Genomic DNA, 226,722 nt, shown 5'->3' with positions numbered 1-226,722 from the left:
GTCGGCACGTGCGCCAGCAGACCGGCGCCTACCACTTCACCCATGTCCGTCTCCTTCGTTCATCGTCGTTTCTCGTCACTGACCTGCCCAAGGCCCGCCATCCTCTGCGTGCGCGTGCACCCAGGTGCCCCGCACGCAAAGGATGTGCGGCGGGCACCTGCGAGCAGTGCCGCCAAATTTCTCGGCCATTCAGTTGTTCAGCGACTCGATCGTTCAGTTGCTCGGCGCGAAGACGGAGTTCTTCACGTCGCAGTAGAAGTCGAAACTCCAGATGCCGCCCTCGCGGCCGATACCGGACTGGCCGCTGCCACCGAACGGCGCGCCGAGGTCGCGGACGAAGAAGCAGTTGACCCAGACGGTGCCCGCGCGCAGTTGCGCCGAAACGCGTTCTGCCCGCTCGGGGTCCGACGTCACGAGCGTCGCGGCGAGGCCGAAGCGCGTGTCGTTCGCCATCGCGACGCCGGCCTCGTCACCGTCGAACGTCTCGATCGTGAGGACGGGGCCGAAGACCTCCTCGGTGAGGATCTCCGAGCCCTCGGGGCAGTCGGCGAGGATCGTCGGCGAGTAGAACAGGCCGCCCAGCTCGTCGTTCGGCCCCCCACCCATGAGGACGCGCGCGCCGTCGGCCTTGGCGCGCTGCACGAAACCGTCGACGGTGTCGAAGTGCTTGCGCGTGATGAGTGCGGAGAGGTCGCTCGTCAGGTCGCGCGGGTCGCCCTGCTTGAGCGTGCGAGCCTTGTCGAGCACGCGCTGCGTGAACTCCTCGACGATCTTGGCGTCGACGAGCAGACGCGCGCCCTTGAGGCAGACCTGCCCGGCGTTGTCGAACTGCTCGACGGCGATGTCGACGGCCAGATCCATGTCGGCGTCGTCGAGCACGAGCAGCGGCGACTTGCCGCCCAGCTCGAACGACAACGGGACGATGTTCGGCGCGGCCGCAGCAGCGATGACGCCGGCCGTCGGGACGGAGCCGGTGAAGCACAGCCGGTTGATGCCGGGGTGACGCGTCAGTGGGGCGCCCGCGTCGACGCCCGTGCCCTGTACGACGTTGAACACACCGTCGGGCAGGCCCGCGTCACGCATGATGTCGGCGAGCAGCGACGCCGTCAGCGGCGCCCACTCCGGCGGCTTGACGACGACGGTGTTGCCCGCCGCGAGCGCCGGGCCGATGCGCCAGGTCGCGAGCATGAGCGGCGCGTTCCACGGCGTGATGATGGCGACGACGCCGGCCGGGTCATACGTGATGCGTTCGCGGTGGCCGCGCCCGGGCACCGTCATGTCGGGGTGGGCGAGGTCGTTCTCGAGGTAGTCGGCGAAGAAGCGGAAGTTCATCGTGACGCGCGGCATGACGCCGCGCAGGTGGCTGCGCAGCAGCGCGCCGTTGTCGCGCGTCTCGACGTGCGCGAGCTCCTCGACACGCGCCTCGACGCCGTCGGCGACATTGCGCAGCAGCGCCGCGCGCTCCGCGACCGGCATGCCGGCCCATGCCGGAAAGGCCTTGCGCGCAGCAGCGACGGCAGCGTCGACCTCGGCCTCGGCGCCTGCGCTGATCTCGCCGATGACGCTCTCGTCGATCGGGGAGACGTCGGTGAACGTCGCACCGCCAGCGCTGGTGACGCGCTCGCCACCGATCCAGTGACGCGTATCGACCTCGACCCCCTCGACGGTGATCTTCTCGGGCTGCGGCGCGGTGACCATGACGCTCCTCGCAAGGTTGGCTGGTGCGGTGATGCGCATCACACTACCAATCGTTCGGGCCCAAACGGACATCCTACGGCGAGATCAAATCGTCATCTGATCCTCGTGTGTCTCAGATCACATCATGGGTTACCGTGACCCCCGAGGCGAGATCGTTCGCCCCCGAACGAAAGGCCCGGCATGGCAACTCCCACGTCGTCTCCCGACATGAGTCCGCGCGCAGATTCCGACATCCCACACACCGAGCACCGCCTGCGTTCCGGGCGCCTCGGGGTCATCGCGATCGCGTTCATCGTCGTCTCCGCCGCCGCGCCCCTGACGGCGATGGCCGGCGGCGCGCCCGTCGCGATGCTCGTCGGCAACGGGCGAGGCATTCCGTTCGCGTACCTCATCGTCAGCGCCATGCTGCTGCTGTTCGCCGTCGGCTACACCGCGATGGCACGTCACCACACGAGCACGGGCGCGTTCTACGCGTACGTCGCGCGCGGCCTCGGCCAGCATGCCGGCGGCGCTGCGGCGTGGATCGCGCTGCTCGGTTACAACGCCATGCAGATCGGCCTCTACGGCCTCTTCGGCTCGGCCACCGCCAGCTTCTGCGCGGACAACCTCGGCTTCGACCCGCCGTGGTGGGCGTGCGCGTTCGTCGCGTGGGCCGTCATCGCGCTGCTCGGCTACCGCCAGGTCGATCTGTCCGTCAAGGTGCTCGGCGTCCTCGTCGCCGCGGAATTCCTCATCGTCCTCCTGCTCGACGGCGCCATCATCGGCAAGGGTGGGGAGGGCGGCCACGGCGGTGTCGCATCGCACCTGGCCTGGGATTCGTTCAGCTTCGACGCCCTGACAAGCGGTTCGCTCGCCATCGCACTGCTGTTCAACTCGGCGAGCTACATCGGGTTCGAGTCGACGACGATCTACTCGGAGGAGGCGAAGGATCCGCGTCGCACCGTGCCGCGTGCGACGTACCTCGCCGTCGCCGTCATCGGTGTCTTCTACTCGATCACGACGTTCCTCATGGTGAGCGCGCAGGGCGGTTCGACGCTCGTCGAGCACCTCGGCGGCCTCAAGCCGGACCCGACGGTCTTCCTCTTCGAACTGGGCGACACCTACCTCGGTTCGAGCGCGACGAAGGTGATGTCGCTGCTGTTCGCGACATCCGTCTTCGCGGCGCTGCTCGCGTTCCACAACGCCGTCGCGCGCTACCTGTTCGCCCTCGGACGCGAGGGGCTCGTGCCCGCCCGCCTCGGCCACACGCACACGGTGCACCTGTCGCCGCACATGGGCTCGATCAGCCAGACGGTGCTCGCCGCCGTCGTCCTGACGATCTTCGTCGTCACCGACAAGGATCCCGTGCTCGCCCTGTTCACCTGGCTGACGCAGCTCGGCACGCTCGCCATCCTGTTCCTCATGGCGTTCGCGTCGCTCGCCGTGGTCGTGTTCTTCGCGAAGTACCGGGGCGCACGAGGCAAGGCCGCAGCCGACGACGCGGTGACGGGTGACGTCGCCACCGCCGGCACCGGCCTCGGCGGGCTCTGGCGCACCCTCGTCGCGCCCGCGCTCTCGGCCGTGTTCATGGGCGGCGTCGCTGCGTATGCCGCATCGCAGTTCGGCAACCTCATCGGAGACCCGAACAGCGCCCTCGCGTGGCAGCTGCCCGCGCTCATCGGCGTCGCCGTCGTCATCGGTGTCATCTCGTCGTTCGTCCTCAGGGCCCGCGCGCCGCAGCAGTGGGCGCTCATGGGCATGGACCGCGTCAAGACGACCGACGGCGCAACAGAGATCGACGGGACGTCGGCGGCACCGACGCCCTGAACGACCCGCGACGCAGCGCGCCCACCTCGTCACTCGATGGGGTGGGCGCGCTGCGTTCTGAGGCGCCCGGTTCGAGCGCGACGGACGTCAGTTCAGCTGCCAGATGACGGCTTCGTCCGCCTCGGCTGCCCTGGCGTAGAACTCGCGCAGCTCGGCGTCGTAGGGCATGACGTACACGTCGAGCACGTCGTCCTCGTCCCAGATATCCGGGTAGATCTCGTCGCGCGTGAACTTCTTCGCGTCGTAGCCCTTGCGCAGGATGCTCGGCGTGATGCGGCCCATCGCGGCGGCGATCGCCGTCACCCGCGCGGGCGTCACGTGGCCGACGACGACGTCCTCGGAGTCGGGCACCCGCCCCTCCGAGATCGGGCTCGGAGCGTGCGCCTGCTTGTAGAGGCGCTCGAGCGCATGCCAGGCCTTGTCGACATCGAGCATGCGCTCGTCGTCGAACTTCTCGAGCGTCTCGAGCGCCTGCAGGGGCGCGTCACCCGTCGACGTGAGGTCAGTGACGAGTCGCTGCGCCTCGGTATCGTCCATGCGGTAGGCCGTCCAGATCATTCCCATGGGCCCGACGGTACTGCCCACGCCCCCCGCGTGTCAGCGCCGCCGTCAGCCGCGGCTGGCAGACTGGGGGCGAACACGGCACGCCCGGGCGCCCCGGGCCCTTCGAAAGGCTGACGATGTCGCACGAGATCACCTGGAAGTCCGTCCACGACGAGCGCGAGTCGCTGCTCGAGGATCTCGCGGGGCTGAGTGACGCACAGTGGCGAGCCCCGTCGCTGTGCGAGGACTGGAGCGTGCAGCAGGTTGTCGCGCACCTCGCGTCGTCGGCGCGCACGTCGAAGGCGAGCGCCGCGAAGCAGATGCTGACGCACAAGGGCAACGTCCAGGCCGTCATCGACGCCGGCGTTGCGCGTTTCTCTGGTGGCACACCCGCCGAGACGCTCGAGGCCTTCCGCGAGTCGATGCACGAGCGCGTGGCGCCGTTCTCCGCGGAGGCCGCGCTCGGCGAGGTCGTCGTGCACGCCGAGGACATCCGCCGCGCGCTCGACATCGAACACACCTACCCCGCCGAGACGCTGCGTCAGCTCGCCGACCACTACAAGGACGCGGGCCTCGGCATGGGCGCGGGCGACCGCATCAAGGGTCTGCACCTCATGGCCACCGACCAGAAGTGGGAGACGGGCAAGGGCGACGTCGTCTCGGGGCCGATCATCGCGCTCATCATGACGATGCTCGGACGCACCGCCTACCTCGACGACCTGTCCGGCGACGGCGTCGAGACGTACCGCGCGCGCCTGACGCGCTGACGCTCCCCCGTGTTGCCCGGGATTCGAGGCGCGGGTGCCTCGGTTCCCGGGCAACATCGGGCGGTGGACCCATGACACATCTCATGGGTGATTCGTGAGGGTCGGCCGCGTGAGGCGACGAACGGCGCGCCGAGACTGGAGTCATGAACGCCTCATCGAACTCGACGGCTCAGAAGTTGCTCGCGATCTCCGGTCCGCTGGCTCTCATCGTGTTTTTGGTGCTCGGCCTCGTGTTCCACGCGTGGGCGATCGCGTGGGTAGCCTTCCTCGTACCGGGGATGATTCGGACGTGGATGGCCGTCGAGGCCCCGAAGGAGCAGCACGGTTACGGCATCGGCGCGGACGATGAACCCAAGCCCTACCCCTACTCCGGCGATTCTGGGTCCGCGCCGCCGGCGCCGCGTCAGTAGCGCGACGTCGTCGGCGTGCCGGCCTGCGGCATGAGCGGGCGCGCCGCGCTCTCGGGGACGATCTGCTTGCCCAGCGGGAACAGTGCGAGCGGGATCATCTTGAGGTTCGCCCAGGCGAGGGGCAGACCGATGATCGTGACGGCGAGGGCGATGGCTGTGCCGATGTGCGCGATGGCGATCCAGATGCCCGCGAGCACGAACCAGATGATGTTGCCGATCATCGACCCGACGCCCGCTGTCGGCTTGTCGACGTACGTGCGCCCGAACGGCCACACGGCGAAGTTGGCGATGCGGAACGACGCGACGCCGAACGGGATCGTCACGATGAGAATGCACATGATGAGCCCGGCGAGCATGTAGCTCAACCACAACCACACCCCGGCGAACACGAACCAGATGATGTTGAGCAACGTCTTCATTGTTCTCCCCGTGCCGTCGAACCCGGGTGGTGTCGATACGACCTCCACAGCCTATCCAGATGACCTGAATCGCTCCTGGGTCGCCTCACATGCCACCTCAGCAGGGTGCGCCAGACGTGTTCGAGGCAGGCCGTCGCCAGACGGCGGGTGTCGACGTCGTCACCGCGACGAGGCCCGCACGCTGCAGGATGGGGCGCGAGTACTCGGTGCAGTCGACCTGCAGCAGCGCCTTTCCGCGCGTCTTGGCCGCTCGGGCACGCTGCGCCGCGAGCACACGATAGAGGCCTCGCCCGCGATGACGTTCGTCGCACGCGCCACCCCACAGGCCCGCGAAGTCGGTATCGTCCACGAAATCGACCCGCCCCGAGCACACGATGTCGCCTGCCGAGTCGCGCACGAACCACATCTCGAAGCTTTCCGGATCGCGCCTCATGCGCTCGACGAGTTCGTCGCCCTGACGTCGGCTGCGCTCGGGGGAATCGCCGAAGACGCGCCCGGCGAGGCCCTCGGCGTCACGCATCGCCCGCTCGGTGGTGGCGCGTTCGAGCGTGTACCCGGCGGGCAGGCCCTCGTCGGCGGCGATGACGTCGTCGACCGACCCGACCATGACCGTCTCGGGCTCTTCCAGTTCGAATCCGCGCGCCTCGAGCCGCTGGAGCAGCCGCGGCAGGACGTCGTGGCCGCGCGTCTTCCATTCGAAGTGGTCGACGCGCTCGTCGGCCTCGAAATGGCTGACGACGGCGTCGATGAGATCGTCGAGCCCGCCATCCATGACGAACGGGTCGTAGGTGACGAATCCGCGCCGCCGGCCCGGGAACGTCGCAGCGAACACCGGGCCGATCGGCGTCACCTCGTCGGCGTCGGCCACCTCCGCCCGACCGCGCAGCTGAGAGTCGTACAGGTCGCGAAACGCCTCAGGGTTCATGGGGTGAATCTCGCAGGCCGGCGCCCCACGCCACAACTGAATTTCTCGACCGACGCGTCGTGTAGATCGCTTTGAGCTGCTCGCGCTCCACCCGGTATCCGCCAGGTGGGGCGTGAGAAGCGTGACCAGCTCGTGTCGCGCCGAGCGGATGGGGTGAGCTTGTGAACCCCTTCCGCCGGAAGAAACAGCGATCGCGCCTGGGAAGCCGGAAGACGCTCTGTGTAATTGTGGTGGCAGTTGATGCGTTCCTGTTCGATGACGGGTTCGCCAGCCCATTCGCTGTACTGGCGGACGACGCGGTCCATCATTTCTTCGCGGTTGAGCAGGGCGAAGTGCTGTGCCCACTCGAGTTCGCGGATGCCGGAGTGCCGCAGCATCCCGAGGACACGAGCGCAGCGAGGCCCGCAGGGCTGCGTCGCGGCGCGACCGGGAGTAGGCGTCGAACTGGGGTGTGCCCTGGACGAGGTATGCGAGGTCGCGGTCGGGCAGGTCGATCCAGTTCGTCGCGCAGTAGTCGGTCGCCGTCTTGATGTGGTGCTGGGCGATCTTGTTGCCGACGCCGCGCGAACCGGAGTGCAGGAACAGCCAGACGCGGTCGTCCTCGTCGAGGGAGATCTCGATGAAGTGGTTGCTCGAGCCCAGCGAGCCGAGCTGTAGCGTCCAGTTCTTCGCGTACGTCGCGGGGTCGAACCCGGCGTCGGCGGCCATGGCGCTGAGCTCGTCGAGGCGCGTGCGCGTGTGGTCGCGGCTGATCGTGCGGTTCACTCCCCCGGCCGACAGCGGGATGGCGCGCTCGATCGCCTGACGTACGGGCGCACGGTCGACGGGCAGGTCGGTGGCGGTGTGCTGCGTGCGCACCGTGATCATGCCGCAGCCGATGTCGACGCCGACGGCGGCGGGGATGACGGAGTGCCGCAGCAACCCGAGGACATGAGCGCAGCGAGGCCCGCAGGGCTGCGTCGCGGCGCGACCTAAGACATCGCGCCGAGCGTCGGGATGACGGAGCCGACGGTGGCGCCGCGACCGAGGTGAGCGTCGGGCATGAGCGCGAGGTGCGGGAAGATGAATGGCATCGACGCCGTCGTCAGGGCCTGTTCGCGGGTCGATTCCTCGAGGATCGAGGCCCAGTTGTACAGCTTCGCGTTGATTCGCTCCATGGTGTTCTCCTTGCGTGTTCGCGTGCGCCGCATGGAGATACGGAGCAGACGTCAGGTCGTTCGGGCCGAGGGTTCGTCCGATGCCGGCGGCGTCGGGGTGTCCTGCGACGCAGATGCTTCGGGTGCGGTGAGGCGCGCGCTGCCTGCGTCGTCGACGTCCGCAGGCTTTGTTGCCGTCAAGGTGTAGGTCGCGGCGAGCCGCGCGGGATTCTCGGCGAGCTGCCACTCGTTCGGTTCGATCTCGACCATCTGGCCGGGCAGCGCGTTCCACGGGACGCTCTGGTGCTCGACGAGTGCGTCGAGTCGGAGCCCGGCGTTCAGCAGCGCCGTGACGACCTCGCCGAGCCCGTGATTCCATTCGTGCGTGACGTTCGCGGTGAACTCGTGGTCGGTCTCGACGTAGGTGCCGCCGTCGTCGAACACGAGTGGTTGCTCCTGCTCGAAGTAGGGGAACTCCACGGCAGGGGTGGTGAATTCGTCATCGCGCAGGGTGCGTTTCGCGGTGGCTGGGTGGTCGCCCATCGCCCAAAGCATCGGGTGGCCTTCGCGGATGAACAGTCGCCCGCCGGGCTTGAGCAGCGCCGCGACGACCTGGGCCCAGCGTTCGATGCTGGGCAGCCAACACAGCGCGCCGATGCCGGTGTAGACGAGGTCGAACTGCCTGCCGCCCAGGGCTTGCGGCGCCGAGTAGACGTCGGATTCGACGTACTCGATGTCGCCGTGTCCGGCTGCAGCGGCGATGCGCCGGGCCTCTTCCAACGACTTCGGCGACAGGTCGACACCCGTGATGCGCTGCGCGCCAAGCCGTTTCAGCGACAACGTGTCGGTGCCGATGTGGCACTGGAGGTGGACGACGTCGAGCCCGTCGAGCGATCCGAGCCCCGGCGCACGCTCCACGTCGAACCGGACGACACGGCTGATGGCGTCGGGGTGGTCGATGAAGTGCTGCACCGAATAGTCGGGGCTTGCGGCATGGGCGACGGCACGGTCATCCCAGTTGGCCTTGTTGACGCGCAGGTACTCCTCACTACCAGCCGTCGCCGTCGGCGACGTGGCTGCGGTCGAGAGCTGCGTGTCGTTCATGACGTCGAGTCTGCCGTGACCTGACGAACCACGCCACCGATTTTTTCGTCATGGTCAACCGAAGCGGGCCCACTTATGCAACGTCGCACCGTGATGATGTCGGCGCGGTCGCCGAATTGGAGGAAACCTCCAAACGAGACCGTCCAGAGTTGGTGCGTCTCTTGGCGAAGTCACACTACGCAGTGCGCTTCGATGGTGAGGTACCCACCACCTGCGCGAAAGGCTCATGATGCCGAGGACCGCCACACCGACGTCCGCCGACACCACCGTCCGCGAGGAGGTCGGCATCCAGTTCCCGGCCGGATCCGACGGCACGCGCCCGACGACGCCGACCGTCAAGGCCATCGTCGCGGAAGCGGTGCGCAGCAGCGATCCCACACTGGCGAGCCGAGTCGAGGCCGACACGTCGTGGCGTCAGGGCTACGTCGGCGCGATGCGCGAACTCACCGTCCGCACCGCTGCCGCTGACGATGCAGCGACGACGATCGCCCGCGACGGCCTCGCCGCGGCGCGCGCCCATCTCGTCCACGTTGCCAACGACGGCACGCAGACACCGCTCGCCGACCTCGACGTCGACGCCGCCGTCGATGCCGCCCGCGGCACGTTCGGCACCCACACCGTGGACGGCACCGCCGAGCCTCGTCAGGAACTCGCCATCCCCTACCAGGGGCGCATGCTGAGCGGCCACGATCTCGAACGCCAACTCGCGGCGTGGGTGCACAAGGGCATCGTGGAGCAGTCGTGCGCGGACGCCGTCATGCGTGTCGTCGCGCACCCGGAGTGGCTGAGCCTGCCTGGCCACGTCGTCGCCGACATCGGCGCCGGCGCCGAGATGGGGCCGCTCGAGATGCTGTCGAGCTGGGGCGCACGCATCCTCGCGATCGACATCCCCCGCGTCAGCGAGCGCCTCGAGAAGATGGCGCGCGACGGTGCGGGCCACGTCAGCCTGCCGACGAAGGACGGCGAGACGGGCGCCGACATCACGCGCGACACCGCGGCCGTCGCTGCGTGGATCGACGAGCAGGCGGGTGACGACACCGTCGTCCTCGGCATGCACGCCTATGCCGATTCGGGCATGCACATCCGCCTGACGCTCGCCGCCGACCTCATCGCCACCTGGCTGCAGGAGCGCCGCCCGACGACGGTGCTCGCCTATCTCGCGACGCCGAGCGACGCGTTCGTCGTACCCCAGGAGATCATCGACGCCGCCCGCTCGAGGTGGTCACGCCACGGCAGCAAGGGTTTCGCGAAGCGCGCGCTGCGCACCGCGTCACGCGGCCAACTGTTCACCGAGCCCTACCCGAAGGGCTCGCGCGTCACCGACTGCATCATCGCCCAGCAGGGCCCCAACTACGCCGTCGCGAAGCGCCTGCAGCGCTGGCGCGCCGTCGCCTCGGAGGCTGACGGGCGCCGCGTCTCGTTCAACGTCGCACCCGCGACGTTCACCCGGTCGGTGACGAAGAACACCGCCCTCAAGGCCGCCTACGCCGGCGCGCACCACTTCGGTGTCGAGGTCTTCGCCGCCGAGACGAGCCGCGCGCTCATGGCGGCGCTGCTCGTCCACGACGTCATGCGCGACGACCTCGCCCCCGGCGCCGCGCCTCAGCGCGCCCACGCCGAAGAACTCTTCAGCGACGGCGCCGCACACGGTGGCTTGTGGCGCACGGCCTGGGCACCCCGCTCGGCCCTCGGCGTCGCGGCCGCTCTCGGCGCCCCCAAGGCGCTGCGCCGCAAGGCATAGCGACACACGTCTCGCCCGCCCGTCATATCGCCTCCTCGCGACCGCCGTCCGAGGGGGCGATGCGCGTTACGCTCGAAAGAGGGGAACACACGATTGCTCGAGCACCCCACGCAACCTGCGTGGGCGTTCATGCGTCCTCATACCGAGACCATCGTTCACGGAGAGGGGAAGTCGATGTTTGCGCCAGCCTTCATGTGCCCACACGCGCACCGCGTCACGACCTCCGCAACCGACGCCATGCCCACCCGCGGCCATGCCGAGAAGCCCAGCACAGCTGCGGGCATCCTCGCGCGCCACACCGCGAGCGAATGGATCGGCACGCAGGGCGAACAGCTGCGCCTGCGCGTCGTCGTCGAACATGTCACCGCCGCGCGACGCACATCCACCTACGTGCTGCGCGTCGAGGGCACGAACGATCTCCTCGAGTGGTCGACTCAGCGCCGTTACGGCATCACCGAGGGTGAACGACTCGCCCTGTCCGGCCTCGTCAAGGCCCACACCACCCGCGACGCCACGCGCGTCACGGTGCTCCGTGACTGCTTCAACCCCTTGAGGATGACGTGATCTCCCTCCCCGTGACCATTTCGCGCATCGCGCGCGGCCAAGACCGCAAAGACGCCGACCAGCGCTACTCCGGCGTCGCCGCCGGCCCCGCCGAACGAGGCTCCGGCACGACGACGTCCGTCGCGTTCCTCGCCGACGTGGGCACCACCGTCGACGTCATCGCCCGCGTCGCCGGCACCACCCCGCCACGTGACGGCGACACCGCCGACGTCGTGCGCCACTGCTTCCGAACCGTCGACGACGGCCTCGCCCTGTGCTGCCCGCTGCCCGCCACCGAGCACCTGCGCCTCGGCTCCGTCATCCGCGTGCGCGGCGACGTCACCGAGCAGCGCACCCAGGGCAGCAACCACGTCACCGAGATCCGAGCCGAGGAGCTCGACCTGCTCGGGTGACGCCGCCCTTCTACTGACGGGCCACGCGCGAACCTGACGGCCCGCCTCGTCCGCGCGGCTCGACCACGCTCGCCGGTGGGGCCACGCGCGAGAAATCTCGCACCCCCACCCGACCGTCACGACACAGCACCCACCACACACCACGACGCCGGTGGGTGCCACCCGAGATTCGGGTGGCACCCACCGGCGTCGTCCTCAGTGCCCGGTCAACGGCCCCTGACGTGAGGTCGAGGTGACGTCAGTGCGCCGTCACTTCACGACCACGTCGTCGAAGACGAACGACGTCTGCGAGACCGAGTCCTCCGACGCGGTGAACTTGAGCGTCACCGTCTTGCCGGCGAAGGCCGACAGGTCGACCGTCTTCGCGACATAACCGCTCGCCGCGTCGAGGTTCGAGAAGGTCGACACCGTGCTCGTCGTCGTGCCGTTGATGACCTGGACCTTCGCGGTGTCGTACTTCGTGGAACGCGTCGTCTCGGCCGTGTCGACGTGCACGTAGTACGTCAGCTTGCCGCTCGCCGGCACCTTCACCGACTGCTGTTCGTACTCGGTGCTCGTCGAGCCGTTGCCGCCGAGCCACATCTTCCACGATCCGCCGTGCGCGGCCTGGCGCGCGTTGTTCGTGATGGGGCCGTCCGTGCCCGTCCAGCCCGTCTGACCCGCTTCGAAGTCACCGTTCGTCACCGCGTTGGTGCCGGGCGCCGGGGTGGGGGTGGGCGTCGGGGTCGGGGTCGGGTCCGTCGACGTCGAGCACGCAGCGGTGCCCTTGGGGACGTTGATCGCGTTGAACGCGCTCTCGACCGACTTGCAGACCTGGCTCGAACCGCCGTACAGCTCGACGGCCGACTTGATGGCGCCCTCACGAGCAGCCTTGTAGTTCGACGTCGACGTCAGCTTCGTCGACAGCGTGCGGTACCAGACCTTCTCGATGTCGGCGCGGCCGGCGCCCGTCACCGATGAGCTGTCGCAGGTGGAGCTGTTGTAGGAGACACCGTTGATCGTCTTCGCGCCCGAACCGTTCGAGGCGAGGAAGTACCAGTGGTTGAGCGGGCCCGACGAGTAGTGCGGGTCGGCGCTGCCGACGGACGAGGAGTAGCAGTCGTAGCTCGCACCGTCCTTGCTCGGCTTGTCCATGTAGCGCAGCGGCGTGCCGTCACCGTTGATGTCGATCTCCTCGCCGAGCAGGAAGTCCGGCTTGTCGGAGGCCAGGTTCGCGTACCACTCCACGCCCGTGCCGAAGATGTCGGATGTCGCCTCGTTGAGGCCACCGGCGTCGCCCGAGTAGTCGAGACCGGCCGTGTTCTCCGTGACGCCGTGACTCATCTCGTGGCCGGCGACGTCGAGCTCCGTCAGCGGGTTCGCATTACGGTCACCGTCGCCGTACGTCATCTGAGTGCCGTCCCAGAACGCGTTGACGTAGTTGTTGTCGTAGTGGACGCGGCTGCGCGCACCGTTGCCGTTGTTCCAGATGCCGTTGCGGCCCATGACGCTCTTGTAGTAGTCGAACGTCGTGTCCGCACCGTACTGCGCGTCGACGCCGGCGCTCTGACGGTTCGAGTTCGACCCGTCGCCCCAGACGTTGTCGGCGTCCGTCATCGTCGTGCCGTTGATCTTCTGGTTGTTCGAGTCGGTCGTGTAGTTGCCCGTGTTCGGGTTGCTCAGCTTGTACGAACCGCTCGAGCCGGAGGTGGTGAGCGTGACGTTCTTGTCGTAGATGCCGTTGCCCGTGGCGTGGGCGATCTCGTCGAACGAGGAGATGACGGCGCCGGTGTCGGCGTTGATGAACGAGCGGACGCGCGACGGCGTGCGGTCCTTCTGCATGCCGGTCGTCTTCACCATGTAGGCGAGCTGCTGCTTGCCGGCCTCGTCGACACGAATGACGAGGGTGCTGCCCGCGCCCTTGGCCGCATCGAGCCCCTCGCTCTTCTTGTGGGCCTTGGCGGCCGCGAGGCCCTTGGCCTCACCGGTGGCCTTGGGGATGGCGGGTGCGGTGTCGACGGTGATGGCGCCGTCGAACATGCCGTCGTGGCCGGTGACCTTGCCGGAGGCGTCACGGTGGATGACGAGGTCGCCACCGACGACGGGGATGCCCTTGAAGGTGCGGTCGACGCGCACGTGCGTCGAGCCGTCGGTGTCCTTGAGCACGTCCTTGATCTTGAAGGCGTTATCGGCGCTGAGACCGACGGCCTTGACGAGCGCCGCCGACTGCGACTGGGCGGAGCCGACGAGGCTCGAATGCGCCGATGCCGACTGGAACGACGCCTGCCGCGTCGCCGGGGAGTCGGCGGAGGCGCTCTGAGCGACGGCGGGGACGAGCGAGAAGGAGCAGGCCGCAGCGAAGGCGACGGTGAGGGTGGTGCGCTTCATGAGAATCGGTGTCTCCTCTGAGCGACCGGGGCGTGGGGCTCCGGCGGTGGGGGGGTGGGGTGACTCGTCAGCCCAAGGACTGTGAGTCAAGTCATGTATAGCCCTCGCGAGGGGTCGAATGGAGAGTTGACGCACAATTTTTTCTCAGTTCACCGACAGGGAGAGGCTGCAATATGCGAGATCACAGGGGTTTGCTTGTGCGCCCCCCTGCCACACCTGGGCATTCGCAACCTCGATGTGACATTTGTTGACAGGCTCTGGACATGACAAGAACGCAGGCTTTCTGCCTGCGTTCTTGACCTGAGGAGAGCTTTTCCGGCTCGAACCCGCCAGGCGGTGACTCAGCCGCGAACCCCGTCCGCTCGCTCGGCGGCCTGACGTTCCGTCGCGCGGATCGCCGCGTAGGAGATGCCCGCGCACAGCATGCCGAGCAGCGCGCCGATGATGACATCGCTGAGGTGGTGCATGCCGCGGTACAGGCGCGCGAAGCCGACGCAGAACGGGAAGACGAAGCAGACGACCTGGACGATGCGGCGCGCGAGCACGTTCGGGATGCGCTGTGCGAGCAGCATGATGCTCCAGAACAACGCGAACGACGCCGCGGTGTGCCCGCTCGGAAAGCTGGACGTCGGCGGCGCGTGCGGGTCGAGGCGCTCGACCTCGGGGCGCGGACGGTTGACGATCTTAGTCACCGGCACGAAGACACTCGCCTCGAGGCTGATCGCGAGGACCGGCAGGATGGCGAGCCACCACTTGCGCGTCAGCACGAGGATGACGAGCGCGACGACGACCGACCCGCCGATCGTGAACCACGTGTCGTTGATCGTCGAGACGGTCTTGGAGATCGGGTTGAGCGAGGCGGTGCGCCACCCGGCGACATCCCGCGAGAGCGTGTCCTCGGCCGGGATCTCGTCGAACACGTTCATGATGATCTTGCCGATGGCGATGAGCACCCCGAACGCCACGAGAGCCGGCAGGACAGCGCGCTTCAGGATGGAGACGAGCACCTCCTTGGGCGTCGGGCGGGCTGACGCCTCGCGCCCACCGTCGTGATGGTCGGGGTGAGCGGTGGTCACGAATCCTCCTCGAGGTGGCCCTTCGGCCGATGGCTGAAACCGAGATACGACGCGGACGACAGGCCCAGCGCGAGCAGGACGCCCGCCGTCACGTCGCTCGGGAAGTGGACGCCGAGGAAGATGCGATCGAGCATCGTCAGGACGACGACGAGCACCCCCACCGCCACCGCTGCGGCGCGGATGAGCGGGGGCCAGCGCCGCACGAGCGGCCACGCCATGATGAGGCACGTCGTCACCATCATCGCGACGTTGAACGCGTGGCCGCTGGGAAAGCTGTAGCCCGGCGCATGGCTGACGGGGTCGGCGATGACGGGGCGCGCCCGCTCGACGATGAGCTTGACCTGCAGGCCGAGGTTCCAGCCGACGAGCATCGTCACGACGCCCCAGATCGTGCGGGCCCGGAAGCCGCGCAGCCACGTCCAGACGGCGACGGGAATCGCGTAGAGGTAGACCATCGTCGGGTGGAACGCGGACTGCCACCCGATCAATGCGTCCTCGAACCCGGGGTGTGCGCGCGTGACGTCGGTGGCCGCGACGACGACTCGCTCGTCGAGGTCGACGATCGGAGCGAAGTGGCGCGTGACGAGCAGCGCGAGCACCGCGACGGGCAAGCACAGGACGGCCGCTGCGACGACACCGCGCAGCAGCCGCGGCCCCACCGCCCGCGCGAGGCTTCTGAACCTCACCGAACCCCGCGATCTCGGCCCTCGCGGCGCTGCGGCAGACATGCCTCATACCGTACTTCGTTCGGTCGCAACACGATCAGCGCCCTTGGGCCGATCTCAAGGGTGGCGGGGTGGGACGTCGCCCGTTGGATCAAGCGGGGCGGGGCCGCGCAGGTCGAGCGGGGCGTGATGGCGAACCGCTCACAGACGGCGCACAGGGGCGCCACGCGGGCAGCAAAGCGCCGGCCGCGAGAGTCGTCGTCATCACCGGGCGCATCGGCGCCGAGACTGCGACGGAGGGATCCGCGATGACCACCACCACACCGACGCGCCTGCTGCGATCGCGCCGCGACGGCCGTCGGGCCCGCGAGCTGGCGGGGGGTGCCACCCCGCACTCCGCGGCGGCACCCCCACGGCGTCAGGACCGGCTGCGGCGCCTCGTGCGCGGCGCCGATGACGACCCGAACTGGGCGCGACCGGCGCTGTTCGCGCTGCTGACGCTGGCCGCCGTCGTGTACGGCTGGAACCTGACGAACTCCGGCTACGCGAACGAGTTCTACGCTGCCGCAGCGAAATCGGCGTCGAAGGACTGGAAGGCGTGGCTGTTCGGTTCGCTCGACTCGAGCAACGCGATCACCGTCGACAAGCCCCCGGCCTCCTTGTGGGTCATGGGGCTGTCCGCGCGGATCTTCGGCTTCTCGTCGTTCTCGCTGCTGCTGCCGCAGGCGCTCATGGGCGTCGGCACCGTCGGCCTGACGTACGGCGCGGTGCGCCGCTGGTCGGGGCACGCGGCGGGCCTGCTCGCCGGGTTGATCGTGACGATGACGCCCGTCGCGGCGCTCATGTTCCGCTTCGACAACCCCGACGCGATGCTCGTCCTGCTCATGACGGCCGCCGCCTACTGCGTCGTGCGCGCCATCGAGGTGAGCGGACGTGACGAGCCGACGACGACGCGGCGCGGGCGGGTTCGCTCCGCCTCGGCTACCGCGCTGCGGTGGATGGTCGGCGCCGGACTGCTCATCGGCTTCGCGTTCCTGACGAAGATGCTGCAGGGCCTGCTCGTCCTGCCCGGCCTCGGTCTCGCCTACCTCGTGGCGGCACGCTTCTCGCTGGGCACGCGCATCAAGCACCTCGCGGCGGCGCTCGTCAGCGTCATCGTCGGCGCCGGCTGGTTCGTGGCGCTCGTCGCGGCCTGGCCGGCCGGCTCTCGCCCCTACATCGGCGGCTCGACGAACAACTCCGAATGGGAACTAGCGCTCGGCTACAACGGCCTCGGCCGCATCCTCGGCGGCGACGGCAACGCCGGGGGCGGTGGTGGCGCCGGCGGTGGTGGATTCGGTGGCACCGCTGGGCTGTTCCGCATGTTCAACAGCCAGTTCGCCGGCGAGATCTCGTGGTTGCTGCCCGCGTCCCTCGTGCTGCTCGTGGCAGGCCTCGTCGCTCGTCGTCGTGCACCGCGCACCGATCTCGTGCGCGCGTCACTCGTGCTGTGGGGCGGCTGGCTCGTCGTGACGATGCTGTGCCTGTCGTTCATGAAGGGCACCGTGCACTCCTATTACGCCGTGGCGCTCGCGCCGGCCGTCGCCGCGTGCATCGCCGTCGGTGGTCGTGAGGTCTTCGCGCGACGCTCGTCGCTGCTGTGGCGCGTCGTGCTCGGCGCGGCGATCTGCGTCAGCGGTGTCTGGAGCTTCCGGGTGCTGACGACGTCTGCGTCCGGCTGGATGCCGTGGCTCAAGTGGGTCTGCGCGATCGCTGCGGTGCTCGGGGCGATGACGTTCGTCGCCGCGCCGGCATGGGGTGCGCGTGCGCGCCGCGTCGCCGTCACCGGCCTCGTCGTGGGGGTGCTCGGTGGCATCGGTGGAACGTCGGCGTACACGTTCGCGACGATGGCGAGCGGCCACAACGGCTCGATGCCGACTGCCGGCCCTGCCGTTGCCGGAGCACGCGGCGGCATGGGGTCGATGGGCTCGGCTCCCGGCGGCGCCCAGGGTGCGCCTGGTGGTTCGACGGGTTCTGCTGGCCCGGCTGGTTCTGGGACGACCGGCTCGTCGGGTGCGGCGGGTCAGGCTCCGTCGGGCACCAAGCCGTCGGGTACGGCTCCTTCGGGTGCAGCTCCGTCGAGTGGCGGCTCGGGCTCAGCTTCCGGCGCGGCGTCGAGTGGCGGTTCGGCGGCGTCGTCCGGCTCGTCGAGCGAGGCCGGGGCCTCGGGTTCGACGACGGGTACGCAGCGTTCCGCGGGTTCCGCCGGCGCGCAGGGCGGTTCGACGTCCAACGCGGCGTTGGTGAAGTTGCTCGACGCGACGAACTCGAAGTGGTCCGCGGCCGTCATCGGCGATCAGAGTGCAGCCGGGTACATCCTGAGCAGCGACACGGCCGTCATGTCGATCGGCGGCTGGAGCGGCAGTGACGACAACGTCACGCTCGCGCAGTTCCAGCAGTACGTGAAGAACGGCGACATCACGTACTTCATCGCCGGCGGTGGCATGGGCGGCGGCCCGGGGGGCAACTCCGGCTCGGGCGCGCAGATCACCGCCTGGGTCAAGGCGCACTACAAGGCCACGACGGTCGGTGGCGTCACCGTCTACGACCTGACGAAGGCGACGAGCTGACGCAGGCCCGGCGGCTGCGCGATGCCGAAGCCGCCGGGTGACCGTCTCTCGAATGTGAGCGTCGTCCTGGTCGAACACGAGCGACATGAAGCTCGTTTTCGGCCAGGGCGCTCACATTCGTGGTGCCGAGATGGGCAAGGCCAGCTCCTGGCCTTGGCCCGGGACGCGGTGGCGCCCTGCCCCCTCGGCCCGCCGTCCTTGTCATACTGACCGGCGTGAGTTCTGCTGCCGCACCGACCGTTTCCTCATCCACGCCGTCGCGGTTGCGTCCGGCACAGACACTCCTCGTCGGGACGATGCTGTTCGGGTTGTTCTTCGGCGCCGGCAACCTCATCTTCCCCGTGCAGATGGGCCGCGAAGCCGGGTCGCACACCACGTTCGCGACGATCGGGTTCCTCATCACCGCAACGGGCCTGCCCGTCCTCGGCGTCATCGCCTCCGCCCTGTCGGGCACGCGCAACGTCCGCGAACTCGCGGCGCGCGTCGACCCACGCTTCGCCGTCGTCTTCACGTGCCTGCTGTACCTGACGATCGGGCCGGCATTCGCGATCCCGCGCACCGCGTCCGTCTCGTACGAGATCGGCCTCGCCGAATCGGTGCCCGCCGGCGCACAGACATGGGCGCTGCTCGCATTCACCGCGATCTTCTTCGCCCTCACCGCGGCCGCTGCGCTGCGTCCCGGCAAGCTGATCGACTGGGTCGGGCGTTACCTCACCCCCGGATTCCTCGTGCTGCTCGGCGCGCTCATCGTCGCCGCCTTCGTGAAACCGATGACGCACGACGTCACCGCCGCCCCCAAGGGCCCGTACGCGGACGGCCCCGTCACCCGCGGCTTCCTCGACGGCTACAACACGATGGACGCCCTCGCCTCCCTCGCGTTCAGCATCGTCATCATCGACGCGGTACGCCGCCTCGGCATCACGAGCCCGCGACGCATCGCCGTCGAGACCGCGAAGAGCGGCATCGTCAGCGTCCTCGGAATGGCGGCCATCTACGCCTCGCTCGCATGGATGGGTGCGACGTCGATCGGCGTCATCACCGCCGACAACGGCGGCACCGCGCTGGCCGGCATCTCCCGACACTCCTTCGGCTCGTTCGGGCAGGTGCTCATCGCCGCGATCGTGCTCGTCGCGTGCCTCAAGACCTCGATCGGCCTCGTCACGGCCTGCGCGGAGATGTTTGCCGAGATGTTCCCCCGCCTCGGGTACCGCGCGTGGGCACTGACGTTCACGGGCGTCTCGTTCGCCGTGTCGAACATCGGCCTCAGCGCCATCATCTCCTGGTCGACGCCGCTGCTCATGTTCCTCTACCCGCTCGCGATCGCGCTCATCCTGCTCGGCCTCGCGTCGCCGTGGCTGAAGGGCCGACGCAGCATCCTCGTCGGTGTCGTCGCGTGCGTCGGCGTCGCCGCGCTCTTCGACCTGCTCGCCGCGCTGCCGTCAGCACCGGCAGGCCGCGACGCTCTCGTCGACGGCGCGCGCACCGTCCTGCCATGGTTCGAGAACGGCTTCGGCTGGGTCGTCCCCGGCCTGCTCGGACTCGTCGGTGGCGCGATCGTCAGCCGGGTGCGGCACGAGGGCTGACGCTGACGCCATACGACGCATGACATGCGACGCCAACCGCCGCGCCGCCGGCTCGGGGCGCACCGCCGTCAGCGTCGATGTTTCACGTGAAACGCCGTCAGCCGACCGTGATGATCCGAAGGCCGACCGCCAGCACGATCGCGTTGTAGAAGAAGCTCAGCGCCGAGTGCACGAGGACGTGCGCGTCGAAGTGACGTTGACGGCCGACGTCGCGAAGACGTACAGCAGGATCAGTTCGCCGAGCAGCATGGTGGCGTGGATGGCTATTCCCGCCCAGATCTTCGCCGTCGTCACCCGCCCAGAGTGGGTGGCGCGCGCCACCGCGCGTACACGAACGTCACTCACCCCTTCCGATGGGTGCTGCCGGGGGATGCTCATCCGTGGAAGGGTGGACGCATGACTCTTGCTCCCGCCCTGCGCCACCACGTCGCCGACCTGCTCGCCGCCGTCAGCCCCGACGCGCCGACCCTGTGCGAGGGATGGACCGCGCGCGACCTCGCCGCCCACCTCGTCATCCGTGATCGCCGCCCGGACGCGATGCCCGGTATCTTCATCCCCGCCTTCGCCGGTCACACCGAGAAGGTGCAGGACGCGCGCTCGAAGAAGCCCTACGCAACCCTCGTCGACGAGGTGCGCAGCGGGCCGGGCAAGTTGAGCCCGATGCAGGTGCCGGCCATCAACGAGCGCGTCAACCTCGTCGAGTACGCGACGCACGCCGAAGATGTCCGGCGCGCACAGCCCACCCACGTGCAGGCGACGCTGCCGCCGCTGCCCGAGGGCACCGAGGACGCCGTGTGGTCATCGCTGACCACGATGGGCAAGCTGCTCGTGCGCTCCTCGCCCGTCGGCGTGACGCTGCGCGCCCCGCAGCGCGGCGACGTCGAACTGAAGAAACCGACCGACGCGGGCGCCGTCGTGCTCACCGGCTCGCCCGTCGACCTCATGATGCACCTCAGCGGTCGTTGCGAGCGCTCGGGCGTCAGCGTCGAAGGCCCTGACGCGGCCGTCGCGGCGTTCTCGAAGACCAAGCTCGGGATGTGACGTGCGGCGCGGGCGACGTCGCAGCCGCCCGCGCGCCGCTCAGTCCGCCGTCACGGTACGCAGGTAGCGGCCGAAGTGCGGCACGGTGAAGGCGATCCGTCCGCGTTCGCCGGAGTACACGAGCCCCTTCTTCATGAGTGAATCCCTCGCGGGAGAGAGTGATTGGGGCTTGCGCCCGAGCACCTCGGCGACGAGAGACGTCGGCACCGATTCGATGTCGTCGAGCCCCGGCGTCTCCCCCGACTCGTCGGCGGCTGCGGCGTCGGCGACACGCTGCGCGGCGTCCGCCATCGCTCGCAGGTACTCGCGCTCACCGGGCGTCGCGCGCTCGTAGCGTGAGCCGAAGAACCCGACACCGAGCTCGGCCTCGGCCTCGGGGACGGCGACCGCCACGTCCTCCACGGTGATCGGCGAGCCGGGCGCGAGATCCCACACCGTCGCGCCGTACGCCTGGATGAAGTAGGGGTAGCCGCCCGTCGCGGCGTACATCGCCTCGAGGGCGTCGTCGGCGAACTCGGCGTCCTCGTCCTGCGCGGGGCCCTGCAGCGCCTTGAACGCGGCATCCCTAGGCAGACGATCGATGCGCGCGTATCGGAACAGCCGCTCCGAATACGACTTCTGCGCCGACAGCACCGCCGGAAGATGCGGCAGGCCGGCACCGACGACGATGACGGGCAGCGAACTCTGCGACATCTCGTGGCACGCCGCGCACAGCGCCGACACGTCCTCGGGGTCGAGATCCTGCATCTCGTCGATGAAGATGGCGACGCCCTTGCCGACGTCCGCCGCGAGGCCGCCGACGTCCGTCAGCAGCTCGACGAGGTCGATCTCGATGTCACCCGAATCCGCACGGCCTGGAACGGCGGGGGCGTCGATGCCCGGGTTCCAGCGATCACGCAGCTTGGCCTTGGGGTCGACGTCGCGCTGCGCGAAGCTCTTGATGACGCCGAGGACGTGGTCGACGTCGTCGTCCTGCGGGTGGCCAAGTTCGCGCACGGCCGTGTGCAGCGCTGACGCCAGAGGTCGGCGCAGGCGCTGATCGGGGCGTGCTTCGAACTTGCCGGTGCCCCAGTGCGCGCGCACTGCGCCCGACCGGAGGGTGTTGAGCAGCACCGTCTTGCCGACGCCGCGCAGGCCGATGAGGACGATCGAACGTTCGGGTCGACCCTTCGCGATGCGGGCGACGACGACGTCGAACGTGCTGATCTGTTCGTCGCGCCCGGCGAGCTCGGGCGGACGCTGGCCGGCACCGGGCGCGTACGGATTGCGGATCGGATCCATGCGCCCACGGTATTGGGCTTTCTACCGTTCACGGCAGATGGACACGCCGCGGCACCATCCCCCAACGTTTCACCAGGTTCTGCCAAGCGACATGCGATTCATGTCACCAGGTTGAGACTGCAGAGACGGACCATCGTTCGAAAGTGTCGAAGGCGTCCGGAACACAGAGGTATCGGTGCCCCACCCCTTGACGAACCTGGGGGAGAATCATGCAAGACATTGGCGGGACCAGCAACGAAAAAACTCATCAAGTCCGGCCTGAGCCTGGCCGAGGAGATCATCAAGCTCATTGCCTTCCTCGGCGGCTGAGCGTCCACCTCACGCACGAGTGCCCGCCTCCTTCGTGAAGACGGGCACTCCGTGTCGTTCGGGCGGCCAGGGGGCCTCAGCGCAGCTGCGTCACCGCGAACTGCATCGGCGGCGAGGCGATGGCCTCCTGGGCGTCGACGAGCAGGATCTCGCGCGAACCGGCGTCGTGAGTGCGCTCCATCACCGCGAAGATCGACGACGCCGTCGCGGCGAGCGCCTCGGCGGGGCTCGACGTCATGAGGCGCGCCACGAAGATCGCGGCTGTCGCGTCACCCGAACCGGCGACGTACATGGGTAGCAGCGGGGTCGTGACGATCCACGCCCCCTCGTCACTGACGACGGCCATCTGCACCGAGTCGGCGGGTGTCTCGTCCGTCTGCACCGAGGTGACGAGCACGACCTTCGGGCCGCGAGCGCGCAGGGCGTCGGCGGCGTCGAGCAGGTCGGTCACCGTCGAGACGGTGCGCCCGACGAGGAACTCCAACTCGAACTGGTTGGGCGTCAGCACGTCCGCGGCGGGCACGACGACGTCCCGCATGAATTCCGGAATGCCCTCGCGCACGTAAAAACCGCGGCCGACGTCGCCCATGACGGGGTCGGCGCAGTACAGCGCGTCGGGGTTGGCGGCCTTGACGCGCGCGACGGCGTCGACGATGACCTCCCCCATCGTCGGGGCGCCCTGGTAGCCGGACAGGACGGCGTCACAGCGCGGCAGCACGCCGCGCTCCTCGATGCCGGTGATGACGTCGCGCACCGTCTCCGGATCGAAGACCGGCCCGCGCCACTCGCCGTAGCCCGTGTGGTTGGAGAAGTGCACGGTGAACACGGGCCACACCTCGTGCCCGAGGCGCTGCAGCGGAAACACGGCCGACGAGTTACCGGCGTGGCCATAGGCCACCGACGACTGGATGGAGAGGATGTTCACCCCGACAGAGTAGCGACGCCGCCGTCAGCACCGAGTCGCCGCACCGTGCTTGCCGCGGGACGAATGCGGACGAAAATCGCAGATGTGGGACTCCTTCTCACCTCATCGTGACGCAGGGAGGTGCACCGCGAAGCTGGGTGCGCTTGGACGACCTGCAGAGCATGCACATTGTGACCATCCGCCCTGGTGTCTGAGCTTTCAAGGACGATGAGATGGTTCACGATTACCATGCAGCCGCAGGACGTCTGCTCGCCTCGGTGGTGCAGAATCCTTCGTTTCAGCCACCGCCCCTCCGTGGGTGCTGAGATCGCCAAGTCCGATGTGCGCCACGCGATGAAGAATGCACACATGTCGCGCATCGGCTTCTTGCACACGTCGCCAGTCCACGTTCTAACTTTCGACAACCTTCTGAGCGAGGTCGCCCCCGAAGCGCACCCCGTGCACGTGGTCGACGAGTCCCTTCTCACTGATGCCCGCGTGAATGGTCCACAGTCGGTCGCTGACCGCGTCGAGGCTCACCTGCGCAGCCTGAAAGATCGGGGCGTAGAGCTGATCTGTTGCACGTGCTCAACCCTTGGGAGCGTTGCTGAGCAGAGCGAACCGGGAGTGCCGGTCTTCAGAGTGGACCGGCCCATGGCTGCCCGCGCCTTCCAGGCCGGGCGCAGAATCGCCGTCATCGCAGCCCTTGACTCCACTCTCGCGCCCACGCTGGCGCTGCTTGAAGAAGAAGCCAGCGCGGCAGATCACGAAGTTGAGACCACGTCGATCGTGGCGAAGGGCGCCTGGGACATGTTCGAAGCCGGGGACCAGGTGGGATACGTCGAATGCATCGCACGAACCGCCCGGGCCGCGGCGACGACCGCAGATGTCGTCATCTTGGCTCAAGCCAGCATGGCCCCGGCGGAAGCGTTGCTCACCGACCTGCCCACCCCTGTCTTCAGCTCACCACGTCCCGCAGTGGAGTACCTCGCTGCCCGGCAGTAGCTCGTAGCGGGGAGCGCCAGCGTCGGATTTGTGAGCCGGATGGTCGTGCTCACAGATTCGTTGAGCTACACCTCAACATCTCGTTCTGGCACCTGACCGCTGCTCTAGCAGAAACGGTGGGTTGAGCCACCTGCTCGCCTCGGTGGTGCAGAACCCTTCGTTTGAGCTACGCCTAGCGGTAGGCGCTTCAGGACAGGGTCAGGAACAGCTTCTCCAACGTCTTCGCGTCCTCGCCCTCGACACTGCCCTTCGTCGCCAGGCATTGCTGCAGGCCCGAGGAGAGGATCGCGAAACCGGCGCGATCGAGAGCGCGACTTGTCGCCGCGAGCTGGGTGACGACGCTCTGGCAATCGCCGCCCTCTTCGATGAGGCGGATGACACCCCCCAGCTGACCCTGGGCGCGCTTGAGCCGGTTGACCACCGGAGCCATGTCGTCGGCAGAGAGTTCCACACCGATGCCTTTCCACTCGAACTGCGATGAAGCCCCCACTCTACTTGATACCCCCGGGGGTATGCGAGTACGGTGGCGACAGATACCCCCGGGGGTATATTTTCAGCCCAGTACGCACGAGGAGAACGCCATGGCCACGATCATCCCCATCGACACGAAGACGCTCGGCGATCGTTCCTACCTGGCCCACGACGGTGAGGTCGCTCTCGTCGTCGACCCGCAGCGTGACATCGACCGCGTCATCGATCTCGCCGAGCGTGAAGGGGTGCGGATCACTCATGTGTTCGAGACGCACATTCACAACGACTACGTCACCGGCGGCCGCGCGCTGGCCGACGCGACGGGCGCCGCGTACCACGTCAACGTGGCCGACCCGGTGCGTTTCGAACGCGTCGGAGTGGACGACGGTGACGTCATCACGGTCTCGCCCGCGCTTGCGGTCACCGTCATGGCGACCCCCGGACACACGTTCACGCACCTGTCGTACGCGCTCGATTCGCACGACGAGCGGGTGGGCATCTTCTCCGGCGGCTCCCTGCTGTTCGGCTCGACGGGCCGCCCCGACCTGCTCGGCCCCGAGCACACCGACCCTCTGGTGCACCACCAGTACGCCTCGGCGCACCGCATCGCCGATGAGGTGCCCGACGACGCCGCGGTTCTGCCCACCCACGGATTCGGCAGCTTCTGCTCGGCGACCCAGTCGGACGCCGACTCCTCGACCATCGGGGCGGAGAAGCGCACCAACCCCGCTTTGATGGAGGACGAGCAGACCTGGGTCGAACAGATTCTCGCCGGGCTCGAGGCATGGCCCGCCTACTACGCCCACATGGGCCCGGCCAACCTCGACGCGCCCGCCACGGCCCCCGACCTCAGCGAGCCCGCCGCGGCTGACGCCGATGCTATCCGCGCCGCACTCGAGGCCGGCGAATGGGTCGTCGACCTGCGCAACCGGCAGGCGTACGCGAAGGGCCACGTCAAGCAGGCCCTCAACTTCGGCATCGACGGCCAGTTCGCCACCTACCTCGGGTGGCTCATCCCGTGGGGCACGCCACTGACCCTCTTGGGCGACAGCCGCGAGCAGGTCGCTGAGGCGCAGCGTGAGCTCGTGCGCATCGGCATCGAACGCCCCCAGGCCGCCGCCACCGGCACACCGCAGGACTGGACGAGTGGTGAACTCGGTTCGTTCGAGCGCGCCACGTTCGCCGACCTCGCGCAGGTGCGTCACCACCGTGACGTCGTCGTCCTCGACGTGCGACGCGACAGCGAGTACACGAGCGGCCACATCGACGGTGCGATCAACGTGCCGCTGCACGAGATCATCACCCGCGTCGGCGAGGTGCCCGCCGGCGAGGTGTGGGTGCACTGCGCCGGTGGGTACCGGGCCTCGATCGCGGCGTCCGTGCTCGACGCCGCCGGGCGTCACGTCGTCGCCGTCGACGACGCGTTCGACAACGCCCGCGAGACGTCGCTGGCCATCGTCGACGGCAGCGAGGCCTGAGCGTCATGCTCATCGCCGTCGTCGCCGGAATCGTCGTCGGTCTGCTCGTCGCCGGGCTCGGCGGCGGGGGCGCCATCCTCACGGTGCCCGTCCTCGTCTACGCGCTCGACAAGAGCCCGCACGAGGCGACGACGAGTTCGCTCGTCATCGTCGGCATCAGCTCCCTCGTCGGCCTGTGGAGCCACCACCGCGCCGGCACCGTGCAGTGGGGCCAGGGCGCGCTCTTCGGACTCGTCGGCATCGGCGGCGCCTACCTCGGCACCCGGGCCTCGCGCGGCGTCGACGGCAATCTACTGCTCACTCTGTTCGCGGCGCTGCTCGTCGTCGTCGCCACGGTGATGATCATGCGGGCACGACGCGAACGCGACAACACCGCCTGCGTGCCGAGACCGTTGCGCGAGGAGAACGGAGGGCACACCTTCGCCCTGGTCAAGGTGGCCCTGGCTGGTACCGGCGTCGGCCTGCTCACCGGCTTCTTCGGCGTCGGCGGCGGGTTCGCCATCGTTCCCGCCCTCACCTTGGCCCTCGGGTACTGCATGCCGTATGCGGTGGGCACGTCCCTGCTCGTCGTCGTCATCAACAGCGCCACCTCGTTGTTGTTCCACTCTGCTGACGGCGCGGATCTAGAATGGAATGTCGTGGTGCCGTTCGCCGCCACCGCCGTCATCGGAGCCGCGCTCGGCGGCCGGCTCGCCCAGCGCATCCCGAAGAGGATGCTGCAGCTCGGGTTTGCCGTCTTCTTGATGTGCGTCGCCGCGTACACCGCGTGGCGCGCCCTGCCCCAACTCCTGTGACCCTCGCGTCCGATCCCCAATCCCCCGGCGACCGCTGGTCGCAGCCGCCGATCCACCACTCAAGGAGATTTCTCATGGCCCTGGCAAACCGCCTCACCCCCGCCGAGCTCGCTGACGCCGTCACGGCCGGCGAGACACTGCTGCTCGACGTGCGCACCCCCGCCGAGTACGGCACTGCGCGCATCCCCGGTTCGATCAACGTGCCGGTCGATCTGATCGAGAAGAACGCCACCGCGATCGGCGCCGGCATCAACCGCGACGCCGTCCTCATCTGTCGCATGGGCCCACGCGCCGAACGCGCCGAACAGGCCCTGGCCAAGGTCGGGGTGCCGCACACGAGCGTCCTCGTCGGCGGTTTCGAGGCCTGGCGCGACGCCGGTCATGACGTCGAGTTCGGCCAGGCCCGCTGGGATCTGGAGCGTCAGGTGCGCCTAGTCGCCGGTTCGCTCGTGGCCACGGGCGTACTCGCCAGCACCGTCGTACCGAAGGCGAAGTGGCTGTCCGGTGCTGTGGGCGGCGGCCTGATGTTCGCCGCGCTGTCGAACACCTGCGCCATGGGCACCATGCTCTCGAAACTGCCTTACAACCGCAGCACGGGCACTCCGAGCGTCTCCGGTGTTCGCAAACAACTCTCATGAGACGCGCCACGCACCGCGTCGCACCTACGCCGAAAGGGCATCCATGAAGGAAACCCTGTTCCACGCCATCGTCATCATCGGCGGCGGTGATGGTGGTATCTCCGTCGCCTCGCGACTACGCCGGGCCGGCGAGGCGGACGTCACCATCACCGAGCCGAGTGGCACTCACGCCCATCAACTGCTGTGGGCCCCCGTCAGGGGCGGCGCGGCACCGTTGATGGAATCACGCCGCCCTGAAGCTGATGTGATGCCCCAGGCGTGACCTGGATCAAGTCGCCCGCGGCCGACGTCGCCCCCCCCCCCCCCGAAGCGAGTAGTGATCCTGGAAAGCGGCGCTCAGGTGGGGTATGACACCCAAGCCGTCGTCCCCGGCCTACAACGCCACCTCGACAGCGTCGAGGTTGATGATCAGGCCCTCGAGTAGGTAGCAGCCGCACTCGAGATCCCCGCCGAAATGGGCGGGGCGTCATGAAACGACGTCAGGGTCTGTCGCATTGAAGAAGAAATTCCGAAGGAGGAATGGGTGCGACGTGAACTTCGAGCAACCATCACAGTGTGCGGAAAGGACCGACCTGTTCGATATCCTGGCCGTTAATGGTGACCATACCACGGCCATTCACGCTCACCGGGTTGGAAAGGGATGCGGTGCAGTTACTTACCCAGCTCAGCGAGGGCACGGTGATGGTTCCATTCACCGGTGCGGGAATCGCGACCTGAAGCTTGGCGAAGTAGCGATAGTACGTGACGCCGTTGTAGGAGTAGGTTTGCGAGTCTTGCTGCACCGCGGACCAGTTTCCTGTCGTTGTGGTGAAACTCAAACCTGAAAGGTTGACGAGAACTGAGGCGTAGACGGCCGTGACAGATGATGTCGGCGAGACGTTCACGATCTGGTAATAGCTCGTGCCGTCATTCTTGCTGTCTACGGTGAGGCGGCGACTGCCTGATGAGCAGCCTGAGCTGGAACGCGTGATGTAGAACGAGCGATTGATGCTGGGGCTGACTTGGGATGCGGCAACGGCGGGCGCGGCCGCGCCAACAGTGATGGCTGGGATGCTCCAGGCGATACCTGCGGCCACTTTGCGGCGAGAGGGCTGGTTCATGGTGGCTCCTGTGGCTCGTCGAGGGGGTGCTGGTTCTGATGCTAGCTCGCCACGCCATAGCCGGGCAATCTATGTGTGCCTGTGAAGACGGTACGTCAACCGTTGGAGGCGCCGACGGAACGGGACCGGCTGAGAAGCGATTCGAGGTGGCCGCGCATGTATCCGCTCCATGGCGCAGTATGGACAGATGCCGCATCGATAGATCAGGGCCTCAACGCGCCTCGTCGTGAGGAGGTTTGCTACCCGGCTGGGCTTGCTGGCACCGTTCGACGGCCCATTCCTGATCGCCCCGGGGGGTGGTTGGACCGGAAAACGGCGTCGACAACCGGAAAGCACGCCACAGAAAGACACCGAAGGCGCCCACATTGCGCCGCGACGTGCCTGCAGCGACGGCACAGTTTCATCCCGCTCCCTCACACGCGGGGCAGGCCGCAGGAACCGTCAGCCACTCGGCTAGGCGTTCAGACCACATCGACTGGGACGCCCAACCTGAGCCACGGCATTCTTCACAGGCACCCACACCCCCACTTTAGGGCCACGAAGACACTTCAATGGTGTGCCCAACTCCAGGTGCCCTGCTCCGCCCCTGAGCCGCTGGGAGCGACGAGGTCGCCAGCGCCGCTCCTTCCGCCCACGCGATGGCCATGCCTGCTCGCTTCGATGACGTGTGCCAGAGCGCCCCCAGCGACTGTAGTCCCCCTACGATCGCCCATGTCATGCTTGATCCATGAATTCATACCCGCAAGTAACGTCATCCGCTGCGGCGCCGACCAGACGGGCGGTCGCCAAGGCTGTCGCCTGGAGCGTCCCAGCCGTCGCCGTCACCGCGCCCGCGCCCGCTGTTGCAGCGAGCCGCCCGTGCGCACCCGTGATGATGGCGTGGTCCGCGATGGGCAGCTCAAGCGTCTCCAGTGGACAAAAGGCAACTGTCGGCGGCACAACGGTGACCTACACGAACACCGGCGCGACCGGAGCGCCGAGAAACTCGACGCTCACGACCGGCAACGTCGGAGGAATCCCGGCAGGACAGGGGCTGGCACTGACCTGCCCCAATGCCACGTCCACCACTGCGCAGACCATCGCCTTCTCATTCAGCTCCCCCGTCACGAACGTGTCCTTGACCATCGCCGACATCGATTGGGACAACTCGGCCTTCCAGGACCGGATCGTCATCAACACCCCCGGGTTCTCCGGGGTCCGGGGGTCGCAGATCACCGGCAGCGGCACGGCGGCTTCCCCATACCAGGCAGTCAGTTCTGTTTCAGGCGGTGTGCCTAACACGTCATCCGCCGGCAACGTCACGGTGACGTGGGCCGGGCCGCTGACGCAGCTTTCGATGACGTACGACCAAGGTGGCATTGTTTCTGGAGGCCCCTTCGTTGCGGTCTCGGGGCTCACGTTCACCCCGACAGTTTGTTGATCTGGTCGGTAGCGCCCTGGAACAAATGCGACCACCGCGTCTTGACCGGCCGCAAGCAGCACACTGCTGGACGCTTTTTGGTGCCTGTGGGCGGCGTGGAAGGCCTGCGTCGGGGCGCGTCACGCCTATGAAGCCCACCCCAAGACGTGAGAGGCTTGCACGCATGAACACCGTGACTCCGAAGGACATTGCTGACGACGCCGTCGTGCTCGACGTTCGTGAGCAGGACGAGTACGACGCCGGTCACGCGCCGCGCGCCATCCACATCCCCCTCGCGGAGCTCCCGGCCCGCGTCGGCGAGCTTCCCGAGGTCGATGGCGACCTCCCCGTCGTCTGCCGCAGCGGCGGCCGCTCGAGTCGCGCCGTGCAATGGCTCGAGGGGCAGGGTCTCGACGTGGCGAACGTCGAGGGCGGCATGAAGCAGTGGCACGCCGACGGCAAGCCGATCCAGGCTGTCGGCGGCGGCGACGCCAACGTCATCTGACGTGAGCGACTCCCCCCTCTCGCGCCGCGCGCGGCGCAACGCCGACCCGCACCCTGCGGCCGAAGACGCTGCCGCCACCGGGTCCGACACGACCTCCTCGACGAGCGACACCCGCGATGGCGCCACGTTCGTCAGCTCCCGCAAAGCCACGTCGGCGCGTTCCTCGCGTGAGGACGCCACGTCCGCCGTCTCCGGCGACGCCACCTCGTTGCGCCCTTCGCGCGACGACGGCGCTACTGCTGCAACGGCATCCGGTGACGACAAGCGTGAGCGCGAGCCACGCTCGGCGGCTCGCACGTGGCTCGACCGCCTCATCCTCGTCGTCGCCGTCTGGGCGATCTGGGCGTTCATCACGACGTTCGTCGTGCAGCCGTTCCGCATCCCGTCCGGTTCGATGGAGAACACGCTGCGGGTCGGCGACCGCATCGTCGTCGCCAAGTGGGCGCCGCGATTCACGGACGTCAAGCGCGGCGACGTCATCGTGTTCAAGGATCCGGGCGACTGGACCGACCCCGTTCCGAGCGGCAACGTCATCACCGGAGGGATCCGCAAGATCGCCGAGGTGACGCACCTGTCCGCGAGCGGCAGCCACCTCGTCAAGCGCGTCGTCGGCGTCGGCGGCGACAAGGTCTCGTGCGAGGGGCCCGGGCAGAAGCTCACCGTCAACGGTGTCGCGATCACCGAGCCGTACCTGAAATCGGGTGTGCAGCCGTGCCAGGACAAGTTCTCCATCACCGTGCCCAAGGACAAGGTGTGGGTCATGGGTGACAACCGCTCGAACTCGGCCGATAGCCGCTACCACGACGACGGCACCGGACGCCTCGGCAGCGTGCCCGTCAGCGACATCACCGGCCGGGGTCTCGCCGTCGTCTGGCCGATCGGCAACATCGCCGGCGGCCACAACGACGAGGACGCCTTCTCGAAGGTGCCCGCCGCCAAGTGATCGGTTCACGCTGAACGATCATTCGCGACGGGGCGCCGCGGCCAGTGATGGCCCGGCGCCTCACCTCGTCTGGCCGTCGGTGCCACGGCTCTCTCAGGCTGGGATGGTGGGATGTCGGGCATGAATCCGAAGCTCGCGGTGTGGCGCGATCGTCTCCTCACGATCGTCATCATCTGGGTGGCATGGGCGCTCATCTCGACGTTTGTCGCCCAGCCGTTCAAGATCCCCAGCGGGTCGATGGAGAACACGCTCGGGGTCGGCGACCGCATCGTCGTCGAGAAGTGGAGCCAGGACGTGAGGCGCGGTGACGTCGTCGTCTTCGCCGACGACCTGCACTGGGAACCCGCGCAGGCCGCACCCACGGGCTGGCGCAAGGCGGTGCGCGATGTCGCGACGGCCACGCACATCGCTGCGGAGGGCAACCACCTCGTCAAGCGCGTCGTCGGCCTGCCCGGCGACGTCGTCAGCTGCTCCGAGCCGAACGCGAAGCTGACGGTCAACGGCGTCGCCGTCGACGAGCCGTACCTGCAGGCCGGGCTCGACGGCTGCGCGCCGAGCCCCGGGCAGGCGAGCAAGTGGAGTATCACCGTGCCGGCCGGGCACATCTGGGTCATGGGCGATCACCGCGACGACTCCGCCGACAGTCGCTCGCACGACGACGGCACCGGACGCCTCGGAAGCGTGCCGCTGAGCGCCGTCACCGGGCGCGCCATCGCCGTCGTCTGGCCCCTCAACCACCTCGCAGGCGGCCACGGCGACGCAGACGCGTTCGCGAAGGTGCCCGCGCCGAAGAAGTGACCTCGGCACGCATTGCTGCCACGATGCGATGGGCTCGCTGGCGGCTCCGAGGGACAACACCACGAGCCATCAATCATGCGGTGCATCGAAGGCAAGCATCGGGGTGCTCTCCGGGGCGGAGAACTCGACATCCGGCGCGGCTTCAGGCAGGCGGCGCCAAGCCGTCAGTATCCCGGCGCGGCGGGCAGGCCGAAGAGTTTTTCGAGCGTCGCGATGTCGCGTCGCGCATGCATGAACGCTGCGACCTCGGGGCCGACGTAACGCAGGTGCCACGGTTCGGGTTCGTAGCCCGTCACAGCGTGCTGGCCCTCGGGGTAGCGCACGACGAAACCGAACTCGTGCGCATGAGCGCCCACCCAGCGACCCACGGGCGTGTCCTTGAATGCGGGCTCGAGCTCGTGCTGACGGTCGACGCCCCGCACGTCGAGGGCCAGGCCAAGCTGGTGCTCGGAGTGGCCGGGGCGCGCGGAGTACGTGTCGGCGGCCTGCTTGCCGTCGCGCGCGGCGTAGGCGTCGTAGACGCGGGCCTGGTCGTCGAAGTCGCGGTGTGCGCTGACGGCTTCGAGCGCGACGTGCTCGCGCTCGGCGCGCGCGAACATCGCGTCGAGAGGCTTGCTCAGCCGTTCGTCGATCATGACGCCGTGCGCCGCGAGGAGCTTCTTCGGCTCGTCCGAACGGGCCAGCGCGAGGCGCTTGTTGACGACGCGCAGCAACGACGAGCGCAGCGCGTCGGGCCGCGTGTCGACGCTCACCGACGTGTCGGGCGCGCTCGGGGTGCTGATGTCGATGCGGCTCACGGCGGAGTGCTTGACGGGCAACGCCACGACGACGACGCCACCTGCGGCGCGTTCGATGGCGACCGCGTCGTCCTGGTGCGCCCACAACTCGCCGTCATGGAGCCGCGCGACGACGGCGGCGACGTTCGGCGTCACGGCGAGGGCTTGCAGGTGCAGGGCGCGCAGCGCGTCCGCGTCAGTGCCGGTGACGAGCGAGGGCGATGTCGTCGATGCCGCCAGCGCCCCGGCCGAACCCGCGATTCCGGCGGCTGCCGCCAGCGCGGCCACGGGTGCGGCGAGGGCCGCGCGGCGCGTCACGTCAGCCATGGCCCTCACCCTTCTTCAAGCCCCGTCGACAACGCCCACGCTCTGGCTGCACACCTGAGTGGGGGACGAACGAAAACGGGAAGACGATCTCGTCGAGGTCACGATATCGTCACGGCGGCATCCGCGTCACACCGGGCGCCGCCCCGGACCCGGCCTCCTGGCACGATGGCGAGTAACTCGCAGGGGGGCGCGCAGTTGGCTGCATACCTTTGAATTACCCGCCATGTTGTGGCCTGCGAACTGACATCACCCGCCAGGCATCTCGCGAGCAGGCTCACTTGAGCAGCTTGCTCATCCGTCGATCGGCGAGCGGCTTGCCGCCCGTCTGACACGTCGCGCAGTACTGCAACGAACGGTCGGCGAACGACACCTCGCGGATGACGTCGCCGCACACCGGGCACGCCTCGCCCGTGCGCCCGTGCACGCGCATCCCGGCGCGTTTGGCGTCCTTGAGATCCTTCGCGGGCTTGCCGGCCGCAGCGTCGACGGCATTCGTCAGGGTCGTGATCAGCGCGTCGTACAGCGTGTCGATCTGCCCGGGCTCGAGCGATGACGTCAACGCGAACGGCGAGAGCTTCGCGACGTGGAGCACCTCGTCCGAGTAAGCGTTGCCGACGCCCGCGATCTCGTTCTGATCACGCAGCAACCCCTTGATCTGCATGCGCCTGCTCGCCACGAGCTGCCCGAACGCCTCGCGGGTGAACTCGGGCGACAGCGGGTCGATGCCGAGCTTCGCGATGCCCGGCACGTCGACGACGTCACGCACGATGTGCACGGCGAGGCGCTTCTGCGTGCCGGCCTCGGTGAGGTCGAAACCGGAGCCGTCGTCGAAGCGCACGCGCAGCGCGATCGGCGACTTGCCGGGCCGCAACACCGTCGTCGGCAGCGCGTCGGACCAGCGCAGCCAGCCGGCACGCGAGAGGTGGAACACGAGCGACAGCCCGCCGCTCGTCTCGAGGGCGATCCACTTGCCGTGGCGGCTGACGGCGTCGACGACGAGCCCCGCGAGCGCCTGCGGTGACGGGTCGAACGTCTTGAGCACGGCGATGGAGGCGAGTTCGACCCCGACGATCGCGCGCCCGACGATGCGCTCGTCGAGAAACCCGACGAGCCCGCTCACCTCTGGCAGCTCAGGCATGAACATGTCTCCTCGCCCGTCGCGCCTGCGGGGCCGCAATGGCGGCGACCGAACCACGCCCCGGATCGACGACCGCGCTCACACGTTCGTGGAGCACGAAACCGTTGGGCCCCTCGAGCCACGGCACGCCCGGCACCCGACCGGCCACGTCGTCCATCTGCAAGGGATGGCCGTGGCTGAGCAGCTGCTGCGCGGGCGTGAGCTGACGGATGGCGATACCCGCGACGTGCTCGGGATAACTGAGCGCGAACTTCTCGTACAACGCCGGGTCGTGCTGGCCATCGTCACCGACGAGGAGCCAGCGGACGTCCGGGAACTCGGACGCGAGACGCCGCAGCCAGCGACGCTTGTGCTCCGGGCCGGAGCGGAACCACGCCGTCTCCGTCGGCCCCCAGTCCGTCAGCAGCAGCGTGCCGCGCGGAAAACCGCTGCGGCGCAGGAAACGCGTGAGAACGGGTTGGGTGTTCCAGGCACCCGTCGACAGGTAGAACATCGGCGCACCCGGGTGCCCCGAGAGCATCGAGCGATAGAACGCCGCCATGCCCGGCACCTCGCGACGCACCGTCTCGCGCACGACGAACGTGTTCCACGCCGCGATGAGCGGGCGCGGCAGCGCCGTGATGAGGGCCGTGTCGTCGATGTCGCTGATGATGCCGAAGCGCGCCTCACCGCTGATGATCTGCATCGCGGCGTGCGTGACGATGCCGTCGCACTCGATCGTCGCCTCGTGCCAGCCGTCGCGCAGGCCGTGGCCGACGACCTCGATGTCGAAGTACCCGCCCCGGTCGGTGTGGCCGACGGCGCGCGCGGCGCCGAGGCTCACCGTCACCTCTTCACCGGTCTGCGGGACGGAGAAGAAGGCCCGGAATCCGCGGCGTACGAGCGAGTCGTCGTGCGCGGCGGGCACGGCGGGCTGGCCGCTCTTGCCCATGACGACGCGGCCCAGCACGACGGCGCGCCCGCCCTCGGGGATGCGGCGCTGACGGCCGCTCGGCTGCCCCGATGCACGCCACGTCTGGGTCTTCGGGCGTGGGGCGCTGACGTAGGGGTTACGCCCCTCGAGTTCGGGGTCGACCGAGCCGAACCCGACGTACGGGAACACGCGCTTGCGCCAGTGACGCCGCTCGAGCAGCGTCGACGTCGAGCTGTTCAGCCGATCCTCGAGGCGGGAGGCGATGTGCGCGCGAGACATGCCACCACCCTATGACCCCGCACCGACAACCGCTGGGCAGCGGCGAGGATACGGGGCCGGGGCGGCGGTGAGCGGTCGATGCTCAGGCGTGGGTCAGGCCTGCGTCTTCGGCAGCGCGGCTTCGACGGTGGGGGTACCCGCGTCCTCGTCGTCCTTCAGCGCCGTGATCTCGCGGACGAGGCGCTCGAACTCGGGCGTGTCGACGGTGACGCCGGCCGCGTCGAGGCCCTCCTGCAGCTTGTCGGCGATCTTCGCGTCGCTCGCGCTGTAGTCCCACGACGTCGCGGTGTCGACGGCGGCCTGCGCGGCCTGGCGTGCGGCCTGCAGCTCTTCGTCGGTGTACGAGTTCATGCTCTGCTCCTTCGCGGTGGGTCGCGTCCGAGCACCTCGGACGCCTGCAGGCCAGTGCACCACGAGCCCGACGTCCGCCGCACCGCCCTTACGGGTGGCCGCCTCCCGCATGATCCGCGGGCAGCATCCGCCCGAATGGCACACGTGTGCTCGCCAGCCTGACGAAGCCGCTGCGTGAACGCGAGGGGACGTTTGACCCATCCTGGCGCCAAACCCTAGCCCTGGGGATGTCATGTCGACCAAAATGGGGGCATGGGAAAGAAGAAGTTCAAGACGCAGGACGAGACCTGGCAGCACAACTACCCGTACGACGTGAAGATGACACGTACGGAGTACGAGTACCTCAAGCGCCAGATGCAGATCGAACTGCTCAAGATGCAGGCGTGGGTCAAGGAGAGTGGCGAGAAGGTCGTCCTCATCTTCGAGGGGCGTGACGCCGCCGGCAAGGGTGGTTCGATCAAGCGCTTCAACGAACACCTCAATCCGCGTGGTGCGCGCACCGTCGCCCTCGACAAGCCGTCCGAGCGCGAGATGGGCCAGTGGTACTTCCAGCGCTACGTCTCGCACCTGCCCACCGCCGGTGAGATCGTCTTCTTCGACCGCTCCTGGTACAACCGCGCCGGCGTCGAGCGCGTCATGGGTTACTGCACCGACGAGCAGTACGACGAGTTCATGCGCACCGCGCCGCAGTTCGAGCAGATGCTGACGGGCTCCGGCATCCACCTGCGCAAGCTGTGGTTCTCCGTCGGCAAGGCCGAGCAGCTGACGCGCTTCGAGAAGCGCCGCACCGACCCGTTGCGTCAGTGGAAGCTGTCGCCCACCGACCTCGCCTCCCTCGACAAGTGGGACGACTACACGAAGGCGAAGGAGGCCATGTTCGAGCACACCGACACCGAGTGGGCCCCGTGGACGGTCATCAAGAGCAACGACAAGAAGCGCGCCCGCGTCGAGGTCATGCGCTACGTGCTCGACTCGCTCGACTACCCGGGCAAGAACACCGACTTCATCCACGCGCCCGACCCGCTCATCGTCGGCCCCGCCAAGCACATCCTCGACGAGGGTGAGGGCGGCTTCCAGGAGGGCTACCCCGACCGTCACGACGGCGGCAAGACGCCGACGCACACGGCCCCGAAGTCGAAGTCGGCTGCCAAGGCGCGCGCCAAGGCCCAAGCCGAGGTCAAGGCGCTCGAGATGCAGCGGGCCGCCGAGTCCATCGCGCGCGGTGACGGCGACAAGTCGGCTGAGCAGAAGTCAGCCGAGGCCAAGGCGGCCGAGGGGCGCTGACGCCGCTCACGCTCGCGCAGGCGAACACGATGGCGGGTAACTCACAGGTAGGCGGGCAACTTCGCGCCTACTCGCGAGTTACCCGCCATCATGACGTTCGGGGTGGGTGGCTCGGGGGTTCGTGACGCCCGGGTCAGGGGGCGACGAGACGTCAGGGTTGAGTGTCGGCGCGCTGCTTCGCGAGGCGTCCCTCGAGGATCTCGAGAGCGGCGTCGAGCGTCGCAAGTTCGTCCTCGCTCATGCCGTCGAGCAGCGGGACGACGACCTCGGCGCGCGCCTCGCGTGCCTTCGTCAGCGTCTCCCGGCCTGCGGGCGTCATCGTGACGAGCGTCGCGCGCCCGTCGCGCGCGTCCTGTGAACGATTGACGAGGCCGAGGCCCTCGAGGCGTTTGACCTGCGTCGTCATCGTCGGTTGAGACGAGTTGTCGGCCGTCGCGAGATCGCCGATGCGTGACGGGCCGAGGTCGTTGATGAGGGAGAGCAGCCGCAGCTGAGCCGCGGGGGCGGGCAGCTGCGCGTGGCGTGACGCCCATCGGTTGAGCCGGGCCACGACGAGCAGCAGACGGTCGCCTCGTGAAGTCGTCATGCTCGCCATCGTAGGACCCGCGGGCGTCTCGAGGGGCGAGGTCAGCGTCACCGCCTCACCCCGACGGGCGGGGTGAGGCGAACATCGTTCACTGCGGCCGCAGTTCGCGCTTGAGAATCTTTCCGGTCGCGCCCTTGGGCAGCGTTTCGATGAACGTCACGTGGCGCGGGTACTTGTACGCGGCGACGCGCTCCTTCGCGAAGGCCTTGACGGCGTCGGCGTCGAGGTTCGAGCCCTCGGTGCGCACGACGAAGGCGGCGACCTCCTCGCCGTAGTGCTCGTCGGGCACACCGACGACGGCGACCTCCGCGATCTCCGGGTGCTCGTACAGCACCTCCTCGACCTCGCGGGGGTAGACGTTGTACCCGCCGCGGATGATCATGTCCTTCGAACGGTCGACGATGAAGTAGAAGCCGTCCTCGTCCTGGCGGGCGAGGTCGCCGGTGTAGAACCAGCCGTCGCGGATGGCCTTTGCCGTCTCCTCCGGCTTGTTCCAGTAGCCCTTCATGATGTTGTGCCCGCGCACGGCGACCTCGCCCACCTCACCGACGGGCAGCGGGTTGCCGTCGAGGTCGGCGACCTTCATCTCGACGCCCTCGATCGGCGTGCCGATCGAACCGGGCTTGCGCTGCGCGTTCGGGTGGTTGAACGACGCGACGGGTGAGGTCTCGCTGAGGCCGTAGCCCTCGAGGATCGTCGCGTCGAAGCGCTCCTCGAACTTGCGCAGCACCTCGACGGGCATCGCCGAACCACCCGAGATGCAGGTGCGCAGCGACGCGAGCTTCACCTCGGGTGCCTTCGCGGCGGCCGCGAGCATCGCCTGGTACATCGTCGGCACGCCCTCGAAGACGGTGACCGAGTCACGCTCGATGATCTCGAGCGCCTTCGTCGGTTCGAAGCGCGGCAGCAGGGTCAGCGTCGCGCCCCTGGAGACGGACACGGCCATCGCGCACGTCAGGCCGAAGACGTGGAACAGCGGCAGGCAGCCCATGACGACGTCGTCGGACGTCACCTCGACGAGCGTGCGCGCCGTGACGTCCTGGTTCTTCTCGAGGTTGTCGTGGGTGAGCTCGGCCCCCTTCGGGCGACCTGTCGTCCCCGAGGTGTAGAGGATGACGGCGGTGTCGCTGCCATCGCGCTCGACGATGTCAAACGTCGGCTCGAACTTCGCGAGCAGGCTCTGCAGCTGATCGTCACCGACCTCGACGAACGTGACGCTCTTCTGCTCGGCCGCCTTGGCCATCTCACCGGCCATGCCGAACGCGAGCTTCACGCCGGCGTCCTCGAAGTAGTAGTCGATCTCGCGCCCCATGAACAGCGGGTTCATCGGCACGAGAACGGCGCCCGCGCGCCACACGCCGTACGCGACGACGGGGAACGCCGGCACGTTGGGCAGGCTGAGCGCGACGCGATCCCCGACGCCGACCCCCTGGTCGGCGAGGAAGGTCGCGAGTCGTTGCGTCGCGTCGTCCAGCTGCGACCACGTCAGCGTGAAGTCGTCGAGCTTGATCGCGACGTCGTCCGGCTGACGCTCGGCGGTGCGCGTGAGGTTGGCGGCGATGTTGAGCTCGTTCGTCATGACGTGATCCTAATCACTCAGCCCGGGTGTTCAGTGACCCGGGTCACGCATGTCCCGAAACCCCGCCGCCGCACCCGTCAGCTGCTCGAGGTGATCCTGCAGCACGTCGAGCGCCCAGTCGCACGGATCATCCGGCCCCTGACGGATGAGTTGCAGCGCCAGCCCGTCGAGCAGGGCGTGCAGACGCCTGGGCTCAGAGTCGGCGCTTCGCGATCCGGCCAGCAGGCCGACCGCGTCGAGGCGGCCGATGACGATGACGCACATCTGGCGCAACGCTTCGTCGGACTTGGTGCACTCCTCGCGCATCTGCGGGTCCGCCAACGCGCTGATGGACAGGGCCAGCCAGACCTCCATCTCGACGCGGCGGTCTTCGTCGAGGGGCAGGACGTGGGTGCACGCCTGCCACGCGAATTCGCGGGCGTCGAGGTCCACTGGCAACGCGCGAAATCGTTCGACCCCGCGCTGGAGCACCAGCTCCAGACAGAATCGGACGAGGCTGCGCTGCGTCGGGAAGGAGCGACGCAGTGAGCCGACCGCGAGATCCGCCTGCGCGGCGACGTTGCGAACGGACAGACCCCGGATTCCCCTGCTACGGAGCACCTCCCATGCCGCCTCTGCGATGGCGATCTCTCTCGCGGCATGATCGATGACCTTCGGCACCCCGCCATCTTAGTACGGTCGTGCTAACTTGTTTTTGGTACAACCGTACTCATTGGGAGGGTCATGATCGTCGCCATCATCGCTGCCTGCGAGATCCTCTTCTGGGTCTTCGTCATTGCGGGCCTGGCCGCGCGCTACCTCCTCGAGCGCCGGCGCCTCGGAGCTGCCCTGCTCGTCATGGCCCCCGTGACCGACCTCGTCCTCCTCGCCGCCACGGCCATCAGCCTGCACCGCGGTGACGCGGCACATCTCGGGCATGCGGTGGCCGCCGTCTACATCGGATTCAGCGTGGCCTACGGCCATCGCATGATCGACTGGTGTGACACACGTTTCGCCCATCGCTTCGCGGCCGGGCCGGCGCCCGTCAAGGCGACCGGGGCGACCTACACCCGCCAGTGCTGGGCCGACGTCGCGCGGACGAGCGTGGCCGCGGCCATCACCTGCACGCTGACGGCGGTACTCATCGCGATCGCAGCCGACACCTCGTCCGCGGGCGCACTTTCGGGCAACTACACGTGGATGGGCGTCATTCTCGGCCTGGACGTGTTGTGGGCCGTCAGCTACACGCTGTGGCCACGACGCGCCTCGAAGAACGGCTGACACCACGCCGAAGGTGGGGCGCAGATCCGGGAGCGCCCGGATGCTCATGGTGGCAAGGTGGACATGCCAACCGACGACTCGAGCGACGAGGAACCGTCATGCGTCTGCCCCGACCCCGCTTCACCCCGCAGATCATGCGCGTCGTGCGTGACGTCGACCGTCTCGACCGTTCGCTGTTCACGGCGATCGCCGAGCACCGCAGCCCCATGCTCGACCGCGTCATGCCGAAGCTGAGCCGCGCCGCCGACTACTCGGTGCTGTGGATGGCGGTGGGCGCCGGGCTCGCCGCGACCGGCGACCGTCGGCTCAAGTGGGCCGCCGAGCGCGGGCTCGGCAACATCGCCCTCGCGAGCCTCCTGACGAACCAGGTCGGCAAGCGGCTCGCGCCACGCCTGCGCCCCGGGATCGAGAGCGTTCCGCTGGCTCGGCGCGTCTTCCGGCTGCCGACGTCGAACTCATTCCCCTCCGGCCACAGCGCGAGCGCCGCCGCCTTCGCCATGGGTGTGTCGACGGAAGCGCCCGCGGCCGGCATCGTCGTGCAGGCGCTCGCGGGACTCGTCGCGTTCTCCCGCATCGCGACGGGCGCCCACTACCCGAGCGACGTCGCCGTCGGCTGGGCGATCGGCTCGGCCGTCTCGACGCTCGGGGCGCGCGTGCAACCGTCCGCCCCGCCGGCAAAGGTGACGCCGGCGCCGCCGCTGACGATCGACGTGCCGCCCCACCCGCGCGGCGCGGGCGTCGTCTGCGTCATCAACCCGCGAGCAGGAGGAGGTAACGGCGCGCGCGTCATCCGACGCATCGAGAAGCTGCTGCCCGAGGTGGAGATCGTCCGCCTCGGGCAGGGGCAGGATCTCGACGACCTGCTCGCCGACGCGGCCGCGCGCTGCGACGTGCTCGGCGTCGGCGGCGGTGACGGGACGCTGCAAGCTGGTGCGCGGCACGCGATCGAGCACGACGTGCCGCTCGCGGTGTTCCCCGCCGGCACGTTCAACCACTTCGCGAAGGCGCTCGGGGTGAGCGTCGACGCGACCGCGCGGGCGATCGAGCAAGGATGGTGCACGGCCGTCGACGTCGCGCGCCTCAACGGCGAGATATTCCTCAACACCGCGAGCGCCGGCTCGTACCCCGAGTTCGTCATCCGCCGCGAGAAGCTCGAGGGGCGCATCGGCAAACCGCTCGCCGCCGTCGTCGCCGGATGGCGGATGCTGCGCACCGCGGAGCCGTTCATGTTGCGCTACGACAACCGCGAGTACACCCTCGCCGGCATCTTCATCGGCAATGGCCGCTACGACCCGCCCGGCGACGCACCGCAGACGCGGCTGCGCATGGACGACGGGCAGCTCGACCTGCGGTTCTTGGAGCGAGGCTCGCGGTGGGCCGCCGTCCGCACGCTGTTCGCCGTCTTCACCGGCGGGCTCGGACGGTTGCCGCTCTACCACGAGTTCGACGCGCCGAAGGCTCACCTCGAGGTCGTCGGCGGTCCCATCCTGTTCGCCCGCGACGGCGAGGTGACCGGCTCGGGGACGGTGCTCGACCTCGACGTCGCCTACCGCGCTCTCACCGTCTATCGGCCGCGCACAGGCAGTTGGAGTCGCGTGCTGCGACGCTTCGGATGGCGCCGCCAGGGCGTCACAGCCAGCTGACGCGGCCGGCGAGCAGCTCGTAACCGACGAAGCTGACGACGTCGAGGATCGTGTGCGCGACGATGAGCGGCAGGACGCGTCGCGTGCGCGTGTAGAGCCAGCCGAAGATCAGGCCCATGACGACGTTGCCGACGAACCCGCCGAGGCCCTGGTACAGGTGGTAGCTGCCGCGGATCAGCGCGCTCACGACGATCACCTTCGTGCGCCCCCACCCGGCCTGCGACCAGCGCGTGAAGAGGTAGCCGATCATGACGACCTCTTCGAGGATCGCGTTCTGCGCGGCGGCGAGGACGAGGATCGGAAAGACCCACCAGTGCTCGCCCAGGCCGGACGCGACGACCGTCGTGTTGATGCCCATGGCCCGCGAGACGAGGTACAGCGCGAGGCCCGGGATGCCGATGACGGCGGCGAGCAGCGCACCGAGGACGGCGTCGGGTGCCTGGCGTGTGCGGTCGATCCCGAGGTAGGCCAGCGGCTTCCGCAGTTCGCGCGACAGCAGGAGAACGACGAGCGCGACCGGCACGAGCGCCAGCGCGATCTGCACGAGCTGATAGACGACGTCGAGCCACTGCGTGCTCGAACGCGACGAGTTGAGCGTCGACGTCTGCTGACTGATCGACGTGTGCGTCGCGCGCGCCGTCAGGGCCGTGCGCAGCAGCGAAAGCGCCGACCAGATCGCGCTCGCGCCGAGGCTGAGCAGCAGGACGATGACCGTCTCGGCGAGCAGTTGACGCCGCGGCAGGCGCGTGCGGGCCACGTCGAGTCTCGTACCAGGCCAGGCCATCTGGCCTCGCAGACGGCCGAGCGCTGTTCGTGCGCGCTCACTCGGCGCGTCGACTCGGGTACTCACCGAAGCAGCGTGGGGTTCAGCGGCACAGCGCGGTTCACGAGACGCCGAGCGAGCCGGCGTCGTCGTCATCGGTGCCCGTGTCGGTGACGACGTCGTCAGAGTCGGCGTCGGCGTCAGCGTCGGATCCACCGTCAGCCTCGGCGTCGGGTTCTGCCTCGTCATCGAGGACGTGAACCGGGGCCTCGTCGTAGGGGTCGTTGATCGTGTCGTCGCTCATGTCAGCTCCTCGCTCGTCGAATGTTCGTCCTGGCCCGTCGTCGGTGTGCCAGCGGCCGCGCGTCACTCGTCGCGGCGCGAGGTGAACGCGCTGCCGACACTGCCACTCGTGCGATGCGCGGGTACGTCGGGGCGGGCCTCGTCGCGTTCTTCGCCGTCGACCCGGGACGCGACGTGTCGCTCGCAGTTGACGGGCTCGCCGTCGTCGAGCCCGTCGGACGGGTCGTCACGGCGCGAGCCTGCTGCATCCGAACGTCCTGCACCTGCGAGTCCTGCGCCGGCGCGTCCTGCGTCCGAATGGCCGCCGCTAGAACGTCCTGCACGCCGCGAGCCACCGTCGCGTCGCTCACGCTCAGCGCTCACGGGCGCATCGTCGAGGCGACGCACGACGGTGAACCAGGTGATGGCGAAACCGGCGACGAGCGCCAGCAGCGCTGCGGGCCACAGCTGAGCGGCGAGCCAGATCATCGGACGCTCCCCGCGTCGCCCTCGTGTTGCTCGTCGAGTTGGCGCAGGTCGCGGCGCGTCGGGTAGAGCGCGGCGGCGAGCAGCCAGGCGATGAGGGCGCCGAGCACGAAACAGACGAGCATGACGAAGACGCTGTCGATCACGAGGTTCATCGGTGCACCTTCACCGTGCGGACGCCGTCGACGTGCGACGCGGCGTCGCGCACCGAGTCGATGGCGTCGTTGCCCGAACGCGCCGGGACGACGGCGGTGACGTCGCGGCCGTCGACCGAGACGGAGACCTGAGCGACGCCCGTGCCGGCGACGCTGCGCTCGACTCGCTGCTGCAGGTTGGATTCGATCGAGGACTTGCCGAGGAACGCGGCCGCAGCGCCGAGAACAAGTGGGACGACGACGAACGCCGCCCACCACGCCCGACTGAGTCGGGCGCGCACGCGCGTGCCTGAACGCTCCACTGCGTCTCCTTCGTTCTTCAGGTGCTCGTCGAACGTCGCCATTGTGCCTGGCGTCACCGACAACGCCGTCGTCACGCGCCGTTCGATGCGGCGCCGGCACCCGGTTCGTCGCGGTTCGGAACGCCGCCCTGGGCCGCCTCGCCCATCTGGTCGAGGCGACGGAACGGGTGGGCCGCCTCGATCTGCAGAGCCAGCCGCAGCAGCGTGTTCTCGTCGCCGATCTGCCCGGAGATCATGACGCCGACCGGCAGCCCGTCATCGGTCCGTCCCAGCGGCAGGCTGATGGCGGGTGCGCCCGTCGCGTTGTGCAGCGGCGTGAAGGCACAGTAGGCGAGCACGCGCTCGAGGTGCGTCTCGTAGTCGAGATCGCCTGCGAGATAACCGATCTCGGGTGCGACGTGGGCGAGGACGGGTGAGACGAAGACATCGGGGCCGCTCGCCATCTGCGAACGGTACACACGACCCGACGCCTGCAGACGCGCGAGGAACTTCGGCGCGTGCGCGAGCCGGCGGCGTCCCATCTGCGCGAGCCCGAGCGTCAACGGGTCGAGCTTGCTCGCGTCGAAATCCTTGTGGAACAGGCGCTTGCCGCCCGCCACCGTGTTGAACGCGAGGAAACCCCAGTAGTCGAGAAAATCCTGTTGGAACGACTCGGGAATCGTCGGTTGCCAGTCGACGATGTCGTGCCCGAGCCCGCCCAGCATCGTGAGAGCCGTGTCGACGGCGGCTCGCGTCGGTGCATCCGACGGAGGCGCGAACGGACTGTCGTGCATGAACCCGATGCGCAGCGGGCGCGTCAGCCCGGGGTGCGACGTGACGTCGATCGGCGGTAGGCGGCGCGCCGGGTGCACGCGCTGGGCGTCCTCGAAGAACGTGACGGTGTCGCGCACCGTGCGCGTCAGCACCGAGTCGGTGACGATCTTCACCGGCATCTGCGCGGAACTCTCACCGATGATGAGGCGCCCGCGCGTCGGTTTGAGGCCGACGAGGCCGCACGTCGCGGCGGGAATGCGGATCGAGCCACCACCGTCGTTGCCGTGCGCGATGGGGACGACGCCCGACGCGACGAGCGCCGCCGAACCGCCGGAGGAACCGCCCGAACTGCGCGACGTGTCCCACGGGTTGCGCGTGACGTTGCCGCCAGGGCGTTCCGTCGTCGCCGTCCAGCCGAACGGCGGCATCGTCGTCGTGCCGATGGGGACGATGCCCGTGCCGAGGATCTGCGTCACGACCTTGCCGCTGCGGCGGTTGCTGACGCGCGGCATCGCTTCCGACCCCTGCGTCATCGGCACGCCGGCGACGACGACGTTGTCCTTGAACGCGCTCGGCACGCCGCGCAGCGCGGCGTCCGGATGATCGTGGCGCCCACCTCCGAGGCCCGCGTCGATACGACCAGCACGCTGACGGGCGCGCTTGGCGTCGATGAACTCGATGGCGTTGAGCACCCCGTCGACCTTCTCGGCGCGCGCGAGCGCAGCCTCGACGGCCTCCGTCGCGCTGATGCGGCCCGAGTCGATGGCGTCGGCGAGCGCTGTCGCGTCCATGTCACCGAGCGCATCGTCGGTGAACGCGTGGATCTGCTTCGGCCTCGTCTCGGACATCATCTGACCCCTTTTCGTCGTGGCAGCTTCGATCTGCCAGTGTGCCGCCTGCGACGCCGCCTGTGGGCCGAAGCGCGCAACTCGGGTGGCCGATGCCGCCCGTGTCGCCGATGTCGCCCGTGTCGCCGATGTCGGCATGGCCTCGACGATGGTGGTGGCGGTGCGTGAGAGGGCACGCCTCCCTGGGTATCGTGACGATTCAGCGGGCCGAGGTGGGCGCGAGGTTCGGGGCGGGGATTTCGTTGTCGTGCAGCAGGGTTCGCGCCGCGTGCCAGCCGCACATGCCGTGGACGCTGGGGCCCGGCGTCGTCGCTCCCGACGCGAGGTAGACACCGTCGGCGGGTGTGCGCCACGGCGTCGGTGACACGACGGGACGCTTGAGCATCTGCGTCATCGTGACGGCGCCGCTCGCGAAGTCGCCGCCCGCGAAGTTGGGACTGACGGCCGCCGCGAACTCGTCGGCGCGCGTCGCTGTTGAGGCGAGCACGAGGTCACGGAAACCCGGGGCGTGCTCCTCGACGGCGGCGAGGACGGCCTCGGTGGCGTCGACGTCACTGTCGAACGGCACGTGGACGTACGCCCAGAACGTCGCCTGCCCGGCCGGCGCGCGCGTGGAATCGACGACACTCGGCTGCACGGCCAGAACGTAGGGACGCTCGGGCACCCGCCCGCGCGCGACGTCGTTCTCCGCCGCCGCGATCTGCCCGCGTGTGCCGCCGAGGTGCACCGTGGGGGCCTTGCCGATGCGCGGATCGCTCCACGGGACCGGCCCGGCGAGCGCCATGTCGACCTTGCTCACGCCGCTGCCCGGCTTGAACCGCTCGAGAGCGCGCCGGTAGCGATCAGGCAGGCGCGCGGCGCCCATCGTCAGGAACGCGGGGACGCCGACGTCGAGCACGGCCGCGTCGTACTCGTCGAGCTGCGCGAGGTCAGTGACCTCCCGCCCGAGGTGGACGCGCCCACCGTGCGCCTCGAGGTCCGCGACGAGCGCGTCGACGATCGCCTGTGAACCACCGACCGGCACCGGCCAACCCTGCGCGTGCGCGGTTGCGCTCAGCATGAGCCCGCCACCGGCCATGGCGAGAGTGGGGTGGCGGCCGATCGTGTGCGCGGCGCACCCCGTCAGCATCGCCGGGGCGACGTCCTCGACGAACCGGCGTGACCATGCGGGCGTGCCCGCCTCCAGGACGCGCGCGCCGTAGACGGCCGCCGCGATCGGGTCGCGTGGCACCCGCAGCAGCGTGTTCATCGTCATGTCGGTGACGCCGCGCAGGCGCTCGACGACGGGGCCGAGGAAGGAGCGGTAGGCGTCACCGTCCGCGCCGAGTGCGTCGGCCGCACGGTCGAGGTCGCGATACCCGATGCCGCTACGGCCCCCCGGCAACGGATGTGCGAACGAGGCCTCGGGCACGACGAGGTCGATGCGCCGCGCAAGGTCGAACTCCTGGAAGAACGGGCTCGCGAGCGCCATCGGGTGGACGGCGCTCGCGACGTCGTGGCGAAAACCCGGCAGGCTGAGTTCGCGGGTGGCCGCGCCACCGCCCGTCCACCCGTTGCGTTCGAAGACGTCGACGGCGAGCCCGGCGCGCGCCAGCGTCACGGCCGCGGCGAGGCCGTTGGGTCCGGCGCCGACCACGGCCACGCGCGTCAAGTTCATGCGTGAAGCGTAAGGACGCGGCTACGGACGCGGGGCGCCGGGGACGAATGTGACCCAGAATCGCAGGTGTGCACGGCTCAGAAGCGGACGTCGGCGGGGGCGTGCGTCGTCGGCAGACGCGCCTCGACCCAGGCTGCGTACCCGCCGATGACGTCGGTCGCGTTGACGAGCCCGACGTCCTGAAGCGCCCGCGCCGCGACGCTCGAGGAGAAACCGTGGCGGCAGATGACGATGTATCGCGTCTCCCAGCTGCTCGCCTCCGGGATGCGCCACGCGTTGCTCGGATCAAGACGCCACTCGAGCACCGTGCGGTCGATGACGAGCGCACCCGGGATGTTCGCGCTCTCGGCGCGATGCTCCGCCGTCCGCGTGTCGACGATGACGGCCCCACGCTGCTGCTCGTCGAACGCCTGGCGCGGTGTCAGCCGACTCCATCCCTGACGCACGCGCGCGAGGTAGCCGGTCGAACCGCGGTCGCTGTCAGCTGGCATGGCCGGGCCGGTGGGGCGGACCTGCGACGGTCGCCTGGCTTCGTTCGTCCCCTTGTTCGGGGTCATGTGCGCCGAATGATCTCGGTGTCGTCGTCTCCGCCGCGCCCGTGACGCGGCGCGCTCGCGCCGTCAGTGCCGACGTCACGACCGGGACGTCCGGGGCGCATGGCCTGCGTCCGGGCGTCGTCATCGCCGTTGTCGGCGCGCACGGGACGGAAGGCCTGCGTCCGCGCGTCATCGTCGCCGTCATTGGCTCGCGCGGGCCGAAGCGCCTGCGTCCGGGCCTCGTCGCGTGACGTGCCGTAGGGCGGGGTGTGGTCGACGGCGGCTTCACCCGAGCGCTCGTACCACCGCGTCGAGCTGGGCGTGTCGTCGAAGTCACCGAAGTCGTCGTACGGGCGACTGTCGGCGCGGCCACCGAGCGGGAGGGGACGCTCGGCGGCGCGCGATGCGTCGTCGAGACGCTCGTCGGTGCGAGCGTCCGCCGGGTGCGCACCTTGCGCAGAGCCACCCTCGAGCACTCCCGCGCGGCGCTCACGCCGACGCCGTGAGGCGCGCGAGATGGCACGCACGATCGCGAGGAGGATCGCCAGCACGAGCCCGAGCGTCAGGCCGAGCACGAGACCCGTCCAGTTGTCGACGACGTCCTGGCTCGAGCAACTGCGCTTGAGTTCGGGGTAGAGATCCTGCAGCGTCTCGATGCCCGGCGGCAGCGCGAACAACACCATGACGCCGAGGATCTTGCGCCACACGCCGTCGAGCAGCATGACGCCGACGCCTGCAGGCAGGAACAGCCACACGTTCGGGGGCCGCGAGCCGGCGCTGAACCAGTACTCACGGGCCAGAGGCCGCCACACCGACCAGTCGCAGCCCGCCGTCGGCACGCCGAAGTAGTCGTTCTTGACCGGGCTCAACGTCACGACGGCCGCGACGACGAGACACCACGTCAGCAGTGCGAACCCGAGCCGATCGGCGCGTGAGCGGCGCGTCGGGAAGAGCAACGTCGTCAGCAGCGCGAGGACGAACCCGCCGAGCACGGCCGGGCCTGTCCAGGGAAGGGCCTTGAGAATGAGCTGCAGCTGCTCGAGCATGGCGCCTCCAGGGCTTCCCGGCGTGGATTGGATGACGCAACACGGTAGCAACCAGGCGTGACCTGTTCGTTATCGACGCGCGGGCGGCGGGTCGACCGTTCGCCGTCAGTGTCCTGGCGATGTCGGCCAGCGTTTGGGATGTCCAGACTCAGATGAACCCTGTGAAAGCCCCCGGCTTGGCTGCCTCACTTCCTGGACGCGCAGGTTCGTGCCCGTCGTCGACGCAATCGAGATGGGGCATCTGACCGCGCAACTGCGTCAGGGCGTATCGACGCAGAACGTCCCGGCCACCTCAGGGTGACCGGGACGTTTCACGTGAAACACGCTGACGGATCAGCCGCGGATGCTCGCGTCGAACGCGCCGAGTGCGGCCGTCGCGCCGGAGCCTTCGGCAACGACGATCTGCTTGTACGGCTCGGTCGTGACGTCGCCGGCGGCGAAGATGGCCGGGTCGGACGTCGCACCGCGGTCGGAGATGACGATCTCCTTGCGCTCGTTGAGGTCGACGACACCGTCGAGGAACTCGGTGTTCGGCAGCAGGCCGATCTGGACGAACACGCCCTCGACCTCGATGATCTTGCTCTCGTTGGTCTCGCGGTCGGTGTACGTCAGGCCGGTGACGCCCTTGCCGTCGCCGACGACCTCACTCGTCGCGGCCGACAGGATGATGTCGACGTTGGGCAGCGACTTGAGCTTGCGCTGCAGCACGTCGTCGGCGCGCATCGTGTCGAGGAACTCGACGACGGTGACGTGCCCGACGACGCCCGCCAGGTCGATCGCAGCCTCGACGCCGGAGTTGCCGCCACCGATGACGGCGACGCTCTTGCCCTTGAACAGCGGACCGTCGCAGTGCGGGCAGAAGGTGACGCCCTTGTTGCGGTACTCCTCCTCGCCCGGAACGCCCATGCGACGCCAGCGGGCACCCGTCGCGATGATGACCTGCTTGGCGCGCAGTTCGGCGCCCGTCTCGGTGACGACCTTCTTGAGGCCGTCCTCGTCGGTGATGGACGCGACCTTCTGCGCCTTCATCACGTCGATCTCGTACTCGTGCAGGTGCGCCTCGAGCGCGGCGGCGAGCTTGGGGCCCTCCGTGTACGGCATCGAGATGAAGTTCTCGATGGCGTTCGTGTCGAGCACCTGGCCGCCGATGCGCTCGGCGACGAGGCCGGTGCGGATGCCCTTGCGTGCGGTGTAGATCGCGGCCGCGACGCCCGCGGGGCCACCACCGATGACGAGGACGCCGAACGGCTCCTTCTCGCTGAGCTTCGCCGCAGCCTTCGCGTCGGCGCCGGTGTCGAGCTTGCTGATGAAGTCTTCGACGGTCATGCGGCCCTGGCCGAAGACCTCACCGTTGAGGTAGACCGTCGGGACGGCCTTGATGTCGCGCGCCTCGATCTCGTCCTGGAACGCGCCGCCCTCGATCGCGATGTGGTGGATGTTCGGGTTGAGCACGCTCATCGCGTTGAGCGCCTGCACGACGTCGGGGCAGTTCTGGCACGTCAGCGACATGTACGTCTCGAAGTGGAACGTGCCCTCGATGTCACGGATCTGCTGCGCCTGCTCGTCACTGATCTTGACGGGGTGGCCGCCGACCTGCAACAACGCGAGGACGAGCGACGTGAACTCGTGCCCCATCGGCAGGCCCGCGAAGTGGACGCCGACGTCCGTGCCGGCGCGAGCGATCTCGAAGCTCGGCCGACGCTCGTTGTCGTCGCTGCGCTCGTAGCTCACCTTGTCGTGCAGCGCCTCGATCTCCTTGAGGAGCTCTTCGGTCTGCTTCGACTTGTCGGAGTCGTCGAGGCTGGCGCGCAGCACGATCGGTTCACGAAGGTTGCCGAGCAGCTGCTGCAGCTGGGCTGTCATGTTGGCGTCGAGAACGGCCATGGGGTGCCTCCTGGTGTCGGCGAGAGGACGAAAAAGGTACGGGTTGGCCCGAACGGGGCGGTGTGTCAAGAATCTGTGGAGAGAAGGTCTGGCGAGAAGGTCTTGTGAGCCCACACGGGCGACCGGGGCGGGGCAGGTCACGAGTGGAGAGGGACGAGAGCCCTGGGGGCGTTCTCGTCACCCTCCACCCGCGGCCTGAGGGCCAAAACTCTGCATTGCAGGGTTTCGGTGCTCGACCGGGGCGTTGCGGACTGAAACTCCGCCATGCCGAGTTTCACTCCTCAAGCGGGCGGGCGCTGCCAGCAGCATGAGCCCCCACAGTTGAGAGCAGAAAAAGTCTCCACGTGGGGCCAGCTCTCAGGCGATCACGCCAGGCCGGGCGCCGCCCCGCCGTCGGAGGCGAACGAGTGAGCGTGCGAACTCGTTCGGTGATCACAGCGAGGCGGCGACCGGCTACGACCTGGCGACGATCAAGCGAGCCTGGAGGCTGAGCTTGCGAAGCCTCCAGTGTGAGCATTGAGGAGTCAGGTCAAGAGGGCACAGCTGAGTTCAGTCTGAGCCTGCAAAGGGCTGAACTCAGATCTTGCCGACGAGGTCCAGCGACGGCGTGAGCGACTCGGCGCCCTCTTCCCACTTGGCGGGGCAGACCTCGCCCGGGTGGTTGCGGATGTACTGGGCGGCCTTGACCTTGCGGACGAGCTCGGCGGCGTTGCGGCCGATGCCTTCGGAGGTGACCTCGGTGAACTGGATGACGCCGTCGGGGTCGACGAGGAAGGTGCCGCGGTTGGCGAGGCCTTCGTCCTCACGCAGGATCTCGAAGTTGCGGGAGATCTGCAGCGTCGGGTCGCCGATCATCGCGTAGTCGATCTTGGCGATCGTCTCGGACGAGCCGTGCCATGCCTTGTGCGTGAAGTGGGTGTCGGTGGAGACGGAGAAGACCTCCACACCGAGCTTCTGCAGCTCGTCGTAGTAGTCGGCGAGGTCGCCGAGCTCGGTCGGGCAGACGAACGTGAAGTCGGCCGGGTAGAAGAAGAAGATGCTCCACTTGTCGGCGACGTCGGCCTCGGAGACCTCGACGAATTCGCCCTGCTTGAAAGCGGTGGCCTTGAACGGCTTGATGGTCGTGTTGATGAGCGACACGTCATGCTCCTTCGCGTTGGGGATCGGCGGCGAGCGTAGCGCCGCCGCAAGCATTCCTTAACTGGAATGACTCCATATTAGCGCCTCTGGGTGCCATGTCCAACAGCGGGCCGCATGAACATCGCGTGAACGACCCGCCCCCTCGCGGCGCGCCCCGAGTTCTCAGGCCGACGGCTGTGTGTACATCTGCGATTCACGGTCACATTCGTCGGCGACGGCGGCATGGTCGCGACGGGCGATCTGCGCACCCATCGCGAGGCGCTTCTCGGTGCGGGAGCCGAGCATCATCGGGGGCCGCTCACGATCGGCGGCGGGCGCAGCATCTGCCAGCTCGTCGATCCGTTCGGCGGAGTCTTCGGCCTGGATGGCCCGCCCTGACGCCCAGCGCGTCCGAACATCATCCAGAAACGCGTCAGGCACGACGCGTTCTCGGGCAATGAGCGCCGCGCAACCGATCACTGCAGACCCTCACGATCGACGCGCCGTCGAGACACGGCTCAACCTTTCGTCACGCGCTCCACGACAGGCCGAGCAGCGTCTGCACGACCTCCTCGACGGCGGCCGGGCGCGGCGGTGCGCCGTACGTGGCGACGTGCAGTTCTCGGCCCGCACCGACAACGGGGTGCGTGACGACGCCTGGGTTGCGGTGGCCCGCGAGCGCGAGTGCAGACAGCAACGTCACCCCGAAACCCGCTGCCACGAGAGCTTGTACGGCGACGACGTCGTCACTGGCGAAGCCGATGTCGGGCTCGACTCCGACGGAGGCGCACAGGTCGAGCAGCCCTGTGCGACAGCGCTCGCACCCCGCGATCCAGCGGTCGTCGGAGAACTTTCGCAGTTCTTCCGGCCGCAGGCCCGTCGCTTCCCTCTCGCCGCAGGCGCGCCCCTCCGCGATCGTGCCGCCAACCGAACGTAACGGCTCGACGAGGTGCAACGCGTCCCACCCGAGGTGCTCGACGGTGACGTCGTCGTCGAAGTGCTGCCCGGAATAGGCGAACGTGACGGCGACGTCGACCTGCCCCGAGCGCAGCAACGCGGCGGCTGCCGGCGGTTCGACCTCGACGATGTCGAACGTCAGACCAGGTGCCGTGTCGGCGAGCGTCGAGAGCAGCCGCGGCACGATCGTGCTGCAGGCAGAGGGGAAGGCCGCGAGGCGCACGTGCCCGGCAGCGAGCGTCGTCATGGTGTCGAGTTCCGCCTCGGCGCGCCGCAACAGGCCGAGGATCTCCTCGCCGCGCGCCGCCAGACGCACGCCGTCGGGCGTCAGTCGCACCCCGCGCCCGACGTGCTGCACGAGCACGGCGCCGGTCTCCTCCTCGAGTCGGCGCAGGTGGTGCGAGACCGTCGGTTGCCCGCAGCCGAGTGCGGTGGCGGCCGCGCTCACCGTTCCTTCCCGGGCGAGCGCGACGAGCGCTTCGAGGCGTTTCATCTCCACCCCCTCAATGTATCGGCGTCATCGCTGCGATCAAGTGATTGCATCTATTGGACGGATGATTCGCCGTCGCGCACGCTGGAGGCATGACGATCCTGCCGCTGCCAACCCGCGAAACCGCTGCGCCGCACGACCTCGTGTCGGCCCCGCACATGCAGCCCGTCGAGCCCACCCGCGCCGCACCTGCCACTGGCGGCACCGGCGACACCGGCTCGGCGACCCCGGTCGTCTCCTTCGACGGCGTCCTCGCCGCAGCCGAGGCCCTCGCTGCACACCTCGTGCCCACGCCGACGTGGCGGTACGCGGCACTGAGTGACGCGGTGGGCCGCGATGTCGTCGTCAAGCACGAGAACATGAACCCGACTGGCTCGTTCAAGGTGCGTGGCGGCCTCACGCTCGCGAGCCGTCTCGACGCCGACGAGCGTTCCGCCGGTCTCGTCACCTGTTCCACGGGAAACCACGCGCAGTCGATCGCGTTCGGGGCACGCGTGGCCGGGACGCGCGCCGTCATCGTCATGCCCGCGTGCGCGCCGAGCGTCAAGGTCGACGCGGTGCGCGCCCTCGGCGCCGACGTCGTCATCGAGGGCCCGACGCTCGCCGAGGCATCCGCTCACGCCCGCCACCTTGCGGAGACGAGCGGCATGAGGTTCGTCAATCCGGGCAACGACCCGGCGATCATCCACGGCCACGCGACGGCGTATCTCGAACTGCTGCAGTCGAACCCGGGCATCGACGAGATCTACGTGCCGATCGGCAGCGGCTCCGGCGCCGCCGGCGCCTGCCTCGTGCGCGACGCCATCGCCCCGCACGTGCGCATCATCGGGGTTCAGGCGGTCGGCGCCTCTGCCGCCTACGAGTCGTGGGTCGGCGAGGCGGAAGTCTCCCGAGAGGCCAACACCCGCGTCAGCGGGCTGGCCACGGGATGCGGCTTCGCCACGCCGCAGAGCGTCCTGCGCGGCTCGCGCGGCACGGCAGGCAATGTCGGACTCGCCGCGTTCGAACTCGTGCCGGACGACGCCATCGACGACGCCGCGCACCTGCTCGCCACCCACGCCCACCTGCTCGCCGAGGGCGCCGGAGCTGCGTCACTCGCAGGGCTGCGTGCTCGTCAGGAGCGGGACGGGGAAGCGCAGGGCGGTTCGGTCGCCGTCGTCGTCACGGGTGGCAATGTCAGCACTGACGAGTGGAAGCGGCTCGCGAGCCGGTGACGCGTCCCTCGACGGAGCGCCCCAGGCCATGGGAGCGAAACACCCTCGGTGGGAGGGTTACGAAGCTCCCACCGAGGGTGTCCTGCTCCCGTGGGCGGAAATGCTCCCGTCGGTCAGCCGGCCTGCGTCCGGTAGGGGACGCGGCTCCACTCGAGGACTGCGGGTGAATCGGTCACACTCACCTTGAGCCAGTCCTTGTTGTTGTCCGAACCGTCCACCGTGATGCGGGTGAGGTTGTTCGCGCTGACCTTGACGCCGTAGAACGAGAGCCACCGCGATCCGCTCGCCAATGGCCGGTCGCTGGTGTAGACGTGCGAGTCGCCGTTGATGAGGTAGACGGGGCCATGGAACGCGTTCGACTGCTTGATGAGTTCGGCGACGAGCGGCGTGAACGCCGTGTTGTTCTCGTGCGGCACGTCGTACGTCGGGTCGAACATGTCCGCCTGGAGAGAGACCGCGACGGCGCGGGACTTGTGGTTCTTCGCGTCGGCGAACGTCGAGCGCAGCGCCGCCAGGTTGGTGTTCATCCGCGCCTTCTGCTCCGCAACCTGCGCGGGCGTCGCCGCCTTCTCGCCGATACCGGTCCACGGCGCGAGGTCGTCGTTCGACCCGACGACGTGCAGCGCGGCGAAGCTCACCTTCGCCTTGCGCCACGTCACGATCTCCGGGAAGGCGCGGTTGACGCCGTCGATGTGCTGGGGGCGCCCGTTCGTCGTGTTCTTCTTCGCGAAGAACGAGGATCGGACGGCAGAGAGGCGCTCCAAGGGGTTGTACGACCCGTTGTTCGGGCGGTGGCAGTCGGTCCACTCGTTGTCGCCGGGGGTGTAGACGAGCGGATCGCGGAAACGGTCGAACTGCTTCTTGATCGAGGCGAAGTAGCTGTCGTCGCAGCGCGTCGAGCCGTTCTTGATGTCGCCGACGTGCTGAACGAGTCGCACGTCGGGGTCGGCGTTGATCTCGTCGACCCACTTCGGGAACGCCTCGATCTGCGCCTGGCCGTAGGGGACGTCCCCGATGACGGCGAAGGTGTAGCCCGCATGATGCTTCGCGCCGTCAGAGGCCGCAACCGCCTGAGTGGGAGCCATGCCTGCGAGGCAGGCGAGAGCAGCAAGGGCGGCCGGGGTGCGATGTTTCACGTGAATCCTCCAAGTCAGGGTGCGGGCAGCCCCTGCATCCCACGCCTCCGAGCTGACGACGGCGAGTCGCCGGCGCGAACGGGACATGAACGGCTCGGGCGATGGGAGCGCGAAAAACCCTCGGTGGGAGCGCCGTGACGCTCCCACCGAGGGTGTTTTGCTCCCGTCGGCGACCGAGGCCCGCCGGACGGTCAGTCGACCTGGGTCAGGACGACTTCACCTCTCGCTTGTTGAGGCGGATGAATCCGATGACCATCGGAACCACGAGCCACAGCACGTGCGCGACGGCGAACTTCGCCCACCCTTCGTTCGACATCGTGCCGTCGTAGAGCGGCTGCGTCGTGAGGTTGAGGTCGATCCACTCACCGACCTTGCGCATCGTCTCGCCGAACGACGTCACGATGCTCACGAGGATCGGGATGAACAGGTACGAACAGATCGCGGCCGGGGTGTTCTGGAAAGCCAGGCCGAATGCGATACCGATCGAGACCGCGATGAGCTGCGCCAGCACGTTGCCGCCCACGGCGCCCCACGACATCGTCCAGTTGGCGTCGTGACCGAACGCCGCCTGGGCGATGAGCGTCGTCGCTGCACCGATCGCGAACGCAAAGATGATGGAGAGGGCGCCGAACAGCAGGCCCACGGCCCACTTGGCGAGGACGACGCGTGAGCGGCGCGGTTCCAGCGTGAACGTGACGAGCGCCGTCCGCTGCGACCACTCACTCGTGACGGTGAGGATGCCGAGGATGGGCAGGAGGAAACCCATCGGGATACCGGCAGCGGCGACGAAGTTGCCGAACCGCGGCGCCGACTCGCGTCCACCGAACATCACCGCGATGGACGCGATGATGATGAGGACGCCCATGGCGATGAGCAGCCACTTGCCCGCGCGGGTGTCGACCATCTTGCGCATCTCGACGCCGAAGAGGCGCCCGAAGGAGACCGGGGAGGTGCGGCCTTCGTCACCGAGGCGCCTCGGAAGACGTGAGTGCGCCGGAGCTGCACTGCCCTGCTGCGGCGCGGGCTGCCCGCCCTGCGCCTGCATGTGCGGAGCGCCCGCCATAGCGGGCTGCTGCTGCGGCGGGTAGTGCGCTCCGCCCTGCGGCTGGTTGGGGTTCATGGGGGTACTCATCGCGCAACCTCTCGAGAGTCGGCGGCGGTCAGGTTGAGGAACATCTCTTCGAGGCCGGAGCCACCGGCGGCGCCGAGCTGAACGAGGACGATGCCGTGCTGGGCTGCGACGCGCCCGACCTCGATGGGCTCGACCGTCGTGTGGATGCCGGTCTGCGTGCGCTGGACCTGGATGCCAGCGGCCTCCAGCGCGGAGGCGAGGGCGGCGTCGTCGGTGCTCGCGGCGTTCGTGCCCGCACCGCGCAGCAGCTCCTGCTTCGTGCCCTGACGCACGATGCGGCCGCGGCCGATCATGACGAGGTCGTCGGCGATCTGCTCCACCTCGTGCAGCAGGTGGCTCGACAGCAGCACGGTGCCGCCACGCTCGGCATAGGAGCGCAGGAGGCCACGCATCCAGCGGATACCCGCCGGGTCGAGGCCGTTGGCCGGCTCATCGAGGATGAGCACCTCGGGGTCACCGAGCAGGGCGTGCCCGATGCCGAGGCGCTGACGCATGCCGAGCGAGTAGTCGCCGACGCGTCGCTTCGCCTCCGCAGGCGTCAGGCCGACAACGTCGAGGATCTCGTCGACACGGTCGGTGCCGAGCCCCATCGTCTTGGCGCCGAGCGTGAGCACCTCTCGGCCGGTGCGGCCCGCGTGCTGGGCGCTCGCGTCGAGCAGGACGCCGACGTGGCGGCCCGGGTTATCGAGCTTGCTGTAGTCCTTGCCCAGGATGGTGGCGTGACCCCGCGTCGGCGGTGTCAGCCCCGTCATCATCCGCATGCACGTCGACTTGCCAGCGCCGTTCGGGCCGAGGAAGCCGGTCACACGACCCGGCTTGGCCTGAAAGCTGACGTTGTCGACCGACACGGTGTTCCCGTAGACCTTGGTCAACCCCTCTACTGTGATCATGGTCTCAACCCTAGGAGGCTCACGCCGCGTCAGGCCGCATCGGCGTGTCATCTCATCCTCCCGGCACCGAGGATTCATCCGCGCGACGGAGCCTGCGTCATCCTTGCGATGGATGCGCGGCGCGCGATGCGAGCATGGACGCATGAGTGACACGACGCGCGGCGAACGGTTCGTCGGGATCGACTTCTACGAGCGCGACCTCGACGGGGCCCGCTTCGTCGACTGTCGGTTCACGGCGTGCGACTTCACGGAGAAGGACCTTGTCGACGTGACGTTCGAAGGATGCGCCCTGTTCGACTGCCGCTTCAACGACACCACACTCGAGCGGGTCGCGTTCACCGGCGCCACACTGAGCGGTTGCTCGTTCGCGATGACGACGCTCGACGGCTGCAAGATGACCGGTTCGACGTTCGCCGACTGCGGGTGGCGCGACACGACGATCGTCGGCGGGCAGTGGGCGATGGTGACGATGCGTCAGCAGACACTCGACGGCCTCGACTTCACCGGCGCCCGCCTCAGCGACGCCGACCTCAGCGAATCGTCCCTGCGCAGAACGGTCTTCGCCGACGCCGACCTCAGCGGCGCCACCCTGCGCGGGGCCGACCTACGGGACGCCGACCTGCGCGGCGCCCGCGTCGACGGCATCGATCTCGCCCAGGCACGCTTCGCGCAGACCCGCATGGACGTCGACGCGGCGCTCGCCGTCGCAGCGGCGCAGGGCATCGTCATCGGGTGACGGTCGTCAGTTCGCGCGTCTCGGAAGATGCGCGATCAGCGGGTTGCCAGGCGAGCAGGCCGTGGTGAGACGCGGCGTGTCAGCAGCCGTCGTCGCCGGGCGTGGGGGCCGTGTCGCCGGCGCCACCGGCGTCGGCGCGGGCGAGCAGCACGAGATCGCGCGAGTCGAACGCCGGGCTGTAGGACGTGTGCGTGTAGCAGCCGCCCTGATGATGGCCGCCGATGAGGCCGATGACCTGCTGCTCGCTGTGGCCCTTGCTCGTCACGGTCGTGACCCACGGCGAGCCGCTGCTGCCCGTCGAGTAGCCGTCGCAGTGGAAGACGGGGTCGTTGTCGTCGTCGAGAACGGTGGTCTGGCAGACGATCGGCATGTCGGAGTCGTTGTTGTACGACTGGACGGAGACTGGTTTGCCGGCCGCGCGGGAGCGCCCGACCTCCAGCTCGTAGGCGCCCGTGGCGTCCTCGATGTGCTGGACGTTCTTGCCGCTGCCGTGCGTCTCGATGCTCAAGAACGCGACGTCGGCGTCGGGATCCTGATTCTCCATCCATGCGGAGTCGAGGAACGCGGCCTTCACCTTCCACGTGCCCAACGGGCGAGCCCCACCCGAGTACTGCGGGACGAACACGAGGTCGTCGGACTTGCCGCCGAGGCAGTGCGCGGCCGTCATGATGACGTCCTTGCTCTCACTGTGGACGACCGAGGCGGTGCAGAAGTGCGCTTCGTCCCCATCGTCGGAGGGTTCGATGAGCACCCCGGTGCGTGACGTCGGGTTGGCGCCGGCCGCCTGAAGGGTGCGGCCCCCTTCGGCCGTCGGTGCGGCGGTGAAGACGAGGGCGCCGATGCACCCGGCGGCGGCGAGCGCCCGGCGCGCACGGGCGAGGTGGAGCAGCTGATCCATGACACCTCCTCGACCGCGCGGGCATGCGTCGTACCGTGTGGTACATCGGCGTGGCGGCAGGCAGCGTTACGCAGCTCTTCCCCCCATGGAGGATCGGCGCAGTACATCTGCAACGCGTTCAAGGGTGGCCAGTCATGACGCTCTGGTCACGACCCGCACGCAGGACGGGGCTTGCAGGCTCTTCACGAATGAGGGTGTAGCGCGGGTCTGAACCCTCCGGCTTCGAGCAGCGACCGAGCGATGTAGTGGGTGAGGTTGCGGAAGCCGAGGGCGGAGCCGCGGAGGTGTTCGAGTCGCCCGTTGATGGCCTCGGTCGGGCCGTTGCTGGTGCCGGGGCGGTCGAAGAACGCGAGGATGTCGCCCGCCCGCTGCTTCATGGTCCGGCCGAGCTTGCGGACCTCGACGAGCACCGCGGGAACGCCGCTGCTGATCGCAGCGATCACCTCCTGCATCATCGCCTTCGCTTTCTTCTTGTCGGGCTCCCGGTAGGCCGCGACGATGCGCTGGTAGATGCCCCAGGTCGCCTCGACCTCGACGTGCTCCTCGCTCGCGAACACTGCGTCCAGGCGTGCCCGCTGCCGGTCGGTGAGCAGGCTAGCCCCGGTATGCAGGGTGCGGCGGGCTTTGTAGAGCGGGTCGCCCTTGAGCCCGCGGTGACCGGTGGTGTCTTGCTGGACCCGACGCCGGCAGACATCCAGCGCGTCGCCGGCGAGGCGGACCACGTGGAACGGGTCCATGACGGGGACGGCGTCGGGGAGTTCCTCGGCGGCAGCGGTCTTGAACCCGGCGAAGCCGTCCATCGCGACCACCTCGATCCGCTTCGCCCAGTCCGCAGGGCGGGCGGCGAGCCACTGCTTGAACACCGCCTTGGAGCGGCCCTCGACCATGTCCAGCAGCCTCGCCGGCCCGGTCTTGTTCCTCGCGGGCGTGAGGTCGATGATCACGGTGACGTACTTGTCGCCCAGCCTCGTGTGTCGCCAGACGTGCTCGTCGACACCGATCGTGGTGACCCCGTCGAACCGGGCGGGGTCGTCGATCAGGCGCCGCTTGCCTTCCGCGAGGACGGCGGTGTTCGCGGCACTCCAGGACACCCCGAGACCTGCGGCGACGCGGGTGACGGTGAGGTGGTCGATGACGATGCCCCGCAGCGCCCACTCCAGGCCGCCGCGGGAGATCTTCGCACGCGGCGCCGCTGCCCGCGTCATGTCCTGCCGCCACGTGCGCCGGCAGTGTCCGCACCGGTACCGGCGCACCCGCACCAGCAGGGTCGTCGGCCGGTGCCCGAACGGCTCGTGCGCCAGTCGACGCGTGACCGTGTCCCGCGGCACGCCCTCGACACCGCACTTCCGACACCACGGGTCGTCCCCGACGACGCGGCATTCGATCGTGGCCCGATCCGGCTCGATCAGCTGGCCGACGGCGACGAGGCCGAGCTCGTCGAGGCGGCAGAACGTGGTCAGGTCAGGGGTCGCGAAAGTAGGGTGGAGCACGTCGAGGTCTTTCGGGATGGCGAGCGTGAAGAACTTCCATCATCCGGGAGACCTCGACCCCTACCCGGCCACCGACGCGCTCAACCGACTACACCCTCGTTCGTGAAGAGCCGGCTTGCACTCAGGAGAGAGGCGCGTCGGTGTGGCGCACGAGAAAGCCGGGTGCGTCTTGCATGTTTCACGTGAAACACGCGAGCTGCACCCGGCCTCGTGGCATCGATCGTCAGTTCGTCGGGAACCCGAGGTCGACCTGGCTCTGCGTCGGGTCGGGCCAGCGCGTCGTGACGACCTTGCGGCGCGTGTAGAAGTTGAACGCCTCCGCGCCGTACATGTGGGTGTCGCCGAACAGCGACTTCTTCCAGCCGCCGAAGCTGAACGAGCCGACGGGCACCGGGATCGGCACGTTGACGCCGACCATGCCGACCTCGATGGCGAACTCGAACTCGCGGGCGCTCTTGCCGTCACGCGTGAAGATCGCGACGCCGTTGGCGAACTGGTTCGCGTTGATGAGTTCGACGGCGTCCTCGAACGTCTCGACGCGCACGACCGACAGCACCGGGCCGAAGATCTCCTCGTCATAGACCTTCATGCCGGGCTTGACGTGGTCGACGAGGCTCGTGCCGATGAAGAAGCCGCTCTCGTCGAAGTGCTTCTCGCGGCCATCCACGACGACGCGCGCACCCTCGTGGGTGGCGCCGGCGACGTACGAGGCGACACGGTCGCGCGCCTCGCGCGTGATGAGCGGACCCATCTCGGAGCGCTCGTCGAAGCCGTCACCGATGACGAGCTTGCCCATGCGCTCGGCGATCTTGTCGACGAGCGGGTCGGCGACCTCACCGACGGCGACGAGCACCGACACGGCCATGCAGCGCTCGCCCGCCGAGCCGTACGCGGCGCTGACGGCGGCGTCGGCGGCGGCATCGAGGTCGGCGTCCGGCATGACGACCATGTGGTTCTTCGCGCCGCCGAGGGCCTGCACGCGCTTGCCGTTCTTGGAGGCGCGCTCGTAGATGTACTGCGCGATCGGCGTGGACCCGACGAAGGAGACGGCCTTGATGTCGTCATGGTCGAGGATGCCGTCGACGGCCTCCTTGTCGCCGTTGACGACGTTGAGCACGCCGTCGGGCAGGCCTGCGTCCTTGAACGCCTGCGCGATCCACAGCGCGGCGGAGGGGTCGCGCTCGCTCGGCTTGAGGATGACGGTGTTGCCGCACGCGATCGCCGTCGTCACCATCCACAGCGGCACCATGGCCGGGAAGTTGAACGGCGTGATGCACGCGACGATGCCGACGGGCTGGCGCACCGAGTGGACGTCGACGCCCGAGGAGACCTGCTCGGAGAACTCGCCCTTGAGGTGGTGCATGAGGCCCGCGCAGTACTCGACGTTCTCGAGGCCGCGCACGACCTCGCCCGCGGCGTCCGAGACGACCTTGCCGTGCTCAGCCGTGATGATGCGCGCGAGTTCGTCGCTCTTCGCCGTGACGATCTCGCGCAGCTTGAACATGACGGCGGCGCGCTTCGTCAGGCCGGTCGCGCGCCAGGCCGGCAGGGCGGCACGTGCGGCGTCGACGGCCTGCTCGAGGTCACTGACGCTCGCGAGCGCGACGCGACCGCTCACCTCACCCGTCGCGGGGTTGAACACGTCCTGTTCTCGGCCGGTTCCGGCGACCTCGCCGCCGTTGATCCAGTGGCCGATCTGCTTGATGTCACTCATGGTTCACACCTTCGTCTCGTGGGTCCCGCGATGTGCTCGTGGCTGTCTGCGGGGTTCTGGGTGGTCAGTGGTGCGAGCGCCGCGTCGGGCTCGGTGGTGGTGGCGCGTGGGGCCAGCGATGGTGCCGCGTCGGGCCGGGGCTGGTCGTCCGTGGCCACGCGACTCGCGCGGGCGCGCGGTCAGGCGTCGCGGCGTGCGCCGCCGTGGACGTAGCCCTCGGGCAGGCCTTCGGCGTCAGGGTCGACGGCGGCGATGACGACGGTGCAGTCGAGCTCGCCGCCACCACCGTCGACGGCTTCGGCGAGGCGTTGCGCGGACAGGCCCGTCGCGGGCAGGTGCAGGCCGTGATCGGCCGCGGCAGCGAGGGCGAGACCGATGTCCTTGAGCGCCAGATCCGCGCGGAACGACGCGGCGAACTCGTTGTTGACCGCGGCCGTCTCGACGACGCCGGGCACGGGATACCACGTCTGCAGCGCCCACGAGTTGCCCGAGGAGACGCTCGCGATCTGGTGGAACGTCTTCGCGTCGAGGCCGAGCTTCTTCGCGAGTGTGGCCGCTTCCGAGAGGCCCTGCACGGCGACGAACAGCATCATGTTGTTGACGATCTTCGCGGCCTCACCCGTCGTCGGGCCGCCCGTGGCGAAGAAGTTGCCGCACATGGGCTCGATGAACTGGCGCGCACGTTCGACGTCGGCGTCCGCACCGCCGACCATGAACGTCAGCGAGCCGGCCTCGGCGCCGGAGATTCCGCCGCTGACGGGCGCGTCGACGAAGTGCAGGCCCTGCGCGGCGGCCGCGTCGTGCACGGCCTGGCAGGTCGCGATGTCGACGGTCGAGGAGTCGATGAGCATCTGCTCCGGCGTCGCATGGGCGAGGATGCCGTCATCGTTCGAGGGTTGGGAGCCGTCGGCCGCCTGAGCAGCTCCGAAGTAGACGACGCGCACGTGCTCGCCCTTGGGCAGCATCGTGATGACGGCGTCGGCGCCTTCCATGGCCTCCGGCGCGCTGCCGGCCAGCTCGACGCCCGCGTCGGCGGCAGCCGCGCGGCAGACATCGACGACGTCGTGGCCGCGGACGGTGAAACCTGCCGCGATGAGGTTCTTCGCCATGGGCAGGCCCATGTTTCCGAGGCCGATGAACGCGACGGTGGTCATGATGCTCCCCTGGGGTCGTGGGTGCGCACACGCCATGGGTGGGCGTGAGCGACGATGCTCGATGCCCGCCACTCTATGACCTGCATCACACAACCAGTGGATCGGGGCCCACCCGGTGCGGTCTCGTCACCCGCGCGACTCACCCGCGCGCGACGGCGCCCTTCGCCGCGGCCCACGACCCGAAGTGCTGACGCACCGCAGCGCCACTGGGCGCCGTGCGGCCGGCGTCGGATTCGCTCTTCACCCACGCGCCGTAGGCGGTGAAGGAGGTCGACGCAACGTCGGGGCGGCCGTCGTCGGCTGCGGCGGAGAGGAACGCGGCGACGGCCGCGCGGTAGTCGTCGTCGGAGAAGGAGCCAGCGCCGCGCGAGCGTCCGACGTTCGCCGTCAGCCCGAGCGCCTCGGCGGCGCGCGCCCACGACCCGCCGCCGAGGCGCTGACGGATCGTCTGCGACGTCGGCGGCCACACCGCCACACCGACGCGGGCGACGATGCCCCGCTCCTCGAGATACGCGCTGCGCGCCGCGTCATACTGCGCGGCGCTGATCGACGAACCACCGGCCGCGGGTGACCCGCCCGTCACCCGCTCGTGGAGGAGGCGATACGCGGCTTCGGGGCTCTCGTCGTCCATGGGGTCATTGTGGCGCACCCGCCCCGCCATGCCGGCCGTCGTGTCGATACGCCGGACGACGGCCCACGAGGCGTCTGCGTCGACACCAGAGAGAATACGAGGCCGCCGATGGATGAATGCGGCATCGGGCTCCCGTCGTCCGACGTCAAGTACGGCGTCCGGCAACGTATACCGGCGACGTCGTCGTCATCGTCGAGACGGTGCGGCGACTACGCGACCGCGCGGCCGTCGCCATGTCTGCCCGAAAACGCGTCCTGCATGACGCGCTTTCGGGCAATGATCAGGCGCCGGGTCGTCGCTGTCCGCGTGGTGATGGCGGTGGCAGATCCCCGGACGAATGTGACCGAAAATCGCACATGGGGACGAGAATCGCCGAAGGGGACGGGATTCGTAGGGGTGAGCAGCGACGGCGGCGACGTGGTGCGGCGAGGACTCGACGGGTCGAAGAGCCCTCCCAGGCCTGGCCGGCCTGGAGGTTCCGCCGCATCCACCCCGTCGGGCGTTGCATGCCGCTGCCGTGCGAATTATCGTGGAAAACATGGCAAAAATTGCATTCCTCACCAGTTCTGAAGGCATCGAAAGCGTCGAGCTGACCGACCCCTGGAAGGCCGTCGCCGACGCGGGCCACACGCCCGTCCTCATCTCGCCCGAGTCGGGCGAGGTGGACCTGTTCGACCACCTCGAGAAGTCGGGCACGCAGAAGGTCGACGTCAAGCTGTCGGACGCCGACATCAACGACTACGCCGCGCTCGTGCTGCCCGGTGGCGTCGCCAACCCCGACAACCTGCGCGCCGTGCCGGAAGCCGTCGACTTCGTCCGCCAGTTCGTCACGGGCGGCAAGCCCCTTGCGGCCATCTGCCACGCTCCGTGGATGCTCATCGAGGCCGACGTCGTGCGCGGCAAGCGCGTCGCGTCGTTCCCGAGCCTCCAGACGGACATCCGCAACGCCGGCGGCGAATGGGTCGACGAAGAGGTCGTCATCGACGCGAACCTCATCACGAGCCGTAACCCCGACGACCTGCCCGCCTTCGACAAGGCGCTCCTCGACGCGGTCGAGAAGGCCTCCGTCTGAGGTTGGCCTCGACAACGTCTCCTCGTGAGGCTTGTCGCCAGTGGGTTCTTGGCTGAGGTTCACCCCTCATGCGACGCCCCGGTTCGTCGGATCTGCTCACGCTGCCGACTGCCGGGGCGTTTGCATGTCCAGCGCTGCCCCAACGGCGAGTTTCGTCCACATCGGCGGTCTTCAGTCACATTCGTCCTCGGCTCGGCGCCCATCAGCCTCCCCACGTTGGACGCCGGCCTCGCCACCCCCGCACGTCAGCGGGCGTCTGAGACGCAGGGACGCGCAGGAGGCGTCAGCCGAAGATCGCAGGGACGGCGTTGAACTCGAGCATCGGAGCGAGCACGACGTCGCCCTCCGGCTCGCGCAACTGTGCCTCCGTGAACCACCGCAGTTCCTCGATCTCGGCGGCGACGCGCGGCGTCTGCGTCAGCTCTCCGGGGTAGGTGAACACGTGGGACTCGAGGGCGAAACCTGGTTCGTTCGCCGCGTCGGAGCGGAACTCGCCGAGCGGCTCGAGCTCGGCCGCCGAGACCACGAGCCCCAGCTCCTCCTCGACCTCACGCGACGCCGTCTGAGCGAACGTTTCTCCGTCCTCGAGCTTGCCGCCGGGCAGCATGAACCGCTGCGTGCCGCGCTTGCGGACCGTCAGCACGTGACCTTCGGCGTTCCGAAAGACGACCGCAGCGACCCGAATGAGCTTCTCCTCCACCATTCTTCCAACCCTAGATGTTGAGCCCCGTGACGTTCCGGGGCTCAACCGAATTCGTCGCGAGCCCACGGACAGCGGCACGGGGGCGGCGCGATCCACCGGCGCTTCGATTCGCATGAACACAGATTCCTATGACCCGCAGCGTCGACGCGAGGCGGCATAGTGAAGACGTGACTCCCGGCAATGGCCCTTTCCTCCCGTCGGTCGCTGATCGTGCGCAGCGACGCGCGTTCGAAGCGTTGCTCGCGCTGCCGCGAGCCGTTCGTCATCGTGCCGCAGGCCAACCGCACATCGTCGACGGTGGGGCGCTCGACCCCGACATCACCGTCGGGTTGAAGGTGCTCGGACGCATCGGAGGCAAAGAGCTCGACGAGCGCTCGGTCGCTGACGCCCGTCACGCTCTCGCAGCCGAATCGTGGCTCTTCGCAGGTGAACTCGCTGACGTTGCGAACGTCGAAGATGTCGTCCTCGACGGCTCGTCGTACGGCGCGGGAGACATCCCCGCCCGCCTGTACCGCCCGCACCCCTCGCCCGTGACGGTGGTGGGCAAGCATGCGCGCGTCGTCGACCCCGATGCGGGAGAAGTCGGCACCTCGGAAGCCGGCGCGGAGGAGGCCGGCGCGGCGGTCGCTGCTCGCACGGACGCCCCGAACGTCGACAACCGCGAGCCTCGCGCAGACCCGCTGCCGCTGCTGGTGTACTTCCACGGCGGCGGGTGGGTGTTGGGATCGCATCACACGCACGACGCCGTCGCTCGGGCGTTGTGCGCGGGCGGCGAGGTGGCGGTGCTCAACGTCGACTACCGCCTCGCTCCTGAACATGTGTTCCCCGCTGCCGTCGACGACGCCGTCGCGGCGTTTCGCTGGGCGCATGCACATGCTGACGCACTCGGCATCGACCCGAATCGCATTGCGGTGGGAGGCGATTCGGCCGGCGGCAACCTCGCAGCCGTCGTCGCGCAAGAATGCGCCCGTGTCGGCGGACCGCAACCTGCGTGGCAGATGCTATTCGTACCCGTCACCGACCTGACGCTGCCGCGCTCGCGCAGCTACGAACTGTTCAGCGAGGGCTACTTCCTCACGCGCGCCAACATGGATTGGTACGAGGCGAACTACCTCGGAGGCGGAACGCTGCCGGACGACGTCGATGCGATGCGCCGCGACCCGCGCGTCTCACCGCTGTTGGCCGATGATCTGCAGCAGCTCGCGGAGCGCGGGCTGGCACCGGCGTACGTCGCCGTCGCGGGATTCGATCCGTTGCGTGACGAGGGAATCGCCTACGCGCGCAAGCTCTCCGACGCAGGTGTGGCGACGACGTTGCGCGTGCACACCGACGCCGTGCACCCGTTCATCAACATCCTCGCGACGGACCTCGGGCGACGCTGCATGGCCGAGGCCGTCGGCACTCTCCGCATGGCCCTCCACGTGCGCTGACGCCCCGCCGCTCGCCCGTTCACCCGTTGGCCCGCTCGCACCTCGGCGATCTGGTCGTGGCCCTGGCCGGAGCCCCCCGCTCCATACCCATCCGCGGTTCCTGTCCCCATCGGCGATTCTCGTCCACATTCGCGGATCCCGTCCCCATCGGCGATCCACGGTCACATTCATGGCGCCGCTGCCTCCGGACCGACGACGGATGGGCGAGGTCTCGGCCTCAGCCGTCGCTCGTCACATCACCGACGCGGAGACGACGGCGTCACCACCGTCCGCACCCCTGGAGCCGGCTGACTGGGATGCACCGCAGGCAGAGGTGGGCGGGGGCCATGCGCCCGCCCGAATGAGGTCGAGCGAATGTGGACAAGAATCGCGGTTGAGGCAGGGTCGCCAGCCACAGGCGGCTGACCAGCTGACGTCAGCTCTCACCCCCTCCGGCCACATCACGGGGGAAGCTCAGTTCGTAGCATCCCACGCTGTCAGCGACTGCCCGTGGGGCCCCGTCAGAGCGCGGGGTTGCCCGTCGACGGCGAGCACGAAACGTCCCTGCAGATCACGTGGTTCCCAGGCAGCAGCTACCGCGTCGCGCATGCCTGGCATGACGCTGGGCGCCTCGTTGCTGATCCACGTGAAACCACCGGGCCGATGCGTCAACTCGCGCAGGCGACGTTCGAATCGTGCGCGGGTGTCATCGTCGACGTAGGCAAGCACGGCCGAGTGGAACAGCACGAGGTGCAGCTCGTCCGGCACCTGCGCGACGAGGCCCTCGAGATCGTCGACGACATCGCCACGGACGATGTGCGCGGCGTCCTCGGGACGCGACGTCACGTGCCGCCTGACGGTGTCGATCGCCGCAGCGAGCCGCGATGCGCGTTCGTCCTGGCCCGGCCACACGAGCGCTCGCAACCAACGGGCGTTGTCGAGAGCCTCGGGGTCATCGGACAACACATCGAGTGGGTTGAGATCGAGGCCGCCACGCCATGCGATCGTCGGCGCACACGGCGTTGCGTTCGTCATCTCGTCGAGTGCGCCGGCGACCACGCACGTCAGCAGCGGCCGGTCGGCCCCGTCAACCCCGAACGGACCCGACGCCTCTCGCGGCTCGAACACCTCGTCATCGCATGAGGATTCGCGCCCCCGAGAAGCCAACGCCCCACCAGCGGGTGCGTCTTTGCACTCGCCGCCTGGGTCGACACCCTCGTCGTCAGCGCCACCGGCGGCGGGGTCTTCGCCAGCCTCGGAATCGGCGACGTACTCATAGACATAGAGGTCGGGGTAGAGCGCCAACCCGGCCGAGCACCCGACCTCGACGAGCGCGATCCGGCCGTCGCCCGCTGCACGCGCCGCATCAGCGATGAACGGCAGCAGCGTCGCGCATCGCCCGACCTCGTTCGTCTGGGTGGCCCGCGAGAGCGCCACTGCGCGCACCTCGTCCCAGTGCTCGCGCAGCCAGTTGACGAACGACGACGCATCGTCGGACGGCGCGTCGAGGTAGCGCGCAGCGCCCAGGACGAGGTTGGGCTGACGCTTGGGCGCAGGCAGCGTCGCGATGAGCGAGAGGACGGCGTCGTCATCCGCGATGCGCAGGCAGATCGCCTCGTAGATCGGCGAATTTCCGCGAGCTTCGTTCGTGGCGAACCTGCGGTAGGCCGTGGCGGTGTCGGCTTCGAGCCCGGTCATGGTCATGGTGGCCTCCTCGGTGCCTCGACGTCAGCCTCCGCCCGTCGACGGCGGCTCACAAGACGTCGAGCCGCAGAAAAAACCCAGAAATTCACGCGCGGCGGGAGCCCGCGCCGTCCGTACCGCTCGTTTGCGCACAGCGCCACGCCGCACCCCGATGGCATGAAATCGCGCGTCGTGTGGTTGAGTGGAACACGAGCACGCAGCCGACGAGATCTCTCCGGCCCCGCTCGATGATCCCCGCCCCGCGTCCGTGACGCCCGGCCCGGATCCCCACCTCGCCACGACGCGAAGCCGCGAACCATCGCGCCGCCGACCGGCCACCTGACTCGAAGGATCCCGCATGACCATCACCAACCCGTTCACCCTCGCCACGCTGACGACGACGCCCGACGCGTCACCCGCCGACGTCGCCGAAACCCCCGTCACCCCCTACGCGACGCTGTGTGCGGATACGAGCCGCCCAGCCGCGTTCGCGATGACGTTCGTCGAACCCGCAGCATGATCGAACGCGGTCTGACAAAGGGTTGAGCGGCTGCTCAGCGCACGCGCAGGGGTGCAGGCCTACGCTGGGGGCGTCCCGACCATGTGCTGGAGCTTCACCGATGACCGATTCGCACCCCATGCCTCGTCCCGTCCTGTCGGCTCAGGAGGCGCGTGAGCGGATCGCGGCCGTCGAGCAGTTCATGGTCCCGTACCGTCCGGCCATCGACGAGATCGAGACGAAGCTGCGCGTGCTGCAACGCGAGTTCACGCACACCGACAGCTACAGCCCCATCGAGAGCGTCAGCACGCGCCTGAAGTCGATGCAGTCACTGCTGCGCAAGGCCCGCAAACGCGACTGCCACCACTTCGACGACGTCCGGGCGCGCGTCACGGACATCGCCGACATCCGCGTCATCTGTTCGTTCACGCATGACGTCTACCGCGTCCGCAACCTGTTGCTCGCGCAGGACGACGTCACGCTGCTCGAGCAGAAGGACTACGTCGCGCACCCGAAGCCGAACGGGTATCGCAGCCTGCATCTCATCGTCGAGGTGCCGATCTTCTTGTCGACGGGCCCGCAGCCCGTGCCCGTCGAGGTGCAGTTGCGCACCATCGCCATGGATTTCTGGGCGAGCCTCGAGCACAAGATCTACTACAAGTACGACGGCGACGTGCCCGCGCACCTTCTCTCGGAGCTGACGACGGCGGCGCACACGGCCAGCCGCCTCGACGCCGACATGGAGAGGCTGCACCACGAGATCAGTGCGCTGCGCGCGGCGAACTCCGCTGATGACGATCACGTGCTGCCCGAGATGCTGCAGCTCATCAGCTACTTCGACAGTTCGTCGGAGCGTCACTGAGGCGAGGCTCAACCCTCGTCCGACTCGCGCGTGTAGGCCGCGGCGCGGGTGATGTCGTCCTCCTCGAGGCCTGCTCCGACAGCGCCGCCCAGCGTCGCGAGTGACGCCGTCATCCAGGCGCTCTCGACGATCTTGCCGATCGACCACGACTGATCCGACAACTGCTGGAACGAACGCCCGTCGAGCAGCAGGAAAGCGGCGGCGAGCGCCAGCAGGAACACGGCGAGGTAGAAGACGCTGACGCCGATCGTCATCGTCAGGGCTGTGGCGACGTTGAAGAGCATCACTTGTTCGCGCTCAGCCTTGCGGCGCGGGCGTTCCCACAACTTCGCCCCGACGATCAGCGAAACCGCTACGGCCACAACGGCGACCACCGACAGCAGGCCGAGCCTCCACGGCCCGTAGTTCGTGCCGAGCACCCAGATGTCGGGCGTGATGAGCGTGAGCGCGCCGGCTGCCGCCGTCACCGCGATGAGTTGGCTGAGGCGCAGCGCGAGCGTCAGCGGACGGTTGGCTCGCACGAGCCCGAGCAGCACGCCAACGTTGCCGCCGAGCACGCGCGCCGCGAACTGCACCGGGTTCTCGTCGTCGCGCCCCTCGACGTCCTCGGCCCGCTGGCGGGCACGGCGGTCGATGTCGCCGCTCGTGTCGTCCTCGTCGAAGTCGAGCAGCTCCTCGACGAGACGCACGCACGCGGCGCGCACTTTCGTCGCCACCTGCACGACACCGAGGGCCGGCACGACGACGAGCCCGACGCCATGGACGGGCGACAGCTGCGTCTGCACGACACGGCGCCCGTCTTTGAGCGGCAGATCGGTGAGGACGAGCACGAGATCCCAGTTCTCGTCGAGCATCCGATCACGTGCCGTCTCGATGAGGTCGAGGGGCGTGACGGGCGGTTCGGCGAGACGATCTTCGACGACGACGAGGTTCCACTCGACCTGCGGGTACTTCGCCGCGAGCGCCTCCGTCACGTCGGACGCGAGCGTCGCGCTCGTCAGCGCTGCGGGTGAGACGACGAGCCCGACGTCGAGGACAGGGCGATCCGACGGGTCCGACGGCGCGGTGTCCGGTCCGGAAACGTCTCCCCCGGAGGCCATCCCGGCCGGGCGTTCTCCCGCCGATCGGAGGGGCAACTCGTGTGTCGCGTCGTCATCATGCACGTACCCATGATGCGCCATCAGCGCGCCGCGCTCATCCTTGCCGCCGGGACGCCGGGGTGCGACGTGCCGCCCTGCCGCCTCGGCGCGCGCCACATCACGCCACGACGATCGGGTACGCGCTCGACGTGGCGATCGACGATTCTGCCGACCGCATGACGGAATACGTGCGCCGCGCATGTCATTGAACCGAGCATGAAGGCAATGACGTACTCCCGCTACGGCGATGACAGTGTTCTCGAACTGCGCGACCTCGACACCCCGCGCGTCGGCCCCGGTGAGGTGCTCGTGCGCGTCAAGGCGGCGAGCGTCAACCCCGTCGACTGGAAGGTCATGTCGGGCGGGCTCGACCCGCTCATGATGACGGTCTTCCCCGCCGTTCCGGGCTGGGACGTCGCGGGCGTCGTCGAGGCCGTCGGGCTCGACACGCCCGAGTTCCACGTCGGCGACGAGATCATGGCGTACGCCCGCAAGGACGTCGTGGCCGGTGGCACGTTCGCCGAACTCGTCTCCGTGCCGGTGCGTACCGCGGCCCGCAAGCCCGCGTCGATGACGTTCGAGGAGGCCGCCTCGCTGCCCCTCGCCGGGCTGACGGCGTACCAGACGCTGACGCGTCTCAACCTCAACGCCAACGACACGCTGCTCGTGCACGGTGCGTCCGGCGGCGTCGGGTCGTACGCGGTGCAGATCGCGAAGCACATCGGGGCGCGTGTCATCGGCACCGCGTCCGAGCGCAACCACGAGTACGTGCGCGGCCTCGGGGCGGACGACGTCGTCGAATACGGTGACGGCCTGGTCGAGCGTGTGCGCGCCATCGCACCCGACGGCGTGACGGTGAGCGCCGACTACGTCGGTGACGTCGAGGAGCAGACGATGCAGCTGCTCACCCCGGCCGGGCGGCACGTGTCGGTCGCCGACCCGAGCGTCGCGCTCAATGGCGGGCTCTATGCGTGGGTGCGCCCGAGCGCCGAGGATCTCGCGAAGCTCGCGCAACTCGTCGACGACGGCGCGCTGCGCGTCGACATCGCCGCGACCTACCCGCTCGAGCGGCTCGCCGATGCCTTCGCCCAGAGCCGCGAGGGCCACACGCGCGGCAAGATCGTCGTCACCCCCTGACGCATCTCGTCCAGCCGACGAGTTCCGCCGACCGTGTGGCGGGCTCGTCGGCTCGATGGTGAACCTGCTGATGTCGCACCCCGAATTCCCGGCCACTTCGCACCCCCTACCGCCTGGTAGCGGCCTAGCGTTGAAGCATGAGAACTCGGGGGATCGTCAGCATCACGTTCATCGCCGGCCTCGCAGCCCTGACGGCGTGTTCGTGGGACGACGGGTCTAACCCGGCGTCGTCCACGGCGACAGCGTCCACCTCGGCGTCGACCACGCCGTCATCGACCTCGTCGCAACCCACCACGTCGACGGCGGCGTCCTCGAGCGCGCCGACTTCCACGCCGGCCCCGACGTCGAGCACCGCCGCCCCCACGACGCCTGCGTCGTCGACGGTGGCGCCGCAGCCGACATCCCCGTCGGCGACGCGCAGTTCGCCGACGTACAGCGCGACCTCCGAGCGCCCGCCTGCGCCGGGTGATCCCACGCCGAGCACCGTGAGTGGTGTGACGTTCGGGCGCAAGCAAGTTCTCACGCCGGGCAGCCCGGTCATCGCCGATGGCATCGGCAAGGTCAAGCCGTCGACGTTCGCCATCACGTCGCACCACACGATGTACGTGACGGACGTCGTGTGGAGCAGCTGGGGCGACCAGGTGGCACGTGCCACGGGCATCGCCGAGAACGGCGAGAACTCCGATTCGATGGTCGACCTGCCGCGGCAGAAGGCGTACATCACGGCCAAGCTCGGCACGTGCCGCGGGCGGCCCGCGTACACGAAGGTGGCGTGGAACTTCACGTCGTTCGAGAAGAACGAGACGAACCTGCAGGGGTGGTACAACATCTGCGACCTCGCGTCGAACTGAGTGCCGGCGCCGCATGGAAGACCGCGCGGCTTGGACGACCGAGCTGACTGCTCGCCCCGGTGGAATGTCGGACTCGGTGTCGAGATCCTCGCCCCGCAGGGGTGCGGAGAGCTCGAACACACCGTTGATGTCGCCACGGCCGCGTGCCCTGCACGCGCGCGGGTCCCGGACGTCGAGGACCGCAGACTCACCCTCCGACGAGGTTCGCGGCTGCGTGTTTGTCGTCGGCGTCGCACCTTCGTAGACTCGTGACGATGGTGGAGGACGAGCCGTTCTGGCATGACGACGAGCACGATGACCTGCTGGCTGAGGAAGAAGCCAACCGGTCTCGTCGTCGCGCGTTCATCGGGGTGGTGACGGCGTCGATCATCGGTGCCGGCGCGTTGGTCGGTGCCACCATGTTCGCGAAGAACTACGGCAGCAACAGCGACTCCGAGCTCCCGGCCTCGGTGGCGTCGAGCGCATCGGCCACGCCGTCGAATTCATCGTCTGTTTCGTCGAGTTCATCGAGCTCGAGTTCGTCGTCCTCCTCGAGCACGTCGACGACCTCGTCGAACCGGCCGACCGCGGAGGCCACGACGGTGGCACCGACCACGGCGCCCACTCGCACCGCGCCGACGACGCGCGCGCCCCGCACGACGACGACGCGCGCGCCTCGCACGACGACGAAGCCGAAGACGACCTCGTCCAAACCGAAGCCGACGTCGACGAAGCCGACGACGAAGTCGACGACCACGGCGCCGTCGACCACCACGACGATGAAACCCACCACGACGTCCGCACCGCCGCCGACGACGCAGGCCCCGACGACGCCTACGCCCACGCAGCCCCCGGCGACGACGCCGCCTGCTCCCGAGCCGACCAATACGCTCGGCACCGGAGGCCCCGAGGCTCCGAAGACGGCCGCCGCGAGCGGGTCAGCACCCTGATCTCAAATCTGGAAGCACGCTGAGCTGTCGTCAGCAACCTCCTCATTCGCTCAACAACCGGCCGGTGTCGTCGCGGGCGTTGAGGATGAGGATCTGGATGCCGTCGATGACGCCGTAGGCGACCATGAACACGCTGAGCATCGTGCAGCCGGGCACGAAGATGCCACTGCTGAACACCGCGAGGTGGATGCCGCCGCGGCGTGAGTCACCGGCGTAGAACCGGCCAAGGCCCGCCCAGCCACCGACGATCTGCAGGAGCCCCGCTGTCGTCTTCTTGCGCGGTGAATGCTGCGGCACGGATGCGGGCTGCGTCGGCCATGCGCGGGGTTGCCATGGGCCGGGTTGCCAACTTCCCTGATGCCACCCCGCCGCGGTCCACTCCCCAGGAGCCCACGGCCCAGCCGACCAGGCTTGCGGGGGGACGGTTCCGGGCGTCCACGGCCCTGAGGCCCATGCGTCCGACGACCATGCGCCCGAAGACCAGGCGCCGGGCATTGGCTGATCGTGGTTCCACCCGCTGTCGTGGTGGCCCCGAGCGTCAGGCGCGAAGCTCTGAGTCGGGGGCATGTGGGGTGCGTCGATGGGCGGGCCGTAGCTGCCTACGCGCGGGTGAGCCGGTGGGAGCGGGTACGGCAACGACGTGGGCTGCGGTTCGGGTGCGGGAAACATGACGTCAGTCTTGCGACGCCACGACCGGCCGCGCGTTCGTCATCCACAGCCGACACCGTCCACAGGCGACGCTGCGGCTGGAACAGTTGCACAGCGCCCGTCATCTTCGCCGACAACGCCCGAGGCGCCCCACCCTGTTCGGGTGAGGCGCCTCTCTGCGGTGCGCGTGTTCGTCAGTCGCGCAGGGCGCTGATGACGCTCGTAATGAGCATGAGCAGGCCCGCGATGATGCACAGCGTCAGCCCCCAGCCGCTGCCGGCGCTGAACCCGGCGAGGCCGTTCGCGCCCTGCTTCGCCTCGTCCAGCTTGTCACGGACGTCGAAGTAGTCGTAGACGGCGACGGCCGTGGCGATACCGCCCAACGCTGCGCCGGCCCACATGACGGGCTTGCGGATCTTGCCGAGCGCCCGCAGCACGCCGAGAGCCAGGGCGATGATGGCGGGGATGAGGACGAACCAGCCGTCCGTCACCTTGTTGTCATCACCTGCGGAGTCGGAGTTGGGGATGTTGCTCGACTCCATGCCGATGCCGTTCGTCGAGGCGTTGAAGTTGCCGAGCGTGCCGGCGTCGATCTTCAGCCACATCCAGGTGCCGAAGACACCGATGATGGCGAGGAGCGAGGCGGCAACGAGGCCCCAGCCGAGCGTCTTGCCGATGCCGGGGCGGGGCTTGTCGGCCGTCGCGCCGTTCTGGGGCGCGTACTGGTTCTGCGTCACCGTCTGGCCCTGGTTGTACTGCTGGCCGGGGTTGTAGGCGGCGCCCTGCTGGTTGGTGTTGGCGTATCCAGCCTGCGCGCCGGAAGCGTAGCCCTGCGGCGAGGAGTTGTAGCCGCCGTTCTGCTGGGCGGGCTGACCCTGGCCGTTCTGGCCGTAGGGCGCGCCCTGCGGAGCCGAGTTCCACTGGCCGCCCTGGCCGTTGGGCGTGGAGTTCTGCGGCGCCGAGCCGTAACCCGAGCCGTACTGGCCCGAGGGGTTCGAGCCCTGCTGCCCGCCCGACGTCTGGTAGGTGCCGCCCTGCGGATCGGAGCCGGGAACCGGCGGGTACTGGCCGGGGCCGCCGGCGGCCTGGCCGTACCCGTTCGAGCCCTGCGCGTTCGAGGCGTTGTGCGGCATCGCGCGGGTCTCGCCCTCGTTGGCAGCGAACTGCCCGCCGAGCCCGCCTGCCTGGTGCTGACCCTGCTGACCCTGGACCCTGGCTCTGCCAGGTCGACTGGCCCTCGCCGGCCTGCTCGTGCGAACCGGCCGACGCCATCTGCGTCGGCTGCTCGTTCAGGTCGTCGTTCGAGTTGGACATCGCGGTTTTCCTCCCGTGCCACGGACGTTTGATGGCTCTTCACGAATGAGGGTGTAGCGCGGGTCTGAACCCTCCGGCTTCGAGCAGCGACCGAGCGATGTAGTGGGTGAGGTTGCGGAAGCCGAGGGCGGAGCCGCGGAGGTGTTCGAGTCGCCCGTTGATGGCCTCGGTCGGGCCGTTGCTGGTGCCGGGGCGGTCGAAGAACGCGAGGATGTCGCCCGCCCGCTGCTTCATGGTCCGGCCGAGCTTGCGGACCTCGACGAGCACCGCGGGAACGCCGCTGCTGATCGCAGCGATCACCTCCTGCATCATCGCCTTCGCTTTCTTCTTGTCGGGCTCCCGGTAGGCCGCGACGATGCGCTGGTAGATGCCCCAGGTCGCCTCGACCTCGACGTGCTCCTCGCTCGCGAACACTGCGTCCAGGCGTGCCCGCTGCCGGTCGGTGAGCAGGCTAGCCCCGGTATGCAGGGTGCGGCGGGCTTTGTAGAGCGGGTCGCCCTTGAGCCCGCGGTGACCGGTGGTGTCTTGCTGGACCCGACGCCGGCAGACATCCAGCGCGTCGCCGGCGAGGCGGACCACGTGGAACGGGTCCATGACGGGGACGGCGTCGGGGAGTTCCTCGGCGGCAGCGGTCTTGAACCCGGCGAAGCCGTCCATCGCGACCACCTCGATCCGCTTCGCCCAGTCCGCAGGGCGGGCGGCGAGCCACTGCTTGAACACCGCCTTGGAGCGGCCCTCGACCATGTCCAGCAGCCTCGCCGGCCCGGTCTTGTTCCTCGCGGGCGTGAGGTCGATGATCACGGTGACGTACTTGTCGCCCAGCCTCGTGTGTCGCCAGACGTGCTCGTCGACACCGATCGTGGTGACCCCGTCGAACCGGGCGGGGTCGTCGATCAGGCGCCGCTTGCCTTCCGCGAGGACGGCGGTGTTCGCGGCACTCCAGGACACCCCGAGACCTGCGGCGACGCGGGTGACGGTGAGGTGGTCGATGACGATGCCCCGCAGCGCCCACTCCAGGCCGCCGCGGGAGATCTTCGCACGCGGCGCCGCTGCCCGCGTCATGTCCTGCCGCCACGTGCGCCGGCAGTGTCCGCACCGGTACCGGCGCACCCGCACCAGCAGGATCGTCGGCCGGTGCCCGAACGGCTCGTGCGCCAGTCGACGCGTGACCGTGTCCCGCGGCACGCCCTCGACACCGCACTTCCGACACCACGGGTCGTCCCCGACGACGCGGCATTCGATCGTGGCCCGATCCGGCTCGATCAGCTGGCCGACGGCGACGAGGCCGAGCTCGTCGAGGCGGCAGAACGTGGTCAGGTCAGGGGTCGCGAAAGTAGGGTGGAGCACGTCGAGGTCTTTCGGGATGGCGAGCGTGAAGAACTTCCATCATCCGGGAGACCTCGACCCCTACCCGGCCACCGACGCGCTCAACCGACTACACCCTCGTTCGTGAAGAGCCCGTTTGATCCACACATTAGAGGAACCTGGGAGCTCATCGGTTCCAACTGGCGGGTAACGCCGTGTCGTGGGCGTATCGGTCGCCGTCAGGGCGGTGGACGACGGGACCGTCTGCCGTCAGTTTCGACGGGATACGTCGCGGGTGTCCGCTCGACGCACGTCGAGCGAGCACACAGACCCGTCGGGCGAGCGCGCGCCTCCGCCGGCCCCTTCGAGTGGCGGCGATGACGGCGCCAGCTCAGCGTTCGTGGGCCTCGTCGATGCGTTCGAGGATGGCGGCGGCGAGGGGTTCGGGGTGGAGGTCGCTGATCCAGTGGCCGGTGTTCTTGAGTTCGACGAGGCGGTAGGGGGCGTCGACGTAGGCATGGGTGAGGTGGGCGGCGGTGTGGCCGAAGGCGAAGTCGTCGGCGCCCCAGACGTACGTCGTCGGGATGGTGCAGGGGCCGAGGTCGGCGGCGTCGCGGGGGCCGTAGGCGCGGTAGTAGTTGAGGGCGGCGTCGAGTGCGCCGGGTTCGGCGAGGAGGCGGGCGTGTTCGTCGAACGTCGCGCGGGGCAGGTCGTGGCAGCCTTCGCGTAGCTGGCGCCAGTCGTCGGCCATGAGGTGTTCGGCGGCGTCGGGTTCGCGGAACGTCTTGATGTACTGCATGGCGTCGCGCTGGGATTCGTCGGTGGCGATGGCGTCGAGCATGGCCTTGGGGTGGGCGGTGCTGACGGCGGTGTACGTCGTGAAGCGCTCGGGGTGGCGGATGGCGGCGAACCACCCGATCGTGGCGCCCCAGTCGTGCCCGACGAGGTGGGCGCGCTCGATGTCGAGGGCGTCGAGCAGGCCGATGACGTCGCCGACGAGCTCGTCGATCGAGTAGTTCTCAGCGCCCTGGGGGCGTGCGGCGGGTGAGTAGCCACGCAGGTTCGGGGCGATGACGCGGCGGCCGGCGTCGGCGAGTTGCACTGCGACGGAACGCCATTGGGCGTTCGACTCCGGGAAGCCATGCAGCAGCATCACCGGCGCGCCGTCGTCGGGGCCAGCGGTGGCGACGTCGAACGTCAGGTCGTCGACGGTGACGGTGCGGGCATGGCCCCAGGGGGCGGTGGGCTGACTCGAAGCGCTCATGATTCGACGCTACTCGTCGGTGGTGACTTAGTTCAGCTTGCGGCCGTAGGGGTCGCGCACGGAGCCGGTCAGCATGAGGATGGCGTCGATGAACGCCCAGATGCTGACGCCGACGAGGATCGGGAAGCCGACGAGGATGAGCGTGCCGAACAGGCCGATGAGGCCGAGGGCGAGTTGGATGCCGCCGGTTCGCGTGTCACCGATGTAGAAGCGGCCGACGCCGAAGTAGCCGAAGAAGAGCTGCAGCAGGCCGGCGGCGATCTTGGATTTGTCGGAGAGCGGTTCGCCCGTCATCGGGTCGATCAGGCCCGACGCGTAGAGCATCTGGCCGTGTGCGACGCCCGGTTGCACGGGGCCCTGCCACGACCCGTAGCCCTGGGGCTGTTGGCCCGGGAACCGCTGGGCGGTCGGCCCCTGCCACGCACCGTTGCCCTGCTGGTCGTAACCCGGCGCGCCGCTCGGGCCATGACCGTAGCCGCCCTGCCATGACGGGCCCTGGTTGTACCCGGGCGAACCCTGACCGGAGGGCCCGCTCGACGGGTACGGCGAGTACGGGTACGGCTGGTCGGCGCCCGCGGCCCGTCCCCCGTGAGTCGCGCCGGCCGAGTCGATGTAGGGCGCGTCGGCCCGGTAGCCGTCGTCGCCGGCCGGAGAGCTGCCGTGGTGGCCGTTTCCCGCCGCTGCGTAGCCGTCAGGGCGCGCCCCGTATGGCCCTGACGCATGGGGCATAGCCTGCGGCGTGACGATAGGTGCCGCCGTAACCCGGGTCGTTGCTCATGTCTCAACTGTGGCACGTCGGGGCGGGCGCAGGGGCTTGGCGGCGTCAACGCACCTCGAACGTCACGTCATCGGGCAGATCGCTGACGCTGACGTCCCCGGCCGCGTCGACGGCAAGGCCGAACGTCTCCCCCGCGAAGCGCAAACCCTCGAATTGTATCGCTCCGAAAGGTGCGCCCGTCGCCGGACGAACCGTCACACGGCGGGCCGGCACGTCGACCTCCAGCCCAAGGCCGGCGGCGATGATGGCGGCGGCAGAGGCAGCCGACCAGGCCTGAGGACGGCAGGGGTCGGGTAGGGCGGTCGTTCAGTGGCGGAACGCTCGGCGTCGGTGCCGCGAGGGCGTTCGTCATCTTCCTCATCATCGTCGTTCTCACGTGGTTGCAGCGGCGCATCATGGATGAGGACAAGCCACTATTCCGTCGCCGTCGCCGCCTGAATGGAGGGCTCTGACGTCCACCCCGGCCAGTTCGGCGATCACCGAGACGGCGACGCCCCATGCGACAAGGCGCCGCAAGTTGCCGGCCCGCACGATCGTCATGTAGGTCGTGTTGACCATCACCGCGCGCATTTACCTGTACCCGTTCGTCATTCAGGTAGCGACGTTGTTCAAGACGGACGCGGAGGCGAGCGCGCACCCGCTGGCCCTCATCCCGAGCCCGATCTGCTTCCTGCAGTGGAAGACGATCTTTGGTTCGGGTGACAATTCGCTGCCGATCACGCGGTGGCCCGGCAACTCGATGCTCGTGACGGTGTGTGTCACGGCGGGGCGAGTCTTCTTCGACTCGCTGGCCGGGTATGCGTTGTCACGGCTGCACTTAGGGGCCGCAAGGCAGTGTTCAGCGCGTTGCTCGCCGTGATGTCCGTGCCTGGTGTGGCGCTGCTCATCCCGAAGTTCCCCATGGTGAAATACCTCGGCATCTACGACACGTAAAGCGTGATGGCCTTGCCGCTCATGGTCGACGCCGCCAGCGTGTTCCTCATGAAGCAGTTCTTCGACACGGTGCCCGTCAGCATCGAGGAGGCGGCTCGGATGGACGGTGCGCCGACGTTGCAGACGTTCTGGTATGTGGTGTTGCCGATGGCGCGCCCGGCGCTCATCACTCTGACGATCCTGTCGTTCCAGGGGTCGTGGGACGAGTTCGGTCACGTCCACGTGACGACGAGCTCACCCGAGCACAAGACGCTCGTCACCGGCCTGGCCGACCTGACGGCCGGTGGGTTGGGGGCGGGTACGCAGTACCCGTTGAAGATGGCTACGGCCCTCATCACGACCATCCCCGTCGCCGTGCTGTTCTTCGCGTTCAGAAGCACCTCGTGCGCGGCGAACGATGGAGCGGTGAAGGGTCGACTCTGCCCTGACTGCCCACAACGGCAGGTCCCGATGCCCCGGGGGCGGGCGTTGTTGATTGGGGGAGCGGCCGGGTCGGACGACGACACGTGGAAGAATCAGTCACGCGACCAGCAGAACGCCCGATGATGCACCTTCAGCAGCATCACCCATACCTGCTGTATCCTCAACAGGACTCGTCATAATCTTATATCCCAGCTGCGCTAACAATAGCCGACTGATAGCAAAGGACGACAACCGTGGCACTAAAGAAATCTGATCTTTACAGATCGCTATGGAAATCGTGCGATGAGCTGCGCGGCGGCATGGACGCCAGTCAGTACAAGGATTACATCCTGACGCTACTGTTCGTGAAATACGTCTCCGATAAGGCCAAGGTAGACAAGAACAGCCTCATCGAGGTGCCCGCGGGCGGATCGTTCGACGACATGCTCGCCGCCAAGGGCGACGCTGAGATCGGCGACAAATTCAACAAGATCATCGGCAAACTCGCCGAGGCGAACAACTTGCGCAACGTCATCGACCAGGCCGACTTCAACGCTCCCGAAAAGCTCGGCAACGGTAAGGAGATGGTCGACCGGCTGTCCAAGCTGGTGACGATCTTCGCCGACCTCGACTTCCGTGGCTCACGCGCCGAGGGCGACGACCTACTCGGTGACGCCTACGAGTACCTGATGCGCCACTTCGCCACCGAGTCGGGCAAGAGCAAGGGGCAGTTCTACACGCCAGCTGAGGTGTCACGCATCCTCGCCAAGGTTGTCGGTATCAACAAGGAGACCAAGCAAGACGAAACGGTCTACGACCCGGCCTGTGGCTCAGGCTCCCTGCTGCTCAAGGCCGCAGCTGAAGCGCCGCGCGGCATGACCATCTACGGCCAAGAGAAAGACAACGCCACCTGGGCGCTGTCCAAGATGAACATGATCCTGCACGGCAACGAGATCGCCGACATCCAGAAGGGCGACACACTCACAAGCCCGCAGTTCACCCACGGCAACCAACTCGACACCTTCGACTACATCGTCATGAACCCCCCGTTCTCGGTGAAGTCCTGGCGCAACGGGCTCGACCTTGAGTACGGACGCTTTGAGTACGGTACTCCGCCAGAAAAGAACGGTGACTACGCGTTCCTTCTGCACGCCCTTACCTCGCTGAAGTCGCGCGGCAAGGCAGCGATCATCCTCCCGCACGGTGTGCTGTTCCGCGGAAACGCCGAGGCCACCATCCGCACCAAACTGCTCAAACAGGGCTTCATCAAGGGCATCATCGGACTGCCGGCCAACCTTTTCTACGGCACCGGCATCCCTGCCTGCATCGTCGTGCTCGACAAGGAGAACGCCCAGGCGAGAACCGGTGTCTTCATGATCGACGCATCCAAGGGCTTCATAAAGGACGGCAACAAGAACCGTCTGCGCGACCAGGACATCCACAAGATTGTCGACACCTTCAACCGTCAGGTCGAGATCGACCGCTTCTCCCACATGGTGCCGATGGCCGAGATCGCCGATCCCAAGAACGACTACAACCTCAACATCCCGCGCTACATCGACTCATCCGCACCCGAAGACCTGCAGGACCTCAACGCCCACATCCACGGCGGCATCCCGAACCACGACCTTGACCTGCTCCGCGCCTACTGGGACGCCTTCCCATCGCTGCGCGACCAACTGTTTGTCGCCAACCGTCCCGGCTACTCCGACCTCAAGCTCGAAGTCGCCCAAGTGCAGCAGATCGTCCTCGACTCGGCGGAGTTCAAGAACTTCAAGGACAAGGCACGCGGCCACGTCGTGCAGTGGTTCGAGGCACACCGCGACGCGTTCGAAACCATCGACGCCGCCACGGTGCCGAACGACCTCATCACTACTCTCGGCGACGACCTGCTCAAGCGGTTCAAGCCGGTGGCGCTGCTTGACGAGTACGCCGTGTACCAGCAACTCATGAGCTACTGGCACGACACGATGCACGACGACGTGTCACTGATCATGCGCGATGGGTGGCTCGACGCCGCCAAGCGGCGGCTGGCGATCACCGACAAAGATCGGAAGCTCGCCGAGGAACCTGACCTGACCGTCGGCACCGGCAAGACCGCCAAGAAGTACAAAATGGATCTCGTGCCACCAGCACTGATCGTGGCGCGCTACTTCGCCGACGAGCAAACGAAGGTCGACACGCTCAACGCCGACCGTGAATCGGCATCGGCCGCTGCAACCGAGCACGCCGAGGAACATGGCATCGACGACGCGTTGCTGGCCGAAGCCACCAACGACAAGGGCGCCTACACCAAGCAACTCCTCACCGCCGTCGTGAAGGACGCGAAGGCTTCCCACGATGCCGAGACCCTGGCTTGCGCCAACGCAGCGCTGAAGCTCGTCAACGCCGAAGCTGCGGCCAAGAAGGCAGCCAAGGACGCTCAGGTAGCACTCGACACCGCAACGCTCAAGAAGTACGCCGATTTGACCGAGACGGACGTCAAGGCGCTGGTGCTCGAGGACAAGTGGCTGAAGTCAGTTCTAGGTCGCGTCTCTCGCGAGGCTGATGCGCTGACGCTCCACCTCGTCGCGCGCATCCAGCAACTTGGTGAACGGTATGCGTCGACCGCCCATGATCTTGACGATGAACTCGCGAAGCTTGAGTCGAAGGTCGCGCGTCACCTGTCCGACATGGGGGTGAAGTCGTGAACGGCGTAGCACTTCCCAATGATTGGGAACTCGTCCAACTTGGTGACCACTTCACGATCACCTCGAGTAAACGTGTGTTCCAGCGAGATTGGCGCACATCAGGAGTCCCGTTCTATCGAGCCCGAGAACTTGCTGTTCTCGGCGCCGAAGGTACGGTTAACAACGAACTGTTCATCGACCGCGAGATGTTCGACCACTATCGGCGAACGTTTGGGGCACCAGGACCCGGGGATTTTCTTATCACAGGCGTCGGGACGCTTGGAAAGACGTACGTGGTTCAAGATGGAGATGAATTCTATTTCAAAGATGGGAATATCATTTGGCTAAAAGCTTCAAGCACGGTGAATAGTTCCTACCTAAAGCAGTTGTTCGAGACGCCTTTCGTCCTTGATCAAGTGTTCAGCAATTCGGGTGGGTCGACGGTTGGCACTTACACCATTACTAACGCGAAACTCACGTTCATACCCGCACCCCCGAAGCTCGAGCAATTGGCAATTGCTCGAGCGTTGTCCGATGCTGACTCGCTGATCGCTACCCTCGAGCGCCTCATCGTCAAGAAGCAGGCGATCAAGCAGGGCATGATGCAGCAGCTCCTGACTGGCCGCACCCGCCTGCCAGGATTCAACGCCGAGTGGTCAGAGATCCGTCTCGGCAATCACGTGACCTATGTGAAGACAGTGGCGCTCTCGCGCGCGCAACTTGATGCTAACTCACCACTGAAATACCTCCACTATGGTGATATTCATACTCGCTCCAGCGTTTTGCTAGACGCTAGAATCGAGGAAATGCCTCGTGCAAGCGCGAGCCTTGCCGCTCGTGCCGGCCAGCTTCGGCGTGGCGACCTTGTGTTTGCAGACGCGTCGGAAGATCCTGCAGGAGTCGGCAAGTCCATCGAGATCGCAGACGCGCCTGGCACCGGTGTCGTGCCTGGACTTCACACAATCGCCGCACGTTTCGATAAGTCAGTTCTTGCTGACGGGTTCAAAGCATACTTGCAGTTTATCCCGTCGTTCCGCGGCCAGTTGCTGCGCCTAGCAGCCGGAACAAAGGTCCTGGCAACGACTCGATCATACATTTCGAGCATTACCCTTACGCTTCCCGCCGTTGCTGAACAGAACGCAATCGCTGAGGCGCTGCATGACTCAGAACGAGAGATCGAAGCTCTTCGCGTTCGCCTTTCGAAGGCGCAGGATATGAAGACCGGCATGATGCAACAACTTCTGACTGGCCGCGTTCGCCTACCCATGGAGTCGGGATTATGAACGCCGAATGGGCCATGGAGGAACTCGAAACGTTCGCACAACAATCCGCGAGGGTCCCGATTCGAACGCCGGGTGTCGTTGGCATGCGGTACGCGGCATCAGAGGGCGAAATTGCCGCAAAATCGCAGGTCGTTGAGCAGATCCTTGAGCGCATCACGCCCCGCTGGCGAGCGACGGTCCCGGCGTCGCCCGTCGGTGATCGGTGGCGCCAGCACCGTGAGGCCGCCTTACGAGCGCGTGAAGCCCTGGCTCGCGCAGCGGAGTTGAGGCATAACCTCGGCGAAAGCGCACCCGAGCTGTCAGCCGCCGAGCTGCACCCGTGGATCTGGAGCGGAGCATCATCTCTCTGGCAATCAGGTCACTACCGTGAGGCTGTTGAGGGCGCCATCAAGAAGTTGAACGCCGAGACACAGAACAAGGTGGGACGCCGCGATGTCAGCGAGACCGACCTGTTCAAGCAAGCGTTCTCGATGGACGACGCCAAGCCCGGCAAGGCGCGGCTCCGCAGAATGAAGGACGACGGCAGCGACACCTACAAGTCTGTCCAGCGGGGCGCGATGACCTTCGCGGAAGGCGTGTTTGCGGGCATCCGTAATCCACTGACACATGAGTCCGACCAGGAACTGTCAGAGCAAGAAGCGCTGGAGTACCTGGCTGCTCTGAGTGTTCTGGCACGGTGGGTCGACCAGTCTCAGACGGAGGCATCAGCATGAGTGACGTCGGCCAGATCGAGCGCAAGACGCAGGACCGTGTCGTCAAGCTGTTCACCGAGCAGCTCGGCTACGAGTACGGCGGCAACTGGGAGTACCGCCAGGGCAACTCGAACATCGAAGAGGCGCTGCTCACCCAGAACCTCAAAGCGCGCGGCTACTCCGACCCCCTGATCTCCCGCGCCATCGACCAACTCAAGAAAGCTGCCGCTGTCAGCGCCGGCCACGGCCTGTACGAGGCGAACCGCGAGGTCTACGAACTGCTGCGCTACGGCGTCAAGGTGAAGCCGAGCGTCAGCGACCCAACGGTGACGGTCTGGCTGATCGACTGGAGCGATCCGAACGCCAATCACTTCGTCGTCGCCGAGGAAGTCACGGTGCTCGGCCAGCACACCAAGCGGCCCGACGTGGTGCTCTACGTCAACGGCATCGCCTTCGCCATCATCGAGCTGAAGCGCTCGTATGTCGGTGTCTCCGAAGGCATCCGGCAGACACTCGGCAACCAGGACAAGCAGTTCATCCGGCCGTTCTTTTCGACGGTGCAGCTGGTCTTCGCTGGCAACGACGTCGAGGGGCTGCGCTACGGGGTTATTGACACACCCGAGAAGTACTGGCTGGCGTGGAAGGAGCCGTCCGATGTCGCTGGTCCGCTTGACCGCGCTTTGCTGCAACTGTGCAACAAGGCCCGCTTTCTCGAACTGATCCACGACTTCACCGTCTTCGACGCTGGCGTTCGCAAGACGGCTCGGCACAACCAGTTCTTCGGCGTGACGGCCGCTCAGGAGCGAATCGCCAAACGTGAGGGCGGCATCATCTGGCACACCCAGGGTTCGGGCAAGAGCCTGACGATGGTGTGGCTGGCCAAGTGGATCCGTGAACAGGACGGAGCCAACCGCGTCCTTCTGATCACCGACCGCACGGAACTCGACGAGCAGATTGAGGGCGTGTTCAAGGGTGTCAACGAGCAGATTTATCGCACCAAGAGCGGCGCCGACCTGATCGACACGCTCAACAAGACCCAGGAGTGGCTCATCTGCTCACTCGTTCACAAGTTCCGCGCCGCTGACAATGACAAGAACCAGGACGAGGCGGCGGGTGACTTCATCAAGGAACTGAGCGCCTCGATCCCGAAGGACTTCTCGGCCAAGGGCAACCTGTTCGTCTTCGTCGACGAAGCCCACCGCACTCAGTCCGGCAAGATGCACACCGCCATGAAGCAGCTGCTCCCGGGTGCCATGTTCATCGGCTTCACCGGTACGCCGCTACTCAAGGCCGACAAGGCCACCAGCATCGAGACGTTCGGCTCGTTCATCCACACCTACAAGTTCGACGAAGCGGTCGAGGACGGCGTCGTGCTCGATCTGCGCTACGAAGCCCGCAACATCGACCAGCACCTGACCAGCCCGAAGAAGATCGACCAGTGGTTTGACATCAAGACCAAGGGCATGACCGACCTCAGCAAAGCCGAACTCAAGAAGCGCTGGGGCACGATGCAGAAGGTCGTCTCTAGCGAGCCTCGAGCCAAGCAGATCGTCAACGACATCTTGCTCGACATGGAAACCAAACCCCGCCTGATGAACGGGCGCGGCAACGCCATGCTGGTCGGAGCCAGCATCTACCAAGCGTGCAAGTTCTACGACCTGTTCGTGGCCAGTGGCTTCAAGGGCAAGTGCGCCATCGTCACCAGCTACGCTCCCAACGCCAGCGACATCTCCAAGGAAGACTCCGGCGAGGGTAAGACCGAGAAGATCCGCCAGTACGACACCTACCGCAAGATGCTGGCTGACTACTTCGACCAGCCCGAAGACGTCGCCGTCACCCGAGTCGAGGAGTTCGAGAAGGCGGTCAAGAAGCAGTTCGTCGAGAACCCAGGCCAGATGCGCCTGCTGATCGTGGTCGACAAGCTGCTCACCGGCTTCGATGCACCGAGCGCCACCTACCTCTACATCGACAAGAAGATGCGCGACCACGGGCTGTTCCAAGCCATCTGCCGCGTCAACCGACTCGACGGCGACGACAAGGACTACGGCTACATCGTCGACTACCAAGACCTGTTCAACTCACTCGAAGATGCGATCACCGACTACACCTCGGGTGCGCTCGACGGGTACGAGAAGAAGGACATCGAGGGTCTGCTCTCTGACCGTGTTGAGAAAGCGCGCCAAGATCTGGACGAGGCGCTGGAAGCTGTGCGGGCGCTCGTCGAGCCGGTGCCGAATCCGAAGAACACGGTCGACTACTTGCGCTACTTCGCGACCGTCGACGCCGACGGCGAGCTCCTGAAGAACAACGAGCAGAAGCGCGTCGCCTTTTACAAAGCCGTCACTGCCGTCACTCGCTGCTACGCCAACCTCGCCAACGAGATGACCGAAGCCGGCTACACCGACGCCGAGGCTGCGGCCATCAAGCACGAGGTTGCCCACTTCGTTGACGTCAGGGCTGAGGTCAAGCTCGGCGCTGGCGAGGATGTCGACTTCAAGCAGTACGAAGCCGGCATGCGCCACCTCCTCGACACCTACATCCAAGCCGACGACTCCGAGGTGGTGTCCGAGTTCGACAACGTCGGACTGGCCGACCTCATCGTCAAGCTCGGTGCTGGAGCGATCGACACGCTGCCAACGGGCATCAAGAAGGATCCCGAGGCCGTCGCCGAAACGATCACCAACAACATGCGCAAAGTCATCATCGACGAGCACGCCACCAACCCGGCGTACTACGACAAGATGAGCGCCCTGCTCGACTCGATCATCGAGGCTCGCCGCAAGGCCGCAATCGACTACAAGCAGTACCTCGCGTCACTGCTCGATGCCGCGAAGCAACTCGGCAGCAAGGGATCTGACCAGGCATACCCGGAGTGGGTACACAACGGAGCGCAGCGAGCCCTGATCGACTTCAGCTTCCCAGACAAGGCCCTGGCGATTGATGTCGATACTGCGGTTAGGACGTCGAAGCCACACAACTGGGTCGGCAACGCTATGAAGGAAAAGGTCGTGCGCCGCGCCGTTGCCCGAGTGCTGCCTGACGGATTTGACCGCCTGGATGAGCTGTTCGATCTTGTAAAGGCGCGTGATGAATACCGCTAACGCCTACCTGACCGTCCGAGGGATCGACATTGACGTCATCTACAAGGACATCAAGAACCTGCACATCGGCGTTTACCCGCCGCTTGGTCGAGTCCGTGTGGCCGCGCCCACTCGACTTGACGACAACGCTGTACGGCTAGCCGTCATACAGCGGTTGCCGTGGATCAAGCAACAGCGCCAGCAGTTCAAGGACGCGGAGCGGCAATCCGAGCGCGAGATGGTCGCCGGAGAGTCTCACTACGTCTGGGGCAACCGGTATCGACTTAAGACCATCGAGCGCCCCGGAGGCACTCATTTTGAGATCGACGGCGACCGTCTCGTGCTCTATATCCCGCCGGGGCGTGACAGCGCCCAACGCCGCACTGCCCTCGATCGGTGGTACCGCGAACAGCTACGCCACGTGCTACCCGACGTGATTGCCACGTGGGAGGACAAACTTGGCCTGTCGGTGCCGAAGTGGTCGATCCGACGGATGAAGACGAAGTGGGGCTCGTGCAACCGAGAAACCCGGCACATCTGGTTCAACACTGAGCTCGCCAAGAAGCACCCCGACTGTGTGGAGTACATCGTCGTCCACGAGATGACCCACTACCTCGAACGGGGACACGGCGAACGGTTCACGAAACTGATGGATCGAGAACTGCCCGATTGGCGGAGCCGCCGCGAACGACTGAACCGCGAACCGTTGGCCGAGGACACCCGGGGTCGTAAGGACGAGGCCTGATGGCAAGCCAGGTCATGAAGGCTCTGCACGGGTAACCTCGGGCCCATGCCCCAGTGCAAGCCTCGTAAGAAAGACCTCCCCCACGGTTTCGAGCCGGCCTCGAGCTCAGCCTGGATACTTCGCCGTGCCAGCACCGGCGAAGGCTTCCTGTGGCAGGGCCAAACTCACGACGACCCTGAGGGGCAGCTGTGGCACTGCACGGCCGATGGGTGGGCGAGCGAACCTCGTCCGAGTGCGATACCCGACGAAGTGAGCGTGTTCGATGTCCCGGCGAACGTCGCGATGTGGGTGTGCGGATTCCCCGAGGACGAGGTGCTGCACCGACTCCGCACGGCTGGCGACGGAGAGCCCGATGAGCACGACTGGGCCTTCTCCACCAAGCAGTTCGAGTCGCAGGACGACGAGTTCCCTGGCTCCTGGGAGGCGCCGGCACGCCGGTATGCATGTGTCGACGGCAGGCGAGTCCAGTTCGCCGAACCCAGCGGGGCCCCTTTCCTCACACAGAATGACGCTCCCGTGGGCGTCACACTCGCCACGTTCCACTGGGGAAGCGAAGACGGCATGATGAGCGGCGCATCCAGCTGGACCCTCACCCAGGTCAGCCCCACCCGCGCCATCGCGAGCGCCGACGGTGACGCCACCGCCCCGCCTGTCGAGATGGCCCTCTCCTCCGAGCGCCGCGGCGAAGTGGTCGCGCGCTGGCTGGCTGACGTCGAAGGTGGCACGATCGGAGTGCCGTTGGCCGCAGCGATCGCGCTCGAACCCTTCGACCCCGCCGGGCAGTTGCCCGACGCCGAACGTCGCTCGTGGGATAGCCTCCTGGCCGATCTGCGCTCCGGGTACGGCACCACGCTCGAGTGCACCATCGCCCTCGACGGCGACGATCGAGAACGCCTGCGCGGCATCCTCGCCGAGGATGACGAGTACCGCGCGATTCGTGACGCCCTGGCGGACCCGGCGAAGCACGATGAATGGCTGCGGGCACAGCTCCAGCAAGACGAACCGTACGACCTGGACGATTGATCTGCGACCGTCAGCGTTTCTGCCGGCGTTCTCTCCTCGGCGCCCCTGGGCCGTAGTCGAGTTGCGGGTCGCGCCGCGCGGACCGCACGATCTCCTCGAGGTCGGCGTCGCCGGCGTCCTCCCAGTACGCCGCATGACCCATGGCCGCGATCGTGCCCAGTCTCTGAGCCGGGTAGAGGACGCCGTCACGTTCGACGATGCGGGCCATGCCGCTGCCCAGACCCACGACATAGCGCCCGTCGCCCATGTTCGCCGTGAGCTCGAAGGTGTAGAAGTCCCCCGCGAGCCAGAGACACCCTGCGCCTCCGTCGCACTCGAGTTGCCCGCACTCTCCGCAACGGCGCACCGAGCCCGACGCGATGCGACGCGCCTCCCCTGCGTCGAACTCATCGACCCGCGTGACGGCGCGGACCCACGACACGTCGCTGTCAGAGACCACGTCCGCCGCGTGGAGTTGCACGAGGTCCCCGATCACGACGGGAGCGCCGGCGTCGGACGTCCATGGCTCGTGGCTCCACACCCAGACGGCGTCACCACTCGGCACGCGCAGTTGGAGGAAGCCGTCGATGACCGACAGCACCTCCGCCTGGGCAGAATTGCTCGACGCATGCACCGACCGCATCCGTGGCGGGCCCATCTCGTGCCCGCCCCCGACCCAGCACTCGTGGTCGGGGCCGTATCCATTGATCCTCGTGATGTCCACTCGTCGACCTCTCGTCTCTCTCGGCGCGGGGCGCCACCCGTCAGCCCGGGTTGCGCTGCGTTCCTGACGTGTCTGCCAGCTCCGCCACGGCGTCGAACGCCAGGGCGCGGGCAGCGGGCGTGTAATCCTGTCCCGATCGTCGCAAGCGCCAGTCCTGTTCGACGTGCTCGAGCATGCGCATCATGGGCCACACGCACGGGCCGATGTCGCGCCAACGCGGCGGTGAGCCGTCGGGCATGCGCCATCCCACGTCCGCGATGAGTTCGCGGATCATCTCGTACGTGTGCTCCTGCGGAAAAGCTGAGGCGACGAGCAGCGCGTAGAGCGTTCGCGCGCAGGCCTCGAACTCGTCGGCTTTCGCCGGCACCAGCGCGGCAGCGAGGTCGCGCCACAACTGCTCCAACTCGCCCGCAGCAATCGCCTTCGCGACCAACTGGCCGCGCTTCGTCAGCACGAACTCACCGCGATAGTGACGCGCGTAGCCCATCGTCTTCAACGACTCACGCAGCGCCGTCACCGGCACGACATCCATCTCTCGACGGCTACTGCCGTGCGTCCAGATGCCTAGCGCGTCGACGATCCTGCCGACGGTGTCAGGCTTCAGGTAGCCCGCCTGCGTCAACGGCAACGGGCCCTCCGCGAGCATGCCGATGAGCGTCACCCACGAGCGCAACGCGTCGGCGCGCTCTGCGTCCGTCGGTTCGACATGCTCCTTGCGGGCCCGCGACACCGAACCGAGCAACACCACCTGCGCACGCGGCGACGCCCGCCGCAACGTCTGGCCGAGCATCGACGACGGATCCACCGCCCCCTCTTCGGCGATCCTCTGCAGAGCCTCGTTCTCCTTCGACAGCACGACGATCGCGGCGTTCGCCTCGTCGACCGAGAAGCGCGCCGGATCCCAGCCCGGCGGCACCCACTCGGCGTATTCCGGTGACAAGTTGCGCGCCTTGTGCCCCTGGACGAGCTCGTTGTACTGCCACGGTCCGCCCGAATCCTCCAACGGGCACGCGTTGCGACCGGCGACGCACTCCGCGAGCGGGCCGTCAGCGTCAGGTGTACCGCTCGTCGCGAGCTCGACGACCTTCTCGACCTTGATCGTGTGCACCCAGTCGTCACCGAAGTCATACACGTAGAACACGCGATCGCCCGGAGCGCGCAACACCTGATCGAGAACGACCTCGGTCTCGACGCCGGACGCCTCGTCGAGGTCATCACCCATCTCTACGTCTGCCACGCTCGCGAGGAACGGCCCACGCCAGACATCTTTCTTCGGCCCGAGCGTGAACCGGTGCAGATGCGCGTCCGCCCATCCGAGCGTCGCCTGGATGACGTCGTGGAACTGCGCCATCGTCACGTCGCTACGCACCTCGATACGGCGCCAAACAGCCGGCTTCACCTCGTCGACGTCGACGCGGACGGTGAGGAGCCGCACGCCGTCGCGTGCGGGCGGCAGCGTCACCTGCGGCCGCGGCGGCGGTGGCGTGAAGAACCGGCGCGCAACGCCTTCCGTCGAGCCTGCGGGCACGCCCGCTGCGGGAAGGCCGAACGCCGCACCGGGCGCGCTGGCAGCGCCTGACGCCGGCTGCCCGCCGTCGGCTTGCGGCGGCAACCCGAGCTCACGGGCGACGTCAGGCCAGTTCTCCTCGTCGTTCAACTGCTCACGAAACGACTGGATGAACGCCTCGACCGACGGGTCGTCAAAATCAGCCATGCCCCATCGTGTCATCGCGGCCCCGGTTCGATGGGACAGCCGTCGCGACCTTCGCCACCCCGGTCACTCTCAACGAGAACCGAGGCTCCGCGATCAGCACATGACCCGGCGCTCCGAACGGGTCAGACACCGATAAGGGCGTTCTTCCCGATAGCCCGCTCAGCAGGGAGCGACCTGGCACGATGAGGCGAATGGAATACTTCAACCCGCCTCCTGGCTGGCCCCCGACGCCCCACGCCTGGCGACCGTCCCAAGGTTGGCAGCCGGACCCTCGCTGGCCAGACGCCCCCGCAGACTGGCCCTTTTGGGTCGACGAATCCCGACGCCCTGTCGCTGGACCGGAGGGCCTGTATGGCGCGGAATCATCTCCCTCGTGGCGCGATGCCCGTGAACGAATCGGCGGCGCCCTCCGCTCCCTCGACGCCAATACGGCAGAAGCCAGACGCGCGGCGGCGAGCACGGCGGCGGAAGCCACGCGAACGGCCCGAAACACGGCCGCGAACCTGCGCCAGCGCTACGAGAACCGGGGCGCAGACGACCAGGCCCCAACTGTTCCAGAGCCAACGCAGCCCGTGACGCAAACCCGGGCTCACAACCTGCCGCAGTCGATCCCACGCTCCTGGCCCCGTCAGACACCAAGTGGGGCTACGGTGGCGGCCTCGTCGACGGCGTCAACCGCCAACCGAACGGGCCTTCTGAAAAAGGTCGGAATGGGAGGCGCTGGTCTCGTCCTTGTCTCATTGCTCGTCGCGCAGTGCAATGGCGGCTCAGGCGCCAGTTCGAATCCGTCAGTCTCCGCGTCATCGGCTACGACAACCGCCACTCAGTCGAGCGTGGCGCCATCTCGGACAACCCCCACGACGAGCACCGCCGCCAGCACGGCGAGCACGGCCGAGACCAGCCAGGAACGAGATACCTCGGACAGCACGCGTTCCCGAACAACACCCGTCACCCCGCGGGCCGCGACAACGCGATCAACAGCACCGACTCGCAACGAAACGCCCGCGACCAGCGAGCCCATTGCACCCGTGGTGCCGCAAAGGACGGACGAGCCCGACACCCCAGACGCCGAACCCACTGGCTCCGCCAGCTACAGCAACTGTAGGCAGGTCAAGGCAGCAGGGGCTGCTCCGCTCTACGCCGGCCAACCTGGGTACAGCCGCAAGCTCGATCGTGATGGAGACGGAGTCGCCTGCGAGAAGTGATCCTCATCCGAGAAATCGCAAACCCGTGAGCGTTCGCCAGACTGAGGATAGAGGTGCATGCCGTAACGCTGACGCGGGCGCTACTCGGCGAGCGAGCCGTACCTCAACACGTGATCGTCAGCGCCGCCCGAACACTCGGGCAGGTGCAGTTCGATGAGTTTCGCGAGCGTCAGCACGTAATGGCGCGCGCAGAAGAGTTGCGCGTCGCCGCCGCCGGCGTGCTCGGCGAACACGACGTAGTGCGTCGGGGTCTCGGTGCACACGCACTCGTTCCACGTGCAGCGGGTGCTATCGCCGTCGTCGAACTCGTCGAACCCGGTGTCGCCCAAGTCGAGTTCGTGCGTCACGTTCGTCATGCCAGCTCCTTCATCGTCGCTTCGACAGCGCCGACGCCGCGCGCCAATTCGTCACGCGTCAGTTCCTCGTCGGTGTTGAACCAGCGCGCCCACTTCAACCGGAAATCCTGCTCGGCACGCCTGCGCGCGACGCTCGTCTCGGCCTCTTCGGCGCGGAGGCCGAAGCTCGCTCCGTCCGCATCCGTCGACACCGTGACGAGCGAATCCTCCACGGGCACAGCGATACCCGACACCATGCCTTGTGCGCGCACGGCGATCCATCGGCGAGACGCGGGTACATCGTCGGCGAACTCATCGGTGACGAACGGCGCCACCTCACCCCATGCGAGCGCCCGCTCGACGGCGAACGCTGACACCTGACCGCCCCCTTCGGAGTAACCCCACACGTACGCCGAGCCGACACCGCCGTCCGCCGTCGTGAACCACGTCTGCGCCGACTCGACGTCGGGCTTCACCGCGAGCCACTTCACGACGATCTGCGATGGATCGTCGTCGGACGTCTCGTGGTACTGGTGCAACAGGCCGTCCTCATCCTGCGCACGCTTGGCCTCGAGCCAGCCAGCCGCGTCGAACGCGACGATCTCGAACGGCACGAGCGGCTTCGGCGAGAGCCGTGCCACCCACTCGCGAATCGCCGCAACACTGTCGAACACCGACAGCAGCGCTGTCTGCTCGCCCATCGCGACGACGTCAGCCTCCGCGCGCTCGAGTTGCGAGTCGACGTCGTCGCCCGCCCACTCATCGCTACGCGGCTCCGACGCCATGAGCGCATCACGACGCTGCAGCCACGCGAACCATGCGACGAGCGGCTGTGCATCGTCGCCGGTCTCGAACGTCAGGTCGTCGCGGAACTTGACGACCGCCCCTGCGTCATGGCACACGAACGTCGGCTCGCCGGCCGGTCCGCCGTCGACGGATGCGAGGCACAGCTCGTACGTGACGAGTTCGCGCTCCTCGTCGTAGGCATCGAGACGCCACAGCCCCGGCAGCTCCACCGCGTCCGCGTCGTCGTCTTGACTGGTGACGGCGATGAGATCCGACGGCGTCACCCGCGCCCACTGCGGCTGCTCACCCTGCGGCCACCAAGCCTGCTGCGGCCCGGCCTCCTGCACCCGACGCGCCTCACCCCACGTCACACTCACGCCATCCACCCCTCGTCGCTCGATGACCGACTCATTCGGCCCGCTCACAACGTAGCCCCCAGCGGTGACAACCCCCACACCATCGCGATGGAGGGCTCTTGATCGGGGCGCAGCAGACCTCGTCATCAGCGGCCAGCGCCGAACCGCGAGACACGAACACCCCCGCGCCTCGCCGCGCTCCCGCCGGGCCCCGCTAGGTGGGCGCGGTAAGTATGAGTTCGGTTGTAAGTTCAGCCCCCACAACCCCGATGAAGAGCTGTGGACCGTTGCAGCGCGACGCTCTTGCCTTGAACTCATGATCCGCCGCGCACTATGAGTTCAGCTTTGAGCCCCTCAGTCAGGCACCTCGACGAACGTCGTCACCGTCGTGACGGCGGGTCGGCGCGGCGTCGAGCTGAATCCGAAACCGGGCTCAGGGGTGACGTCCGCGAGCGCCCCGACGTCATCGCCCGCCCACGTGCCGCGCACGGCCGTGACGGCGCGCAGATCCTGCGCGAGATAGAACTCGCGACGCCCGTTTCCGGCCGTCCCCGCCGTGCGAACCCCCGGCATGAGCACGCGCGCGAACGGGTCGATCGCGCGCGCCGTGCCCGGGTGAACGAGCGCCCCACGAATCGGCCACAGCGGCCACGCGAGCGCGCGGCGGCGACCGAACGTCAGGCTCAGATCCAGTTCACCGGCGGCGATGTTCCACGTGAAACCAGCGCCCGTGGCGCCGTCGATCGCGACGTCGACGACCGTCACGTCGTCGAACTGATAGGTCGCACAGACGTATTCGGCCACCTCCCCGTTCGGGGCGAGCAGTTCCCGTCGCCCGTCAGGGTGTGCCACCATGACGTCCGCGAACGATCCCAACGGCGAGCGCGACCACCGTCCGACGACGAAACGTCGACCTGACGTCGTCCCCACGCCGGCGATGTGCCCGTCGAACCTGTCGCGTCTCATGCGTCCACCATCACTCATGCCCCCATCGTCCCTGTTCCGCCGCGCCACGTCACCCACCCCGACGTCGGGCACCCGCGATGTCGACGAAACGCCCAGGCAAGCGTGGGTGATCTCACGACGCTGCTGGTCGCAGCCCCCCAGCGCGCCGGGGGATAATTCGACGGCACCCCCACCGACGAAACCGACGAAAGAGGCTTGATGTCGACGTCCCCCGCACCACGAGGTACCTACCGCGCGGAGGACGGCACGCCCGTCGAGTTCGCCGACGCCCTGAAGGTCTGGACGCGCATCGCCTACGAGCGGCTGCAGCAGGTCGCGACGCACTACAACGGCCTCATCACCTACAAGGAGCTCGCGCAGCACGTGCAGCGCGAATCGGGCATCCACACCTCGTCGACGCCGGCGAACATGGTCGGCAAGATCCTCGAACTGTGCGCCGTGCAGGCCGCCACCGCCGGCGACCCGCCCCTGACGTCGCTGTGCCTCAAGACCGACGGAACCGTCGGCACCGCCTACTGGCGCACGCCCATCGCCGAGGGCCTGACGATGCCCGAACTCGTCGGCGAACCCGACGTCGAAGCGGACGCCGCCGAACACCGCCTCATGTGCTACCGCGCCTACGCCACCGACCTGCCCGAGAGCGGCGGCGTCGCCCGCATCCCCGAACAGGTCATCGTGCGCCGCGAACGCGCCGACCGCGCCGCCGAACGCACCCGCGCCGCCAAGCGCGAGGACGAACCGCAGCCCGTCTGCCCGTCATGCTTCACCCAGCTGCCCGCCAGCGGCGTGTGCTGGCAGTGCGACTGAACCGCCACCAGGACGTGTGAACGCCCCGTCGACGGATGCCGTCGGCGGGGCGTCGTCCACCCGGGGCTGCAGGTGCCTCGGACTCAGACGTGTGTGAGTCAGGCGTGCTCGCGCTTACCGCGGAAGTGCTTGACGACGAAGAAGCCGATGATGCCGACGAGCAGGGCGATGCCGATCCAGTTGGCGTAGCGCTCGACCGACTTGTACTGGCTGCCGGCGATGTAGCCGATGAGGACGAACGCCGTCGCCCAGATCGACCCGCCGAGCGCGTTCCAGAACACGAACTTCACGTACGGCAACCCGCTCATGCCCGCGGCACCGGGGATGAGGGCGCGCAGCGCGGCGATGAAACGCCCGAAGAACACCGATTTGCCGCCGTGACGGCGCAGCGCGTCCTTCGCGTTCTCCATCTTGCGCTTGTCGAGCAGGCGGTCGGGCAGCTTGCTCAGGATCTGCTCACCCCAACGCTTGCCGACCTCGTAGCCGATCGAGTCGCCGATGACAGCCCCCGCGATCGACGCCACGAGCACCGCCCACACGGGCAACTTCCCCTGATTCGCGACGACCCCCGCGAGCACGACGCCGATCTCACCCGGCACGACCACGCCGACGAACGCCGACGCCTCGAGCGCCGGAAAGAGGAACGCGCAGACGAGGACGAGCCACGGCGGCAGGTTGAGGATGAACTCGAAGATCCTCGACACGAGGGCACAGCGTACGGCTCCACACTGGAAGGCGCCCGCGAGCGCCGCGCTGCCGCATCGGCCACGCATCGTGCGCGCAACTGCGACGCGCCCGGCGCCCACCCCGCCATCCGCGCCGCAGTTGCACGCGAACACCGTTGCGCGACAGGCTGGAAACAACCAGGCGGCATCAGCCACGACCCCGCGCGAAGGAGCACCGTCATGACAGCGAACACGTACGACGTCAAGGGCAAGGTCGTCATCGTGACGGGCGCCGGCACCGGCATCGGCGCCGCCATCACCGATGCGTTCCTCGACAACGGCGCCACCGTCGTCGTCGCCGGGCGCCGCAAGGAGAAGCTCGACGAGGTCATCGCCGGGCGCGACAACGCCCTCGCCGTGCAGACCGACGTGTCGAAGCACGACGACGTCGCCGCCCTCGTCAAGACGGCCGTCGACACGTACGGCCACCTGGACGTCGTCATCAACAACGCCGGCCAGCACGTCGGCGGTGACGTCACCGAGACGAGCGACGAAGACTTCGCCGCCGCCTACGGCACCAACGTCGACGGCTTCTTCTACATGCTCAAGGAAGCGCTGCCCGAACTGGCGAAGACGAGCGGCTCGATCACCGTCGTCACGAGCGTCAGCGGCATCGGCGGCGACTGGGGCCAGCCCGTCTACAACTCGACGAAGTACGCGCTCAGCGGTCTCATCCAGAGCGCCGCCCTCGACTGGGGCGCCAAGGGCGTGCGCATCAACGGCATCGCGCCCGCCTTCACCAAGACGCCGATGACGGCGGACATGGCCGGCAGCGACGACGACCTGCAGCCCTTCGTCGACCGCCTCGCGCTCGGCCGCGTCGGTGTGCCCGAGGATCTCGCCGGCATCGCGCTGTTCCTGTCGACCAAGGACGCTCAGTACATCACCGGCCAGATCATCCCCGTCGACGGCGGCACGACCGCTTCCAACGGCCAGCCGCGCCGCTGACGCATCGGCGGCTCTCCTCGAGCGAATGACGGGGAGAGCCGCTGCGGTTCACGGCTCTTCGCTTGCTTGCGTGGTTGGTCTCGGCAGCTCGTCGGCTCGTCGACGCCGGGTTCGTCGGCGTTGGTGACGACCGCGTGTGGGTACTCGTCGGAGCGCATGCCGCGCCTTCTCGAGGCGAGCCAGCACGAACGTCGCGTGAACCTTGGGTACTGCACACGCCGAACCACCACGCGGCGCCCACGTGTGATGTGCTCATGGTGAACCCACAGGCAGCACGCTGACCCCGGGAGACACCATGGCCCGTACTCGCTCACTCACCCTCGCGTCGTTCGGTGCGCTGACGCTCGCCCTGGCGGCATGCGGCGGCTCCGGCGACACGACCGCCGACTCCACCCCACCCAGCGCGACGAGCACCTCGCCCTCACCGAGTTCCTCGACGTCAGCCTCCTCGACGACCTCGACGTCGACGCCGGCTGCTGCTACGTCGACATCGTCGTCCGCCACGTCGGCGTCCTCACCAGCTACCAGCGCGAGCGCGTCGTCAGGTCCCTCGGAACCGTCCGCGACGTCGCCCTCCCCGGCCGGTTCTTCGTCACGAGCATCGAACACCGCGCGATCGTCGGCCCCGGCCACCGTCGCTGGTGCCCCCACCGTCAGCACGACCGTCTGGCCCGACGCATCGTGGAACGTGCCGACCCTCGACAACGACGGCTGCAGCATGGGCTTCGATTCGTCCTCACCCAGCGCCGATGTGAGCCCCTACTCCAAGACCGGCAAGTCCTTCACGTGCGGGGCGATCGCCGCCGGTCTCATCGCGTGCCAGAAGGAGAAGTCGACCGGAAACGTGTTGTGCCTGCAGAGCCTCGAACAGAGGATGGCGGTTCGGTTCCCGTCGAACGTGTCGAAGATCCGGCCGCGTGACCCCGGCGAGCAGCCGACTCCCCTGCAGGTGAAGCTCGCCAACGGGGCGACGTGTTCTGCTGCGTCGCACGACCAGACGACGCACTACCAAGACCGTCGCAGCTGGCTTTACTGCGACAGCGCCGGCGACGCAGTGCTGTTGCTGCCCAAGGATTTCGACCCTACGAAGGGTGCTGGGCAGAAATACTTCGACAAGACCAACGCGACGTGGACGGCTCAGTACAGCGTCAACAACATGGCCCCGAAGACGGTGGCCGTGACGAATGTCGTCTACGCACCGTGACCGCGGTGCGACGTCATGGGCGGTGCTGACGCGCGCCGACCGCGGCGCCCGCGCTGCCCGGCAAGCACCGGCAGAAGACCGACGAAGAAGGCGCGCACGAGGGCGTTGATTCCAATTTGCGTGGGCCCATGAGATCACTGGATCCCACCTCGCAGGGTGAGTAGAACTACTCACGGCCGAGGGATGATCTAGACGTCTGCATCACGCGCATGGAAGGACAAGTGACGTGGCGAAGAACCAGGACAAACGTGGCTCGAACGACGACCCGGGCCCGTCGGTCAAGGACGACGAGATGTACGAGGCGCTGCGGCGCGAGGGCAACAGCAAGGAGAAGTCGGCCCGCATCGCCAACGCGGCCGCGAACTCGTCACGCAGCGCCGTTGGTCGCAAGGGCGGCGAGCACGGCAGCTACGACGACTGGACCGTCGACGAACTGCGTGAGCGCGCCCGCGAACTCGAGGTCGAGGGCCGCAGCACGATGACGAAGGACGAACTCATCGAGGCCCTGCGCGACGGGTGACGCCCGGCGCTCAGACGGCGGTTTCGACTGGACGCCCACCGTCTCGACTGCCTCTCGGCGGATCGCCCACCTCGGCGCGCCGTTCGGGCAGCCGAGCGCGAGACCTCGCTCTCACATGTCATGAGGCACTCAGCGGGCGTTCTGGCGGCGTGCCTAGGCTGGGGACAAATCCGTTGTTCTCCAAGCGAATCGGGGTCAGCATGAGCACCATCACGACGAAGATCGCCGACACGCTGGGCAAGCTGCCGGATCAGACGGCCGCCTTCCTCGCGGACGGTTACCTGTTCCAGAGCCGCGTCCGCGAGGCGCGCGGGCGCGACGCCGGCGACGGGCGTCCGCTCGGTCTGCGCATGCTCGGCAAACCAGCCCTCCTCGTGCGCGGGCGCGAAGGCGTCGAGCTGTTCTACGACACGACCCGCATGAAGCGTGACGGCGCGATGCCGCTGCCCATCCGCGGCCCTCTGTTCGGCAAGGGCGCCGTCCACGGCCTCGACGACGACGAGCACCGTCACCGCAAGGCCATGTTCGTGCGCATCGCGTACGACGACGCTCAGGTGCGCCGTCTCATGCCGTACCTCGAGGACGAGATGCGCAAGACGCTGGAGCGCTGGGTCGAGGCACCCGGCACGGTGTACGACGGCAGCGTCATCACATACGGACGGGCCGCGCTGCGCTGGGCCGGCATCCCCGGTGACGACGCCGAGCTCGACGTCTGGGCCGAGCGCCTCGGCCAGATCGTCGACGGGTTCGGCAAGAAGAGCCCCGCCCACGTCGAGGCGTGGCTCAACCGCCGCCGCTGCGACGCGTGGGCCGCCGACCTCGTCGCGCGCACGCGTCGCGGTGAGATCACGCCCGCCGAGGGCACCGCGCTCGCTGAGGTCGCCAAGCAGACCCACCTCGACGGCTCCCTGCTCGACGAGCACACGGCCGGAGTCGAACTGCAGAACGCCACTCGACCGACGATTGCGGTCGCGCGTTTCGCCGCCTTCGCGGCGCGTGCGCTCGTCGAGCATCCCGAGTACCGCGAGCGCATCGCGGGCGAGGTGGTTTCACGTGGAACGTTGCTCGGGAATCCGACGGCCGTCGCGTTCGCGCAGGAGGTGCGTCGCACGTCGCCGTTCGTCCCGATGCTGCCGGCGTTCGCGCGCGACACGTTCGAATGGGGCGGGCAGAAGATCCGCAAGGGCCAGCGCGTGCTCATCGACGTGCTCGGCACGAACACCGACCCCAGCGGCTGGGAGCGCGCAGACAGCTTCGAGCCGGAGCGCTTCCTCGGGGTCGAGGACGCCGAGCAGATCGAGAACTTCATCCCGCAGGGCGGCGGTGACGTCGCGACCGGGCACCGCTGCCCCGGCGAGAAGATCGCCGTGACGGCACTGTCGGTGACGATCTCCGGTCTGTGCACGCCCGGTGTCGAGATCGACCCCAAGGGTCTCGACTTTTCCTGGACGCAGCTGCCCACGATGCCGGGCAACGGCGCCCGGGTGCGCGTCACCCGTCAGGCCTGACAGGACGAGCAGATCCTCCGAATCGGACGCCGGGCCGGGCCGCCGCAGCGCGACTCGGCGCGGCGTTCGGCGTCTTGCCGACGGTGGGGGTTTCGCCGACGCCGGGCGGCAGCCGTCAGCCCCTGGCCGGCTGCGGTGCGCCGGGGTAACGCCAGTTGAAGACGACGTTGCCGGAGCCGTCGACGCACTTCGCCGGCGCGGCACCCTGCATCACCATGATGTCCGGATTGTGCGAGCACGTGTAGGCGTCGACGCGCGCCTCGCTGCCCTTGGCTGACGCGGGCGTCGCCTCGTACTTCTGCATGGCCGAGCGCGCTTCGACACACGTCACGCCGTGCCGGTCATAGATACGTGAGGACCCCGCGTAGCAGTCCGTGGCGTCGGGCCTCGACATCTTCTCCGGCGGCAACGAGGAGGCGGAGCCGCCCAGGTCGATCGAGGCGCGGCCGATGGGCTTGTCGGCCGAACCGGATGCGGCCGACGGCGCCGACCCGCTCGGCGTCGCGTCGGCGGCGTCACTCTTCGCCGAATCGGTGGCCTTCGACACGGCGTCCTCGACGGCGCCGCACCCGGTCAGCATGACGGTGAGCGCCGCGGCCAGCGCGACGCCTCCCCTGCGCATGTGGTTCATTTTTCTTTCCCTCCCCGTGGCTTGATCGGGAGATATCGTCGCAAAGACTGGCGTACACGGCCAATGTCGCCGTCGGCGTTTTCCCTGCGTTTCACGTGAAACATCGCTCATACTTCGCTGAGAACGCCGTGCCACGACGACCGAAGGAGGCCCCGTGCCTGAGGGCGACACCGTCATGTGGGCTGCGGCGCGCCTCAACCGCGCCCTGCTCGGGCAACGCCTGACGCGCACCGATCTGCGCACGCCGCGGCTCGCGACGGTCGATCTCTCGGGGCGCGAGTGCCTGCCCGTCGTCACGCACGGCAAACACATGCTGCATCGGCTCGAGGGTGGCGTGACGATCCACTCCCACTTCAAGATGGAGGGCCGCTGGAGCCTGCTGCCAGCCCCGTCGACCCTCCAGGGACGCGCCGCTGCCGGCGCCGAGGCCGACGTCCGACGCGCCGTCACCGCCCACACGACGCGGGCGCTGCTCTACACCCCGCGGACGCTCGCCGTCGGCTCGAAGCTCGGGGTGCTCGACGTCCTCGAGACCGCGCGCGAGTGCGACGTCGTCGGGCACCTCGGGCCCGATCTGCTCGCCGATGACTGGGACGGCGGCGGGCGCGGGCGGGCGCTGGACAACCTGCGCGCACAGCCCGAACGCCCGGTCGGTGAGGCGTTGCTCGACCAGCGGCTCGTCGCCGGTCTCGGCACGTTCTGGATCAGCGAGATGCTGTGGGTGCACCGCATCCTGCCGTGGACGCAACTCGCCGCGATGCCGGACGGGGTGCTCGAGGCGGTGCTCGACGACGCGCGACGCCTCATGCTCGTCAGCGGACGCACCGGGGTCCAATCGTCGACGGGTGACGCCCGCGCGGGGCAGGACCGCTACGTCCACGCCCGGTCGGGGATGGCGTGCCTGCGCTGCAACGACACGATCCGCGTCGCGATGGCCGGCGACCCCGGGCGCGAACGGACCCTGTTCAGCTGCCCGACGTGCCAGGGCGGTCTGGCACCGAACGACGACGGCCGGCCACAGGGCGTGCTGCGCGAGCGCAAGAAGACGGGCAAACGCGACAAGGGATGACGGTGCAACGTGGGGGTGCGGCATCCACCCTCACGGGTCATTGCCGACGGTGCTCGCGCGCGGGTAGCGTCCTGAGCAAGCCAGTGCTGCACCACTGTTCGCCACATTTTCCGGATCGCCCGACGTGCCAGGAGGCCCGCGATGACCGACAAGAAAACCGATCAGTACACCTTCACCAACCCCGTCACGCAGTACCCCTCGGACAACTTTCCCAAGCAGGAACTGACGTGGCCCGGGCTCGACGCGAAGCTGACGCCGAAGGCCGATCACGGCGAGGACACCTACCGCGGCACCGGCCGTCTCGAGGGTCGCAAGGCACTCGTCACGGGGGCAGACTCCGGCATCGGGCGCGCCGTCGCCATCGCCTACGCGCGTGAGGGCGCCGACGTCGCGCTCAGCTACCACCCGCGCGAGGAGAAGGACGCCGCCGAGGTCGCGAAGCTCGTCGAGGACGCCGGGCGTCAGGCCTACTTGCTGCCGGGCGACATCAGCGAGGAGGCGACCGCGCGTCAACTCGTGCGTGACGCCGTCGACAAGCTCGGTGGGCTCGACATCCTCGTCAACAATGCCGGCTTCCAGCAGGCGCAGGCCGACATCGCCGACATCACGAGCGAGCAGTTCGACCAGACGCTCAAGACGAACGTCTACGCAATGTTCTGGATCACTCAGGAGGCGCTGCCGCACATGCCGGCCGGCTCCACCATCATCAACACGACCTCGATCCAGGCCTACGGCCCGAGCGAGCACCTGCTCGACTACGCGACGACGAAGGCCGCGATCAACACGTTCAGCAAGGCTCTGGCTGCGCAGCAGGGGCCGAAGGGCATCCGCGTCAACGCCGTCGCACCGGGCCCGTTCTGGACGCCGCTGCAGGTCTCCGGCGGGCAGTTCCAGGAGAACATCCCCGAGTTCGGCCAGAACACGCCCCTCGGGCGCGCAGGCCAGCCCGCAGAGCTCGCAGGTGCGTACGTATACCTCGCGAGCGCCGAGTCGGGATACGTCTCCGGCGAGACGCTCAACGTCAACGGGGGCATGGTCAGCCCGTGACCGCGGCGGCCCTTCTCTGAGCTCGTTCGTCGCGGCGCCCCCTCACGTCAGGGGGCGCCGCGATGGCGTGAGAACCGCGTCGTTCCGGGGTTGTCGGTGTTCACTCGTACGGTGAAGTCATCGCCGCAGGAGACGGCGACGCGCCGCTCACGAGGTGGCGCGCGACCAGCAACGGGAAGTGGCTCACATGCCTGCACCGAGCGTTGTCCCCCCGCCCGCGCGGCGCGGTTTCGCCGTCGTCGACGTGGAGACGAGCGGGCTCGACCCGCTGCGGCACCGCGTCATCGAGGTGGCGGTGACGCAGCTGACGCCGTCAGGAGGCCTGGAGCGCGAGTGGAGTTCGCTCGTGCGAGCCCGCGGGGGCACCGGGCCCGTGCACATCCACGGGTTGAGCGATGACGACGTGCGCGACGCACCCGGTTTCGCCGACCTGGTCGACGAACTGAGCGAACTGCTCGATGGGCGCATCCTCGTCGCCCACAACGCGGCGTTCGACTGGGCGTTCCTCGCTGCGGAGGCGCGCCGCGCCGGGCGTGAGCTGCCCGTCAGCGAACGCCTGTGCACGTGGCATCTCGCGCGGGGGCTCGAGCTGCCGACCGACAACCTGCGTCTCGGCACGCTCGCCGAGTACTGGAGCATCCCCGTCGAGAACGCGCATCGCGCCGGTGACGACGTGCGCGTGCTCGTCGAGGTGCTGCGACGCTGTCTCGACGAGGCGGGGCGCCGCGCTGCGCCGCTGCCGCTCGAGGAGTGCGCCGCGCTGCCGCGATGGTGGCGCACGCAGATCCGGTGGCAGCGGTTGCGTCGGCGGCTGCGAAAACGGCGGGCCGGGCGGCGTCGATCGTCGCGCTGACTAGACTCGGGGCATGTCTGACGCTGATCGCGAGGTCGCCCTCGTCGCCTCCGACATGGTGGTGCTCACCCTGCGCGACGACGAACTGCACGTCGCGCTCATCCGGCGGGCCGCCGCGACGGAGCGAGGCAAGTGGGCGCTGCCGGGCGGTTTCATGCGTCGCGGCGAGTCGGCGGAGCAGGCCGCCTATCGCGAGCTGCGTGAAGAGGTCGGCATCGCGGAGCGCGACGTCGTGCTCGAGCAGTTGCGCACGTACACCGAGGTCGAGCGCGACCCGCGGCCGGAACGCGTCATCGGCGTCGCGTGGACGGTGTTCGGCGCGCGCCTTCCCGACCTCGAAGCGGCGTCCGACGCGCTCGAAGCGGTGTGGGTACCGGTCGACGAAGCGCTCGGGATGCCGCTCGCGTTCGACCACCAGCGTATCCTCGCCGACGGCGTCGAACGCGCCCGCTCCAAACTCGAATACACCTCTGTCGCAACGGCTTTCCTCGACGACGAGTTCACGATGTCGCAGCTTCGCCACGTCTACCAAGCCGTGTGGGGCGGCTCGCTCGAACCTGCGAACTTCCACCGCAAGGTGTTGAGCGTCGACGGGTTCGTCGAGGAGACGGGCGACAGCCGCGTCGGGCGCGGGCGCCCCGCCAAGCTCTACCGCCGCGGCAGCGCCCAGACGATCTACCCGCCACTGACCCGCGCGTCGGTGCGCGAGGCGCGGGCGCGCAGCTGATCATGCGCCCGGCGCGGGGCGCAGCTGATCAGTCGCTACGACGCGCGACGAGAACGATGTCGGCCTGGTGGTGGGCACCGGCACCCTCGGTGACGTGGCGCTCCGACTCGAACTGCTCGATCTGCCACCCCTGACCGAGGCGGCCGATCACGTCGGCGATCGTGACGTAGGAGTCCGGGTCGAAGCCGTGCTCGAGCGCGCGATCGCGATCGACGTGTGCGTGGGCCACGACGATCAATGCGCCACGGGGGCGGACGAGGTCGCGAAGCGAGCGCTCGATCGACTGATCTTCGGTGCGCAGTAGAGCGGGATAGAAAACACTGACGAGATCGAGACCTTCGGGCGCCAAGGTCGCGTCGAGCAGCCCCGCGCACACCCACGTAATACGGGAGGCGACGTCATCTCCGCTTACTTCGGCTGCCGCGCGCCCCCGTTCCAGCGCAGGTGCTGCAACGTCGAGGGCCGTCACCTGCCACCCTTGCTCAGCGAGGTGGATGGCGTCAGCGCCCTCACCGCAGCCGACGTCGAGCGCTCGACCCGGGGATAAGTCGGCCAGCTGCTCCGTCAGCACCGCGACGAGCGCGTCGTTCGGGTTGCCTCTCCAGACCTGCTCGCCCTTCTAGACGTCGTGCCAGTTCATGTCATGCCCAGCAGGGCCGCTCGTCGCCGCGTCCGGCGTCGTTTCAGAGTGCATGTCACCATGCTCGCCGCCACTGCGTGATCGGACAATCTCTACGCGTCTATAAAATGCGCTAGCCACCCTGAGACAACGCCCGCACCGCATGGCCGATGCCTCCCGACGACCTCCGTGCGTGCAAATGGACCCGCGTGCATTTGCACGCACGGAGCAACCGATTCGTCCGCGACAAGACGCAGGTCGTACGGTTTTCTCGATGATCTCGCTGATTCCTGACTACCTCGCGGCGACGCTCGAGGCCTGCCCGCCCGACGCCCATGCCCGGAATGCCGACTACATTCCGGAACTGGCCCGCGTCGACTCGTCACTGTTCGCCCTCGCAATCGCCACCGTCGACGGCATGATCTACAGCGCCGGTGACGCCGAGGCGGAGTTCACCATTCAGTCGGTCAGCAAACCGTTCGTCTACGCGATGGCGATCGAGGATCGCGGCCTCGACGAGGTGCAGCGTCGCATCGGCGTCGAACCGAGCGGTGAGGCGTTCAACGAGATCAGCCTCGAGGCGGGCAGCAAGCGCCCTCTCAACCCCATGATCAACGCCGGCGCCATCACGGCGCACTCTCTCGTCGCCTCCCCCGATGACGACGAGTCGGCGCGCGTGCGACGCATCGTCGCCGGTCTGTCGGCCTTCGCCGGGCGCGAGCTGAGCATCGACAGGACCGTCGCCGAATCGGAATGGCACGACGCGCACCGCAACCTCGCCATCGGGCACATGCTGCGCAGCTACGACATGCTGACGGACGACCCGGACGTCGTCGTCCACGGCTACGTCGAGCAGTGCGCCGTGCGCGTGACGACGCGTGACCTCGCCGTCATGGCGACGACGCTCGCCAACGGCGGCCTCCACCCGGTGACCGGTGAGCAGGTCGTCAGCTCGCGCACGGCCCGCCAGGTGCTGTCGGTCATGCTGAGCTGCGGCATGTACAACGCCGCCGGTGACTGGCTGACGGCCGTCGGCATCCCCGCCAAGAGCGGCGTCGGGGGCGGCATCATCGGCGCGCTGCCCGGGCAGGTGGGGCTCGCGACGTTCTCGCCGCCGCTCGACGAGCACGGCCACTCGGCCCGAGGGGTGCAGGTCTTCGAGCGACTCAGCGAAGACATGGACATGCACCTCATGGACGTCCCGCCGCCTGCCCGCTCGGTCGTCCGACACTCCCACGTCGTTCCGCTCGGGCGAGGTTCGCGCGGCGTCGACGCGCACGTTTACGACCTGCAGGGCGACATCCGGTTCGCCGGCGCGGAGCGCGTCGTCCGGCTCATCAGCGACGAGCCGCCGACGACGAAGACCGTCGTGTTCGACCTCGTCGACGTCCACGCGCTCGACGAGACCGCGGCCCGCATGATCCTCGAGACGGTGCGGCGCCTCGCGGCTGACGGGCATGAGGTCTGGTTCGCCGGCCTCGATGACGCACCCCTCACCCATGGGCGGCTCGACGACGAAGGGTTCGACCTCGGGCGCGGGGTGCACGTGCGCATGGGCCGCGACCTCGACGATGTCGCCGAACAGATCATGAGGGCCTGAACCTCGCCGTTTCACGTGAAACAGGCACGAGGCTGTCGAGCGCTCGTCGTTCGAGGCTGTGCGCGTGTTTGGTGAGGTTCTTGATAGACCCGACAACTCCCGGCCGCGTGCATGCCGCTGCCGGGCCGTCGCGCCGTCAGACCTAGGGTGGGACGCATGTCCGAAAGCGATGCACGGCCCTTGCCACCAGGCCTCACCCCGGTGAGCCCTCGGCTGACGTCGGCGCGCCTGCTGACGCTCGCCATCGCGGCGGTCGTCGCCGGTGCCGGCGTCGCGGCCACGATGTTCTTCGCGCCACGCTGGGTGACGGTTGCCCTCGCCGTCGCGCTGATCGTCGCCGTCGTGTGGGTGGGCCTCGTCATCGCGCGTCAGGTCAGGCACATCGGGTACGCCACGCGCGACGACGACCTGCTCATCGTCAGGGGCGTCATGTTCCGTACGACGACGGTCGTGCCGTACGGGCGCATGCAGTACGTCGAGGTCTCGAGTGGACCGATCGCGCGGATGTTCGATCTTGCCACGCTCGAACTGCACACCGCGTCCGCGTCTTCCGACGCCACCATCCCCGGCATGCCACGCCACGACGCGGAGGCACTGCGCGATCGTCTCGCGGCGCTCGGCGAAGCGCACCTCGCGGGGTTGTGACGATGGCCGATACCCACACGCCCGACGACTCGGCCGCCACCCCCGGGCCGCCCGACGACACGCTCGCCGACGGAGCATGGCATCGCGTTCACCCGTTGACGCCAGTCATGAAGAGCGGCGCGTTTCTGCTCGTCGTCCTCGGTATCGGCATCTCCCGCGCCGAGGACATGCTGAAGGATGCTCTCAACGGCGCGGCCGGTGGCTCCTCGTCGTCGAGCAATGCCGAGACATACGCGGCGAGCCGCTGGCTCGTCGCGCTCGCCATTCTCGTGGGCGTGCTTGCCGTGCTGCTGCTCGCCAACTGGATCATGTGGCGCAAGAACGAGTTTCGCGTCGACGCCGACAGCTTGCAGGTGCGCAACGGCGTCGTCGGCAAGGCGCACCGCAAGGCGCGTCTCGATCGCGTGCAGGCCATCGACCTCACCCAGCCGCTACTTCCCCGACTGCTCGGGCTCGCCCAGCTCAAGTTCGACGTCGCCGGCGGCAGCGATTCCAACCTGACGATCGAGTACCTGCGGCGCGCCAACGCCGAGAAGCTACGCGCCACGATGCTCGAACGGGTGCGAGTTTCACGTGAAACCTCCCACGAGAGCGACGGTGCGTCCCGGACATCCACCAGCCTCGGCGCTGGCGGCCAAGAGGCTGCCACCAACCCCGGCGATGCACCCGAGGTCGAGGCGCATACCACCCGCCAGGCCGCGCGCGTCCGGGAGGACGCCGCCACGGCGAGGGCCTCGCGGCCCGGCGCCTCGTTGGGTAGTCGGCTCGTTCACGGCGTCGTCCCGGGCGTCGTCGATGACCTGAGTGGCACGCCGACCGAAGCCCTCGCGCCGTATCGCGTTCGCGTCGCAGCGGACGCGGAAGGTGCCATCGTCAGGGTGCCGCCGCATCGCGTCTTCATCGCCCAGGCGCTGACGGGTGGTGCGCTCGTCGCGGAGGCGGGTTTCGTCGTCCTGCTCGTCCTGTTCGGTGTCGGCGTCAGTACGGGGCACGCGTCGGAGGCGTTCTCGATCGCACTGACGGTGCTGTTCGTCATGTTCGGCGCGGTGAATGCGGCCGTCCGCGCGTTCCTGCGCGACTCGAACTTCTCCGTGGCGCTCACGTCCGACGGGATCGTCGTCACGCACGGCCTCACCTCGACGACGCGTCGCGTCATTCCGGTCGACCGCATCCAGGCGGTCGAACTCACACAACCCGTGCTGTGGCGCCGGTTCGGGTGGTGGCGCGTGCGGATGAACCTCGCGAGTTCCTCCGCCCTCGGTGACGACGCCGACGCCATCCTGCTGCCGGTCGGATCCGTCGATGACGCAATGATGCTCATGGAGCTCGTCCTGCCGGAGCCGGGCACGCCGCCGGACGTGACCGGTCGCGACCTCATGCTCGAGGCGATGATGGCGGAGCGCACGACATCGACATCAGCCGCCGCAGCGATGTTCACCAGGCCCGGCCGGCGAGCGCGGCTGCTCGATCCGTTGTCGTCGCGGCGCGAGGCGTGGGCGCGCACGGCGACGATGACCGTCATCCGCGAGAGCCGCATGAAGCGCCGAGTCGTCTGCGTGCCACATGCGCGGGTGCAGTCGATGGCGCTCGCGCAGGGTCCTCTGCAGCGGTGGCTGGGCTTGGGCACCGTCGAGTTGCATTCGACGAGTGGGCCGACTCGCCCGCGGCTCGTGCATCAGGACGCCGAGGTCGCGCAGCGTTTTCTCTTCGATCACGCCGAGGTGACGCGGCGTGCGCGCGCGGCGCTCGACGCCCCCGACCCGCAGCGGGTCGGCGTCTGACGAGACTGCCCCGCCGGATGCGTCCGGCGGGGCAGTTGTCTCGGGCGAGCGTCGGGTGCGATCAACGATGATCAGGCGTTCTTGCGTAGGCGGTAGACGAGGGTAGATCCGCCGAGAGCGAGCGCGGCCCCTCCGACTGACGAGGCCGCGATGCTGGTCGTGTGGTCGTTCTTTGCGGGGGCCGCGGTCTGCGAGAAGGCGCCGGCAGAGCCTGACTTGAACATCAAGGTCAGGGCTCACAGATCGACCGCCAGCGCCACAGCGCCCACCCAAGCGATTTCAAGGCCGAAAACCCCTCGGAAAACACGAATCCCGGCCTGAGATTTCTCTCAGACCGGGATTCGTGAACTGTAGCCACAGAGATTCGTGAACTACCCCGCGTGCGCGAGGGGGGATTTGAACCCCCACGCCCTTTCGGACACTGGCACCTGAAGCCAGCGCGTCTGCCGTTCCGCCACTCGCGCGAGTGCTCACCTATCATTCCCTACCTTGGGCGAGTTCACCAAATCGGCGCGGCGCCCGTGCCCCGCCACCACGCAACCGGCCGCCCTCACAGGCACGCGGACGCGCGCTGCATCCAGCGCAGGCAGGAGTGCGCCCGTTACGATCAAAACCCCGGCGAACCGTTGGGCGCACGTCCCCGCTCAGGGGTGAGGTACGAGACTGGAGGCACCCATGGGTCTGTTCGACAAGCTCGAGAGCAAACTCGAACAAGGCGTCAACGGCGCTTTCGCGCGCGCGTTCAAGAGCGAGGTCCAGCCCGTCGAGATCGCGTCTGGAATCCGCCGCGCCATGGACGACCGCGCGGCGTCCGTCGGCAAGGGCAAGCGACCCATCGTCCCCAACCTGTTCACGATCGAGTTGTCGCCGACCGACTACGACCGCCTCTCCGAATGGGGCGAAGAACTCGACGACGAACTCATCGCGAGCGCCCAGGAGCACGCCGACGAGCAGCGCTACATGCCCGGCGGCCCCCTGACGATCGTGCTCACCGAATCCGACGACCTCGAGACGGGCGTCTTCCGCCTACGCCCCGCAACGGCCAAGGCCGCGGATGCCCTCGCCCACCAGCGCAACAACCCGCGCCCGCAGCGCGAGACGCACCACGACGACACGAGCCACGACGCCGCGGCGCAGCCCACGGGCGCGATCCACGACGCCCACCTGGACACCCGCGATGCGTCCGATGCCTACGACGCTCACTCCGGCACGCACGCCGGCGTCGCGGGTGCCAGCTCCGCGAGCGCTCTCGGATCGACGACGTCACCGCACCCGACCGGCCGCACGTTCGGCACGCGCATCAAGGACTACCTGCTCGGCAGCCCGCAGCCCACCACCGACTCGTCGCGCGGCCACGCCGACGGCCCCCCGTCCGCAGCGTCCGAGTACGAGCGCAACGATGAACGCGGCTACCTCGACCGCGAGGCGCACGTCAGCACCCCGCCAGTACAAGACTCATACGCCGCCGGCGACCACCTCGTCGAAGACGAAGCCGGCTACGACGACTACGACCACCACGGTTTCGACGATGCCCACGCCGACGGTCGCGTCTACTCGGGCGATGTCTACGCCGACGCCGAGAATCACGACAACCATGACGCGAACGCTCACCACGCCTGGGATGACGACAGCGACGCCGGCGACCCGACGGGCTACGAGCCTGCGCCGCGCCCGGAATCGGCGCGTCCGCGTCAGATGTCGCCGCGCGAACGCCCGTGGCTGAAGATCGACGGGCAGCGCTACCCCCTGCTCGGAGCCATCACCGTCCTCGGGCGTGACGACGACGCCGACATCGTCGTCGATGACCCGGGCGTCAGCCGTCGTCACAGCGAGATCCGCATCACGCACGACGGTCCCCACCTCGTCATGAGCGTGCGCGATCTCGGGTCGACGAACGGCACCTACGTCAACGGCGAGCACGTCGGTTCGACGCACGTGCACGACGGCGACCGGTTGACCCTCGGGCGCACCCCCATGACCATCCATCTCGGAGACCGCCCATGAACGAACTGACGATGACGGCCATCCGCTACGGCCTGCTCGCGCTGCTGTGGTTCTTCGTGTTCGCCGTCGTCGGCGTGCTCCGTTCCGACCTGTACGGCGCGAAGACGGGTGGTGGCCGTGCCTCGCGCGCTGTTTCACGTGAAACGAAGGCCAAGACACCCCGCGCCGTGCGCAAGGGCCCGACGCATCTCGCCATCATCGAAGGCGCGATGCGCGGCACCACGCTGCCGCTGTCGGAATCCGGCACCCTGCTCGGACGCAACCCCGAGTGCTCGCTCGTGCTGAGCGACGACTTCGCCTCGGGTCGCCACGCCCGCATCTACCCCGAATCCGACGGCTGGTACCTCGACGACCTGGGATCGACGAACGGCACGTACATCGGTGCTGAACGCATCGGTGAGCACGTGCGCGTCGAACCGGGCACCCGCATCCGTATCGGCCGCACCGTCCTCGAACTGAGGAAGTGACCATGCCCATCGCACTCAGATACGCCGCACGATCCGACGTCGGTCTCGGCTCGAAGAAGCGCAACGAGGACTCGGCCTACGCGAGCAGCTCGATGCTCGTGCTCGCTGATGGCATGGGCGGCCACGCCGCAGGTGACGTCGCGAGCTCCACCGTCGTCGGCGAACTCGTGCAGCTCGACGGCGACGACATCGGCGCCGACGACGCTCTCGACCAACTCGCCGACGGCATCGCCGAGGCCAACGAGAAGTTGCGCAGCGAGATGGACGCCGATCCCACCCGCGAGGGCATGGGCACCACCCTGATCGTGCTGCTCAAGACCGGCCGTCAGCTCGCGATGGCGAACATCGGCGACAGCCGCGCCTACCAGCTGCGTGACGGCAAGTTCACGCAGATCACGAAAGACCACTCCTTCGTCCAGAGCCTGCTCGACTCCGGCCGCATCACCCCCGACGAGGCCGTCCACCACCCGCAGCGCAGCCTCGTCACGCGCGTCCTGACGGGCCGCGAGGGCGACGTGCCCGACCTCAGCCTGCGCGAGGCACGCGTCGGCGACCGCTACTTGTTGTGCTCCGACGGCCTCTCCGACTACGTCGGCGCCCGCACGATCGAGGAGATCTTCACCGAGGGCGCGTCGAAGAGCGTCGGCGAGGTCGCCGACTCCCTCATCGAGATCGCCCTCAAGGCCTCGACGCTCGACAACGTCACCGTCGTCGTCGCGGAGGTTGCGAACATCGACGACGTCGACCTCGCCGCGCGCCCCGACGTGGTCGGCGCCGCCGTCGCGCACGGCCTGACTCAGAGCCTGCCGACGCGCGAGCAGACGCCGGCGGAGAAGGCCCGCGCCCTCTCCCGCGAACTCGACGGCGACGACGAACCCGACGAGACCGACAAGGGTGCCCACCTCGCCGAGACGCGCCCGCGTCGCCGCGGACGTCTCTACGCCGCCATCGCCGCGCTCGTCCTGCTGCTCGCCCTCGCCGTCGCCGCCGTGTGGGGCTGGACGTGGTCGCAGAGTCAGTACTTCATCAAGGATTCGGGCGGCCGAGTCACCGTCTATCAAGGAGTCGACTCGAAGCTCGGCCCGATCGACCTGCGCCATCAGCAGGAGAGCACGAACATCCCGACCGCCGACCTGCCTGAGTTCTGGCGCTCCAAGGTGACGAGCGGCATCGACGCCTCCAGTGAGAAGGAGGCCGCCGCCACCGTCGAGCGTCTGCGCGCGGAGATGGTCGCGTGCCTCGCCGCGTCCGCCTCCGGAAACGAGTGCACGAAGTGAGCCCAGACCTCGCGACCATCACGGGCCGAGGCACGAAACGCGGCACCGAGCTCATGCTGCTCGCGTTCGCCGTCGGCATCGTGCTGTTCGCCTACGCGAACGTCGGGCTCGCGGTGGAGGGGTCGCTGCCGACCGACATCCTGACGCTCGGCGTCGGGATGGGCGTCATCGCCCTCGTGTTCCATCTCGTGGTGCGCGTCGTCGCCGCCTACGCCGACCCCGTGCTGCTACCGGCCGCGACGCTGCTCAACGGCCTCGGACTCGTCATGATCCGTCGTATCGACATGGCCCGCGGCAAGGGCGTCATGGAGGGCGCAGCCGTCCGACAGCTCATGTGGTCGGCCATTGCCGTCGCCGCCGCGATCGGGCTGCTCTGCCTCATCCGCGACCACCGGCGGCTGCGGCGCTACACGTTCACGTTCGCCCTCGCCGGCCTCGCGCTGCTCATGATGCCGCTGCTGCCGTTCATCGGCATGAACATCAACGGCAACCGCATCTGGATCCACGTCGGGCCGCTCAGCTTCCAGCCGAGCGAGGTCGCCAAGATCCTGCTCACGATCTTCTTCGCGAGCTACCTCGTGCAGACGCGTGACGCGCTCAGTCTCGTCGGCAAGCGTGTGCTCGGCTTCCCGCTGCCGAGAGCGCGCGACATGGGCCCCATCCTGCTGGCCTGGCTGACGTCCCTCGCCGTCCTCGTCTTCGAGAAGGACCTCGGCACGTCGCTGCTGTTCTTCGGCCTGTTCGTCGCCATGCTCTACGTGGCGACGGAGAGGCGCAGCTGGATCGCCATCGGTCTCGGGCTCTTCTTCAGCGGCTGCTACCTCGCGTACCTGCTCTTCCCCAACTTCCAGAACCGCGTCACCCTCTGGCTCGACCCGTTCGCGCCAGGCCTCTCCGACCAGGTCGCCCGCTCCCTCATGGGCCTCGCGTTCGGCGGACTCACCGGCACCGGCCTCGGACGTGGCTACCCGACGTTCAACTACGCCGAGGCGAACTCGGACTTCATCATGTCGAGCTTCGGCGAAGAACTCGGCCTCGTCGGCCTCACGGCGATGATCGCGCTGTTCGCCATCATCGTCGAACGCGGCCTGCGCATCGCCATTGCCTGCCGCGACGGCTTCGGCAAGCTTCTCGCGACAGGCCTCGCGTTCTCCATCTGCCTGCAGTGCTTCGTCGTCCTCGGCGGCATCACCCGCGTCATCCCCCTCACTGGTCTGACGACGCCGTTCCTGTCAGCCGGCGGTAGCTCGCTGCTCGCGAACTGGGCGATCATCGCGCTGCTGCTGCGCATCAGCGACCAGGCGCGACGCCCCGCCGTCACGGAGGCGAAGCCGACGCTCGGCTCCGACGACACCCAGGTGGTGAAGATCCGATGAACACGCCGATCCGCAAGCTCGGCGTCGTGGCCTCGATGCTGTTCTGTGCCGTTCTCGTTGCCGCGAGCTACATCCAGGTCGTCCAGGCGCCCTCGCTCGACGCCCGCGCCGGCAACAGCCGCGTCATCAACGACGGGTACAAGAAGGAACGCGGCAGCATCCTCGTCGACGGCAAGGCCATCGCAACGAGCGTGAAGTCGAACGACAAGTACGTCTACCAGCGTCAGTACTCGAACGGCTCGCTCTATGCGCCCGTCACGGGCTACAGCTCGATCGTCTACGGCAACGGCGGCGGCATCGAGGGTGCCTCCGACGGCGTCCTGAGCGGCACGAGCGACTCGTTGTTCTACCGCCGCCTCGCTGACGTCGTCACGGGCAAGAAGCCCGCCGGGGCCAACGTCGAGCTGACGATCAACCCCAAGATCCAGGCGGCCGCGGCGAAGGCGCTCGGCAACCGTCGCGGCGCGGCCGTCGCGCTCGACCCCAAGACGGGCGCCGTCCTCGCCATGGTGAGCTCACCGACGTACGACCCGTCGACCCTCGCCTCGCACGACACGACGTCGGTCGTCAACATGTGGAAGCAGCTCAACGCCGACTCGACGCAGCCGATGGTCAACCGGACCATCTCGGGCAATCTGTACCCCCCGGGTTCCACGTTCAAGCTCGTCACGACGGCCGCCGCGCTCGAATCGGGCAAGTACACGCCCGAGTCGACGCTCAACGGCCCTGCCACCATCAGGCTGCCGCAGACGACGCACTCACTGCCCAACGACAACCACCTGCCCTGCGGCGACAACGACAAGACGTCACTGACGCACGCGCTCGAGATCAGCTGCAACACGGCCTACGCCGAGCTCGGCATGGATCTCGGCCAGGACAAGCTCGCCGCACAGGCCAAGAAGTTCGGCTTCGGCCAGGTCGTGCGCCTGCCGATGCGCGTCTCGCCGTCGAGCTTCCCCTCCGACATGAACACGCCGCAGACGGCGATGGCCGCCATCGGCCAGTACGACGTGCGGGTCACGCCGCTGCAGATCGCGATGATCTCCGCGACGATCGCGAACGGCGGCACGCAGATGGAACCGCACCTCGTGAAGAACGTCGTCGACTCCGACCTCGACGTCATCTCCTCGACCGACCCGAAGATCATGTCCAAGCCCATCTCATCGGACACGGCCGGCAGCCTCAAGACGATGATGGAAGCGGTCGTCAACAACGGCACCGGCAAGCTCGCCGCCGTCGACGGCTACCAGGTCGCGGGCAAGACGGGCACGGCGCAGGGCGACACGAGCAAGGCCGCCGACCTGTGGTTCACCGGTTTCGCACCGGCGAACGACCCCAAGATCGCGCTCGCGCTCGTGCTCGAGAACGGCGGCGATCAGGGCGTCGAGACCCTCGCCGGCGAGGTCGCCGCACCCGCCGCGCAGCAGATCTTCGAGGCAGCCCTGCGATGACATCTGCGATTCCCGTCCGCATCTGCGATCTTCGTCCACCTCTGCGGCGCTCCACGGCCGCCGCGCACCGCCCCATCCCGACCCTCGCGAAGGACATCTCATGAGCGCGACACCACGCATCCTCGGTGGCCGCTACGAAGTCGGCGAACTCGTCGGCCGCGGTGGCATGGCCGACGTCCACGCCGGCCACGACACGCGCCTCGGACGCCCCGTCGCCATCAAGATCCTGCGATCGGACCTCGCGCGCGACCCCAGCTTCCTGCAACGCTTCCGCCGCGAGGCGCAGGCGTCCGCCGGGCTCAACCACGCCAACATCGTCGCCGTCTACGACTCGGGTGAGGACACCTTCGTCGAAGCGGCGGGCGGCACCGTCGACATCCCCTACATCGTCATGGAGTTCGTCGACGGGCAGACGCTGCGCGAGATCCTCAACGAGGAGAAGAAGGTCAGCGCCGACGAAGCCTGCCGCATCATGATGGGCGTCCTGTCAGCCCTCGAGTACAGCCACTCGAAGGGCATCGTGCACCGCGACATCAAGCCCGGCAACGTCATGGTGACGCGCGGCGGTTCCGTCAAGGTCATGGACTTCGGCATCGCCCGCGCCCTCGCCGACGTCGGCGCGACGATGACGAGCGCCCAGGCCGTCGTCGGCACCGCCCGGTACCTGTCGCCCGAGCAGGCGCAGGGCCAGAGCGTCGACGCGCGCACCGACCTGTACTCCGCCGGCTGCGTCCTGTTCGAGCTGCTGACGGGGCGCGCACCGTTCGTCGGCGAGCCCGTCAGCCTCGTCTATCAGCACATCGGCGAACAGCCGCAACCCCCGTCGCTCTACGAGTCGTCGGTGTCGCCGGCGCTCGACGCGGTCGTGCTGCACTCGCTCGCGAAGGGGCGCGACGATCGCTACCAGAGCGCCGCCGACTTCCGCGCCGACGTCCTCGCCGCCCGCTCCGGCCAGCCGATCTCCGCTGCCGCGCAGGCGAGCACGGTGACGTCCGCCGACCACACGGAGGTCGTCGACTACCCGACGCGCCGCGCCGCGGCGACGGCGGCTGCCGCTGACTCGACGGCCGAACTCGACTCGCGCGAACCCAGCCGATCCCATGCCGGATGGTGGGCCCTCGCGGCCGTCGCAGCCCTCGCGGCCATCCTCGGCATCGGCTACTTGTTCATGCACTCGCCCAGCTCGCCGGAGAAGGTCACCGTCGCGAGCGTGCGCGGCATGACGTACGAGCAGGCCGCGAAGACGCTGTCGCCCGACTTCACCGTCACGAAGCGAGAGGTCGCCGACAACGCCGCGGAGAACACCGTCATCGACCAAGATCCGGCGGGCGGGACGGAGGCATCCCGACGTTCCGACGTGACACTCACCGTCTCCACGGGCCCCGACTCGGTCAAGGTGCCGAACGTCGTCGGTGACGCCGTCAACGAGGCGAAGGCGGCCCTTCTCGCCGCCGGCATCGACGAGAACCACATCAAGATCTCGCCGACGAAGAAGGACGACACCGGCCTCGACGCCGGCATCATCGCCGAGAGCAACCCGAAGGCAGGCGCATCACTCGGCACGTCGAGCGACATCACGCTCTACGAGAGCAGCGGCAAGGCCACCGTGCCTGACCTCGAGGGCAAGACGGCGTCGGAGGCGGCGCAGGCGCTGTACAAGGCGCACCTGTCGATCGACTCCAAGGACCAGGTCACCGACAGGCCCGACGAGGTCGGCAAGGTCGTCTACGTGCCCGACGCCGGCAAGAAGGTCAACAACGGCTCGTCCGTCACCGTCTACATCGGCAAGTCACCCGAGAAGACCGCGACGGCCACCGTGACGCAGCCGCCCTCGTCGTCAGCGGCCCCGTCGTCCAGTTCCGCGCCCGCGACGTCGCAGTCCCCCTCGTCGTCGACACAGTCGCCGTCGCCGTCGACGAGTCCGTCGTCGACGAGTCCGTCGTCGACATCGGACGGTAGCGCGATGACGCCGTCGCCGTCGCAGTCGTCGAGCAAGTGAGCTGACGAAGGAAGCCCCCGGCCCTGTGGATCGGGGGCTTTCCTCGTTCGAGAGCCGCTGGTGGGGCGCGGCGTTCGGGCTATGTGCCGCTCAGGCGGTGCGCACGAGCGGTGCCATGCCGGCGCTGGCGGCGACGGCCGTCGTCGAACCGCACATCGCGAGCCAGTTGGCGAGCATGCGGTGGCCGCCGACCGTCATGACGGATTCGGGGTGGAACTGCACGCCGTGCAGCGGCAGGTCGCGGTGGTGGGCGGCCATGATGATGCCCGATTCGGTGCGGCCGTTGACGACGAGTTCGTCGGTGACGGTGGCCGGGTCGATCGTCAGCGAGTGGTAGCGCGTCGCGGTGAACGGGTCGTCGAGCCCCTCGAGGACGCCCGTGCCGTCGTGGTGCACCTGCGACGTCTTGCCGTGGAGCAGCTCCGGCGCCCGACCGACGGTGCAGCCCGTCACGACGCCGAGCGCCTGGTGGCCGAGGCACACCCCCAGCATCGGCTGGTTGCGCTCACCGCACGCCTCGATCATTGCCATGCTGACGCCGGCGTCCTCGGGCGTGCCGGGACCGGGCGAGACGAGGACGCCGTCGAAGTCGGCGCCGTCCTTAGCGCTGATCGCGTCGTTGCGCACGACGGTCGTCTCGGCGCCGAGCTGCTGGAGGTAGCCGACGATCGTGAAGACGAAGCTGTCGTAGTTGTCGACGACGAGGATGCGCGGCGAATCGGTCATGCGCGCCAGTCTAGGTGGGAGCCCCGACACCGCCGTCAGGATGCCTCAGGATGCCAGGTAACTCACGGGTCGGCGGACAGTTACGCGCCTACCCATGAGTCAGCCGCCATCCTGCCCGGGGTCAGGCTGCAGGCGCAGCAACACGGGCGTCACGGCTGGACGTGCGCGTGCTTCATCGTCACCGAGCCCGTGAAGGCGGGCAGCGTCGTGTTCTGGATGGCCTTGACGTTGTAGCCGAGCCCAACGAGGTCGACGTACTGCTTGTAGATCTTGACGGACTCGTCGGCCTCGAGCGCGGCCTTCAGCTTCACCGGGTCCCCGACGGCGGTGATCGTGAACGGCGGTGAGTACACGCGGCCCTGGAGGATGAGCGTGTTGCCGACGCAGCGCACGGCGCTTGTCGAGACGATGCGCTGATCCATGAGCTGGATGCCGCGAGCGCCGCCCTCCCACAGGGCGTTGACGACGGCCTGGACGTCCTGCTGGTGCACGACGAGCCAGTCCGGCGAACCGTCCTTCGGCAGCTCCTCGACCTTCTTCTTGCTGTCGTCGAGCGTCACGCTGATGGCCTGCCCGCTCAACGGTGCGAGACCCGCCGGATCCTGCGCCTTGTCGGCCTGCTTCGTCAGCGCCAACGCACGCGCCGCACCCGAATCCTTCTTCGCCGCAGCGAGCTGCGCCGCCTCGACGTCGGCGCGCAACGTCGCGACGTCCTCCTGCTTGGTCTTGACGCGCTGATCCGCGCGCCGCACGACATCAGCGAGATTGGTGGTGTCGGAGCGCAGATCCGTGCCGTTCGCCGCACGGGAACTGACCCCGAACATCGCCCCCGCGACGAGCAGCGCGATCGGGACGGCGGCCTTCCACGCCAACGAGCCGCGACGGCGCGCGGGCGGCATCTCGTCGATCGGCAACGCGTCGCGCGCAGCGTCGTCGGTGGCGCGTTCGACGTGTGCGGGCGGCGTCGCAGACGCGTCGCGCTCGGAGTCGCGTTCGCTCATGGGGTCAGCCTCCTTCACTCGACGCATCGCCCGGCCGGATCAACTAGGCTCTCACCCTAGTTGACGCACCGAACTCAGATGGGAGCCATGCCGTGGCCCGCAAGACCACCGACGCCACTCAGCGCGCCGCCGCCGGAGACGGCCTCAACCCCCGCTGGTGGCTGCCGGTCGCCCTCGGCCTCATGCTCGCCGGGCTCGCCTGGGTGATGGTCTACTACATCGCCAGCGGCACGACGAGCTACCCGATCCCCGGCATCGACGCCGGCAACATCGTCATCGGCTTCGCGGCCATCATGGTCGGCTTCGTCATGTTGACGCGCTGGAAGTGACCCCACCTTCTGTCCGCTGCTGACGCCCCGCCGAACCGAACGCCCGTTCCCTCGTGGGAACGGGCGTTCGTCTGTGTCTGCTCACTCGGGTTCGCTGCATCGTGGCCCCACGAGGTCACCGGGCGCCGCGCCGCAAGGCCTGACGGTGCGGGCGTCGCCCTGCGGCCTGCAACCCACGACGTTGTCCCCAGACTTGTCCACAGCCTGTGTGTAGTTACACGCGTGTGGTTTTCCACACCTGGGGACAAACCTGTGGAAAACAGTGGACGGCCGGTGGACGAGCCGCTGTTTACGGTGGAAAACATGCCGCTGACGGTGGACGAACCACCCCACGGCTGGGGATGACGCTGCCCATCGCCCCCACCCCTTGGCATAGATCAGCGGCGTTCCGCGGGTTTTTCCCCACCCCAGCCGTGGAAACTGTGGACAACCATGTGGGTGACGGCTCGTCCTCACCGTCCCCAGGTGGTGCACCGCGTCATCCACAGCTAACGGCACACCATCCACAGGCAACTCATCCACACGCATCGTGGGGTGCCACCCTACGGCAGCACCCCACGAACGACGAGGGCCTCGCTCAGCCCACGGCGACGATCATCCGACGATGTGCGGCCAGCTGACACCCACGACCGAGAAGTCGACGTACGCAGCGGCGATGAGCGCCACCGCCAACGCGCCCAGCGCCGAGGCCTGCATCGCGACCGGGCGGCGCCGCAGCGCATACAGGACGAGCGCGCCGACGGCGCCGGCCACCGCACCGCCTAGGTGCGCCTGCCACGCCACGTTGGACGCCGTGAAACCGATGACGACGTTGATCGCGATCATCGTCATCATCGGCCCGATCTCCCGGCCGAGTCGGCGGTTGAACACGACGACAGCGAGGAAGAGCCCGAACACACCGCCGGAGGCGCCGACCAGCGGCGTCACCCACCCTGACGTCAGCAGATCGAGCTGTGACGACGGCGCCGTCATGATCTGGTAGACGACGGAGCCACCGAGCACGGAGAGCAGGTACAGCGCCCCGAAGCGCACACGACCGATGAGTGGTTCGAGGTACTGCCCCATGAAGTACAGCGCCATCATGTTGAACAGCAGGTGCATCGGGGTGCCGGTGTCGTGGGCGAACCCGCTCGTCAGGTAGCGCCACGGCTCGTCCCTCGCGAACACCGCGACGAACGACACGTCGCGGTACAGCGCGTCACTCGCCAGCTGCCCCAGCCACACGAGACAGCAGATCGCGATAATCCCGATCGTGACGACGGGTCGACCCTGCGCCGCCGCGCCCGTCGTCATGCCCAGGGACGAGCGGGTCGGCAACGTCGGGTTCGTCTTCCGTTCGGCCGCGACGCAGTCGACGCACTGGAACCCCACCGACGCGGGGATCTGGCAGCGCGGGCACGCCGGGCGACCGCAACGTTGACAGCGCGTGTAGGCAGCGGTGTTGGGGTGGCGCGGGCAGACGGGTACCGCGTCCGGCGCCTCGGAGGCGCCGAAGGCACCCGAGCCGGATCCGGCGGGCGGCTGCGTCATGTCGTCTCGTTTCGTCGGAGGCGTGCGGGAAGAAGGCGTGAGACCAAGGATGGCCCCGTCATGCTCGACGGGGCCATCTCGGCTGCGCTGGCTGACGAGGAGTCGTCAGCGGTACCTCCCGACTTGCGGCGGGAGGCGAGGTGTCACTCGGAGATCGTCACGCTCTCGATGACGACGGGCTCGAGCGGCTTGTCCTGGGCGCCGGTGGAGACGGCGGCGATCTCGTCGACGACCTTCTTCGACGCGTCGTCGGCGACCTCACCGAAGATCGTGTGCTTGCCCTGCAGCCAGGACGTGTCGGCGACGGTGATGAAGAACTGCGAGCCGTTCGTGCCCTTGCCCATGCGGGTACCCGCGTTGGCCATGGCCAGCATGTACGGCGATTTGAAGTTGAGTTCCGGCGAGATCTCATCGTCGAAGTTGTACCCCGGGCCGCCCATGCCGACGCCGAGCGGGCAGCCACCCTGGATCATGAAGCCGGGGATGATGCGGTGGAACGTCAGACCGTCGTAGTACGGCTGCGGGTTGGTGCGGCCCGCGTCGTCCTTGTACTCCTTGGTGCCCTTCGCCAGGCCGACGAAGTTGTCGACCGTCTTCGGCGCCTGGTTGGGGAACAGGTTGATGTTGATGTCACCGTGGTTGGTGTGCAGAGTCGCGATCATGTCTCCAGTGTTTCACGTGGAACACGACAGGTCATGATGAGGTCTCGGGCGTTCGCGCTCAGCGAAACGACCTCCCACAGCGTCCAATACCTCACAACCGGTTGGTAAGCCCCGCCCGAACAAGGCAGGATGAAGTCAAGAACTGCTGCCGACTGGAGAGGAAGACCAGCCATGCTGTGCAAGTCCGAACCCACCAAGTCCGAGAAGGCCAAGGGCGCCGCCCTCGCCGTCGCCGGTCTCGCTGCCGAGAAGGCCGTCGAGGCCAAGGTCAAGACGGAGAAGGACGTCGTGCCGACCCTCGTCGAGAAGGCCGAGGAAGCCCGCGACGTGATCGTCGAGAAGCTCGAAGAGGCCCGCGACGCTGCTGCGCCGCACGTCGAGGCAGCGACGGAGAAGGTCGCCGACAAGACCGCCGACCAGCGCGAAGCCGTCGCCGAGAAGGCCGGCGCTGCGAAGGCCGCCACCGTCGCCTCGCTCGCCGCCGTCGCCGACTCCGCCAAGGACGCTCGTGACGACGCACAGCAGAAGGGGAAGAAGGCTGCCAAGAAGGCAGACAAGAACTCCTCGCGCTTCATGAAGAAGGCTGACAAGAAGACGTCCAAGGCGTCGAAGACGGCCGACAAGAAGGCCGGGGCCCTTGCTGCGCTCCTGGCCGCCAAGGCCGCCAAGGGCGAGAAGAAGGCCGTCAGCGCCTTCGGCCCGGGCGCCCGCGAGGACGTCGCGTACAAGGCCGCCGCCCTGCGGGGCCGCGCCGAGGCCGTCGCCGAGGACAAGGGCATCTCAGCCGACAACGCGCGCGACTTCTACAAGGACGAGCTGCTGCCGCACCTCAAGGAGATCCTCGCGACCGCTGCTGCCGCCGGCACCGCCGCGTCGCACAACGTCGTCGGCCAGCTGCCCGAGGGCGCACAGAAGCAGGTCGCGCAGTACGCGCCGGCCCTCGCGCCCAAGAAGAAGAAGGGCGGCTTCCTCATCACGCTCGGTGTCGCCGCTCTCGCGGGCGCCGGCTACCTCGTGTACGCCGACCAGCAGAAGAAGCGTGCGGCGGACGCTCGCCTCTCGGAGGCCGCCATCGCAGACTCCAAGACGGCTCGCGGTGACGAGATGACGATCAACAACCCCGTGACGAACTTCGCGAAGGCCGACGACACGACGATGGTGCGCCCGGCCGGTGTCGACACGCCGACTGCCGAGCCCGCCGGCGCCCCCGGCACGGCTGCGTCGTGGACCGACGCCGAGGCTTCGGGCCACATGACGACGGAAGGTCTCGAGGACCCGAGCGCGGGCGAGACGCGCAGCTCGCGTCGCGCGGCTCGCGACGACCACTGAGTTCGACGCTCCACCCCGACGCCAGGCCCCGTTGAGGGCCTCGCGATCGGGCACGACGAGGCGGCCATCCCGTACGGGATGGCCGCCTCGTCGTCTGCATGGCTGTCGCGCGTGTCGATCGTTCCCCAAACCGACAAGGCTCCAGTCCGGGCCTCTCGTGCTGGTCGGGGCCGTACGCGTCGCTACTCGTGACGACGTCACGAGCACCATGTCAGCGCTTGCTACCTCGCTGTACTCGATCTATTAGATACGCGTAGATGAAACCATCGAGACGGATCGACGCTTGATGCCCACAGGAGTAGTGTCGAGGCATGCGTATTGCTATTGCAGGAGGACATGGCCAGATCGCCCGGTTGCTCGGGCAGCGGTTGAGCGGCGAGGGCCACGACGTCGTCGGCCTCATCCGTACACCGGAGCAGGCGGACGACCTGCGCGCCGCGGGAATGGAGCCCGCCGTCATCTCACTCGAGGACGCCTCGGTCGACGACGTCGCCGAGGTCATCAACGGCTGCGACGCCGTCGTCTTCGCCGCGGGTGGCGGCCCGGAATCGGGTCGGGCGCGCAAGTGGAGCGTCGACCTCATGGGAGCGGTGCTGCTCGCCGACGCTGCGGAGCAGGCGGGCGTGCGACGCTACGTCATGGTGTCGTCGATCGGCTCCGACGCGCCGGAGAACGTCGACGCCGGCGTCTTCCAGGTCTACCTCTACGCCAAGGGCGGCGCGGATGCCGACCTGCGTACCCGCGACCTCGACTGGACCATCGTCCGCCCCGGAATGCTCACCGATGACGCGCCCACGGGCCAGGTGACGATCAACCCCGACCAGCAGCGTCAGCCCATCACGCGCGGCGACGTCGCCCACACGCTCGCGCAGGTGCTGACGAGCGGGCATGCCATCCGAGAGACGTTCGTCGTCGTCAACGGCACGACGCCCGTCGACGAGGCGGTCGCGTCCCTCTGACTCTTCCCCGACGACGATGGGCCGGTGTTTCACGTGAAACACCGGCCCATCGTCGTCAGCCCAGCATGGACTAGGTTGGAGCCATGGCTCAGCGCACCACCTACCTCCTCATCGACGGCGAGAACATCGATGCCACGCTCGGCACCTCGATCCTCGGCCGCCGCCCCCACCCTGACGAGCGCCCGCGCTGGGACAGGCTACTCAAGTTCGCCCAGCGCCAGTGGCACCAGGACGCCAAGGGGCTGTTCTTCCTCGCGGCCAACGGCCCCGAGCTGCCGATGGCGTTCATCCAGGCCCTGACGGCGCTCGGCTACCAGCCAATACCTCTCTCCGGCGCGGAGGGCGAGAAGGTGGTCGACATGGCCATCCAGAAGACGCTGGACGCCCTCGTGACGCTGCAGGCCGACGTCATGCTCGTCAGCCACGACGGCGACTTCCTCCCGCAGCTCGAACCGCTGCTCGGCGGCTCCCGCAAGGTCGGGCTGATCGGCTTCAAGGAGTTCCGCAACGCCGGCTTCTCGCCCCTGGAGGCACAGGGCCTCGAGTTCTTCGACCTCGAGCACGACGTCAAGGCGTTCAACGCGACGCTGCCGCGCCTGCGCGTCATCCCGATCGACGAGTTCGACCCACTGGCCTTCCTCTGAGCGCTGCCCGCGCCGTCGCGGGCACCGGACGGCGAAGAGCCCCTCACGAATCCGTGGGGGGCTCTTCGTTCTCGGTGGAGGTAAGGGGACTCGAACCCCTAACCCCCTGCTTGCAAAGCAGGTGCGCTACCAATTGCGCCATACCCCCGAGGGTTTTTCAGCCAGGTTGTTCGGTGGCCGCCTGCGTGGCGGGCTCCTGCGTGGCCTTCGCCCACAGCTCCTTGCCCAGCTTCTGCTTCTGGTATTCGCTGTTCGCATACAGGGCGGCAGCGGCCGCAGCAGATGCGAGAAGTGCCTTGAACATGCGACTCCTTGGCGAAATCAAGGGGCAGTGGTGGTGGGCCTAACTGGACTTGAACCAGTGACCTCTGTCTTATCAGGACAGCGCTCTAACCGACTGAGCTATAGGCCCCTGCACCGCGTGCGTGCCGTTCACCTGCGTGATCAGCACGAGACGTAAGATTACCCACCGCAGGCGTGGCCCGCAAATCGCGGGCGGCGCCTTATCCCACCGCGTCGCCACGGGCCAGCTGCGACCCGCACCCACCAGTCTGGGCAGACGACGACGGGCCCGCCCCACCGTCGTGGAGGGCAGGCCCGTCGCGCGATTGCTCAGGCTGCGATCACTCGTCGCTCAACGTCAGCTGCACGCCGCCGACGAGGGAGGCGCAGATGTTGTAGAGGAACGCGCTCAGGGTCGCGATCGCCGTCATGAGGATGATGTTGAGCACGCCGATGACGATGCTGAACGAGATCGAGCGGCCGAACCCGAGGTAGTCGAGGATGTCGAACTTCGAGCCTTGACGATCCAGCGTCCGCAGCAGGTCGTTGATCGCGCTGAAGGTGCCCATGCCCGCGAGCACCGTCCACAACGTCGCCACGAGAACGACGGACGCGATGGCGACGGCCACCGACAACAGGAAGGCGATCTTGAGCACCGACCACGTGTCGACGCGCGACAGCGTCAGGCGCACTCGGCGCGGCGTGGAGCGACGTGGGGCGCCGCCGCGGCCCGACGAGGCCGGCGCGCGGCCGGCCTGCGTGCTCACGCGCTGCTGCTGGGGTCGTGTGGCTGGCGCCGCTGCACCACTGCCCTTGACCGCTCGGGGGGCGCCCCCGGCAGATTTCGGCAGCTTCGCGCGCGCGTCTCGCGAGTCACTCACTCACTGTCTCCCGACTCGTTGTTCTCCGTGGAGGCCGACTCGTCGTCCGTAGCGTGCGTTGCGTCCTGAGTTGACTCCGCGGCCTCGTTCGTCTCCGAAACTACCGCGTCATCGTCGATTTCCTCAGAATCCTTCTCGGCGTTGCGCGCGACGGCGACGATCGAGTCGCCCTTGCCGGGCGTCGCGAACTGCACGCCCTGCGTGTTGCGGCCCGTCTCACGCACCTCGGCGACGGCCGAGCGGACGATCTTGCCCTTCTCCATGACGACCATCACTTCGTCACGGTTCTCGACGACGAGCGCGCCGACGAGGTCACCGCCTCGCTCTGAGATCGTCGCGACCTTGACGCCGAGCGTCGCGCGCCCCTTCGTCGGGTACTCCTCCACGGGCGTGCGCTTGGCGAGCCCGTTCTCGAAGACGACGAAGACGCACAGCTTCTCGTCGGCCCCGCGCTCGACCTCGTTCGCGCCCTTCGGCACGACGTTCATCGACAGCAGTTCGTCGCCTTCTCGGAACTTCATGCCGGTGACACCCGACGTCGATCGGCCCATCGGACGCAGTGAGTCGTCCGTCGCAGCGAAACGCACGGCCTGGCCCTTGCGGCTGACGAGCAGGACGTCGTCGTCGTGCGTCGCGAGGCCGGCACCGACGAGCTCGTCGCCGTCACGCAGGTTGACGGCGATGAGGCCGCCCGAACGCGGCGAGTCATACTCCGACAGGCGCGTCTTCTTGACGAGGCCGTTGCGGGTCGCGAGCAGAAGGTACTCCGAGTCGGCATAGGTGCGCAGCGCCATGACCTGAGCGATCTGCTCGCCCGGCTGGAACGCGAGCAGGTTCGCGACGTGCTGGCCCTTGCTGTCGCGCGAGCCCTCCGGCAGCTCGTAGCCCTTCGTCCGGTAGACGCGGCCGGCGTTCGTGAAGAACAACAGCCAGTCGTGCGTCGAGGTCGTGAAGAAGTGCCCGACGACGTCGTCACCGCGCAGCGTCGCGCCGCGCACACCCTTGCCACCGCGACGCTGGCTGCGGTACTCGCTCACCTTCGTGCGCTTGACGTAGCCGCCGCGCGTGATGGTGACGACCACGTCCTCTTCGGGGATGAGGTCTTCCATGTTCATGTCACCGTCGAACGGCACGATCTGGCTGCGACGGTCGTCGCCGTACTTCTCGACGATCTCGGCGAGCTCGTCGCTGACGATCTGACGCTGACGCTCCGGCTTGGCCAGGATGTCCTTGTAGTCGTCGATCTTCGCCTGCAGCTCGTCGTGCTGCTCGATGATGCGCTGACGCTCGAGCGCCGCGAGGCGACGCAGCTGCATCTCGAGGATGGCGTTGGCCTGGATCTCGTCGATGTCGAGCAGCTCGATGAGGCCCGTGCGGGCATCGTCGACCGTCGGGCTGCGACGGATGAGGGCGATGACCTCGTCGAGCATGTCGAGGGCCTTCAACAGACCGCGCAGGATGTGGATGCGCTTCTCGGCCTCGTCGAGACGGAACTGCGTGCGGCGCACGATGACGTCGATCTGGTGCTCGACCCAGTAGCGGATGAACGCACTGATCGGCAGCGTGCGCGGCACACCGTCGACGAGGGCGAGCATGTTCGCGCCGAAGTTCTGCTGCAGCTGCGTGTGCTTGTAGAGGTTGTTGAGCACGACCTTGGCGATCGCGTCACGCTTGAGCACGATGACGAGGCGCTGGCCGGTGCGGCCGGACGTCTCGTCACGGATGTCGGCGATGCCGGCCATCTTGCCGTCCTTGACGAGCATCGCGATCTTCTCGGCGAGCGCGTCTGGGTTGACCTGGTACGGCAGCTCCGTGACGACGAGGCACTGACGGCCCTGGATCTCCTCGACGTTGACGACGGCGCGCATCGTGATGCTGCCGCGGCCGGTGCGGTAGGCGTCCTCGACGCCGCGCTTGCCCATGATGAGCGCGCCGGTCGGGAAGTCCGGGCCGGGGATGCGACGCAGGCACTCTTCGAGCAGTGCCTCACGCGAGGCCTCGGGGTTCGCGAGCAGCCACTGCGCGGCGTCGGCGACCTCGCGCAGGTTGTGCGGCGGGATCTGCGTCGCCATGCCGACAGCGATGCCGGCGCTGCCGTTGACGAGCAGGTTCGGGAAACGGCTCGGCAGGACGCTGGGCTGCAGCGTCTTGCCGTCGTAGTTGGGCTCGAAGTCGACGGTGTTCTCGTGGATGTCGCGCACGAGCTCCATCGCGAGGGGCGCCATGCGGCACTCGGTGTATCGCGGGGCGGCTGCGCCGTCGTTGCCGGGCGAACCGAAGTTGCCCTGGCCGTCGACGAGCGGGTAGCGCATCGACCACGGCTGCACGAGACGCACGAGGGCGTCGTAGATCGCCGAGTCACCGTGCGGGTGGTACTGACCCATGACGTCACCGACCACACGGCTGCACTTGTTGTAGCCGCGGTCGGGACGGTAGCCACCGTCGTACATGGCGTAGACGATGCGACGGTGCACGGGCTTGAGGCCGTCACGCACGTCCGGCAGGGCACGCGAGACGATGACGCTCATCGCGTACTCGATGTAGCTGCGCTGCATCTCGGCGTTGAGGTCGATCGGGTCGACGCGGTGCGCAACCGGAGCGGCGACGGCGGCCTGCGCCTCCGGCGTGTTCGGCACCTTCATCGTCGGCGGCTCGGGGCGCGTGGGGTCGATGCCGGCCGCGGCTGCTGCGGCGTCGCTGGCGGGAGCGTCGGCTTCGCCCTGGGGGACCTCGGGGAGATCGTCCGGCAGGTCGGACGCGTCGTCGCCCGGCAGGTTCGTGTCGTCAGACATGTGTCATTCCTTCGATGAAGGGTTGTCGAGTTGTCGCGATGTTTCACGTGAAACGGAGCGGCTCGTCGCTCACGTTTCACGTGAAACGCAGATCAGATGTCGAGGAACCTGACGTCCTTCGCGTTGCGCTGGATGAAGCTGCGTCGCGATTCGACGTCCTCACCCATGAGCACGGCGAAGATCTCGTCGGCGGCCGCGGCGTCCTCGAGCGTGACCTGGAGCAACGTGCGCGACTCCGGGTCCATCGTGGTCTCCCACAATTCCTGGTAATTCATCTCGCCGAGACCCTTGTAGCGCTGGACGCCGTTCTCCTTCGGCAGGCGCCAGCCCTTCGACTGGCCTGCGTCGATCATCGCGTCGCGCTCGCGGTCGGTGAAGGCGAACTCGTGCTCGTGGTTGCTCCACTTGATGCGGTACAGCGGCGGCTGGGCGAGGTAGACGTATCCGGCCTCGATGAGCGGGCGCATGAAGCGGAACAACAGAGTGAGCAGCAGCGTGCGGATGTGCATGCCGTCGACGTCGGCGTCGGCCATGAGGACGATCTTGTGGTAGCGCGCCTTCTCGATCGTGAAGTCCTCGCCGATGCCCGTGCCGAAGCCCGAGATCAGGCCCTGCACCTCATTGTTCGCGAGCACCTTGTCGAGGCGTGCCTTCTCGACGTTGAGGATCTTGCCGCGGATCGGCAGGATCGCCTGGTTGAACGGGTTGCGCCCCTGCACCGCCGAGCCGCCGGCCGAGTCACCCTCGACGATGAACACCTCGGAGATCGACGGATCCTTGCTCTGGCAGTCGCGCAGCTTGCCCGGCAGCCCACCCGATTCGAGCAGGCCCTTGCGTCGCGCGGTCTCGCGCGCCTTGCGGGCCGCCATCCGCGCCGACGCGGCGGCGATGGCCTTGCTGACGATCGCCTTGCCCTCTCGCGGGTGCATCTGCAGCCAGTGGTCGAACTCGTCGCGCACCGCGGTCTGGACGAAGCCTTTGACCTCGGAGTTGCCGAGCTTCGTCTTCGTCTGGCCCTCGAACTGTGGTTCGGCAAGCTTGACGCTGATGACGGCCGTCAGCCCCTCGCGGATGTCGTCACCGGTGAGGTTGTCGTCCTTCTCCTTGAGCAGCTTCTCGCGGCGCGCGAAGTCGTTGACGAGCTTCGTCATCGCCGCGCGGAAACCCTCTTCGTGCGTGCCGCCCTCGTGCGTGTTGATCGTGTTGGCGTACGTGTGGACGGACTCGCTGTACGCCGTCGTCCACTGCATCGCGACCTCGACCGAGAGGTAGCGCTCGGCGTCCTCGTGCTCGAAGGCGATGATGTCCTCGTTGACGACCTCGGCGCGCTTGGAGGAGTTGAGGTGCTTGACGTAGTCGAGCAGACCGTCCGCGTAGCAGTACGTGACGCTCCTGCCCTTCTTCGCCCGCGCGGCGGCCTCGTCAGCCTGTGCGGCGTCGGCACCCTCGGCTGCAGCGTCGGCCGCAGCTTCCTCTGCAGCACCCTCGTCGACGGCATCGGGACGCTCGTCGGTGAGGGAGATCGTCAGGCCCTTGTTGAGGAAGGCCATCTGCTGGAAGCGCGCACGGATCGTCTCGAAGTCGTAGACGGTCGTCTCGAAGATCTCCGGGCTCGCCCAGAACGTGATCGTCGTGCCAGTCTCGTCGCTCTCCTCTTCCTCACGCAGCTCGCCGAGCGGCACACCGCCCGCGAACTCCATTCGGTAGACGCGGCCCTTCTGCCGCACCTCGGCCTCGAGGCGCGTCGACAGGGCGTTGACGACCGAGCTGCCGACGCCGTGCAGACCACCGGAGACCTTGTAGCCGCCGCCACCGAACTTGCCTCCGGCGTGCAGCTGGGTGAGGACGAGCTCGACGGTCGACATGTCGTACGCCTCGTTGCGGCCCGTCGGGATGCCGCGGCCGTTGTCGGAGACGCGGATGCCGTTGTCGGGCAGGATCGTCACGTCGACGCGCGTCGCGTGACCGGCGAGGGCCTCGTCGACCGAGTTGTCGACGATCTCCCACACGAGGTGATGCAGGCCGCGCTCACCCGTGGAGCCGATGTACATGCCGGGCCGCTTGCGGACGGCCTCGAGGCCCTCGAGGACCTGGATGGCGTCGGCGTCGTACTCCGTGTCGATCTGGGACCGGACGTGCTGCTCGACCTGCTCTGACGCGCCGTCGGCCGCGTCTGCGAGCGAGGGATCCTGCGTCGTAGGGTCGATCGAGTCGTCGCTGGGCTTGTCGGCCACTGTGCTCCTTCACCGTGCGTGGCACCGTTGCAGTGCGCCGGCTCTCGGAGCGGGAAACCCGAGGCGTGACTCCCGCAACGACGTGCGTGCGGGCTCGTGACGCGATACAACGTGCGAATCATGTCCATCTTACTGGTAGCACGGCTCAGAACATAGCCACGAAACGCTCTAGAGGGCCTCGTGCACGCGGGAACGAGGCCTCGACGTGCCGGGGATCGTCGACCGGGGCCTCGAGGGCACTCATCGGCCTCTGGCTCGGCCGGCCTCCCTCGGGCTCCTCTCTCAGCGTCGACGGGGTGACGCGGACATGCTGCGGGGTTTCGCTGGAGGCGCTCTGCACACGAAACCGGGAAGGTTCCACGTGAAACAGGCGCGGCCGTCAGCCGTAGGTGTCGCGTGGTCCGCGTCCTGCGACACGACGCGGGCCGCGCACCCAGCTCGGGGCGCTCGGGCCGACAACCCGCAGTTCGTTGACGACGCCCTCACCCACACCGTCAGCGATGGAGGCCAGCAGGGATGTGGTGAGCAGCTGCAGCTGCGTGGCCCAGGCCGTCGATTCCGCGCGCACGATGAGCACGCCGTCCTCGAACGTGAGAGGCCGAGCGTGCTCGGCCACGCCCGCACCGACGAGATCGGCCCACCGCGACATGACGGCGCCGGCTGCCACGTCGACGTTCCACCCCCGCTCGAGCAGGAGGCGTTTCATCGTCGAGTCGATGAGTTGGGGGTCGCGTCCATCGCGATTCGACGACGGCGTGAAGCTCTGCGTCGAGCGGGAACGCCGGGGCGCAGGACGCGAGCCCGGACGAAAACCCCGCTCGGCGGCATTGCGCTGAGCCCGAGCGAGCGCCAACCGCGCGGCGACGGCGCGCTCGTCCTCAGCGTTCGACTCGACCGGCGCCTCGGCACTATCGGTGCCAGTGCCAGTGCCCGGGGCCTGATCGTCCGGTGCCCACGCATCGATGCCGCTGGTCTCACTCATCAGCCGCGTCACCGTCATCACGGTCGTCCGCATCACGGGCGGGCCCATCCGGGGCGTCCTCGGCCTCGGGCAGACCCGGGTGAGCCGCCGGCTGCACGCCGCCAGGCGCCTCCTCGAGGGATCCATCGCCTCGAGGCGCGACGTGGCCCTTCGTCACGTGGAAGACCTGGCCGGAAAGCCGCGCGGGAACGTCCTCCTCAACGGCGGCGGTGATGAGCACCTGCTCGGCGTCGCTCACCATGTCGGCCAGCCGTTCGCGGCGCCCCGCGTCGAGTTCGGCGAAGACGTCGTCGAGGACGAGGACGGGGTCGGTGCCGAGGTCATGACGCAGCAGGTGGAAGGCCGCGAGGCGCAGGGCGAGCGCAAACGACCACGACTCACCGTGACTCGCGTAGCCCTTGGCGGGCAGGTCTCCGAGCGTCAGGGTGACGTCGTCCCGGTGCGGCCCCACGAGGGTGACACCACGTTCGATCTCGCGGGTCCGCTGGAGCTCGAACGCCTCATGAAAGGCCTTCTCGAGCTCGTCGCGCTCCGGAACCTCGCCCGAGGCGATGCGCGCCGCGGTCGACTCCGGCAGTGACGACACATACGCGAGGCGCGCATCAGAACGCCCGGCACTCACCTCGTCGTACGCCTGGGCCACGTAGGGGGCCAGATCTTTCAGCAACCGTAGACGGGCGTAGACGAGGGCAGAACCGACTGACGCGAGGTGCGTGTTCCACTCGACCAGCGTGTCGAGAGCTGTTTCACGTGAAACCTCTTCATCCGCCGAGAGGCGAGCGCCTCGCGCGCCCTTCTTGAGCGCCGATTGGGCGGAGCGCAACAGGGCGTTGCGCTGCTTGAGAATCTTGTCGTAGTCCGAACGAGCACCGGCCCAGCGCGGTTGACGCGCGACGAGGAGGTCGTCGAGAAATCGGCGACGTTCCCCGGGGTCGCCCTTGACGAGCGCGAGATCCTCCGGCGCGAAGAGCACGGTTCGCAGCGACCCGAGGATGTCACGGGGACGCCCCGCGGCCGCGCGTCCGATGCGTGCCCGGTTGGCCCTACCCGGAACGATCTCGAGCTCGAGCACTGTTTCATGTGAATCACGGACGACGGCCGCGCGCACGAAGGCCCGCTCGGCTCCGAAGCGGACGAGGGGAGCGTCCGTCGAGACACGATGCGACCCCAGGGTCGCGAGGTAACCGGCGGCTTCGACCAGGTTGGTCTTGCCCTGGCCGTTGAGGCCCACGAATGTGGTCACTCCGTCAGCGAGCTCGACTTCCGCCTCCGTGTAGGAGCGGAAGTCACGCAGCGACAGATGGCGGAGTCTCACAGCGCTTTCGGTCGGTGGCTCGGATGCCCTGGGGTCGAATCGTCAGATCAGCGAACGCCGATCAGTGCTCGTTGGGGGCAGCGCCTGGGCGCGCGGCGCCCGCGTCCTTCTTCGGCTCGGCGGCGCCGGAGACCTCGGCCTGGCCTTCCTTCGCGGCGCGCCACGGCTCGCGACCGAACTGCATGACCTCGTGCCCGCCGAACTGACCGCGCAGTGCGGCGACCGCCTGCATCTGCGGGCTGTTCTCCTGGCGCGAGGCGAAACGGCCGAACAGCGCGGCGGCGAGCACCGGCATCGGGACGGCGTTCGCGATGGCCTCCTCGAGCGTCCAGCGACCCTCACCGGAGTCGGTCGTGTACTCGGAGACGCCCTCGAGGTGCGGCGTCTCCTCGAGCGCCTTCACCATGAGGTCGAGCAGCCAGGAACGCACGACGGTGCCGCGCGTCCAGGCCTTGAAGCAGCCGTGGACGTCGGTGACGATGTCCTTCGCCTCGAGCAGCTCCCAGCCCTCGGCGTAGGCGTGCATGAGGCCGTACTCGATGCCGTTGTGGACCATCTTGGCGTAGTGACCGGCGCCGACCTCACCGGCGTGGACGAAACCCTCCTCGCGGGGGCCCTCCGGGCGCAGTGCGTCGAAGACCGGCATCATGCGCTTGACGTCGGCGTCGTCACCGCCGCACATGAGGCCGTAGCCGTTCTCCTTGCCCCAGATGCCGCCGGAGACACCGCAGTCCATGAAGTGCACGCCCGTCTTGGCGAACTGCTCGGCGTGGCCCTGGTCGTCGGACCACTTGCTGTTGCCACCGTCGATGACGAGGTCGCCCTCGGCGAGCAGGCCCTGCAGCTCGGACATGACGGAGTCGGTGATCTTGCCGGCCGGCACCATGACCCAGATGTTGCGCGGTGCGTCGACCTTCTCGACGAGTTCGGCGAGGTCCGCGACGTCGCTGATCTCGCGATTCGTGTCGTAGCCGATGACCTCGATGCCCGCAGCCTTCATGCGATCGCGCATGTTGCCGCCCATCTTGCCGAGACCGATCAAACCAAGCTGCATGGGTCTTCTCCTTCGTGACGTTGCATGTCCGACACGCACGTCTGGAACGCGCGCATCACGAAAACTCAGGGTTCACGCTACGCCCGTCCGGGCAGGGGCGCGAACGCTGTCCGAACGGCCGTCAGTTCGCGAAACGCACCGGCATGATGAGGTAGCGATAGCTGTCGTCGGCGTCACCGTCGATCTCGTCCTGACCGGACAGGACAGCCGGGCGCGTCGGCTGGGTGAAGCCGAGGCGGACGTACTTCGTGCCGACGACGCCGAGCCCGTCGAGCAGGAACTGGGGGCTGAACGCGATCTCGAGCTCGGGGCCGTCGATCTTCGCCTCGAACGTCTCCGACGCCTGCGCGTCCTCGCCCGTGCCGGCCTCGATGCGCACCGAATCCTCGGCGAACCGCAGACGGACGGGCATGTTGCGCTCAGCGACGAGGGAGACGCGCTTGCACGCCTCGGCGAGCTGGGCCGTCTCGACGATCGCCGTCGTGTCGACGCTCGTCGGGAACAGGCTCGTCACCTTGGGGTAGTCGCCGTCGAGCAGACGCGTCGTCATGCGACGCTGGCCGGCCTCGAAACCGGCGAGACCAGAGCCCGTCGACGCGCCGCTCAGGGAGAGCGAGACGTTGCCGGCGGCACCGAGGGACTTGGCAAGCGAGTCTAGGGTGCGCGCGGGCACGAGCGCCGCGTACTCGGCGCCCTCGTCTCCGGCGTTCCACATGACCTCGCGCATCGCGAGGCGGTAGCGGTCCGTCGCGAGCAGCGTCAGCTTGTTGCCGGAGACCTCGACGCGCACGCCGGTGAGGATCGGCAGGGTGTCACCGCGGTCGGCCGCGACGCTGACCTGCGCGACGGCCTGCGTGAAGACGTCCCCGGCGATGACGCCCGTCGGATCGGGGTTTGCGGGCAGCGTCGGGTACTCGCCCGTCGGCATGCTCTGGAGGCTGAACTTCGCGCTGCCGCACGTGACCTGCACCTTCGAGCCCTCGCTGATCAGTTCGATCGGCTTGTGCGGAAGGCTCTTCGTGATGTCGGCGAGCAGGCGGCCGAGGACGAGGACGGTGCCCGCCTCCTCGACGTCGGCGTCGACCGTCACCTTCGCGGAGACCTCGTAGTCGAACGCGGACAGCGTCAGACCCTCGGGGCTCGCCTCGAGCAGGACACCCGCGAGCACGGGGACGGGCGGGCGCTGCGACAGACCGCGCACTGCCCAGGCCACCGCTTCGGCCAACACATCGCGTTCAACCCGGAGCTTCACGTCCACCGTCCCTCATCGTTCGTCGTCGCAGGCGAGCTGTGACCCTCGTGCGATGTCTCGTCACGTGCGGGGTGGCTCCTGCTGCGAGCGAACTCCGCGTCGATGCCACAGGCACAGCTGTGCGCTCGTGAGCCTAGCTCAGGTCGTCGGCCTCGCCCAAGAGACGACGAGGGGTGCTGACGGGGGACGTCGCCGGCTCGTCGACAGTGGGGTGCGGTGTGGATACGTGGGGCGCTTTCTCGCCATGGTGAAGATGTTGGTCGTCGTCATAGGGGGTGTGGATGGTGGGGAAAACCCCTGTTCGTCCTCGTCAGCACTGGGATCTCGGGTGTGGGTGACGTGGGGATCGTTGCTGTGGATGGTGACAGCCGGTTGTGGAGAGAAAATCTTCATCCACAACCGGCTGTCGTTGCGGGGTGGGTTTCCCCCTGATCGGACGGGTTTTCCACTGCTTCATCCCCAGAAACTGTGGATAACCCCGTGGATGAGGGATGGATCACTCGCTGACGGCTGGGTGGTTGCCGTGAACCAGGAGGGAATCACATCGGTGTCGTCCACATTTCCACAGTGTTGTCCACAGGTGTGGATGAGCGCCATTCCGGGGTTCGGGGACCTTCGGATGTTCGCGGGCCGTCAGCGACCCACACCTTACCCACATGGTTGTCCCCAGATTCTGTGGACAACCATGTGGGTGGCCACCTGTGAGCCGCCGAGCGGCAGTTTGGCAGCTGTCGGGCGTTGGCCCGCCGTTCACTCACGCACTCATCGACGCGCCGCCACGTGGGCGGCCCAGAGCAACGCGCCCGATGCGACGCAGCAGAAGGCGGCGAGCGCCATCGTCACGAGGTCCGTGGCCACCAACGGTCCGATCACCCCGGCGAGAGCAGCGGCGAAGACGAGGTTGACGAAGGTGCCGGCGGAAGCCGCCGTGCCACGCGCCTGGGGAAACTCGTCGAGCTGCGCGAGCTGGAGCACCGGCAGAGCGACCGCAACCCCGAAGGCCGTCAGGGAAGGCGCGACGAGCGCCCACGGGACGTCGCTGCCCCACGGCTGCAGTGCGATGACGACGCCGACCGTGGCTGAGGCGAGGGCGAACAGCAGGCCGTACGACGCCTGACGGGCGGCGCTGAGGTGCCCGGCGGCCCGCGCGCTCAGCCAGGAGCCCGCGATCATGCACACCACCATCGGCACGAAGAACATCCAGTACTCGTTCTCGCCGAGCCCGAGCAGCCCGCCGAGGAAGAGAGGCGCGTTCGAGATGAACAAGAACTGTCCTGCGAACGCGAGCGACGCGGCCAGCGCGATGCGTAGGAACCGACCGCTGCGCAGTGCCGCCAGGAGAGCGCTCACGATGGGCCCGAGTGCGAGGGACGAGCGTTGTTCCACGGGAAGTGTCTCGGGCAGGAACCTGCTCACGCAGATGGTCATGACCACACCGAACGCGGTGAGGAACCAGAAGATCGAGCGCCAGTCGCCCACCGTCAGCAAGGCACCGCCCAGGATCGGCGCGAAGGCCGGCGCGAGTCCGAAGATCATCGACACCTGGCTCATCAGGCGTTGTGCCTCGGGGCCGGAGAAGAGGTCGCGGATCACCGCACGCGCGATGATCTGACCCGCCCCGGCCGCGAAACCCTGGAACGCGCGGAAGACGAGCAGCAGTGGCAGAGACGGCGCCAGGGCGCAGCCGACGGAGGCGAGGACATAGACACCGATCCCCACCGTCATGACGGGTTTGCGACCCACGGCGTCCGACACCGGCCCGTGGAACAGGCTCATGACGGCGAACGACAACAGGTAGACGCTGACCACCTGCTGCATCGCGGCCGGTTCCACGTGAAACTCGGCGCCCATTCGGGCGAACGCGGGCAGGGGCGCGTCGACGTTGAAGGGGCCGAACATCGACAGCCCGGCCAGCACGAGCGTGAGGACGGCGCCGGCACGACGCGTCCCTGATGTGGCGGCGTCAAGGGGAGCAGCATGCGGGGCGCGGCGCGTCGTCATCCGCGCATTGTCTCAGCGTCAGGCGCTCGCAGTGACGCTGATCATGGCGACGTACCGTGGAGTCAGTGACTGCGACGGCGGATCTGCGTCGTCAGCTCCGTGATCTGGTCGTACACGGGGCGACGCTCGCCGATGAGCTGGCGGATCTTCTTCTCCGCGTGCATGACGGTCGTGTGGTCGCGCCCACCGAAGTGCTGTCCGAGCTGTGGGAATGAGTGCTCCGTCAGCTCACGCGACAGGTACATGGCGATCTGACGCGCCATCGTCAGGTTGCGTGAGCGCGACGGGCCCTTGATGTCGTCGACCGTCACCCCGAAGTAGACGGCCGTCTCGGCGATGATGTGGCCGACGGTGATCTGCCCCGTCTCGCTCGGCACGACGTCCTTGAGGACGAACGCGGCCTTCGCCCGGTCGACCGGTTCCTTCTGCAGTGACGCATAAGCGGCGACACGGATGAGCGCGCCCTCGAGCTCACGGATGTTCGTCGAGATCTTCGAGGCGATGAGCTCGAGCACGTCATCGCCGATGTCCATGCGCTCGGCGTTGGCCTTCTTGCGCAGGATCGCGATGCGCGTCTCCAGCTCGGGCGGGTGGACGTCCGTCGTCAGCCCCGACTTGAAGCGGCTGCGCATGCGGTCGGCGAACGTCGTCAGCTTCTCCGGCGGCTGATCCGAGGTCAGCACGATCTGCTTGCCGGTGGAGTGCAGGGCGTTGAAGGTGTGGAAGAACTCCTCCTGCGTCTGCTCCTTGCCCTGCAGGAACTGGATGTCGTCGATGAGCAGGACGTCGACGTCGTCGCGGTAGCGGCGCTGGAACGTCGCGGCGCGGTCGTCACGGATCGAGTTGACGAAGTCGTTCGTGAACTCCTCGGAGCTGACGTATCGCACCCGCAGCTTCGGGTGGTAGTCGTGCACGTAGTGACCGATCGCGTGCAGCAGGTGGGTCTTGCCGAGCCCCGAGTCGCCGTGGATGAACAGGGGGTTGTAGGCCTGGCCCGGCTCCTCGGCGATGGCGATGGCGGCGGCGTGCGCGAACCGGTTGCTCTCACCGATGACGAACGTGTCGAACGTGTACTTGGGGTTGAGGCGCGGGGCCTCGGTGTCGCTCGGAGCGGCAGCGGCATCGCGCTGATAGCCCGTCGAGCGAGGCGGCAGGACGACGCCCGGGTCGGCCTTCGTCGGCCGTGGTGCGCCCTGGCCGGGCATGGTGAACCCGAGCGTTCCATCATCGGATTCGGTTGCTGCAGAGGTGTTCTCGTCGGACGCGTCACCGTCGTCGTCGAGGTCTCGCACCGCTGCCTGGAGACTCTCATCGACGCTGATGGCGACGCGCACCTGTTGGCCTAGCTGATCCGACAGTGCCTTCGCCACGGGTTCGCGCAGCGGCCCCTCGAGCATCCGCTTCGTCTGGTCGAAGGGCACGGACAGCAGCACGTTGTCACCGAGCAGCCCGACGAAGCGCGTCAGGTTGAGGTAGGCGCGATCACGCGAGCCGATGCCGTGCTTGTCCATGTCCTCCAACGCGGCGTGCCAGGTGCGCTCGTAGTCGACGGGTTCGTCGGTGGTCACGTGGCTCCTCCTGGCGCTGCGGGGGTCGCAGCCGGTCGGTCGTCGGTGCTCGAGGCCGTGATGGCGACGAGGCGTGCTGGGCGTCTCCCATAGTAGGCCCCATATCCACAGAGTTATCCACAGCCTGTGCACGGTGTGTCCTGGGGCTCATCGGGCGGTGCGCGCCAGACGAGGGGAATGTCGTTTTCTCGTCAGGCTAACGGCGTGTCGACTGGATTTGTGCGGCGGCGTGTGAATCACAGATGTGTTATTCGCGTGCGCGCGCTGTTGGGTATGGAGTGGAGGTTCGGACGTTTTGACCCTGTTGGCCCCGCATGCGTAAGCTGGATGACGATTGTCTGCGCCCCGATGACGGTGATCCACCGCCTCGATGCGTGCCGTTCCAAGGTATTTTCGCCGATGGGCAGGCCCTGTGGGCCGCCATTGCTGGTGCTGCAGGAGTGGGATGCCGAAGGTTCGAAGAGCCTGGAGCCCGTCACGTGCGGGTGGCGCGACAACCCTGACCATCAGCACGACGGCGGCGCGCGAGCGTTCGCCCTTCCCCAATGGAGTTCGACGTGAGCAAGCGCACCTTCCAGCCCAACAACCGTCGCCGCGCCAAGACGCACGGCTTCCGTCTGCGCATGCGCACCCGCGCCGGCCGCGCCATCCTGGCGAACCGACGCGCCAAGGGTCGCAAGCAGCTTTCCGCCTGAGTTCGGCCCACGACCGGCCGTGCTCCCTGCTCAGCATCGCATTCGTGACGCAGGGCAGTACCGCGCCGTCCTGCGGGATCGACGTGCGGGGCGCGCGGGTGGCTCGCTGCTCGCCGTTCATGTGATCGACGCCGACGCGTTCGGCCTTTCACCCGAGGATCGGGTGGGGCCGCGCGTCGGTTTCGTCGTTTCAAAGGCCGTGGGCAACGCCGTCGTGCGTTCGCGGGCCAAACGCGTGCTGCGGCACGTCGCCCGGGACGCGCTGAGTGAGATCGACCCCGGGCTCGACATCGTCGTGCGCGCGAACCCGGCGATCGCCGGTGCCTCGAGCCACGACGTCGCGAGGGAGTTCGATCGGATGCTCGCCAAGGCGACGCGACGTCAGCGACCACAGGATGTTTCACGTGAAACGGATTCACGCGAACCATCGGACCGGGCGCATCAGGACGCGTCCAGGGTTCGACGATGAGTGCCGGGGTGCCTCGAGCGCCGGCCGGCGATGATGTGCCCGGCGACCACGCCGCGTCAGCCACACCGGTGCCGGACGAACAGCACGGCTGGCGCCGCGTCGTCGTGTGGCCGCTGCTCGTGGTCGTCCGCTTCTACCGTCGGTGGATCTCGCCGGCGTTGCCTGCTACGTGCCGGTTCTACCCGTCGTGCTCGACGTACGGCCTCACGGCCCTGCAGCGATTCGGCCCGATCAAGGGCACCTGGCTCACGCTCAAGCGGCTCGGCCGTTGCCATCCGTGGAACCCCGGCGGGGTCGACCACGTTCCTCAGAAGAAGACCTCCTGACGCCTGCTCGTTCGCGAGCGGCGTCGACTCACGCCCACATCATTGCGAAGGATGATTGATGGACACCCTGCTCTATCCACTCGAGTGGTTCGTCGCCGCCATCATGGTCGGCTGGCACAAGCTCTTCTCGCTCGTCGGCCTGCCCGAGGCGTCCGGCTGGACGTGGGCGCTGTCCATCGCCGGCCTCGTCATCGTGCTGCGCATCCTGCTGATCCCACTGTTCGTCAAGCAGATCCACGCGTCGCGTCGCATGCAGCTCGTGCAGCCAGAGATGCAGAAGATCCAGGCCAAGTACAAGGGCAAGAAGGATCCTGAGTCCCGCGCCAAGCAGCAGGAAGAGATGATGGAGCTGTACCGGACCACCGGTACCAACCCGCTCGGCTCGTGCCTGCCGATCCTGCTCCAAGCGCCGTTCTTCTTCGCGCTGTTCCGGGTGCTCAACAACCTGAGCAAGATCGCTGACGGGCGTCACGATGAGATCGGCTTCCTCACGAGGTCGCTCGCCGGCCAGGCAGAGAGCTCGAAGCTGTTCGGTGCGAAGCTGTCCGACACCTTCATGGGCACGGACGGCTGGGGATCGGCCAAGTGGGTCGCCATCCTGCTCATCGTCCTCATGTCGGCGACGTCGTTCATCACCCAGCACCAGCTGATGCGACGCAACATGCCAAAGGCCGCACTCGAGGGGCCGATGGCGAAGCAGCAGCAGATCATCATCTACCTGATGCCGATCTTCTTCGCGATCTCCGGTGTGAACTTCCCGATCGGTGTCCTCATCTACTGGTTCGTCACGAACGTGTGGACGATGGGCCAGCAGTGGTTCGTCATCCACCGCATGCCGACGCCCGGATCGGCCGCCGAGAAGAAGCTCGAGGAGCGCAACCGCGCCAAGGGGCGCGAGCACAAGACCGTCACGATGGACGATCTGCGCAAGGCCAACGAGGGCAAACCGAAGGGCCGCTTCGCCCAGGCCATGGAGAAGGCGCAAGAACAGGCCCGCGAACAGCAGGGCCTCAAGACGGGTGCACGCCCCGCCGGCGCATCGAAGGTCTCCATGTCGAAGAAGAAGGCGGCTGCGAGTGACGACGTCGTCGAGTCGAGCGTCGTCGAGACACCCGCGGCCACGAACCCGGTGCGCGAGAACGGCCGGGCCACCAAGGCGCCGCAGACCGGGCCGCGCAACCAGCCGAAGAAGAACACGCCGCGCTCGAAGCGCAAGAAGTGAGAGGGACGTCATCATGACCGAACAGGCACCGGGACGCTCTGGCGTCACCAACCTCGAGCGCGAAGGTGAGATCGCGGCGGACTTCCTCGAGAAGTTGCTCGACATCGCCGACCTCGATGGCGACATCGACGTCGAGGTCGAGGGAGGCCGCGCGGCCGTCTCCATCGTCGACTCCGAGGAAGGCCAGGTGCCGCGCTCCCTCGTCGGCTCCGGCGGTAAGACGCTCGACGCCCTGCAGGAACTCATGCGTCTCGCCGTCCAGGCTGAGACGGGCGAGCGCAGCCGCGCGATGCTCGACATCGCCGGCCATCGTGCCGAGCGACGAAGCGCTCTCGAGTCGAAGGCTGCTGACGCCGTCGCGGAAGCGAAGAAGACTGGCGCCAAGGTCGAGATGGAGCCGATGACCGCGTTCGAACGGAAGGTCGTGCACGATGTGGTGCTCGCCGCAGGGCTGACGTCGGAATCCGAGGGCGCCGAGCCGAACCGCTACGTCGTGGTGCTGCCCGAATGATCGTGTTTCACGTGAAACTCGAGCGTGAGACGGCAGCATGACGCAGCCCGCTCACGAGCACGACGCGAAGACGCCTGCGGCCCCGCAGGCGTCTTCGCCGCCTCCGGCACCCGACACGGCAGCAGCCTTCCTGGCTGACCGGCTGCCGCTCATGACGCGCTACGTCGACGCCCTGTGCGACACCGGCGTCAGCCACGGGCTCATGGGCCCGCGTGAGGTGCCGCGCATGTGGGAACGGCACGTCCTCAACTGCGCCGTCGTCCACCCCGGAATCGCCCGGGGGGCGCACGTTGCCGACATCGGTGCCGGCGCCGGGCTGCCCGGCCTCGTCCTCGCCATCGCCCGCCCCGACCTCACGATGACGCTCGTCGAACCTCTGCTTCGACGGACGACGTGGCTGGCCGACGTCGTCAACGAACTCGACTTGCCGAACGTCGAGGTGGTGCGCGCCCGTGCGGACGAGTTGTGGGGGCAGCGCACGTTCGACGTCGTGACGTCACGTGCCGTCGCGCGCATCGGGGAACTGGCGCGCTGGTCGTTGCCGCTCGTGAGCCGGGGCGGCGAGATGTTCGTCCTCAAGGGCTCGAGTGCCGCCGAAGAGCGTGACGAGGACGAGGCCGTACTGCGCCGGTTGCGTGTTCGCACGGCTGAGGTGGAGACGTGGGGCGAGGGCACCGTCGAGCCACCGACGGTGACCGTCCGGCTCACCGTCGACGGCATCGCGCCGCAACTCACGCGCAAGCAGGCCGGCACGATCGACAAGACCAAGCAGAAGCCGTCCCGCCGTCCGGATCGGCGCGCCTGAGGTTCTCTCCGGTGCCGGTGCGCCACCCCACGTGATTCCCTGTCCCCAGGTGTGACGGCAACGTCAGGCCTGGGGACAGCCGCGTTCGCCCCCTGCGCCACAGGTGACACAATGGGGTCTTGCCGTCAACGCGAATCCGAGGAGAACCGGTGACATCCACTGCCCCAGTCGGCTGGCCCACCCACAGGCCTGGCGTCGCGCACACGGGCCCGAGCCCAGAGCCCGTCGGATGGCAGGGTATCTCCACCGCAGCGGCCGAGAGCCTCGGCGGTGATGCGGTCGTCACGGTGGTGAATCCGGTCGTCACGGAGCAGGCTGAGGGCCCGGTCGGTGCTGACGTTTCACGTGAAACACCTCAGCCGATGATGGATCCGCAGGTCTCGGAGGTCACCGGCCAGCGCACGACCGATGTCGCTGACGAGGTCGCTGAGCCGTCGGCCGCTGACCAGGACGCCGCACCCATGAGGGAATCGGAACCCTCACCTCGCGAGATGCAGGATGGCGAGGATGCCGCCCCAGCCGGCGATGCCGTCTCTGACGTGCGAGCTGCGCTCGGTTACGACATCCTGCTCGGCGGGGCGATTGTTCCCCGTGAAACATCGACCGCGACGGCTCCCGCGCCGCGCGACGCGGATGGAACCGAGCCGGTCGATGGCGTCGAGGCCGCTACCCCAACCGACGCCCCGGGCGATGACGAACGTGCTGACTTTGGTGCCGCTGACGCGAAGGCCGAGGTCGCCGTCTCCGATGGCGAAGGTGTGGGGGATGCCGCCACGGCGGTGACGTTGACCGGTCCCGTCGTCGACGAGGCATCGGCAGATCAGGGCACGGCCGAGGTGCCCGAGGGCACTGCGTCACAAGAGGATGTGTCGCACCGCAATTCTGCGCAGAGCGAGGGGTACGTGCCGCGTCATCATGCCGGGTCCGAGGCCACAGACGCTCCGCAGTCGCAGAGCGTCGAGGCTGATCCCGCCCTGGCTGCGCGCTCACCCCTGCCGTCGCGTCGCGCTCGCCGCCATGCCCGCCCCCGCGTTCCCAGCTTCGAACGCGCGACGGACACCGACTGGCAAGGCGTGACAGATCACGACGACCCACAGCACCCCATGGACGACGAAGGACGACGCGATGTGCTCCACGCCGAACCCGAGGCACCGTCAGCCGAGCCCAGGCCGGCGCGCGTGAGTTTCACGGGCGTCGAACAACTGCCGCGCCCGACGCACCCGCGGGTGCTCACGGTCGCGAATCAGAAGGGCGGCGTCGGGAAGACGACGACGACCGTGAACGTCGCGGCGGCGCTCGCTCAGGCGGGGCTCAAGGTTCTCGTCATCGACATCGACCCGCAGGGCAACGCTTCCACTGCTCTCGGCATCGAGCACCACTCCGACGTGCCGAGCGTCTACGACGTCATCGTCGAAGGAACGCCGATCGACGAGGTCATGGCCCAGTGCCCCGACATCCCCGGCCTGTGGTGTGCGCCGGCGACGATCGACCTCGCCGGCGCGGAGATCGAGCTCGTCTCCCTGGTCGCTCGCGAATCCCGTCTGCACCGTTCGATCAACGCGCAGTTGGCTGACTCGACCCCGGACGAGCGCTTCGACTACGTCTTCATCGACTGCCCGCCGAGCCTCGGGTTGCTCACCGTCAACGCGTTCGTCGCGGCTGACGAGGTGTTCATCCCCATCCAGTGCGAGTACTACGCGCTCGAGGGGCTGAGCCAGCTGCTCAAGAACATCGAGATGATCAAGATGCACCTCAACCCCGGGCTGCACGTCTCGACCATCCTTCTCACCATGTACGACGGGCGCACCAACCTCTCCGCGCAGGTCGCGGACGAGGTGCGCGCGCACTTCCCCGAGCAGGTGCTCGGCGCGCTCGTGCCGCGCTCGGTGCGCATCTCGGAGGCGCCGAGCCATGGCGAGACCGTCATGACGTACGACCCGACGAGCACCGGTGCGACGAGCTACCGCGATGCTGCTCGGGAGATCGCCCTGCGCGGTGCGAGCGTGCCCGAGCCTTCGGGGCGAATCGGACGATGACCGACGCCGTGACGCCCGACGGCGATCGCCGTCATGCTGCGACGTCGTACGCAGCCTTCTCATACTCATCCCGCCTGACCCACCGTGTAGGAAGTGGACCTCGATGAACGACAAGCGACGTGGACTCGGCCGTGGCCTGGGTGCGCTCATCCCCAACACCACCGAACCGACGCGGGTGACGCGCCCGACGGACGTCTTCTTCACCGACTCCAAGGCCTCGCGCACGCAGGACGGCGACGAACCCAGCGCCCCGGAGGCCCGTGCGAGCCGCTTCAGCGAAGCCCTCACGCCGCGCCCGTCGCACCAGGCGCCGCGGGGTACCGAACCCCGGACCGAATCGCGCGCCTCGACGCACCGCCGCCACGACGACCTCGCCGCGGCCGCGGCCGCCGTCACGCAGCCCGCGGGGCAGGCGCCGAGCGTTTCACGTGAAACAGAGGTGGCGAAGCTCGAAGCGCAGCCGGCACAGCGTGATGACGCGGCCGGCATTGATGACGAGAGGGACGTGACGTCGAACCTCGCGCCCGTGCCTGGTGCGTCGTTCGCCGAGATCTCGCAGTCGCTGATCCGCCCGAACCCGAAGCAGCCGCGCTCGGTGTTCGACGAGGAGCACATGGCCGAACTCGTCCACTCGATCGGCGAGATCGGGGTTCTGCAGCCCATCGTCGTGCGGCCCGTGCCGGAGGGCGACCCGGATCACGCGCAGACGCCCTACGAACTCATCATGGGTGAGCGGCGTTGGCGGGCCTCGCAGGAGGCCGGTCTCGCGACAGTGCCGGCCATCGTCCGTTCGACGACGGACGAGGATCTGCTGCGTGACGCCCTGCTCGAGAACCTGCACCGTAGCCAGCTCAACCCCCTCGAAGAAGCGGCGGCCTACGCACAGTTGCTCGAGGACTTCGGCTGCACGCACGACGAGCTTGCCACGAAGATCGGCCGCAGCCGCCCGCAGATCTCCAACACGATCCGCCTGCTCAAGCTGCCGCCGGTGGTGCAGCGTCGCGTCGCCGCGGGTGTCCTGAGTGCCGGCCACGCCCGTGCCCTGCTCGGCATGAGTGACCCCGCCGCGATGGAGCGGCTCGCCCAGCGCATCGTGGCCGAGGGCCTCTCCGTGCGCGCGACGGAGGAGATCATCGCGCTCGGCGACGACACGAAGCCGCGCAAGAGCGCTGTTCCACGTGAAACCAACCCGGATCTCGATCACTGGGCCAGCAATCTCGCCGACAAGCTCGACACCCGCGTCGGCATCACGATGGGCAAGAACAAGGGCAAGCTCACCGTCGAGTTCGCCTCCGTCGACGACCTCAACCGCATCATGGACGCTCTCGGGATCGAACGTGGCTGAGCGTCTCGACCCGAATGAGGCTCCTGAGGTCAATCATTCTGACGGCAGCTCGGCCACGGCGCAGACGCAGGACGGGCATCTGACGCGTTCCGACATCACCGACGCTCCGCTGATCGACGGCACGGATCCGCTGAGCGACAACGCTATCGACCGCCGTCGGGGCCGCACGGCGACGCCGCAGCTCGTCATCTTCTGCCTCTTCGCGCTGATCTTCGCCTACTTCGTCATCGGCGACGTCATGCACGGCGACTGGGGCATGGCGATGCTGGGCCTCGTCGTCCTCGGCATCTGCGGGGCGGCCATCAAGCGAGAGTTCGACAAGAACCGCTGAACCGCTGACGGCCGCCCCCCTTGCGTCCAAGTGCACCCGGGTGCATCTGGGCGCAAGGGGAGGGCAGCACGGGGGTAGAGACGAAAAGCCCCGGCCCACCATGTCTGGTGGGCCGGGGCTTCGTCGTCGGACGCTGCGTGCCCGACAGTGTCGTGATGCGGCTCGGTTCAGCCGAGGAACGGCTCGAGCTCGCGCAGCAGCTTCGGCTTCGGCATGGCGCCGACGATCGTCTTGACGACCTCACCGTTCTGGTAGACGTTCATCGTCGGGATGCCGGTGATGCCGTACTTCGCGGAGATCGCCGGGTTCTCGTCCGTGTTGAGCTTGTAGACGTCGATCTTGTCGGCGTTCGCCGCTGCGATCTCCTCGAGGATCGGCGCGACGGCGCGGCAGGGGCCGCACCACTCGGCCCAGAAGTCGACGAGGACGGGCTTGCTGTTCTTCAGGACGTCGGCGTCGAACGTGGCGTCCGTGGTGGGCTTGGTGGCTCCCATGATGTTCTCCTCTGTGCCGGCACCGGCGAAGCGGCACCCGTGGTCGATGGTTCTTGGTCGGTCGAAGATGATCAGCGCGCCGCGTCGGCGCCCTGAGGCTCCGCGGTGAGGGACGCGTCGGGAGCGGGCTCGCCCGCCGCGTCGAGGTGGGCGAGGAAGCGCTCGGCGTCGAGGGCTGCGGAGCAGCCCGAACCGGCGGCCGTGATGGCCTGACGGTAGGTGTGGTCGACGAGGTCGCCGCACGCGAAGACGCCGTCGACGTTCGTGTGCGTCGAACGCTCCTGCGCGACGACGTAACCCTCGTCGTCGAGCTCGATCTGCCCGGTGACGAGCTCGTTGCGCGGCAGGTGGCCGATCGCGATGAACAGGCCGGTCGCGGCGAGCTCGCGCTCGTCACCGGTGACGGTGTCGCGCAGCGTCACGCCGGTCAGCTTGTCCTCGCCGTGGATGGCGACGACTTCGCTGTTCCAGGCGAATTCGATCTTGGGGTCGTTCTCGGCGCGCTCGGCCATGATCTTGGAGGCGCGAAGCTCGTCGCGCCGATGCACCATCGTCACCTTCGCGGCGAAGCGCGTGAGGAAGGTGGCTTCCTCGACAGCCGAGTCGCCGCCGCCGACGACGATGATCTCCTGGTTGCGGAAGAACGCGCCGTCGCACGTCGCGCACCACGAGACGCCGTGGCCGGAGAGGCGCTTCTCGTCGGGAAGGCCCAGTTCGCGGTATGCCGAGCCCATCGCGAGTATGACGGCCTTCGCGCGGTGGGTGACGCCCTCGCCGTCGACGACCGTCTTGACGGCACCGGTGAGATCGACGGATGTGACGTCGTCACGCACGAGCTCGGCGCCGAAGCGCTCGGCCTGCGCACGCATTTTCTCCATGAGGTCGGGGCCCATGATGCCGTCCGAGAAACCGGGGAAGTTCTCCACCTCGGTGGTGTTCATCAGGGCACCACCAGCGGTGACGGAGCCCTCGAACACGAGCGGTTCGAGATTGGCTCGCGCCGCGTAGATGGCGGCGGTGTACCCGGCGGGGCCGGAGCCGATGATGATGAGGTTGCGCACGGCCTGGTCGCTCACGAAAGCTTCCTTCGTTGTCTTGTCACGGGCTGCCCGGGGAAGGTCTCGGCGCTGTCGCGCGCCCGCTGTCACCCTGCACAACGCACTCTAGTCGTGGGACATTCCGAGCGCATGCCGAGGCGTACCGCGGCGTCGAGCCACCGGGCTGGCGAGCAAGTCGATGCGAAACCGTCGACCCCGGCCCTCACGTCGTGACGGACGTCGGTCCCGCCTCGAGGTCGGTGGCCGTGCTGCAGGTGCGCGAGACGACCCAGGCCGTCGACGTGCGGCCCTTCACGGCGACGACGATGACGGCGGGGGTGCCGTCGTAGGTGGCGAAGTCGGCGTAGACGGCGTCGGGCTTCTCGATGACGCCCTTCGCGACGGCCTGCAGGCAGGCCTGCACGCCCTCGCCGGTGGCCAGGGGGCCCAAGGATTGCGCGTTGGCCTGCGCGGGTTCGATCGCAGGCGACTTCGACGTCCGCAGCGCCGCAGCCTGCGTCGCGAGATCCGTCGACGTGTACTTCGTCTGCGTCTGCGTGACACGCACGCGTGAGGCGTAGTTCTCCTCGGCAGGTTCCATCGACGCCTCTGCCGTGGGCTGGGCACTCGGATGGGGCTCGTCACGGTTCGTCACGAGGGTCACCGCGCCGATGGCGACGGCCGCCGCGGCGCCGAGCGCCAGCGCCGCGCGCCCGAGGGTGCGTCGGCGACGATGGCCGTCCAGGGAGGTGACGGTGGCCCCTGACGGGCTCTGCGACGCCGCCGGAGGATTCATCTGTCCTTCGGAAGCCGGGACCGCGGGGCGCTGCTGCGTTCCAGGACGCTGCGGCAGCGGCACCGCCGGGGGCACCGCGGGGCGCTCATCGCGCTGGAGATCTTCGGGCGGACGTCGCACGTCCGACAGCCTCTCGTCCGAGGGCACCCCCGCCTCACGGGACGCGCTCGTCAGCGCGTCGCGCACGCGCGTGGCGACGTCGTCGGGCATGCGGGGAGCGTCACGGGAGGCCTCCGTCCGCAGCATGGCAGCGATCTGTTGCTGCACCTCGGCCGACGCGACCGGTTTGTCGTCGGCGTGCGCGGACGCCTCCCACTCGTCGCGGAAGTTGCGGGTCATGTCAGGCCTCCTCTCATGAGCGTGGACGGGTGCTTCATTGTGTCTGACGCGCAGGCGGGCACGGTGGTTCCGTGACGTGAGCCACGTCTTCGGGATGACGCCTCGGCGTCATCGATCCGCGAGCATGCCCGCGAGGGCAGTGCGCCCCCGCGCACACCGCGACTTCACGGTGCCCTCGGCGATGCCGAGGTGCGTCGCGGCCTCGGCGACGCTGAGACCCTCCATGTCGACGAGGACGAGGCACAGGCGCTGCCCCTCGGGCAGCTGCGCAAGGGCCTGACGGACGTCGAGGCGGACGTCGGTCTGCGCATGCGCGTCCCGCGTGTCGGCGATGTCGTACTCGGGCCACTCCTGCGTCGGCTTCAGTCGGCGCAGCCGGTCGAGTGCGGAGTTGACGACGACGCGGTGCAGCCATGTCGAGAACTTCGCATCACCGCGGAACGACTCGAGGCGTCTGAACGCGGCGAGGAAACCCTCCTGCACGGCGTCCGCGGCGAGCTCCGGGTCGCGGGTCGTGCGCAGGGCGACCGCCCACATCCTGTCCTTGTAGCGCTCGAACAGCACGCCGAACGCGTCCGGGTCACCCTCACGATGAGCCTGGACGAGTTCTTCGTCGGTGCTGTCCCGAAGCACTGATCCGTTCACTTCGAGACCGTGACCTCGGCGATCGACGACTCGTAGTACGACTGGCCGGCGGGCTTCGTCTGATTCGGGATGAAGACAGTGACATAGCGCCCCGACGCGTTCGTCGAGATCGTCTGCTCACTCGTCGCGCTCGACATCGAGCCGACCTTCGTGCCCGTCTTGCCGGGGGTGTCGCTGACGTAGACGTCGGCGGTCAGCGGCGTGCGCTTGCCGGGCGTCACCTTGATGGTCTTGACGGCTGTCTGCGAACCCAGGTCGATGCTGACGCCACCCATGTCGGGGTCGCCGCCCCAGGAGGCGCGACGGTAGCGCAGGCTCATCCACACCGTGTCGGGGTTGCCGTCGATGGCGTTGGCCGCGGCCAGCGAACCGGATTGGCGCGCTCCTTGCGCGTTCACGAGCGTGGCTGCGGCGGCTTGGACGGGGGTGCCTGCCGGGGCAGCGCTCGAGGCAGAGGACGGCGCACTCGAACCCTTCGGCGACGAGGCGGTCGTGCTGGGCTTCGCGGCGGCGTCCGGCTTGTCAGAGCTGCCGGTGATGCCCTGGAGCCCGAAGATGGCGAGCACGAGCGCACCGAGCACGATGAGGCCGACGAGGACGAGGGCGAGCTTGCTGCTCGCCGGGTCAGGGTCGTCGGTGCCGCCGTTGAACCCCGGTACCGGGGGCTCGAGCTCCTCGAACGACGGGTCGTAGGAGGTGCGGGCGTACGCGGCGTCCTCGTCGTCGAGGTTGAACTGCGTGGTCTCGTCCGCGTCGAATGCGACGGGGCGGCCCACCATCGTCGCGTCGGCGGGGTCGGGTTCGTTGACACGACGCGGGGCGGGCTTGCGCGGAAGAGCCACCGCGGGCTTCGCGCCGGGGTCGGTGGCGTCGTCGCCGCGCACGTCGTCGGTGGAGGACGAACCGTTCTTGGTGCCGCTCTTCTTGACGGTGCTCACGCCGCTGCTCGTCGCACCGGCCTTGCCGGAGGCGCTCTTGTCCGAGCCACCCTTGCTCGAACCTGCCGCTGCGAGGGCCGCAGCACCGACGGCTCCGACGGCCGAGCGCTTGCCTGCACCGTCGCCGGAACCCGCGCGCACGTCGGCCCGGCGAACGACGAACGTCGACTCGGGCTCGTCCGCTGTGTCGTCGTCGGTTTCGACGCTGCGTCGCCCACGGCCCGGAGCCGTGATGATCTGCGCCGACCACGGCGCGAGCTGACGCGCGACCTCGCCCGGCGTGCGCGGGCCGTCACCGCTGTTGAGGACCTGGCGGCACATCGCGTCGAGATCACTCGGCACCCCGTCGACGATCTCGGCGGGTGTCGCGATCTGCCCGTCGGCGCGACGCTGCGCGAGTTCGATGCCCTTGAGGCCCTCGATGTCCTTCGGGTCGCCCGGCCACGTGCCCGTCAAGGCCGTGTAGAGCAGATCCACGAGCGCACGCGTGTCGATGGCGGTCGCCTCGGAGCTGGAGACGTCGTCACGCCCGGCGAGAGAGCCACCGACGGCGACCTGGGTGACGGCGATGGAACCGTCGGCGAGGCGTAGGACGTGACGCGGCGTCAGGATGAGGTGGTGCAGGCCGCGCTGGCGCGCGGCCTCGAGGGCGCTCGCCGTCTCACCGACGATGCGACGCGCCTCCTCGGGATGCATCGGCTCGAAGCGTGCGAGGTCGGCGAGGCTGTAGGCGCCCGTGTGCGGCTCCTCGACGATGTACGCGAACTCGTCGTCGCGCCCCGCGTCGAGCACGCGCACGAGGCGCGGGTCCTCGACGCCCGCGGCGCGGCGGGCACTGTCGAGCGCCGCGTCGGCGTGCGCCGAACGCGACCCGACGACGGTGATGGCGACGTCACGCCCGAGTTTCTCGTCACGCGCGATCCAGCGTGCGAGACCGGGGGCGTCCGAGATCTCGGACGTCAGCTCGTACCGGTTGCCCAGCACCGTGCCCTTCGTGATGCCCTGCACTCGCACTCCTCGTCGCGTCGATGAACCACGGCCCGCGCGTCGCTGAGACGCCGGGCTCGGTTCATCCTAAGCAGCCCGCCGGGCAACCACGCGGTACGGCGTCCCTTCGGCGCGGCGAGGTCTGGAGGCATCGCCCCGAGCGGCCGTGACGATGACGCGTCACGACCGCGAGGGGACGTCAGCCTCGACGCAGACGACGGGTGATCGGGCCGAGCAGGCTGTTGATCTCCTGCACGCGCAGGCGGCTCGCGACGAGGAAGTACACGGCGAGGAACAGCGGGCCGATGATGAGCAGTTCGACGAGGCTCTCGACACGCGTGACGGGCGCGACCTGGTGGATGAGGAAACTGACGAGCAACGTGACGCCGGTGGCGATGATCGCGGCGATCGCCAGACGGACGTATGTGCGCACCGTCTCCGACAGGTCGACGGCGCCGAAGCGGCGCCTCAGCAGGACGAAACCCACCGCGGCCTGGACGACGTTGGAGATCGTCTGCGCGAGACCGACGCCGACGCCGACCCAGTGGGCGCCGGGGTGACCGAGGATGGTCGTGTCCTGCAGGAAGAACCAGGGCACGGTCAGTCCGACGGCGATCCCCGTGCAGATGATCTGCATCCAGAACGGGGTCTTCGCGTCGTTGTAGGCGTAGAAGACGCGCTGAATGACGAGGCACAGCGAGTAGGGCACGAGGCCGACGAGCATGGCGATGGCCATCGAGCCGATGGCCCACCGGGTGTCCGGATCCGCGCCGAACATGGCCGACACGAGCGGGAAGACGAGCGCGAAGCAGCCGAACGTCAGCATGACCGACGCAAGGCCCGACAGGCGGATACCTGTCGTCATGTCGTCCTTCACCTTGTCCGTCTCGTTGCGGCCGGCGGCGATGGACATCCGCGTGAACAGCGCGGTGACCAGGCTGACGGTGATGAGGGAGTGCGGGAGGGTGAACAGCAGGAACGCCTGATCCTGCGCTCCCTTTCCGGGTTCACCGTCAGGCTGGGAGTTGAGCAGCCGGGACGTGACGATGAGGCCCAGCTGCTGGACGATGACGGCCGCGAACGCCCAGCCGGCCATTGTCGAAGCGCTGCGCAGACCCACGCCGCGGAACTTGAAGTTCGGGGTGAACGAGTACCCCGCACGCTTGAGCACGGGGACGAGCACCAGGGCCTGAGCGACGATCGCGAGCGTCGCGGGCAACGCGAGGACGAGGATCATCTCCGTGGTCCACCCCGAGTACGGCGGAACCCCGTTCTGACCGTGCGGGTACGCCGCGATGAACCAGACGAGCCCCAGGATGATGACGACGTTCGCCAGCGCGGGGCTCCACATGAACGCCCCGAAGCGTCCGCGCGCGTTGAGCACCTGACCGAGGATCGTGTAGACGCCGTAGAAGAAGATCTGCGGAAGGCAGATGAGCGTGAACGCCGTGGCGACGTGGAGCTTGTCGCCCGTGACGTTCTTGTGGTCGTAGATCTGGTAGACCCACGGGGCGAGGGCCATGCCGATGACGGTGACGCCGAGCAGGATCGTCAGCGTGAGCGTGACGATGCGGTCCGTGTAGGCCTTGCCGCCGTCGGAGTGCTCGAGCGCGCGCGTGATCTGCGGGACGAGAACAGCATTGATGACACCGCCGGCCAGGAGCAGGTAGATGATGTTGGGCAGGCTGTTGGCCGTCGCCCACGTGTTGGCGATGCCCGTCGTCGAGCCGAGGGCCCAGACCGTCAGCACGGAACGGAGCAGGCCCAGCATGCGTGAGACGAGCGTGCCGGCCGCCATGATGGCGCTGTTGCGCAGAACCCCGCCTGTTCCCGAGGACTTCGCCGCTGCGGTCTGGGGGCCGTCGGCGGGCGTCTCGACGGCGTCGGTCGCCGGGCCTGCGGCCCCCGTCGTCGGGATGGCGGCCGTCCGCGCCTCTCGTGTTTCACGTGAAACACGAGAGGCGCCCGAGCCTCGCTGGGCTCCGGGTCTGCCGGAGACGGCCAAGGCGTCGTCAGCCTCGAGGTTCCAGGCGTCCTCGGCCTCGCGGCGCTCGCGGTAGGCGTCAACCTCGCCGAGGTCGATGACCTGCGTGTGGTCGCTGCTCGCGTGGCTGCGCGTGGACTCGAGGTTGCGCAACCACTGCGCCTCCTGGTCGGCCTCGAACCACGACTCGTAGGCCGAACCGATGCTCGTACCCGCGACGTTCGGCATCGCGATGGTGTGCCGTACCGCCGTCTCGTACATCGCGCCGAGCGATCCGGACGCCGCGCCGTTCGGGCGCGACGGATCAGGTTCGGCGTTCGACATCGGCTACTCCTCCAGCTGGATGTCCCGCGCGAGCTCATCGCGTCGGCGGGTTCCCGCCTTCCTGCCGCGCACGAGGCCGTAGCAGAAGACGAGCAACGCCACGATACCGAGCACCCAGAAGATCCACGTACCCGTCGGGCGCGCGTTGATGCGCAACGGGGACGTGTCAGACGTGTCCGGGCCGAGCGCGACGCCGTTCGCGGCCGTCAGGCTCGCGTCGACGTCGACGAGGCTCGCAGCCTGCGCGGCGAGGGGGACGCGCACCGTCGTCTGGCCCTTCGCCTTGATCGTCACGGGCTCCGGTTGCGAGCGGAACTGCACCGCGTACGTGCGTGGCGTGAGCGTCAGGCTGACGTCCTTGACGTCGCGCGCCAGGTCGTTCTTCACCGTCACGCTGATCGTGCCCGAGTCGGAGAAGAAGTTGATGCGCGCCGGGACGACGCTGACGTGCTCGGGGATCGTCGACACGGCGGCGGAGGCATGCTGGACGAGCTCGTCGACGTCCGGCGAGGTGCCGCGCCAGCGGGTGCTCGTCAGCTGATCGAGATTGCGGCTCCACGCCGGCACGATGTCGTCACCGTCGACGACCGCGCCCGCCACCTGCGTCAGCGACGCGAGGGTGCGCGATGCGCGTTGCAGGTCGCGCGCATCGAAGGCCTGCGTGCTGGGCCGGGGCCAGACGCCGTCCGAGGCAGGTGCCTCGGTCGACAGCTTGGCCACGGTGCCCGCCGAGCGGCTGCTCGAGACGTCGAGGGCGCTCGTCGTCATCCACGGCGCCGTGTCGATGGCCGACAGCACCTGCGCCAGACGCGACGGCGACGTCGTGCCGAGGCGATCGCCCATGACCATGAGGCTGCGGTCGGCCGACGGAAACTGTTGGTAGAGAGCGAGACCCGCGGCCTGTTCGCGCAACCCGGCCTCGACGTCGCTGTCGGCGCCGTCCGAGCTCAGCGGCGCGCTGAGGGCGCTCGTGTACCCGATCATCGGGATGCCGGACGTGCTGCGCCGCGCCGCCGATGAGGCCGAGACGAAGTCGGAGCCGTCGAGCGTGACGTTGGGCGTGATGATGAGGGGCTTGCCGCCGAGCACCGACGACCACACCTGCGACAACCGGTTCGTCGCCGACACGCTGAGCGGCGCAGCCGGCGCGGCGACCACCGTCGTCGACAGTTCCTTCAACGCCGGCGACAGTGGACGGGCGAGTGCGCGCCGCAGCACGGCGTCGCTGCCCGGGGGCCGATCGTCCGCCGTCAAAGACGACAGGTCGGGGTCGCCGTAGGGCGTGAACACGACCTGCTGACCGCTCGGACGCTCCTTCAACGTCGCGACGAGGTCGGCCGCGAGTGCCTCGACGGTCGTCGCCGGAGCAGGATCCTGCGAGGACGAGGTGCTCGAAGAGGAACTGCTTGACGACGAGGACGCGTCCCTCGACGAGGTCGACGAGGTCGATGCCCCGCTCGGTGCGGTGTTGCTGGGCGAGGCACTACCGGCGCTCGCCGTCGACGACGCGGAGGACGAGGACGGCGTGCTGCCGGCGGAACCCGTGTCACCGGGCGAGGCCGACGCGGAGCTCGACGAACTGGGCGTCGACGTCGTCGCCCGGTCCGCGGCAGCCTCCGTCGGGAGCGAACCGTCCTGTGCCGCAGCGGGATCGAGCACCGCCGGGTCGATCATCCACGTGACGGGGGCACCCGGGTTCGAGGCGAGGAGACGCTGGATGTCCGAGCCCGGCCCGATGGCCTTGTTCCACGCGTCGAAGCGCTCGCGACCGCTCGCGGTGAACAGCTTCGGGTCGGCCGGAAGCGTGATGGGAATGACGACGGACGTCGACATCGGCGTGAACTTCGTCGAATCGGCCTGCGTCGTCACGAAGCTGCGGATCGTCGCGGTGGAGCCGCCTCCGGTGACATCGACCTGCAGCGGCATCGTCGCCATCGTGAAGCTGACGTCGAGCTGGTTCGCCGGGATCGTCACGGTGACGTTCGTGCTCGCGCCCGGTGCAAGCGTCCCGACGTTCGTCGTCGCCGTGGCGGGGTTGGTCATCGCGACCTCGCCGGCGCTCCAGCGTGACTGCACCTCCAACGTGTCGAGCGCACGCTTGGCGACGCTGATGCGGGTGGTTGCGTTCGTCAGCGGCGTCGAGCCCGTGTTGCGCACCTGCACGCTGAGCGAGAGCGAGTCGCCGCTCTTCAGGGTGGGGGGTGTCGAGCCTGTCAGCGACACAGCGATCGGACCGCTCTGCGCCGAACTCTTCGTCGCGACGCGCGAGGCGCTCGCGGCATGGGCCGACATGCCGGCCACGGACGACACGTTCGCCACCGTCGAAGCTGCGGCAGTGCTCGTCAGGCATGGCGGGCCGCTTGCCAGGCAGGTGGCGAGCAGGCCCGAGAACGCGGCGAGGTGGGCTCGTCTCGTCATCGACTCAGTGACCGGTCAGGCGGGCCCACGCCGTCGCGGCGATGCGGCGTTCGTTGGGGAAGGTCAGGTGTTCGTGGGCGCGGTCGAGGCGGAACCACTGCGCGTCGATGGCTTCGTGGTCCGGGTCCTTCTCGATGCTGATCTCGCCTCCGACGGCTTCGAGCAGGTAGTGGTGCACCATCTTGTGGATGCGGTAGCCCGGCACGGAGAACCAGTAGTCGATGACGCCGAGCGTCACGAGGGCCCGGCCCTTGATGCCGGTCTCCTCCTCCACCTCGCGTTCCGCGGTCTGGACGAGCGTCTCACCGGCTTCGATGTGGCCCTTCGGCAGGCACCACTCGACGCGTCCGGCGCGATTGTGGCGCGCGATGAGAGCGAGGTAGGCCTGGTGGTCGCGAACGTCGACGACGACGCCGCCCGCAGAGATCTCCTCGAGCGTCGCAAGGCGCGCAGCCCGGTGCACGCGGTGCGAGGAGACGGTCATTCTCATACCTTAACGAGAGGGTTCGGCGTTTGCGCCCGCGCTCGCCCGCAGGCCCCGGCATGATGCGGAAAACTCGCCGGCGCCCGGTCTTGACGTCCGTCGCGGCCGTTCGTGGGCGGCCTGGGGGTGCCCCGTCAGTGTTGCTCGCGCTCCGGCAACAGACGAGCGATGACGGCGCCGACGAGCGTCGCGACCATGAGCGGGATCAGGGCGCCGGTGCCGGCGCCGAGGGCGCACAACAGCAGCGCGGCGAGGGGCTTGCGCAGGCCAGCGCCGCGAGCGTCACCCATGCGCCGTCGTGAATGAAGGCGGCGATCTCCGGCATCTGCTCGTGTCCGGAGAATCGGGCCTGCGGGAGGAAGGCCGCGAGGAGGGCGACGGCCATCGTGGCGAGCATGGCCTGCACCCATGACGGTGCCGGCACCGCATCGAGCCATCTGCCCAGCAGCGGCTGTCCGGCGTTGAAGAGCGCGGCGATCGCAGCGCCCGCGGCTGCGGGAACGAAGGCCCACAGCATCTGTTCCTGACCGCCGCCGACGGTCGGCAGACCGAGGGCGACGTGCTCACCGCTGGTGGCCTGATGGATGACGACGCAGCCGAGGAAGCCGGCGACGGCCGCGACACCGAGGGCGCACAGGTGAAGCGTGCGCCGCCAGCGCACGGCGACGGGATCCTCGGAGTCGGTGATGAGGGAGTCGAGGGTGTCGAGGTGGTCATCCTTGCGCCGCAGCGGCACGATGATGACACCGCTGAGCAGGATGGTGGCGGCAGATCGTACGGGGCTCTGGGCCCGTGCCAGATGAGGTGCTGCGCACCGTTCATCGGGGTCAGCGCGAGGCCGGCCACCGCCCCGAGACCGCACCGTAGGCGGCAGCGACCGCGCGGATGCGCCGAGCGGGTAGGAACGGCGGCACGTCTGCTGAGGTGCTCATGTGGGGACCGTCGATTCGATGCTGGCGTGGATGTGACCGACGTCGAGCGAGGACGAAGCGATGTTTTACGTGGAACATGGCGACGGGGGGCGACGATCGCCCGCATTGTTCATCGCAACGACTCCATTTGATGAAGCCCGTTGCGAAGAGGCGCTGGACGCGAGGCGACGGCCACCACTCAGGCGTGGCGGCAGCCATCACGCGGCAGCGCAACGGGGGTGCGGCCCGAGGTGGGCGACTGGATACCCTTGACCAGTGACGCACACCTCCACCTCCACCCAGCAGGACGCCCGGACGGGCACGACCGCGGCGCCTCCGGCGTCGGGGGCGAGGATGCTCGGGACAGCGATCGCGCATCTCGAACCGGTCATGCCGCTGCTGCGGCAGCTCGGTGAGCTGTTCGCCGGGGCCGGGCACGAGATCGCTCTCGTCGGCGGGCCGGTGCGCGACGCCTTCCTCTCCCGCACCTCGCCGGATCTGGACTTCACGACGTCCGCCCGCCCCGATGACACCGAGCGCATAGTCGCCGGATGGGCCGACGCGACGTGGGATCTGGGCCGCGCGTTCGGCACGATCGGGGTGCGCAAGGGTGGCGTCCAGGTCGAGATCACGACCTACCGCGCTGACGCCTACGACCGTGAGACGCGCAAGCCGGTGGTCGAGTTCGGTGACTCGCTCGACGACGATCTCGTCCGCCGCGACTTCACCGTCAACGCGATGGCGCTGCGCCTGCCCGACCTGACGTTCGTCGACCCGTACGGCGGTCTCGCCGACCTGGCTGCAGGTGTGCTGCGCACCCCGACCGACCCGGAGGTCTCGTTCGGTGACGACCCACTGCGCATGATGCGCGCGGCACGTTTCTCGTCGCAGCTCGGGTTCGACGTCGCGCCCGAAGCGTTCAGGGCGATGCGCGAAATGGCCGCGTCGATCGAGATGATCTCGGCCGAGCGCGTGCGGGACGAACTGGTCAAGCTCCTCATGTCACCGACGCCGCGCCGGGGGCTCGAACTGCTCGTCGAGTCGGGCATCGCCGAACACGTGCTGCCCGAACTTCCGGCGCTCGCGCTCGAGATCGACGAGCACCACCGTCACAAGGACGTGTACGAGCACTCACTCATCGTGCTCGAGCAGGCGATGGCGCTCGAGGGACCGCGCGAGGTGCCGGGGGTCGAGGCGCCGACCGAGGTCGAGGGGCCGGATCTCGTGCTGCGCCTCGCGGCTCTGCTGCACGACATCGGCAAGCCCGACACGCGACGTTTCGAGCCGGGTGGCGGCGTGAGCTTCCACCATCATGAACTCGTCGGCGCGAAGATGACGCGCAAGCGGTTGCGCGCGCTGCGTTTCGACAAGGAGACGATCAAGCAGGTCTCCCGTCTCGTAGAGCTGCACCTGCGTTTCCACGGCTACGGCAACGGTGAGTGGACCGACTCGGCCGTGCGCCGCTACGTCACGGACGCAGGGCCGTTGCTGCCGCGCCTGCACCTGCTGACGCGAGCGGATTCGACGACGCGCAACAAGCGCAAAGCAGCCCGGCTGCAAGCGACCTACGACGACCTCGAGGCGCGCATCGAGCGCCTCCAGGCCGAAGAGGAGCTGGCCGCCGTGCGGCCCGAGCTCGACGGCAACGAGATCCAGGCCGTCCTCGGCATCAAGCCCGGGCCGGTACTCGGGCGTGCCTACAAGCACCTGCTCGCGGTGCGCCTCGATGAGGGCGTCATCGGCAAGGACGCCGCGAGCGAGCGGCTGCGTGAATGGTGGGCGCAGCAGCCGGAGTCGCAGGGCTGACGGGGGCATTGCGCTGTTCGTGTTGTTATGCGTCATGCGTGTTCTCGCGGGTGCCGTGGACTGCGGCGGGCGTGTTGCCGCCGTCACGGCTGGCGTGCCTGACAAGGTGGTGCCATGACTGCAGTGGACGTGGCGTGGCAGGGCCTCGACGACGAGACGCGCCTCGACGTGGCGTCGCTCGACTTCTCCGACGAGGGTGGGTTCGTCGCGACCGGCCGTCAGTCGACGGAGACGTGGCGCGTGCAGTGGGATCTCGTCGTGGATTCACGCTGGTGCACGAAGTTCGTGACGCTCGACGCCGAGGGCTACGCGCCTGTTTCACCGGAAACCGACGACGTTTCACGTGAAACAGCGGACGAGGGCGGCTGGCGGGAGCCGGTGTGGCAACGCCACCTCAACATCTGGCGCCGTGACGACGGAGCTCGCTCGCTGTGGCGCTGGGAGGGTGACGGGTCGGGCGACGCGCCCGGTTGGCTGGCCCCGCTCGGTATGGAGGACGGCATGGAACTGCTCCTCAGCGACGCCGTCGACGTCGACCTCGGCGGCTGCCCGGTGACGAACACGATGCCGATCCGTCGTCTCGGGGTCGATGCTGCCGGCGTCGGGGAACGGTCGATCACGACGGCGTGGGTGCGCCTTCCGGATCTCGCCGTCATGCCGTCGCCGCAGGTGTACTCGTCGGGGCCGCAGGCGCTGACGGAGGCGATGACGGTGCTCGACCCGCGTGTGTTCTCGGTCGTGCACTACCGCTCGGCGACGCGCGACGTCAGCGTCGATCTCACCGTCGACGATCACGGCCTCGTGCTCACCTACCCCGATCTCGCCGCGCGCGTCGTCACAGAGTGACGTCCGACTCTGTCGGGTCGACGCCGCGCAAACCCGGGGGCTGATGCAGCGGTCCCGCGTCGGCAGCTGACGGAGGCCGAGTCGCTCAAGTGGCGCGCCGCGCGTTCGCGGTGTGCGGCAGTCGGCCACACATGCGCGAGGATGGGCCGGTGACATGGGGACGTTCGCGCGCAACGCATCTGGGTCGTCAGGATCTCGCTCGAGTCGAGAGCAGGGGACGGTCCACGGCTGATCCGCTGCTGCGCACCGAGCGACTGGTCGCGGCTGGCCTCATCGCCGTCGTGGGTGCTGTGGCTGCCGCCGTCTCGAACGGATGGTTCATCGACCTGAGGGTCTACGTCCTCGGCGCCGGCCACGCTTTTTCGTCGGATCTCTACGACCAGAAGCTCGACGATGCGGGGCTTCCCTTCACGTACCCGCCTTTCGCGGCGATGGCCATGGCTCCTTTCGGGCATCTGCCCTTCGCGTTCGGCGCCGCGTTCATCGCGATGCTCTCGTTCGCGGCACTGCTCCTCGTCACGCGCCGCACGCTGGTCCGACAGCCGTTGCCGATCGCAGCGCACTGGTTCTTCGTCCTGGCCGTGCTGGCGATCGCATTCGAGCCGGTGTGGGCGACGTTCTCGTTCGGGCAGGTCAACCTCATCGTGCTGGCGTTGTGTCTGCTCGATCTGACGGGCCGTCATCGTGCGCGCGGTGTCATGGTCGGTCTGGCTGCGGGGTTGAAGCTGACGCCGCTGTTCTTCGTCGCCTATCTGGTGTTCACGCGGCAGTTCCGGGCTGCGGCGACGGTGTGCGCGACGTTCGCCGCCACCGTCGCGGTGGGGTTCATGTTCAATCCGCATGGCGCGGCGGTCTTCTGGACGGATGCGGTGCGCGATCCGTCGCGCGTGGGTTCGGCCTTCTTCGCCGGTAACCAGGCCCTCACCGGGGTGCTGCCGCGGTGGGCCGGTGGGCCTCTGCCGCACGCCGTCGTCCTCGTGGCGCAGGCGCTCGCGGGTCTGGCGGCGCTCGTCGCGGCTTCCTACCTCCACCGTCGCGGTCATGAACTCGAGTCGGTGATCGCCGCGTCGTTCGGGATGCTCGCGATGTCGCCGATCTCGTGGAGCCATCACTGGGTCTGGGCGTGGCCGGCCGCTCTCGTGCTCGTGGCGGCGCTCGTCCGTCAGCTCCGGGGTGCGCGCGGGGGCAATGGCGAGCATGCGGCCGATGACGTAGACCATGGCGACGCGCGGGGCATCGGTGCCGCCGAGCGTGCGCCCGGCTGGGCCGTCGCCACGGGTGCGCTCCTCATGGTGTGGCTGCTCGTCTTCGTCTCGCGCTCGACGTGGTGGCCACCTCACTACGAGGACGCCGAGTTGTCGTGGAGCCTCGTCCAGAAGGTCTTGGGCAACACGTACGTCGTCGCCGGCGCGCTGTGGATCGCCTGGGCACTTCTCGACGCCCGTGCGGGCCGACGCGGGCGCAACGTCGCTTCACCCGCACCACGAGGTGGCGAGTAACTCACAGGTAGGCGCGCAGTTACCTGCCGACGCGTGACTTACCCGCCATCCTGACAGCGCCCTGGCCCACCGGGCACCCACGCCCCACCGCCGACACAGGCACCCCGCCGACCCGCGATGTATCGAACCGAGACATCAGGTGGGGCACAATGGACGCTGATAGTCACGTCCGCGCCGTCGGCGCCCCGGAGAAGGATCATCCACATGCGCAAGTCCCTGACGATGGCGAGTGTCGCCGTGCTCGCCACCTCGCTCGCCGCGTGCAGTTCCACGGGTGGGCGCAAGGCGGTCGAAGAGGCGTCGAACAACGCCGGTCACGCGAACACTCCGACGATGACGGTCGCTCTCGTCACGCACTCGGGCCCGGGTGACACGTTCTGGGACATCGTGCGCAAGGGCGCCGAGGATGCGGCGGCGAAGGACAACGTCAAGCTCGAGTACACCTCCGACCCGGACGGTTCGAAGCAGTCGAACCTCGTGCAGCAGGCCGTCGACAAGAAGGTCGACGGCATCGCCCTGACGCTCGCGAAGCCGGATGCCATGAAGGGCTCCGTGGAGGCGGCGAAGAAGGCGGGCATCCCCGTCGTCGCGCTCAACGGCGGCCTGGACGACTGGAAGAAGATGGGCGTCGAGAGCTACTTCGGCCAGGACGAGAAGATCGCCGGCGAGGCGGCAGGCGACAAGCTCAAGAGCGGCGGCGCCAAGAAGGTGCTGTGCGTCATCCACGAGCAGGGCAACGTCGGCCACATGGATCGCTGTGCGGGCGTCAAGAGCAAGTTCGACGCGACGGAGAACATCTACGTCAACGGCACGGACATGCCGAGCGTGCAGAGTGCGATCACGAGCAAGCTGCAGCAGGACAAGACGATCGATGCCGTCCTCGGCCTCGGCGGCCCGTACGCGATGGCGGCGACGAAGTCGGTCAAGGACGCGAGCTCGGACGCCAAGGTCTACACGTTCGACACGAGCAACGAGGTGCTCGGCGCGATCAAGGCGGGCACGATCCAGTGGGCGGTCGACCAGCAGCCGTACCTGCAGGGATACCTCGCCGTCGATGCGTTGTGGCTGCGCAAGAACAACGGCAACATCGTCGGTGGTGGCCAGCCCGTGCTCACGGGGCCCGCGTTCATCGACAAGTCGAACGTCGCCGACGTCGAGAAGTACGCGAAGTCCGGACGCCGCTGAGCGGTGCGCCCGACTCGCGCGGCGCGGTCTCGGCCCGACGCGCACCCACGTGTGGTTCTGGCCCGCCTCAGCTGGCGTTCACCTGGATGTGATGTGCTGAGGGTTGGACTTCACAAGAGCTCGTCGTCGACGCCCCGAACCGCGGGGCGCGCAAGGGGAAGGGCGGGGAGATGATCGAGCCGGACAGCATGACGTTCGCGGTCATGATCTGGATTCTGGGCTTGCTCATCACGCTGTTCGTGGCGCTGCGGGGTCACGCGTTCGGCACGCGCTCGCTCAAGCACGTCGCGATGCGCCTCGGTGGCATGTTGACGAGCACGTTCGTGCTCGTGCTCGCGGCCGTCGTGACGCTCAACTCGAAGTACGGGTGGTACTCGTCCTGGCAGGACGTGCAGGCCGCCGTCACCGGCACACCGCCCACCATCGAGCAGCACACGCACGGCAAGGCGCGTACCCAGGAGCAGAAGAACGAAGCGCTGCAGCAGGCACGTCAGACCGACGCCGCCGCCGACGCGAAGTACGCCGCCCAGCGCGCCCGCTACGAGGCCGGGCTGCACCTCAAGCCGTCCTCCACGGGGCAGTGGATCAAGATCAACATCCCCGGTATCCGCATGCAGGGCAAGGACATCGGCCGTGTCATGGTGTGGCTGCCGCCGTCGTACACGAGTGACACGAAGCGCACGTACCCCGTCATCGAGGCCTTCCACGGCATGCCCGGTGGCACCCTCGACTACCAGCGCGTCTTCCACCTCGACGCCTCGCTGCGTGACGCGGTGAGTCGCGGCGCGATGCGTGACGCCATCATCATCGTGCCGCAGGAGATGCCGGCCGGTATCGACACCGAGTGCGTCGACGGCGGTGGCCTCAACATGGAGACGTGGCTGACGTCGATGGTGCCCGACTACATCACGCAGAACTTCCGTGCACAGGCCAGCCGCGAGGCGTGGACGACGATCGGTGTCTCGGCCGGCGGTTGGTGCTCGTCGATGGCGACGATCCTGCACCCCGACCGTTACGCGGGTGGCGCGAGCCTCGGTGGGTACTATTCGCCGCAGTTCGACACGTGGAACCCGTTCAACGGCAAGGTCCCCGAGCGTTACAACCTCATCGAGCAGGTCAAGAAGAACCCGCACCCGCAGTCGCTGTGGGTGCTCGTCTCGGGCGCGGACAAGCTGTCGGGCGCCTCGAGCGAGGCGTTCATCAAGGCGGCGACGGCGTATGACGTCACGCAGGTCGACCTGCCGCACGCCGGTCACCGCGTCGGCGTGTGGGAGACGACGTTCCCCGACGTGTTCACCTGGATGGGCAAGACGTTCCCCATGTTCGCGGCCTCGGCGGGTTCGACGTCGCAGCAGGCGACGTCGCCGTCGAGCGCGGCAGCAGGCACGTCGCAGGTGCAGCCGTCGGCGAGTTCGCTGACGCGCCGTCACCGCGCTCTCACCCATCACGTCACGGGTTCGACGAACGGCCTCGTCGGCTTGACGCCGCGAACGCGCGGGTAACAGCGCGCCTCTGCCACGATGCTGGCATGGGCACACAACACATCGCATCCGACCTCGTCGCGAACGTCCACTCCATCGCGGTGAGCGTCGGCCAGCGCGTCGAGGCCGGTGACGAACTCGTCCTGCTCGAGTCGATGAAGATGGAGATCCCCGTCGTCCCCGAGGAGCCGGGCACCGTCGTCGAGATCCGCGTCCAGCCCGGTGACGTCGTGCAGGAGGGCGACGTCCTCGTCGTCCTTCAGTGAGCGAGCGCCGCGCGGCGCGGTCGGGAAATGTATCGGTTCGATACACCTGTCCTCTACCATGAAGGACGGTGAAGGTACCCCTTCGCCTGCCCGCACACTCGAAAGGGAGCCTCGCGTGTCGACTCCTGCCACGTCGAGCGAGCCGAGTTCGTCACCGGCGACGCCCGCGCCCGCCAGCTCAGCGGACGACCGCGTCCGCAACCGCAACGTCCTCGCGCGCTACCTGTCACGCCCCGAGATCGGTGCCCTGTTCGGGGTTCTCGCGATCGCCGTGTTCTTCCTCCTCGTCGCCGAGCCGTTCCGTCACATGGCAAACACCGGCACGATCCTCTATCAGTCCGCGACGATCGGCATCATGGCCGTGCCCGTCGCGCTGCTCATGGTGGCGGGCGAGTTCGACCTGTCGGCCGGTGTCGCGGTGACGACGGCGGGGCTGTCGGCGTCGCTGCTCGCCTGGTACTTCAACTTCCACGTGTGGGCCGCAGTCGGGTTGAGCCTGCTCATCGCGCTCGCCATCGGTGCGCTCAACGGGTTCATGCTCAACCGCAGCGGTTTGCCGAGCTTCCTCATCACGCTCGCGACGTTCTTCGTCCTGCAGGGCGTCAACCTCGGCGTGACGCGCTCCGTCACGGGTGGCGTCGCGAGCAACGACATCTCCGACATGGCCGGTTTCGACTCCGCGCACGCATTCTTCGCGGCCTCGATGAAGATCGGGCCGGTCAACCTCAAGATCCCGGTGCTGTTCTGGATCGTCCTGACGATCATCGCCGCCTTCGTGCTGCTGCGCACCAAGGTCGGCAACTGGATCTTCGCCATCGGCGACGACGAGAAAGCGGCCCGCGCCGTCGGTGTGCCCGTGTGGAAGGTGCGCGTCGGGCTCTACATGTTCGTCGGGTTCTGCGCCTGGCTGTCGGGCATGCACCTGCTGTTCGCGTTCAACCAGGTGCAGTCCGGTGAGGGCATCGGCAACGAGTTCATCTACATCATCGCGGCTGTCGTCGGTGGCTGTCTGCTGACGGGCGGCTACGGCTCCGCGGTCGGTGCGAGCTTCGGTGCGCTCATGTTCGGCATGACGCAGCTCGGCATCAACTACGCCGGCTGGAACCCCGACTGGTTCAAGACGTTCCTCGGCGTCATGCTGCTCGCCGCCGTGCTCCTCAACACCTACGTCAAGCGAAAGGCGGACGCCCGATGATCCGCATCAAGACCGGTGACGACGGCCGCCGCCGCCCGGGCGCAACGGGAAGGCCGGGCACGGGTGACACTGCTGGCGCGACGCAGTCGGTGATGCCGGATGACGCTGCCCCCCGACGCGAGGCGGCCGAAGAGACCCGAACAGCGTCGGCTGAACGCACCGCGTCCCCCGCGGTTGATGTTTCACGTGAAACGGCCTCCTCGGGCACGGACAGCGCGGGCGAGACGAGGGGCGCCACCGGCGTGAACTCCCACGATGACACCGCCATCGTCCAGCTCGTCGACGTCGGCAAGGCCTACGGCAACGTCGACGCCCTGCGTGGCGTCGACCTCACCGTCCGACCCGGCGAGGTGACGTGCGTGCTCGGTGACAACGGTGCCGGCAAGTCGACGCTCATCAAGATCATGTCGGGCCTGCACGACTACACGAGCGGCGAGATGGTCGTCGACGGCGAGGTGCGCCACTTCTCGTCACCGCGCCAGTCGCTCTCGTCCGGTATCGCGACGGTTTACCAGGATCTCGCGCTCGCGCCGCTGCAGTCGGTGTGGCGCAACTTCTTCCTCGGCAACGAGTTGACGAAGGGCCCGTTCGGAGCGCTCGACATCAAGCGCATGAAGGCCGTCTGCGACGAGGAACTGACGAAGATGGGCATCGCGGTGCCCGACCTCGACCGTCCCGTTGGTGGCCTCTCGGGCGGGCAGAAGCAGTGTCTCGCCATCGCCCGAGCCATCTACTTCGGCGCCAAGGTCATCATCCTCGACGAGCCGACGGCCGCGCTCGGCGTCAAGCAATCCGGCGTCGTTCTGAAATACATCATGGCGGCGCGTGACGCCGGCCTCGGCGTCGTGCTCATCACGCACAACCCGCACCACGCCTACCTGGTCGGCGACCACTTCGTCGTCCTGAAGCTCGGCCGCGTGACGCTCGATGCGTCGAAGAGCGAGATCGGCCTCGACGAGCTGACGGCGCAGATGGCCGGCGTGAGCGAACTCGAGGCGCTCGAGCACGAATTGCGCCACGACGACGCGCCGAAGGTGGCCGCGTCACCGATCGACGTCGAGTGATTCCTTCGGAGCCGAGACCGCGCGCTGCGGGATCGCAGCTCTCAGAGACGAGTTGAGGGCCGAAACTCTGCATTGCAGGGTTTCGGCCCTCAGCCGTGGAAGGTGCGCGTGGGCCGGCGACGCGGCCTCCAGGCGAGCGCGGCGGACGTCAGCCCAACAGGTGCGTGTGCGTGATGGCGAACGATCGCTCGTCGTAGCCGTACGCCGACGCGACGGCCCCGAGCACACCGGACAGCGGGTCGTGCTCGTGGCGGATGACGACGAACTCGTCGACGCGCGTCAGTGTCAGGCGTGGCCAGACGCCGAGGCTCGTGCCCCCATCGATCGGGACGATGACCTGCGTCGAACCGTTGCTCACCCGCATCTCCGACGGCGGCAGCGGCATGGTGCCCTGGGTCCCCGTGGCGATGAGCACGCGGTTCATCGGCTGCGTCATGTCGACCGTCAGCGTGTTGCCGCGTGGGGTGACGCTCGAGCCGTCCTGCAGCGCGAGCAGGTCGAGACCACGCCGACGCACGAGCCATTCGACCGTCAGGTAGCCGACGCCCGAGGCAAGCCGGTCGAGCGCGGCGACGCGGTGCAGCTTCACCGTGCGCCCCCCGACGACGCTGACGCCCAGCGGCGGCGGAGACGGGCGTCGACGTGCCGGCACGACCTCGACCCGCCCGCTCGGAGCGGGCGCTTCGCCGCCTTGCCCCACCGCGACGCCCTGCTCGCCCGCGGACGGGGCCATGTCCGTCACCGACGGGCTCGTCTGCCGCGCGAGAACGCGCAGCCAGGCACCATCGGGGTTGCCGAGCTGCGAATCCGGCACACCGCGCTCGGACGGCGCATCCTCCGGTGCGTCCGCAGGCAGCGGCGCCGGCGTCGGGGGCTGCACCCGGCCTGGCTGATCCTGCGCGTAGCCATCGGTGCCTCCGGGAAGTGAGAAAGCGCCCCCCGACGATGGAGTGGGCGACGAATCCCCCTGCCCGGAGCCGTAACCGGGCGGTGGCTGCAGCGTCACAGCCGGCTCCCGGCCTGCTGCATCGCGGCGTCGAGGCCGGCGTCGTAGCCGCGGCCGGTGAACTCGACACGCCACCCGGCATCCCCTCGCACGACCTCCGCGACGACGAGCGCCGACACAGGCCCCGCCGCTGACGCGAGGTTGCCCGAGCGCGTGATCTCGCGACCCGTGGCGTCGTCACGCACGCTGACGTCGAGGCTGCTCACCTCGTCGAGGGTGCGCTTCGGGGCGTTGGCGCGCGGCTGAACGAACGCGAGGACGACGATGCGCTCGACGTCCGTGGGGGCTGCCGCGAGGTCGACCTCGACGACGCCGTCGGAGATACCGAGGCGCGTCGTCTCGTCGGGGGTGGCCGGCTGGTTGGAGTGCACGACGTGCTCGCGGCTCTCGACGCGGTCGCGCACGAGCGGCATCGCGGCGATGCCGAGGCGGTCGCCCAGCGCGGTCTGCGCGCCGGTGTTCCAGCGCACGTCGAGCGAGACGATGCGGACGCCGTCGAGTGAGGCGCCGGTGCCGGGCGCGCGGGATTCGTCAGCCATGGCCGAACTTCTCCTCCAAGAACGCGCCCTGGATCTCCAGGGCGTCGCGGGCGTTGTCGATCGAACGGCGCGCCGCGGACGAGGCGACGTGCTCGATCGTCGTGAGCTGCTGGATCAGCATGTCCTGCGCCCCGGCGACGCCGCGCGCCGCGAGGTAGGCGTTGATCGTGTCGGGCACGTGGGCGCTCGCGGTGCGCTCCAGCGTCACGAGGGTCTGCACGTCGAGCAGGCGCGCCGACGGGTCGGCGACGACGTCCTCGAGGTGGTCTCCGATGAGACGGCACAGCACCATCGCTCGCCCGGGCACCTGCGCGCCGAGGGAACGCAGCCACCGCACGTACGGGTGCAGCGCCGCCTCGACGGCTTCGACGGTGCCCGGAGTCGGCCCGCTGGGCTGCTGCTGGCGCGCGTCGTCGCGCGAGAACCACCCCACGTCAGATCCTTCCTGCGAAGCGGTGCGTCACGAGGCTCAGGCGGGCCCGCCGGGCAGCTGGCCGCGCATGTTCTCGTTGCTCTCGAGCTGCTGCTTGCGGGCGCGCTCCATGTACGGCTCGGCACGCTTGATCTGCGTCTGCAGGGACGTGATGGTCGCGGCCATCGAGTCCGTCGCGGCGCTGCGGTAGGAGTCGATCGCGTCCATCGTCGCGAAGACGTTGGTGAACGCGTTCTCGAGCTTCTGCACCTCGACGAGCGACTCGGTCGACTTCGCGTTGATCTCGGCGCCCTGCTGACGCAGCTGCTGCGACGTCGACTCGATCATGTTCGACGTGGTCGAGCGCAGGGCGTTGATCTGGTCGAGCACGAGCTTCTGACGCGCCAGCGCCTCGGAGACGATGACGGCCGTGTAGAGCGCGGCGACTGTCGTCGACTTGGCACGGTCGACGGCCGTGATGAGCTGGTCGTTGTTCTGCAGGACGAGCCCGAGCGACATGTAGCCCTGCGTGGCGACGGCGATCTCCGTCGCGAGGTCCTGACGGCGCTGACGGACGGTGAAGAGCACCTGCGACTTCATCGCGTCGGCCTTCTCCGTCTCACCGCGGGCGCCGAGCTCGGCGACGCGCTGCTCGATGGCGGCGTCGAGCTGCGTCATCTTCTCGTCGAGGTCGCGCAGGCGGATGAGCGACTCCCACAGGCGCGTCTGCTCGAGCTGGATGCCGGCGTTGTCCTTGCGCAGGTCGTCCTGGCCCGATTCGAGCGCGGCGATGATGGCGTTGAGGTGGGTCTGGCTCGACTGGTACTTCATGAAGTAGCGGTCGACCTTGTCGCCGCCCGGCATCCACTTGAGCAGCTTCTTCGCACCCTTGAGGTCGGCGCGGTGCGGGTCGAGGTCGGTGACCGTCTGACGCAGCTCGGCGAGGGTGTTGCCGACCTTGTTCTGGGCGCTGTCCTTGCCGGCGAGGGAGGGGCGCTGCAGGATCGAGTTGCTCACCTGCGCAGCCTTCATGGACTCCTCGCGGCCCATGTTGGTGATCTCCTTGAGCCGCGCGCGGAACGCCGGGTCGTTGGGGTCGATCTCCTCGAACCTCGCGACGGTCTGCGTCGCCTCCGTGACGGCGAGCTGCTTGTGCTGCTCGTCGATCGGCACCATCGCCGCAGCCTTCTCGGGCTCGACCACGTCGACCGGTTTCGGCGGGGCGAGCATGGGCTGGGGTTCAGGGTTCGTCATCGTGCTCCTCCTTGGTCACGCGGCCAAGACATCTCGGTTGCGTCGAGCCTAGTCCACGCCGGTGACAACGCGCTGAGGCCCGGGGAACGTTCCCCGTCCGGCTCTGCGGCGCCAAGTTTCACGTGAAACACGGTGGTGCTCCGTCGTGCCGCGGACGTTCCCCGTCGCTGCGCGGCTAGGCTGAGCGATGACCCCGCAGCCCGTGCCGATGTCGCCGGGCGCGTCCCCTTCGGAAACGGATCCTCATGCTCCTCAAGACGTTCGGATGGTCCGCCGCCATCACGATCGCCGGCCTGGTCGGCGGCTTCCTGATCGGTGGGCCCTCCGGCCTCGCCATCGTCGCCATCCTCATCGTGCTCGAGGTCTCCCTGAGCTTCGACAATGCCGTCGTCAACGCGACCATCCTCAAACGGATGAACGCCTTCTGGCAGAAAATCTTCCTGACGGTCGGCATCCTCATCGCCGTCTTCGGCATGCGCCTGGTCTTCCCCCTGCTCATCGTGTGCCTGACGGGTCACGTCGGGCCGATGGAGGCCATCGACCTGGCCATCAAGGGCGGCGACCAGGAGACCCCCGGCACATACGCGCACATGCTCCACGATGCGCACCCGAGCATCGCCGCGTTCGGCGGCATGTTCCTGCTGATGCTGTTCCTCGACTTCGTCTTCGAGAAGCGCGACCTGCAGTGGCTGCGCCCCATCGAGCGTCCCCTCGCCAAGATCGGCAAGCTCGATCAGCTCTCCGTCGTCGTCGCGCTGCTCGTGCTCGCCGTCGTGTCGCAGACGCTCGCGAAGGAGCCCGGCACCGTCCTGTTCTCCGGCATCCTCGGCCTCATGACGTACCTGCTCGTCGGCGGTCTCGGTGACCTGTTCGAGAGCCAGGGCGAGGATGACGACGACGCTGCGGCAGGCGATGACGACGCTGAGCGCAGCGTCGCCACGAAGGCCGGCGACACTGCGGCGCAGGCACCCGCGTCGAAGGGTGTTGGCACCACGGCGGGCAAGGCGGCGTTCTTCCTGTTCATGTACCTCGAGGTGCTCGACGCGTCGTTCTCGTTCGACGGTGTCATCGGCGCGTTCGCCATCAGCCAGGACATCTTCATCATCGCGCTCGGCCTCGGCGTCGGGGCGATGTGGATCCGGTCGCTGACGGTGTACCTCGTGCGTCAGGGCACGCTCGACGATTACGCCTACCTCGAGCACGGCGCGATGTGGGCCATCGGAGCGCTGGCCGCGATCCTGCTCATCAGCATCAAGCACGAGGTGCCGGAGGTCGTCACCGGGCTCATCGGTGTCGGCTTCATCGGCGCTGCCTACCTCAGCTCTCTGGTGCGCAACAAGCGCATCGAGGCGGCCGGCGGTCAGGTCGAGCACCTGGGCGGCTGAGCCCTCACGAACAGCGCGCGGCCACTCGTCCTGATGAGGACGGGTGGCCGTCAGCGTCCCGCGCGCACGAACGTCGCCGCATCGTGGCCGTAGGCAGCGGCCACGGGCCCGAGGTCGCCGGAGCTGGGGTCGTGCTCGTCGAGCAGGACGACGAACTCGTCGACCCCGACGAGGCTGAGGCGGGGCCAGACGCCGTAACTCGTGCCTGCGGGCAGTCGGCACTCGACGCGCGTCGAACCGTTCGCCACGATGATGCTCGACGCGGGCAGCTCGACGCCGCGCGCGGTGCCCGTGCAGATGAGGATGCGGTCGAGGCCGGGGAGCAGGTCGATGACGAACTCGTCGCCGCGCGGGTCGACGGTGGAGCCGTCGACGAGTGCGAGAAGATCGCGGCCCTCGCCGGTGTGCGACCACGAGATCGTCAGGGCACCGTAACCGGAGGCGAGACGGTCGAGGGTGATCGCGCCGTCGAGCTGCGTCGTCGTCCCGCCTGTCATCTCGAGGCCGCGAGGTGCGTCGTGGCACACGCGCGCGGGCGGAAACGACGCCGGCGTGCGGGAGGCGCCGGCAGGCCCGGGCGGGGTGCCGGCCGACGTGGAACGGTGGCCCGCCGCCGGCGGGGTGACGGCAGGGGCGCCCGTCGTGGCCGGTGTTGCCGCAGTGCTCACCGGCGTCGCGGACGGCGCCTCGAGAGGGTTGGGTCGCGCGGTGTGGACCCACAGCCAAGGACGCGGGCCACTCGTCGTCGGCGAGGACGCGCTCGGCGAGGCGGCGGGCTGCGCCTGCCCCGCCGCGGAAGCCGGGCCCGGGGTCGATGGGCCCGGGGTCGATGGGGGCGCGGAGGTCCCGGGCGGCGCGAGCGTCGGGCCGTCCGGCGTGCCCGGGCCGCCCGCCGAGGGCGGACGCAGGAAGCCGTCACTCATGCCGGCAGGCCGAACTGCGCGAGGCCCGCGTCGAGTCCTCCGTCGAAGCCCTGGCCGTTGACCTTGACCTTCCACTCACTGCCGCGGCGGTACACCTCGACGGCGATGAGCGCGGTGACGTTGCCGGCGCTCTTGGCGAGGTCGACGGAGCGGGTGATGGGCGTGCCCTTCTCCGCGTCGGTGACGACGGCGCGCAGCGAGCGCAGCTGCGACAGGGAGCGGCGCGCGGCGCCGGGGCGCGGGTGGATGAAGACGATGACGGCGACGCGCCCGACGTCGGCGGGGACGGCGTCGAGGTCGATCTCGACGACGCCGTTCGAGGCGCCGAGGCGGGTCGACTGCTCGGGTGAGGTGGGTTGGTTGCCGAACACGACGTGGCTGCGTCCGGGCAGTTTCTCGTCGACGAGGGGGAGCGCGGCGACGCCGAGACGTTCGTCGAGGACGTTCTCGCGTCCGGCGTCCCATTCGAGGCTGATGCGCAGCAGGCGCAGGCCGGGGACCTCGCGCAGTGAGACGTTGGCGCCGGGGACGAGATCAGACATGGAACGAACCGTACTTGTCCTCGAGGAAGCTGCCCTGGATGAGGAACGCGTCGCGCGCCGCTTCGATGGAGCGCGCGGCGGCCTTGGACGCGGCGACCTCGAGCGTCGCGAGCTGTTCGACGAGGAGTTCGTCGGCGTCGGGCATGGTGCGGGCTGCGAGGTAGGCGTTGATCGTGTCGGGCAGGTGGGTCGTCGCCATGCGTTCGAGGGTGATGCGGGAGCCGACGTCGAGCAGGTGAGCCGACGGGTCCGCGACGACGTCGTCGAGGTGCTGGGCGATGGTGCGCGCGAGGATGTAGGCGCGGTTGGGGATCCGGCCGGATTCGCGGCGCAGGAACTGCAGCAGCGTGACGTTGCCGGCGGCGATCGCCTCCACCGAGCCGGGCTCGGGGGCGGATGGGGCCGCTGGGGCTGCTGAAGACGCTGCGCGCTCGCCGAGCCGATCGAACAAGCCCATCGTCACTGCCTCCCCTGGCTTCGTCGGTGCGTTCGAGTGTTCGCACAGAGCGTACTGCTGCAACCTTCGCAGCGTCTCGTGCGTTGGTAGTGTCACGAGCAAGGGCCGAGACCTGCGTCACGCTGGTCACGGCCACCGGAGCATCAGGTGATCAAGGAGCAGTCATGGCTGTCAGCCTCGCCAAGGGCGGAAACGTCTCACTCACCAAGGAGGCCGGGCCCGCCGGTCTCACCGACGTCGTCGTGGGTCTCGGATGGGACGCGCGGACGACGACGGGCACGGAATTCGACCTCGACGGTTCGGCGATCATCGTTGACGCGTCGGGCAAGGTCATCGACGACGGGTTCTTCGTCTTCTACGGCAACCTCGCGAGCCCGGACGGCACCGTCCAGCACACCGGTGACAACCTCACCGGTGAGGGCGAGGGCGACGACGAGCAGATCAAGATCGGCCTGTCGGGCCTGCCGCCGCAGGCCGACCGGGTCGTCGTCGCGGTGTCGATCTACGATGCGGGGACGCGCCAGCAGACCTTCGGGCAGGTGCGCAACGCGTTCATGCGTGTGATGAACGCGGCTGGCGGCTCGGAGCTCGCGCGCTACGACCTGACGGAGGACGCCTCGACCGAGACGGCGATGATCTTCGGTGAGGTCTACCGCAACAACGACGAGTGGAAGTTCCGTGCCGTCGGCCAGGGGTACTCGAACGGCCTTGCGGGCATCGCGCGCGACTTCGGCGTCAACGTCGGCTGACGCGTCGCGTCCGGCTCGATCTCGACGCACGATCCGTACGACTCACATCGAACGAGGAGAAATCTCATGGGTGTTTCGCTCTCCAAGGGTGGCAATGTCTCCCTGACGAAGATGGCCCCGTCCCTGCAGGCCATCACGGTCGGCCTCGGCTGGGACGTGCGCACCACGACCGGCGCCGACTTCGACCTCGACGCCTCGGCGCTGCTGCTCGGTGCTGACGGCCGCGTCATCGACGACCAGCACTTCGTCTTCTTCAACAACCTCCGCAGCCCTGACGGCGCCGTCGAGCACACCGGTGACAACCTCACCGGTGAGGGTGAGGGCGACGACGAGTCGATCAACGTCGACCTGTCGACGCTCTCGCAGAACGTCGAGCGCGTCGTCGTCGCGGTGTCGATCTACGAGGCGCCGCAGCGCGGGCAGAGCTTCGGGCAGGTGGCGAACGCGTTCATCCGCGTCGTCAACCGTGCTGACGGCGCCGAGCTCGCGCGCTATGACCTGACGGAAGATGCCTCGACCGAGACGGCGATGATCTTCGGCGAGGTCTACCGCAACAACGGCGAGTGGAAGTTCCGCGCCGTCGGTCAGGGCTACGCCGACGGTCTCGCGGGCATCGCGCGCGACTTCGGCGTCAACGTCGGCTGAGCAGTTCCTGCGACGTGTGAGGGGTGAGGGCTTTCGGGCCCTCACCCCTCACACGTGTGTCGTCACAGCCCGAGCATCTGCACGGCCGGCTTGACGAGCTTCTTGACGGTGCGGCCGTTGGCGAACTGGCCGATGGCGCGCATGTCCCACGTGCCCTGCGGAGTGCGGCTCAGCGCTGCGATGACGACACCCGTCGCGCGATCCGACTCGCTGAGCGAGAACCGCACGAGTTCGGCACCCGACTGCGCATCGACGAGACGGGCGTAGGCGTTGCGCACGTCCGTGAACTTCTGCCCCGAGTAGCTGTTGATCGTGAACGCCAGGTGCACGACGGTGGGCGGAATCGCCGTCAGGTCGAGCGTGATGACCTCGTCGTCACCGTCGCCCTTGCCGGTGAGGTTGTCACCGAGATGCACGATCGCGCCGCCGAACTCCTTCTTGTGCATGAACCAGACGATCTCCAGCTCACGCCCGTTCGCGTCGAAGGCGATGACGGACGCATCGAGGTCGATGTTGCGTCCGCGCTTCGCCGGATCCCACCCGAGACCCATGAACACGCGACTCATCGGCGGCGCGCCCGTCTTCGTCAGGCTGACGCGATCACCCTTGCGCAGGCTCACATGGCCCTTGTCGAGGTTGACGACCGACGGCGCGGCCTGAGTGGCCGGCGCGGCCAGGGGCATCTGAGGCGGCGCCATCTGAGGAGGCGGTGCCATCTGCGGCGAGGGCACCTGCTGGGGAGCCTGCTGGTGGTGTGGAGGCTGCAGGGGTTCGTACTGCGGGGCCTGCGGCTGGTGGGGTGGCTGCAGCGGCGCCTGCTGTGGAAGCGGGGCCTGAAGCGGAGCTTGGGGCTGGTGGGGCGGCTGCAGGGGGGCCTGCTGCGGTGCCGACGGCTGCTGTGGAGGCTGTAGCGGCGCGGGCGTCGGGGACACCGGCGCCGCGTACGGCTGGCTCGTGTCGCTGCCTGGCTGCTCGCCCGGCGAGGGCTCGGCAGGCCGGAGTGCCGCCGGTGCCGGGGCAGGAGCCGACGCAGGGGTGGCAGCCGGCGCCGTTGACGACGAGGGCTGTTCGGGGGCGTTGTCGACGCTGATGCCGAAGTCGGTGGCGAGGCCGGCCAGGCCGGAATCCCAGCCCTGGCCGACGGCGCGGAACTTCCAGGCGCCGGCGCGTCGGTACAGTTCGCCGGCGACGAGGGCGGTCTCGCTCGTCGCGCCCATGTCGCCGAACTGGGCGACGACCTGGCCGCTCGTCGCATCGTCGACGCGCACGGTGAGGCCGGGCACCTGCGAGAACGGGCCGCCGTCAGCGCTGAGGACGACGACGATACGTTCGACGACGTCCTCGACGCCCGTGAGATGGGCTTCGACAGACGCGGATCCGGGCGAGGAGGGGCCGAGACGCACGGCGCCCGACGCGTGCTGCGGGGCGTTGTAGAACACGAAGTCCGAGTCGTCACGGACCTTGCCGGTGGCGGTGACGAGCAGGGTGGACAGGTCGACGGTCGGCGCCTGGGGTGCCGCCGTCCAGGTGACGACGATGTTGACGGCATCGCTGGGGACGGCGACGTTGGCGCCCTTGGTGAGCTGGGTCATGTCTCGATCCTCACATGCCGTGGCGTCCCGTTGGCGGATGACGGGCGTCGACGGGGCAGACTTGGGCGCAGGCACACCGACATCAGGGAGGGCATGCGGTGCAGCACTATTCCCATCTCGACGAATCGACCCGCGAGGCCATCTTCGCGAGCCCGCCTCGTTCTTTCTCGGCGCGTGATGACGCGCAGCACGTCGGTTCGGGTCTCGGGGCGAGCCTCTACATGCCCGGTACGCGCCCGCAGCTCGCCGATGACGTCGTCACGCATCACGCGCGTGGTCTCGTCAGCACCGTGTGGTGCCTCGAGGATTCGATCTCCGAGAGCGAGGTGCCGGCAGCGCAGGCCAACATCGTCACGCACCTCGCGGCGCTCGCGGCGCGGTTTCCGACGCCTGACGACGTCGCCGCGGCGCTGCCGCTGATCTTCGTCCGGGTGCGCACGCCGCAGCAGTTGCGCGACCTCGCCACCCTCGTGAACGAGGGGCCAGGCGGCGAATCAACCTGGAGTTCAGCGGTGTTGGCGGGTTTCGTCATGCCGAAGTTCACAGGCGCGAACGCGCCGGCCTACTTCGACGCTCTCGCGGAGGCGAGCGCGCTCGCGGGGTATCGCCTGCTCGCGATGCCCGTCGTCGAGACGCCCGGCCTGCTTCATCGGGAGACGCGCGGCGGCCTGCTGTCGGCTGTCTCGACGCTGCTCGCACCCCATCGCGACGTCGTCGCCTGCGTGCGCATCGGTGGTACCGACCTGGGCGCCGCGCTCGGGCTGCGTCGCCCGCGCGAGCTGACGATCTACAACATCGGGCCCGTCGCGGACGTGGTGTACGACATCGTCAACGTGTTCGGCCGCACCGACGGCACCGGCTTTCCGATCTCCGGGCCCGTCTGGGAGTACTTCGCCAACTCGCGCCGCCTGTTCAAACCGCAGCTGCGCGAGACCCCGTTCCGTGCGCTCGAGCATGACGACATCCGTGAGGAGTTGCTCGAGGAGAACCTCGACGGCCTCGTACGCGAACTCGCACTGGATCGGGCGAACGGGCTCACGGGCAAGACGATCATCCACCCCCAGCACGTCGGCATCGTGCACGCGCTGAGCGTCGTCTCCAGCGAGGAGCACGCCGACGCCGTCGACATCCTCGCCAAGCATGCGAGCGGTGGTGGGGTGCAGGCCTCCAGCGCCGGCAACAAGATGAACGAAGCCGGCCCGCATCGGGGGTGGGGGGAGCGCACGATGACGCGCGCCGAACTGTTCGGTGTCGCGCGGCCCGGTCTGGGCATGGTCGACTTCCTCCTCGCGCACGTCGAGGCCCTCGCGGGTCGTGGCGCGGGCAACCCAGCCGGTGAGCAGGCATGACGAAGGAGCACCCCATGACGACGACGTGGCCGGGCGAGTGGGTCGCCGAACGCCTCGGTGCCGACCTGCGCACGACGCAGGCGCTGCCGGGGCTCGATCTGCACGACCTCGTCGGGCTCGCGGTGCGACGCAACCCTCGTCGCGCACACTTGCTCGTCTCGAACGTCCTCGGCAAGCACGTGCCCGTCGACCCGCAGATCGTGCGCGGCAGTGGCCGGGCGCTCGGCGAGCTGGTGCGTCGGGTTCTCGACGCAGGAGCGGCGGTTGGTAGCAGTGACGCGGGAAGCGACGACTCGGGTGCGCAGGGCCTTGACGTCGTCGATGGTGCTCTCGCACGCGTAGGACAGGCGCTGCACGAGGCTCACCGGGCTCCTGACGACGCGCGGGTGGTCGATGAATTCACTTGCGCCGTCGACTCGTTCGTCGATCTGCAGCACTCACCTGCATGCGTCGTCATGGGGTTCGCCGAGACGGCGACGGCGCTCGGCCAGTGCGTCGCGGATGCGCTGCGGGCGCCGGCGATCCATTCGACGCGACGCCCCGTCGCCGGGTTCACGCCCGTCGGCGCCTTCGAGGAGGAGCACTCGCACGCCACCAGCCACCTCGTCCTGCCTTCGGACGACGGCTTCTTCGCGCGGCGTTCTGCTGGGCGCGTCGTGCCGCTCGTCCTCGTCGACGACGAACTGTCGACGGGCCGCACGGTGCTCAACACCATCGCCGCGCTGCACGAGAGCCTGCCGCGCGTGCGCTACGTCATCGCGACGCTCGTCGACATGCGCAACGCGAAGGATCGCGCGGCGATGGCCACCCGCGCCGCTGAGCTCGGCGTGCAGATCGACGTCGTCTCGCTCGCGGCCGGTCACCTCGACCTGCCGAGCGACGTGCTCGAGCGCGGGCAGCGGCTCGTCGAGCAGGTGGAGTCGCGCGCGAGCGTCCTGAGAGATGCCGGCCCGGAGCAGGGGCCCGAGTCGAAGGCTGCGTGGGCATCGGGGCGCGCCCATGTCTCGACGGCCGCACCGAATGCTGCCCGGGGAACCATCACCGAGGTCGACGTGCCGTGGCCGCCCCGCACCCCGTTGACGGGGCGTCACGGGGTGACGCCTGCGCAGCTCGCCCCCCTGACCGCGACGCTTCCGGAGGCGGCGACCGTCGTCGCACAGGCTCTGCCCTACGGCGATGGTGAGGTGCTCGTCCTCGGCACCGAAGAGCTGATGGACGCGCCGCTGCGTCTGGCATGCGCGCTGCGCGAACGCGGTGTCGCCACGCGGTTCTCGACGACCACCCGCTCGCCCGTACTCGCCGTGGACGACCCCGGTTATGCCATCCGCAACGCGCTGACGTTCCCGGCCTTCGATGACCCGGCCGACGGTGACGGCCCGCGTTTCACGTACAACGTTTCACGTGAAACACCGTGGCGGGCGATCGTCCTGTGCGTCGACCCGCCGAGCCTGATGCCGCAGCTGCACGCCCCGGATGGCGTCATCGAGGCGCTCGCGGCCAGTACGGACTGCGTCGTCGTCGCGCGGCTGCCCGAACCGGCGACGGCCCCGGCGCGCGAACTCGTCGGCCCGACGTTTGGTTCGTACGCGCCCGAGGAGGTGACGTGGCTGCTCGAAGATCTGTCCGGCGTCACGCTCGAGGCGCCGACCGAGGAACGCGAGGAAGCCATCCAGTCCGGCGGCGCGCACTATGCCGAGAGCCTGCCCGTCGAGTACCAACCGGACGCGGCCTACGGACAGCTGTTCCGTGATGCGCTGGAGATGTCGAAGGCCCGGGTGGCTGCTGCGGTCGCCGCCGTCACCGAGCTCGCGCTCGCAGAGCGCGGCGATGACCTCGTCCTCGTCTCCCTCGCCCGGGCCGGCACTCCCGTGGGGGTGCTCATGAAGCGTTGGGCCCGTCAGGCGCGCGGGCTCGACGTGTCGCACTATGCCGTCTCGATCGTGCGCGGGCGCGGCATCGACACGGTGGCGCTCGATCACATCGTGGCGCGGCACGATGCGTCTTCGGTGCTGTTCGTCGACGGCTGGACGGGCAAGGGCGCGATCAGCCGCGAACTCGTCGCGGCGCTCGCCGAGTACGAGCAAGCCACGGGGGTGCAGTTGGATCCGACGCTCGCCGTGCTCGCCGACACCGGGTCGTGCACGACGATGTGGGGCACGCGTGATGACTTCCTCATCCCCTCCGCCTGCCTCAACTCGACCGTCTCCGGTCTCGTGTCACGCACCGTGCTCAACGACGCTCTGATCGGGCCCGGCCAGTTCCATGGGGCCAAGTTCTACGCCGAACTCGCGCCGCACGACGTGTCGGGACTCTTCGTCGACGCCGTCACGGGAGCATTCCCGCCGGCCGCGGACGCCGACGACATCCGCGCCGAGGCGCAGGCGCGATGCGCGGCGGAGCCACCCCGGTGGACGGGGTGGGCCACCGTCGAGAAGCTCGCCGAGGAGTTCGGCATCGGCAGCGTCAACCTCGTCAAACCGGGCGTCGGCGAAACGACCCGCGTGTTGCTGCGCCGGGTGCCCTGGAAGATCCTCGTCGCGCCCGGCTTCGGCGAGGATCTGCGCCACATCGAGGCGCTCGCCGCGGCGCGTGGCGTGCCGGTCGAGGAGTATCCCGGCCTCGACTACAGCTGCGTCGGCCTCATCCACCCGCGCTTCACGCGCGGCGCGACGGGCGACGACGGCACGGCCGCCCGGGCCGCAACGGACCTCACCGGGGCGGGGGAGCGCGCATGACGACGCATCCGGTGAGCGTGCCGATGACGGACGAACTCGCCTCGTACGTCAGGGGATTCGCGAACGTCGAGGTTGCCGCGGGCGGGCGCACCGGCGTCACCTCCGACGGCACCAGCCCCCGCGACGCTGGCCCCCGTGTCACAAAGACGGTCGACGCCACCCGCGACGCCGACGCGGCCCCGGGACGCAGGCGCGCCAACCCCGGCGAGCGCAGCGTCATCGCCTGCGATCTCGACCGCACGCTCATCTACTCGGCGAAGGCCCTGGCGCTCGCCGGCGACGACGCGGATGCGCCCGTCCTGCTCGTCGCGGAGGTGTACGACAAGCTGCCGCTGTCGTATCTGACGGTCGACGCCGTGGCGCTCGTGCAGGAGATGCATCACGTCGCGCACGTCGTGCCGGCCACCACACGCACCCGCGCGCAGTACGGACGCATCCGGTTGCCCATCGACCCGCACTTCGCGATCACGACCAACGGCGCGCACCTGCTCGTCGACGGTGTGAGCGACGAGGACTACCACTGCGACGTCGTCGCCGAACTCGACGGCTCGTGCGCCCCCCTGGCCGAGATTCGAGAGCATCTCGACGCCATCGCGGACCCGGGGTGGCTGCGCAAGCTGCGCGACGCCGAGGGCATGTTCGCCTATCTCGTCGTCGAACGCGCCGAGTTGCCGGCGTCGGTCGTGCGCGACCTGTCGGCCTGGGCCGACGAGCGCGGCTGGGACGTGTCGTTGCAGGGTCGCAAGCTTTACGTCGTGCCGAAGCCGCTGCGCAAGTCGCGCGGACTCGCGGAGGTCATGCGCCGCACGGGTGCCACGTTCTCGACGGCCGCCGGCGACTCGCTGCTCGACGCCGACCTGCTGCTCGCCGTCGATGCCCCGATCCGCCCGCGTCACGGCGAACTCGACGACCTGGGCTGGACGTGCCCGGGCCTGCAGGTGACGACGGCCTCCGGCGTCCTCGGTGGCCGCGAGGTCTGTGCGCGGTTGCTCGCGGCCGTCAGCCCGTGAGAGCGCCGTCGCTCGTCAGCCCCTGAGATCACCCTGCCCATCAGCCATCAAGCACAGCCCACGCCAACCCCCACCGACCCTGCTCCTGCCGACTAGCCTTCGGTCATGACGAGCGAATCGCAGCACGACGCACGGATGCAGCAGTTGGCGAGCGACATCAGCGCGCTCGTGGAATGGGCGAACGTCCGGGAGCACGCTGACGACGAACGCGACAAGGTTCGTCGCCTGCTGGAGGACTGGCTGGGTGAGGGCGCGGCCGAGTCCGTCATCGGGCGTGACCTGCCGGGGATGGAACTCGTCAACCTACAGGTCGCGATCAACACCTGGTCGGTGAGCCCGGGGCGCACCGTCGACGTGCGCGGCGTGTACGTGCCGCGCAACTACGGCGGCGCCGATCTCATGAGCCTCATGTCCGGCCACGGCGCACCGGCCCGTCTCGTCGCTCCGGCGATGACGGATCTGCCCGACGGTTACGGCAGCACGCTGGCGTGCTACGAGCGTGTCTTCCTCCTCGTGCGCGATGCGCGCGGCTCCTACGCCGTGTATCTGGGCCGCAGCGATGACATGAGCGGCGAACTGCGCGTCGAGATCGCGGGCCTGCCCGTCGCGCAGGCGCAGGCCGTCCTCGACGAACTCGACAGTCTTCGTGATGCTCTCGACGTGCACCGCGGGGGTCTGCTGCAGGTGCGCACGTCGATGACGGGTGGCATCACGCTCGAGTTCCTCGACCCCACGCCGATGCCGCGGGAGCGTCTCATCCTGCCCGAGGTCACGTTGAAGCGCGTCGAGCAGCACACCGTCGGAGTCGCCCAGCACCGTGAGCAGTTGCTCGCTGCGGGGCAGCATCTCAAGCGCGGTGTACTGCTGTACGGCCCTCCGGGAACGGGCAAGACGCACACGATTCGCTACGTGCTCGGGCAGATGGAGGGCTACACGCGCCTCATCATGCAGGGCGCGGCGCTGCACGCCATCGCCTCAGCCGCCGATCTCGCCCGCCGGTTGGCGCCGGCCGTCGTCGTGCTGGAGGACGTCGACCTCGTCGCCCAGGATCGCTCGTTCGACCAGGGCGACAATCCGATCCTGTTCGAACTGCTCGACGCGATGGACGGCGCCGCCGCCGACAGCGACCTGCTGTTCATCCTCACGACCAACCGCGCCGAGGTGCTCGAACGCGCGCTCGCCGCACGGCCCGGGCGCGTCGACGTCGCCGTCGAGATCGAACGGCCCGACGCCCAGGCGCGACGCAAACTGTTCGAGCTGTACGCGGCGCGCACCGACCTCGAGATGACGCCGGCCCTGCTCGACGAGGTGAGCCGCCGCACCGAGGGCGTCACGGCCTCGTTCCTCAAGGAACTCGTGCGACGGTGCGTGCTCACGGCGTTGCAGCCGGGCCCGGAGAGCACCACGATCACGGCCGACGACGTCACGCACGCCCTCGACGACATGCTCGACGACGCGCAGCACGTGACGCGAGCGCTGCTCGGTTCGGGCGGTTCCGATGCTCCTGACGAGGCGGACGAGGCGGACGACGCCGTGTTCGCCGGGCAGGGTTTCGACGACTTCCAGTCGGACGGGTTCGAGGTCTGAGCCGTTGGCGGACTGACCAGTTGGAGGTCCGAGCGCTTCGGCGGTCACCTCCATGGTGCTGAGGCTCGTGATGTGGAGCGCTGGGCGCACAGACCACCGCGACGAACGCGGCGAGCAAGCTGGGGCTCGTCGTGACGCGGAGCTTCGGGTCTGTCGACCGGCGAGAGCCCGTGCCCGGCGCTCGCAGGATCGTCCGATGCCCGCGTTCTCGGCGCCGTGATCGACCACTCGCGAACCACCGCCGGCAGGGCGCGCGCTGACATGATCGAGGCATGATCTGGGCCGCCGCTGGCGTCACACTGTTTCTCGCCGGGGCGTTGCCGCTCGCGGCGCGCGATGTCGTGGCCGCCGGCCATCGTGACGGCGTCACCTATCGCGAGCCCGCACTGAGTCGCCTGGACGGGGCATGGCTCGCCGCGTCGGCGCTCGCGGCCCTGCTGCTCGTCGGTGTTGTGACGGCGTGGTGGGCCACCCGGCCGGGTCTCGTGGTCGCGACCGTCATCGTCATGCCGACGCTCGTGCGCCTCGCCGTCATCGATCTCGACGTCCATCGCCTGCCCAACGCGCTGACGCTGCGCGCCGCAGCCCTCGTCGGCGCCGGGCTCGCCTTGGCGGGCTTCGTCGACGTCCATCGTTCCGGCACAACCGTTTTCGACGCTGACGCCGCCCGCCGCGCCGTCGTCGGTGCCGTCGCGCTCTGCGCGTGCTACCTCGTCCTCGCGCTGCTCGGCGGTGGGTCCGGCATGGGCCTCGGGGACGTGAAGCTCGCCCCGACGCTCGGCGCGCTGCTCGCGTGGGTGGGCTGGGACGTGTGGCTCACCGGCGCGTTCGCCGCGTTCCTGCTCGGCGGCGCATGGGGCGTCGTCCTGCTCGCGCGCGGCAGGGGTCGTCAGGCGCGCATGCCGTTCGGCCCGTTCATGATCGCCGGCGCCCTCGTCGCCCTCGCGCTGGCCTGACGCGCGCCCTCACGGACGGCAAAGGGTCGCGCGGAAGGCTCACGCCAGGGCGTCCTCGCGGCCCGGGGACCTACTCCGGTCAGTCGGCGTGGCGCGCAGATCCTCCGGCGTGGCGCTGTGCCGACGGGTGGCGCTGGCCTCTCGTCGTCCCCACCCGTTCCGAAGAAGTTTGCCGCGTTTCGATATCTCGACTCGATACATCTGTTAGGAATGTCTCTGAGCGTTCACCCGCTCGTCATTTCCGTGTGGCGCGTCCGTTTGAAAAACTGGGCATTCGTGTCGCGCGGTGCGGCGCAGACTGTTTCGAGGCGAAGGAGAGTGGCATGTCACGTCGTGGCACGGTGCTCGAGTTCGCCGTCCTCGGTCTGCTGCATGAGGCGCCCTTGCACGGGTACGAGTTGCGCAAGCGGCTCACCGGTGTGCTCGGTGCGTTTCGTGTCGTGAGCTACGGGTCGCTGTATCCGTGTCTCGCGAAGCTGTCCCGCAAGGGCCTCATCTCCGAGAGCGCGTCGTTCGCTCCCGGCGGTCGGCGCCCTCGCATCACGTACGAGATCACCGACGAGGGTCGGGATCATTTCGCGGATCAGTTGTCGCGCTCCGGCCCGGCATCGTGGGACGACGAGAACTTCGACGTGCACTTCGCCTTCTTCTCGCGCGCGAGCGCAGAGGTGCGCCTGCGCATCCTCGAGGGGCGACGTCTGCGGTTGCAGGAGCGTCTCGAGCGCTCCCGCGAGCAGGCGATGGACAGCCGCAGCACACGCGATTCGTACATTGCGGAGCTGTTCCGTCATGACATCGAGTCGACGGAGCGTGAGGTGCGTTGGGTGAACGAACTCATCGAGATCGAGCGGAAGGCTGTTGCCGATCCGCGCCCCCTCGCCTCCGAGACCTGACGATTCGGGCGGCGCTCGCGTCGTCCGTCAGGATCGAAGGCTCGTCCACAACGGAGTGAGTTCCATGGGAAATATTCGCGTCGCCATCGTCGGCGTCGGCAACTGCGCGAGTTCGCTCGTGCAGGGTGTCGAGTACTACAAGAACGCGTCCGCTGACGCACACGTGCCGGGTCTCATGCACGTCACGTTCGGCGACTACCACGTCGGTGACGTCGAGTTCGTCGCGGCGTTCGACGTCGACGCGAAGAAGGTCGGGTTCGACCTGTCGGAGGCGATCAACAACTCCGAGAACAACACGATCAAGATCGCGGACGTGCCGCCGACGGGCGTCATCGTGCAGCGCGGGCACACCCTCGATGGTGTCGGCAAGTACTACGCCATGACGATCGACGAGTCGGACGCGGAGCCCGTCGACGTCGTGCAGGCGCTCAAGGACGCGCAGGTCGACGTCCTCGTCAGCTACCTGCCCGTCGGTTCGGAGAGCGCCGACAAGTTCTACGCTCAGTGCGCGATCGACGCGGGTGTCGCGTTCGTCAACGCGCTGCCCGTCTTCATCGCGTCCGACCCGGAGTGGGCGAAGAAGTTCGAGGACGCGGGCGTGCCGATCATCGGTGACGACATCAAGAGCCAGGTCGGCGCGACGATCACGCACCGCGTCATGGCGAAGCTGTTCGAGGACCGCGGTGTCGCGCTGGATCGCACGTACCAGCTCAACGTCGGCGGCAACATGGACTTCAAGAACATGCTCGAGCGTGAGCGCCTCGAGTCGAAGAAGGTATCGAAGACGCAGGCCGTGACGTCGAACCTCTCCGGTTCGCTCGCCGGCAAGATCGACGACAAGAACGTGCACATCGGCCCGTCCGACTATGTCGCGTGGCTCGACGACCGCAAGTGGGCGTACGTGCGCCTCGAGGGCCGCGCGTTCGGTGACGTGCCGCTCAACCTGGAGTACAAGCTCGAGGTGTGGGACTCGCCGAACTCGGCCGGCATCATCATCGACGCCATCCGCGCCGCGAAGATCGCCAAGGACCGTGGCGTCGGCGGCCCGCTGCTGTCGGCGTCGAGCTACCTCATGAAGAGCCCGCCCGAGCAGCGCGAGGACACCGTCGGCCGCGAGATGTTGGAGGCCTTCATCCGCGGTGATGAAGAGCGCTGACGATCAAGCTGAGCAGGGCAAGGCCGCAGCGAAGCGAGGACCTTAGCTCTGCTCAGCGTTGAGGAAGCGCTCAAGAAAAGGAAGAGCGCTGACGATCAAGCGAGCGGAGGTAGGACCGCAGCGAAGCGAGGATCCTGCCGAAGTGAGCGTTGAGGAAGCGCTCAGAAGAGGAAGAGCGCTGAGTCGGCATCGATGTCGCGCCGTCCGGCGACCTGAACGGGTTGACGAGTTGAGGGCCGAAACTCTGCACTGCAGGGTTTCGGCCCTCAACTCATGGCTTGGGGTCTAAAACTCTGCATTGCGGAGTTTCAGACCCCACGGGTGGGTAGTCTGCGCACGCACCCGGCCGCGCGCCACCCCGCGTCGGCCGGTCGAAAGGGCCCGGCGCGTTGCTCGTCACGCTCGTCGGAACGTCGCTGGGCATCGCGACCCTGCACGCGACGAGTTGTGCGTTCACGCGAGGGCGCAGCCGGGCCGGCGCAACGATCGGTGCGACCTCAACGAGACTTCATCTCGTCCTCCACCACCCACTTGTGGTTCTTCATCGTCATTCCGTCGGCCGTGTAGTCGACCATGTACACCGTCTGAGTGGTGGACGACGCGATGGTGCCCTTGGCGCCCTGCATGCCGTCCATGTGGTCAGCTGTGATGGTGACGGCTTCCCCGTCGGCGAGGTGTTCTGTGCCGGCGCTCTTCAGCTCTTGCTGCACGACCCACTTGTGGTTCTTGACCATCGCACCGCCGGTGGTGGGCTGGTAGTTCACCGCATATGTGGCGGTGCGGTAGGCCCCGACGACGGTCGCGGGGGCATTTTTCATGCCGTCCATGTGATCGGTCGTCAGCGTGACCCTGCTGCCCACCGGGAATCTCGGGTTCTTCGCCGGGGTCATGTCCGCCGGGGCCGGGCCGCCGTCCATCTCGTGCATGTGACCATGGCCGGAGGAGGCCGACGTCGACGTGGCCGCGGCCGACGTCGGCATGCCTGAGTGCGAGGAATGGTCGCTGCCGGAGGAACATGCGGTGCCGGCGCCCAATGCCACGGCGGCGGCCGCAGTGGCGGCCAGATTTCGACGGTTCATGAGGTGCGGCCTTTCGCTTCGGGGGCGTGTTCGACGAACATAGCGGACGTCCCTCTGAGTTCTGTCAGAGCGGCGTGGGTTCACAGCAGTGTGCCGAGCGATGCCACGGCGCCCCCGAGGAGGAACGCGGTGATGGCGTACGCCAGGGGTTTGTTGTCCATCGCTGCACCGCTGGCGTGGTGAGTGATCGCGTGCCCTCTGCCCTGGCGCAGCAAGTGCTTGTTCACCGGGTAGGCGGCGACGTAGGCCGCGACGAGAGCCACCGCCATCGAGACCCAGAACAGCAGGTCCATCAACCGTGCGTCCATCGCACCCGGTACGAGCCACATGACGAGGTTGTCGACGAGCTCCATCGTGGCGATCGAGACGGTGTCCGCTGCGAGGACGAGCAGGAGCGCCTGCTTGGCGGGGATGCCTGAGCGCAGCAGCGGTGTCGCTGACAGCGTGTACCCGAAGACGAACGCGAGGGCTATCGCGACGGCCGTGCTGAGGCCGTTGCCCCATCCCAGGGCCGTTGCGGCGATGAGCCCGACGATCTCGCCGATGGCGCATCCGGTGAGGCAGTGCAGCGTGGCCGACGCAGCCATCGACGACATGTCATGACCTGAGCCGTGATGGTGTTCGTGTTCGCTCATGTCAGCCGCAACGCCGATACCCCTAGGGGGTATTCCATGACTGCTGGGAGGTTTCACTGCACCTACTGGACGGAGGGCGTCCGTCGTCCACCTCGTCGCCATCGTCGAGTTGAGGGCCGAAACCCTGCAGTGCAGAGTTTCGGCCCTCAACTCACGGCTTGAGGTCTGAAACCCCGCATTGTGGAGTTTCAGACCTCAGCGGTTTCAGGCGCCCTGACCGGCGGTCGGCGCGGCGCGCCAGCAGGACTGGGGTCTGCTGGAATCGGCCCTGGCTCGGCCGCGAGCGGTGGTCTTCGGGGAGGATGTCTACCCGGGGATCCTGATGAAGGCAGCCGCACTCGTCCATTCCGTGGCCAAGAATCGCGCGTTGGTCGACGGCAACAAGCGGACCGCGCTCGGTGCGCTCTGGCTGTTCCTCGCCCTCAACGGGACTCATCTCGTCGGCAGCGACGACGAACGATGCGAATGCATGCTCGACGTCGCTGCCGGGGGCCTCGACGACGTCGGCGTGATCGCCGAACGCCTTCGTGACCTCACGGAACCCATGTGAGACGGCGCTCGCCGACGTGACAATGCTTCTCACTCCGCGTCGGCGTAGCGTCAGCATCATGACTACGACTGTTGCCTGCTACCAGGCCATTGCCGCCGACAAGCCCCTCGAGCCCGGCACCGTCGAGCGCCGCGACCTGCGCCCCGACGACATCCGCATCGAGATCGAGTACGCCGGAATCTGCCACTCCGACATCCACACCGTCCGCGGCGAGTGGGGCCCGGTGAATTACCCCATGGTGACCGGCCACGAGATCGTCGGCCGCGTCGCCGAGATCGGTTCCGACGTCACCGAGTTCAAGGTCGGCGACCGTGCCGGTGTCGGTTGCCTCGTCGACTCGTGCCGTGAGTGCGAATGGTGCAAGAAGGGCGAGGAAAACAACTGCCCGAACGCCGTCGGTACCTACAACGGCATCGACCGTCACGACGGGCGCCCGACCGCCGGTGGTTACTCGCAGGCCATCGTCGTCTCCGAGGCATTCGCCCTCCACATCCCCGAGAACCTCGACGCCGCCGCCGTCACGCCACTGCTGTGCGCCGGCATCACCACCTACTCGCCGCTGCGCACCTGGGGCGTCACCGAAGGCTCCAAGGTCGCCGTCGTCGGCATGGGCGGTCTCGGCCACGTGGCCGTCAAGCTGGCCAAGGCAATGGGCGCCGAGGTGACCGTCATCAGCCAGACGCGCTCCAAGGAAGAGGACGGCCGCAAGTACGGCGCCACCGAATGGATCGCGACGAAGGAGAACCCCGACGCGCTCAAGGAGCACAAGGGCCAGTTCGACGTCATCATCAACACCGTCTCCGCCCACATCGACGTGCGCGCCTACATGGCGACACTGCGCCCCCACGGCGCGATGGTGCTGCTCGGCCTGCCGACCGAAGCCCTCGAAGTCAACGCCGGCAACCTCATCGGCGGCCGCAAGTCCCTCACCGGCTCCAACATCGGCGGCATCCGCGAGACGCAGGAAATGCTCGACTTCTGCGCCGAACACGGCGTCACTGCCGAGATCGAACTCATCAACGCCGACCAGATCAACGAAGCCTACGACCGCGTCGTGAACTCCGACGTCCGCTACCGCTTCGTCATCGACGCCAAGACGTTCGCCTGATCCCTCGGCCCGTCTTCCGGGTGGCGCGGATCCTGAGCTCGCAGGCTCGCCCAGGATCGGCGCGCCGCCTCGGTGCGACAGGCCTTCGGGCGGAACGACGAGAGCCGCCTCGACCGCACACCTCGCACGCTCGGTGTTCGGCCGGGGCGGCTCTCGTCATCCCGAGTCCGCGTCGCGGGCGGTCGGGGCTGCGGGTCTCTGAGCCTGGAGATGGAGCGTGGCGGGGTTGGACGTCGGCGCTGCGTCACCCCTTGTCCCTCACTGGGTGAGCGCCTCGGTGCGCATCACTCGGCTCACACGCCTGCTCAATCTCCGACACGGCCCAACCGTTGCAAGCGGCCGCGAAGAGAATCGCGACGTTCTTCGTTCGCCGGTAGCTCGACGAAACGCTCGCGGTAACGCGCGAGGAGGTCGTCCTCGAGCCGGCGCACGGCACCGGGCTGGTGACGGTAGCCCATCGAACGTGAGATGCGTTCCGAGTCGACGGATTTCAGCTCGTCAGCCAGCATCGGGATCGACGTCACCTCGAGCTCCGTCAACCAGTTCGCGGCCTCGACGTACGCCTCCGGCCGGGCGAAGCCCGATGTTTCGTACCGGCCCGCGAGGAACGACGCGAGCTCGCGGGCGTCGACGCGCAACCCGTCCTCGAACCGGCCCTCACCCTGCTGCGAGAGGCCACTCGACAACGTGTCGCGAATGACGGAGAACTCACGGTCGGCGAGCTCGATGAGCCCCGCCGCCAACGTGAAACGACGATCCAGCTCATGCGCGAACTCCGCCGGCACGTCACCCTTGTACCGCGCGTCGTGCTCGAATTCCGCCCACGCGTGCTGCAGCACTGTGCGCAACTGCACCGACATGCACTGCGCCGCGTCGTACGCCGTCGCCGACGGATCGTTCGAGATCAGCATGTGACGACTCGCGTAGCCGAACCGTCCCTCGCTCGCCGTCTCACGACCCATGTCGCGATCCTCGAGCACCGTGAAGTTCTCCGCGAGCAACTGTGCGACGGGCTCGATGTCGCTGTGCACGTACGTGATGATGCGGACGCCGACCTGATCGGTGATGTCGAGCGCCGGATCGAAATCGGTGTGCCCCAACTCGCTCGCACGTCGAGCGACCTTGTCCGAGAACGATGCCGGCGACTTCGCGCGCCCCGTGATCGACAGATAGTTGATGCCGGCGTCGTCGATGATCGAACGCACCTTGCGCACCATGTCGTCCGTACGCCGCCGCGTGCGGGGATAGCGGGAGGTGTACGTCGCCATCGCGCGTTCCAGAGACCGTCGGCTCATGAAGAGCATCCAAACAGATGCAGCCCGCGCACGTCACCTGCCGGCAGCGCCCCGCGGCCGACAGGACGTCGCACTGCGCCCGACGGCCTGCCCACGTCGCCACTTCCACCACCCTGTTGCCCCGACGCTGGCGCTCCGGGCACGGCTCACGCACAGGCATTGACAGCCACCACGAGGACGCGGCGGGAGCCCACTCGATACGCTGATCGATGAGAATGACGCCGCACGTCGTGCGTCGCGCGAAAGTGAGGCACGTCCGTGGTCAACGATTCCGGTTCGAAGCGACCCCCGTCGAGGGGCGGGTCGCGTCCGTCGAACAGCGGTAGTCCCAAGGCACCCACCTCCCGCGCCGGTGCGCGGGGCGCCCAGGGCGCGAGTCCCGCGGCGCGGCGTCGACGGGGGAGCAAGAAGAAGAGCGCGCACTCGTTACCGTTCCGCATCGTGCGCGCCGCCCTGCTCGCCCTCGCGAGCCTCGTGCTGCTGGCCGTGCTCACGTTCATCGGCCTCTACCTGTTCATCGACATCCCCAAGGCCAACGCCCAGGCGACGCAGGCGGTCTCCGTCGTCTACTACGCCGACGGCAAGACGGAGATGGGCCGCTTCACGACGACGAACCGTGACCCCGTCGAGCTGAACAAGGTGCCGATCGACGTGCAACACGCGTTCATCGCCGCCGAGGACCGCAGCTTCTACTCGAACCGCGGCATCTCCCCGACGGGCATCGCGCGCGCCTTCATCAACGACTTCACCGGTGACGGTGGCAGCCAGGGCGGCTCGACGCTGACGCAGCAGTGGGTGAAGAACTACTTCCTGACGCAGGACAAGACGGTCACCCGCAAGGTGAAGGAGGTCGTCATCAGCCTCAAGGTCGACCAGGAGATGAGCAAGGACGAGATCCTGCAGGCCTACCTCAACAACGTCTACTTCGGGCGCGGGACGTACGGCATCCAGGCTGCGTCGCAGTCGTACTTCCACAAGGACGTCTCCCAGCTGACGACTGTGGAGGGCGCGTTCCTCGCCTCCGTCGTCAACAACCCGGAGAACATGGATCCGAGCGTCGGGCCCAACTCCGAGCAGCGTGCCAACGAGCGCATGGCGTACACGCTCAACGGCATGGTCAAGATGGGGTGGCTGACGGCCGAGGAACGCAACAAGGCCGTCATGCCGAAGTTCTATCCGCGTCAGCCGATCAAGTACGCGGACGGGCCGCAGGGCTACGTCATCGCCTCCGTCCGCGGCGAACTGTCGCGCAAGCTGAAGCTCAGCCAGGAGGACATCGACCGCGGTGGTCTGCGCATCACGACGACGATCGACAAGCGCGCGCAGGACGCGGCCGTCACGGCGGTGGAGAAGCACACGCCTGACACGTTGCTCGGCAAGCTGCACACCGGCCTCGTCGCCGAGCGTGCGAACGACGGCGGCGTCGTCGCGATGTATGGCGGCGCCGACTACGACCCGGTGAAGTCGCCCTACTCGGACGCAGATCAGGCGATGCTGCAGACCGCGTCATCGATGAAGCTGTACACCGCGATCGCTGCGCTGCAGCACGGCAAGTCGGTCGACACCCAGTACAACGGCAACAACTATCTGCCGATCGGTGCCGGCAAGTACGTGCAGAACAACCAGAACGAGTCGTGGGGTTGGCAGCCGATCAGCAACATGCTCGCGTACTCGATCAACACGGCGTTCGTCCGGCTCAACCGGGAGATCGGGCCGGCGAATACGCTCGAGGCGGCGCAGGCCTCGGGCATGCCGAAGACGCTCGGGGGGATGAACGACACGAACATCCTCAACGTCCTCGGCACGGGTGACAGCCGCGTCGTCGACCAGGCGACGGGGTACAACACCCTCAACTCCGGCGGCGTGTTCCATGACCGACACCTCATCTCGACGGTGAAGTCGTTCGACGGCAAGTACTCCTACACCGTCGACACCAAGGGCAAGCGGGTGTACGACAAGGCGATCGCGGACGACCTCACGTGGGCGCTCGGCAAGACGGGTGTCTACGGCACCGCGGCGGGCGCGCAGGACGAGCTCGGGCGCGCCATGGCGTCGAAGACAGGTACGGCCTCGGGCAACAAGTACCTCTGGTTCAACGGCTTCACGCCTGGCCAGATCACGACGAGTGTCGGCATGTACTACAGCACCGACGGCAAGACGGCGCAGCCGATGCAGAATCTGCCGGGTGTGACGGCGAGCGACGTCTACGGCGCGGGTCTGCCGCGCAAGGTGTGGGTCGACTTCATGGATGCCGCCCTCGAGGGGCAGAAGAAGACGCAACTGCCCAAGCGCTCGTACTACAACGAGAACAAGCCCGAGTCGGCGTCCACGTCTGCGTCACCGACCCCGACGAAGACGTACGCCGCGCCCTCCAGCGCCGCGTCGCAGCCCTACCCGGAGCCGACGCAGTCGAACGTCCAGCCCACCCAGCCCGACGCGACGGACGCCCCAGGCCCGGCGTTGTCCGGGTCGACGGCGCCTGACGCGACGCTGCCGGCCTCCTCCAGCGCGGCTGTTTCACGTGAAACGAGCCCGCCGCAGACGGCGGCGTCATCGGCCGCCGCGAGCGGCCGGTCATCCCCGGGAGCCTCGGCGAGTCGCTGACCGGGCACCCCCGCTTAGGCTGACCCCATGACGCACACGGCCACGCCTGCGCACCCGACGACCGCTCCGAGCTCGGGTCGAGCCCCGACGCGCACCGACCCGGTGGCCGCGGAGGCCAGTCACGTCGTCGGTGGGCCGCTGGGGCGTCACGCCGTCGTCGGGCGACGCGGGTGGCGCCCGGCCGCCGCTGTCCTCAGTGCGCTGAGCGCGGTCTTCGTCGCGCTCGGGGTGCTGCAGAAGAACCACTGTGTCTCGACGGGGTGGGCGACGCCCGGATCCTTGTGGCGCGCCTGCTACTCCGACCTGCCCGTCGCCGTCGCCGCGCCCGCCGGATCGTCGCCGTGGTCGAACCCGACGATGCAGGGCCAGCCCCCGCTGACGGCACTCATCACCTGGCTCGTGCGCACGATCGTGCCCGGCGGTTCGCAGCTGCGGCTGCAGCAGGGGATGTTCGCGTGGGGGGCCGCCGTCGTCGCGTTGCTCATCGCCCTCGCCGTGTGCGCGAGTGCCGCGTCGCGACCCGACAGCCCCTGGGTGGCTGCCCACATCGCGTTGTCGCCGGTGCTCATCACGAGTGCGCTCATCTCGTTCGACGCGCTCGGTGTGGCCCTCGTCGCAGCCGGGCTGCTGGCCTGGGAGCGCTCGCGCTTCCCGCTCGCGGGGGTGGCGCTAGCGGGCGCCCTCCTGACGCGTCCGACGCTCGGCGCCGTCCTCGCGGCCGCGCTCGTCGTCGCGCTCGTGCGCGGCCACACGAAGGGCGCCCTCGCGCTCTTCGTCGGGGCGGGCGCGACGTGCGTCGCGATGTTCGCCGTCATCGCCGTGTGGGGCGGCGACCCGTTCACCGCGTTCACCGCCTGGCGCCAGCAGGGCGCCGGGTACGGCTCGCTCTGGTACATCCTCAGCTTCGCGGGCGTGACGTTGTCACCTGCCGTCCTGACGGGCCTCGCCGTGCTCGGGTGGATCGCGGCGATCGCGCTGGGGGCGATTCTCGCTCAGGGTCGTGAGCGGCTGCCGCTCGCGCCCATCGCGCTGCTCATGCTCGTCACGGTGATGCTGACGTCGCGTGCCCTGCCAGTGCAGGCGTGCTTGTGGGTCCTGCCGCTCATCGCGCTCAGCGCGCTGCCGTGGCGCGACCACCTCGTCTGGGCGGGCGCCGAGTTCGTCTACTTCATCACCGTGTGGGGGTTCATCGCGCGCGCCTCGAACATGGCGAAGGCGCTGCCCTCCGGCTGGTATTGCTTCTTCACCCTGGTGCGACTGGTCGGGCTGGTCTACCTGGTCACCGCGGCGATCCGCGCGACGCGTTCGTCGACCGTCGCGTCATCCGAGGACGGCGACGACGGCCGCCGCGCCGGCCTCACGGCTCGGCAGCACGCGAACGCCGCGTCAGCCTGAGTTCATCCACAGAGATTGGTCGCCGGTGACGGCTACGGGTAGTCTTGTGGGGTTCGTGCCGTCTCATCCACAACCTGTGGCTCCGGCGCGTGCTCCCCGACGGCTCGATGGGCCATCGTGGTGCGTGCGACGACGAGAGGGCGCGGCAACGCTGCAACCCTCCTGTCACGGAGAGACCGTGACCGCTTGAGACCAAAGGAGGTGGGTTACCGCATGCGTCATTACGAAATGATGATCATCCTCGACGGTGAGCTCGACGAGCGCACGGTCCAGCCCTCGCTGGAGAAGTTCCTCTCTGTCGTCACGAAGGACGGCGGCACCGTCGACAACGTCGACGTCTGGGGCCGTCGCCGCATGGCTTACGACATCAAGAAGAAGTCCGAAGGCATCTACGTCGTGGTCGACTTCAACGCGACCCCGGCCACCGCTGCAGAGCTTGACCGTCAGCTTGGACTCAACGAGTCCATCCTGCGCACCAAGATCCTGCGCAAGGACGCCTGAGAACTCCCCACATTCAGTAGGAGGAACCACCCATGGCGCAAGGTGACGTCAACATCACGATGGTCGGCAACCTCGTTGCCGACCCCGAGCTGCGCTACACGCCGAACGGCGCTGCCGTGGCGAACTTCCGCATCGCCTCGACCCCGCGCGTCTTCGACCGCCAGTCGAACGAGTGGAAGGACGGCGAGGCGCTCTTCATGTCCTGCTCCATCTGGCGCGAGGCAGCGGAGAACGTCTCGGAGTCGCTCCAGCGCGGCTCGCGCGTCATCGTCACCGGCCGTCTGAAGTCTCGTTCGTACGAGACGAAGGAGGGCGAGAAGCGCACCGTCACCGAGCTCGAGGTCGACGAGGTCGGCCCGTCGCTGCGGTACGCCACGGCGAAGGTCAACAAGACCCAGCGCTCCGGCGGTGGCCAGGGTGGCAACTTCGGAGGTGGCAACGGCGGCGGCAACGTCAGCCAGGGCAACTTCGGGGGCAACTCCGGCGGTGGCAACGGTTTCGGCGGCAACTCGGGTTCTCAGGGCGGCAACTTCGGTGGCAGCCCGACCGACGACCCGTGGGCGACCGGTGGCAACTCGGGTGGCGGCTTCGGCGGCAACTCGGGTGGCAACGCCGGCGGCCAGTCGAACGGCTCGCAGGGCGGCGGCAACGGTGGCTGGTCCACCGGCCCGTCGTACGACGAGCCCCCGTTCTGATCGTTCCTCCTCTTACCGGGCGTCACCACGACGATGACGCCCCACCGGCCCGGCACGCACGTGCCGGCCACTCACACACTCGCTATCCCGAGTCACCACTCGGGCTCTCATAGAAGGAGAGCACCACGATGGCAAAGCCCGTTGTGCGCAAGCCCAAGAAGAAGGCCAACCCGCTGAAGGCGGCGAAGGTCGAGAACATCGACTACAAGGACGCTGCGCTGCTGCGCAAGTTCATCTCCGACCGCGGCAAGATCCGCGCCCGTCGCGTCACCGGTGTCTCCGTCCAGGAGCAGCGCCTCATCGCCAACGCCGTCAAGAACGCGCGTGAGATGGCTCTGCTTCCCTACTCGAGCTCCGCTCGCTGATCGAGGAAAGGAACACCGACATGAAGGTCATCCTGACCCACGAGGTTTCCAAGCTCGGCACGGCCGGCGACGTCGTCGACGTCAAGCCCGGTTTTGCCCGCAACTACCTTCTGCGCAACAACCTCGCCACGGAGTGGACGAAGGGCGGCCAGAAGCAGGTCGACTCGATCACGAAGGCTCGCGAGACGCGTTCCATCAAGACGCTCGAAGAGGCGAAGTCCGTCAAGGGCAACCTCGAGAACGCCAAGGTGACGCTGAAGGCTCGCGCCGGCGAGAACGGCCGCCTCTTCGGCGCCGTCACGACCGGTGAGATCGCCGACGCGATCAAGGAAGCCGGCGCCGGTTCCGTCGACAAGCGCAAGATCGAGATCACGACGCCGATGCGTTCGCTCGGCGAGTACTCGGTGCTCGTGCGTCTGCACCCCGAGGTGCAGGCCACGGTCGACGTCAAGGTCGCCCGCGCCTGATCCTCACCGCTCCGCCCCGGCCTCGTCCGGGGCGGAGCGACGTCGAAGCCCCGCGCCACGGTTCGTCCGTGGGCGGGGCTTCGTCGTGCGTGCGTCAGAGGGCGGTCGCGAGGTGCGCGTGGATGGTCGCGGCGACGCGGTTGGCGACGGACGTGCCGATCGCCATCGTCGGGGTGCGCTGCAGGATGGCGAGCGTGTGGTTGCGGTTGCCGCCGACGTGGCCGATGCTGTTGACGCGCCACAGACCGGCGTAGGGCAGCCAGCCGTTCTTCACCTGACTCGTGCCGATCGAGCCGACGCCCCAACGCTGATCCGCCGCGACCTGGCCCATGAGCGTCAGGATGTAGCCACGGTTGGCGGCGTTGAGCAGCCTGCCGCGCCAGCTGATCTCGTTCATGAGGACGATCTGGTCGTAGGCGGAGGTCGTCGTCAGGCCCCAGGCTCCGGCAGCGCGCGTCGACGTCATGCCGAGGCTGTTCGCGACGGCCTGCACCGCGGGTGCGCCGCCGACGCTGCGCCACAGGTTCGTCGCCGCGTTGTTGTCGCTGACGCGGATCATCGGGGAGGCCTGGCTCTTCTCCCACGCGGTGAGGCCGCGCCCCGCCTTCTGGGCGCGCGAGCAGACGGCCGCGAGGATGAGCACCTTGACGATGCTCGCGCACTCGTTGCGGAACGGCGCGTTGTACTGCCACACCCGCATGCTGCGCCGATCGTGCACGGCGACGGACAACCCGCCGGTCGTGGATGCGTCGATGGCGTGCATCTTGTCGTAGAGCCCCACCGTGGTGGCCGAGGCCTGGGTCGCCCCGAGCGTCGAGACGGCGCCGGTGGCGCCCAGTGCGAGCGCTCCGGTGAGTGCGGTCCGGCGGCTGACGCCGTGACTCGTGAGCAGTCGATCATCGAGGTCGTGCGTCATGGGAACTCCCTGAGAGATGCCTGCGTATGACCTCAAGATAGTGGGTGAGCGCGGCCCATGTGGCATTCGCGGCCCCGCGAGCATCGGGGCCGGCGGGACCGGGGCGTCAGCCGGCGCTCTCGAGGTGCATCCAGGCAGTGCCTCGACGCCGGTGGTCGAGCACGGCCATGCGCGCGAGCAGGTAGAGCGCATACATCACCCAGACCGCGACGAGCGGCGCCGCGTCCCCCCAGCCTGTGACGGCATCCCGCGAGGTGCTCAGGACCCACACGAGCGGCAGGTAGCCCACGAGAAGCGCCAGTTGCGCACGGGCGAGGAACGCGCCGTCCCCGGCACCCATGAGCACACCGTCGTGGACGAACAGCACGCCCGACGGTGCGCTCACGAGGGCGATGACGACGAGGGCGGCGCTCGTCGTGTGCGCGATCGTCGCATCGGAGGTGAACAGCAGGGGCACCCACCACGCCGTGACCAGCGTCGCCACACCGCCGACGAGTCCGCAGCGCCAACCCCATCGAGTGAGCGTCGCGGTCAGTTCGCGGGTGCGTGAGGCGTCACCGCGGCCCAGTGATTCGCCGACGAGCGCTTGCGCCGCGATGGCGACGGCGTCGAGCGCGAACGTCAGGAAGGTGAAGATCGTCGATGCGATCTGGTGCGCCGCGAGGGTACCGGGGCCGAACAACCCGGCGGTGGCCGTCGTGAGGAGCAGGACGGCGCGCAGCGCGATCGTACGCACGAGGATCGGCGCCCCGGCGCGTGCCGCACCCAGGACACGTCCCGGGTGGGGGCGGACGTCGAGATGGCGCACCCGTCGGCCGATCGAGGCGAGCAGGGCGAGCGCCATGAGCCACTGCGCGGCCGTGGTGCCGGCGGCCGAGCCGGCGAGGCCGGTGTGCAGACCGAGGACGAGGATGGCGTTGAGCGCCGCGTTGAGGGCGAATCCGGTGACGGTGACGAGCAGCGGCGTCCGCGTGTCCTGTAGGCCCCTGAGCAGCCCCTGCGCTGCGAGGCAGACCAGCATCGCCGGGATGCCGAGGGCGCTGATCCGCAGGTATGTGACGCCGGCGTCCACGACGTCAGGCGCGCTGGTCATCGCGCGCACCGCGAGTGGCGCTGCGGCGAACGTCGCGGCGGCGAGCGGGATGCTGAGCGCCAACGCGAGCCACACGCCGTCGAGGCCCGCCCCGATCGCTCCGTCCTCGTCGTTCGCGCCCATGCGGCGTGCGACGAGTGCGGTTGTCGCGTAGGCGAGGAAGACGAAGATGCCGGTGAGGCTGAGCAGGACGGCGCTCGCGGCTCCGAGCGCCGCGAGCTGCGTGACGCCGAGGTGGCCGACGATCGACGAATCGGTCATGAGGAACAAAGGCTCGGCCACGAGCGTGAAGAAGGCCGGCACGGCAAGGGCGCGAATCTGGGGCCCCAGGGAGTCGGTTTCCTGCACTTCTCGCGCTGCCCGTCTCATCATATGAGAAAAAATGTCCTCTCGTGCAACCGCGTCGGCGCGCCTGCTCGGCGGAGCCCCCTGGCTCCTGGTATTGGCCCGAAACTACGCGGAACGACGGGAAAAGATCCAGGTGGGCGTCGTGGCCGCTTATCTCGCGCGGCGCGCGTCGAGTCAAGCATTTACCGGGCGTGTCGGCAACTTTCATTTCACACTCAGGAAACGCTCGGGCAGAGTGAAGCCTGCACCTTTGTGAGCGGGGGCTGGCGAGGGTGTGGCAGTGGCGTGCGTCTCCACCCTGGAGACGCGGTGCGCTGGAACGCGAAAACCGTAGAAAGGCTGCTCACTTGAGTACACATGCTCCCCTGCACATGAGGAGACGCGAGCGCACCGTGCGCCCGCAGCTCGCTCTTCGATCCGGCCTCGGAGCCGGGGTGGCGCTCGCCATCCCGGCCACCGGAGCCCTCGTCGCGGCCGCGCCCGCGATGGCCGCACCCGGCACGGGTACGACCACGCCGAGTGCGACCACACCGACCGTCAAGCCCGTCCTGTTCTTCGGCTCCCGTGGGGAAGCGGTGAAGGCGATCCAGGCGCAGCTCCAGGTCAACGCGGACGGCATCTTCGGCCCTGCGACGCTGTCGGCGGTCAAGTCGTTCCAGCGCAGCAACGGGCTGTACGCCGACGGCATCGTCGGCAAGCTGACGTGGGCGAAGCTCGCTGCGGCGACGACGCCGACGACTCCGACAACGCCGACCACTCCGACAACGCCGACCACTCCGACCACGCCGACGACGTGCTCCGCGAACACCACGACGCTGCGCTTCGGTTCGACGCACGCGCTCGTCAAGGTGCTGCAGAGCAAGCTCGGAGTCGAGGTCGACGGCATCTTCGGGCGGGCCACTCGTGCAGGGGTCGTCTCGTTCCAGGCGCAGAACGGTCTGTACGCGGACGGCATCGTCGGCAAGCTGACGTGGGCGAAGCTGGGCTGCTCGACGACGACTCCCACGACGCCGACTCCTCCCACGGTGCCCACGACGCCGGCGACGCCTCCCACGGTGCCGACGACGCCGACGACGCCTGCTCCGTCCGCGACGGCCGCGCAGATCATCGCGTACGCCAAGACGTTCCAGGGTGTGCCGTACGTGTGGGGCGGTTCGACGCCGTCGGGCTTCGACTGCTCCGGCTTCGTCTCGTACGTGTTCAAGCAGTACGGCATCACGATGCCGCGCGTCTCCGCGCAGCAGCAGGCGTACTTCCCGAGCACGACGAACCCGCAGCCGGGTGACCTGCTGTTCTACAGCTACCCGGCGTATCACGTCGCCATCTATCTCGGCGACGGCATGATGATCGACGCACCGCACCCAGGTTCCACCGTGGGTGTTCGCGCGATCTACGGCAAGCCGTCGAGCTACGCGCGCGTGCTGCGCTGAAAGACGGCGTCGAGACTGCCGCGATGGCAGGGGATGGCGCTCGGATCCGGTCGTACCGACAGTGGGGAAGCTGACGCGGACGACGGACCGAGCGCCGTCCCACATCGTGGACAAAACTGAATGATGAATATTTCGTCGAACATTTTTTCGAGGCTCGAAAGGATGTTCGTTTCGTGCTCCCCGGAACCATGCCGAAAGTGCCCGTCAGCCGCGTGATCACGGGAAGATCACGGGGTGCCAGAACGACATGCATGTGATTTTCGGGGTGCTTTGCGGCGACGTTCGGCTCGTGCATCCTCGACATGTCGCACCCCCGTGCGACACGTGAGCACGAGCGCCCACTGCGAGTCGACTGGCGCTCTTCGACGACGGAGCGAACCGCCATGACGAAGTACTTGCCCAAGCACCTTGCCACGCGCCACGGCCGCGTCGAGTCCGCGCGCGTCGGTGCTGCCGCAGCCCGCGGCTCCCGATCCGCCCTCGCGCTCGGCGTGGGCGCGACGCTGCCCGTCGCCGGAGCGGCTGTGATGGCTGCCCCGGCTTTCGCGGCGCAGGAGACGCCGGCGCCGGCGCCCGCTCCCACCATCTCGCCCGTGCTGACTTTCGACTCGCGCGGCGAGGCCGTCAAGACCCTGCAGGCTCGCCTCGCTCTCGTCGTCGACGGCTGGTACGGCCCCGTCACGACAGCGGCCGTCAAGGACTTCCAGCGCGCCAACGGCCTCGACGTCGACGGCGTCGTCGGCCCCCGTACGTGGGCGGCGCTCGACGCGTCGTCCGCACAGCCGAGCGCCGGCGACGTCGTCCGACGCGGCGACTCGGGCCCGCTCGTGCGCGCCATCCAGTCGAAGCTCGGGGTGAACGTCGACGGCGTGTTCGGGTCGCTCACCGAGTCGGCGGTCGTGACGTTCCAGCGCTCGCACGGCCTCGTCGTCGACGGTGTCGTCGGGGCGAAGACGACGTATGCCCTCGCTCTCGCCACGGACCAGGCGACCGGTGGTGACACCGGTACCCCCGTCCAGGCGGGCGTCCCGCCGCTCGTCCACCCGGACGCGCCGTACGAGCTGCCGTTCCTCAACGGCTACCCGGCGCCCATCACGCAGGGTCCGTACGGGGCAGCGAGCCATCACAAGTACTACGACAAGCACGCCGTCGACTTCGGGGTTCCGACGGGGACGCAGGTCGTCGCCTCCGCGTCGGGCGTCGTGTTCAAGACCGAGAACAACGTCACCGGTGGCAACACCGTTCTCATCAAGGACGCCTCCGGTTTCTGCATGGAGTACGCGCACCTGTCGTCGATGAACGTCGTTGCGGGGCAGCGAGTCTCGCAGGGGCAGAAGATCGCGTTGTCGGGCAACACCGGCTTCTCGACGGGACCGCACCTGCACTGGGGCATCGTTGACTGCTCCTCCTACACGAGCATCAAGATCGCCGACTCGAAGGAGCTCGGCACCACCTACGTCCCGGGCACGATCGGCGTCTCGCGCAACGGATCCTGACGGCGACACCCCACCCGGCCTGCCCGGGTGGGGTGCCTCACGTGCGCTGCCGTGGCGGCGCGGCGTGGGATGCCGCGCAGGCTGGGTGTCGACCGCGCGGGCTGTCGACGGGTGGCAGGCGCTCACGCGCCGTGCGTGTGAACCTGTGAAAACAGTTTCGATCCAGCGCTGAGGTGTGTCGTGACGCCCAGAAGCCGGGGTGGTCTTGATTGAGTGGGATGGCACCCCGGCGCATCAGCCCCCCACTGGTTCGCCATGCTTCAGGGGGCGGAACTCGACCGCATGTGAGAGTTCCACCCTCGGAAGATGATCACGGCGAACGTTCGTGCGTCGGGGTGTCCTCGCTCGCTGCAGCGAGGTGCTCGTGGGGCTGATGTGGCGTGGTGGTCCGCGTCGCGCAGGACGATGGGCGCCAAGCGGGCCGTGAACGCGACGTGACCGGCTGGTGGGGGTGGGGGAGCTTTCGGGACTTTCGGGGCTGTGGACGACAACCCAGGTTGTCGACGACCGGGAGCAATCTTCGTCCACAGGGTGTGGATCGGCGAATCACCGCAGTGGCGCGGTTCCCACGACGGGCGGGCGAATCATCCACAGGTTTGTCCCGCGTCTGTGCACAACCGCCACCGGCGTTTCCAACACCTTGTCCACAGCACCGTCCACAGACGGGTTCGTGAACGGACGGGGCGTCTGCCTACTGTTGTCGGTGGTGAGTGCAAGGGTGGGTCGTGACGGATCGTGCGGCGTCGGCCGGGCGGGTGGCACCCGATTCGAGGAGTTGTGAGCGTGGCTGAGCTGGAGCCGTACGAGGCGCCGCCGGAGTTCGACGGGGCGGGTTCGTCGTCGATGCCGCCGGGCAAGCTGCCGCCGCAGGATCTGCAGGCGGAGCAGAGCGTCATCGGCGGCATGATGCTGAGCAAGGACGCGATCGCCGACGTCATCGCCGAGGTCAAGGGCATCGATTTCTACCGCCCGGCGCACGAGACGATCTTCGACGCGATCACCGACCTGTACGGCCGAGGTGAGCCGGCGGACGCCATCACCGTCGCCGACGAGCTGACGAAGCGCGGCGAACTCGCGCGCATCGGCGGGCAGGCGTACCTGCACCAGATCATCGCGTCGGTGCCGACGGCCGCGAACGCCGGGTACTACGCGCAGATCGTCGCCGAACGGGCCGTGCTGCGCCGGCTCGTCGACGCCGGCACCCGCATCGTGCAGATGGGCTACGGCGACGAGGGCGGCGACGTCGAGGACATCGTCAACGCCGCGCAGGCCGAGGTGTACGCCGTCGCCGACAAGCGTGGCGGCGAGGACTACGTGCGGCTCGGCGACGTCATCGAGGCGACGGCCGACGAGATCGAGCAGGCCTCCGGCACCGACGGGCAGATGGTCGGCGTGCCGACGGGTTTCTCCGAGCTCGACGGGCTGACGAACGGTCTGCACCCCGGGCAGATGATCGTCATCGCGGCACGACCGGCCATGGGAAAGTCGACGCTCGGCATGGACATCATTCGCAGCGCCGCGATTCATCACAACATGACGGCCGCGTTCTTCTCGCTCGAGATGGGGCGCACGGAGATCACGATGCGCCTGCTGTCGGCCGAGGCCGGAATTCAGTTGCAGCACATGCGAAAAGGCCAGATGCGTGACGAGGACTGGACGCGTCTGGCGACGACGATGGGCCGCGTCTCGGACGCGCCGTTGTTCATCGACGACTCACCGAACATGTCGCTCATGGAGATCCGCGCGAAGGCGCGCCGGCTCAAGCAGCGCCACGACCTGAAGATCATCGCGATCGACTACCTGCAGCTCATGAGCTCGGGCAAGCGCGTCGAATCACGTCAGCAGGAGGTGTCGGAGTTCTCGCGTGCGCTCAAGCTGCTCGCGAAGGAGCTCGAGGTACCCGTCATCGCGATCTCGCAGCTGAACCGTGGCCCCGAGCAGCGCACCGACAAGCGCCCGCAGATGGCGGACCTGCGTGAATCGGGTTCGATCGAGCAGGACGCCGACATGGTGATCCTGCTGCACCGTGACGACTACTTCAACAAGGAGTCGGAGAAGGCCGGCGAGGCCGAGATCATCGTCGCCAAGCACCGTGCGGGCCCGACGGCCGACATCACGGTCGCGTTCCAGGGTCACTACTCACGGTTCAAGGACATGGGCGGTCAGAACTTCTGAGCCGTTGCCAGCGATGACGTCATAGATAAGGCGGCGTGAGACCCCAAGGTCGATCGCGAGCTTGGCCTTGTTCGCGCCGGCGGCTGCTGCCTGACGCACGTGCGCAACCTGTTCGTCGGTGAGGCGGCGGGCACGGCCCTTGTACACGCCGCGTACTTTTGCCAGGTCGATGCCTTCACGTTGGCGTTCGCGGATGAGGGAACGCTCGAGTTCGGCGACGGCGCCGATGAGTTGGCGTTGGAACGTCGCGAACGGGTCGGCCGCGGCGTCGGGTGAGAAGGTGAGGCGTTCCTTGACGAACTCGACACTCACTTTGCGGGCGGTGAGGCCGGAGACGATCTGCTCGAGGTCGATGAGTGATCGGGCGAGGCGATCCATCGACGCAACGCGCAACGTGTCACCGCGGCGCACGTAGCGCAGCGCATCCGACAGGCCAGCGCGATCGGCTCGGCTCTTGCCAGGTTGGTGGTCAGTGAACAGCTCGTCGACCGCCCGAGCGCTTCTAGTTATCTGGCTAGATTCTGCGACGTCGACGAGACGCGCGCGTACCCCACGATCTGTCCTGGCATGTCTAGACCCTACGCGCAAGGTGAGCAATAGTGCCACCGAGGACCCTATTTGCACGCGAGCCACATGCCGAGAAACGGCGCAAATAGGGTGTACCCCATCCGCGCTAATGTGATTGTGTCAAGTCGATCTGGCCCCAGGGTGACGGTCCGATCTGGCCCCGGACGCGTTGGACACCAACCCCGGGGGACGACTGCACCAACGCCAACTGGCCGAGCCCGGTTCGGCAGCTGAGGGTCACAGGCCGAACGCGCCGCCCTCAACCAAGATGACAATGCCCAGGCCGATCAAGACCAGCGGAAAGAGGATGTGCTCCCAGCGTTCAAGCACCTCGGCGATCGGCTTACGAGTTGCGACGAACTTCGCGGCGAGGACCAGGACGACGACCAGCGCCAGGAACACGAGGCAGTAGGCCACAAGGGCGCCGGTACCTACCGCCAGGAACACCGGGACGTAGACCCCGATGTTGTCTCCGCCATTGGCGAACGTCACCGCGGCGACCGTGAGGGCGCCGACGGGCCGGTCCGCGACGTTGTCGTCATCGTCGCCGTTGCTCCACGCCTGCCAGGCGGCATAGATGCCCAGCAGGAGCGGGATAAGACCGAAGTACGGGATGGCGTCGTCGGGAAGGATGAATCCGGCGCCGAAGGTCACTGCTAATGCGGCGATAAGGATGCCACCGAACCCGAGGTACTGTCCGGCGATGATCTTGGTGGTGGCGCCTCGTTGCCCGGCTCCTCGGGCGAAGAATAGGGACAAGACGATGATGTCGTCGATGTTCGTCACCAGGTACAAGCCGATCGCCTGCAGCGCGGCGGCGGTCGTATCCATGCGTATTCGTCTCCTTCCGTCGACGTTGTTCGAGTGCTACTGCGCGCGTGCCTGCTCTGGTGCCGTGTTCACGGGTTCCTGGTGTGACGCTGTTCCTTTTCGTCATCCGCCGCGCGCCCGGGGCGCGCGTGCACCAGTGCGATCACGACGCATCCGGTGACGAGGAATGTGTCGGCGAGGTTGAAGGTGGGCCACCAGCCGGTGTGCAGGTAGTCGGTGACCATGCCGTCGCGGGCACGGTCGGCCACGTTCGCGACGGCGCCGCCGATCACGGCGCCCCCGGCGATCTGCTCCATCCGCCCGGCTCGCGGAGCCCGGTGCCAGGCGTACAAGACGAACGCGACAGAGATGGCAGCGGTGATGGCCACGACCACGCCGGCGGGCAGCTTGTCGCCCATGCTGAATGCCACGCCTGAGTTGTAGGCCAGCTGCAGCTGGATGACTCCGAGATCGACGGTGGACTCGGCGAGCCGGGCCTCAGAGGCGCCCTTGGCGATCAGGTCCACCGCAGCGATGGCCGCGGCTGTGAGCAGGACCGTGCCGCGACTTGTTCTCGCAGGCGCCGCCGTCTCGCTGGCACGGCCAATCACCTGGCGTCGGCTTCCGCTGGCACCGAAGCCGCGGGCGTGGCTGCCGGTGGTGGTGGGAGCGGCCGGGTACGGCCGGCGCGGACGCCGTTGCCGATCACGAAGATCTCCGCGACCTCGTGGACCAGCACCACCGCGGCGAGTCCGAGCACACCGAAAGCAGCGAGCGGGATCAGGAGGGCGATTAGGCCGAGAGACAGTGCGACGTTCTGCAGCATGATGGACCTGGCGCGGCGCGCATGGGTCAGGGTGTGCGGTAGGTGCCGTAGGTCCTCACCCATGAGGGCGACGTCAGCGGTCTCGATGGCTACGTCGCTGCCCATGGCGCCCATCGCGATCCCGACGTCGGCGGTGGCCAGTGCGGGGGCGTCGTTGACTCCGTCGCCGACCATCGCGGTCGGCCGGTCCTCGCGGAGCCGGCGGATGATGGCCGACTTGTCCTCCGGGCGAAGCTCGGCGTGCACGTCGGTGATGCCCGTCTGGGCGGCCAGCGCGGCGGCGGTGCGTTCGTTGTCGCCGGTGAGCATGGCGACCTGGTAGCCGTCGGCGCGGAGTCGGGCGACGACCTCCGCGGCCTCGGGCCGCAGGTCATCGCGGACAGCGATGGCGCCAACCACGCCACCGTCGTACTCGATCAGCACGGCGGTGGCGCCGGCCTCCTGCATGGCGGTGACCGGGTCGGCGAGGTCGCCTGCGGGTATCCAGCCGGGCCGACCGAGTCTGGCCTGGCGGCTGTCGATGGTGCCGGTCAGGCCTGCCCCGGTGATGGCCTCCACGCTCTCGGCGTCGCGGTACACCGGGACGGCTGCGAGGATGGCGCGGGCCAGTGGGTGCTCACTGCGCGACTCCAGCGCGGCCGCGATCGCAAGGACCTGCTCCTGGGTGTGGCCGGGAGCGGTGGCGACCTGGACCACTGACGGTTGGTTGCGGGTCAGCGTGCCGGTCTTGTCCAGGGCAACGGCACGGATCCGGCCGAGTGCTTCCAGTGCGGCGCCGCCCTTGACCAGGGCGCCGATGCGGCTGGCGGCACCGATGGCGGCGACCACGGTGACCGGAACGGAGATCGCCAGGGCGCACGGGGAGGCCGCGACCAGCACGACCAGCGCGCGCTCGATCCAGGTGGCCGGATCGCCCAGCAGACTACCGATGATCGAGATGCTTCCGGCGAGGACCATGATGCCGGGCACCAGCGGCTTGGCGATCCGGTCGGCCAGGCGCTGGGCGTTGCCCTTGCGGGCTTGCTCGGCCTCGACGATGGTGACGATCCGGGACAGGGAGTTGTCCTCGGCGGTGGTGGTGACCTCGACCTCAAGCACGCCGGTTCCGTTGATGGAGCCGGCGTAGACGGCGTCTCCGGCGGCAACCTCGACCGGGACGGACTCCCCGGTGAGGGCCGAGACGTCCACAGCGGTGCGACCGTCACGAACGACGCCGTCGGTCGCGACGCGCTCACCCGGACGGACCAGGAGCAGGTCGCCGATCGCGAGCTCGGTCGGAGCGACGGTGACCTGGGTGCCGTCGCGAAGGACAGTGGCCTCCGCCGGAACCAGCGACAGCAGTGCGCGCAAGCCGCGGCGGGTGCGGGCGACGGCGTACTCCTCCAAGCCCTCACTGATGGAATAGAGGAAGGCCAGCATCGCTGCCTCGGCAACCTCGCCGAGGATGACGGCGCCCACCGCGGCGATCGTCATCAGCGTGCCGACGCCGATCTTGCCCTTGACCAGACGCTTCAGGGTGCTCGGGACGAAGGTCCAGGCGCCGAGCGCCAAGGCGACGCCGTTCAGGCCGGTCACCGTCGAACCGGAGGCACCGGAGCGGTCGGCAATGAAGCCTGCGACGAGGAAGACTCCAGCGAACGCGGCGAACCGCAGCTCGCTGACCTCCCAGAGCCGCTCAGGCTCTAGCTCCGCTAGCTCGTCATCGCGCGGATCGTCGTGGCCGCAGCCGCATGCATCCGTCATGGTGCTACTTCCTCGGTCGTGGCGAGGATGCCGGCGGTGATCGCGACCGCGCCCTCGATGAGGTTGTAGGCGACGGTGAACTGGGCCAGCCGCAGACCGCGCCGGGTCAGCTGCTCGGTCTCGACGGCGGACAGCTGGGTCACCGCTTCACCTTCTCGGCACCAGGACGGGCAACATCTCCGTAGGTGGGGCAGAGTGCAACGGCCTCGCCGGTCGCGCCGAGCAGGGTCTCGGCCACGGCAAACAGCTCGATCAGCTCTGGGTGGGTGACCCGGTAGACCGAGGACCGTCCCTGCGGCCGGTAGTCGATCAGCCCGCAGTCGCGCAGGCACGCGACGTGGGATGACACCGTGGACTGCGGCAGGCCGAGCTCCGCGGTCAGGTCGACCACCCGAGCCTCCCCCGAAGCCAGCCGGCGAGCGATCGCGAGCCGGGTGGGATCAGCCAGCGACCGGAACAGCGCTACCGCGGCGGTCAGGTCTGGTTGCAGCCCCGGGTCGTCTGCAACCTCACTTCTCATCGACATGCGCCGATAATAACGACATCAGCCATTGATCGGCCAATCTCGGTGACACCGATGTCGGGCGCGGTGACGGTCGTCGTGGCCCGGTGGGGCTCAGGTCACAGAGCGGGGGTGAAACCTGAGCTGAGGTTGACCTGTATCCATGTCATGGCGGACTGCCAGGCACCGGTCACCATCAGGACACCCACGGCGAGCATGAGCACGCCGCCCAGGCGCTGGGTGGCCCGGTGGTGGGTTCGCAGCCAGCGTGAGGCGCGGTCGGCGCGGGCCCACCCTGCGGCGATCAGCACGAACGGCAACCCCAGGCCCAGGCTGTAGCCGGCTGCGAGCAGTACTCCGCGCAGGACTGGCGCGCCGTCGTTGCTCAGCGGTGAGGCGGCGACCTGGATAGCGCCGTAGACGGGGCCGATGCATGGGCTCATGCCGATGCCGAAGACCATGCCCAGGACGGGCGCGCCGAGGAGCCCGGCGGCTGGTCGCCACCGGACCGGCAGTCCCCGCTGGCCGATGAACCCGAGGTAGACCAGCGCCAGGAGGATGACCAGGACCCCACCGCCGCGCATCAGCAGGTCCCGGTGGCCGAAGAAGAGGCTCATCGCCGCGTTGAGCGCCACCGACAGGCTGACGAACACGACGGAGAAGCCGATCACGAACAGCGCGGCGCCGGCGACGACGCGCGTACGCCTGGTGTGGTCGGTCAGTCCGGTGACGTAGCCGAGGAAACCGGGCACCAAAGGCAGCACGCACGGCGAGGCGAACGAGACGGTCCCGGCCGCCACGGCCAGCATGACGGCCAGCGGCAGGCTGCCGCTGGCGACGACGTCGGCCGCGTCGGACGTCATGTTGCTGGCTCGGCGAGCATCTGGTCGACCAAGGACCGGAACGTCGTCTCGGTTGACTCACCGGACACCCGTGCGGCGATCCGGCCCTGCTTGTCGATCACCAATGTGGTCGGCACCGTGACGACCTTCCCCTGCAGTCCCAGCAACGACTTGCCGCCGTCATCGCGCAGGGAGGGATAGCGCACACCGAACTTGGCCGCGGTCGCGCTGGCAGAGGTCACTGAGTCCTTCTGTAGTACACCCATGAACTGCACCGGCGCACCGGCCGCACGGTAGCGGGTCCAGGCGCTCTGCAGCTGTGGTAGCTCCTTCTGGCGCGGCGGACACCACGAGCCCCAGAAGTTCAGCAGCACCACCTGGCCGCGGGCCGAGCTGAGCGACCACGCCTTGCCCTCCAGGGTCGTACCCTCCAGCGCCACGGGCTTCTTTCGCTTCCCAGGTGCGATCACCTCGATCTGGCCGTTACCGGCGACGTACCCCTTGTTGTCGCCACGCTTGGCCTGGCCAGCAATCGAGTTCGAACCATCACCACAAGCAGCGGCTCCGGCCAGCACCACGGCCGCTGCCGCCACAGCAGCGAGCCGACGCTGGAACGGGGACCGACGAAGGCTACGCACCCGCGCACTCTATTACTACCGACCGTGGTGGAGTGAGTCGAAGCGCCGGGTCCGCCCAATCGCTTTCCCGCGGCCGGCGCTCCACCAGCTCAAGCATCCTGGGGTTGACCCCGTCTGGTGGACATCGGTTATGCGGCTTCAGCAGCCGCGGTGGTGAGTTGGTCTTCGAACGCTGTCGGGCTGATCTGACCGAGGGCGCTGTGCCGCCTGCGACGGTTGTAGACCGTGTCGATCCAGGTACTGACTCCGGTGATGGCTTCGGCCCGGGTCGTGAACGAATACCTATGGTAGTACTCGGTTTTCAGGGTTGACCAGAAAGATTCCTGTTGCGCGTTGTCCCAACAGACCCCGGTGCGCCCGACCGACAATCGAACATCGAGCTCTTCTGCGGCCTCGGCGAGTTGGGCCGAGGTGTACTGACTGGGTTCAACTGGTCGATGCAACACCGGCTTGTGCCAGCAACAGTAGTTCTTCGTTGAAGGCTTCTGCGGGGGTCTTCCAGCCGAGTGCCTTGCGGGGGCGGGTGTTCAGGGCGTGCGCGACGGCTTGGAGTTCGTCTTGGCCCCAGCGGGCGAGGTCGGTGGTCAAGTCCGCTGGGGTGGTGTACGAGGTTGATCCCTCGGTTGGTCGTGTTGTCAGGCTGTGAGGGCCTGTAGTTCGAGTTCGGTGGTCACCTCCTCGGTGGTGGTGTCGACGGCTTGTGCGCGGGCGAGGACGTCGAGGCCGAGGTAGCGGCGGCCTTCGGCCCACTCGTCGTGTTGCTCGGCCAGGACGGCGCCGACGAGCCGGATGATGGATGCGCGGTCGGGGAAGATCCCGACCACGTCGGTGCGCCGGCGGATTTCGCGGTTGAGCCGCTCGTTCGGGTTGTTCGACCAGATCTGACGCCAGACCTCTTTCGGGAACGGCGTGAACGCCAGAATGTCCGCCTTGGCACCTTCGAGATGTTCAGCCACCGCCGGGAGCTTCTCGTGCAGGGCGTCGACGACGCGGTCGAACTGGGCGTGCACGGCCTCAGCATCGGGCTGGTCGTAGATCGAGTGCAGCAACGCCTTGACCCACGGCCAGTTGGTCTTCGGGGTCGCGGACATCAGGTTGGCCGCGTAGTGGGTCCGGCAGCGCTGCCAACCGGCGCCCGGGCTCGTGGCCGCGATCGCAGCTACGAGCCCGGCGTGGGCGTCAGAGGTGACGAGCTTGACCCCCGTGAGGCCGCGGGCGGTCAGATCCCTCCAGAACGCGAGCCAGCCGGCGCCGTCCTCGCTGGTGGTGACCTGCGCGCCGAGGATCTCGCGGTGCCCGTCAGCGTTGACACCGGTCGCGACCAGCACGTGCACCGGCACCACACGGCCACCTTCGCGGACCTTCAACACCAGCGCGTCAGCGGCGACGAACGTGAACGGCCCGGCGTCTTCGAGTCGTCGGGTGCGGAACTCTTCGACGTGCTCGTCGAGTTCCTTGGCCATCACCGAGACCTGGGACTTCGACAGGCCGGTGATCCCGAGAGTCTGGACGAGCTTGTCCATCCGCCGCGTCGAGACGCCGAGGAGGTAGCAGGTCGCCACCACGCTGGTCAGTGCTCGTTCGGCACGCTTCCTGCGCTCGAGCAGCCACTCCGGATACAGCGACCCGGTGCGTAGCTTGGGGACGGCGACATCCAGGGTGCCGACGCGGGTGTCGAGGTCGCGGTGGCGGTAGCCGTTGCGGGAGTTGACCCGCTCCGGGGTCCGTTCGTTGTAGCCGGCACCGCACACCGCGTCGGCCTGGGCGGACAGCAGTGCATTGACGAAGGTGGTGAGCAGGTCCCGCATCAGATCGGGGCTCGCCTGGGACAGCTGCTCGTTCAGGAAACGGGCAGGGTCGATACTGGGTCCAGCGGTCATCAAGGTGTCCTTCTTCGAGGTTGGTTGTGAGAGATCACTCGAAGGATCCACCTGGTGGCCGCGCCTACGTTGAAGGCACGCGCTCACTCAGGTCCGTCGTACACCACTCTGCTGGACTCCACTCTGCGCGCCTCGGTGGCGAACTTGCAGCGCCACCTCGGCATTCGCGCTGACGGCGTCTTCGGCCCGCAGACCCGCGCGGCCGTCGTGCGCTTCCAGCGCGCGCACCACCTCGGCGTAGACGGTGTCGCCGGCCGGGCCACCTTCCGCGCGCTCCACATGTACTACGTGGACGCCTGAGCGAACGCGAAGGAGGGGTGGTGATTCCAGTGGAATCACCACCCCTCCTTCGCGTTCGCTGGGCGCGGGGGGAGTCTGTCAGTTCTCCAGGAGTTCGATGCGTTCGATCAGTGGGGGGTGGGTGTTGAGCCACGACATGGGTGGCGTCTGACTCTCTTCGTTGCCATTGTCGTGCTGGTTTTCGAGGTAGGAGGTCAAGCCGGGCGCGAGGCCGTGCTTCTTCACGAAGTCGTCGGCGCGGAACTCTTCAGCGCGGTCGGCGGCGCGCAGGGCCAGTAGCAGCCCTGTCCAGATCAGTGCGCAGGCTACGCCCGCACCAAGGGCTACAGGGTGGTTGCGCAGCAGGCCCAAGAGCATGAGTGAAGCGTCCCGGGTTTCGTGCCGCTCCTATGCGGGTGCCAACTCTCGGTTGAGGTTGGCGTAGTAGGCGGTCTCGTACTCGGCCGGGGTGGTCATGGCCAGAGACGAGTGGAGCCTTCGGTTGTTGTACCACTCGACCCATCCGGCGGTGGCGTACTCGACGTCGGCGATGGTCTTGTACGGGCTGTCGTGGAAGATCGTGGTGGTGATGCACTCGGTCTTGTACAGGCCGATGACGCACTCCATGAGTGCGTTGTCGTACGCGTCCGCGACGGTGCCGATCGATGCGGCGATGCCCTCGGCGGCCAGGTGCTCGGCGAAGCGCAGGCTGGTGTACTGCGACCCGGCATCGCTATGTGCGATCAGCTCGCCGGGTTGGACGGGGTGCCCGGCTCGGTCGCGTTCCCACAGCGCGATCCGCAGCGGTGTCAGGACCAGCGGTGTCGTCTTGCTCGTCGCGGCGTGCCAGGCCACGACCTTCTGGGAGTAGCAGTCCAGGACGAACGCGACGTACACGAAACCCGCCCACGTGCGTACGTAGGTGAAGTCCGCGACCCACTTCGTGTTCGGCGCTGCCGCGGTGAAGTCCCGGTTGAGCAGGTCACCAGCCCGATGCCCGTCCTTGGCCGGGATCGTGGTGCGTACCGGACGGCCGCGGCGTACCCCGTTCATCCCCGCGACGCGCATGAGCCGATCCACGCGACCGGCGCCGACCTGGTGACCTTGCCTACGTAGCCAGGCGGTCATCTTGCGACGCCCGTACAGCCCTTCCGGGGTACCGACGAGGTCGTGCAGGACGTTGAGCAGGACCGCGTCGGACGTGTCACGGGCCGATGCGCTGCGGTGGCGCCAGGCCCGGTAGGTGCGTGCGGCGATCTGGCAGCCCTCCTGGCGGAGCACCCTGCAGACCGACTCGACCGCGTGCCCCTCGGCGCGCATCTGATCGATGAAACCCATGATCATCGGTTGCGGGGGTCGAGCTCCCCCGCGAAGAAAATCGAGGCCTTGCGTAGGAGCTCGTTGTCCTCGCGCAACCGCTTGACCTCGCTGCGCAGACGACGCAGCTCGGCCAGGTCGTCGCTGGTCGGCCCGTCCTTCAGGCCGGCGTCGACGCGGTGTTGCGAGACCCAGCGGCGCAAGGTTTCACGGCCCACGTCGACCTTCGGTGACACCAACGCGACGGCCTTGGTGACGGACCCGGCTTCCTCGACGCGGTCCAGGACCATCCGCACCGCGCGGTCCTTCACCTCGGGATCGAACTTCTTCGGCATGAACAACATCCTCTCGAACTCGAAAGGAAGCGGCATCACACCCGGGACGCTTCAGTCATGGCCGGGTCGTCGAACGAGCAGCAGGAGAACGTCTGGGCGTTGTGGGCGAAGGGTGAGCCGATCAGGCTCATCGCCCGCACGATCGGCGTCAGCCAAACCCCAGTCCGGACGCTGCTGCGCCGCCATGGCGGAGTGAAGCCGCCGCCGCGCGCCCGGAACCGGCGGCACCTGTCGCTGAGTGAACGTGAAGAGATCTCCCGCGGCCTCGCCGCCGGCTTATCGTGCCGTGTCATCGCCGCTCGGCTGGGGCGCCATCACACGAGCATCAGCCGCGAAGTCGCCCGCCACGGCGGCCCCGGCACCTATCGCGCGGCCATCGCTGACGCGGGCGCGTGGCGCAACGCGCGCCGCCCGAAACCCTCACGTCTTCACCGCGACCCGGCGCTGTCGAGCCTAGTCGCGGCGAAGCTGGAACGAGGGTGGTCACCCACCCAGATCGCCCACTGGCTACGGCGCGAACAGCAGGATTCGTTGTCGCACGAGTCGATCTACCACGCCCTGTACACCGGCCAGATCCGTGCGCCACAACAGGGAAGCCTCCTGCGATCAGGGCGATCCCTGCGCCATGCGCGCGTCGCGAAACCCCGACAACGCCGCGGCGTGTTGCGGAACATGACCTCCATCCACGATCGACCCACCAGCGTCGAAGACCGGGCCGAAGTCGGCCATTGGGAAGGTGACCTCATCGTGGGCCAGCGCCCGTCCGCCGTGGCCACCCTCGTCGAACGCTCCACCCGCCTGGTGCGCGTCGTCGCCCTGCCAAACGGGTACAAGGCTGACGCCGTCAGGGACGCTCTCATCGAGAATCTCGCCGACGTGCCGCCGCAGTTTCGTCGGTCGTTGACGTGGGATCGCGGCAGGGAAATGGCCTTCCACGACCAGGTGACGCACGCCCTGGGCATGCAAGTGTTCTTCTGTGACGCCCGTTCGCCATGGCAGCGCGGCACGAACGAAACTCCCCCGCGCGCTTCGCTCCAAGCAGGAGGTGCCCCCAGCGAACCGCCTGCTGCGTCAGTACCTCGCGAAGAACGCCGACCTACGCTCCTTCACCCAGACCGACCTCGACACCATCGCGACGCGCATCAACGAACGGCCCCGCAAGGTCCTCGGCTGGGCCTCATCCCACGACGCCTTCACCGATAGCCTGAACACCATCAATGGTGCGTTGACCGGTTGAATCCGCCATGCTGGGTCGACATGAAACCCGAAGCGGCCGAGCGCATCGTCGAGCAAGTCCGCCGCCATCGCCGTGTCGCGACCGCGACCATCCTTCGAGCGGTGGAGCAGATGGCGGCGGACGGGAGGGACCGCCGAGTGCGGCTGATGCTCGAGCTGCAGGCCCACGGCGCGGAGTGGTTCTCCGACCCGGCCGCGGGCTCTGTGCTGTTCGGCACGTTCTACGACCTTCTCCACGCGGACGGCGCGCGTCTGCCCGAACGACGCTGCGGAGGCTGCGGCACCACGCGCACGCTCACCGAACGCGTCGAGGGACGAGTGAGCTGCCGACGCTGCTACCGGATCGCGCACCATGCCCCCTGCGATGGCTGCGACGACGTCACCAACCTGGAGCGGGTGCTCTCCGACGGGCGGCGACTCTGCCAACGCTGCACGAACAAGCTCCCCGACGAGAACGCCGTCTGCGTGAGCTGCGGCAACCATCGACTGATCGCCTACCGCAGCCCGGAGGGCCCGCTGTGTTCAACGTGTCGGAGCTCCTCCCGGCTGGACACCTGCACGGACTGCGGGGAGCTTGCGCCCTGTTTGTTCCACGGCAGCGAGAAAGCGATCTGCAAACCCTGCTCCGACAAGGCCAGCGTCGACACCTGCACGATCTGCGGGAACGAGCGGCAATGCCGCTGGCCGGGAACCGCGCGCGCCGCCTGCGAGCAGTGCTCCAACCCTCGCCAGCCCTGCGTGAGCTGCGGGGAGGTCCGGCTGCGCCACAAGCGCACCGAAGACGGCTCCGGCTATCTCTGCTGGGCCTGCGTTCCGCCGATCATCGAGACCTGCACAAGCTGCGGAGACGCTCGGATAGTGAACGGCCGGATCGAGGGCCGGCCGTTCTGCCCGCTCTGCTATCCCCGCCAACCGGAGTCGTTCCGCCCCTGCACCAGCTGCGGGACCATCACACGGCTGATCGCGAAGCTCTGCCCCCGTTGCCGAGCCGATCAGATGATCCGGGAGATGGTGCCCGACGAGCTCGCCGCCTCCGATGCACGCATCGCGCATCTGCGAGAGCGGTGGTTCCAGGGTGCTCCGTCGAAGATCGTCTACGCCTTCGAACGCGGCACCGTCGCCTGCACGCTGATCACCCGAGTGCTCACCGCCCCATCCCTGCGCACTCACGCCTACCTCGACCAGGCCGGCTCGGAGTATCAGACCCGAGCGGTTCGGTCCGTGCTCATCGACCACGGGCTGCTCCCACCGCGGGACGAGCTGCTCGCCCGGTTCGAGCTCTGGCTCGACAGCGCACTTGCCGAGATCCCCGACCCGGGTGAACAGCGCACCGTCACCCAATACGCGCGATGGCGACACCTGCGCGCACTGCGCCGCAACACGATGCCGTCCCGATCAGGCCAGCTGTCCTGGCGGCGGCTCGAGATCGCGGGGATCATCGAACTGCTGGAATGGATCCATACCCGCGGAGGTTCTCTCGTGTCCCTCACCCAGGCGGATGTCGATGAATGGCTCACCGGCGGCCGACGCCCGTTCCTGCACCACTTCCTGACCTGGACCGCACGGGCCGGCGCATCCCGACCGCTCACCGCTCCACGCCCGCCATCAGGAGCCTTGAGCCCGCAAGCCATGAGCGACGAGGAACGCTGGCGGCTGCTCGCCGATGTCACCTCCGACCCGTCCATCAACCCGCACACGAAGCTCGCCGCGGGGCTGATGCTCATGTTCGGCGTCCGGGCGGCGAAGATCGTCCAGTTGCGCGCGGAAGACGTCACCGTCACGGACCAGGCCGTGGTCGTTCGCCTCGGCCAGGAACCTCTCGTGCTCCCCGCCGAGCTCGCGCCGGCGGCCGCGGGAGCCGCCAGCAACCGCACCGCGCCTCGCATGTTCGTGGAGAGCATCGAACAGGAGTGGGTCTATCCCGGAACCCGGGCCGGGCATCACATGGCCCCCGACACGCTGAATACCCGGCTCCGCGCTGCCGGCATCCCGCCGCGACTTGCCCGCACCGGCGCGCTGATAGCGCTCGCGCAGGAACTCCCACCCGTCGTTCTCAGCCGGCTGACTGGCCTGGACATCTCCTCCGCGATCGCCTGGTCCAACGCGATCGGCGCGAACAGCACCGCCTACGCCGCCGCGGTCGTCGAGCGCGTCGGCATGCCCCTCCCAGTCGTCCTGCACTGAAATCTGACGATGACGTTTCCAGGGATGTCACGTCGTGAGAATCGGGCGGCACCGATTCTGCTCGGCGGTCAACTCGTCCTGATCGTGGCCGCGCTCTCCTTCGACATAGGCCACGAACAACACCCACGCCGTGTCCGATGATCGGCGTCGGGTGGGAGGGCGTCTGGTGTCCGAGTTCGTCGTTCCGGTCAACCACGTCGTATGACCTTGACGTGCAGGAGCCGCTCAATGCCGCTCGGTCGGCACGCTCGGCCGGTCCCCGGGAGAGTGCGTCGACTGAGGGTCGCAGCAGTCCTCCTCGGTCCTCCGTCCGGAGTTCCGACGGCGTTGATGAAGGAATCCGCTTAGTAGCACGATGAGCACCACGGTGGTAGACAGGCCGGCGATGACGCCGGTGTTGCTTTGGAGCCAGTTCGATATCGTCGCCGAGACAGCGGCGACGTCGGTGCGCCCTGCGGAAGGGGCATCGCCGACGACAACTGGAAACCAGTACCAAGCCAGGTAGACGCCGGTGAGGATCAGGACGGCGGCGGTGACCTTGGGAACGAATCGTGTCAGTGCGGCGATCCGCCTGGACAGCACAGAACCGGCTACGGCGGCGACCACGGCGACAAGCAGCAGGACGGTGGCGGAGCCGGCGGCATAGATGGCGAAGACGAGGAGCAGCCCGACGAAACTGGCTGTCGCCTGGGCCTGGGCGATGACCGCGAGGAGTACGCCGAAGGTGCACGACAGCGAGGCCGCGGCGTAGCCGACGCCGAAGACGACCATGCGCACGGCGCTGGGCAGCCGTTCGATTGCGCGGCCGGGTATGCCGGGAAGCCGGAGGGACATAGAGCGTCCGGCTAGCATCGCCCCGCCGAGCAGCACCAACAGGATCCCGACGGCGAGGCCGAGGGCTGGGGCGGCCTGGATCAGGCCCCGTGCGCCGGCGCTTACCGCGACGCCAGCCAAGGCGAGCGTGCCCGCAAACCCGATCGTCAGCGCGAGGCCAGCCCGTAGGGCGCGCAGCAGGCGCACCGGGGCTGAGGAAGAGGCGGCGTCGCCCAGCGCATGGGTGATCCAGGCCGGGAGCAGCGCGAAGCCGCAGGGATTGACGGGGGCGATCATCCCGGCGGCGAAGGCAAGGGCGAGGAGTCCGCCCATCGCTCAGGCCCCGGCCTTGTGGAGCGCGGAGACGATCGTATCGGCGTCGGGGTCGGTGGCGCGGAAGGTCACCTGTCCGTCACTGTCGACGATGATCAGTGTAGACAGCGCGGCGACCCCGAAGCGCTGGGACAGCGCCGCGCCCTCGTCGATGGCGGCGGGGACATGCACGGCGTCGACGTACTCCATGAACCTCTGAATGGTCTCGGTAGGTTCGCGCGGATCCATGTCGACGGCGAGGAACTGGGCATCGATGCCGGCCTCCTCGGCCGCGGCTGCCGCCTGACCGAGGGATCGGACTCCGCCGACGCATTCGCCGCAGCCGACGGAGAAGAAGAACACCGCGGTGGGCTTCCCGGCGGCGGGCAGGCTGATCCGCTGAGCGTCGATGCTGGTCACCGTCGCGGCGGTGGCAGTCTCGGCAGAGACGGGATCCTTATCAACGGTGCCGCAGGCGGTCAGGATGAGCGAGCCTGCGAGCAGGAGGGTGGCGAGCGAACGACGGGCGCGGGAGCTGATCATTGGTTCTGTTCGCCCTTCGGGTCGGTGCGGTGAGCGGATTCGGTGGGCGGGCAGCAGTCAGGTTCGACACGGCCGCGGCGGGTTCGGCGGCGGACGACGACGAGCAGCACGATCGCGAGGAGCGCAATGCCCACGCCGATCACCCACGGGTTGCCGAGAAGGAGCCCGCCGATGCCAGTAAGCATTCCGCCGGCGATGAGCACGGGCAGCGCGCAGCAGATCGTCATGAGGAGCACGGCACCGGCTCCCAGGAGTAGGCCACCGCCTCGCGTTCGGTCGTCGTGTTTGGAGGTCATAGCGTTCTCGAATCCTTCTGTGTCGCGGGTCAACAGCAGCGGGGACAGTCGTCGGCCACCGGGGTGTCGTCCTGAAGCAGGTCGAGCAGGCTCGTTGTGAGCTCGTTGCCGATCCGGTAGGCCTCGGCCACCGACACCACCTCGGCACCGGGATGCTCAGAGAGCCACCCGGTGGCGTCGTCGACGGAGGCGAAATAGTGCACCTGGTTGCAGAAGGCCGAGCGGATCGAGGTGATCTGCTCCAGGTTCACCAGCGACACCACGGCGCTCGGGGGTGTGACGCCGGTGACACCGGCAACCGGATCGATGGTGACGCGGATCGTCTCTCCGCTGGCCGGGGAGACGGACTCCACGCGCGCTGGGCGATCGAGGAGGGCCGGGAAGATGAGGGTGTCCAGGGCGCACCAGGTGTAGAGCTCCTCACCGTCGACGGTGAACCGGTGCGGTGTAGGGCGCAGCGTGAGGCCCTGGCCGACGATTCGGCCCTGGTCGTCGTACTCGGTGTCCTGCATCGCGGCCAGTCCGAGCCGTACCTCGTCGATCGTGCGGCCCGCAGCCACGGACAGCTGTTGGACGGTGACGGGGTCACCGTCGGCGAGCAGCCGCAGCAGCGGGATGAGCAGGCCGGTCTCTCCCAGTCGGCTGAGCCGCTCGGGCAGTTGCATGCTGAGGTCAGACATCGTGGGTTCCTCCAGTTCGTTCACGCGCAGCACGACAGGAGCGACGGGTCGGTGGTGAAGGCCTTGGCGGCGATCCGGATGCCCTCGGCCATGGTCAGGTAGGGGGCCCAGGCGTCGGCGACCTCGGCGACCGTCTTGCCGAGCACGTGGACCCCGGCGGCGGCGAGCTCGCCGGCGTCCTTGGCGACGGCGGTGATGCCGAGGATCTTCCCGGTGTCGGCGTCCACGACGATCTTGACGAAGCCGCGGGTGTCGCGGTTGACCAGTGCGCGGGGCACGTGGTGCAGGGGCAGGACGCGGCAGTCGCAGCGGATCCCGGCGGCGACGACGTCCTTCTCGGTCATCCCGACCGCGCCGATCGCCGGGCCGGTGAACGTCACCCTCGGCAGTCGGGCGTAGTCCACGGCCCGATCGGCGTCGGCGAACGCGTTCTCGGCGACGAGGGTGCCGTGGTGGGCGGCGACGTAGACGAACTCGGGGTGGCCGGTCACGTCGCCCGCGGCCCAGATCCGCGGGTGGGAGGACTGCATCCGGTCGGAGACGACCACCTCGCCGAGGTCCCCGGTCTTGACCCCGACCCTGTCGAGGCCGAGCCCATCGGTGGCCGGTCGTCGTCCGAGGGCGACGAGCACCTGGTCGGCGCGGAACTCCTCCCGGCCGCCGGCGACGTCCGCGGTGACGACGGCCTGCCCGGTCGCGGCGTCGCGGGACACCCGCGTCGGCAGCGCGCGGCGGACCACCCGGATGCCCTCGTCGGCGAACACCTCCTGCAGCGTCCTGGACACCTCCGGCTCCTCCTTCGACGCGAGCCGGGACCGGACCAGCACGGTGACCTGGGAGCCGAGCCGGGCGAACAGCTGCGCCTGCTCCAGGGCGACGTAGCCGCCGCCGAGCACGAGCAGGGACTCAGGGAGTTCGGTCAGCTCCATCGCCGTGGTCGAGGTCAGGTACCCGGTCTGGTCCAGGCCGTCGATCGGCGGGGCCCACGGCCGAGAGCCGGTCGCGACCAGGTAGTGCCCGGCCTCGATCGTCTCGGTGCTCCCGTCGTCCCCGGCGACCTGGAGGACCGGTGCGTCGGGGGTGCCGGCGAACGCGGCATCGCCGCGGTGGACGGCCCAACCGTAGGAGTCGGCGACGTCGGCGTACTTCTCGCCCCGCAGCGACTCGACCAGCGCCTGCTTCCCGGCGATCAGGGCGGGCATGTCCACTGGCCCCGCCGTCGTCGCGATCCCCGGGAACCGGTCGGCGGTGTCGGCCGCGGAGTGCCGTGCGTCGGCCGCGGCGATCAGGGCCTTCGACGGCACGCAGCCGGTGTTCACGCAGGTGCCACCGAGCGTCCCGCGCTCGATCATCACCACCGACTTGCCGAGCGTGGTCGCGCGGATCGCGGCGGCGAACGCACCACCGCCCGATCCGATGATGGCGAGGTCGTACTTCGTGGGCATCGCAGCTCCCGTCACTTGGGTTTCTCTTCTTTCTCGGCCATACTGGACCTTCCAGTGCAGGGGAAGGTCAAGAAGGCTTCTGCCGAAAGAAAAGGGGGCCTGCGATGCGCATCGGGGAACTCGCCGAGCGGGCGGGAACGACGGCGAAGACGCTGCGGTTCTACGAGGAGCAGGGCCTGCTGCCCCCGGCCGAGCGCACGCCGTCCGGATACCGCGACTACGCGCCCGAGACGGCCGCCCGGATCGACTTCGTCCACCGCGGCCAGGCCGCGGGCCTCACCCTCGCCCAGATCCGCCAGATCCTCGACATCCGCGACGGCGGCGCTGCTCCCTGCGAGCACGTGCGCGATCTCCTCGACGCGCGCTTCGCCGAGATCGGGCAGCAGATCGCCCAGCTCACAGCGCTCCGAGACACCATCGCCGAGCTCAGGCACGACGCCGCGCAGCCCGACCCCGACTCGTGCAGCGCGGACCAGGTCTGCCGGTACCTGTAGCTCACGGAAAATCCTCTCGGCTCTCCCAAGCGACGAGAACGGAAAGTCGTGCAGAATCCCCCGTCCGCCAAATAGCGCCAAATCAAATAACGCGCACTACCAATATGCGCTTGACGCGAGTTGGACCCATTCAGAGTCAGCCATCAGCCGGCCAGGTAATCATCGAGTGCGCGGCGCATGATGGCGGAGGCGCTGGTGTGCTCGTCGTGGACGCGACGGCACACTGCGTCGAGGCAGGCAGTGACGGTTTCGGCGCGCTTGGTGCCAACGGTGTGGGGCCGGCCCACGGAGTTGAGAGTCGCGCCAGGGAAGCCGTCTTCACCGTCGGTGATGGGCTGGTCGTTCATGGTGCCCCACCGGCCATGCTGGTCGGGGCCGGTCGCGGTAACGAAGGTGCGCTCGGCCATTGCGGCTTCCTTTCGGTCGCTTTCAAGGTGGATTTGCGGTGTGCGCGATGGCTTGGACCTCGCTGAATAGGGTGGCCCTGCAGCTTTTCTGCATGTGGTGCGAGGGTAGTGCGTAGGCCGTCCGGAACCCGAACCAGGCCAGGTTCGTGAGGCTGCACCCCGTAGAGGCCCAAAGGGGCTCATCCCAGTCGAGGGTGTAGACGGGGTCTGAACCCGCCGGTCTCGAGCAGGCTCCTGGCGATGTAGTTGGTGAGGTTGCGGAACCCAAGAGCACTGCCGCGGAGGTGTTCGAGGCGGCCGTTGATCGCCTCGGTCGGACCGTTGGACGTGCCGGGGCGGTCGAAGTAGGCGAGCACGTCGTCGGCGCGCTTCCTCAGCGTCCGGCCGAGTGTGGTGAGTTCGACCAGCGCCCTCGGGACACCGCTGCTGATCGAGGCAATCAGGTTGGCCATGAGCTCGCGGCCGTGGTGGCGGTCTTCGTGGCGGTAGGCGGCGATCATCCGCTGGTAGATCCCCCAGGTCGCCTCGACCTCGACATGCTCCTCGGCCCCGAACAACGTGCGGAGTCGAGCGGCCTGCTTGTCGGTCAGCAGCTCGGCGCCGGTGTGCAGGGTCCGCCGCGCGGCAT

The 226,722-nt window shown here is 68.3% G+C and carries 217 protein-coding genes, 3 tRNA genes, 5 pseudogenes and 1 other annotated feature (1 of these 226 only partly in view); of the genes and pseudogenes, 102 read left to right on the top strand and 123 right to left on the bottom strand.

The genetic code is table 11. From position 1 onward, the window contains the following. On the bottom strand, positions 1–44 hold the beginning of the coding sequence (locus EDC82_RS01120) for a 3,4-dihydroxyphenylacetate 2,3-dioxygenase (protein WP_038566493.1). 943 nt of this gene lie to the left of the window's left edge; 44 of the gene's 987 nt are visible here — the first part of the coding sequence; the start codon lies at positions 42–44; its stop codon lies beyond the left edge, outside the window. 169 nt (positions 45–213) lie between these two features. After that, positions 214–1,698: an aldehyde dehydrogenase gene (locus EDC82_RS01115; protein ID WP_131941971.1), complete on the bottom strand. Its 1,485-nt coding sequence runs from the start codon at positions 1,696–1,698 to the stop codon at positions 214–216. A 207-nt stretch (positions 1,699–1,905) separates the two neighbouring features. Between EDC82_RS01115 and EDC82_RS01110 the strand changes: the two genes are divergently transcribed. After that, entirely contained in the window at positions 1,906–3,504 is a 1,599-nt protein-coding gene (locus tag EDC82_RS01110; protein WP_235006063.1) for an APC family permease, read from the top strand. Between the two features lie 87 nt (positions 3,505–3,591). Here the strand turns inward: EDC82_RS01110 and EDC82_RS01105 are convergent, their stop codons facing one another. Then, on the bottom strand, positions 3,592–4,068 hold the full coding sequence (locus EDC82_RS01105) for a YfbM family protein (protein WP_082740494.1): 477 nt from the start codon (positions 4,066–4,068) through the stop codon (positions 3,592–3,594). Between the two features lie 116 nt (positions 4,069–4,184). Here EDC82_RS01105 and EDC82_RS01100 point away from each other — a divergent pair, with 116 nt between their 5' ends. Then, positions 4,185–4,814 carry a maleylpyruvate isomerase family mycothiol-dependent enzyme gene (locus EDC82_RS01100; RefSeq protein WP_006947091.1) on the top strand — a complete coding sequence of 210 codons (630 nt, stop codon included), beginning with the start codon at positions 4,185–4,187 and terminating at the stop codon, positions 4,812–4,814. A gap of 143 nt (positions 4,815–4,957) precedes the next feature. Then, a complete protein-coding gene (locus tag EDC82_RS01095; protein WP_062256256.1) occupies positions 4,958–5,224 on the top strand; it encodes a hypothetical protein in 267 nt (88 codons plus the stop codon). On the opposite strand, the gene EDC82_RS01090 is transcribed toward EDC82_RS01095, so the two are convergent. The 4 genes and pseudogenes from EDC82_RS01090 to EDC82_RS01075 form a co-directional block, all read right to left on the bottom strand. After that, complete coding sequence (locus EDC82_RS01090) at positions 5,218–5,643, bottom strand: YccF domain-containing protein (RefSeq protein WP_006946995.1); 426 nt, start codon at positions 5,641–5,643, stop codon at positions 5,218–5,220. The two genes, EDC82_RS01095 and EDC82_RS01090, sit on opposite strands and share 7 nt — an antisense overlap. A gap of 97 nt (positions 5,644–5,740) precedes the next feature. Further along, positions 5,741–6,568 (bottom strand): GNAT family N-acetyltransferase, encoded by an 828-nt coding sequence (locus tag EDC82_RS01085; RefSeq protein ID WP_131940307.1) that lies wholly within the window; start codon positions 6,566–6,568, stop codon positions 5,741–5,743. A 212-nt stretch (positions 6,569–6,780) separates the two neighbouring features. Further along, a pseudogene (locus EDC82_RS01080) lies at positions 6,781–7,725 on the bottom strand (RtcB family protein); the annotation flags it as partial. A gap of 51 nt (positions 7,726–7,776) precedes the next feature. After that, positions 7,777–8,808, bottom strand: a complete 1,032-nt coding sequence (locus tag EDC82_RS01075; RefSeq protein WP_062256264.1) for a bifunctional 2-polyprenyl-6-hydroxyphenol methylase/3-demethylubiquinol 3-O-methyltransferase UbiG — start codon at positions 8,806–8,808, stop codon at positions 7,777–7,779. A 226-nt stretch (positions 8,809–9,034) separates the two neighbouring features. On the opposite strand from EDC82_RS01075, the gene EDC82_RS01070 reads away from it, so the two are divergent. The 3 genes from EDC82_RS01070 to EDC82_RS01060 all read left to right on the top strand — a co-directional run bounded on the left by EDC82_RS01070 (position 9,035) and on the right by EDC82_RS01060 (position 11,505). Further along, entirely contained in the window at positions 9,035–10,549 is a 1,515-nt protein-coding gene (locus EDC82_RS01070) for a hypothetical protein (protein ID WP_160126165.1), read from the top strand. A 174-nt stretch (positions 10,550–10,723) separates the two neighbouring features. Beyond that, a complete protein-coding gene (locus EDC82_RS01065; RefSeq protein WP_131940303.1) occupies positions 10,724–11,113 on the top strand; it encodes a hypothetical protein in 390 nt (129 codons plus the stop codon). Positions 11,114–11,124: 11 nt separating this feature from the next. Continuing rightward, complete coding sequence (locus tag EDC82_RS01060) at positions 11,125–11,505, top strand: hypothetical protein (RefSeq protein ID WP_144708512.1); 381 nt, start codon at positions 11,125–11,127, stop codon at positions 11,503–11,505. 249 nt (positions 11,506–11,754) lie between these two features. Here the strand turns inward: EDC82_RS01060 and EDC82_RS01055 are convergent, their stop codons facing one another. The 3 genes from EDC82_RS01055 to EDC82_RS01045 all read right to left on the bottom strand — a co-directional run bounded on the left by EDC82_RS01055 (position 11,755) and on the right by EDC82_RS01045 (position 15,676). Further along, positions 11,755–13,872, bottom strand: a complete 2,118-nt coding sequence (locus tag EDC82_RS01055) for a M4 family metallopeptidase (RefSeq protein ID WP_131940299.1) — start codon at positions 13,870–13,872, stop codon at positions 11,755–11,757. 341 nt (positions 13,873–14,213) lie between these two features. Then, a complete protein-coding gene (locus EDC82_RS01050) occupies positions 14,214–14,948 on the bottom strand; it encodes a phosphatase PAP2 family protein (protein WP_131940296.1) in 735 nt (244 codons plus the stop codon). Continuing rightward, a complete protein-coding gene (locus tag EDC82_RS01045) occupies positions 14,945–15,676 on the bottom strand; it encodes a phosphatase PAP2 family protein (RefSeq protein WP_131940294.1) in 732 nt (243 codons plus the stop codon). The genes EDC82_RS01050 and EDC82_RS01045 overlap by 4 nt, the downstream gene beginning before the upstream one ends. A 245-nt stretch (positions 15,677–15,921) precedes the next feature. Here EDC82_RS01045 and EDC82_RS01040 point away from each other — a divergent pair, with 245 nt between their 5' ends. Both EDC82_RS01040 and brnQ read left to right on the top strand, forming a co-directional pair. Beyond that, a complete protein-coding gene (locus tag EDC82_RS01040) occupies positions 15,922–18,222 on the top strand; it encodes a glycosyltransferase family 39 protein (protein WP_006943502.1) in 2,301 nt (766 codons plus the stop codon). Between the two features lie 215 nt (positions 18,223–18,437). Continuing rightward, positions 18,438–19,805: a branched-chain amino acid transport system II carrier protein gene (brnQ, locus tag EDC82_RS01035; protein WP_082740450.1), complete on the top strand. Its 1,368-nt coding sequence runs from the start codon at positions 18,438–18,440 to the stop codon at positions 19,803–19,805. Between the two features lie 156 nt (positions 19,806–19,961). Here brnQ and EDC82_RS01030 read toward each other — a convergent pair whose 3' ends face one another. Continuing rightward, complete coding sequence (locus EDC82_RS01030) at positions 19,962–20,099, bottom strand: hypothetical protein (RefSeq protein WP_156444882.1); 138 nt, start codon at positions 20,097–20,099, stop codon at positions 19,962–19,964. A gap of 102 nt (positions 20,100–20,201) precedes the next feature. Between EDC82_RS01030 and EDC82_RS01025 the strand changes: the two genes are divergently transcribed. Next, entirely contained in the window at positions 20,202–20,846 is a 645-nt protein-coding gene (locus EDC82_RS01025; RefSeq protein ID WP_131940290.1) for a TIGR03085 family metal-binding protein, read from the top strand. 39 nt (positions 20,847–20,885) lie between these two features. On the opposite strand, the gene EDC82_RS01020 is transcribed toward EDC82_RS01025, so the two are convergent. Continuing rightward, complete coding sequence (locus EDC82_RS01020; protein WP_062256106.1) at positions 20,886–22,127, bottom strand: ATP-binding protein; 1,242 nt, start codon at positions 22,125–22,127, stop codon at positions 20,886–20,888. Between the two features lie 385 nt (positions 22,128–22,512). Beyond that, positions 22,513–23,361: a pyridoxal kinase PdxY gene (pdxY, locus tag EDC82_RS01015; RefSeq protein WP_006943528.1), complete on the bottom strand. Its 849-nt coding sequence runs from the start codon at positions 23,359–23,361 to the stop codon at positions 22,513–22,515. A gap of 294 nt (positions 23,362–23,655) precedes the next feature. On the opposite strand from pdxY, the gene EDC82_RS01010 reads away from it, so the two are divergent. Continuing rightward, positions 23,656–24,345, top strand: coding sequence for an aspartate/glutamate racemase family protein (locus EDC82_RS01010; RefSeq protein WP_197418819.1), 690 nt, complete (start codon positions 23,656–23,658; stop codon positions 24,343–24,345). Positions 24,346–24,532: 187 nt separating this feature from the next. Here the strand turns inward: EDC82_RS01010 and EDC82_RS01005 are convergent, their stop codons facing one another. After that, a complete protein-coding gene (locus EDC82_RS01005) occupies positions 24,533–24,796 on the bottom strand; it encodes a metal-sensitive transcriptional regulator (protein ID WP_006943555.1) in 264 nt (87 codons plus the stop codon). Positions 24,797–24,926: 130 nt separating this feature from the next. Here EDC82_RS01005 and EDC82_RS01000 point away from each other — a divergent pair, with 130 nt between their 5' ends. From EDC82_RS01000 to EDC82_RS00985, 4 genes are all read left to right on the top strand, one after another. After that, complete coding sequence (locus EDC82_RS01000) at positions 24,927–26,294, top strand: MBL fold metallo-hydrolase (protein WP_006943542.1); 1,368 nt, start codon at positions 24,927–24,929, stop codon at positions 26,292–26,294. Positions 26,295–26,299: 5 nt separating this feature from the next. Then, complete coding sequence (locus EDC82_RS00995) at positions 26,300–27,088, top strand: sulfite exporter TauE/SafE family protein (RefSeq protein ID WP_006943505.1); 789 nt, start codon at positions 26,300–26,302, stop codon at positions 27,086–27,088. Between the two features lie 74 nt (positions 27,089–27,162). Then, positions 27,163–27,726 (top strand): rhodanese-like domain-containing protein, encoded by a 564-nt coding sequence (locus tag EDC82_RS00990; RefSeq protein ID WP_006943561.1) that lies wholly within the window; start codon positions 27,163–27,165, stop codon positions 27,724–27,726. Between the two features lie 43 nt (positions 27,727–27,769). Beyond that, positions 27,770–27,988: a hypothetical protein gene (locus tag EDC82_RS00985; protein WP_006943529.1), complete on the top strand. Its 219-nt coding sequence runs from the start codon at positions 27,770–27,772 to the stop codon at positions 27,986–27,988. 286 nt (positions 27,989–28,274) lie between these two features. Here the strand turns inward: EDC82_RS00985 and EDC82_RS00980 are convergent, their stop codons facing one another. Together EDC82_RS00980 and EDC82_RS00975 are read right to left on the bottom strand one after the other, a co-directional pair. After that, entirely contained in the window at positions 28,275–28,826 is a 552-nt protein-coding gene (locus EDC82_RS00980; RefSeq protein ID WP_131940288.1) for a hypothetical protein, read from the bottom strand. Positions 28,827–29,774: 948 nt separating this feature from the next. Next, positions 29,775–30,230 (bottom strand): hypothetical protein, encoded by a 456-nt coding sequence (locus EDC82_RS00975; protein WP_131940286.1) that lies wholly within the window; start codon positions 30,228–30,230, stop codon positions 29,775–29,777. A gap of 179 nt (positions 30,231–30,409) precedes the next feature. On the opposite strand from EDC82_RS00975, the gene EDC82_RS00970 reads away from it, so the two are divergent. From EDC82_RS00970 to lepB (EDC82_RS00960), 3 genes are all read left to right on the top strand, one after another. Next, positions 30,410–30,730: a rhodanese-like domain-containing protein gene (locus EDC82_RS00970; protein ID WP_006943527.1), complete on the top strand. Its 321-nt coding sequence runs from the start codon at positions 30,410–30,412 to the stop codon at positions 30,728–30,730. 1 nt (position 30,731) lies between these two features. Further along, positions 30,732–31,673: a signal peptidase I gene (lepB, locus tag EDC82_RS00965; RefSeq protein ID WP_006943518.1), complete on the top strand. Its 942-nt coding sequence runs from the start codon at positions 30,732–30,734 to the stop codon at positions 31,671–31,673. A 120-nt stretch (positions 31,674–31,793) separates the two neighbouring features. Continuing rightward, positions 31,794–32,471, top strand: a complete 678-nt coding sequence (gene lepB / locus EDC82_RS00960; protein ID WP_160126163.1) for a signal peptidase I — start codon at positions 31,794–31,796, stop codon at positions 32,469–32,471. A gap of 164 nt (positions 32,472–32,635) precedes the next feature. Here lepB (EDC82_RS00960) and EDC82_RS00955 read toward each other — a convergent pair whose 3' ends face one another. From EDC82_RS00955 to EDC82_RS00940, 4 genes are all read right to left on the bottom strand, one after another. Then, positions 32,636–33,574, bottom strand: coding sequence for a M15 family metallopeptidase (locus EDC82_RS00955; RefSeq protein WP_082740444.1), 939 nt, complete (start codon positions 33,572–33,574; stop codon positions 32,636–32,638). 274 nt (positions 33,575–33,848) lie between these two features. Then, entirely contained in the window at positions 33,849–34,712 is an 864-nt protein-coding gene (locus EDC82_RS00950; protein WP_006943568.1) for an Fpg/Nei family DNA glycosylase, read from the bottom strand. Next, positions 34,705–35,904, bottom strand: a complete 1,200-nt coding sequence (locus EDC82_RS00945) for an App1 family protein (RefSeq protein ID WP_006943514.1) — start codon at positions 35,902–35,904, stop codon at positions 34,705–34,707. The genes EDC82_RS00950 and EDC82_RS00945 overlap by 8 nt, the downstream gene beginning before the upstream one ends. 93 nt (positions 35,905–35,997) lie before the next feature. After that, entirely contained in the window at positions 35,998–36,255 is a 258-nt protein-coding gene (locus EDC82_RS00940) for a hypothetical protein (protein ID WP_006943508.1), read from the bottom strand. Positions 36,256–36,507: 252 nt separating this feature from the next. Between EDC82_RS00940 and ppk2 the strand changes: the two genes are divergently transcribed. Beyond that, complete coding sequence (gene ppk2 / locus EDC82_RS00935) at positions 36,508–37,539, top strand: polyphosphate kinase 2 (RefSeq protein WP_062256158.1); 1,032 nt, start codon at positions 36,508–36,510, stop codon at positions 37,537–37,539. Between the two features lie 151 nt (positions 37,540–37,690). Here ppk2 and EDC82_RS00930 read toward each other — a convergent pair whose 3' ends face one another. The 3 genes from EDC82_RS00930 to EDC82_RS00920 all read right to left on the bottom strand — a co-directional run bounded on the left by EDC82_RS00930 (position 37,691) and on the right by EDC82_RS00920 (position 40,364). Further along, entirely contained in the window at positions 37,691–38,125 is a 435-nt protein-coding gene (locus EDC82_RS00930; protein WP_040014252.1) for a MarR family winged helix-turn-helix transcriptional regulator, read from the bottom strand. An 88-nt stretch (positions 38,126–38,213) separates the two neighbouring features. Further along, positions 38,214–39,704, bottom strand: coding sequence for a long-chain fatty acid--CoA ligase (locus EDC82_RS00925; protein WP_131940283.1), 1,491 nt, complete (start codon positions 39,702–39,704; stop codon positions 38,214–38,216). Between the two features lie 30 nt (positions 39,705–39,734). After that, complete coding sequence (locus EDC82_RS00920; protein WP_051805479.1) at positions 39,735–40,364, bottom strand: TetR/AcrR family transcriptional regulator; 630 nt, start codon at positions 40,362–40,364, stop codon at positions 39,735–39,737. A 63-nt stretch (positions 40,365–40,427) separates the two neighbouring features. Here EDC82_RS00920 and EDC82_RS00915 point away from each other — a divergent pair, with 63 nt between their 5' ends. Both EDC82_RS00915 and EDC82_RS00910 read left to right on the top strand, forming a co-directional pair. Next, positions 40,428–40,964 (top strand): hypothetical protein, encoded by a 537-nt coding sequence (locus EDC82_RS00915; RefSeq protein WP_062256154.1) that lies wholly within the window; start codon positions 40,428–40,430, stop codon positions 40,962–40,964. 98 nt (positions 40,965–41,062) lie between these two features. Then, the gene (locus tag EDC82_RS00910) at positions 41,063–42,607 is read left to right on the top strand and encodes a bifunctional phosphatase PAP2/diacylglycerol kinase family protein (RefSeq protein ID WP_131940281.1); all 1,545 of its coding nucleotides are present in this window, start codon (positions 41,063–41,065) and stop codon (positions 42,605–42,607) included. Here EDC82_RS00910 and EDC82_RS00905 read toward each other — a convergent pair. From EDC82_RS00905 to EDC82_RS00845, 13 genes are all read right to left on the bottom strand, one after another. Next, positions 42,594–43,364, bottom strand: coding sequence for a CPBP family intramembrane glutamic endopeptidase (locus EDC82_RS00905; protein ID WP_006943541.1), 771 nt, complete (start codon positions 43,362–43,364; stop codon positions 42,594–42,596). The two genes, EDC82_RS00910 and EDC82_RS00905, sit on opposite strands and share 14 nt — an antisense overlap. A 127-nt stretch (positions 43,365–43,491) precedes the next feature. After that, positions 43,492–43,674 (bottom strand): hypothetical protein, encoded by a 183-nt coding sequence (locus EDC82_RS00900; protein WP_062257483.1) that lies wholly within the window; start codon positions 43,672–43,674, stop codon positions 43,492–43,494. A 62-nt stretch (positions 43,675–43,736) separates the two neighbouring features. Then, on the bottom strand, positions 43,737–44,141 hold the full coding sequence (locus EDC82_RS00895) for a hypothetical protein (protein WP_062257482.1): 405 nt from the start codon (positions 44,139–44,141) through the stop codon (positions 43,737–43,739). Continuing rightward, a complete protein-coding gene (locus EDC82_RS00890; RefSeq protein WP_006943511.1) occupies positions 44,138–44,293 on the bottom strand; it encodes a lipopolysaccharide assembly protein LapA domain-containing protein in 156 nt (51 codons plus the stop codon). Before EDC82_RS00890 ends, EDC82_RS00895 begins: the two co-directional genes overlap by 4 nt. Further along, positions 44,290–44,595 (bottom strand): hypothetical protein, encoded by a 306-nt coding sequence (locus EDC82_RS00885; protein WP_156444955.1) that lies wholly within the window; start codon positions 44,593–44,595, stop codon positions 44,290–44,292. Before EDC82_RS00885 ends, EDC82_RS00890 begins: the two co-directional genes overlap by 4 nt. 71 nt (positions 44,596–44,666) lie before the next feature. Continuing rightward, on the bottom strand, positions 44,667–46,196 hold the full coding sequence (locus tag EDC82_RS00880; protein ID WP_231729462.1) for an amidase: 1,530 nt from the start codon (positions 46,194–46,196) through the stop codon (positions 44,667–44,669). Positions 46,197–46,395: 199 nt separating this feature from the next. After that, complete coding sequence (locus tag EDC82_RS00875) at positions 46,396–47,853, bottom strand: NAD(P)/FAD-dependent oxidoreductase (RefSeq protein WP_062257478.1); 1,458 nt, start codon at positions 47,851–47,853, stop codon at positions 46,396–46,398. Positions 47,854–47,930: 77 nt separating this feature from the next. After that, positions 47,931–48,344 carry a rhodanese-like domain-containing protein gene (locus tag EDC82_RS00870; protein ID WP_235006060.1) on the bottom strand — a complete coding sequence of 138 codons (414 nt, stop codon included), beginning with the start codon at positions 48,342–48,344 and terminating at the stop codon, positions 47,931–47,933. Between the two features lie 62 nt (positions 48,345–48,406). After that, the gene (locus EDC82_RS00865) at positions 48,407–49,435 is read right to left on the bottom strand and encodes a hypothetical protein (RefSeq protein ID WP_006943537.1); all 1,029 of its coding nucleotides are present in this window, start codon (positions 49,433–49,435) and stop codon (positions 48,407–48,409) included. Positions 49,436–49,768: 333 nt separating this feature from the next. Continuing rightward, entirely contained in the window at positions 49,769–51,319 is a 1,551-nt protein-coding gene (gene ahpF / locus EDC82_RS00860) for an alkyl hydroperoxide reductase subunit F (protein ID WP_131940279.1), read from the bottom strand. 576 nt (positions 51,320–51,895) lie between these two features. Continuing rightward, complete coding sequence (ahpC, locus tag EDC82_RS00855) at positions 51,896–52,459, bottom strand: alkyl hydroperoxide reductase subunit C (protein ID WP_006943499.1); 564 nt, start codon at positions 52,457–52,459, stop codon at positions 51,896–51,898. Positions 52,460–52,621: 162 nt separating this feature from the next. Continuing rightward, the gene (locus tag EDC82_RS14435; RefSeq protein WP_160126162.1) at positions 52,622–52,879 is read right to left on the bottom strand and encodes a hypothetical protein; all 258 of its coding nucleotides are present in this window, start codon (positions 52,877–52,879) and stop codon (positions 52,622–52,624) included. 88 nt (positions 52,880–52,967) lie between these two features. Next, positions 52,968–53,888 carry a LysR family transcriptional regulator gene (locus tag EDC82_RS00845; protein ID WP_131940277.1) on the bottom strand — a complete coding sequence of 307 codons (921 nt, stop codon included), beginning with the start codon at positions 53,886–53,888 and terminating at the stop codon, positions 52,968–52,970. 89 nt (positions 53,889–53,977) lie between these two features. On the opposite strand from EDC82_RS00845, the gene EDC82_RS00840 reads away from it, so the two are divergent. Next, on the top strand, positions 53,978–55,099 hold the full coding sequence (locus EDC82_RS00840; RefSeq protein WP_235006058.1) for a threonine/serine dehydratase: 1,122 nt from the start codon (positions 53,978–53,980) through the stop codon (positions 55,097–55,099). 113 nt (positions 55,100–55,212) lie between these two features. Here EDC82_RS00840 and EDC82_RS00835 read toward each other — a convergent pair whose 3' ends face one another. From EDC82_RS00835 to EDC82_RS00825, 3 genes are all read right to left on the bottom strand, one after another. Beyond that, positions 55,213–56,235, bottom strand: coding sequence for a metallophosphoesterase (locus tag EDC82_RS00835; RefSeq protein WP_131940275.1), 1,023 nt, complete (start codon positions 56,233–56,235; stop codon positions 55,213–55,215). 205 nt (positions 56,236–56,440) lie between these two features. Continuing rightward, positions 56,441–57,367, bottom strand: coding sequence for an ABC transporter permease (locus EDC82_RS00830; RefSeq protein WP_131940273.1), 927 nt, complete (start codon positions 57,365–57,367; stop codon positions 56,441–56,443). Continuing rightward, positions 57,364–58,257 carry an ABC transporter ATP-binding protein gene (locus tag EDC82_RS00825; RefSeq protein WP_131940271.1) on the bottom strand — a complete coding sequence of 298 codons (894 nt, stop codon included), beginning with the start codon at positions 58,255–58,257 and terminating at the stop codon, positions 57,364–57,366. The genes EDC82_RS00830 and EDC82_RS00825 overlap by 4 nt, the downstream gene beginning before the upstream one ends. Before the next feature lie 142 nt (positions 58,258–58,399). On the opposite strand from EDC82_RS00825, the gene EDC82_RS00820 reads away from it, so the two are divergent. After that, the gene (locus tag EDC82_RS00820; RefSeq protein WP_062255967.1) at positions 58,400–58,993 is read left to right on the top strand and encodes a pentapeptide repeat-containing protein; all 594 of its coding nucleotides are present in this window, start codon (positions 58,400–58,402) and stop codon (positions 58,991–58,993) included. A 79-nt stretch (positions 58,994–59,072) separates the two neighbouring features. Here EDC82_RS00820 and EDC82_RS00815 read toward each other — a convergent pair whose 3' ends face one another. From EDC82_RS00815 to EDC82_RS00795, 5 genes are all read right to left on the bottom strand, one after another. Continuing rightward, positions 59,073–59,891, bottom strand: coding sequence for a serine protease (locus EDC82_RS00815; RefSeq protein ID WP_062255969.1), 819 nt, complete (start codon positions 59,889–59,891; stop codon positions 59,073–59,075). Between the two features lie 182 nt (positions 59,892–60,073). Continuing rightward, positions 60,074–61,381: an ISL3 family transposase gene (locus tag EDC82_RS00810; protein WP_006943264.1), complete on the bottom strand. Its 1,308-nt coding sequence runs from the start codon at positions 61,379–61,381 to the stop codon at positions 60,074–60,076. A gap of 223 nt (positions 61,382–61,604) precedes the next feature. Further along, positions 61,605–63,095: a CoA-acylating methylmalonate-semialdehyde dehydrogenase gene (locus EDC82_RS00805; RefSeq protein ID WP_231729539.1), complete on the bottom strand. Its 1,491-nt coding sequence runs from the start codon at positions 63,093–63,095 to the stop codon at positions 61,605–61,607. 179 nt (positions 63,096–63,274) lie between these two features. Further along, a complete protein-coding gene (locus EDC82_RS00800) occupies positions 63,275–64,249 on the bottom strand; it encodes an NAD(P)-dependent oxidoreductase (RefSeq protein ID WP_131940269.1) in 975 nt (324 codons plus the stop codon). Positions 64,250–64,388: 139 nt separating this feature from the next. After that, positions 64,389–64,880, bottom strand: coding sequence for a hypothetical protein (locus EDC82_RS00795; RefSeq protein WP_006943544.1), 492 nt, complete (start codon positions 64,878–64,880; stop codon positions 64,389–64,391). A 538-nt stretch (positions 64,881–65,418) separates the two neighbouring features. Between EDC82_RS00795 and EDC82_RS00790 the strand changes: the two genes are divergently transcribed. Next, positions 65,419–65,952: a type 1 glutamine amidotransferase domain-containing protein gene (locus EDC82_RS00790; protein ID WP_131940266.1), complete on the top strand. Its 534-nt coding sequence runs from the start codon at positions 65,419–65,421 to the stop codon at positions 65,950–65,952. 283 nt (positions 65,953–66,235) lie between these two features. On the opposite strand, the gene EDC82_RS00785 is transcribed toward EDC82_RS00790, so the two are convergent. Next, complete coding sequence (locus EDC82_RS00785; RefSeq protein ID WP_235006056.1) at positions 66,236–66,655, bottom strand: NUDIX domain-containing protein; 420 nt, start codon at positions 66,653–66,655, stop codon at positions 66,236–66,238. Positions 66,656–66,822: 167 nt separating this feature from the next. Here EDC82_RS00785 and EDC82_RS00780 point away from each other — a divergent pair, with 167 nt between their 5' ends. After that, the gene (locus EDC82_RS00780) at positions 66,823–68,085 is read left to right on the top strand and encodes an alpha/beta hydrolase (RefSeq protein WP_235006054.1); all 1,263 of its coding nucleotides are present in this window, start codon (positions 66,823–66,825) and stop codon (positions 68,083–68,085) included. Between the two features lie 453 nt (positions 68,086–68,538). On the opposite strand, the gene EDC82_RS00775 is transcribed toward EDC82_RS00780, so the two are convergent. Continuing rightward, positions 68,539–69,768, bottom strand: coding sequence for a DUF2332 domain-containing protein (locus EDC82_RS00775; protein WP_131940262.1), 1,230 nt, complete (start codon positions 69,766–69,768; stop codon positions 68,539–68,541). 337 nt (positions 69,769–70,105) lie between these two features. Between EDC82_RS00775 and EDC82_RS14430 the strand changes: the two genes are divergently transcribed. Both EDC82_RS14430 and EDC82_RS15110 read left to right on the top strand, forming a co-directional pair. Then, positions 70,106–70,267, top strand: a complete 162-nt coding sequence (locus EDC82_RS14430; RefSeq protein ID WP_156444974.1) for a hypothetical protein — start codon at positions 70,106–70,108, stop codon at positions 70,265–70,267. A gap of 100 nt (positions 70,268–70,367) precedes the next feature. Further along, positions 70,368–71,108, top strand: a complete 741-nt coding sequence (locus EDC82_RS15110; protein ID WP_304988589.1) for a GTP pyrophosphokinase family protein — start codon at positions 70,368–70,370, stop codon at positions 71,106–71,108. 8 nt (positions 71,109–71,116) lie between these two features. Here EDC82_RS15110 and EDC82_RS00765 read toward each other — a convergent pair whose 3' ends face one another. Next, entirely contained in the window at positions 71,117–72,271 is a 1,155-nt protein-coding gene (locus EDC82_RS00765) for a hypothetical protein (RefSeq protein ID WP_235006052.1), read from the bottom strand. Between the two features lie 192 nt (positions 72,272–72,463). Here EDC82_RS00765 and EDC82_RS00760 point away from each other — a divergent pair, with 192 nt between their 5' ends. Then, positions 72,464–73,384 (top strand): NADP-dependent oxidoreductase, encoded by a 921-nt coding sequence (locus EDC82_RS00760; RefSeq protein WP_062256620.1) that lies wholly within the window; start codon positions 72,464–72,466, stop codon positions 73,382–73,384. A gap of 124 nt (positions 73,385–73,508) precedes the next feature. On the opposite strand, the gene EDC82_RS00755 is transcribed toward EDC82_RS00760, so the two are convergent. Then, positions 73,509–73,859 (bottom strand): hypothetical protein, encoded by a 351-nt coding sequence (locus EDC82_RS00755; protein ID WP_131940258.1) that lies wholly within the window; start codon positions 73,857–73,859, stop codon positions 73,509–73,511. A 10-nt stretch (positions 73,860–73,869) separates the two neighbouring features. Between EDC82_RS00755 and EDC82_RS00750 the strand changes: the two genes are divergently transcribed. Next, the gene (locus tag EDC82_RS00750) at positions 73,870–74,235 is read left to right on the top strand and encodes a hypothetical protein (protein ID WP_131940256.1); all 366 of its coding nucleotides are present in this window, start codon (positions 73,870–73,872) and stop codon (positions 74,233–74,235) included. 412 nt (positions 74,236–74,647) lie between these two features. On the opposite strand, the gene EDC82_RS14425 is transcribed toward EDC82_RS00750, so the two are convergent. From EDC82_RS14425 to EDC82_RS00715, 6 genes are all read right to left on the bottom strand, one after another. Continuing rightward, positions 74,648–75,112: a hypothetical protein gene (locus EDC82_RS14425; protein WP_160126161.1), complete on the bottom strand. Its 465-nt coding sequence runs from the start codon at positions 75,110–75,112 to the stop codon at positions 74,648–74,650. A gap of 94 nt (positions 75,113–75,206) precedes the next feature. Then, a complete protein-coding gene (locus EDC82_RS14420; RefSeq protein WP_006943521.1) occupies positions 75,207–75,461 on the bottom strand; it encodes an NINE protein in 255 nt (84 codons plus the stop codon). 545 nt (positions 75,462–76,006) lie between these two features. Further along, positions 76,007–76,945 carry a hypothetical protein gene (locus tag EDC82_RS00730; protein WP_006943500.1) on the bottom strand — a complete coding sequence of 313 codons (939 nt, stop codon included), beginning with the start codon at positions 76,943–76,945 and terminating at the stop codon, positions 76,007–76,009. A gap of 220 nt (positions 76,946–77,165) precedes the next feature. Further along, complete coding sequence (locus tag EDC82_RS00725; RefSeq protein ID WP_131940254.1) at positions 77,166–78,473, bottom strand: ISL3 family transposase; 1,308 nt, start codon at positions 78,471–78,473, stop codon at positions 77,166–77,168. 349 nt (positions 78,474–78,822) lie between these two features. Next, positions 78,823–79,695 (bottom strand): alpha/beta fold hydrolase, encoded by an 873-nt coding sequence (locus tag EDC82_RS00720; RefSeq protein ID WP_131940251.1) that lies wholly within the window; start codon positions 79,693–79,695, stop codon positions 78,823–78,825. Between the two features lie 27 nt (positions 79,696–79,722). Further along, positions 79,723–80,424, bottom strand: coding sequence for a TM2 domain-containing protein (locus tag EDC82_RS00715; RefSeq protein WP_131940249.1), 702 nt, complete (start codon positions 80,422–80,424; stop codon positions 79,723–79,725). Positions 80,425–81,020: 596 nt separating this feature from the next. On the opposite strand from EDC82_RS00715, the gene EDC82_RS14805 reads away from it, so the two are divergent. The 8 genes from EDC82_RS14805 to EDC82_RS00680 all read left to right on the top strand — a co-directional run bounded on the left by EDC82_RS14805 (position 81,021) and on the right by EDC82_RS00680 (position 91,300). Continuing rightward, on the top strand, positions 81,021–81,332 hold the full coding sequence (locus tag EDC82_RS14805) for a hypothetical protein (RefSeq protein WP_231729389.1): 312 nt from the start codon (positions 81,021–81,023) through the stop codon (positions 81,330–81,332). A gap of 80 nt (positions 81,333–81,412) precedes the next feature. Next, positions 81,413–81,952, top strand: a complete 540-nt coding sequence (locus EDC82_RS14800; protein ID WP_235006264.1) for a carbohydrate ABC transporter permease — start codon at positions 81,413–81,415, stop codon at positions 81,950–81,952. A 110-nt stretch (positions 81,953–82,062) separates the two neighbouring features. Beyond that, positions 82,063–84,498, top strand: coding sequence for a type I restriction-modification system subunit M (locus EDC82_RS00705; protein WP_131940247.1), 2,436 nt, complete (start codon positions 82,063–82,065; stop codon positions 84,496–84,498). After that, entirely contained in the window at positions 84,495–85,760 is a 1,266-nt protein-coding gene (locus tag EDC82_RS00700) for a restriction endonuclease subunit S (protein WP_131940245.1), read from the top strand. The genes EDC82_RS00705 and EDC82_RS00700 overlap by 4 nt, the downstream gene beginning before the upstream one ends. Further along, a complete protein-coding gene (locus EDC82_RS00695) occupies positions 85,757–86,473 on the top strand; it encodes a TIGR02391 family protein (protein WP_131940244.1) in 717 nt (238 codons plus the stop codon). Before EDC82_RS00700 ends, EDC82_RS00695 begins: the two co-directional genes overlap by 4 nt. Next, positions 86,470–89,553: a type I restriction endonuclease subunit R gene (locus EDC82_RS00690; RefSeq protein WP_131940242.1), complete on the top strand. Its 3,084-nt coding sequence runs from the start codon at positions 86,470–86,472 to the stop codon at positions 89,551–89,553. The genes EDC82_RS00695 and EDC82_RS00690 overlap by 4 nt, the downstream gene beginning before the upstream one ends. After that, positions 89,540–90,277 (top strand): M48 family metallopeptidase, encoded by a 738-nt coding sequence (locus tag EDC82_RS00685; RefSeq protein ID WP_062256639.1) that lies wholly within the window; start codon positions 89,540–89,542, stop codon positions 90,275–90,277. The genes EDC82_RS00690 and EDC82_RS00685 overlap by 14 nt, the downstream gene beginning before the upstream one ends. Before the next feature lie 255 nt (positions 90,278–90,532). Then, positions 90,533–91,300, top strand: a complete 768-nt coding sequence (locus tag EDC82_RS00680) for a hypothetical protein (protein WP_131940240.1) — start codon at positions 90,533–90,535, stop codon at positions 91,298–91,300. Between the two features lie 10 nt (positions 91,301–91,310). Here EDC82_RS00680 and EDC82_RS00675 read toward each other — a convergent pair whose 3' ends face one another. From EDC82_RS00675 to EDC82_RS14415, 3 genes are all read right to left on the bottom strand, one after another. Continuing rightward, positions 91,311–92,003, bottom strand: coding sequence for a hypothetical protein (locus EDC82_RS00675; protein ID WP_131940238.1), 693 nt, complete (start codon positions 92,001–92,003; stop codon positions 91,311–91,313). 40 nt (positions 92,004–92,043) lie between these two features. Then, complete coding sequence (locus tag EDC82_RS00670) at positions 92,044–93,717, bottom strand: plasmid pRiA4b ORF-3 family protein (RefSeq protein ID WP_074045846.1); 1,674 nt, start codon at positions 93,715–93,717, stop codon at positions 92,044–92,046. Between the two features lie 823 nt (positions 93,718–94,540). Further along, positions 94,541–94,738 (bottom strand): hypothetical protein, encoded by a 198-nt coding sequence (locus EDC82_RS14415; protein WP_038566383.1) that lies wholly within the window; start codon positions 94,736–94,738, stop codon positions 94,541–94,543. A gap of 7 nt (positions 94,739–94,745) precedes the next feature. On the opposite strand from EDC82_RS14415, the gene EDC82_RS00665 reads away from it, so the two are divergent. Next, complete coding sequence (locus EDC82_RS00665) at positions 94,746–94,922, top strand: excalibur calcium-binding domain-containing protein (protein ID WP_235006050.1); 177 nt, start codon at positions 94,746–94,748, stop codon at positions 94,920–94,922. 80 nt (positions 94,923–95,002) lie between these two features. On the opposite strand, the gene EDC82_RS00660 is transcribed toward EDC82_RS00665, so the two are convergent. The 3 genes from EDC82_RS00660 to EDC82_RS00650 form a co-directional block, all read right to left on the bottom strand. Then, positions 95,003–95,278, bottom strand: a complete 276-nt coding sequence (locus tag EDC82_RS00660) for a hypothetical protein (protein ID WP_006944769.1) — start codon at positions 95,276–95,278, stop codon at positions 95,003–95,005. Further along, positions 95,275–96,420, bottom strand: a complete 1,146-nt coding sequence (locus EDC82_RS00655; protein ID WP_131940236.1) for a hypothetical protein — start codon at positions 96,418–96,420, stop codon at positions 95,275–95,277. The genes EDC82_RS00660 and EDC82_RS00655 overlap by 4 nt, the downstream gene beginning before the upstream one ends. Before the next feature lie 333 nt (positions 96,421–96,753). Further along, on the bottom strand, positions 96,754–97,365 hold the full coding sequence (locus tag EDC82_RS00650; RefSeq protein WP_131940234.1) for a hypothetical protein: 612 nt from the start codon (positions 97,363–97,365) through the stop codon (positions 96,754–96,756). A gap of 198 nt (positions 97,366–97,563) precedes the next feature. On the opposite strand from EDC82_RS00650, the gene EDC82_RS00645 reads away from it, so the two are divergent. Further along, positions 97,564–98,172, top strand: coding sequence for a hypothetical protein (locus EDC82_RS00645; protein WP_006944651.1), 609 nt, complete (start codon positions 97,564–97,566; stop codon positions 98,170–98,172). Between the two features lie 98 nt (positions 98,173–98,270). On the opposite strand, the gene EDC82_RS00640 is transcribed toward EDC82_RS00645, so the two are convergent. Then, a complete protein-coding gene (locus EDC82_RS00640; RefSeq protein WP_235006048.1) occupies positions 98,271–98,876 on the bottom strand; it encodes a DedA family protein in 606 nt (201 codons plus the stop codon). Positions 98,877–99,077: 201 nt separating this feature from the next. On the opposite strand from EDC82_RS00640, the gene EDC82_RS00635 reads away from it, so the two are divergent. Continuing rightward, complete coding sequence (locus tag EDC82_RS00635; protein WP_131940232.1) at positions 99,078–99,845, top strand: SDR family NAD(P)-dependent oxidoreductase; 768 nt, start codon at positions 99,078–99,080, stop codon at positions 99,843–99,845. Positions 99,846–100,097: 252 nt separating this feature from the next. Here the strand turns inward: EDC82_RS00635 and EDC82_RS00630 are convergent, their stop codons facing one another. Next, the gene (locus EDC82_RS00630) at positions 100,098–100,565 is read right to left on the bottom strand and encodes a hypothetical protein (protein WP_074040043.1); all 468 of its coding nucleotides are present in this window, start codon (positions 100,563–100,565) and stop codon (positions 100,098–100,100) included. Between EDC82_RS00630 and EDC82_RS00625 the strand changes: the two genes are divergently transcribed. From EDC82_RS00625 to EDC82_RS00615, 3 genes are all read left to right on the top strand, one after another. After that, the gene (locus EDC82_RS00625) at positions 100,564–101,049 is read left to right on the top strand and encodes a hypothetical protein (protein ID WP_074040042.1); all 486 of its coding nucleotides are present in this window, start codon (positions 100,564–100,566) and stop codon (positions 101,047–101,049) included. The two genes, EDC82_RS00630 and EDC82_RS00625, sit on opposite strands and share 2 nt — an antisense overlap. 292 nt (positions 101,050–101,341) lie before the next feature. After that, positions 101,342–101,569, top strand: coding sequence for a Rho termination factor N-terminal domain-containing protein (locus tag EDC82_RS00620; protein ID WP_050786487.1), 228 nt, complete (start codon positions 101,342–101,344; stop codon positions 101,567–101,569). A gap of 200 nt (positions 101,570–101,769) precedes the next feature. Continuing rightward, positions 101,770–103,077, top strand: a complete 1,308-nt coding sequence (locus EDC82_RS00615) for a cytochrome P450 (protein ID WP_115296752.1) — start codon at positions 101,770–101,772, stop codon at positions 103,075–103,077. A gap of 115 nt (positions 103,078–103,192) precedes the next feature. Here EDC82_RS00615 and EDC82_RS00610 read toward each other — a convergent pair whose 3' ends face one another. Then, entirely contained in the window at positions 103,193–103,708 is a 516-nt protein-coding gene (locus tag EDC82_RS00610) for a hypothetical protein (protein WP_131940230.1), read from the bottom strand. A gap of 154 nt (positions 103,709–103,862) precedes the next feature. Between EDC82_RS00610 and EDC82_RS00605 the strand changes: the two genes are divergently transcribed. The 4 genes from EDC82_RS00605 (at position 103,863) to EDC82_RS00590 (ending at position 107,404) form a co-directional block, all read left to right on the top strand. Then, positions 103,863–104,777, top strand: a complete 915-nt coding sequence (locus EDC82_RS00605) for a DNA-formamidopyrimidine glycosylase family protein (RefSeq protein ID WP_131940228.1) — start codon at positions 103,863–103,865, stop codon at positions 104,775–104,777. Positions 104,778–104,918: 141 nt separating this feature from the next. Further along, the gene (locus EDC82_RS00600; RefSeq protein ID WP_131940216.1) at positions 104,919–105,824 is read left to right on the top strand and encodes a glucose 1-dehydrogenase; all 906 of its coding nucleotides are present in this window, start codon (positions 104,919–104,921) and stop codon (positions 105,822–105,824) included. A gap of 187 nt (positions 105,825–106,011) precedes the next feature. Beyond that, complete coding sequence (locus EDC82_RS00595) at positions 106,012–106,677, top strand: exonuclease domain-containing protein (RefSeq protein WP_051805448.1); 666 nt, start codon at positions 106,012–106,014, stop codon at positions 106,675–106,677. A gap of 13 nt (positions 106,678–106,690) precedes the next feature. Further along, entirely contained in the window at positions 106,691–107,404 is a 714-nt protein-coding gene (locus tag EDC82_RS00590) for an NUDIX domain-containing protein (protein ID WP_062256663.1), read from the top strand. 28 nt (positions 107,405–107,432) lie between these two features. On the opposite strand, the gene EDC82_RS00585 is transcribed toward EDC82_RS00590, so the two are convergent. Then, positions 107,433–107,975, bottom strand: a complete 543-nt coding sequence (locus EDC82_RS00585; RefSeq protein ID WP_082740556.1) for a bifunctional 2-polyprenyl-6-hydroxyphenol methylase/3-demethylubiquinol 3-O-methyltransferase UbiG — start codon at positions 107,973–107,975, stop codon at positions 107,433–107,435. A 322-nt stretch (positions 107,976–108,297) separates the two neighbouring features. On the opposite strand from EDC82_RS00585, the gene EDC82_RS00580 reads away from it, so the two are divergent. From EDC82_RS00580 to EDC82_RS00570, 3 genes are all read left to right on the top strand, one after another. Next, positions 108,298–109,623, top strand: coding sequence for a glutaminase (locus tag EDC82_RS00580; protein WP_082740558.1), 1,326 nt, complete (start codon positions 108,298–108,300; stop codon positions 109,621–109,623). Positions 109,624–109,779: 156 nt separating this feature from the next. Next, the gene (locus EDC82_RS00575) at positions 109,780–110,268 is read left to right on the top strand and encodes a PH domain-containing protein (protein WP_062256667.1); all 489 of its coding nucleotides are present in this window, start codon (positions 109,780–109,782) and stop codon (positions 110,266–110,268) included. A gap of 2 nt (positions 110,269–110,270) precedes the next feature. Further along, a complete protein-coding gene (locus EDC82_RS00570) occupies positions 110,271–112,049 on the top strand; it encodes a PH domain-containing protein (protein WP_131940214.1) in 1,779 nt (592 codons plus the stop codon). A 381-nt stretch (positions 112,050–112,430) separates the two neighbouring features. Here the strand turns inward: EDC82_RS00570 and EDC82_RS00565 are convergent. Then, positions 112,431–112,513: transfer RNA gene (locus tag EDC82_RS00565), tRNA-Leu, on the bottom strand. Positions 112,514–112,724: 211 nt separating this feature from the next. Here EDC82_RS00565 and EDC82_RS15190 point away from each other — a divergent pair. From EDC82_RS15190 to pknB, 6 genes are all read left to right on the top strand, one after another. After that, positions 112,725–114,053, top strand: coding sequence for a DUF3662 and FHA domain-containing protein (locus EDC82_RS15190; protein WP_338084700.1), 1,329 nt, complete (start codon positions 112,725–112,727; stop codon positions 114,051–114,053). Beyond that, complete coding sequence (locus EDC82_RS00550; protein ID WP_006944783.1) at positions 114,050–114,520, top strand: FHA domain-containing protein; 471 nt, start codon at positions 114,050–114,052, stop codon at positions 114,518–114,520. The genes EDC82_RS15190 and EDC82_RS00550 overlap by 4 nt, the downstream gene beginning before the upstream one ends. A 2-nt stretch (positions 114,521–114,522) precedes the next feature. Next, on the top strand, positions 114,523–115,797 hold the full coding sequence (locus EDC82_RS00545) for a PP2C family serine/threonine-protein phosphatase (protein WP_038566302.1): 1,275 nt from the start codon (positions 114,523–114,525) through the stop codon (positions 115,795–115,797). Then, entirely contained in the window at positions 115,794–117,173 is a 1,380-nt protein-coding gene (locus EDC82_RS00540; protein WP_038566299.1) for an FtsW/RodA/SpoVE family cell cycle protein, read from the top strand. Before EDC82_RS00545 ends, EDC82_RS00540 begins: the two co-directional genes overlap by 4 nt. Continuing rightward, positions 117,170–118,624, top strand: a complete 1,455-nt coding sequence (locus tag EDC82_RS00535; RefSeq protein WP_074040026.1) for a penicillin-binding protein 2 — start codon at positions 117,170–117,172, stop codon at positions 118,622–118,624. The genes EDC82_RS00540 and EDC82_RS00535 overlap by 4 nt, the downstream gene beginning before the upstream one ends. A 100-nt stretch (positions 118,625–118,724) precedes the next feature. Then, positions 118,725–120,623, top strand: coding sequence for a Stk1 family PASTA domain-containing Ser/Thr kinase (pknB, locus tag EDC82_RS00530; protein ID WP_131940212.1), 1,899 nt, complete (start codon positions 118,725–118,727; stop codon positions 120,621–120,623). Between the two features lie 90 nt (positions 120,624–120,713). Here the strand turns inward: pknB and EDC82_RS00525 are convergent, their stop codons facing one another. Continuing rightward, the gene (locus tag EDC82_RS00525) at positions 120,714–121,349 is read right to left on the bottom strand and encodes an aminodeoxychorismate/anthranilate synthase component II (RefSeq protein ID WP_006944795.1); all 636 of its coding nucleotides are present in this window, start codon (positions 121,347–121,349) and stop codon (positions 120,714–120,716) included. Between the two features lie 149 nt (positions 121,350–121,498). Beyond that, positions 121,499–122,350, bottom strand: a complete 852-nt coding sequence (locus EDC82_RS00520; protein ID WP_231729405.1) for a DUF881 domain-containing protein — start codon at positions 122,348–122,350, stop codon at positions 121,499–121,501. Positions 122,351–122,442: 92 nt separating this feature from the next. Between EDC82_RS00520 and EDC82_RS00515 the strand changes: the two genes are divergently transcribed. Then, entirely contained in the window at positions 122,443–122,679 is a 237-nt protein-coding gene (locus EDC82_RS00515; RefSeq protein WP_006944615.1) for a cell division protein CrgA, read from the top strand. A 594-nt stretch (positions 122,680–123,273) separates the two neighbouring features. Here the strand turns inward: EDC82_RS00515 and EDC82_RS00510 are convergent. Next, entirely contained in the window at positions 123,274–124,209 is a 936-nt protein-coding gene (locus tag EDC82_RS00510) for a rhomboid family intramembrane serine protease (protein ID WP_006944690.1), read from the bottom strand. 143 nt (positions 124,210–124,352) lie between these two features. Further along, positions 124,353–124,871 carry a peptidylprolyl isomerase gene (locus tag EDC82_RS00505; protein WP_074045839.1) on the bottom strand — a complete coding sequence of 173 codons (519 nt, stop codon included), beginning with the start codon at positions 124,869–124,871 and terminating at the stop codon, positions 124,353–124,355. 171 nt (positions 124,872–125,042) lie between these two features. Here EDC82_RS00505 and EDC82_RS00500 point away from each other — a divergent pair, with 171 nt between their 5' ends. The 3 genes from EDC82_RS00500 (at position 125,043) to EDC82_RS00490 (ending at position 127,803) form a co-directional block, all read left to right on the top strand. Then, positions 125,043–126,200 carry a hypothetical protein gene (locus EDC82_RS00500; RefSeq protein WP_131940210.1) on the top strand — a complete coding sequence of 386 codons (1,158 nt, stop codon included), beginning with the start codon at positions 125,043–125,045 and terminating at the stop codon, positions 126,198–126,200. Between the two features lie 311 nt (positions 126,201–126,511). Beyond that, positions 126,512–127,159 (top strand): SDR family oxidoreductase, encoded by a 648-nt coding sequence (locus EDC82_RS00495; RefSeq protein WP_074040021.1) that lies wholly within the window; start codon positions 126,512–126,514, stop codon positions 127,157–127,159. Positions 127,160–127,242: 83 nt separating this feature from the next. Continuing rightward, positions 127,243–127,803: an NYN domain-containing protein gene (locus EDC82_RS00490; RefSeq protein ID WP_006944737.1), complete on the top strand. Its 561-nt coding sequence runs from the start codon at positions 127,243–127,245 to the stop codon at positions 127,801–127,803. A 75-nt stretch (positions 127,804–127,878) separates the two neighbouring features. Here EDC82_RS00490 and EDC82_RS00485 read toward each other — a convergent pair. From EDC82_RS00485 to dnaA, 12 genes are all read right to left on the bottom strand, one after another. Next, positions 127,879–127,951: transfer RNA gene (locus EDC82_RS00485), tRNA-Ala, on the bottom strand. Positions 127,952–127,960: 9 nt separating this feature from the next. Beyond that, positions 127,961–128,107: a hypothetical protein gene (locus EDC82_RS14410; RefSeq protein ID WP_006944753.1), complete on the bottom strand. Its 147-nt coding sequence runs from the start codon at positions 128,105–128,107 to the stop codon at positions 127,961–127,963. A gap of 31 nt (positions 128,108–128,138) precedes the next feature. Further along, positions 128,139–128,215, bottom strand: a tRNA-Ile gene (locus EDC82_RS00480). A gap of 211 nt (positions 128,216–128,426) precedes the next feature. Further along, complete coding sequence (locus EDC82_RS00475) at positions 128,427–128,852, bottom strand: DUF3566 domain-containing protein (RefSeq protein ID WP_231729406.1); 426 nt, start codon at positions 128,850–128,852, stop codon at positions 128,427–128,429. A gap of 110 nt (positions 128,853–128,962) precedes the next feature. Continuing rightward, on the bottom strand, positions 128,963–131,758 hold the full coding sequence (gene gyrA, locus EDC82_RS00470; RefSeq protein ID WP_131940208.1) for a DNA gyrase subunit A: 2,796 nt from the start codon (positions 131,756–131,758) through the stop codon (positions 128,963–128,965). 92 nt (positions 131,759–131,850) lie between these two features. Next, complete coding sequence (gene gyrB, locus EDC82_RS00465; protein ID WP_131940206.1) at positions 131,851–133,992, bottom strand: DNA topoisomerase (ATP-hydrolyzing) subunit B; 2,142 nt, start codon at positions 133,990–133,992, stop codon at positions 131,851–131,853. Positions 133,993–134,371: 379 nt separating this feature from the next. Next, the gene (locus EDC82_RS00460; RefSeq protein WP_131940204.1) at positions 134,372–134,974 is read right to left on the bottom strand and encodes a DUF721 domain-containing protein; all 603 of its coding nucleotides are present in this window, start codon (positions 134,972–134,974) and stop codon (positions 134,372–134,374) included. Further along, positions 134,967–136,289: a DNA replication/repair protein RecF gene (gene recF, locus EDC82_RS00455; RefSeq protein WP_131940202.1), complete on the bottom strand. Its 1,323-nt coding sequence runs from the start codon at positions 136,287–136,289 to the stop codon at positions 134,967–134,969. Before recF ends, EDC82_RS00460 begins: the two co-directional genes overlap by 8 nt. 61 nt (positions 136,290–136,350) lie before the next feature. Further along, positions 136,351–137,343, bottom strand: a complete 993-nt coding sequence (gene gnd / locus EDC82_RS00450; protein WP_131940200.1) for a phosphogluconate dehydrogenase (NAD(+)-dependent, decarboxylating) — start codon at positions 137,341–137,343, stop codon at positions 136,351–136,353. A gap of 121 nt (positions 137,344–137,464) precedes the next feature. Further along, entirely contained in the window at positions 137,465–138,595 is a 1,131-nt protein-coding gene (gene dnaN, locus EDC82_RS00445; protein ID WP_040014531.1) for a DNA polymerase III subunit beta, read from the bottom strand. Positions 138,596–139,357: 762 nt separating this feature from the next. Continuing rightward, complete coding sequence (locus EDC82_RS00440) at positions 139,358–140,596, bottom strand: multidrug effflux MFS transporter (protein ID WP_006944797.1); 1,239 nt, start codon at positions 140,594–140,596, stop codon at positions 139,358–139,360. A 62-nt stretch (positions 140,597–140,658) separates the two neighbouring features. Further along, positions 140,659–142,107, bottom strand: coding sequence for a chromosomal replication initiator protein DnaA (gene dnaA, locus EDC82_RS00435; protein WP_216227627.1), 1,449 nt, complete (start codon positions 142,105–142,107; stop codon positions 140,659–140,661). 405 nt (positions 142,108–142,512) lie between these two features. Here dnaA and EDC82_RS14405 point away from each other — a divergent pair, with 405 nt between their 5' ends. The 10 genes from EDC82_RS14405 (at position 142,513) to EDC82_RS00385 (ending at position 149,904) form a co-directional block, all read left to right on the top strand. Then, positions 142,513–142,725 carry a hypothetical protein gene (locus EDC82_RS14405; RefSeq protein ID WP_143181218.1) on the top strand — a complete coding sequence of 71 codons (213 nt, stop codon included), beginning with the start codon at positions 142,513–142,515 and terminating at the stop codon, positions 142,723–142,725. After that, the gene (gene rpmH / locus EDC82_RS00430) at positions 142,722–142,859 is read left to right on the top strand and encodes a 50S ribosomal protein L34 (protein WP_006944663.1); all 138 of its coding nucleotides are present in this window, start codon (positions 142,722–142,724) and stop codon (positions 142,857–142,859) included. The genes EDC82_RS14405 and rpmH overlap by 4 nt, the downstream gene beginning before the upstream one ends. 19 nt (positions 142,860–142,878) lie before the next feature. Beyond that, entirely contained in the window at positions 142,879–143,328 is a 450-nt protein-coding gene (gene rnpA / locus EDC82_RS00425; protein ID WP_006944739.1) for a ribonuclease P protein component, read from the top strand. Further along, positions 143,325–143,654, top strand: coding sequence for a membrane protein insertion efficiency factor YidD (yidD, locus tag EDC82_RS00420; RefSeq protein WP_081873519.1), 330 nt, complete (start codon positions 143,325–143,327; stop codon positions 143,652–143,654). The genes rnpA and yidD overlap by 4 nt, the downstream gene beginning before the upstream one ends. Before the next feature lie 58 nt (positions 143,655–143,712). Next, the gene (gene yidC, locus EDC82_RS00415; protein WP_006944685.1) at positions 143,713–144,876 is read left to right on the top strand and encodes a membrane protein insertase YidC; all 1,164 of its coding nucleotides are present in this window, start codon (positions 143,713–143,715) and stop codon (positions 144,874–144,876) included. Between the two features lie 13 nt (positions 144,877–144,889). Then, entirely contained in the window at positions 144,890–145,387 is a 498-nt protein-coding gene (locus EDC82_RS00410) for a R3H domain-containing nucleic acid-binding protein (protein WP_006944720.1), read from the top strand. Positions 145,388–145,424: 37 nt separating this feature from the next. Further along, entirely contained in the window at positions 145,425–146,192 is a 768-nt protein-coding gene (rsmG, locus tag EDC82_RS00405; protein ID WP_131940198.1) for a 16S rRNA (guanine(527)-N(7))-methyltransferase RsmG, read from the top strand. Positions 146,193–147,295: 1,103 nt separating this feature from the next. After that, complete coding sequence (locus EDC82_RS00395; RefSeq protein ID WP_083607247.1) at positions 147,296–148,228, top strand: ParA family protein; 933 nt, start codon at positions 147,296–147,298, stop codon at positions 148,226–148,228. 103 nt (positions 148,229–148,331) lie between these two features. Beyond that, complete coding sequence (locus EDC82_RS00390) at positions 148,332–149,573, top strand: ParB/RepB/Spo0J family partition protein (RefSeq protein WP_006944763.1); 1,242 nt, start codon at positions 148,332–148,334, stop codon at positions 149,571–149,573. Further along, complete coding sequence (locus EDC82_RS00385; protein ID WP_006944618.1) at positions 149,566–149,904, top strand: hypothetical protein; 339 nt, start codon at positions 149,566–149,568, stop codon at positions 149,902–149,904. The genes EDC82_RS00390 and EDC82_RS00385 overlap by 8 nt, the downstream gene beginning before the upstream one ends. Before the next feature lie 167 nt (positions 149,905–150,071). On the opposite strand, the gene trxA is transcribed toward EDC82_RS00385, so the two are convergent. The 9 genes from trxA to EDC82_RS00340 all read right to left on the bottom strand — a co-directional run bounded on the left by trxA (position 150,072) and on the right by EDC82_RS00340 (position 161,086). Continuing rightward, a complete protein-coding gene (gene trxA, locus EDC82_RS00380) occupies positions 150,072–150,398 on the bottom strand; it encodes a thioredoxin (protein ID WP_006944697.1) in 327 nt (108 codons plus the stop codon). Positions 150,399–150,469: 71 nt separating this feature from the next. Beyond that, positions 150,470–151,474 carry a thioredoxin-disulfide reductase gene (trxB, locus tag EDC82_RS00375; protein WP_006944760.1) on the bottom strand — a complete coding sequence of 335 codons (1,005 nt, stop codon included), beginning with the start codon at positions 151,472–151,474 and terminating at the stop codon, positions 150,470–150,472. Positions 151,475–151,658: 184 nt separating this feature from the next. Continuing rightward, positions 151,659–152,570, bottom strand: coding sequence for a hypothetical protein (locus tag EDC82_RS00370; RefSeq protein WP_006944757.1), 912 nt, complete (start codon positions 152,568–152,570; stop codon positions 151,659–151,661). A gap of 108 nt (positions 152,571–152,678) precedes the next feature. Next, positions 152,679–153,215, bottom strand: coding sequence for an RNA polymerase sigma factor SigM (gene sigM / locus EDC82_RS00365; RefSeq protein WP_235006046.1), 537 nt, complete (start codon positions 153,213–153,215; stop codon positions 152,679–152,681). Then, complete coding sequence (locus tag EDC82_RS00360) at positions 153,212–155,161, bottom strand: protein kinase family protein (RefSeq protein ID WP_006944774.1); 1,950 nt, start codon at positions 155,159–155,161, stop codon at positions 153,212–153,214. The genes sigM and EDC82_RS00360 overlap by 4 nt, the downstream gene beginning before the upstream one ends. Before the next feature lie 178 nt (positions 155,162–155,339). Beyond that, positions 155,340–157,448, bottom strand: coding sequence for a murein biosynthesis integral membrane protein MurJ (murJ, locus tag EDC82_RS00355; protein ID WP_115296767.1), 2,109 nt, complete (start codon positions 157,446–157,448; stop codon positions 155,340–155,342). Positions 157,449–157,451: 3 nt separating this feature from the next. Beyond that, entirely contained in the window at positions 157,452–159,866 is a 2,415-nt protein-coding gene (locus EDC82_RS00350) for a DUF6049 family protein (RefSeq protein WP_131940196.1), read from the bottom strand. A 4-nt stretch (positions 159,867–159,870) separates the two neighbouring features. Further along, positions 159,871–160,350, bottom strand: coding sequence for an NUDIX hydrolase (locus EDC82_RS00345; RefSeq protein WP_006944822.1), 480 nt, complete (start codon positions 160,348–160,350; stop codon positions 159,871–159,873). A gap of 205 nt (positions 160,351–160,555) precedes the next feature. After that, positions 160,556–161,086, bottom strand: a complete 531-nt coding sequence (locus tag EDC82_RS00340) for a hypothetical protein (RefSeq protein WP_038566238.1) — start codon at positions 161,084–161,086, stop codon at positions 160,556–160,558. 529 nt (positions 161,087–161,615) lie between these two features. On the opposite strand from EDC82_RS00340, the gene EDC82_RS00335 reads away from it, so the two are divergent. The 8 genes from EDC82_RS00335 to EDC82_RS00300 all read left to right on the top strand — a co-directional run bounded on the left by EDC82_RS00335 (position 161,616) and on the right by EDC82_RS00300 (position 170,603). Next, the gene (locus EDC82_RS00335; protein WP_040014499.1) at positions 161,616–163,067 is read left to right on the top strand and encodes a CCA tRNA nucleotidyltransferase; all 1,452 of its coding nucleotides are present in this window, start codon (positions 161,616–161,618) and stop codon (positions 163,065–163,067) included. A gap of 114 nt (positions 163,068–163,181) precedes the next feature. Next, the gene (locus EDC82_RS00330) at positions 163,182–163,913 is read left to right on the top strand and encodes a putative glycolipid-binding domain-containing protein (protein ID WP_131940193.1); all 732 of its coding nucleotides are present in this window, start codon (positions 163,182–163,184) and stop codon (positions 163,911–163,913) included. 149 nt (positions 163,914–164,062) lie between these two features. Beyond that, positions 164,063–165,412, top strand: coding sequence for a glycosyltransferase 87 family protein (locus tag EDC82_RS00325; protein ID WP_235006039.1), 1,350 nt, complete (start codon positions 164,063–164,065; stop codon positions 165,410–165,412). Positions 165,413–165,616: 204 nt separating this feature from the next. Beyond that, a complete protein-coding gene (locus EDC82_RS00320; protein WP_006944819.1) occupies positions 165,617–166,597 on the top strand; it encodes a sugar ABC transporter substrate-binding protein in 981 nt (326 codons plus the stop codon). 203 nt (positions 166,598–166,800) lie between these two features. Then, positions 166,801–168,099, top strand: coding sequence for an esterase family protein (locus EDC82_RS00315; protein ID WP_160126159.1), 1,299 nt, complete (start codon positions 166,801–166,803; stop codon positions 168,097–168,099). Between the two features lie 26 nt (positions 168,100–168,125). Continuing rightward, positions 168,126–168,344 (top strand): biotin/lipoyl-binding carrier protein, encoded by a 219-nt coding sequence (locus EDC82_RS00310; protein ID WP_006944789.1) that lies wholly within the window; start codon positions 168,126–168,128, stop codon positions 168,342–168,344. A 115-nt stretch (positions 168,345–168,459) separates the two neighbouring features. Continuing rightward, positions 168,460–169,539: an ABC transporter permease gene (locus EDC82_RS00305; protein WP_006944611.1), complete on the top strand. Its 1,080-nt coding sequence runs from the start codon at positions 168,460–168,462 to the stop codon at positions 169,537–169,539. A 242-nt stretch (positions 169,540–169,781) separates the two neighbouring features. Continuing rightward, positions 169,782–170,603, top strand: a complete 822-nt coding sequence (locus EDC82_RS00300; protein ID WP_040014498.1) for an ATP-binding cassette domain-containing protein — start codon at positions 169,782–169,784, stop codon at positions 170,601–170,603. A 148-nt stretch (positions 170,604–170,751) separates the two neighbouring features. Here the strand turns inward: EDC82_RS00300 and EDC82_RS00295 are convergent, their stop codons facing one another. The 4 genes from EDC82_RS00295 to EDC82_RS00280 form a co-directional block, all read right to left on the bottom strand. Beyond that, a complete protein-coding gene (locus tag EDC82_RS00295) occupies positions 170,752–171,483 on the bottom strand; it encodes a hypothetical protein (protein WP_006944762.1) in 732 nt (243 codons plus the stop codon). Positions 171,484–171,605: 122 nt separating this feature from the next. Then, positions 171,606–172,148, bottom strand: coding sequence for a TerD family protein (locus tag EDC82_RS00290; RefSeq protein WP_006944772.1), 543 nt, complete (start codon positions 172,146–172,148; stop codon positions 171,606–171,608). Further along, positions 172,141–172,581 carry a hypothetical protein gene (locus tag EDC82_RS00285; RefSeq protein ID WP_006944815.1) on the bottom strand — a complete coding sequence of 147 codons (441 nt, stop codon included), beginning with the start codon at positions 172,579–172,581 and terminating at the stop codon, positions 172,141–172,143. The genes EDC82_RS00290 and EDC82_RS00285 overlap by 8 nt, the downstream gene beginning before the upstream one ends. Before the next feature lie 36 nt (positions 172,582–172,617). Then, positions 172,618–173,814, bottom strand: coding sequence for a toxic anion resistance protein (locus tag EDC82_RS00280; RefSeq protein ID WP_006944600.1), 1,197 nt, complete (start codon positions 173,812–173,814; stop codon positions 172,618–172,620). 245 nt (positions 173,815–174,059) lie between these two features. Here EDC82_RS00280 and EDC82_RS00275 point away from each other — a divergent pair, with 245 nt between their 5' ends. After that, a complete protein-coding gene (locus EDC82_RS00275) occupies positions 174,060–175,199 on the top strand; it encodes a DUF475 domain-containing protein (RefSeq protein ID WP_006944707.1) in 1,140 nt (379 codons plus the stop codon). Positions 175,200–175,249: 50 nt separating this feature from the next. Here EDC82_RS00275 and EDC82_RS00270 read toward each other — a convergent pair whose 3' ends face one another. From EDC82_RS00270 to EDC82_RS00260, 3 genes are read right to left on the bottom strand one after another with little or no spacing between them, the layout of a single operon-like run. Further along, positions 175,250–176,122, bottom strand: a complete 873-nt coding sequence (locus tag EDC82_RS00270) for a hypothetical protein (RefSeq protein WP_131940187.1) — start codon at positions 176,120–176,122, stop codon at positions 175,250–175,252. After that, a complete protein-coding gene (locus EDC82_RS00265; RefSeq protein WP_006944616.1) occupies positions 176,119–176,664 on the bottom strand; it encodes a TerD family protein in 546 nt (181 codons plus the stop codon). The genes EDC82_RS00270 and EDC82_RS00265 overlap by 4 nt, the downstream gene beginning before the upstream one ends. Next, positions 176,657–177,121 (bottom strand): hypothetical protein, encoded by a 465-nt coding sequence (locus tag EDC82_RS00260; protein WP_131940185.1) that lies wholly within the window; start codon positions 177,119–177,121, stop codon positions 176,657–176,659. The genes EDC82_RS00265 and EDC82_RS00260 overlap by 8 nt, the downstream gene beginning before the upstream one ends. Before the next feature lie 164 nt (positions 177,122–177,285). Here EDC82_RS00260 and EDC82_RS00255 point away from each other — a divergent pair, with 164 nt between their 5' ends. Beyond that, positions 177,286–177,870 carry a TerD family protein gene (locus EDC82_RS00255; RefSeq protein WP_131940183.1) on the top strand — a complete coding sequence of 195 codons (585 nt, stop codon included), beginning with the start codon at positions 177,286–177,288 and terminating at the stop codon, positions 177,868–177,870. Positions 177,871–177,936: 66 nt separating this feature from the next. Beyond that, complete coding sequence (locus EDC82_RS00250) at positions 177,937–178,515, top strand: TerD family protein (protein WP_038566204.1); 579 nt, start codon at positions 177,937–177,939, stop codon at positions 178,513–178,515. 62 nt (positions 178,516–178,577) lie between these two features. Here the strand turns inward: EDC82_RS00250 and EDC82_RS00245 are convergent, their stop codons facing one another. Next, positions 178,578–180,107 (bottom strand): TerD family protein, encoded by a 1,530-nt coding sequence (locus EDC82_RS00245; protein WP_131940181.1) that lies wholly within the window; start codon positions 180,105–180,107, stop codon positions 178,578–178,580. A gap of 98 nt (positions 180,108–180,205) precedes the next feature. Here EDC82_RS00245 and EDC82_RS00240 point away from each other — a divergent pair, with 98 nt between their 5' ends. The 7 genes from EDC82_RS00240 to EDC82_RS00210 all read left to right on the top strand — a co-directional run bounded on the left by EDC82_RS00240 (position 180,206) and on the right by EDC82_RS00210 (position 189,793). Beyond that, positions 180,206–181,456: an HpcH/HpaI aldolase/citrate lyase family protein gene (locus tag EDC82_RS00240; RefSeq protein ID WP_062256925.1), complete on the top strand. Its 1,251-nt coding sequence runs from the start codon at positions 180,206–180,208 to the stop codon at positions 181,454–181,456. A 14-nt stretch (positions 181,457–181,470) separates the two neighbouring features. Continuing rightward, entirely contained in the window at positions 181,471–184,191 is a 2,721-nt protein-coding gene (locus tag EDC82_RS00235; RefSeq protein ID WP_131940179.1) for a phosphoribosyltransferase, read from the top strand. Further along, positions 184,188–185,201 carry an HAD family hydrolase gene (locus EDC82_RS00230; RefSeq protein WP_235006031.1) on the top strand — a complete coding sequence of 338 codons (1,014 nt, stop codon included), beginning with the start codon at positions 184,188–184,190 and terminating at the stop codon, positions 185,199–185,201. Before EDC82_RS00235 ends, EDC82_RS00230 begins: the two co-directional genes overlap by 4 nt. Positions 185,202–185,306: 105 nt before the next feature. Next, the gene (locus tag EDC82_RS00225; protein ID WP_131940177.1) at positions 185,307–186,788 is read left to right on the top strand and encodes an ATP-binding protein; all 1,482 of its coding nucleotides are present in this window, start codon (positions 185,307–185,309) and stop codon (positions 186,786–186,788) included. 272 nt (positions 186,789–187,060) lie between these two features. Continuing rightward, the gene (locus EDC82_RS00220) at positions 187,061–187,744 is read left to right on the top strand and encodes a prepilin peptidase (RefSeq protein ID WP_131940175.1); all 684 of its coding nucleotides are present in this window, start codon (positions 187,061–187,063) and stop codon (positions 187,742–187,744) included. A gap of 323 nt (positions 187,745–188,067) precedes the next feature. After that, positions 188,068–188,637, top strand: a complete 570-nt coding sequence (locus EDC82_RS00215) for a PadR family transcriptional regulator (RefSeq protein WP_038566193.1) — start codon at positions 188,068–188,070, stop codon at positions 188,635–188,637. Positions 188,638–188,701: 64 nt separating this feature from the next. After that, positions 188,702–189,793 carry an inositol-3-phosphate synthase gene (locus EDC82_RS00210; protein WP_006944606.1) on the top strand — a complete coding sequence of 364 codons (1,092 nt, stop codon included), beginning with the start codon at positions 188,702–188,704 and terminating at the stop codon, positions 189,791–189,793. A 497-nt stretch (positions 189,794–190,290) separates the two neighbouring features. Here EDC82_RS00210 and EDC82_RS00205 read toward each other — a convergent pair whose 3' ends face one another. Further along, complete coding sequence (locus tag EDC82_RS00205; protein WP_074045826.1) at positions 190,291–190,872, bottom strand: YdhK family protein; 582 nt, start codon at positions 190,870–190,872, stop codon at positions 190,291–190,293. 80 nt (positions 190,873–190,952) lie between these two features. Further along, positions 190,953–191,468 (bottom strand): DUF4396 domain-containing protein, encoded by a 516-nt coding sequence (locus tag EDC82_RS00200; RefSeq protein ID WP_235006029.1) that lies wholly within the window; start codon positions 191,466–191,468, stop codon positions 190,953–190,955. A 277-nt stretch (positions 191,469–191,745) separates the two neighbouring features. On the opposite strand from EDC82_RS00200, the pseudogene EDC82_RS00195 reads away from it, so the two are divergent. Next, positions 191,746–192,057: pseudogene (locus EDC82_RS00195) on the top strand (type II toxin-antitoxin system death-on-curing family toxin); the annotation flags it as partial. Between the two features lie 58 nt (positions 192,058–192,115). Then, positions 192,116–193,165: an NAD(P)-dependent alcohol dehydrogenase gene (locus tag EDC82_RS00190; RefSeq protein WP_038569929.1), complete on the top strand. Its 1,050-nt coding sequence runs from the start codon at positions 192,116–192,118 to the stop codon at positions 193,163–193,165. Positions 193,166–193,470: 305 nt separating this feature from the next. On the opposite strand, the gene EDC82_RS00185 is transcribed toward EDC82_RS00190, so the two are convergent. After that, positions 193,471–194,460 (bottom strand): GTP pyrophosphokinase family protein, encoded by a 990-nt coding sequence (locus EDC82_RS00185; protein ID WP_040014517.1) that lies wholly within the window; start codon positions 194,458–194,460, stop codon positions 193,471–193,473. A gap of 441 nt (positions 194,461–194,901) precedes the next feature. On the opposite strand from EDC82_RS00185, the gene EDC82_RS00180 reads away from it, so the two are divergent. The 6 genes from EDC82_RS00180 to rplI all read left to right on the top strand — a co-directional run bounded on the left by EDC82_RS00180 (position 194,902) and on the right by rplI (position 200,487). Next, entirely contained in the window at positions 194,902–197,064 is a 2,163-nt protein-coding gene (locus tag EDC82_RS00180; protein WP_006944793.1) for a transglycosylase domain-containing protein, read from the top strand. Positions 197,065–197,091: 27 nt separating this feature from the next. Continuing rightward, complete coding sequence (locus tag EDC82_RS00175; protein ID WP_006944687.1) at positions 197,092–198,459, top strand: hypothetical protein; 1,368 nt, start codon at positions 197,092–197,094, stop codon at positions 198,457–198,459. 213 nt (positions 198,460–198,672) lie between these two features. Next, positions 198,673–198,960, top strand: coding sequence for a 30S ribosomal protein S6 (gene rpsF, locus EDC82_RS00170; RefSeq protein ID WP_038569923.1), 288 nt, complete (start codon positions 198,673–198,675; stop codon positions 198,958–198,960). 32 nt (positions 198,961–198,992) lie between these two features. Then, positions 198,993–199,655: a single-stranded DNA-binding protein gene (locus tag EDC82_RS00165; protein WP_062256943.1), complete on the top strand. Its 663-nt coding sequence runs from the start codon at positions 198,993–198,995 to the stop codon at positions 199,653–199,655. A 128-nt stretch (positions 199,656–199,783) separates the two neighbouring features. Then, positions 199,784–200,020, top strand: a complete 237-nt coding sequence (gene rpsR / locus EDC82_RS00160) for a 30S ribosomal protein S18 (RefSeq protein ID WP_006944621.1) — start codon at positions 199,784–199,786, stop codon at positions 200,018–200,020. Between the two features lie 20 nt (positions 200,021–200,040). Then, positions 200,041–200,487 (top strand): 50S ribosomal protein L9, encoded by a 447-nt coding sequence (rplI, locus tag EDC82_RS00155; RefSeq protein WP_006944736.1) that lies wholly within the window; start codon positions 200,041–200,043, stop codon positions 200,485–200,487. A 94-nt stretch (positions 200,488–200,581) separates the two neighbouring features. Here rplI and EDC82_RS00150 read toward each other — a convergent pair whose 3' ends face one another. After that, positions 200,582–201,403: a serine hydrolase gene (locus tag EDC82_RS00150; protein ID WP_160126158.1), complete on the bottom strand. Its 822-nt coding sequence runs from the start codon at positions 201,401–201,403 to the stop codon at positions 200,582–200,584. A 106-nt stretch (positions 201,404–201,509) separates the two neighbouring features. Then, positions 201,510–202,865, bottom strand: a complete 1,356-nt coding sequence (locus EDC82_RS00145) for an MATE family efflux transporter (protein ID WP_074045858.1) — start codon at positions 202,863–202,865, stop codon at positions 201,510–201,512. Positions 202,866–203,191: 326 nt separating this feature from the next. Here EDC82_RS00145 and EDC82_RS00140 point away from each other — a divergent pair, with 326 nt between their 5' ends. The 3 genes from EDC82_RS00140 to dnaB all read left to right on the top strand — a co-directional run bounded on the left by EDC82_RS00140 (position 203,192) and on the right by dnaB (position 207,945). After that, on the top strand, positions 203,192–204,274 hold the full coding sequence (locus EDC82_RS00140) for an NlpC/P60 family protein (protein ID WP_131940171.1): 1,083 nt from the start codon (positions 203,192–203,194) through the stop codon (positions 204,272–204,274). Between the two features lie 383 nt (positions 204,275–204,657). Continuing rightward, positions 204,658–205,770, top strand: a complete 1,113-nt coding sequence (locus tag EDC82_RS00135; protein ID WP_160126157.1) for a peptidoglycan-binding protein — start codon at positions 204,658–204,660, stop codon at positions 205,768–205,770. A gap of 777 nt (positions 205,771–206,547) precedes the next feature. Next, a complete protein-coding gene (gene dnaB, locus EDC82_RS00130; protein WP_074041083.1) occupies positions 206,548–207,945 on the top strand; it encodes a replicative DNA helicase in 1,398 nt (465 codons plus the stop codon). Here the strand turns inward: dnaB and EDC82_RS00125 are convergent. The 11 genes and pseudogenes from EDC82_RS00125 to EDC82_RS00075 form a co-directional block, all read right to left on the bottom strand. Next, a pseudogene (locus tag EDC82_RS00125) lies at positions 207,910–208,514 on the bottom strand (recombinase family protein). The gene dnaB and the pseudogene EDC82_RS00125 sit on opposite strands and share 36 nt — an antisense overlap. Positions 208,515–208,749: 235 nt before the next feature. After that, on the bottom strand, positions 208,750–209,343 hold the full coding sequence (locus EDC82_RS00120; protein WP_006944675.1) for a cadmium resistance transporter: 594 nt from the start codon (positions 209,341–209,343) through the stop codon (positions 208,750–208,752). A 68-nt stretch (positions 209,344–209,411) separates the two neighbouring features. Further along, positions 209,412–209,849, bottom strand: a complete 438-nt coding sequence (locus tag EDC82_RS00115) for a signal peptidase II (RefSeq protein WP_235006024.1) — start codon at positions 209,847–209,849, stop codon at positions 209,412–209,414. A gap of 80 nt (positions 209,850–209,929) precedes the next feature. Further along, complete coding sequence (locus tag EDC82_RS00110; protein WP_006944623.1) at positions 209,930–211,891, bottom strand: cation-translocating P-type ATPase; 1,962 nt, start codon at positions 211,889–211,891, stop codon at positions 209,930–209,932. After that, complete coding sequence (locus tag EDC82_RS00105) at positions 211,888–212,034, bottom strand: hypothetical protein (protein ID WP_006944664.1); 147 nt, start codon at positions 212,032–212,034, stop codon at positions 211,888–211,890. The genes EDC82_RS00110 and EDC82_RS00105 overlap by 4 nt, the downstream gene beginning before the upstream one ends. Beyond that, complete coding sequence (locus tag EDC82_RS00100; RefSeq protein WP_006944798.1) at positions 212,031–212,417, bottom strand: helix-turn-helix transcriptional regulator; 387 nt, start codon at positions 212,415–212,417, stop codon at positions 212,031–212,033. The genes EDC82_RS00105 and EDC82_RS00100 overlap by 4 nt, the downstream gene beginning before the upstream one ends. A gap of 95 nt (positions 212,418–212,512) precedes the next feature. Then, the gene (locus tag EDC82_RS00095) at positions 212,513–213,256 is read right to left on the bottom strand and encodes a cytochrome c biogenesis CcdA family protein (protein ID WP_006944749.1); all 744 of its coding nucleotides are present in this window, start codon (positions 213,254–213,256) and stop codon (positions 212,513–212,515) included. Then, entirely contained in the window at positions 213,253–213,828 is a 576-nt protein-coding gene (locus tag EDC82_RS00090; protein ID WP_040014494.1) for a TlpA disulfide reductase family protein, read from the bottom strand. The genes EDC82_RS00095 and EDC82_RS00090 overlap by 4 nt, the downstream gene beginning before the upstream one ends. 173 nt (positions 213,829–214,001) lie before the next feature. Next, positions 214,002–214,295 (bottom strand): annotated as a pseudogene (locus tag EDC82_RS00085) (integrase core domain-containing protein); the annotation flags it as partial. A gap of 4 nt (positions 214,296–214,299) precedes the next feature. Then, positions 214,300–214,455, bottom strand: a pseudogene (locus EDC82_RS00080) (IS30 family transposase); the annotation flags it as partial. Positions 214,456–214,508: 53 nt separating this feature from the next. Next, entirely contained in the window at positions 214,509–215,753 is a 1,245-nt protein-coding gene (locus EDC82_RS00075) for an IS256 family transposase (protein ID WP_040014493.1), read from the bottom strand. 54 nt (positions 215,754–215,807) lie between these two features. Between EDC82_RS00075 and EDC82_RS14400 the strand changes: the two genes are divergently transcribed. After that, positions 215,808–216,053, top strand: a complete 246-nt coding sequence (locus tag EDC82_RS14400; protein ID WP_040014492.1) for a peptidoglycan-binding protein — start codon at positions 215,808–215,810, stop codon at positions 216,051–216,053. Positions 216,054–216,131: 78 nt separating this feature from the next. On the opposite strand, the gene EDC82_RS00065 is transcribed toward EDC82_RS14400, so the two are convergent. Both EDC82_RS00065 and EDC82_RS00060 read right to left on the bottom strand, forming a co-directional pair. Continuing rightward, the gene (locus EDC82_RS00065; protein WP_074041082.1) at positions 216,132–216,410 is read right to left on the bottom strand and encodes a M48 family metalloprotease; all 279 of its coding nucleotides are present in this window, start codon (positions 216,408–216,410) and stop codon (positions 216,132–216,134) included. A gap of 30 nt (positions 216,411–216,440) precedes the next feature. After that, a protein-coding gene (locus tag EDC82_RS00060) for an IS3 family transposase (RefSeq protein WP_131940167.1) occupies positions 216,441–217,684 on the bottom strand; the annotation gives its coding sequence in 2 pieces (ribosomal slippage) (positions 216,441–217,411 and positions 217,411–217,684; 1,245 coding nt in all). Then, positions 217,281–217,415 (bottom strand) — a sequence feature (AL1L pseudoknot). It overlaps the preceding gene by 135 nt. Positions 217,685–217,741: 57 nt before the next feature. Between EDC82_RS00060 and EDC82_RS00055 the strand changes: the two genes are divergently transcribed. Beyond that, positions 217,742–218,887, top strand: coding sequence for an IS30 family transposase (locus EDC82_RS00055; RefSeq protein ID WP_131940164.1), 1,146 nt, complete (start codon positions 217,742–217,744; stop codon positions 218,885–218,887). Positions 218,888–218,941: 54 nt separating this feature from the next. Further along, complete coding sequence (locus EDC82_RS00050) at positions 218,942–221,104, top strand: hypothetical protein (RefSeq protein WP_006947559.1); 2,163 nt, start codon at positions 218,942–218,944, stop codon at positions 221,102–221,104. Between the two features lie 225 nt (positions 221,105–221,329). On the opposite strand, the gene EDC82_RS00045 is transcribed toward EDC82_RS00050, so the two are convergent. The 5 genes from EDC82_RS00045 to merA are packed head-to-tail and all read right to left on the bottom strand — an operon-like array spanning position 221,330 to position 225,193. Beyond that, positions 221,330–222,250: a cytochrome c biogenesis CcdA family protein gene (locus EDC82_RS00045; RefSeq protein WP_006947554.1), complete on the bottom strand. Its 921-nt coding sequence runs from the start codon at positions 222,248–222,250 to the stop codon at positions 221,330–221,332. A gap of 3 nt (positions 222,251–222,253) precedes the next feature. Continuing rightward, the gene (locus EDC82_RS00040) at positions 222,254–222,772 is read right to left on the bottom strand and encodes a redoxin family protein (RefSeq protein ID WP_006947551.1); all 519 of its coding nucleotides are present in this window, start codon (positions 222,770–222,772) and stop codon (positions 222,254–222,256) included. After that, positions 222,769–223,068, bottom strand: a complete 300-nt coding sequence (locus tag EDC82_RS00035) for a hypothetical protein (protein ID WP_006947549.1) — start codon at positions 223,066–223,068, stop codon at positions 222,769–222,771. Before EDC82_RS00035 ends, EDC82_RS00040 begins: the two co-directional genes overlap by 4 nt. Positions 223,069–223,097: 29 nt before the next feature. Beyond that, positions 223,098–223,781, bottom strand: a complete 684-nt coding sequence (gene merB, locus EDC82_RS00030) for an organomercurial lyase MerB (protein ID WP_015780448.1) — start codon at positions 223,779–223,781, stop codon at positions 223,098–223,100. Next, positions 223,769–225,193, bottom strand: a complete 1,425-nt coding sequence (gene merA, locus EDC82_RS00025; RefSeq protein WP_131940162.1) for a mercury(II) reductase — start codon at positions 225,191–225,193, stop codon at positions 223,769–223,771. Before merA ends, merB begins: the two co-directional genes overlap by 13 nt. 104 nt (positions 225,194–225,297) lie before the next feature. Here merA and EDC82_RS00020 point away from each other — a divergent pair, with 104 nt between their 5' ends. Beyond that, positions 225,298–225,687: a heavy metal-responsive transcriptional regulator gene (locus tag EDC82_RS00020; protein ID WP_006947558.1), complete on the top strand. Its 390-nt coding sequence runs from the start codon at positions 225,298–225,300 to the stop codon at positions 225,685–225,687. 143 nt (positions 225,688–225,830) lie between these two features. Here EDC82_RS00020 and EDC82_RS00015 read toward each other — a convergent pair whose 3' ends face one another. Together EDC82_RS00015 and EDC82_RS00005 are read right to left on the bottom strand one after the other, a co-directional pair. Further along, on the bottom strand, positions 225,831–226,094 hold the full coding sequence (locus tag EDC82_RS00015; RefSeq protein ID WP_040015181.1) for a hypothetical protein: 264 nt from the start codon (positions 226,092–226,094) through the stop codon (positions 225,831–225,833). 179 nt (positions 226,095–226,273) lie between these two features. Then, on the bottom strand, positions 226,274–226,722 hold a 449-nt coding region (locus EDC82_RS00005; protein WP_200829258.1), incomplete at its 5' end, for a transposase.

The sequence above is a fragment of the Dermacoccus sp. SAI-028 genome (assembly GCF_004346775.1).
Classification (GTDB): domain Bacteria; phylum Actinomycetota; class Actinomycetes; order Actinomycetales; family Dermatophilaceae; genus Dermacoccus; species Dermacoccus nishinomiyaensis.
The sequence above is the reverse complement of the archived record's forward strand: the minus strand, read 5'-3'. Positions and strand labels throughout refer to the sequence as shown.

What these genes read in the sequence shown, in the direction of transcription:
- EDC82_RS00185 (WP_040014517.1), bottom strand. Translation starts at nt 194,460, where the DNA reads ATGAGCCGACGGTCTCTGGAACGCGCGATGGCGACGTACACCTCCCGC.
- EDC82_RS14800 (WP_235006264.1), top strand. Translation starts at nt 81,413, where the DNA reads ATGGCCTTGCCGCTCATGGTCGACGCCGCCAGCGTGTTCCTCATGAAG.
- EDC82_RS00200 (WP_235006029.1), bottom strand. Translation starts at nt 191,468, where the DNA reads ATGTCGTCGATGGCTGCGTCGGCCACGCTGCACTGCCTCACCGGATGC.
- EDC82_RS00955 (WP_082740444.1), bottom strand. Translation starts at nt 33,574, where the DNA reads ATGGCTGACGTGACGCGCCGCGCGGCCCTCGCCGCACCCGTGGCCGCG.
- EDC82_RS14430 (WP_156444974.1), top strand. Translation starts at nt 70,106, where the DNA reads ATGACCATCACCAACCCGTTCACCCTCGCCACGCTGACGACGACGCCC.
- EDC82_RS00075 (WP_040014493.1), bottom strand. Translation starts at nt 215,753, where the DNA reads ATGACCGCTGGACCCAGTATCGACCCTGCCCGTTTCCTGAACGAGCAG.
- EDC82_RS00260 (WP_131940185.1), bottom strand. Translation starts at nt 177,121, where the DNA reads ATGGGCTTGTTCGATCGGCTCGGCGAGCGCGCAGCGTCTTCAGCAGCC.
- EDC82_RS00785 (WP_235006056.1), bottom strand. Translation starts at nt 66,655, where the DNA reads ATGGTGGAGGAGAAGCTCATTCGGGTCGCTGCGGTCGTCTTTCGGAAC.
- EDC82_RS00800 (WP_131940269.1), bottom strand. Translation starts at nt 64,249, where the DNA reads ATGACCACCGTCGCGTTCATCGGCCTCGGAAACATGGGCCTGCCCATG.
- EDC82_RS00350 (WP_131940196.1), bottom strand. Translation starts at nt 159,866, where the DNA reads ATGACGAGACGAGCCCACCTCGCCGCGTTCTCGGGCCTGCTCGCCACC.
- EDC82_RS00875 (WP_062257478.1), bottom strand. Translation starts at nt 47,853, where the DNA reads ATGAACTTGACGCGCGTGGCCGTGGTCGGCGCCGGACCCAACGGCCTC.
- EDC82_RS00110 (WP_006944623.1), bottom strand. Translation starts at nt 211,891, where the DNA reads ATGACGGATGCATGCGGCTGCGGCCACGACGATCCGCGCGATGACGAG.
- EDC82_RS00460 (WP_131940204.1), bottom strand. Translation starts at nt 134,974, where the DNA reads ATGAGTGAGACCAGCGGCATCGATGCGTGGGCACCGGACGATCAGGCC.
- EDC82_RS00270 (WP_131940187.1), bottom strand. Translation starts at nt 176,122, where the DNA reads ATGAGTGACGGCTTCCTGCGTCCGCCCTCGGCGGGCGGCCCGGGCACG.
- EDC82_RS00310 (WP_006944789.1), top strand. Translation starts at nt 168,126, where the DNA reads ATGGGCACACAACACATCGCATCCGACCTCGTCGCGAACGTCCACTCC.
- EDC82_RS00660 (WP_006944769.1), bottom strand. Translation starts at nt 95,278, where the DNA reads ATGACGAACGTGACGCACGAACTCGACTTGGGCGACACCGGGTTCGAC.
- EDC82_RS00685 (WP_062256639.1), top strand. Translation starts at nt 89,540, where the DNA reads ATGAATACCGCTAACGCCTACCTGACCGTCCGAGGGATCGACATTGAC.
- EDC82_RS00390 (WP_006944763.1), top strand. Translation starts at nt 148,332, where the DNA reads ATGAACGACAAGCGACGTGGACTCGGCCGTGGCCTGGGTGCGCTCATC.
- EDC82_RS00945 (WP_006943514.1), bottom strand. Translation starts at nt 35,904, where the DNA reads ATGTCTCGCGCGCACATCGCCTCCCGCCTCGAGGATCGGCTGAACAGC.
- EDC82_RS00880 (WP_231729462.1), bottom strand. Translation starts at nt 46,196, where the DNA reads ATGTCCGAGACGAGGCCGAAGCAGATCCACGCGTTCACCGACGATGCG.
- EDC82_RS01020 (WP_062256106.1), bottom strand. Translation starts at nt 22,127, where the DNA reads ATGGATCCGATCCGCAATCCGTACGCGCCCGGTGCCGGCCAGCGTCCG.
- EDC82_RS00245 (WP_131940181.1), bottom strand. Translation starts at nt 180,107, where the DNA reads ATGACCCAGCTCACCAAGGGCGCCAACGTCGCCGTCCCCAGCGATGCC.
- EDC82_RS00345 (WP_006944822.1), bottom strand. Translation starts at nt 160,350, where the DNA reads ATGACCGTCTCCTCGCACCGCGTGCACCGGGCTGCGCGCCTTGCGACG.
- EDC82_RS00235 (WP_131940179.1), top strand. Translation starts at nt 181,471, where the DNA reads ATGACGACGACGTGGCCGGGCGAGTGGGTCGCCGAACGCCTCGGTGCC.
- EDC82_RS00050 (WP_006947559.1), top strand. Translation starts at nt 218,942, where the DNA reads ATGAAACCCGAAGCGGCCGAGCGCATCGTCGAGCAAGTCCGCCGCCAT.
- EDC82_RS00840 (WP_235006058.1), top strand. Translation starts at nt 53,978, where the DNA reads ATGACGATCCTGCCGCTGCCAACCCGCGAAACCGCTGCGCCGCACGAC.
- EDC82_RS00995 (WP_006943505.1), top strand. Translation starts at nt 26,300, where the DNA reads ATGCTCATCGCCGTCGTCGCCGGAATCGTCGTCGGTCTGCTCGTCGCC.
- EDC82_RS00550 (WP_006944783.1), top strand. Translation starts at nt 114,050, where the DNA reads ATGAACGAACTGACGATGACGGCCATCCGCTACGGCCTGCTCGCGCTG.
- EDC82_RS00730 (WP_006943500.1), bottom strand. Translation starts at nt 76,945, where the DNA reads ATGCCGCACAACGCCTCGAACGCGCAGGGCTCGAACGGGTACGGCCAG.
- lepB (WP_160126163.1), top strand. Translation starts at nt 31,794, where the DNA reads ATGAATCCGAAGCTCGCGGTGTGGCGCGATCGTCTCCTCACGATCGTC.
- EDC82_RS00020 (WP_006947558.1), top strand. Translation starts at nt 225,298, where the DNA reads ATGCGCATCGGGGAACTCGCCGAGCGGGCGGGAACGACGGCGAAGACG.
- pknB (WP_131940212.1), top strand. Translation starts at nt 118,725, where the DNA reads ATGAGCGCGACACCACGCATCCTCGGTGGCCGCTACGAAGTCGGCGAA.
- EDC82_RS00335 (WP_040014499.1), top strand. Translation starts at nt 161,616, where the DNA reads ATGCTCGGGACAGCGATCGCGCATCTCGAACCGGTCATGCCGCTGCTG.
- EDC82_RS00225 (WP_131940177.1), top strand. Translation starts at nt 185,307, where the DNA reads ATGACGAGCGAATCGCAGCACGACGCACGGATGCAGCAGTTGGCGAGC.
- EDC82_RS00600 (WP_131940216.1), top strand. Translation starts at nt 104,919, where the DNA reads ATGACCGACAAGAAAACCGATCAGTACACCTTCACCAACCCCGTCACG.
- EDC82_RS00815 (WP_062255969.1), bottom strand. Translation starts at nt 59,891, where the DNA reads ATGGATCAGCTGCTCCACCTCGCCCGTGCGCGCCGGGCGCTCGCCGCC.
- EDC82_RS00645 (WP_006944651.1), top strand. Translation starts at nt 97,564, where the DNA reads ATGTCGACGTCCCCCGCACCACGAGGTACCTACCGCGCGGAGGACGGC.
- EDC82_RS00775 (WP_131940262.1), bottom strand. Translation starts at nt 69,768, where the DNA reads ATGACCATGACCGGGCTCGAAGCCGACACCGCCACGGCCTACCGCAGG.
- EDC82_RS01065 (WP_131940303.1), top strand. Translation starts at nt 10,724, where the DNA reads ATGTTTGCGCCAGCCTTCATGTGCCCACACGCGCACCGCGTCACGACC.
- EDC82_RS00830 (WP_131940273.1), bottom strand. Translation starts at nt 57,367, where the DNA reads ATGAGTACCCCCATGAACCCCAACCAGCCGCAGGGCGGAGCGCACTAC.
- EDC82_RS01085 (WP_131940307.1), bottom strand. Translation starts at nt 6,568, where the DNA reads ATGAACCCTGAGGCGTTTCGCGACCTGTACGACTCTCAGCTGCGCGGT.
- gnd (WP_131940200.1), bottom strand. Translation starts at nt 137,343, where the DNA reads ATGCAGCTTGGTTTGATCGGTCTCGGCAAGATGGGCGGCAACATGCGC.
- EDC82_RS00595 (WP_051805448.1), top strand. Translation starts at nt 106,012, where the DNA reads ATGCCTGCACCGAGCGTTGTCCCCCCGCCCGCGCGGCGCGGTTTCGCC.
- EDC82_RS14415 (WP_038566383.1), bottom strand. Translation starts at nt 94,738, where the DNA reads ATGGGCTCGCTGGTCGCGGGCGTTTCGTTGCGAGTCGGTGCTGTTGAT.
- EDC82_RS00670 (WP_074045846.1), bottom strand. Translation starts at nt 93,717, where the DNA reads ATGGCTGATTTTGACGACCCGTCGGTCGAGGCGTTCATCCAGTCGTTT.
- EDC82_RS00820 (WP_062255967.1), top strand. Translation starts at nt 58,400, where the DNA reads ATGAGTGACACGACGCGCGGCGAACGGTTCGTCGGGATCGACTTCTAC.
- EDC82_RS00950 (WP_006943568.1), bottom strand. Translation starts at nt 34,712, where the DNA reads ATGCCTGAGCTGCCAGAGGTGAGCGGGCTCGTCGGGTTTCTCGACGAG.
- rpsR (WP_006944621.1), top strand. Translation starts at nt 199,784, where the DNA reads ATGGCAAAGCCCGTTGTGCGCAAGCCCAAGAAGAAGGCCAACCCGCTG.
- EDC82_RS00165 (WP_062256943.1), top strand. Translation starts at nt 198,993, where the DNA reads ATGGCGCAAGGTGACGTCAACATCACGATGGTCGGCAACCTCGTTGCC.
- EDC82_RS00720 (WP_131940251.1), bottom strand. Translation starts at nt 79,695, where the DNA reads ATGAGCGCTTCGAGTCAGCCCACCGCCCCCTGGGGCCATGCCCGCACC.
- EDC82_RS00500 (WP_131940210.1), top strand. Translation starts at nt 125,043, where the DNA reads ATGCTGTGCAAGTCCGAACCCACCAAGTCCGAGAAGGCCAAGGGCGCC.
- EDC82_RS00095 (WP_006944749.1), bottom strand. Translation starts at nt 213,256, where the DNA reads ATGACGTCCGACGCGGCCGACGTCGTCGCCAGCGGCAGCCTGCCGCTG.
- ppk2 (WP_062256158.1), top strand. Translation starts at nt 36,508, where the DNA reads ATGGGAAAGAAGAAGTTCAAGACGCAGGACGAGACCTGGCAGCACAAC.
- EDC82_RS00925 (WP_131940283.1), bottom strand. Translation starts at nt 39,704, where the DNA reads ATGACGAACGAGCTCAACATCGCCGCCAACCTCACGCGCACCGCCGAG.
- EDC82_RS00980 (WP_131940288.1), bottom strand. Translation starts at nt 28,826, where the DNA reads ATGAACCAGCCCTCTCGCCGCAAAGTGGCCGCAGGTATCGCCTGGAGC.
- EDC82_RS00915 (WP_062256154.1), top strand. Translation starts at nt 40,428, where the DNA reads ATGATCGTCGCCATCATCGCTGCCTGCGAGATCCTCTTCTGGGTCTTC.
- merA (WP_131940162.1), bottom strand. Translation starts at nt 225,193, where the DNA reads ATGCCCACGAAGTACGACCTCGCCATCATCGGATCGGGCGGTGGTGCG.
- EDC82_RS14410 (WP_006944753.1), bottom strand. Translation starts at nt 128,107, where the DNA reads ATGTTCAAGGCACTTCTCGCATCTGCTGCGGCCGCTGCCGCCCTGTAT.
- EDC82_RS00865 (WP_006943537.1), bottom strand. Translation starts at nt 49,435, where the DNA reads ATGCTCGAGCAGCTGCAGCTCATTCTCAAGGCCCTTCCCTGGACAGGC.
- EDC82_RS00055 (WP_131940164.1), top strand. Translation starts at nt 217,742, where the DNA reads ATGGCCGGGTCGTCGAACGAGCAGCAGGAGAACGTCTGGGCGTTGTGG.
- EDC82_RS00495 (WP_074040021.1), top strand. Translation starts at nt 126,512, where the DNA reads ATGCGTATTGCTATTGCAGGAGGACATGGCCAGATCGCCCGGTTGCTC.
- EDC82_RS00065 (WP_074041082.1), bottom strand. Translation starts at nt 216,410, where the DNA reads ATGCTCTTGGGCCTGCTGCGCAACCACCCTGTAGCCCTTGGTGCGGGC.
- EDC82_RS00575 (WP_062256667.1), top strand. Translation starts at nt 109,780, where the DNA reads ATGTCCGAAAGCGATGCACGGCCCTTGCCACCAGGCCTCACCCCGGTG.
- EDC82_RS00610 (WP_131940230.1), bottom strand. Translation starts at nt 103,708, where the DNA reads ATGAACCACATGCGCAGGGGAGGCGTCGCGCTGGCCGCGGCGCTCACC.
- EDC82_RS00635 (WP_131940232.1), top strand. Translation starts at nt 99,078, where the DNA reads ATGACAGCGAACACGTACGACGTCAAGGGCAAGGTCGTCATCGTGACG.
- EDC82_RS00805 (WP_231729539.1), bottom strand. Translation starts at nt 63,095, where the DNA reads ATGAGTGACATCAAGCAGATCGGCCACTGGATCAACGGCGGCGAGGTC.
- EDC82_RS00100 (WP_006944798.1), bottom strand. Translation starts at nt 212,417, where the DNA reads ATGTCGATGAGAAGTGAGGTTGCAGACGACCCGGGGCTGCAACCAGAC.
- EDC82_RS00845 (WP_131940277.1), bottom strand. Translation starts at nt 53,888, where the DNA reads ATGAAACGCCTCGAAGCGCTCGTCGCGCTCGCCCGGGAAGGAACGGTG.
- EDC82_RS00175 (WP_006944687.1), top strand. Translation starts at nt 197,092, where the DNA reads ATGACGCACACGGCCACGCCTGCGCACCCGACGACCGCTCCGAGCTCG.
- EDC82_RS00825 (WP_131940271.1), bottom strand. Translation starts at nt 58,257, where the DNA reads ATGATCACAGTAGAGGGGTTGACCAAGGTCTACGGGAACACCGTGTCG.
- murJ (WP_115296767.1), bottom strand. Translation starts at nt 157,448, where the DNA reads ATGTCGAACGCCGAACCTGATCCGTCGCGCCCGAACGGCGCGGCGTCC.
- EDC82_RS00580 (WP_082740558.1), top strand. Translation starts at nt 108,298, where the DNA reads ATGATCTCGCTGATTCCTGACTACCTCGCGGCGACGCTCGAGGCCTGC.
- EDC82_RS00370 (WP_006944757.1), bottom strand. Translation starts at nt 152,570, where the DNA reads ATGACCCGCAACTTCCGCGACGAGTGGGAGGCGTCCGCGCACGCCGAC.
- EDC82_RS00890 (WP_006943511.1), bottom strand. Translation starts at nt 44,293, where the DNA reads ATGAACCTCGTGATCGACAGCGTCTTCGTCATGCTCGTCTGTTTCGTG.
- EDC82_RS00990 (WP_006943561.1), top strand. Translation starts at nt 27,163, where the DNA reads ATGGCCCTGGCAAACCGCCTCACCCCCGCCGAGCTCGCTGACGCCGTC.
- trxA (WP_006944697.1), bottom strand. Translation starts at nt 150,398, where the DNA reads ATGGGAGCCACCAAGCCCACCACGGACGCCACGTTCGACGCCGACGTC.
- EDC82_RS00870 (WP_235006060.1), bottom strand. Translation starts at nt 48,344, where the DNA reads ATGCCAGCTGACAGCGACCGCGGTTCGACCGGCTACCTCGCGCGCGTG.
- EDC82_RS00440 (WP_006944797.1), bottom strand. Translation starts at nt 140,596, where the DNA reads ATGACGACGCGCCGCGCCCCGCATGCTGCTCCCCTTGACGCCGCCACA.
- EDC82_RS00620 (WP_050786487.1), top strand. Translation starts at nt 101,342, where the DNA reads ATGTACGAGGCGCTGCGGCGCGAGGGCAACAGCAAGGAGAAGTCGGCC.
- EDC82_RS01090 (WP_006946995.1), bottom strand. Translation starts at nt 5,643, where the DNA reads ATGAAGACGTTGCTCAACATCATCTGGTTCGTGTTCGCCGGGGTGTGG.
- EDC82_RS00545 (WP_038566302.1), top strand. Translation starts at nt 114,523, where the DNA reads ATGCCCATCGCACTCAGATACGCCGCACGATCCGACGTCGGTCTCGGC.
- EDC82_RS00265 (WP_006944616.1), bottom strand. Translation starts at nt 176,664, where the DNA reads ATGTCTGATCTCGTCCCCGGCGCCAACGTCTCACTGCGCGAGGTCCCC.
- EDC82_RS00045 (WP_006947554.1), bottom strand. Translation starts at nt 222,250, where the DNA reads ATGGGCGGACTCCTCGCCCTTGCCTTCGCCGCCGGGATGATCGCCCCC.
- EDC82_RS00395 (WP_083607247.1), top strand. Translation starts at nt 147,296, where the DNA reads ATGGACGACGAAGGACGACGCGATGTGCTCCACGCCGAACCCGAGGCA.
- EDC82_RS01070 (WP_160126165.1), top strand. Translation starts at nt 9,035, where the DNA reads ATGATGCCGAGGACCGCCACACCGACGTCCGCCGACACCACCGTCCGC.
- EDC82_RS00220 (WP_131940175.1), top strand. Translation starts at nt 187,061, where the DNA reads ATGATCTGGGCCGCCGCTGGCGTCACACTGTTTCTCGCCGGGGCGTTG.
- EDC82_RS00135 (WP_160126157.1), top strand. Translation starts at nt 204,658, where the DNA reads ATGACGAAGTACTTGCCCAAGCACCTTGCCACGCGCCACGGCCGCGTC.
- EDC82_RS00985 (WP_006943529.1), top strand. Translation starts at nt 27,770, where the DNA reads ATGAAGGAAACCCTGTTCCACGCCATCGTCATCATCGGCGGCGGTGAT.
- EDC82_RS00650 (WP_131940234.1), bottom strand. Translation starts at nt 97,365, where the DNA reads ATGAGACGCGACAGGTTCGACGGGCACATCGCCGGCGTGGGGACGACG.
- EDC82_RS00205 (WP_074045826.1), bottom strand. Translation starts at nt 190,872, where the DNA reads ATGAACCGTCGAAATCTGGCCGCCACTGCGGCCGCCGCCGTGGCATTG.
- EDC82_RS00525 (WP_006944795.1), bottom strand. Translation starts at nt 121,349, where the DNA reads ATGACCGATTCGCCGCGCATCCTCGTCGTCGACAACTACGACAGCTTC.
- EDC82_RS00760 (WP_062256620.1), top strand. Translation starts at nt 72,464, where the DNA reads ATGAAGGCAATGACGTACTCCCGCTACGGCGATGACAGTGTTCTCGAA.
- EDC82_RS00900 (WP_062257483.1), bottom strand. Translation starts at nt 43,674, where the DNA reads ATGAGCGACGACACGATCAACGACCCCTACGACGAGGCCCCGGTTCAC.
- EDC82_RS00120 (WP_006944675.1), bottom strand. Translation starts at nt 209,343, where the DNA reads ATGGATACGACCGCCGCCGCGCTGCAGGCGATCGGCTTGTACCTGGTG.
- EDC82_RS14405 (WP_143181218.1), top strand. Translation starts at nt 142,513, where the DNA reads ATGACGGTGATCCACCGCCTCGATGCGTGCCGTTCCAAGGTATTTTCG.
- EDC82_RS00625 (WP_074040042.1), top strand. Translation starts at nt 100,564, where the DNA reads ATGGGCTTCGATTCGTCCTCACCCAGCGCCGATGTGAGCCCCTACTCC.
- EDC82_RS00230 (WP_235006031.1), top strand. Translation starts at nt 184,188, where the DNA reads ATGACGACGCATCCGGTGAGCGTGCCGATGACGGACGAACTCGCCTCG.
- yidC (WP_006944685.1), top strand. Translation starts at nt 143,713, where the DNA reads ATGGACACCCTGCTCTATCCACTCGAGTGGTTCGTCGCCGCCATCATG.
- EDC82_RS00715 (WP_131940249.1), bottom strand. Translation starts at nt 80,424, where the DNA reads ATGCCCCATGCGTCAGGGCCATACGGGGCGCGCCCTGACGGCTACGCA.
- rpsF (WP_038569923.1), top strand. Translation starts at nt 198,673, where the DNA reads ATGCGTCATTACGAAATGATGATCATCCTCGACGGTGAGCTCGACGAG.
- EDC82_RS00795 (WP_006943544.1), bottom strand. Translation starts at nt 64,880, where the DNA reads ATGGACGACGAGAGCCCCGAAGCCGCGTATCGCCTCCTCCACGAGCGG.
- EDC82_RS00190 (WP_038569929.1), top strand. Translation starts at nt 192,116, where the DNA reads ATGACTACGACTGTTGCCTGCTACCAGGCCATTGCCGCCGACAAGCCC.
- EDC82_RS01115 (WP_131941971.1), bottom strand. Translation starts at nt 1,698, where the DNA reads ATGGTCACCGCGCCGCAGCCCGAGAAGATCACCGTCGAGGGGGTCGAG.
- EDC82_RS00255 (WP_131940183.1), top strand. Translation starts at nt 177,286, where the DNA reads ATGGCTGTCAGCCTCGCCAAGGGCGGAAACGTCTCACTCACCAAGGAG.
- EDC82_RS00145 (WP_074045858.1), bottom strand. Translation starts at nt 202,865, where the DNA reads ATGAGACGGGCAGCGCGAGAAGTGCAGGAAACCGACTCCCTGGGGCCC.
- EDC82_RS01000 (WP_006943542.1), top strand. Translation starts at nt 24,927, where the DNA reads ATGGCCACGATCATCCCCATCGACACGAAGACGCTCGGCGATCGTTCC.
- EDC82_RS00505 (WP_074045839.1), bottom strand. Translation starts at nt 124,871, where the DNA reads ATGATCGCGACTCTGCACACCAACCACGGTGACATCAACATCAACCTG.
- EDC82_RS00215 (WP_038566193.1), top strand. Translation starts at nt 188,068, where the DNA reads ATGTCACGTCGTGGCACGGTGCTCGAGTTCGCCGTCCTCGGTCTGCTG.
- EDC82_RS00040 (WP_006947551.1), bottom strand. Translation starts at nt 222,772, where the DNA reads ATGATCAGCTCCCGCGCCCGTCGTTCGCTCGCCACCCTCCTGCTCGCA.
- EDC82_RS00910 (WP_131940281.1), top strand. Translation starts at nt 41,063, where the DNA reads ATGCGTCTGCCCCGACCCCGCTTCACCCCGCAGATCATGCGCGTCGTG.
- EDC82_RS00940 (WP_006943508.1), bottom strand. Translation starts at nt 36,255, where the DNA reads ATGAACTCGTACACCGACGAAGAGCTGCAGGCCGCACGCCAGGCCGCG.
- EDC82_RS00520 (WP_231729405.1), bottom strand. Translation starts at nt 122,350, where the DNA reads ATGAGCGAACGCGACTCCGAGCGCGACGCGTCTGCGACGCCGCCCGCA.
- EDC82_RS00250 (WP_038566204.1), top strand. Translation starts at nt 177,937, where the DNA reads ATGGGTGTTTCGCTCTCCAAGGGTGGCAATGTCTCCCTGACGAAGATG.
- EDC82_RS15190 (WP_338084700.1), top strand. Translation starts at nt 112,725, where the DNA reads ATGGGTCTGTTCGACAAGCTCGAGAGCAAACTCGAACAAGGCGTCAAC.
- EDC82_RS01055 (WP_131940299.1), bottom strand. Translation starts at nt 13,872, where the DNA reads ATGAAGCGCACCACCCTCACCGTCGCCTTCGCTGCGGCCTGCTCCTTC.
- EDC82_RS00630 (WP_074040043.1), bottom strand. Translation starts at nt 100,565, where the DNA reads ATGCTGCAGCCGTCGTTGTCGAGGGTCGGCACGTTCCACGATGCGTCG.
- EDC82_RS00315 (WP_160126159.1), top strand. Translation starts at nt 166,801, where the DNA reads ATGATCTGGATTCTGGGCTTGCTCATCACGCTGTTCGTGGCGCTGCGG.
- EDC82_RS00510 (WP_006944690.1), bottom strand. Translation starts at nt 124,209, where the DNA reads ATGACGCAGCCGCCCGCCGGATCCGGCTCGGGTGCCTTCGGCGCCTCC.
- EDC82_RS00210 (WP_006944606.1), top strand. Translation starts at nt 188,702, where the DNA reads ATGGGAAATATTCGCGTCGCCATCGTCGGCGTCGGCAACTGCGCGAGT.
- EDC82_RS00690 (WP_131940242.1), top strand. Translation starts at nt 86,470, where the DNA reads ATGAGTGACGTCGGCCAGATCGAGCGCAAGACGCAGGACCGTGTCGTC.
- dnaA (WP_216227627.1), bottom strand. Translation starts at nt 142,107, where the DNA reads ATGGACAAGCACGGCATCGGCTCGCGTGATCGCGCCTACCTCAACCTG.
- EDC82_RS00570 (WP_131940214.1), top strand. Translation starts at nt 110,271, where the DNA reads ATGGCCGATACCCACACGCCCGACGACTCGGCCGCCACCCCCGGGCCG.
- yidD (WP_081873519.1), top strand. Translation starts at nt 143,325, where the DNA reads ATGAGTGCCGGGGTGCCTCGAGCGCCGGCCGGCGATGATGTGCCCGGC.
- EDC82_RS00535 (WP_074040026.1), top strand. Translation starts at nt 117,170, where the DNA reads ATGAACACGCCGATCCGCAAGCTCGGCGTCGTGGCCTCGATGCTGTTC.
- EDC82_RS01025 (WP_131940290.1), top strand. Translation starts at nt 20,202, where the DNA reads ATGACTCTTGCTCCCGCCCTGCGCCACCACGTCGCCGACCTGCTCGCC.
- EDC82_RS00615 (WP_115296752.1), top strand. Translation starts at nt 101,770, where the DNA reads ATGAGCACCATCACGACGAAGATCGCCGACACGCTGGGCAAGCTGCCG.
- EDC82_RS00410 (WP_006944720.1), top strand. Translation starts at nt 144,890, where the DNA reads ATGACCGAACAGGCACCGGGACGCTCTGGCGTCACCAACCTCGAGCGC.
- EDC82_RS00150 (WP_160126158.1), bottom strand. Translation starts at nt 201,403, where the DNA reads ATGACGCACGACCTCGATGATCGACTGCTCACGAGTCACGGCGTCAGC.
- EDC82_RS01105 (WP_082740494.1), bottom strand. Translation starts at nt 4,068, where the DNA reads ATGGGAATGATCTGGACGGCCTACCGCATGGACGATACCGAGGCGCAG.
- EDC82_RS00590 (WP_062256663.1), top strand. Translation starts at nt 106,691, where the DNA reads ATGTCTGACGCTGATCGCGAGGTCGCCCTCGTCGCCTCCGACATGGTG.
- ahpF (WP_131940279.1), bottom strand. Translation starts at nt 51,319, where the DNA reads ATGGCCGTTCTCGACGCCAACATGACAGCCCAGCTGCAGCAGCTGCTC.
- EDC82_RS00330 (WP_131940193.1), top strand. Translation starts at nt 163,182, where the DNA reads ATGACTGCAGTGGACGTGGCGTGGCAGGGCCTCGACGACGAGACGCGC.
- EDC82_RS00275 (WP_006944707.1), top strand. Translation starts at nt 174,060, where the DNA reads ATGCTCCTCAAGACGTTCGGATGGTCCGCCGCCATCACGATCGCCGGC.
- EDC82_RS00290 (WP_006944772.1), bottom strand. Translation starts at nt 172,148, where the DNA reads ATGGCTGACGAATCCCGCGCGCCCGGCACCGGCGCCTCACTCGACGGC.
- EDC82_RS01110 (WP_235006063.1), top strand. Translation starts at nt 1,906, where the DNA reads ATGAGTCCGCGCGCAGATTCCGACATCCCACACACCGAGCACCGCCTG.
- EDC82_RS00320 (WP_006944819.1), top strand. Translation starts at nt 165,617, where the DNA reads ATGCGCAAGTCCCTGACGATGGCGAGTGTCGCCGTGCTCGCCACCTCG.
- rsmG (WP_131940198.1), top strand. Translation starts at nt 145,425, where the DNA reads ATGACGCAGCCCGCTCACGAGCACGACGCGAAGACGCCTGCGGCCCCG.
- gyrA (WP_131940208.1), bottom strand. Translation starts at nt 131,758, where the DNA reads ATGTCTGACGACACGAACCTGCCGGGCGACGACGCGTCCGACCTGCCG.
- EDC82_RS01040 (WP_006943502.1), top strand. Translation starts at nt 15,922, where the DNA reads ATGACCACCACCACACCGACGCGCCTGCTGCGATCGCGCCGCGACGGC.
- EDC82_RS01075 (WP_062256264.1), bottom strand. Translation starts at nt 8,808, where the DNA reads ATGAACGACACGCAGCTCTCGACCGCAGCCACGTCGCCGACGGCGACG.
- EDC82_RS00035 (WP_006947549.1), bottom strand. Translation starts at nt 223,068, where the DNA reads ATGACCTCCAAACACGACGACCGAACGCGAGGCGGTGGCCTACTCCTG.
- EDC82_RS01095 (WP_062256256.1), top strand. Translation starts at nt 4,958, where the DNA reads ATGAACGCCTCATCGAACTCGACGGCTCAGAAGTTGCTCGCGATCTCC.
- EDC82_RS15110 (WP_304988589.1), top strand. Translation starts at nt 70,368, where the DNA reads ATGACCGATTCGCACCCCATGCCTCGTCCCGTCCTGTCGGCTCAGGAG.
- EDC82_RS00790 (WP_131940266.1), top strand. Translation starts at nt 65,419, where the DNA reads ATGGCAAAAATTGCATTCCTCACCAGTTCTGAAGGCATCGAAAGCGTC.
- EDC82_RS00490 (WP_006944737.1), top strand. Translation starts at nt 127,243, where the DNA reads ATGGCTCAGCGCACCACCTACCTCCTCATCGACGGCGAGAACATCGAT.
- EDC82_RS00015 (WP_040015181.1), bottom strand. Translation starts at nt 226,094, where the DNA reads ATGGCCGAGCGCACCTTCGTTACCGCGACCGGCCCCGACCAGCATGGC.
- EDC82_RS00695 (WP_131940244.1), top strand. Translation starts at nt 85,757, where the DNA reads ATGAACGCCGAATGGGCCATGGAGGAACTCGAAACGTTCGCACAACAA.
- EDC82_RS00895 (WP_062257482.1), bottom strand. Translation starts at nt 44,141, where the DNA reads ATGATCTGGCTCGCCGCTCAGCTGTGGCCCGCAGCGCTGCTGGCGCTC.
- EDC82_RS00280 (WP_006944600.1), bottom strand. Translation starts at nt 173,814, where the DNA reads ATGACGAACCCTGAACCCCAGCCCATGCTCGCCCCGCCGAAACCGGTC.
- EDC82_RS00930 (WP_040014252.1), bottom strand. Translation starts at nt 38,125, where the DNA reads ATGACGACTTCACGAGGCGACCGTCTGCTGCTCGTCGTGGCCCGGCTC.
- EDC82_RS01045 (WP_131940294.1), bottom strand. Translation starts at nt 15,676, where the DNA reads ATGTCTGCCGCAGCGCCGCGAGGGCCGAGATCGCGGGGTTCGGTGAGG.
- rplI (WP_006944736.1), top strand. Translation starts at nt 200,041, where the DNA reads ATGAAGGTCATCCTGACCCACGAGGTTTCCAAGCTCGGCACGGCCGGC.
- EDC82_RS01100 (WP_006947091.1), top strand. Translation starts at nt 4,185, where the DNA reads ATGTCGCACGAGATCACCTGGAAGTCCGTCCACGACGAGCGCGAGTCG.
- EDC82_RS00970 (WP_006943527.1), top strand. Translation starts at nt 30,410, where the DNA reads ATGAACACCGTGACTCCGAAGGACATTGCTGACGACGCCGTCGTGCTC.